The sequence below is a fragment of the Peribacillus frigoritolerans genome (genome assembly GCF_001636405.1).
Lineage (GTDB): Bacteria > Bacillota > Bacilli > Bacillales > DSM-1321 > Peribacillus > Peribacillus frigoritolerans.
In genome coordinates this window covers 2,505,410-2,736,095 of record NZ_KV440950.1, presented here as the reverse complement: position 1 = coordinate 2,736,095, position 230,686 = coordinate 2,505,410, and the positions used below count along the sequence as shown (strand labels likewise).

210 protein-coding genes, 13 pseudogenes and 3 riboswitches (2 of these 226 cut by a window edge) are annotated in these 230,686 nt (G+C 38.9%); of the genes and pseudogenes, 58 read left to right on the top strand and 165 right to left on the bottom strand.

Annotation, left to right across the window (positions count from 1 at the left end; all coding sequences use genetic code 11):
- A protein-coding gene (locus tag A6755_RS13285; RefSeq protein ID WP_063590920.1) for an alanyl-tRNA editing protein crosses the window boundary here: on the top strand, window positions 1-1,121 show its 3' portion. Its footprint begins 70 nt before the window's first position; 1,121 of the gene's 1,191 nt are visible here — the last part of the coding sequence; the start codon falls outside the window, past its left edge; its stop codon occupies window positions 1,119-1,121.
- Window positions 1,122-1,214: 93 nt separating this feature from the next.
- On the opposite strand, the gene A6755_RS13280 is transcribed toward A6755_RS13285, so the two are convergent.
- The gene (locus A6755_RS13280) at window positions 1,215-1,628 is read right to left on the bottom strand and encodes a hypothetical protein (RefSeq protein ID WP_063590919.1); all 414 of its coding nucleotides are present in this window, start codon (window positions 1,626-1,628) and stop codon (window positions 1,215-1,217) included.
- A gap of 78 nt (window positions 1,629-1,706) precedes the next feature.
- Window positions 1,707-1,898 (bottom strand): hypothetical protein, encoded by a 192-nt coding sequence (locus A6755_RS13275; RefSeq protein WP_034307314.1) that lies wholly within the window; start codon window positions 1,896-1,898, stop codon window positions 1,707-1,709.
- Window positions 1,899-2,039: 141 nt separating this feature from the next.
- On the opposite strand from A6755_RS13275, the gene A6755_RS13270 reads away from it, so the two are divergent.
- On the top strand, window positions 2,040-2,561 hold the full coding sequence (locus A6755_RS13270) for a GNAT family N-acetyltransferase (protein WP_063576011.1): 522 nt from the start codon (window positions 2,040-2,042) through the stop codon (window positions 2,559-2,561).
- 40 nt (window positions 2,562-2,601) lie between these two features.
- On the opposite strand, the gene A6755_RS13265 is transcribed toward A6755_RS13270, so the two are convergent.
- Entirely contained in the window at window positions 2,602-4,860 is a 2,259-nt protein-coding gene (locus A6755_RS13265) for a HelD family protein (RefSeq protein ID WP_244889666.1), read from the bottom strand.
- A 348-nt stretch (window positions 4,861-5,208) separates the two neighbouring features.
- On the opposite strand from A6755_RS13265, the gene A6755_RS13260 reads away from it, so the two are divergent.
- Window positions 5,209-5,448, top strand: coding sequence for a hypothetical protein (locus A6755_RS13260; RefSeq protein ID WP_057277417.1), 240 nt, complete (start codon window positions 5,209-5,211; stop codon window positions 5,446-5,448).
- A gap of 137 nt (window positions 5,449-5,585) precedes the next feature.
- A pseudogene (locus A6755_RS26680) lies at window positions 5,586-5,768 on the top strand (IS5/IS1182 family transposase); the annotation flags it as partial.
- Between the two features lie 213 nt (window positions 5,769-5,981).
- Here the strand turns inward: A6755_RS26680 and A6755_RS13255 are convergent.
- On the bottom strand, window positions 5,982-6,383 hold the full coding sequence (locus A6755_RS13255) for an RDD family protein (RefSeq protein WP_063576010.1): 402 nt from the start codon (window positions 6,381-6,383) through the stop codon (window positions 5,982-5,984).
- Between the two features lie 344 nt (window positions 6,384-6,727).
- Between A6755_RS13255 and A6755_RS13250 the strand changes: the two genes are divergently transcribed.
- On the top strand, window positions 6,728-8,347 hold the full coding sequence (locus tag A6755_RS13250) for an ABC-F family ATP-binding cassette domain-containing protein (RefSeq protein ID WP_034307325.1): 1,620 nt from the start codon (window positions 6,728-6,730) through the stop codon (window positions 8,345-8,347).
- A 198-nt stretch (window positions 8,348-8,545) separates the two neighbouring features.
- Complete coding sequence (locus A6755_RS13245; protein WP_053535268.1) at window positions 8,546-8,818, top strand: hypothetical protein; 273 nt, start codon at window positions 8,546-8,548, stop codon at window positions 8,816-8,818.
- Window positions 8,819-9,228: 410 nt separating this feature from the next.
- On the opposite strand, the pseudogene A6755_RS26055 reads toward A6755_RS13245, so the two are convergent.
- The 12 genes and pseudogenes from A6755_RS26055 to A6755_RS13180 form a co-directional block, all read right to left on the bottom strand.
- Window positions 9,229-9,517: pseudogene (locus A6755_RS26055) on the bottom strand (SPFH domain-containing protein); the annotation flags it as partial.
- Window positions 9,518-9,924: 407 nt separating this feature from the next.
- The gene (locus tag A6755_RS13235) at window positions 9,925-11,463 is read right to left on the bottom strand and encodes a glycoside hydrolase family 32 protein (protein WP_063592542.1); all 1,539 of its coding nucleotides are present in this window, start codon (window positions 11,461-11,463) and stop codon (window positions 9,925-9,927) included.
- A gap of 104 nt (window positions 11,464-11,567) precedes the next feature.
- Window positions 11,568-13,031, bottom strand: a complete 1,464-nt coding sequence (locus A6755_RS13230) for a glycoside hydrolase family 68 protein (protein ID WP_034307331.1) — start codon at window positions 13,029-13,031, stop codon at window positions 11,568-11,570.
- Between the two features lie 147 nt (window positions 13,032-13,178).
- Complete coding sequence (locus tag A6755_RS13225; protein ID WP_063590916.1) at window positions 13,179-14,453, bottom strand: ABC transporter substrate-binding protein; 1,275 nt, start codon at window positions 14,451-14,453, stop codon at window positions 13,179-13,181.
- On the bottom strand, window positions 14,453-15,619 hold the full coding sequence (locus A6755_RS13220) for a response regulator (RefSeq protein ID WP_063590915.1): 1,167 nt from the start codon (window positions 15,617-15,619) through the stop codon (window positions 14,453-14,455). The genes A6755_RS13225 and A6755_RS13220 overlap by 1 nt, the downstream gene beginning before the upstream one ends.
- Window positions 15,597-17,426, bottom strand: coding sequence for a sensor histidine kinase (locus A6755_RS13215; protein ID WP_063590914.1), 1,830 nt, complete (start codon window positions 17,424-17,426; stop codon window positions 15,597-15,599). Before A6755_RS13215 ends, A6755_RS13220 begins: the two co-directional genes overlap by 23 nt.
- A gap of 266 nt (window positions 17,427-17,692) precedes the next feature.
- A pseudogene (locus A6755_RS26050) lies at window positions 17,693-18,223 on the bottom strand (iron chelate uptake ABC transporter family permease subunit); the annotation flags it as partial.
- A gap of 1,034 nt (window positions 18,224-19,257) precedes the next feature.
- Window positions 19,258-20,094 carry an alpha/beta fold hydrolase gene (locus A6755_RS13200; RefSeq protein ID WP_034307338.1) on the bottom strand — a complete coding sequence of 279 codons (837 nt, stop codon included), beginning with the start codon at window positions 20,092-20,094 and terminating at the stop codon, window positions 19,258-19,260.
- A 363-nt stretch (window positions 20,095-20,457) separates the two neighbouring features.
- Window positions 20,458-21,063 carry an alpha/beta hydrolase gene (locus A6755_RS13195; protein ID WP_063576003.1) on the bottom strand — a complete coding sequence of 202 codons (606 nt, stop codon included), beginning with the start codon at window positions 21,061-21,063 and terminating at the stop codon, window positions 20,458-20,460.
- Window positions 21,060-22,016 (bottom strand): ring-cleaving dioxygenase, encoded by a 957-nt coding sequence (locus A6755_RS13190; protein ID WP_377307312.1) that lies wholly within the window; start codon window positions 22,014-22,016, stop codon window positions 21,060-21,062. Before A6755_RS13190 ends, A6755_RS13195 begins: the two co-directional genes overlap by 4 nt.
- A 96-nt stretch (window positions 22,017-22,112) precedes the next feature.
- Window positions 22,113-23,054 carry a ring-cleaving dioxygenase gene (locus tag A6755_RS13185; RefSeq protein WP_063590911.1) on the bottom strand — a complete coding sequence of 314 codons (942 nt, stop codon included), beginning with the start codon at window positions 23,052-23,054 and terminating at the stop codon, window positions 22,113-22,115.
- 311 nt (window positions 23,055-23,365) lie between these two features.
- Window positions 23,366-24,439, bottom strand: a pseudogene (locus tag A6755_RS13180) (low temperature requirement protein A).
- A 267-nt stretch (window positions 24,440-24,706) separates the two neighbouring features.
- Between A6755_RS13180 and A6755_RS13175 the strand changes: the two are divergent.
- The 5 genes from A6755_RS13175 to A6755_RS13155 all read left to right on the top strand — a co-directional run bounded on the left by A6755_RS13175 (window position 24,707) and on the right by A6755_RS13155 (window position 29,350).
- Window positions 24,707-25,276 carry an NADPH-dependent FMN reductase gene (locus A6755_RS13175; protein WP_063590910.1) on the top strand — a complete coding sequence of 190 codons (570 nt, stop codon included), beginning with the start codon at window positions 24,707-24,709 and terminating at the stop codon, window positions 25,274-25,276.
- 161 nt (window positions 25,277-25,437) lie between these two features.
- On the top strand, window positions 25,438-26,082 hold the full coding sequence (ycaC, locus tag A6755_RS13170; RefSeq protein WP_063590909.1) for an isochorismate family cysteine hydrolase YcaC: 645 nt from the start codon (window positions 25,438-25,440) through the stop codon (window positions 26,080-26,082).
- Window positions 26,083-26,269: 187 nt separating this feature from the next.
- Entirely contained in the window at window positions 26,270-26,914 is a 645-nt protein-coding gene (locus A6755_RS13165; protein WP_063590908.1) for a hydrolase, read from the top strand.
- Window positions 26,911-27,504 carry an antibiotic biosynthesis monooxygenase gene (locus A6755_RS13160; RefSeq protein WP_063590907.1) on the top strand — a complete coding sequence of 198 codons (594 nt, stop codon included), beginning with the start codon at window positions 26,911-26,913 and terminating at the stop codon, window positions 27,502-27,504. The genes A6755_RS13165 and A6755_RS13160 overlap by 4 nt, the downstream gene beginning before the upstream one ends.
- A gap of 13 nt (window positions 27,505-27,517) precedes the next feature.
- Window positions 27,518-29,350, top strand: a complete 1,833-nt coding sequence (locus A6755_RS13155; protein ID WP_063592540.1) for an amidohydrolase — start codon at window positions 27,518-27,520, stop codon at window positions 29,348-29,350.
- Window positions 29,351-29,719: 369 nt separating this feature from the next.
- On the opposite strand, the pseudogene A6755_RS28120 reads toward A6755_RS13155, so the two are convergent.
- From A6755_RS28120 to A6755_RS13120, 9 genes and pseudogenes are all read right to left on the bottom strand, one after another.
- Window positions 29,720-30,111: pseudogene (locus tag A6755_RS28120) on the bottom strand (aldehyde dehydrogenase family protein).
- A 150-nt stretch (window positions 30,112-30,261) separates the two neighbouring features.
- A complete protein-coding gene (locus tag A6755_RS27585; protein ID WP_244889665.1) occupies window positions 30,262-30,408 on the bottom strand; it encodes an aldehyde dehydrogenase family protein in 147 nt (48 codons plus the stop codon).
- A 238-nt stretch (window positions 30,409-30,646) separates the two neighbouring features.
- Window positions 30,647-30,769, bottom strand: a pseudogene (locus tag A6755_RS27855) (SPFH domain-containing protein); the annotation flags it as partial.
- Window positions 30,770-30,979: 210 nt separating this feature from the next.
- Window positions 30,980-31,663 carry a C40 family peptidase gene (locus A6755_RS13145; protein WP_034307347.1) on the bottom strand — a complete coding sequence of 228 codons (684 nt, stop codon included), beginning with the start codon at window positions 31,661-31,663 and terminating at the stop codon, window positions 30,980-30,982.
- Between the two features lie 818 nt (window positions 31,664-32,481).
- The gene (locus A6755_RS13140) at window positions 32,482-33,537 is read right to left on the bottom strand and encodes an aldose epimerase family protein (protein ID WP_063590905.1); all 1,056 of its coding nucleotides are present in this window, start codon (window positions 33,535-33,537) and stop codon (window positions 32,482-32,484) included.
- 255 nt (window positions 33,538-33,792) lie between these two features.
- Entirely contained in the window at window positions 33,793-35,187 is a 1,395-nt protein-coding gene (locus A6755_RS13135; protein WP_063590904.1) for a sugar porter family MFS transporter, read from the bottom strand.
- Window positions 35,188-35,495: 308 nt separating this feature from the next.
- Entirely contained in the window at window positions 35,496-36,920 is a 1,425-nt protein-coding gene (gene araA, locus A6755_RS13130; RefSeq protein WP_063590903.1) for an L-arabinose isomerase, read from the bottom strand.
- Between the two features lie 51 nt (window positions 36,921-36,971).
- The gene (locus A6755_RS13125; RefSeq protein ID WP_057277401.1) at window positions 36,972-37,667 is read right to left on the bottom strand and encodes an L-ribulose-5-phosphate 4-epimerase; all 696 of its coding nucleotides are present in this window, start codon (window positions 37,665-37,667) and stop codon (window positions 36,972-36,974) included.
- 22 nt (window positions 37,668-37,689) lie between these two features.
- Window positions 37,690-39,300, bottom strand: a complete 1,611-nt coding sequence (locus A6755_RS13120; RefSeq protein ID WP_063590902.1) for a xylulokinase — start codon at window positions 39,298-39,300, stop codon at window positions 37,690-37,692.
- 341 nt (window positions 39,301-39,641) lie between these two features.
- Here A6755_RS13120 and A6755_RS13115 point away from each other — a divergent pair, with 341 nt between their 5' ends.
- Window positions 39,642-40,733, top strand: coding sequence for a GntR family transcriptional regulator (locus A6755_RS13115; RefSeq protein ID WP_063590901.1), 1,092 nt, complete (start codon window positions 39,642-39,644; stop codon window positions 40,731-40,733).
- Between the two features lie 20 nt (window positions 40,734-40,753).
- Here A6755_RS13115 and A6755_RS28255 read toward each other — a convergent pair.
- Window positions 40,754-40,956 (bottom strand): annotated as a pseudogene (locus A6755_RS28255) (IS110 family RNA-guided transposase); the annotation flags it as partial.
- A gap of 862 nt (window positions 40,957-41,818) precedes the next feature.
- A complete protein-coding gene (locus tag A6755_RS13110) occupies window positions 41,819-42,262 on the bottom strand; it encodes an Lrp/AsnC family transcriptional regulator (protein ID WP_063590900.1) in 444 nt (147 codons plus the stop codon).
- 119 nt (window positions 42,263-42,381) lie between these two features.
- Here A6755_RS13110 and A6755_RS13105 point away from each other — a divergent pair, with 119 nt between their 5' ends.
- The gene (locus A6755_RS13105) at window positions 42,382-42,927 is read left to right on the top strand and encodes a cysteine hydrolase family protein (RefSeq protein ID WP_063590899.1); all 546 of its coding nucleotides are present in this window, start codon (window positions 42,382-42,384) and stop codon (window positions 42,925-42,927) included.
- A 1,144-nt stretch (window positions 42,928-44,071) separates the two neighbouring features.
- Here the strand turns inward: A6755_RS13105 and A6755_RS13100 are convergent.
- Window positions 44,072-44,710, bottom strand: coding sequence for a LysE family translocator (locus tag A6755_RS13100; protein WP_063590898.1), 639 nt, complete (start codon window positions 44,708-44,710; stop codon window positions 44,072-44,074).
- A 240-nt stretch (window positions 44,711-44,950) separates the two neighbouring features.
- Window positions 44,951-45,574 (bottom strand): FMN-binding negative transcriptional regulator, encoded by a 624-nt coding sequence (locus tag A6755_RS13095; protein WP_063590897.1) that lies wholly within the window; start codon window positions 45,572-45,574, stop codon window positions 44,951-44,953.
- Window positions 45,575-45,700: 126 nt separating this feature from the next.
- Here A6755_RS13095 and pdxR (A6755_RS13090) point away from each other — a divergent pair, with 126 nt between their 5' ends.
- On the top strand, window positions 45,701-47,086 hold the full coding sequence (gene pdxR / locus A6755_RS13090) for a MocR-like pyridoxine biosynthesis transcription factor PdxR (RefSeq protein ID WP_063590896.1): 1,386 nt from the start codon (window positions 45,701-45,703) through the stop codon (window positions 47,084-47,086).
- A 214-nt stretch (window positions 47,087-47,300) separates the two neighbouring features.
- Here the strand turns inward: pdxR (A6755_RS13090) and A6755_RS13085 are convergent, their stop codons facing one another.
- Window positions 47,301-47,912, bottom strand: coding sequence for an FMN-binding negative transcriptional regulator (locus tag A6755_RS13085; protein WP_063590895.1), 612 nt, complete (start codon window positions 47,910-47,912; stop codon window positions 47,301-47,303).
- Window positions 47,913-48,346: 434 nt separating this feature from the next.
- Between A6755_RS13085 and A6755_RS13080 the strand changes: the two genes are divergently transcribed.
- Together A6755_RS13080 and A6755_RS13075 are read left to right on the top strand one after the other, a co-directional pair.
- On the top strand, window positions 48,347-49,270 hold the full coding sequence (locus A6755_RS13080; protein ID WP_034307379.1) for a LysR family transcriptional regulator: 924 nt from the start codon (window positions 48,347-48,349) through the stop codon (window positions 49,268-49,270).
- 104 nt (window positions 49,271-49,374) lie between these two features.
- The gene (locus tag A6755_RS13075; protein ID WP_063590894.1) at window positions 49,375-50,013 is read left to right on the top strand and encodes an HD domain-containing protein; all 639 of its coding nucleotides are present in this window, start codon (window positions 49,375-49,377) and stop codon (window positions 50,011-50,013) included.
- An 809-nt stretch (window positions 50,014-50,822) separates the two neighbouring features.
- On the opposite strand, the gene A6755_RS13070 is transcribed toward A6755_RS13075, so the two are convergent.
- The 8 genes from A6755_RS13070 to A6755_RS13030 form a co-directional block, all read right to left on the bottom strand.
- A complete protein-coding gene (locus A6755_RS13070; protein ID WP_063590893.1) occupies window positions 50,823-51,623 on the bottom strand; it encodes an SDR family oxidoreductase in 801 nt (266 codons plus the stop codon).
- A 139-nt stretch (window positions 51,624-51,762) separates the two neighbouring features.
- Window positions 51,763-52,128: a PTS glucitol/sorbitol transporter subunit IIA gene (locus tag A6755_RS13065; protein ID WP_063590892.1), complete on the bottom strand. Its 366-nt coding sequence runs from the start codon at window positions 52,126-52,128 to the stop codon at window positions 51,763-51,765.
- 56 nt (window positions 52,129-52,184) lie between these two features.
- Complete coding sequence (gene srlE, locus A6755_RS13060) at window positions 52,185-53,210, bottom strand: PTS glucitol/sorbitol transporter subunit IIB (RefSeq protein ID WP_063590891.1); 1,026 nt, start codon at window positions 53,208-53,210, stop codon at window positions 52,185-52,187.
- Window positions 53,211-53,223: 13 nt separating this feature from the next.
- Window positions 53,224-53,769: a PTS glucitol/sorbitol transporter subunit IIC gene (gene srlA / locus A6755_RS13055; RefSeq protein WP_053535301.1), complete on the bottom strand. Its 546-nt coding sequence runs from the start codon at window positions 53,767-53,769 to the stop codon at window positions 53,224-53,226.
- Between the two features lie 10 nt (window positions 53,770-53,779).
- Window positions 53,780-54,211, bottom strand: coding sequence for a transcriptional regulator GutM (locus A6755_RS13050; protein ID WP_063590890.1), 432 nt, complete (start codon window positions 54,209-54,211; stop codon window positions 53,780-53,782).
- Between the two features lie 76 nt (window positions 54,212-54,287).
- On the bottom strand, window positions 54,288-55,262 hold the full coding sequence (locus A6755_RS13045) for a sugar-binding transcriptional regulator (protein ID WP_063590889.1): 975 nt from the start codon (window positions 55,260-55,262) through the stop codon (window positions 54,288-54,290).
- 565 nt (window positions 55,263-55,827) lie between these two features.
- Window positions 55,828-56,766 (bottom strand): DMT family transporter, encoded by a 939-nt coding sequence (locus tag A6755_RS13035; RefSeq protein WP_063590887.1) that lies wholly within the window; start codon window positions 56,764-56,766, stop codon window positions 55,828-55,830.
- 29 nt (window positions 56,767-56,795) lie between these two features.
- Window positions 56,796-57,821 (bottom strand): branched-chain amino acid aminotransferase, encoded by a 1,026-nt coding sequence (locus A6755_RS13030; protein WP_063590886.1) that lies wholly within the window; start codon window positions 57,819-57,821, stop codon window positions 56,796-56,798.
- 277 nt (window positions 57,822-58,098) lie between these two features.
- On the opposite strand from A6755_RS13030, the gene pdxR (A6755_RS13025) reads away from it, so the two are divergent.
- Window positions 58,099-59,583 carry a MocR-like pyridoxine biosynthesis transcription factor PdxR gene (gene pdxR, locus A6755_RS13025; protein ID WP_063592539.1) on the top strand — a complete coding sequence of 495 codons (1,485 nt, stop codon included), beginning with the start codon at window positions 58,099-58,101 and terminating at the stop codon, window positions 59,581-59,583.
- A gap of 471 nt (window positions 59,584-60,054) precedes the next feature.
- On the opposite strand, the gene A6755_RS13020 is transcribed toward pdxR (A6755_RS13025), so the two are convergent.
- Both A6755_RS13020 and A6755_RS13015 read right to left on the bottom strand, forming a co-directional pair.
- The gene (locus tag A6755_RS13020) at window positions 60,055-60,303 is read right to left on the bottom strand and encodes a hypothetical protein (protein ID WP_134402131.1); all 249 of its coding nucleotides are present in this window, start codon (window positions 60,301-60,303) and stop codon (window positions 60,055-60,057) included.
- 221 nt (window positions 60,304-60,524) lie between these two features.
- Window positions 60,525-61,418 carry a DMT family transporter gene (locus A6755_RS13015; RefSeq protein ID WP_063590884.1) on the bottom strand — a complete coding sequence of 298 codons (894 nt, stop codon included), beginning with the start codon at window positions 61,416-61,418 and terminating at the stop codon, window positions 60,525-60,527.
- A gap of 505 nt (window positions 61,419-61,923) precedes the next feature.
- Here A6755_RS13015 and A6755_RS13010 point away from each other — a divergent pair.
- Window positions 61,924-62,793: a LysR family transcriptional regulator gene (locus A6755_RS13010; protein ID WP_063590883.1), complete on the top strand. Its 870-nt coding sequence runs from the start codon at window positions 61,924-61,926 to the stop codon at window positions 62,791-62,793.
- A gap of 583 nt (window positions 62,794-63,376) precedes the next feature.
- Here A6755_RS13010 and A6755_RS13005 read toward each other — a convergent pair.
- The 3 genes from A6755_RS13005 to A6755_RS12995 all read right to left on the bottom strand — a co-directional run bounded on the left by A6755_RS13005 (window position 63,377) and on the right by A6755_RS12995 (window position 66,496).
- Entirely contained in the window at window positions 63,377-64,993 is a 1,617-nt protein-coding gene (locus A6755_RS13005; RefSeq protein ID WP_063590882.1) for an FMN-binding glutamate synthase family protein, read from the bottom strand.
- A 47-nt stretch (window positions 64,994-65,040) separates the two neighbouring features.
- Window positions 65,041-65,670: an NAD(P)H-binding protein gene (locus A6755_RS13000; RefSeq protein WP_063590881.1), complete on the bottom strand. Its 630-nt coding sequence runs from the start codon at window positions 65,668-65,670 to the stop codon at window positions 65,041-65,043.
- A 643-nt stretch (window positions 65,671-66,313) separates the two neighbouring features.
- The gene (locus A6755_RS12995; protein ID WP_034307388.1) at window positions 66,314-66,496 is read right to left on the bottom strand and encodes a YolD-like family protein; all 183 of its coding nucleotides are present in this window, start codon (window positions 66,494-66,496) and stop codon (window positions 66,314-66,316) included.
- Between the two features lie 651 nt (window positions 66,497-67,147).
- Between A6755_RS12995 and A6755_RS27930 the strand changes: the two genes are divergently transcribed.
- The gene (locus tag A6755_RS27930; protein ID WP_063590880.1) at window positions 67,148-68,536 is read left to right on the top strand and encodes a M28 family peptidase; all 1,389 of its coding nucleotides are present in this window, start codon (window positions 67,148-67,150) and stop codon (window positions 68,534-68,536) included.
- An 820-nt stretch (window positions 68,537-69,356) separates the two neighbouring features.
- Here the strand turns inward: A6755_RS27930 and floT are convergent.
- Complete coding sequence (gene floT, locus A6755_RS12985; protein WP_063590879.1) at window positions 69,357-70,889, bottom strand: flotillin lipid rafts scaffold protein FloT; 1,533 nt, start codon at window positions 70,887-70,889, stop codon at window positions 69,357-69,359.
- Window positions 70,890-70,909: 20 nt separating this feature from the next.
- On the bottom strand, window positions 70,910-71,428 hold the full coding sequence (locus A6755_RS12980) for an NfeD family protein (RefSeq protein WP_063590878.1): 519 nt from the start codon (window positions 71,426-71,428) through the stop codon (window positions 70,910-70,912).
- Between the two features lie 315 nt (window positions 71,429-71,743).
- Here A6755_RS12980 and A6755_RS12975 point away from each other — a divergent pair, with 315 nt between their 5' ends.
- Window positions 71,744-72,316: a biotin transporter BioY gene (locus A6755_RS12975; RefSeq protein ID WP_063590877.1), complete on the top strand. Its 573-nt coding sequence runs from the start codon at window positions 71,744-71,746 to the stop codon at window positions 72,314-72,316.
- A 273-nt stretch (window positions 72,317-72,589) separates the two neighbouring features.
- Here A6755_RS12975 and A6755_RS12970 read toward each other — a convergent pair whose 3' ends face one another.
- Window positions 72,590-73,075, bottom strand: coding sequence for a YusW family protein (locus A6755_RS12970; RefSeq protein ID WP_084737699.1), 486 nt, complete (start codon window positions 73,073-73,075; stop codon window positions 72,590-72,592).
- A 100-nt stretch (window positions 73,076-73,175) separates the two neighbouring features.
- Window positions 73,176-73,820 (bottom strand): PAQR family membrane homeostasis protein TrhA, encoded by a 645-nt coding sequence (trhA, locus tag A6755_RS12965; protein ID WP_063590876.1) that lies wholly within the window; start codon window positions 73,818-73,820, stop codon window positions 73,176-73,178.
- A gap of 161 nt (window positions 73,821-73,981) precedes the next feature.
- Between trhA and A6755_RS12960 the strand changes: the two genes are divergently transcribed.
- Window positions 73,982-74,569, top strand: a complete 588-nt coding sequence (locus tag A6755_RS12960) for a DUF2087 domain-containing protein (RefSeq protein ID WP_063590875.1) — start codon at window positions 73,982-73,984, stop codon at window positions 74,567-74,569.
- 59 nt (window positions 74,570-74,628) lie between these two features.
- Here A6755_RS12960 and A6755_RS12955 read toward each other — a convergent pair whose 3' ends face one another.
- The 3 genes from A6755_RS12955 to A6755_RS12945 form a co-directional block, all read right to left on the bottom strand.
- Window positions 74,629-75,228 (bottom strand): cell wall hydrolase, encoded by a 600-nt coding sequence (locus tag A6755_RS12955; RefSeq protein ID WP_052137268.1) that lies wholly within the window; start codon window positions 75,226-75,228, stop codon window positions 74,629-74,631.
- Between the two features lie 106 nt (window positions 75,229-75,334).
- Entirely contained in the window at window positions 75,335-75,910 is a 576-nt protein-coding gene (locus A6755_RS12950; protein WP_063592537.1) for a GNAT family N-acetyltransferase, read from the bottom strand.
- Window positions 75,911-75,949: 39 nt separating this feature from the next.
- On the bottom strand, window positions 75,950-76,354 hold the full coding sequence (locus tag A6755_RS12945; protein ID WP_063590874.1) for a secondary thiamine-phosphate synthase enzyme YjbQ: 405 nt from the start codon (window positions 76,352-76,354) through the stop codon (window positions 75,950-75,952).
- 186 nt (window positions 76,355-76,540) lie between these two features.
- Here A6755_RS12945 and A6755_RS12940 point away from each other — a divergent pair, with 186 nt between their 5' ends.
- Window positions 76,541-76,909 carry a VOC family protein gene (locus tag A6755_RS12940; RefSeq protein WP_063590873.1) on the top strand — a complete coding sequence of 123 codons (369 nt, stop codon included), beginning with the start codon at window positions 76,541-76,543 and terminating at the stop codon, window positions 76,907-76,909.
- Window positions 76,910-76,953: 44 nt separating this feature from the next.
- Here the strand turns inward: A6755_RS12940 and A6755_RS12935 are convergent, their stop codons facing one another.
- From A6755_RS12935 to ku, 11 genes are all read right to left on the bottom strand, one after another.
- Window positions 76,954-78,846 (bottom strand): PTS fructose transporter subunit IIABC, encoded by a 1,893-nt coding sequence (locus A6755_RS12935; protein ID WP_063590872.1) that lies wholly within the window; start codon window positions 78,844-78,846, stop codon window positions 76,954-76,956.
- A gap of 4 nt (window positions 78,847-78,850) precedes the next feature.
- Complete coding sequence (gene pfkB / locus A6755_RS12930) at window positions 78,851-79,771, bottom strand: 1-phosphofructokinase (RefSeq protein WP_034307414.1); 921 nt, start codon at window positions 79,769-79,771, stop codon at window positions 78,851-78,853.
- Window positions 79,771-80,523, bottom strand: a complete 753-nt coding sequence (locus tag A6755_RS12925) for a DeoR/GlpR family DNA-binding transcription regulator (RefSeq protein WP_063590871.1) — start codon at window positions 80,521-80,523, stop codon at window positions 79,771-79,773. The genes pfkB and A6755_RS12925 overlap by 1 nt, the downstream gene beginning before the upstream one ends.
- A 205-nt stretch (window positions 80,524-80,728) precedes the next feature.
- Window positions 80,729-82,006, bottom strand: a complete 1,278-nt coding sequence (odhB, locus tag A6755_RS12915; protein ID WP_063590870.1) for a 2-oxoglutarate dehydrogenase complex dihydrolipoyllysine-residue succinyltransferase — start codon at window positions 82,004-82,006, stop codon at window positions 80,729-80,731.
- 1 nt (window position 82,007) lies between these two features.
- Window positions 82,008-84,860, bottom strand: a complete 2,853-nt coding sequence (locus A6755_RS12910; RefSeq protein ID WP_053535338.1) for a 2-oxoglutarate dehydrogenase E1 component — start codon at window positions 84,858-84,860, stop codon at window positions 82,008-82,010.
- Window positions 84,861-85,234: 374 nt separating this feature from the next.
- Window positions 85,235-86,002 carry a dioxygenase family protein gene (locus A6755_RS12905; protein WP_235568327.1) on the bottom strand — a complete coding sequence of 256 codons (768 nt, stop codon included), beginning with the start codon at window positions 86,000-86,002 and terminating at the stop codon, window positions 85,235-85,237.
- 77 nt (window positions 86,003-86,079) lie between these two features.
- The gene (locus tag A6755_RS12900; protein WP_063590869.1) at window positions 86,080-86,847 is read right to left on the bottom strand and encodes a polysaccharide deacetylase family protein; all 768 of its coding nucleotides are present in this window, start codon (window positions 86,845-86,847) and stop codon (window positions 86,080-86,082) included.
- A gap of 104 nt (window positions 86,848-86,951) precedes the next feature.
- Window positions 86,952-90,401 carry a methionine synthase gene (metH, locus tag A6755_RS12895; protein ID WP_063590868.1) on the bottom strand — a complete coding sequence of 1,150 codons (3,450 nt, stop codon included), beginning with the start codon at window positions 90,399-90,401 and terminating at the stop codon, window positions 86,952-86,954.
- On the bottom strand, window positions 90,394-92,241 hold the full coding sequence (locus A6755_RS12890; RefSeq protein ID WP_063590867.1) for a bifunctional homocysteine S-methyltransferase/methylenetetrahydrofolate reductase: 1,848 nt from the start codon (window positions 92,239-92,241) through the stop codon (window positions 90,394-90,396). Before A6755_RS12890 ends, metH begins: the two co-directional genes overlap by 8 nt.
- 102 nt (window positions 92,242-92,343) lie before the next feature.
- Window positions 92,344-92,442, bottom strand: a riboswitch (SAM riboswitch).
- 111 nt (window positions 92,443-92,553) lie between these two features.
- Window positions 92,554-93,204 carry an MOSC domain-containing protein gene (locus A6755_RS12885; RefSeq protein ID WP_063590866.1) on the bottom strand — a complete coding sequence of 217 codons (651 nt, stop codon included), beginning with the start codon at window positions 93,202-93,204 and terminating at the stop codon, window positions 92,554-92,556.
- Between the two features lie 489 nt (window positions 93,205-93,693).
- On the bottom strand, window positions 93,694-94,536 hold the full coding sequence (gene ku / locus A6755_RS12880; RefSeq protein WP_063590865.1) for a non-homologous end joining protein Ku: 843 nt from the start codon (window positions 94,534-94,536) through the stop codon (window positions 93,694-93,696).
- 150 nt (window positions 94,537-94,686) lie between these two features.
- Here ku and ligD point away from each other — a divergent pair, with 150 nt between their 5' ends.
- Window positions 94,687-96,531, top strand: a complete 1,845-nt coding sequence (gene ligD, locus A6755_RS12875; RefSeq protein ID WP_063590864.1) for a DNA ligase D — start codon at window positions 94,687-94,689, stop codon at window positions 96,529-96,531.
- 531 nt (window positions 96,532-97,062) lie between these two features.
- On the opposite strand, the gene dapF is transcribed toward ligD, so the two are convergent.
- The 5 genes from dapF to A6755_RS12850 all read right to left on the bottom strand — a co-directional run bounded on the left by dapF (window position 97,063) and on the right by A6755_RS12850 (window position 102,266).
- Window positions 97,063-98,052, bottom strand: coding sequence for a diaminopimelate epimerase (gene dapF / locus A6755_RS12870; protein WP_063590863.1), 990 nt, complete (start codon window positions 98,050-98,052; stop codon window positions 97,063-97,065).
- Between the two features lie 182 nt (window positions 98,053-98,234).
- A complete protein-coding gene (locus A6755_RS12865; RefSeq protein ID WP_063590862.1) occupies window positions 98,235-99,536 on the bottom strand; it encodes an NCS2 family permease in 1,302 nt (433 codons plus the stop codon).
- A gap of 156 nt (window positions 99,537-99,692) precedes the next feature.
- A complete protein-coding gene (locus tag A6755_RS12860; RefSeq protein ID WP_063590861.1) occupies window positions 99,693-100,265 on the bottom strand; it encodes a beta-class carbonic anhydrase in 573 nt (190 codons plus the stop codon).
- A gap of 88 nt (window positions 100,266-100,353) precedes the next feature.
- Entirely contained in the window at window positions 100,354-101,148 is a 795-nt protein-coding gene (locus A6755_RS12855) for a hypothetical protein (RefSeq protein WP_063590860.1), read from the bottom strand.
- A 797-nt stretch (window positions 101,149-101,945) separates the two neighbouring features.
- Window positions 101,946-102,266, bottom strand: a complete 321-nt coding sequence (locus A6755_RS12850; protein WP_034311189.1) for a DUF4870 domain-containing protein — start codon at window positions 102,264-102,266, stop codon at window positions 101,946-101,948.
- A 208-nt stretch (window positions 102,267-102,474) separates the two neighbouring features.
- On the opposite strand from A6755_RS12850, the gene A6755_RS12845 reads away from it, so the two are divergent.
- From A6755_RS12845 to A6755_RS12830, 4 genes are all read left to right on the top strand, one after another.
- Entirely contained in the window at window positions 102,475-103,254 is a 780-nt protein-coding gene (locus A6755_RS12845) for an undecaprenyl-diphosphate phosphatase (protein ID WP_063592536.1), read from the top strand.
- A gap of 333 nt (window positions 103,255-103,587) precedes the next feature.
- Window positions 103,588-104,142 (top strand): GNAT family N-acetyltransferase, encoded by a 555-nt coding sequence (locus A6755_RS12840; protein WP_057277357.1) that lies wholly within the window; start codon window positions 103,588-103,590, stop codon window positions 104,140-104,142.
- Between the two features lie 204 nt (window positions 104,143-104,346).
- The gene (locus A6755_RS12835; RefSeq protein ID WP_057277356.1) at window positions 104,347-104,739 is read left to right on the top strand and encodes a CidA/LrgA family protein; all 393 of its coding nucleotides are present in this window, start codon (window positions 104,347-104,349) and stop codon (window positions 104,737-104,739) included.
- Window positions 104,714-105,397 carry an LrgB family protein gene (locus A6755_RS12830; RefSeq protein ID WP_063590859.1) on the top strand — a complete coding sequence of 228 codons (684 nt, stop codon included), beginning with the start codon at window positions 104,714-104,716 and terminating at the stop codon, window positions 105,395-105,397. Before A6755_RS12835 ends, A6755_RS12830 begins: the two co-directional genes overlap by 26 nt.
- 40 nt (window positions 105,398-105,437) lie before the next feature.
- Here the strand turns inward: A6755_RS12830 and A6755_RS26035 are convergent, their stop codons facing one another.
- Window positions 105,438-105,581, bottom strand: a complete 144-nt coding sequence (locus A6755_RS26035) for a DUF2639 domain-containing protein (RefSeq protein WP_082609322.1) — start codon at window positions 105,579-105,581, stop codon at window positions 105,438-105,440.
- Between the two features lie 52 nt (window positions 105,582-105,633).
- Complete coding sequence (murG, locus tag A6755_RS12825; RefSeq protein WP_323602725.1) at window positions 105,634-106,722, bottom strand: undecaprenyldiphospho-muramoylpentapeptide beta-N-acetylglucosaminyltransferase; 1,089 nt, start codon at window positions 106,720-106,722, stop codon at window positions 105,634-105,636.
- A 192-nt stretch (window positions 106,723-106,914) separates the two neighbouring features.
- On the opposite strand from murG, the gene A6755_RS12820 reads away from it, so the two are divergent.
- Window positions 106,915-108,027, top strand: coding sequence for a mechanosensitive ion channel family protein (locus tag A6755_RS12820; RefSeq protein ID WP_244889664.1), 1,113 nt, complete (start codon window positions 106,915-106,917; stop codon window positions 108,025-108,027).
- Between the two features lie 298 nt (window positions 108,028-108,325).
- Window positions 108,326-109,681 (top strand): MATE family efflux transporter, encoded by a 1,356-nt coding sequence (locus A6755_RS12815; RefSeq protein WP_063590857.1) that lies wholly within the window; start codon window positions 108,326-108,328, stop codon window positions 109,679-109,681.
- Window positions 109,682-109,745: 64 nt separating this feature from the next.
- Here the strand turns inward: A6755_RS12815 and A6755_RS12810 are convergent, their stop codons facing one another.
- A complete protein-coding gene (locus tag A6755_RS12810) occupies window positions 109,746-110,519 on the bottom strand; it encodes an SDR family oxidoreductase (protein WP_084737691.1) in 774 nt (257 codons plus the stop codon).
- Window positions 110,520-110,677: 158 nt separating this feature from the next.
- On the opposite strand from A6755_RS12810, the gene A6755_RS12805 reads away from it, so the two are divergent.
- Window positions 110,678-111,145, top strand: a complete 468-nt coding sequence (locus A6755_RS12805) for a hypothetical protein (RefSeq protein ID WP_034307462.1) — start codon at window positions 110,678-110,680, stop codon at window positions 111,143-111,145.
- 193 nt (window positions 111,146-111,338) lie between these two features.
- Here A6755_RS12805 and A6755_RS12800 read toward each other — a convergent pair whose 3' ends face one another.
- The 6 genes from A6755_RS12800 to A6755_RS12775 form a co-directional block, all read right to left on the bottom strand.
- A complete protein-coding gene (locus A6755_RS12800; protein WP_063590856.1) occupies window positions 111,339-112,121 on the bottom strand; it encodes a CAP domain-containing protein in 783 nt (260 codons plus the stop codon).
- 440 nt (window positions 112,122-112,561) lie between these two features.
- Window positions 112,562-112,999: a FixH family protein gene (locus A6755_RS12795; RefSeq protein WP_063590855.1), complete on the bottom strand. Its 438-nt coding sequence runs from the start codon at window positions 112,997-112,999 to the stop codon at window positions 112,562-112,564.
- A 19-nt stretch (window positions 113,000-113,018) separates the two neighbouring features.
- Window positions 113,019-114,434, bottom strand: coding sequence for a sensor histidine kinase (locus A6755_RS12790; RefSeq protein WP_063590854.1), 1,416 nt, complete (start codon window positions 114,432-114,434; stop codon window positions 113,019-113,021).
- Window positions 114,431-115,117: a response regulator transcription factor gene (locus tag A6755_RS12785; RefSeq protein ID WP_063590853.1), complete on the bottom strand. Its 687-nt coding sequence runs from the start codon at window positions 115,115-115,117 to the stop codon at window positions 114,431-114,433. The genes A6755_RS12790 and A6755_RS12785 overlap by 4 nt, the downstream gene beginning before the upstream one ends.
- A gap of 5 nt (window positions 115,118-115,122) precedes the next feature.
- On the bottom strand, window positions 115,123-116,085 hold the full coding sequence (locus tag A6755_RS12780; RefSeq protein WP_063590852.1) for a YncE family protein: 963 nt from the start codon (window positions 116,083-116,085) through the stop codon (window positions 115,123-115,125).
- A gap of 119 nt (window positions 116,086-116,204) precedes the next feature.
- Window positions 116,205-116,471 (bottom strand): hypothetical protein, encoded by a 267-nt coding sequence (locus tag A6755_RS12775; RefSeq protein WP_063575892.1) that lies wholly within the window; start codon window positions 116,469-116,471, stop codon window positions 116,205-116,207.
- Window positions 116,472-116,582: 111 nt separating this feature from the next.
- Here A6755_RS12775 and A6755_RS12770 point away from each other — a divergent pair, with 111 nt between their 5' ends.
- A complete protein-coding gene (locus tag A6755_RS12770; RefSeq protein ID WP_034307479.1) occupies window positions 116,583-116,825 on the top strand; it encodes a hypothetical protein in 243 nt (80 codons plus the stop codon).
- Between the two features lie 57 nt (window positions 116,826-116,882).
- Here A6755_RS12770 and A6755_RS27065 read toward each other — a convergent pair.
- The 7 genes and pseudogenes from A6755_RS27065 to A6755_RS12740 all read right to left on the bottom strand — a co-directional run.
- Window positions 116,883-117,029, bottom strand: a pseudogene (locus A6755_RS27065) (DUF2188 domain-containing protein); the annotation flags it as partial.
- A gap of 66 nt (window positions 117,030-117,095) precedes the next feature.
- Window positions 117,096-118,022 (bottom strand): CobW family GTP-binding protein, encoded by a 927-nt coding sequence (locus A6755_RS12765; RefSeq protein WP_063590851.1) that lies wholly within the window; start codon window positions 118,020-118,022, stop codon window positions 117,096-117,098.
- Between the two features lie 734 nt (window positions 118,023-118,756).
- On the bottom strand, window positions 118,757-119,290 hold the full coding sequence (locus A6755_RS12760) for a cupin domain-containing protein (protein WP_048686713.1): 534 nt from the start codon (window positions 119,288-119,290) through the stop codon (window positions 118,757-118,759).
- Between the two features lie 24 nt (window positions 119,291-119,314).
- Window positions 119,315-119,944: a methylthioribulose 1-phosphate dehydratase gene (locus A6755_RS12755; RefSeq protein WP_063590850.1), complete on the bottom strand. Its 630-nt coding sequence runs from the start codon at window positions 119,942-119,944 to the stop codon at window positions 119,315-119,317.
- On the bottom strand, window positions 119,941-120,600 hold the full coding sequence (locus tag A6755_RS12750; RefSeq protein WP_063590849.1) for a 2-hydroxy-3-keto-5-methylthiopentenyl-1-phosphate phosphatase: 660 nt from the start codon (window positions 120,598-120,600) through the stop codon (window positions 119,941-119,943). Before A6755_RS12750 ends, A6755_RS12755 begins: the two co-directional genes overlap by 4 nt.
- A 6-nt stretch (window positions 120,601-120,606) precedes the next feature.
- A complete protein-coding gene (mtnW, locus tag A6755_RS12745; RefSeq protein WP_034307491.1) occupies window positions 120,607-121,839 on the bottom strand; it encodes a 2,3-diketo-5-methylthiopentyl-1-phosphate enolase in 1,233 nt (410 codons plus the stop codon).
- 108 nt (window positions 121,840-121,947) lie between these two features.
- Window positions 121,948-122,101: riboswitch (SAM riboswitch) on the bottom strand.
- A gap of 118 nt (window positions 122,102-122,219) precedes the next feature.
- Window positions 122,220-123,392, bottom strand: a complete 1,173-nt coding sequence (locus A6755_RS12740) for a pyridoxal phosphate-dependent aminotransferase (protein WP_063590848.1) — start codon at window positions 123,390-123,392, stop codon at window positions 122,220-122,222.
- A gap of 99 nt (window positions 123,393-123,491) precedes the next feature.
- Between A6755_RS12740 and A6755_RS12735 the strand changes: the two genes are divergently transcribed.
- From A6755_RS12735 to mtnA, 3 genes are all read left to right on the top strand, one after another.
- Window positions 123,492-124,274 (top strand): carbon-nitrogen family hydrolase, encoded by a 783-nt coding sequence (locus A6755_RS12735; RefSeq protein WP_034307495.1) that lies wholly within the window; start codon window positions 123,492-123,494, stop codon window positions 124,272-124,274.
- Window positions 124,275-124,345: 71 nt separating this feature from the next.
- Window positions 124,346-124,499: riboswitch (SAM riboswitch) on the top strand.
- A 78-nt stretch (window positions 124,500-124,577) separates the two neighbouring features.
- Window positions 124,578-125,780 carry an S-methyl-5-thioribose kinase gene (mtnK, locus tag A6755_RS12730; RefSeq protein WP_063590847.1) on the top strand — a complete coding sequence of 401 codons (1,203 nt, stop codon included), beginning with the start codon at window positions 124,578-124,580 and terminating at the stop codon, window positions 125,778-125,780.
- 14 nt (window positions 125,781-125,794) lie between these two features.
- Window positions 125,795-126,841 carry an S-methyl-5-thioribose-1-phosphate isomerase gene (mtnA, locus tag A6755_RS12725; RefSeq protein ID WP_063590846.1) on the top strand — a complete coding sequence of 349 codons (1,047 nt, stop codon included), beginning with the start codon at window positions 125,795-125,797 and terminating at the stop codon, window positions 126,839-126,841.
- Between the two features lie 174 nt (window positions 126,842-127,015).
- On the opposite strand, the gene A6755_RS12720 is transcribed toward mtnA, so the two are convergent.
- The 18 genes from A6755_RS12720 to A6755_RS26030 all read right to left on the bottom strand — a co-directional run bounded on the left by A6755_RS12720 (window position 127,016) and on the right by A6755_RS26030 (window position 144,621).
- Window positions 127,016-127,903: an LCP family protein gene (locus A6755_RS12720; RefSeq protein ID WP_063590845.1), complete on the bottom strand. Its 888-nt coding sequence runs from the start codon at window positions 127,901-127,903 to the stop codon at window positions 127,016-127,018.
- Between the two features lie 114 nt (window positions 127,904-128,017).
- Window positions 128,018-129,508 (bottom strand): lmo1851 family serine protease, encoded by a 1,491-nt coding sequence (locus tag A6755_RS12715; protein WP_063590844.1) that lies wholly within the window; start codon window positions 129,506-129,508, stop codon window positions 128,018-128,020.
- Between the two features lie 260 nt (window positions 129,509-129,768).
- Window positions 129,769-130,473 (bottom strand): purine-nucleoside phosphorylase, encoded by a 705-nt coding sequence (deoD, locus tag A6755_RS12710; protein ID WP_034307509.1) that lies wholly within the window; start codon window positions 130,471-130,473, stop codon window positions 129,769-129,771.
- Between the two features lie 225 nt (window positions 130,474-130,698).
- A complete protein-coding gene (locus A6755_RS25715; protein ID WP_064505166.1) occupies window positions 130,699-130,869 on the bottom strand; it encodes a YozD family protein in 171 nt (56 codons plus the stop codon).
- 171 nt (window positions 130,870-131,040) lie between these two features.
- On the bottom strand, window positions 131,041-131,748 hold the full coding sequence (locus tag A6755_RS12705; RefSeq protein ID WP_034307510.1) for a hypothetical protein: 708 nt from the start codon (window positions 131,746-131,748) through the stop codon (window positions 131,041-131,043).
- A 150-nt stretch (window positions 131,749-131,898) separates the two neighbouring features.
- Window positions 131,899-133,665, bottom strand: coding sequence for an ATP-binding protein (locus tag A6755_RS12700; protein WP_063590843.1), 1,767 nt, complete (start codon window positions 133,663-133,665; stop codon window positions 131,899-131,901).
- A 14-nt stretch (window positions 133,666-133,679) separates the two neighbouring features.
- Window positions 133,680-133,922 carry a YozE family protein gene (locus A6755_RS12695; protein WP_034307512.1) on the bottom strand — a complete coding sequence of 81 codons (243 nt, stop codon included), beginning with the start codon at window positions 133,920-133,922 and terminating at the stop codon, window positions 133,680-133,682.
- A 355-nt stretch (window positions 133,923-134,277) separates the two neighbouring features.
- Window positions 134,278-134,553, bottom strand: a complete 276-nt coding sequence (locus tag A6755_RS12690) for a YokU family protein (protein ID WP_034307515.1) — start codon at window positions 134,551-134,553, stop codon at window positions 134,278-134,280.
- Between the two features lies 1 nt (window position 134,554).
- Entirely contained in the window at window positions 134,555-135,958 is a 1,404-nt protein-coding gene (gene kamA, locus A6755_RS12685) for a lysine 2,3-aminomutase (RefSeq protein WP_034307517.1), read from the bottom strand.
- Between the two features lie 118 nt (window positions 135,959-136,076).
- The gene (locus A6755_RS12680; RefSeq protein WP_063590842.1) at window positions 136,077-137,456 is read right to left on the bottom strand and encodes a sigma-54 interaction domain-containing protein; all 1,380 of its coding nucleotides are present in this window, start codon (window positions 137,454-137,456) and stop codon (window positions 136,077-136,079) included.
- Between the two features lie 82 nt (window positions 137,457-137,538).
- Window positions 137,539-138,387, bottom strand: coding sequence for a putative beta-lysine N-acetyltransferase (gene ablB / locus A6755_RS12675; protein ID WP_063592533.1), 849 nt, complete (start codon window positions 138,385-138,387; stop codon window positions 137,539-137,541).
- A 77-nt stretch (window positions 138,388-138,464) separates the two neighbouring features.
- Window positions 138,465-139,736: a peptidase gene (locus A6755_RS12670; RefSeq protein ID WP_063590841.1), complete on the bottom strand. Its 1,272-nt coding sequence runs from the start codon at window positions 139,734-139,736 to the stop codon at window positions 138,465-138,467.
- 9 nt (window positions 139,737-139,745) lie between these two features.
- Window positions 139,746-140,411 carry a 3-oxoacid CoA-transferase subunit B gene (locus A6755_RS12665; RefSeq protein WP_063590840.1) on the bottom strand — a complete coding sequence of 222 codons (666 nt, stop codon included), beginning with the start codon at window positions 140,409-140,411 and terminating at the stop codon, window positions 139,746-139,748.
- Entirely contained in the window at window positions 140,378-141,088 is a 711-nt protein-coding gene (locus tag A6755_RS12660; RefSeq protein WP_063592532.1) for a 3-oxoacid CoA-transferase subunit A, read from the bottom strand. The genes A6755_RS12665 and A6755_RS12660 overlap by 34 nt, the downstream gene beginning before the upstream one ends.
- A gap of 2 nt (window positions 141,089-141,090) precedes the next feature.
- Window positions 141,091-142,455, bottom strand: coding sequence for an aspartate aminotransferase family protein (locus A6755_RS12655; RefSeq protein ID WP_063590839.1), 1,365 nt, complete (start codon window positions 142,453-142,455; stop codon window positions 141,091-141,093).
- Between the two features lie 179 nt (window positions 142,456-142,634).
- Window positions 142,635-142,964, bottom strand: coding sequence for a hypothetical protein (locus A6755_RS12650; RefSeq protein ID WP_034307530.1), 330 nt, complete (start codon window positions 142,962-142,964; stop codon window positions 142,635-142,637).
- A 222-nt stretch (window positions 142,965-143,186) separates the two neighbouring features.
- Window positions 143,187-144,161, bottom strand: coding sequence for a S66 peptidase family protein (locus tag A6755_RS12645; RefSeq protein WP_063590838.1), 975 nt, complete (start codon window positions 144,159-144,161; stop codon window positions 143,187-143,189).
- A gap of 307 nt (window positions 144,162-144,468) precedes the next feature.
- Window positions 144,469-144,621 carry a YjcZ family sporulation protein gene (locus A6755_RS26030; protein WP_072273171.1) on the bottom strand — a complete coding sequence of 51 codons (153 nt, stop codon included), beginning with the start codon at window positions 144,619-144,621 and terminating at the stop codon, window positions 144,469-144,471.
- A gap of 294 nt (window positions 144,622-144,915) precedes the next feature.
- Between A6755_RS26030 and A6755_RS12640 the strand changes: the two genes are divergently transcribed.
- Entirely contained in the window at window positions 144,916-146,004 is a 1,089-nt protein-coding gene (locus A6755_RS12640) for an SGNH/GDSL hydrolase family protein (RefSeq protein ID WP_084737686.1), read from the top strand.
- Between the two features lie 51 nt (window positions 146,005-146,055).
- Here the strand turns inward: A6755_RS12640 and msrB are convergent, their stop codons facing one another.
- Together msrB and msrA are read right to left on the bottom strand one after the other, a co-directional pair.
- Window positions 146,056-146,484: a peptide-methionine (R)-S-oxide reductase MsrB gene (gene msrB, locus A6755_RS12635; protein WP_034307536.1), complete on the bottom strand. Its 429-nt coding sequence runs from the start codon at window positions 146,482-146,484 to the stop codon at window positions 146,056-146,058.
- Window positions 146,474-147,043 carry a peptide-methionine (S)-S-oxide reductase MsrA gene (gene msrA / locus A6755_RS12630; protein ID WP_084737683.1) on the bottom strand — a complete coding sequence of 190 codons (570 nt, stop codon included), beginning with the start codon at window positions 147,041-147,043 and terminating at the stop codon, window positions 146,474-146,476. Before msrA ends, msrB begins: the two co-directional genes overlap by 11 nt.
- 155 nt (window positions 147,044-147,198) lie before the next feature.
- Here msrA and A6755_RS12625 point away from each other — a divergent pair, with 155 nt between their 5' ends.
- Window positions 147,199-147,939, top strand: a complete 741-nt coding sequence (locus A6755_RS12625) for a DUF4397 domain-containing protein (RefSeq protein WP_063590836.1) — start codon at window positions 147,199-147,201, stop codon at window positions 147,937-147,939.
- Window positions 147,940-147,993: 54 nt separating this feature from the next.
- On the opposite strand, the gene A6755_RS12620 is transcribed toward A6755_RS12625, so the two are convergent.
- The 11 genes from A6755_RS12620 to A6755_RS12570 form a co-directional block, all read right to left on the bottom strand.
- The gene (locus tag A6755_RS12620; protein WP_063590835.1) at window positions 147,994-148,578 is read right to left on the bottom strand and encodes a YpmS family protein; all 585 of its coding nucleotides are present in this window, start codon (window positions 148,576-148,578) and stop codon (window positions 147,994-147,996) included.
- Window positions 148,575-149,417 carry an SGNH/GDSL hydrolase family protein gene (locus A6755_RS12615; RefSeq protein WP_063590834.1) on the bottom strand — a complete coding sequence of 281 codons (843 nt, stop codon included), beginning with the start codon at window positions 149,415-149,417 and terminating at the stop codon, window positions 148,575-148,577. The genes A6755_RS12620 and A6755_RS12615 overlap by 4 nt, the downstream gene beginning before the upstream one ends.
- A gap of 278 nt (window positions 149,418-149,695) precedes the next feature.
- Window positions 149,696-150,286, bottom strand: a complete 591-nt coding sequence (locus tag A6755_RS12610) for an SCO family protein (protein WP_048686762.1) — start codon at window positions 150,284-150,286, stop codon at window positions 149,696-149,698.
- 153 nt (window positions 150,287-150,439) lie between these two features.
- Window positions 150,440-151,282: a DegV family protein gene (locus A6755_RS12605; RefSeq protein ID WP_063590833.1), complete on the bottom strand. Its 843-nt coding sequence runs from the start codon at window positions 151,280-151,282 to the stop codon at window positions 150,440-150,442.
- Window positions 151,283-151,509: 227 nt separating this feature from the next.
- Window positions 151,510-151,755 (bottom strand): DUF2535 family protein, encoded by a 246-nt coding sequence (locus tag A6755_RS12600; RefSeq protein ID WP_225988704.1) that lies wholly within the window; start codon window positions 151,753-151,755, stop codon window positions 151,510-151,512.
- Between the two features lie 153 nt (window positions 151,756-151,908).
- On the bottom strand, window positions 151,909-152,655 hold the full coding sequence (gene tatC / locus A6755_RS12595) for a twin-arginine translocase subunit TatC (protein ID WP_034307555.1): 747 nt from the start codon (window positions 152,653-152,655) through the stop codon (window positions 151,909-151,911).
- Between the two features lie 85 nt (window positions 152,656-152,740).
- Entirely contained in the window at window positions 152,741-152,932 is a 192-nt protein-coding gene (tatA, locus tag A6755_RS12590; RefSeq protein WP_034307557.1) for a twin-arginine translocase TatA/TatE family subunit, read from the bottom strand.
- 194 nt (window positions 152,933-153,126) lie between these two features.
- Window positions 153,127-154,395, bottom strand: a complete 1,269-nt coding sequence (gene ilvA / locus A6755_RS12585; protein ID WP_063590832.1) for a threonine ammonia-lyase IlvA — start codon at window positions 154,393-154,395, stop codon at window positions 153,127-153,129.
- Window positions 154,396-154,545: 150 nt separating this feature from the next.
- On the bottom strand, window positions 154,546-155,031 hold the full coding sequence (locus A6755_RS12580; protein ID WP_034307562.1) for a dihydrofolate reductase: 486 nt from the start codon (window positions 155,029-155,031) through the stop codon (window positions 154,546-154,548).
- Window positions 155,028-155,822, bottom strand: a complete 795-nt coding sequence (locus A6755_RS12575) for a thymidylate synthase (protein WP_048686772.1) — start codon at window positions 155,820-155,822, stop codon at window positions 155,028-155,030. Before A6755_RS12575 ends, A6755_RS12580 begins: the two co-directional genes overlap by 4 nt.
- A 57-nt stretch (window positions 155,823-155,879) precedes the next feature.
- On the bottom strand, window positions 155,880-156,593 hold the full coding sequence (locus A6755_RS12570) for an anthrax toxin lethal factor-related metalloendopeptidase (RefSeq protein ID WP_063590831.1): 714 nt from the start codon (window positions 156,591-156,593) through the stop codon (window positions 155,880-155,882).
- Window positions 156,594-156,817: 224 nt separating this feature from the next.
- On the opposite strand from A6755_RS12570, the gene A6755_RS27060 reads away from it, so the two are divergent.
- Window positions 156,818-157,060 (top strand): hypothetical protein, encoded by a 243-nt coding sequence (locus A6755_RS27060; protein WP_048686776.1) that lies wholly within the window; start codon window positions 156,818-156,820, stop codon window positions 157,058-157,060.
- Window positions 157,061-157,383: 323 nt separating this feature from the next.
- Here the strand turns inward: A6755_RS27060 and A6755_RS12560 are convergent, their stop codons facing one another.
- From A6755_RS12560 to A6755_RS12550, 3 genes are all read right to left on the bottom strand, one after another.
- The gene (locus A6755_RS12560) at window positions 157,384-157,989 is read right to left on the bottom strand and encodes a hypothetical protein (RefSeq protein WP_063590830.1); all 606 of its coding nucleotides are present in this window, start codon (window positions 157,987-157,989) and stop codon (window positions 157,384-157,386) included.
- A 127-nt stretch (window positions 157,990-158,116) separates the two neighbouring features.
- Window positions 158,117-158,887, bottom strand: coding sequence for a TerC family protein (locus A6755_RS12555; protein ID WP_034307571.1), 771 nt, complete (start codon window positions 158,885-158,887; stop codon window positions 158,117-158,119).
- A gap of 195 nt (window positions 158,888-159,082) precedes the next feature.
- The gene (locus tag A6755_RS12550) at window positions 159,083-159,700 is read right to left on the bottom strand and encodes a YpjP family protein (protein WP_034307573.1); all 618 of its coding nucleotides are present in this window, start codon (window positions 159,698-159,700) and stop codon (window positions 159,083-159,085) included.
- A 436-nt stretch (window positions 159,701-160,136) separates the two neighbouring features.
- On the opposite strand from A6755_RS12550, the gene ggt reads away from it, so the two are divergent.
- Window positions 160,137-161,825 carry a gamma-glutamyltransferase gene (gene ggt / locus A6755_RS12545; RefSeq protein WP_241634204.1) on the top strand — a complete coding sequence of 563 codons (1,689 nt, stop codon included), beginning with the start codon at window positions 160,137-160,139 and terminating at the stop codon, window positions 161,823-161,825.
- Here ggt and A6755_RS12540 read toward each other — a convergent pair whose 3' ends face one another.
- The 9 genes from A6755_RS12540 to A6755_RS12500 form a co-directional block, all read right to left on the bottom strand.
- A complete protein-coding gene (locus tag A6755_RS12540; RefSeq protein ID WP_034307576.1) occupies window positions 161,826-162,605 on the bottom strand; it encodes a class I SAM-dependent methyltransferase in 780 nt (259 codons plus the stop codon).
- A 76-nt stretch (window positions 162,606-162,681) separates the two neighbouring features.
- A complete protein-coding gene (locus A6755_RS12535) occupies window positions 162,682-163,110 on the bottom strand; it encodes a BrxA/BrxB family bacilliredoxin (protein ID WP_063590829.1) in 429 nt (142 codons plus the stop codon).
- Window positions 163,111-163,282: 172 nt separating this feature from the next.
- A complete protein-coding gene (ilvD, locus tag A6755_RS12530; protein ID WP_034311212.1) occupies window positions 163,283-164,953 on the bottom strand; it encodes a dihydroxy-acid dehydratase in 1,671 nt (556 codons plus the stop codon).
- Between the two features lie 280 nt (window positions 164,954-165,233).
- Window positions 165,234-166,370 (bottom strand): conserved virulence factor C family protein, encoded by a 1,137-nt coding sequence (locus tag A6755_RS12525; RefSeq protein ID WP_034307581.1) that lies wholly within the window; start codon window positions 166,368-166,370, stop codon window positions 165,234-165,236.
- Between the two features lie 130 nt (window positions 166,371-166,500).
- Window positions 166,501-168,378, bottom strand: coding sequence for an ABC-F family ATP-binding cassette domain-containing protein (locus A6755_RS12520; RefSeq protein WP_063590828.1), 1,878 nt, complete (start codon window positions 168,376-168,378; stop codon window positions 166,501-166,503).
- A complete protein-coding gene (locus A6755_RS12515) occupies window positions 168,375-169,019 on the bottom strand; it encodes an HD domain-containing protein (RefSeq protein WP_034307583.1) in 645 nt (214 codons plus the stop codon). The genes A6755_RS12520 and A6755_RS12515 overlap by 4 nt, the downstream gene beginning before the upstream one ends.
- 53 nt (window positions 169,020-169,072) lie before the next feature.
- Complete coding sequence (locus tag A6755_RS12510; protein ID WP_063590827.1) at window positions 169,073-169,918, bottom strand: DegV family protein; 846 nt, start codon at window positions 169,916-169,918, stop codon at window positions 169,073-169,075.
- 141 nt (window positions 169,919-170,059) lie between these two features.
- On the bottom strand, window positions 170,060-170,536 hold the full coding sequence (locus A6755_RS12505) for a glutathione peroxidase (RefSeq protein WP_034307586.1): 477 nt from the start codon (window positions 170,534-170,536) through the stop codon (window positions 170,060-170,062).
- A gap of 78 nt (window positions 170,537-170,614) precedes the next feature.
- Window positions 170,615-171,148: a hypothetical protein gene (locus A6755_RS12500; RefSeq protein WP_063590826.1), complete on the bottom strand. Its 534-nt coding sequence runs from the start codon at window positions 171,146-171,148 to the stop codon at window positions 170,615-170,617.
- 167 nt (window positions 171,149-171,315) lie between these two features.
- On the opposite strand from A6755_RS12500, the gene metA reads away from it, so the two are divergent.
- Entirely contained in the window at window positions 171,316-172,224 is a 909-nt protein-coding gene (metA, locus tag A6755_RS12495; RefSeq protein ID WP_034307589.1) for a homoserine O-acetyltransferase MetA, read from the top strand.
- 108 nt (window positions 172,225-172,332) lie between these two features.
- On the opposite strand, the gene A6755_RS12490 is transcribed toward metA, so the two are convergent.
- From A6755_RS12490 to A6755_RS12475, 4 genes are all read right to left on the bottom strand, one after another.
- On the bottom strand, window positions 172,333-173,028 hold the full coding sequence (locus tag A6755_RS12490; protein WP_034307590.1) for an AIM24 family protein: 696 nt from the start codon (window positions 173,026-173,028) through the stop codon (window positions 172,333-172,335).
- Window positions 173,028-173,723: a class I SAM-dependent methyltransferase gene (locus tag A6755_RS12485; RefSeq protein ID WP_063590825.1), complete on the bottom strand. Its 696-nt coding sequence runs from the start codon at window positions 173,721-173,723 to the stop codon at window positions 173,028-173,030. Before A6755_RS12485 ends, A6755_RS12490 begins: the two co-directional genes overlap by 1 nt.
- A gap of 229 nt (window positions 173,724-173,952) precedes the next feature.
- Window positions 173,953-174,381, bottom strand: coding sequence for a transcriptional regulator MntR (mntR, locus tag A6755_RS12480; RefSeq protein WP_034307593.1), 429 nt, complete (start codon window positions 174,379-174,381; stop codon window positions 173,953-173,955).
- A 102-nt stretch (window positions 174,382-174,483) separates the two neighbouring features.
- The gene (locus A6755_RS12475; RefSeq protein ID WP_063590824.1) at window positions 174,484-176,655 is read right to left on the bottom strand and encodes a DNA topoisomerase III; all 2,172 of its coding nucleotides are present in this window, start codon (window positions 176,653-176,655) and stop codon (window positions 174,484-174,486) included.
- A 503-nt stretch (window positions 176,656-177,158) separates the two neighbouring features.
- On the opposite strand from A6755_RS12475, the pseudogene A6755_RS28110 reads away from it, so the two are divergent.
- Window positions 177,159-177,311, top strand: a pseudogene (locus A6755_RS28110) (Chromate resistance protein ChrB); the annotation flags it as partial.
- 41 nt (window positions 177,312-177,352) lie between these two features.
- Here the strand turns inward: A6755_RS28110 and A6755_RS12470 are convergent.
- The 4 genes from A6755_RS12470 to A6755_RS12455 are packed head-to-tail and all read right to left on the bottom strand — an operon-like array spanning window position 177,353 to window position 180,140.
- Complete coding sequence (locus tag A6755_RS12470; protein ID WP_063590823.1) at window positions 177,353-177,781, bottom strand: disulfide oxidoreductase; 429 nt, start codon at window positions 177,779-177,781, stop codon at window positions 177,353-177,355.
- Window positions 177,781-178,455 carry a DsbA family protein gene (locus A6755_RS12465; protein ID WP_063590822.1) on the bottom strand — a complete coding sequence of 225 codons (675 nt, stop codon included), beginning with the start codon at window positions 178,453-178,455 and terminating at the stop codon, window positions 177,781-177,783. Before A6755_RS12465 ends, A6755_RS12470 begins: the two co-directional genes overlap by 1 nt.
- A 37-nt stretch (window positions 178,456-178,492) precedes the next feature.
- Complete coding sequence (locus A6755_RS12460) at window positions 178,493-179,590, bottom strand: copper resistance D family protein (RefSeq protein ID WP_063590821.1); 1,098 nt, start codon at window positions 179,588-179,590, stop codon at window positions 178,493-178,495.
- A gap of 4 nt (window positions 179,591-179,594) precedes the next feature.
- Window positions 179,595-180,140, bottom strand: coding sequence for a copper resistance CopC family protein (locus tag A6755_RS12455; RefSeq protein WP_063590820.1), 546 nt, complete (start codon window positions 180,138-180,140; stop codon window positions 179,595-179,597).
- A 114-nt stretch (window positions 180,141-180,254) separates the two neighbouring features.
- Here A6755_RS12455 and A6755_RS12450 point away from each other — a divergent pair, with 114 nt between their 5' ends.
- The 7 genes and pseudogenes from A6755_RS12450 to A6755_RS12420 all read left to right on the top strand — a co-directional run.
- Window positions 180,255-180,575: an ArsR/SmtB family transcription factor gene (locus tag A6755_RS12450; protein WP_063590819.1), complete on the top strand. Its 321-nt coding sequence runs from the start codon at window positions 180,255-180,257 to the stop codon at window positions 180,573-180,575.
- 11 nt (window positions 180,576-180,586) lie between these two features.
- Complete coding sequence (locus tag A6755_RS12445; protein WP_084737675.1) at window positions 180,587-183,286, top strand: heavy metal translocating P-type ATPase; 2,700 nt, start codon at window positions 180,587-180,589, stop codon at window positions 183,284-183,286.
- A 462-nt stretch (window positions 183,287-183,748) separates the two neighbouring features.
- Window positions 183,749-184,765, top strand: a complete 1,017-nt coding sequence (locus tag A6755_RS12440; RefSeq protein WP_063590818.1) for a multicopper oxidase domain-containing protein — start codon at window positions 183,749-183,751, stop codon at window positions 184,763-184,765.
- Between the two features lie 15 nt (window positions 184,766-184,780).
- A complete protein-coding gene (locus A6755_RS12435) occupies window positions 184,781-185,950 on the top strand; it encodes a ZIP family metal transporter (protein WP_063590817.1) in 1,170 nt (389 codons plus the stop codon).
- A 121-nt stretch (window positions 185,951-186,071) separates the two neighbouring features.
- Window positions 186,072-186,293 (top strand): helix-turn-helix domain-containing protein, encoded by a 222-nt coding sequence (locus A6755_RS12430; protein ID WP_063590816.1) that lies wholly within the window; start codon window positions 186,072-186,074, stop codon window positions 186,291-186,293.
- A gap of 59 nt (window positions 186,294-186,352) precedes the next feature.
- Window positions 186,353-186,577: a twin-arginine translocase TatA/TatE family subunit gene (tatA, locus tag A6755_RS12425; RefSeq protein ID WP_063590815.1), complete on the top strand. Its 225-nt coding sequence runs from the start codon at window positions 186,353-186,355 to the stop codon at window positions 186,575-186,577.
- Window positions 186,578-186,829: 252 nt separating this feature from the next.
- Window positions 186,830-187,099, top strand: a pseudogene (locus A6755_RS12420) (IS110 family RNA-guided transposase); the annotation flags it as partial.
- A 380-nt stretch (window positions 187,100-187,479) separates the two neighbouring features.
- On the opposite strand, the gene A6755_RS12415 reads toward A6755_RS12420, so the two are convergent.
- The 14 genes and pseudogenes from A6755_RS12415 to A6755_RS12355 all read right to left on the bottom strand — a co-directional run bounded on the left by A6755_RS12415 (window position 187,480) and on the right by A6755_RS12355 (window position 202,622).
- A complete protein-coding gene (locus A6755_RS12415; RefSeq protein WP_057277216.1) occupies window positions 187,480-188,742 on the bottom strand; it encodes a dicarboxylate/amino acid:cation symporter in 1,263 nt (420 codons plus the stop codon).
- Window positions 188,743-189,893: 1,151 nt separating this feature from the next.
- The gene (locus A6755_RS12410; protein ID WP_063590813.1) at window positions 189,894-191,207 is read right to left on the bottom strand and encodes an HAD family hydrolase; all 1,314 of its coding nucleotides are present in this window, start codon (window positions 191,205-191,207) and stop codon (window positions 189,894-189,896) included.
- 986 nt (window positions 191,208-192,193) lie between these two features.
- Window positions 192,194-192,610: an SRPBCC family protein gene (locus A6755_RS12405; protein WP_063590812.1), complete on the bottom strand. Its 417-nt coding sequence runs from the start codon at window positions 192,608-192,610 to the stop codon at window positions 192,194-192,196.
- A 5-nt stretch (window positions 192,611-192,615) separates the two neighbouring features.
- Window positions 192,616-192,771 (bottom strand): annotated as a pseudogene (locus tag A6755_RS26645) (aldo/keto reductase); the annotation flags it as partial.
- Window positions 192,772-192,890: 119 nt separating this feature from the next.
- A pseudogene (gene ybaK / locus A6755_RS12400) lies at window positions 192,891-193,423 on the bottom strand (Cys-tRNA(Pro) deacylase).
- Window positions 193,424-193,530: 107 nt separating this feature from the next.
- On the bottom strand, window positions 193,531-193,905 hold the full coding sequence (locus A6755_RS12395; RefSeq protein ID WP_063590811.1) for a nuclear transport factor 2 family protein: 375 nt from the start codon (window positions 193,903-193,905) through the stop codon (window positions 193,531-193,533).
- Between the two features lie 98 nt (window positions 193,906-194,003).
- On the bottom strand, window positions 194,004-194,639 hold the full coding sequence (locus tag A6755_RS12390; protein ID WP_063590810.1) for an NAD(P)H-binding protein: 636 nt from the start codon (window positions 194,637-194,639) through the stop codon (window positions 194,004-194,006).
- A 179-nt stretch (window positions 194,640-194,818) separates the two neighbouring features.
- Window positions 194,819-195,562: an SDR family oxidoreductase gene (locus tag A6755_RS12385; protein ID WP_063590809.1), complete on the bottom strand. Its 744-nt coding sequence runs from the start codon at window positions 195,560-195,562 to the stop codon at window positions 194,819-194,821.
- A 42-nt stretch (window positions 195,563-195,604) separates the two neighbouring features.
- A complete protein-coding gene (locus A6755_RS12380; protein WP_063590808.1) occupies window positions 195,605-196,636 on the bottom strand; it encodes an NADH:flavin oxidoreductase/NADH oxidase in 1,032 nt (343 codons plus the stop codon).
- Between the two features lie 475 nt (window positions 196,637-197,111).
- A complete protein-coding gene (locus A6755_RS12375) occupies window positions 197,112-198,362 on the bottom strand; it encodes a dicarboxylate/amino acid:cation symporter (RefSeq protein WP_063590807.1) in 1,251 nt (416 codons plus the stop codon).
- A gap of 41 nt (window positions 198,363-198,403) precedes the next feature.
- Complete coding sequence (locus A6755_RS12370) at window positions 198,404-199,579, bottom strand: pyridoxal phosphate-dependent aminotransferase (protein ID WP_063590806.1); 1,176 nt, start codon at window positions 199,577-199,579, stop codon at window positions 198,404-198,406.
- Window positions 199,580-199,758: 179 nt separating this feature from the next.
- Window positions 199,759-200,544: an SDR family oxidoreductase gene (locus A6755_RS12365; protein ID WP_063590805.1), complete on the bottom strand. Its 786-nt coding sequence runs from the start codon at window positions 200,542-200,544 to the stop codon at window positions 199,759-199,761.
- On the bottom strand, window positions 200,522-201,436 hold the full coding sequence (locus tag A6755_RS12360) for a fumarylacetoacetate hydrolase family protein (RefSeq protein WP_063590804.1): 915 nt from the start codon (window positions 201,434-201,436) through the stop codon (window positions 200,522-200,524). The genes A6755_RS12365 and A6755_RS12360 overlap by 23 nt, the downstream gene beginning before the upstream one ends.
- Before the next feature lie 475 nt (window positions 201,437-201,911).
- A complete protein-coding gene (locus tag A6755_RS12355) occupies window positions 201,912-202,622 on the bottom strand; it encodes a FadR/GntR family transcriptional regulator (protein WP_063590803.1) in 711 nt (236 codons plus the stop codon).
- A 298-nt stretch (window positions 202,623-202,920) separates the two neighbouring features.
- Here A6755_RS12355 and A6755_RS12350 point away from each other — a divergent pair, with 298 nt between their 5' ends.
- Entirely contained in the window at window positions 202,921-203,577 is a 657-nt protein-coding gene (locus A6755_RS12350) for a FadR/GntR family transcriptional regulator (protein WP_063590802.1), read from the top strand.
- 22 nt (window positions 203,578-203,599) lie between these two features.
- Here A6755_RS12350 and A6755_RS28250 read toward each other — a convergent pair whose 3' ends face one another.
- Together A6755_RS28250 and A6755_RS26020 are read right to left on the bottom strand one after the other, a co-directional pair.
- Window positions 203,600-203,797: a dCTP deaminase domain-containing protein gene (locus A6755_RS28250; RefSeq protein ID WP_063590801.1), complete on the bottom strand. Its 198-nt coding sequence runs from the start codon at window positions 203,795-203,797 to the stop codon at window positions 203,600-203,602.
- Between the two features lie 29 nt (window positions 203,798-203,826).
- Window positions 203,827-204,075: a metal ABC transporter permease gene (locus A6755_RS26020; RefSeq protein ID WP_275452464.1), complete on the bottom strand. Its 249-nt coding sequence runs from the start codon at window positions 204,073-204,075 to the stop codon at window positions 203,827-203,829.
- Here A6755_RS26020 and A6755_RS12340 point away from each other — a divergent pair.
- Window positions 203,996-204,403, top strand: coding sequence for a winged helix-turn-helix transcriptional regulator (locus A6755_RS12340; RefSeq protein ID WP_284108571.1), 408 nt, complete (start codon window positions 203,996-203,998; stop codon window positions 204,401-204,403). The two genes, A6755_RS26020 and A6755_RS12340, sit on opposite strands and share 80 nt — an antisense overlap.
- A 379-nt stretch (window positions 204,404-204,782) precedes the next feature.
- Here the strand turns inward: A6755_RS12340 and A6755_RS12330 are convergent, their stop codons facing one another.
- From A6755_RS12330 to A6755_RS12315, 4 genes are all read right to left on the bottom strand, one after another.
- Window positions 204,783-205,304, bottom strand: a complete 522-nt coding sequence (locus A6755_RS12330) for a hypothetical protein (RefSeq protein ID WP_048679278.1) — start codon at window positions 205,302-205,304, stop codon at window positions 204,783-204,785.
- The gene (locus tag A6755_RS12325) at window positions 205,297-208,041 is read right to left on the bottom strand and encodes a DUF3289 family protein (protein ID WP_063590800.1); all 2,745 of its coding nucleotides are present in this window, start codon (window positions 208,039-208,041) and stop codon (window positions 205,297-205,299) included. Before A6755_RS12325 ends, A6755_RS12330 begins: the two co-directional genes overlap by 8 nt.
- 917 nt (window positions 208,042-208,958) lie before the next feature.
- Window positions 208,959-209,621 (bottom strand): hypothetical protein, encoded by a 663-nt coding sequence (locus tag A6755_RS12320; protein ID WP_244889662.1) that lies wholly within the window; start codon window positions 209,619-209,621, stop codon window positions 208,959-208,961.
- Between the two features lie 481 nt (window positions 209,622-210,102).
- On the bottom strand, window positions 210,103-210,648 hold the full coding sequence (locus A6755_RS12315) for a TetR-like C-terminal domain-containing protein (protein ID WP_063575850.1): 546 nt from the start codon (window positions 210,646-210,648) through the stop codon (window positions 210,103-210,105).
- A gap of 181 nt (window positions 210,649-210,829) precedes the next feature.
- On the opposite strand from A6755_RS12315, the gene A6755_RS12310 reads away from it, so the two are divergent.
- Window positions 210,830-211,576 (top strand): SDR family oxidoreductase, encoded by a 747-nt coding sequence (locus tag A6755_RS12310; RefSeq protein WP_034307681.1) that lies wholly within the window; start codon window positions 210,830-210,832, stop codon window positions 211,574-211,576.
- A gap of 160 nt (window positions 211,577-211,736) precedes the next feature.
- A complete protein-coding gene (locus A6755_RS12305; protein ID WP_063590799.1) occupies window positions 211,737-212,444 on the top strand; it encodes an SDR family oxidoreductase in 708 nt (235 codons plus the stop codon).
- Window positions 212,445-212,736: 292 nt separating this feature from the next.
- On the opposite strand, the gene A6755_RS12300 is transcribed toward A6755_RS12305, so the two are convergent.
- Entirely contained in the window at window positions 212,737-213,582 is an 846-nt protein-coding gene (locus A6755_RS12300) for a helix-turn-helix transcriptional regulator (protein ID WP_063575847.1), read from the bottom strand.
- A gap of 121 nt (window positions 213,583-213,703) precedes the next feature.
- On the opposite strand from A6755_RS12300, the gene fabF reads away from it, so the two are divergent.
- On the top strand, window positions 213,704-214,939 hold the full coding sequence (fabF, locus tag A6755_RS12295) for a beta-ketoacyl-ACP synthase II (RefSeq protein ID WP_063590798.1): 1,236 nt from the start codon (window positions 213,704-213,706) through the stop codon (window positions 214,937-214,939).
- Between the two features lie 347 nt (window positions 214,940-215,286).
- Here the strand turns inward: fabF and A6755_RS12290 are convergent, their stop codons facing one another.
- The 5 genes from A6755_RS12290 to A6755_RS12270 form a co-directional block, all read right to left on the bottom strand.
- Window positions 215,287-215,514: a hypothetical protein gene (locus tag A6755_RS12290; protein ID WP_034307687.1), complete on the bottom strand. Its 228-nt coding sequence runs from the start codon at window positions 215,512-215,514 to the stop codon at window positions 215,287-215,289.
- Window positions 215,515-216,011: 497 nt separating this feature from the next.
- A complete protein-coding gene (locus tag A6755_RS12285; protein ID WP_063590797.1) occupies window positions 216,012-216,956 on the bottom strand; it encodes a sporulation protein in 945 nt (314 codons plus the stop codon).
- Window positions 216,957-217,610: 654 nt separating this feature from the next.
- The gene (locus A6755_RS12280; RefSeq protein WP_063590796.1) at window positions 217,611-218,039 is read right to left on the bottom strand and encodes a MarR family winged helix-turn-helix transcriptional regulator; all 429 of its coding nucleotides are present in this window, start codon (window positions 218,037-218,039) and stop codon (window positions 217,611-217,613) included.
- A 260-nt stretch (window positions 218,040-218,299) separates the two neighbouring features.
- Window positions 218,300-218,926, bottom strand: coding sequence for a fumarylacetoacetate hydrolase family protein (locus A6755_RS12275; RefSeq protein WP_063590795.1), 627 nt, complete (start codon window positions 218,924-218,926; stop codon window positions 218,300-218,302).
- 599 nt (window positions 218,927-219,525) lie between these two features.
- The gene (locus A6755_RS12270; RefSeq protein ID WP_057277895.1) at window positions 219,526-220,161 is read right to left on the bottom strand and encodes an FMN-dependent NADH-azoreductase; all 636 of its coding nucleotides are present in this window, start codon (window positions 220,159-220,161) and stop codon (window positions 219,526-219,528) included.
- A gap of 238 nt (window positions 220,162-220,399) precedes the next feature.
- On the opposite strand from A6755_RS12270, the gene A6755_RS12265 reads away from it, so the two are divergent.
- The gene (locus tag A6755_RS12265; RefSeq protein ID WP_174878712.1) at window positions 220,400-221,218 is read left to right on the top strand and encodes a histidinol-phosphatase; all 819 of its coding nucleotides are present in this window, start codon (window positions 220,400-220,402) and stop codon (window positions 221,216-221,218) included.
- A gap of 320 nt (window positions 221,219-221,538) precedes the next feature.
- The gene (locus A6755_RS27055; RefSeq protein WP_174878711.1) at window positions 221,539-221,700 is read left to right on the top strand and encodes a hypothetical protein; all 162 of its coding nucleotides are present in this window, start codon (window positions 221,539-221,541) and stop codon (window positions 221,698-221,700) included.
- 271 nt (window positions 221,701-221,971) lie between these two features.
- Here A6755_RS27055 and A6755_RS12260 read toward each other — a convergent pair whose 3' ends face one another.
- The gene (locus A6755_RS12260; protein ID WP_084737664.1) at window positions 221,972-222,961 is read right to left on the bottom strand and encodes an MBL fold metallo-hydrolase; all 990 of its coding nucleotides are present in this window, start codon (window positions 222,959-222,961) and stop codon (window positions 221,972-221,974) included.
- Between the two features lie 275 nt (window positions 222,962-223,236).
- Here A6755_RS12260 and A6755_RS27050 point away from each other — a divergent pair, with 275 nt between their 5' ends.
- Window positions 223,237-223,401 carry a hypothetical protein gene (locus A6755_RS27050; protein WP_153246145.1) on the top strand — a complete coding sequence of 55 codons (165 nt, stop codon included), beginning with the start codon at window positions 223,237-223,239 and terminating at the stop codon, window positions 223,399-223,401.
- Window positions 223,402-223,636: 235 nt separating this feature from the next.
- Here A6755_RS27050 and A6755_RS27565 read toward each other — a convergent pair.
- Both A6755_RS27565 and A6755_RS12255 read right to left on the bottom strand, forming a co-directional pair.
- Window positions 223,637-223,932 (bottom strand): annotated as a pseudogene (locus A6755_RS27565) (transposase); the annotation flags it as partial.
- A gap of 191 nt (window positions 223,933-224,123) precedes the next feature.
- Window positions 224,124-224,750, bottom strand: coding sequence for a hypothetical protein (locus tag A6755_RS12255; protein ID WP_063592524.1), 627 nt, complete (start codon window positions 224,748-224,750; stop codon window positions 224,124-224,126).
- A gap of 429 nt (window positions 224,751-225,179) precedes the next feature.
- Here A6755_RS12255 and A6755_RS12250 point away from each other — a divergent pair, with 429 nt between their 5' ends.
- Complete coding sequence (locus A6755_RS12250) at window positions 225,180-225,800, top strand: NAD(P)-dependent oxidoreductase (protein WP_057277894.1); 621 nt, start codon at window positions 225,180-225,182, stop codon at window positions 225,798-225,800.
- Between the two features lie 174 nt (window positions 225,801-225,974).
- On the opposite strand, the gene A6755_RS12245 is transcribed toward A6755_RS12250, so the two are convergent.
- Window positions 225,975-226,703, bottom strand: coding sequence for a VCBS repeat-containing protein (locus tag A6755_RS12245; RefSeq protein WP_244889738.1), 729 nt, complete (start codon window positions 226,701-226,703; stop codon window positions 225,975-225,977).
- A 406-nt stretch (window positions 226,704-227,109) separates the two neighbouring features.
- Between A6755_RS12245 and A6755_RS12240 the strand changes: the two genes are divergently transcribed.
- The gene (locus A6755_RS12240) at window positions 227,110-227,691 is read left to right on the top strand and encodes a TetR/AcrR family transcriptional regulator (protein WP_034307698.1); all 582 of its coding nucleotides are present in this window, start codon (window positions 227,110-227,112) and stop codon (window positions 227,689-227,691) included.
- A gap of 25 nt (window positions 227,692-227,716) precedes the next feature.
- Window positions 227,717-228,919, top strand: coding sequence for an MFS transporter (locus A6755_RS12235; RefSeq protein ID WP_063590794.1), 1,203 nt, complete (start codon window positions 227,717-227,719; stop codon window positions 228,917-228,919).
- Window positions 228,920-229,073: 154 nt separating this feature from the next.
- Here A6755_RS12235 and A6755_RS12230 read toward each other — a convergent pair whose 3' ends face one another.
- Window positions 229,074-229,802 (bottom strand): GntR family transcriptional regulator, encoded by a 729-nt coding sequence (locus tag A6755_RS12230; protein WP_063590793.1) that lies wholly within the window; start codon window positions 229,800-229,802, stop codon window positions 229,074-229,076.
- A gap of 114 nt (window positions 229,803-229,916) precedes the next feature.
- On the bottom strand, window positions 229,917-230,686 hold the 3' portion of the coding sequence (locus A6755_RS12225; protein WP_063590792.1) for a MurR/RpiR family transcriptional regulator. The gene runs 97 nt beyond the window's last position; the window shows 770 of its 867 coding nt (coding positions 98-867); its start codon lies beyond the right edge, outside the window — the gene reads right to left on this strand; it ends in the stop codon at window positions 229,917-229,919.

The window sequence follows — 230,686 nt, the reverse complement described above, 5'->3', positions numbered from 1 at the left end:
TAGAAAATGGCTTTTACTATATCACTCTTGAAGAAACCGCTTTTTATCCCGAAGGCGGCGGTCAGCCAGCAGATACTGGTAAAATAGAAGGAATCACCGTTCTTGACGTTATAAAAGACAATGATGGAAGGATTCTTCATAAGATGGAGAAACGGCCAGATTCAGAGATCGTCCACTGTGAACTTGATTGGCCCCGCCGCTTCGATCATATGCAACAGCATAGCGGCCAGCATCTACTCTCTGCTGTCTGCAGGGAACTGTTTGACTCTAATACGGTCAGCTTTCACCTTGGAAAGGAATATTTAACGATCGATATAATGGCAGGATTTCAATGGACCGAGGTACATACGGCTGCTGCTGAAAAGCTAGTTAATCAATATATCATCGAGAATCGCGAATTACTTATCTATTACGTGACAAACGAGCAACTACAGACACTTCCTGTCGTCAAGATGCCTAAAGTGTCTGAAAATATCCGTATTGTTGAGATAGATGGAATTGAATATAACCCTTGCGGTGGAACTCATGTAGAGCGTACCGGTGAGATTGGGTTATTAAAAATTTTCAAAGCGGAGAAGCAGAAAGAGCTTACCCGTCTCTACTTTAAGTGCGGCTTCAGGGCATTGAATGATTATTCCGAAAGTCTAGGAATTCTTTCTGCATTATCGACTAAATTCAATACCGGACGTACAGAGATCCTGAATAGGGTGGAGAAACTTGAAAATGACTATAAGCAGCTGCTATCGGCAAATGAAAACTTAAAACTTGAAAATGCAAATTTTCTTGCTGACTCCCTGCTTGCAGAAAATGGAGGGGGATTCATCTCTCATATTTTCGAAGATAGCTCAATGAAAGAACTGCTTTACCTTGCAGGTACGATTGTAAAAAAAGAAAAGGTTACTGTATTATTAGCATCACGTAAGGAGCAAAAGGTCATCCTCTCGCACAGCGGGGACAGTCCCTTTAATTGCGGACAATATTTCAAAGCGGAACTGGGCTCCTATAATGGAAAAGGCGGAGGGAACGGACATACTGCACAAGCAGGCTTTGCATCACAAAATGACTTAATTGCATTTTATCAATACTCAGTTGAAAAATTAGGTCAAAATCCTCGTGCATAAAACCGATCCGTAATGGATGGCATACGTGATGATCATGCAAATCATTACTTCTCAAAATCAGAAAAGAGAGGACAGATTACGTCCTCTCTCTTTTTATTCTTCTATTTTCAATTTCCCTAACCCGTGTTCTTCAATATGAAGATGATATTTTTCCTCGAGCTCCATGATACGTTTAAACGCTTCCTCCTGATTGTATTCATGGTTTTCCGACTCCAAGGCGAACTCTTTCCTAGCCAAATGGTAGGCAAGCTTATCCCTGAACACTCCATCTTCATACTCATTTATGACTGTATGAAGTTGATCCTCCAATTCCCTGCTCAGATCATACATTTCGTAATCCTTTATAAACTGTACTCCTTCCATGCAGAAATCTTTCGCAAAGGAATTGATATACTGTTCCATTTCACTGAATTCTTTATTATCTTCAGTATCGGAAGCAACCCAATATCCGTACTGAACCATTTTGAATAATGTTTCATACTGTTTCTTGGTAAAATTGATTTTCATTGACGATACTCCTTTTCCGGTTTCCTTACAACAAAAAGAATAAACCGCAATGGAATAAAAGTCCAATGCGGTTCATTCTCAATCCAATATTTCTGTTACAGAAAAATATGCTGCTTTTTCCGTATCTACGACATAATGGCAATCGCCTTTAACTAAATTATAATAACGGTGCTTTTGAATATTTGAAATCATTTGAGTTGAATCATCGCCTTCAACCTCATGCTCTAGTTCTTTGCCGCCCGGAAAATAAAAACCAACTTTCAATTTCATCTTTCTCATCCTTCCCTTCACCTGGTTGATCACTCCTTTATTTCTTATCCTTTCTCAAGCAGTTATAAACATAAATAAAATGCTTATTCACTTTTTCCATGATATTCTAAGGGGAAATATGAAAATCTGAAGGTGTTTTTTATGAAGATAAGGAAAGCCATAGAAGAAGATGTAGATGGAATAGCAATTGTACATATAAACAGCTGGAAAACAACTTATAAAGGAATCCTTCCGGATCAATATTTGTCTTCCATGAATCTGGAAGCCAAAAAGAAAAACTGGCTAAGGAATTTAAAAATGCTGCATAATGCTACCTTTGTTGCGGAAAACGCCAATGGGGAAATCATCGGTTTCGCTGCCGGGGGACCAGAACAAACGAATGATCCCCATTTTCAAGGTGAAGTATATGCCATTTATTTTTTAAAAGAATATCAACAACAGGGACTTGGACGAAAAATGATAAAAGCGGTCATACATGAGCTTATGAAAATGGAACATAAGAATTTAATAATCTGGGCATTAAAGGATAACCCATCATGCGGTTTTTACAAAGCACTTGGAGGTCAAGTGATAGCTGAAAAAACCGTTAAAATGGCAGGCGTCGAGCTTATCGAAGTCGGTTTCGGATGGGAAGATATTCAGGATATCCTTTTGCATCTATGAGCATTTCACGAGGAGGTGGTGGCATTCCACCCTCCCCCTTTCATGTCTCAATAAGGAAAGCATTTTTCTCTTTACCTAAAAAATATAGCCTGTGCAATGGCCTTGTCATTGTTACGTACAGCAATTTGATATCAAGTTCATTTTCGTGGCAATACGCTTCTTCGAGGGATATTGCAAATACGACATCGAATTCGAGACCTTTGGCTTGATAGGAAGGAACAATCAATGTTTTATCTTTAGGGATGTTTCCCGCTTCATCTATTAAATGAAAGCTTTGATGGAATTCACTTAGTTTCTCATTTGCCAGCTTGCAATCTTTCATCGTTTTGGCAATAACGGCAAACGTTTTAAAACCTTCTCCTTTAAGGGTTGCAATCAGCTCGATCAGTTCTTCTTCCCAACCTTCCTTTTCAATGTAAATGAATTCTGGATCCTTGCCATGCCGGACCACGGGTTCAACTTCCGGGAAATCGTATGTTAATAACTGAAGTATTTCATTAGCTTGTTTCATGATTTCAACAGTTGTTCTGTAGCTTTTTTGTAGTTCAGTATACGTCGCCCGGGGGAAAATACGACTGTGAACCTCTTCCCATGTTTGAAGTCCGCGGTATGAATGGATGCCTTGTGCAAGGTCGCCTACAAGTGTGAACATATCGGTATCCACTGCCGTCTTTAGGGCCTGTAACTGCATGAAGCTATAATCCTGTGCCTCATCAATGACGACATTTTTTGCTTTGTTTTCTTTATCGACACCGAAAAGCCGCTCCTGAAGATATAATAGTGCTCCTAAGTCCTCCATCTCATAACTATTAGCAGAAAATAATTTATGATTGTACTCACATAAAACCCTGGCATCTTCAACAGTAAGCTTACCGTTGCTGTATGAGGCGAGACGCTCTGGATCTTGGTATAATTCCTGATAGTACTCCAGGAGATCTTTACTTTTGAATTGCTTAAAATACGCTTTTACAGAAGAACGGATCGCCTTTTGGATCTGTCCTATCCTTTCCTCTTTTTTATCGAGGCATTTTGTAACAAATTCCTTGCGTATGACTGGATCGATATTCTTATAGAGCGCCTTCTCGATTTTGGCATCATAAAGATCAACAACACGTTCAAGCATTGTTTTCTTTTTTAATTTCACTTCATTTTGTAAAATGGCCTTCAGTTTGTCCAGCCTGCTGTATAATGGTAAATACCAATAATCCTCTTCCAATAATCTAATGAACTTCTTAGCGGAATAGAGGCGATATTTATCACAATAAAAATCAGCATCCGGATGAAACCCACTGAAAATATCCTTTATATATTCGTCCAATATATATTTAAAGGCAGGGGATCCCTTCAGACCTGATATCCAGACGGCTGAATTAATTTCTTCATCATCCTTTTCCAGCAATCGCGTTAATTTATCATCCGCTATAAGCTTCACTTCCTTTCCTATCGCTGCCTGAACATATTCGGAAAACGTGAATTGTTTTACCTTTTCGACACCCAATTCAGGTAAAGCTTCAGATATGTAATCAATGAATACCCGGCTCGGAGCAAGAATCATTAATTGTCGCGGATCGAACAAGTCTTTATAGTGGTAAATGAAATAAGAGATCCTATGTAAAGCGATTGTGGTTTTACCGCTGCCCGCTGCGCCCTGGACAATGATAGGTTTATTCAAATCTGCCCGAATGATTTTATTCTGTTCTTCCTGGATCGTGGTGATGATATCCGTCAATCGATTGCTGGAACTCTTGGAAAGGGATTCCTGCAACAATTCATCCGTTGTTGTCAAATCAATGTCCCTTATCTCCTCCAAGACACCTTCTTCTATCATTAGCTGTCTTTTTAAAGTGATGTTCCCGCTGAATGTCTCCCCTTCCGCTTCATATTCTATTTCACCAATCCGTCCCTCATAATACAGATTTGCAATCGGTGAACGCCAATCGACGATGATCTGTTCCTGGCTTTCCCTCTGATAAAGAGATGCTTTTCCGAAATAAAGGACTTCGCCTTTCTCCCCATCATTCCTTTCAAAATCCACTCTTGCAAAGTAAGGTTTTTTACTTGCTTTACGTAAACTTTCAAGTTCGGTTTTGGACATCTCAAAAAAGTTGGCCGTCGTCAGCAGCTGTGAATATAACGCTGATTCAGACCAATCGGCATCGCCAAAGGCTTCTTGCATATTCCGCTGGAATTGATCTTTGCTTGTTTCTGATGTTTTGATGACTACATCGATATAACGTTTTGTAAAATCCAGCCGCTGTCGTTCCTGTTCAAAATCAGGGTGATTACCCAATGAAATCACTCCCCTTCCTTTTATATTGATCAAACTTATTAAAATGCCGATGCTAAGACGAAATGGACATTTATACTATCAGAAAAGCCAATGGTTGACAAATCTGGAGACATAGAATTATATAGTTGTAATGTACCTTCCCTGATATTTCATATAATTCGAAGAATACACGATATATTCCAGATTGGATTTAGCTTTGGTATGTTGACTTATGCTGAGACATTCATGGTTATGCCTTTCTTCTGTAATTGTCATCAACTCTTAACATAAATAACGCAACTTTAATGTTTTATCGGAAACTGACATTATATACTTAAGTGACAATTACATAACTTTTTTAAGAAAGCGGGTTCTGTCATGGAAATAAATCAAAAACAACCAATGCTATCCCCTAAATTAATCCATGAACTTGAAATTTTATCATCCAAAACACAAATGCCTATTTCTGAATTACTGGAAATATCCGTAATTTCACTGCTGGAAAAAGTGAATGATACCAAAGAACTCAATGTTGGGCTTAATAATAAAGAAATGATTTTAAGAAATAAAATCATCATCAATCAAAATAAAGAGGTTTTGAATAACAAAAGCACTTGACCATTAAGGTTAAGTGCTCAGAATGTAGACAAGCTCAATGAAAATTGAGTTTGTCTACATTTTTTTCTTGTACAAGCTCGGACGTGATTTCCACTACAGGCACTCGCTCCAATCAACTAGGTTTAAAAACTTGGATAAAACAGATTTTCTATCGAATAACAGCCGCTGATAGAAAGTTAATAAGTGCTGAACACGTATTCGTCGATTCCATACATGTGAAAGCCAATGCGAATAAGCGCAAATTTGAAAAGAAAATTGTACGCAAAGAAACACGAGCATATCAAGGACGTCTTCAAAATGAAATAAATCAAGATCGTAAGCACTTGACCATTAAGGTTAAGTGCTCTTTAGCTTCCTAACTGCCACTGTATTACCGATATATATATTCTATCGTGGTTTCCAATGTAATATTTATACCTAAATACCGTACAATAAAGTAATCGGCTAAATTTCCTCCATATTTAAAAAATCATATCGGGTTTGAATCTGTATTTTCGCAAAAAAAGGCAGCTATTAAACTGCTTATCCGTTATTCATGGTTCATTTGATGTCACGTATGTACCTGCTATGAAATCATGTATCGATCTATGGTCTTTCCTTATGCCAACCATGAATGCACTGACAATAAACCCTATCCCTAATGTAATGGCATATACCAAAGCAGCAACTAAATACCTTAATAGCATAGTGCCTATGCCTAATTTTTTGCCGTCCATCCTTACTATGCGTATTCCCATAATCCTTTTACCAACTGTATAGCCATACCATAGTATCGGGACAATCACCATGTAAAGAAAGTTAAAAAGAGTTGAAAAATTTTCATTTTCCCAATCACCGGTAATCACCCCGAAAATTATCGCTAATGGTGCTGATACTATTATGCCGTCCAAAACACCTGCAAAAAGACGTTTCCAAAAACCTACTGAATCACTCATATATGTTCCCCCCATTGTATTAGTTACAGTTACCTATATTACCAATTATAAGGTTGTTGTATAATGAGACTTTATACCCATAATCGTAGTCAATAAAAAAATAGTACTTACATTTATAGGTTGCAATTTATAAACAAAATTAAATCCTTGTGTAATTTTTGCTTATAAACGTTTGTTTTTACTAATCTGCCTTTAATTTTCCTAAGAAATAAGATACAATTTAAATGATGCACAGTTTAAAACATACAAGATCGTAAACTGCTGTTTGTATGAATCAGCGTAAAACTAATGAAACAAAGTGTTGAACACGTTGAAACAAAAGTATTTTGGAGGAATGTAAATAAATGATTACAGTAAATAATGTTGGTTTACGTTATGGCGATCGTAAACTGTTTGAAGATGTTAATATAAAATTCACTCCTGGTAACTGCTATGGCCTGATTGGTGCGAATGGTGCCGGTAAATCCACTTTCTTAAAAATCCTTTCCGGTGAAATTGAAGCACAATCCGGTGATGTCCATATGGGGCCAGGCGAACGCCTTGCCGTTTTAAAGCAGGATCATTTCGCTTATGAAGAGGAAGAAGTCCTTAAAGTCGTCATTATGGGACACGAAAGATTATATGAAGTCATGCAAGAAAAAGATGCCATCTATATGAAGGAAAACTTCACCGATGAAGACGGAATGAAAGCGGCCGAGCTTGAAGGGGAATTTGCCGAATTAAACGGATGGGAAGCTGAACCCGAAGCTTCAATCCTCTTAAAAGGCCTTGGGATTACAGAAGACCTTCATACGAAGAAAATGGCTGAATTGAACGGTGGCGACAAAGTTAAAGTATTGCTTGCCCAGGCACTATTCGGTAAACCGGATGTTCTATTACTGGATGAGCCTACCAACCACTTGGACTTAAAGGCGATCAAATGGCTGGAAGAATTCCTAATCAACTTTGAAAACACTGTTATCGTAGTTTCCCATGACCGTTACTTCCTTAACAAGGTTTGTACACATATCGCGGATCTTGATTTCGGTAAAATCAAAGTTTATATCGGTAACTATGACTTCTGGTATGAATCAAGCCAGCTTGCCCTAAAACTGACTCAAGATGCCAATAAGAAAAAAGAAGAAAAAATCAAAGAGCTTCAAAATTTCATCGCGCGTTTCAGTGCCAATGCATCCAAATCGAGCCAGGCGACATCCCGTAAGAAATTATTGGATAAAATCAGCTTGGATGACATCGAGCCTTCTTCACGCCGCTATCCATATGTCGGCTTTACTCCTGAACGTGAAATCGGGAACGACCTGCTTCGTGTAGATGGAATCTCGAAAACGATCGATGGCGTAAAAATATTGGATAATGTCAGCTTCACGATGAATAAAGGCGACAAAATTGCATTTGTCGGTAAAGATGAGATTGCTAAAACAACAATGTTCAAAATCTTGGCAGGTGAAATCGAACCGGATGGCGGCTCATTCAAATGGGGCGTTACAACCTCTCAGGCTTACTTCCCTAAAGATAATGCTGAATTCTTTGAAGGTGTCGATTTAAATCTTGTAGATTGGCTTCGTCAATATTCTCCTAATGACCAGAGCGAAAGCTTCCTGCGCGGTTTCTTGGGCAGAATGTTATTCTCTGGCGATGAAGTCACGAAAAAGGCAAGTGTACTTTCAGGGGGCGAAAAAGTCCGCTGTATGCTTTCCAAAATGATGTTAAGCGGTTCGAACGTCCTAATGCTTGATGAACCTACCAACCATCTGGACTTAGAGTCGATTACGGCATTAAACAACGGTTTAATCAGCTTTAAAGGATCTATGATCTTCTCTTCTCATGATCATCAGTTCATCCAAACTATTGCGAACCGGATCATTGAACTTACTCCAAAAGGTACAGTCGATAAGCAAATGAGTTATGATGAGTACCTTGAAAATGGCGAATTGCAAAAACAAGTCGCTGAAATGTACAAATAACACTTTTATGAAAGCACATCCTTATTGGATGTGCTTTTTTCGTTCCCTATTCTTGCTGCCTGCATTTATTCCATACCTTTAATGTATTGAAGGCATAAAAAACACGCTGCAATAAATATAATAATATTCCCTGAAAGATGAGCACTGAATAATTTCATGGATAAAAAGGTATATTGATAAGGAAGGAGTGAGTTAGAATTGGATGGTCATACAGTGAAAAATATTTTTGATGATACAGGATATCTTTTTTTATATGATAAATTCAGTTATCATTTTTATATATCCGGATTGTTCGATGTAGTGGAACAAGAAAAAGTAATCTCGGATTTTTTAAATTCTTATGGCTTCGATGATAAAAACCCTCTCTTTTTTGACGACTTTTCCTATTACTTTAATTGCTTTCATTATTCACACCAGAAACAAAGGATGATGAATTACTTGAAAACCGAGTATGACGACCATATTTGTTAAGTAGTATAAAAGGCCAGATAAACTGTCAAAACTATTCAAAAAAGGTAAGAGTATAATCGTCCCTTACCTGAGACTATAGGCAAACTTGATTAAAATTGAGTTTGCCTTTAGTTTTTTTATGGTTGTAGATGTTGATTTTCGCTCCAGGCACTCGCTTTCCGCGGGCGGTCCGGGAAGCCTCCTCGGCGCCTTTGCGCCTGCGGGGTCTCCCCTGGACGCGTTTTTCCCGCAGGAGTCTCGCACCTTTCTCTCCAATCAACTTTGGTTTAACTTTTAGATAATAGTAGTCTACAAACCGTAGCTCCCTTGTCTATATGATTGGACCTGCAGTTTATTGCCTATATAATTGGGATGTTGATTTCCGAACCCACTTTGTCTACATACTGGGGTAAGTGCCCCTTAAATTTCCCCCTGTTATTCTTGCTTGCTGCCATATTCATGTTCGCTTCGGCTCGCTTGATTCGCGTTTTTTTTCTCTGCATCGACGGAGCTATATCGGCCTCCCTCACCTGCGTAATCCTTGGCTTTCCAAGCGACTCAAGATATCCATTTTTATCCCAAACGTCTTTATTGGTGGACGTTACGATAATGAGTCCCATTTTAGCTAAGTCCTGCGAGGCTACCCCCTTTACTTTACTAGGAAAACTTTCGATGGTTTTTATAAATTTCCTTTACTGTCATTGAACCGAAGATGCCCCTCCTTGTCACAGGGTTGTATTACGGGAGAAATTATATGGTATATGAGTATCGATTAAACCCAAGTGTTTCTGGGAGAAATAAAACCTAAAATTGTATCTTTTCCGTAAGGTGTTAAGAACTAAGGTTCTGTTCAGAAAACCTAAGTTTCTTAACACATTTTAGCTGAAGGATTTATGAAGATTTTCCTCATCTGTTTATGTTCCATAACTCATACATTTTTCTATGATCAGTTACTATGACAAAGATAAGTTTCAGTACATTAAGACAGTCTTAGCTTATAGAAATCGGGCTTTTTCTATGTCGAAATGTTGGTGGGGCCCCTTTTAGTAAATTTTCATATTTGAAGAGTTATTTCTTATAAAAGAATGTATGTGTACTCATATGAAAGGTATCTGCCAAGATGAGATTCAATTAATCGGATCAAAATGTGTAACCTTCATATTCTTAAAGATCGCTTTGCCGCCCTCGGAGAAGAGAGTAATTCCCTTATCTTCGGCAAGAGGGAATATTAAGTTTGAATAAGCAACCTTTCCATCATCCACAAAAACTTCAATACTCGTTTTATCGACGAGAATCTTTAAATGTACCTTCTTCTTACTGACATCAAATGGTGCAGTACTTTCAACCAACTGATTCGTTTCGTCAGGTTGATCTGTGAATACCCGATTGACATAAGAGTAATTTCCTTCTGCAGAGATGCCTACGTCAACGTGGCGTTTTTGATCATCTGACTCCCTGAGCCTAAATCCTGCATTCTTAAAATCCGACCATGAGAGATCCGCCTCTATTTGATAGGCATCTCCTTTAAAATCAAGTGTTTCCGAGCCATCCACTTCGATTTCATTAAAAGAATTCGTTGAGCTTGTCAATTCTTTTAATGCTTCTGAAGGCTGTGAAGAAAGATAATACTTATTCTCGCCTTCACGCTTTAGTTCAATTTGACGGACGATCGAATCCATTCCGTTAAACCCTTCTTTTAATGTCGGCGTATTGTTGGCGTAGGCCCAGTTATTCATCCAAGCGAGGGCATAGCGTTTGTCTAATTTGTCACTTGCCTTGCCATCTTCAAACGTTACTCCGCCATACCAATCGAAACCATAGTCTAGCCATTGCGGTTCATTGTTATCTGGAAGAAATTCCGTTCCATTAAACGTTCCTGTCCAGTATGCATAGGTGTTGGGTTTCCCTGCTGCTTTTCCGTTTGCACTGACGCCCAGCACCCACTTTACTGTCCCGTCATCAGCGCGGATCTGGTAAAGGTCAGGGCACTCTAAAACTCCAATGTTCTTAGTGGAAAAACTGCTCGTATAGTGCCAATCTTTCAGGTTATAAGACTCATAAAAACCTATTTTCGATCCTTCGGCCATGGTCATGACCCATTTTTGATTCGTGTTATCCCAGATGATTTTTGGATCTCTAAAATCCTTCGTTCCTGGATTTTTCATAATAGGCTCGTCACTGTAAGAGGTAAACGTATTTCCTTTGTCCGTACTGTACCATAGAAATTGTTCTTGTTTCTGGCCATCCTTAGATGGTTGTGTTACGATCGCCACAAAAGCCTCTTTTCCAAACCCAGCTGTATTTTCCTTGTCAAACACGACTGACCCTGTCCATGGATCCCCATTTTGATTCGTATATTTTGGAATGGCAATTCCCTCATCCTTCCAGTGAATCAAATCTTTAGAGGTGGCATGTCTCCATTCTGTACCATTGCCATCCGGGTAATCTCCATTATAAAGGTAAAAATAATGATAATTTCCTTCATAGTAAAGGGGCTTCTGTGGATCGTTTTTCCAATGATCAGGAGAAGTAAAATGATAGGCAGCCCGGTATGAGTGCTTTTCTACCTTATTTGGCGGATTACCTTCTTTTGTTTTATAAAATGAATGAATCAAAATTCCTATGCAAATAACCATCCATAATCCAAGAACGAATAATCCAACCATCTTATATTTCTTTTTGTTCACTTAAACTCACCACTTTTCTCTTTTAAATAGAAAAAAGAAAATGCCAAGTTTTCCTGACATTTTCTTTTTCTTTTCACTGGTAACTACTTAACCGTAATCTGGCCTTGTTCAAGAATACTGTCTTTTACTACCGATGTTTGTTTCCCTTTAATGTTAAGCTGGAAGCTTGGGGCAAAGGTAGATTTATTGTCTTCAAAATAACCTCTGTTTGTCATGTAGCTTGTCACTACAACATTATCACTGCCAGCCTGCGGGATCGCATAGTGTGCATAGTTCCAAGTGATGTCATATGGATTTAGATCCTGATGCAGGACGATGCCCGTTTTATTTAATGGTTTATATGGGCCAGTCAAGGAATTTGACGTGTAGCCTAACATGTAAATATCTTGATTATCGATTCCATCAATGGTCATTTTTGATCCTCTTGAACTTGTAAATAAATACCACTTGCCGTCCTTTTTAAAGATGTTTGGACGTTCGATTTCATCTGTGACCGTATTTGAAACAATCAATGGCTTCATTTCTTTTTTCAATGTATAATCGTCGTTTACTTCAATAATTCCAATTGCACCGTTTGCAAGTTCAGCTAACTCTTTTTTAGGGCTTTGCATAAGTTTGTTTTTCTCACCCTGGAAGAATTTATTGCTGTTGCCATAATAAGCTCTATTGTATAGCGATTCTTCGCCTTGGTAGCCATATTCTGTACCCGTATTTGCTTCAAACACAAGGTATTTGCGGCCGTTGTCTTCTACATAGTGAGGGTCTCTGAAGGTATGATTATCAGCGGAATTTCCGTCCTCTACAAATTTATCTACAGTTTGGTAGTACTTGCTGTCTTTGCCTTCATAGATGGATTTGTAATCCTCAACACCATCCACTTTTAATGTTTCAGAATCTGGCTCTGAAAGGTTTACTTGAGCGGTTGTCAAGGTTTGTTTCCCATAATTCCCTGACTCAGGTATATACGGTTCACGGTTTGTATAGAATAAGCGAACTTCCCCGTCCTCAGTGAAGGTTGCAGAACCTGACCACTCTTCGGCTTGCTCTTTTAGGTAAGGATCATTTGGAACGTTTTTATCATTGTCATCAAATACTCTTCCAGCATTCTTCCAAGCATCAAGGGAGTTGTCGCCCACTTTTTTGTAGAATATGTAGATGAACGTATCACTCGCATTTTTAGGATCGCCTGCTAATCCAAAAACGATATGATATCCTTTGTACTCTGCAACAGTTCCATCAGCGTTTTGCAATGGCCATGTATCCCACACATCTAAATCAATGGTTTCGCCTGATTCCGTTACTTTTTTGGCAGAAGGGATGTTTTTAATTGTGGATTCGTCAAACCTAGGAACGGCATATCTAGTATCACCGTGCTGATTAATCATATCTATCATAGCTGATCGAGTGATTTGTGAAGTATCGTACGTTTCTTTGAAATCCGCCGGATCCTTTGGAGCTGCAAATGATTGGGTGACAGTACCGCTTAATAGAATGCCAGTACTAAGTATTCCTGCTGTTGCCTGTTTGGCAAGCCTGCTAAAGTTCATAAATCTTCCTCCTCGTGTTTTACGTGTTTGCTAGTACAATAGAATTATAGGCGATTCCTGAAAAGAGAGGTATGCCACATATTGATTGGAATTTAGTCGTATATTGATATCGCAGTTGTAAAAGGCAAAAAAAGCCCCGGCAAGAGGCTATTCCTTCGAAAACCTCTCCCAGGACTTCTGATATTCATTGAGCAGCTGATTGCGGTTCAGCTGTTTCCCGACATAGAGCTGAGTCGCGGCTCCGAATTCTTCCCTAATTTCAACTGGGAAGTGAAACCAGTTAGATGGGACGGTGTTCCCATCCTTGTAATTTCGAAGTGTTTCTTCTGCGAGCGGCCCTATATCATCAGTTTTAATGTTCTTAAACGCAGGAATGAATTTGAATTCTTCCGTCATGAACCGTTTTCCTTGTTCTGACAACACCATCCAATTTAAAAATTTCTTTGCTTCTTTTTTCTTTTCAGGAATGGACTGTTTATTTACGGCCCAATAATTTGGAACGCTGACGACAAGGGCTTCCTTTAAAGGTCGGTCATTAATCGGAATCGGCATAAAACCGATGTCCATGTCAGGCGAAGCTTGATCGATCATCGGCTGAATCCAGTTGCCTTGCTGAATGATGGCTGCTTTTTCGGAGGTAAACAGGTTCACTTCCATTGTATAGTCCGTAGACAGTGGATTATCGTTTCCGTACTTTATGGTGAGATCCAGCAGGGCAAGGAGATCCTTAAATGTTTGATTGGTACTGATTTTTTCCGTTCCGTTATTTAAATTTCTTATAAAAGCATCAGTATCCTTTTGCTGGGCAAAAGCAACATTCATTAGATGGTCTCCCAATTTCCAGTCTTCATAGTAGCCTGTTGCAAAGGGAGTAATGCCTGCATTCTGCAGCTTTTCGGCAGCTGCTGTCAATTCAGAAAGAGTGGCGGGCTGGTCAGTAATGCCGGCTTGTTTAAATAGATCCTTATTATAGATAAAGCCATACCCTTCGAGGTTAACCGGCATCCCGTAAATTTTCCCGTCCAATGTGACTGGCGTCAGGGATTCTTTGTATGCTTTATTAATCCAGGGCTCCCCTGAAAGATCCTCCAGATAGTTCCGCCACAGCTTGGCATTTTCATAGCCGCTGTTTGTAAAGATATCCGGACCAGTGCCGGTCGCCATTTCGGCTTTTAGGTCGGCGAGGTCATCCATTGCCCCTCCAACAGTATGTACCCTGATATTGACGTGAGGATTTTCCCGTTCATAGGCACGCGTCATTTCTTCAAATTGAGTGGAGATTTCCACTTTCGGATTCCTTAAATCCAGCGTGATTTTCCGCTCTGTCTTTTCTGTTTTTTCTGGTGGGGCTTCATCCTGACAGGCAGAAAGAGGCAGGCTGACGGCTCCGATTAACAAAAGGGATAAAAGCCTGTTTTTCATCATGTCACCCCTTTAGATTCATGTTGATCGTTCTTGTTCCTGAACTCAAAAGGCGTCATGCCGACGACCTTTTTAAATAGCTTTGAAAAGTAGATTTCATCTTGATAGCCAAGCATGGTCGAGATGGAATAAATGCTTTTGTCTTTTTGTTTCAGCCACGACTTTGCTTGGCTGATTCTAAGCTCCGTGATGTATTTGGACAGGGTCATTCCGGTTTCTTGCTTATACTTTCTTGAGATATGTTCGCGGCTTAAAAAGAAAACATTCGACAGCTTTTCCAGACTCAAATCCTCCATATAATACATGTCAACATAGGAAACCATGTCTTCCATGCGGCGAGCGGCATCTATTTCATCCAGACGGTGGATGGAACGGAAGTTTTGTTCCTCGAGCTTTTTCTGAAGAGCCTGAAACGAGGTCCTTATATCCGATAAAGTTTCGACCTGCTCTTCAGTTACAAGCCTTACCGGGATATCGAACTCCTGACTGATCCATTCCTCAACGGAGAGCCATTGATCGCGAATGGTGATAACAAGGCAGAGGTTAAGATCCGTCTGCAGGGAAAACGCATTTCCTAATTTGCGGTCCGTAAGCTCATCTGAAAGCTTTTCGATATAGAGATCCGGATTGTGCATCTGGTAAAAGGAGAGCAGCGTCAGCATATAGCCCTCAGATTCAGGAAGAAACTCGGCAAGGCTGTTTGAATCTGAACGGTCCCCGAGACATATCGCAGTGGCTAACTGGTTTCTCCGCAGTTTTTTCACATCTTCCAGCACTTCAGCATGTTCAAAGTCATCCTTCCAGGCTTGTACCGATTTTTCCAGTGTATGATTGAACGCCTCATACTCAATCGGCTTCAGCAGGTAATCAAAGCTGCTGTGCTGAATGGCTTTGCGCATATAGGAATAATCGTTATAACCAGTAATGAAAATAACTTTCCCAGGATAGGAAATGGAATCCAGCCACTCAATCAGTTCGATTCCGCCCATACCGGGCATTTTCACGTCTGTAAAGATAATCTCCGGGCGTTCTTTTTCAATCAGTGATTTTGCCTCATGGCCATTTTTGGCTTCCAATAGCTTGGTGATGCCGTGAGTTTCCCACTGGCCTAAATGGCGTATTACGTCCCGCACATTGAATTCATCATCGACAATCAGTGCTTTCACCGTGTTCATCTCCTTTCCTGAAGTAAGTCTTTATCATTCCCAAGGGGCTCTTTATCGGGATCCTCATGCTGACGGAAAACCCCAGTCCGTCATTCGAATCTACTTTCATTTCTGCACTTGGTCCATACCCTAGAAGCAGCCTGTCACGAATATTCTTCAGGCCGATATGTTCATGCGAATAAGTCCCTTCGTAAGGGGCTGTATAGATATGTTCCCGTAGAGTCTGAAGCTCTTCTTCCGTCAGACCCGGACCATCATTCTCGACAGTAAAGCACAGATCGTTTCCTTGTTTTTCCCCGTTAATGGACAAATGAGCATCGCTGTAACCTTCCTCATACGTGTGTTTAAAGAAATTCTCTGCCAGGGGCTGCAGAATCATACTTGGAATAGTCATGTCCAAAATGGACTCATCGATATTGACCGAGTACCTTACATTTTCACCAAAACGCTCTGTTTGAAGGGAGAGGTACGCTTTTGTATACTCAGCTTCATCCCGAACCCGTACCCATTGATCTGCCTGCATTGAGTAGCGCATCATTTTGGACAGCGAAGTCAGCAATTGATAGACCTTTGGTCCATTCGACCTGAGGGCAACAGCGCCGATGGATTGTAAAGCGTTAAACAAAAAATGAGGATTAACCTGTGATTTTAACGCCCTGAACTGGTTCTTCCTGTTTTCAATTTCAAGCTTATATTCACGGTCAATGTGGGAATTGATCCGGTTCATCATGTCCTTCATGTGTGACTCCAAATGGCCAATTTCATCGCTTTTGGTATCATCAAAAGGGACATTCATATTTCCGCCTTCAATGGAACGGACTTTGCTGCTCAGCCTCGTAATGGGACGGGTAATCCTATTTGAGATAATGCCTATCATCAGCAAACCCAGTATTCCTACGCCGACGCCGACAAGGATATTGGTATAGGCGGTTTTCCTGACATCTTCATATAAAGCCTGGCTCGACATGACCTTAATCAATTTCCAGCCGTTCAGTGACCCTGATAACTCTTTTGATAAGAGAATATCATCATCTTGCTGGCTCCTATTCCCGTCAAGACGTTGCTTTTCATCGGCAGGAAGAGGTTTTCCAATCAGGGCACGATCATTTGCATACATGACGCGATCTTTTGAATCAATAAGCAAAACTGAAGATGCGTCTCCCTGGACAAGGTTATTGCAAATGCGGGCGTACTCGCCCAAATCAATGTCGATTGTAATCATCCCAAGAAACTTTTTAGAAAGAACGTCTATAATTTTGTGGTGAAAAGTCATCACCATCGTTTTGTCCGATTTTGGAACAATGGCTGCATTATTGTAATTCTCAAGAGGGTGGGGCGGCTCAATCAAATATTGTGAGTCAGATGTATACAGCTGTTTGATCGGGTCCTGTTTCAGAAAATCCGGCTGGTACCTGTGTGTGCTGATCATTGCATTATAGACAGTAAATGACTCATTGTTTTTAGCAATATAGAAACGGATTTGCCGGAATTCGTTTCTCATTAGATAAAAGGTTTCGAGACTCTTTTCCATGGTCATAGGGTTGAAATATATGGAGTCTTCGAAGCCGTTTTTAAAAATCCGAAACAGATCAGGGTTGCGGTACAGAATATATGGAAAATCAATCATGTCGTCAAAATACTGCTCCAGTTCATCCGCATTCTTCTGAAGCTGCTCCCGGCTGTTTTCAAGTTCATACTGCTCCACACTGTTTTTTGTGTAAGTGTAGATGAAAAAAACGGACAGGAAGTAGGGCAGAACGATGAAAATCAGCAGCATGATCAATAAACGGCTTTGTATGCTTTTCAAAGGAGGCACCCCCTTTCGCAGAATGCTCTTTTTATTTGTCTGATCTTATCTTCTCACTTTAGCATCCTAAAACTATATCAAATCAAAAAACCAAGTCAATCATGCTTAAGTAGGATTCGTGTAATTGCATGTATCGTTATATTTCGCAGTTCGGGCTTATATTATGTTCCAATTTGCGCTGCGCCAGAGATTTGAAGATGATAAGGCAAACAAAAAAAGCTGAAGACATCTTCAGCTTTTACAAAAATTATGCTTTTTCTCCTACTCTTCATTAACAAATACATAAAATAAGGAGCCCCTATAAAGCGATCATAATCCCCGCAGGTATGTCTTTGGGTTCAAGTATGTTTCTTCCGATGGTATCTGCCAGAAGCAGCAGCCAGGCGCGGATCAGAATCGCTACCGGCAGGAAGAGCTGATTTCGAGGTCCGACCAGAGCTTTTGCAAAGTGCGGCCCCTGAGCCCGACGAAGGCGCTGCCTCCTGCGGCAAAGACAGCTGCTGCTGCAAGCGCAACCGATGTCAGCAACAGGATCGCCCTTTTTTTCAACTGATACACCTAAGCCTATTGGCACAGGTTCACTCACCCCAAAAAGATTCAGCCAAGTCGCTTTGTACAGTGTAAAGGAAATGAGCATAGCAGGTCTGAACCCCATATGTTCCCTGACAGCCAATTTGCAATAAAATCAACCTTTTGTCAATCAGCAGTGAAACAAGGACAAGCATCAGACCTGAAAGGGCCACACAAAATCCCACCCCGGTTAATACAAGATTGACTGGCTGCATTCCCGCAGTCCTTCTTCGTAATTGTCACAAGAGGTGGTAATTCGATGGCTTCAGAAGGTTTCAAACAGCAACAACATCATGTAACTTGTCGTAAATTTATGTAAATCATTAAAGTAATCATTGTCTAATTTGAACCAATAAAGTTCCGATTTAGATTTATAGTAGCCTGCCCTGTTCATCCTGAACCCATAAAACAATCCAATACTGTTTCCCCTTCATTGGTTATAGTTACGAGAATAAATTAATTAACTCAGTAACTATATTAAGGCAAAATTCATCTTCCATTTACCTTTACTTTAGAAATATTGGTCAAAATATGATGAATTATGAAAAGGATATGTCTGGACTATATTAGTATGGGGAACGGCTGTAGTGTTTTATACAAAGTATAAATTTCCTACAAGTATGTATTTGAATATCGAAGATTCTATTAACACTTATAGGAGTAGCTGTTAGTTTAAATAAAATAATTAAATAAACATTCACATAAATATAACTTTAAAACAAATCGAATAATTCAAAGTAGAGATAGAATTGATAAACAGTTGATAGAGAGACCGAAAGAAGAAAAAGTCATTCACTCTTTCAGTTAAAGCACGGTCTCGATGCAAGGACGGAAATGGGAAATAAATATAGAAATAAGCCTTTACCACTATGGGCAAAGGCTCCTTTTTTGACGAGTTTCTTCTATTAACTAGGAAAGTATTAGACTGCCTTTTTCCTTTAGAAATACATTTATAACAATTAAGGTCAAGTACATCTCGGGGTGCCCTAGATCTGCTAATAGCTATAATACTGTATATATCACAGCTAACTTTTTTATTAGCAGAACCCAAAAATGCAATTGCAGTTAACAAAAAGGGTATTGAAAAGTGTAGAATTATCCAATCAATCCCTGATACCAGTGTAATAATAATGGCTACGAGTGATTTATACTAAAAGTTAGCGACACTCTACTTCTGCCTCATATTAAGAGTTTTCCTACAACCTTATAAAAAGAAAGACTGCCCCTCCTTCTCATTTGAAATAGGATCGTCATTACTTTATTAATCTTTTAAAAATGTTAGTAACGCTTCATTAAATTCTTTTGGATGAGTTGCGTTTAACCCATGCGGACCACCCTTTATTAGAGCGAGCTTACTGCCAGGAATGGAATCATATGTACGTTTTCCACTTAACTCAAAAGGTACAGTTGCATCAGAGTCTCCGTGAATAATAAGAGTAGGTATATTGAACTTTTCCAAGTCCTTTCTAAAATCTGTCTTACTAAAGGCCGTTATACAATCGAGCGTACCCTTAGGTGAGGCACTGGCTGCAATATCCCAGTTATATAAACGGAATGGCTCACTAACTAAATCTGTTTGATTACCCGCCGCGAAAAATCCCTTCGTAAATTTGTCAAGAAATGCAAGGCGGTCATTTATCACGCCACTTTTGAATTCTTCAATTGTTGCATCATCTAATGCTCCTTCAGGGTTATCCGCTGATTTGTATAAATAAGGAGGAACTGCTCCAGCAAAAACAGCCTTTTCAATACGATCTGTTCCATACGTACTAATGTATCGAGCTACCTCACCTCCACCCATAGAAAAACCAACAAGTGTGACATTTTGAAGATCTAAATGTTCTAACAGTTTATGTAAATCGGAAGCAAATGTTTCATATTCATATCCTTCCCATGGCTGGGATGATTTTCCGAATCCTCGACGATCATATGTTATGACTCTGTAACCTGCTTCAATAAGAGCTGGCACCTGATATTCCCAAGAGCGTCCACTTAAAGGCCAACCATGTATTAAGACAACAGGTTTCCCTGAACCCTGGTCCTCATAATAAAGTTCAATTGGAGCATGATTTTCATTACCTACAGTAAATTTTGCCATATAAATTTCCTCCCATGAATTAAACCTATATTTTTGCTTCTCTAAAAAAACTCTTCACTCCAAAACATTTACATATTTTTTGCAAAAATGTTTATAGGATTATTATATTCCCTACTATCTAAATTGTAAAATTATTCAAAAAATATTATTAGATTACAATTTATTTGTTTAAACCAAGGTGTGTAAATTATTAAATAATATTGAAAAAACTAAACTTAAAAATCGAATTAAAGATTTCTAAGCAACTCCAATTAAGTTGGAATTAAGAATCACAGCCCTTCCTAAAACATCAAGGCTTATTTATCGATTTCACTCTGCAAAGTTTAAGTTATTTACAAAAAAATTAATTTGTATTACTAAAGTTTAAAAGACCCTACGATACCAGTGAGCCGCAGCTTCAACTTCATCAACAGTCAATTGATGCCCCCTATTTTCCCAATGAATTTCAACTTTTGCATTAGCCTTTTCAAATAAGGATTGAAGTTCAGTAGATTCCATCGGCGAACATATAGGATCATTTTTACCAGCAGCAATAAATACTGATTTTCCTGACAAATCAGGAAGAACAATTCCTTTTCTCGGTACCATCGGGTGATGGAGACTGGCTCCCTTTAATGCATTTTGATAGTGAAATAATAAACTAGCAGCTATATTAGCTCCATTTGAGTATCCAATGGCAATCATGTTTTCTCGATCAAAATTATACTTTGCAGCAGAATCATCAAGAAACTCATATAATTCTTTTGTACGGAAAATCAGATCTTCCTCATCGAATACACCTTCAGCTAATCTCCGAAAGAATCGAGGCATTCCATTTTCCAATACATTTCCGCGGACACTTAGCACTGAAGCCTCGTCATCAATCCTTCCCGCTATAGGTAATAAATCTAATTCATTTCCGCCAGTACCATGTAGTAATAATAACGTTGGTTTCGTTGAATCTTTACCCTTATTAAATATATGTTTCATGATTGATCTCCCTCCAGAACGCGAACTTCCACAGTAGGTAAGGCTTCTTCTAATTCTTCTCGTTTTGGCTCCAGCCAAGATGGCAACATCAGTTTACTTCCAAGCTTAGCGACAGCTTCATCAACGGAAAAGCCTGGCGGATCTGTCGCTATTTCAAAAAGGATACCGCCTTGTTCATGGAAATACACAGCTTTGAAGTAGTTGCGATCACGAATCTCAGTCGGATAATACTCCTTATCTTGAAGAAGTGTTCTCCATCTCAATAGATCTTGGTCATCCTTTGCCCTCCATGCGATATGGTGAACAGTTCCAGCCCCTTTTAGCCCGCGAACCGAAGGAGTTAGCTTAATATCAATTGTATTTCCAAACTGACCATCCGATTTAAACCTAAGGAAGCTCGCTTCTTGCCCAAGACATTCGAGCCCTAATACGTTTTCAAGCACATTTGCAGTTTTATTAGGCTGAGTTGAAATTAATATAGCTCCACCAAACCCTTTAATTGCAACCTCTGAATCGACTTCCCCAAAACTCCAATTATTTTTTGGCCCTTCATTTCGTTCCACTAATTCAATTTCGAGACCATCTGGATCTTGAAATTGTAAATATTTTTCTCCAAAACGTACTGATTGAATAAACCTAATTCTAAATTTCCCTAAACGATTTTCCCAAAATTCAATCGATTGATTCGGGATTATAAAACTGGTTACACCAACCTGTCCTGTTCCAATTCGACCTTTTAACTGCTTTGACCACGGAAAAAAAGTTATAACAGACCCAGGTTGACCAGTTTCATTTCCAAAATAAAGATGATAGACTTCTGGACGATCAAAGTTTATCGTCTTTTTTACAAGTCTTAACCCCAGTATGCCAGCATAAAAATCAATACTTCTTTGGGCATCGTTCACCATTGCTGTTATATGATGGATCCCTGTTGTTTTTTGCAACCTCACCATTCCCATTCTCTTCATTAATTTGATCAAGAAATTAATTAGGTCTCTCTATGGAAAAAATCTCACCTAATTTTGCATAATTTGTAACAGCTAACCAGCTCACAACTCTAATTCTCTTACCTCAAATGGTATTAAACTTTGTTTAATCTGCCCTCTAGACTGTTCATACTGCTTTGGCAACATTAATTTTTCTCCCATCGTCGCTTCAGGTTCATCGTGAGCAAATCCTGGAGGATCTGTTGCAATCTCAAAGAGAATTCCCCCGTGTTCTTTAAAGTAAATCGCATTAAAATAGTTTCGATCTCGTACAGGAGTTACCCCATATCCGTTTTCCTCAACATATTTTTGCCATTCCAATTGGTCTTGATCATCCTTTGCCCGCCATGCAATGTGGTGTACGGTTCCAGCACCCATTGTCCCGCGTCCTATTGCCGTTAATTTTAAGTCAATGACATTGCCAATTTCTGCTGAAGAACGGTAACGTGCAAAGTCGCCATCCTTGCCGATTAATTCTAGTCCCAATATGTTTTCTAACAATACAGCCGTTTTGTCAGGATGGGTCGATAATAAAGTAGCACCGCCAAAGCCTTTAATAGCTACCTCAGGTGTTACCCCGCCAAAGGTCCATGCATTTACTTCCCCTTCTTCCCTTTCAACAATTTCCAAGTGTAGCCCATGCGGGTCATCAAATTCCAAGTATTCCTCGCTAAAGCGCTCCCTTACGGTAAAAGGAATATTGAAGGATTCCAGTCTTTTTTTCCAGAACTTCATAGCTCCTTTTGGAACAACATATGATGTAACGCCTACTTGACCATCACCAATTTTGCCTTGACTAGCTCCTGCCCATGGGAAAAATGTCATGATTGTTCCTGGTTTTCCACCCTCATTGCCAAAATAAAGATGGTAGGTACCTGGGTCATCAAAATTGACAGTTTTTTTCACTAAACGTAAACCTAATACACCTGCATAGAAATCAACATTCTCTTGAGGATGACCAACAATTGCAGTAATGTGGTGAATACCCATCGTTTTTTTACTCATTTTATTTTCACTCCTCTTTTTATTTCTGGTTAGACACTAACCTTAAAAAAGCATCGCCAATTTGTCGATAATTGTATATGCGACTTTATGGGTGTTTTTTCCTTTGTCCAAAGTTTTTTATTGTCTATAAATATTGGATCTTTAATTTTATTAAAAAAAGAAGCATGGAAATTATTCACAATACCATTTTTATTTCAATCAACTTATGGATAAACTGATTCAATATCAAATGGAAAGAATACCAATATATACAAATAAACCAGCACTATAGATTGATACTGGTTTAATTGATGCTTTTATTTATGTAGTTGTTAATTAGCATAGATGATAAAAAACAGGGTTAATTGTCCTATTATCATAATATTTGGTACTACTACAATCAAATTAAAAAGAAAAAAGACTGGTAAAATCCCTAAAAACAAGCAAAGATGATAAATTTTCAAATGGTGTTGTTCACACCTGTATTGATGAAAAGCAATTGTAGTTGACAGAAAATAGAGCAATGCATATCCAAAAACAAAATATAGGATAAAAGAATATAGGACCCCATGTAAAATAGTAGTCTAATGGAAGCTGCAACCATACTCAATGACATAAAAATCAACAGATGACCGTAAATAATAATTTGACCGGAAGTTTGTCTGGACTTGTTGAGTTCCTTCTCCATGTTATCGAAATATTGCCACCACATCGAAATAATGAGGATAAATGAAATGATCGCAAAGCTTATTGAATCCCAATTTCCTTGTTTAGGATGAATCATCGCAAGAGTGCTTATAAGAGCTTCCCCAAAGAGAATAATGGAAAATAGACCAAATCTCTCTAACAAGTGGGCTGTATTAGTCGGAACCTTTTCTAAACACTTTCTTCCAAGCAGTGGGATAATAATATCGATAAGAATTCCGAAATACAACTCAGCATACCGAATCCAAGAATCAAAAAAGACGGATAATAATGAAATAACGATTCCAATCCAAAAATATCTTCCTAGAAAGAGTGCTCCTTGCTTACGAACTCCTGCTTCTATCCGCTGGACAATAAGATATTGGATCGCAGTCACGGCCCTTAACCCAATATAACCTATCAAAAAAGAAAGATAATAAGGATCAAAATCTGCTGACAGGCTTGATGTCATTATTAGGACATAACATTTGCAGAATCAAAAAGATTCGTTAATAAAATAAATCTTTTCCGAAACGGTTAACAAAGATGGTTTGCCTCTCCCTAGCCCACCAGATCGGAATGAAAATTAAGACGAATTTCACTAAATACTCTATATGGATATGACCATCTTCAACATGAAGTAAAACATGATTTGCAACCGAAACCGTCGCAAACAACAAATCATAAAATAGTTCTAACCACGCAACTTTCTTTTCTTCCATTTCTGCAATCCCTCCAATTTTTTTATAGTTAATAGCAAACTGGAAATATATGTTTATTCGAAGAGGAAATAATATAGACATAGTCTATTTGCCATAGCTTGCAAACACAATCCAATAATAAGAAAACCAATGAGAGACCCTTACATCCTAGATTATTTGTACTAAACACCTCATTAAATTAAACAGTTTGATCATTAGGCATAAAGCCACTTTTTTACGTTGGTATATCGTGGTATGATGAGGTGATTTTAACAAGGGAGGAAATATATGACAAAAACAATAGGCCTTATTTGTGGTAGTTTACGAAAAAACTCTTATAATCGAATCATTGCTCAATCATTAACAGAGATGGATGATTCCCATCAATTTCGTTGGATCGAGATAAATAATCTACCTTTGTTTAATGAAGACTTAGAAATAAGTGTTCCAGAAACAGTGACATCATTTAAATCTGCTATCCAGGACGTTGACGGTATCATTATTGTAAGTCCAGAGTACAATTCTGGAATTCCAGGCGTATTAAAGAATGCATTGGACTGGGCATCAAGACCCCGGGAATCCGCAGTTCTTAGCAGAAAACCGGTAGGCCTAATCGGAGCAACTCCTGGGGGGTTAGGTACTGTTTATGCTCAGATGCAAATCAGAGAAATACTAGAAACTATGCAAGTTCATGTTCTTCCATTTCAAAAAGTACTGATTTCTCAAGTACATGAAAAGATTGATTCCGATCAGAAAGTGCTTACTGACGAACAAACAAAACGTTATCTTCAGCGTTATTTACAACAATTTATAAATTGGAAAGATAAAACTCTTGTTTTAGATAAAGAAGTAGAGTAAGCATTTTTAAAAATAAATCTGACGTTTTTTCTGATTTTCAAGAAAATTATTGGCATAAATATAAGTTTAGTTATAAAGTGATTGCGGAAAATGAGGAAATTCATGGTAAATAATCCAATGTTTAAACTTTCTTCATTACTTTAATTTAGGAGGAATACATAATGTCTGATCTCTATTCTCGTATTAATAAAGATGAAGCTGTCGTTCTTTTAGTGGATCATCAAACTGGACTTATGGCTGGACTTGTTCGTGACTATGGTGTTGATGAATTTAAGAACAATGTTTTGGCTCTTGCTCATACTGCTAAGTTTTTTGATTTACCAGTTATTTTAACAACAAGCTTTGAAAACGGACCTAATGGACCACTTATGCAAGAATTGGTTGATCTTTTTCCTAACGCTCCAAAAATAGCTCGTCCTGGACAAATTAACGCATGGGATAATGACGATTTTGTAAAAGCAATCGAAAAAACTGGAAAAAAACAACTTATTATCGCGGGCGTAGTTACGGATGTATGCGTTGCCTTCCCATCACTTTCCGCTATAAAAGCTGGGTATGAAGTTTTTGCTGTTACTGATGCTTCAGGAACTTTCAGTAAACAAGTTGCAGAAGCTGCCAATACGCGTATGGCACATAGTGGCGTGCAACTTATGAACTGGTTTAGCGTAGCGTGCGAACTACAACGCGATTGGCGCAACGATGTCGAAGGTTTTGGCAATTTACTTGCTAGTAATCTTCCAGGTTATCAAAATGTAATTGGAAGCTATATGGGAGCTCAGCGAGATCTTAGTAAACAAAATGCATAAATTTATTCTTAAGAACTAGCTATAAATCAATCACTTTTTTTAAAAATGGATAGTATAAATTTAGCGCTGATTTAATCAGCGCTCCTTTTTAAATTAAGAAGTATAGCAAGGCTTTTATTTTTTCGATTACAGCTGAAACTAATAATTGCCTTTTAGATAAACAATTTTATAAAAGGAGTGTTTTATTATGAGTAATTTAGAATTGTTAACTCCGGAGAACAGTGCATTAATTTTGATCGATTTTCAGCCTCAAATGACTTTTGGAGTTGCAAGCATTGACAGACAAACATTAATGAATAACGTTATGCTGCTTTCTAAATCAGCAAAAGCTTTTAATGTACCTACTATTCTTACTACAGTTGAAACACAAAGCTTTTCTGGTTATTTTTGGCCACAAATCCTTGACATATTCCCAAACCATGAAATTATAGAACGTAGTTCAATGAACTCTTGGGAAGATTCAAAATTTGTTGCGGCAGTTAAAGCAACAGGTAGAAAGAAATTGATATTTGCAGCACTTTGGACTGAAGTTTGTCTTGCATTCCCTGTGCTTGAAGCAATTAAAGCTGGCTATGAAGTTTATGCAGTTGATGATGCTTCAGGTGGCACAAGTTTGACAGCACATAATGCTGCTATGCGTCGTGTAGAACAAGCTGGAGCGATTCCAGTGACAGCAATTCAAGTTTTACTTGAATACCAACGTGACTGGGCACGCAAAGACACTTATGATGCTGTTATGGAAATTGTAAAAGAACACACTGGCGCTTATGGTCAAGGCGTGGAATACGCATATACTATGGTGCATGGGGCGCCTCCAAGCAGGAAAATATGAATCAAGAAAAAGTAACTGTCGGAGAAACTCAAACAGGGAACACTATGGATGCCGGTGGTCCAGTTACCACGATTGTTACATGGGAAATTCAAGAAGGTAGAGAAAAACAGTTTGAAACGTGGAGACATGAAATTGAAGCTGCCGCTACTAAATTTCCAGGGCATTTAGGCGTAAATCTAATAGTCCCCAATAACGGATCCAGAGAGTATACTGTTGTTTTTCGCTTTAATACGTATGATCATCTTCGTGCTTGGCAAGAATCGGATATTCGTCGAGATTTGTTAAAAAAGGCAGAACCATTTCAAGCTACTAATCCAACGTACAAAACTGAAAACAGTTTGGCATATTGGTTTGTTACTCCGAAAACGCCAGTTCCGCCGCCAAAATGGAAAATGTCCATTGTTACCGTTCTTGGTGTATGGCCTCTTAGCATGTTGGTTCCTATAGTGGTAGGACCTATTATAAAAAATATGAATCATATTATGTCAACTTTTTTTGTTTCGGTATGTATAGTGTCTTTGCTATCATGGGTAGTAATGCCCGTTCTCGGTAAAATATTTCATCCATGGTTACAGAATAATAGGAAGTAGACGAGGTGTGAACATGAATTTACCGGATATGATCTTATATAACGGAAAAATCACTACCCTTGACCCATCTCAACCAGAGGTATCGGCTATCGCCATAACTGATGGTTTAATCACTGCAGTAGGTGGGGATGAGCTTCTTGATAGTGCCACAGAAAAAACCAAAAAAATAGACCTTAAAAGAAAGAGAGCTATTCCGGGCTTGAATGACTCTCATATACACGTTATTCGTGGCGGTCTTCATTATAATATGGAATTGCGCTGGGAAGGTGTGCCATCACTTGCTATTGCTCTGGAAATGCTTAGAGAGCAGGCAAGGCGTACACCTGCTCCTCAGTGGGTAAGAGTAGTTGGAGGTTGGTCTGAATTTCAGTTTAAAGAAAGACGGATGCCAACTTTGGAAGAGATTAATGCTGTTTCTGAAGACACGCCTGTCTTTGTGCTACATCTTTATGATAGAGCGCTTGTAAATCGAGCAGGGCTGCGTGCACTGGGATACACAAAAGATACCCCAGACCCTCCGGGCTGTTTAATTCAGCGGGATAAACGAGGTAATCCAACGGGTCTTTTAATTGCCAATCCTAACGCTTCTATTCTATATTCAAGTTTAGGCAGAGCTCCAGTTCTTAATATTGACGACCAGATTAACTCAACTCGCCATTTTATGCGCGAATTAAATAGATTAGGTATCACAAGTGCCATTGACGCAGGTGGCGGATTCCAAAATTATCCTGATGATTACAAAGTTGTTGAACATTTAGCCGAGAAGGATCAATTAACTTTGCGTATTGCTTATAATCTATTTACGCAAAATCCAGATCATGAATATGAAGACTTTGCTTCATGGGCAAAAATTGTTTCTCCTGGTCAAGGAAATGATAAGTATAAAATGAATGGTGCCGGAGAAATGTTAGTATTCTCGGCAGCCGATTTTGAAAAATTTCAAATGCCCCGGCCCGACCTAGCTACGATGATGGAAGCTGACTTAAAGAAAGTAATTTCTCTATTGGTGGAAAACCGTTGGCCATTCCGTTTACATGCAACTTATGACGAGTCAATAACACGTTTCTTAAATGTTTTTGAGGAAGTCAACAGAGAAATTCCATTTAATGGTCTACGCTGGTGGTTTGACCATGCAGAAACGATCTCAGATCGTAGTATGGAACGTGTTAAGGCTTTAAATGGCGGTATTGCCATCCAAGACCGCATGGCTTTCCAAGGTGAATACTTTGTTGATTTATACGGAAAGGAAGCCGCAAAGCATACTCCTCCGATTTATCGTATGCTAGACCTGGGTATACCTGTTGGCGCCGGTAGTGATGCAACGAGGGTTTCTAGCTATAACCCTTGGGTTGCTCTTTACTGGATGGTTGCAGGAAAAACCATTGGTGGTCTTTCGATATACGATGAAAAGAATAAACTTGACAGAAAAGTAGCTCTGGAACTATATTCCAAAGGAAGTGCGTGGTTCTCCGGTGATGAAGATAAAAAGGGTACCCTTGCAGTAAGTCAGTTTGCTGATATTGCTGTATTGTCTGCTGACTACTTTACTGTGCCAGAAGAAGAAATCAAAGACCTTGAATCAATACTCACCATTATGGGTGGGCAGGTTGTTTATGGAAATGATGAATTTAAAAATTTATCACCTGAATTGCCGCCAGCATCACCTGATTGGTCACCGACGGGAGTTTATGGTTATGGTGGTGCTAACCTAGCCGACAATATACTTTCTCACGATGCCCATGATCACAAACATAGTTGCAGTAATCCTCTCCATCAACATACTCATACCGTAATAGGAAATGATGGAACTAAGTGGGGTATCGGTTGTACTTGCTTTGCTTTCTAATGAGGGTTTGGGACCGATGACGGATCCAAACATAAAATGACAAAAGCCTAACTTTCTCTTTAAAGAGAAAGTTAGGCTTTTTATATTATTTAAATAAAGTTTTACATTTTCTATTTCAGTATGTGATTATCTCATGAATTTTAAAATAATTAGGGATTTGTTTGATGAAATAAAATTGAAAGAACATGCCTTGTCTTTAAATACTCTAGAAATGTAGAAATAGTAGATTGATATTTCCTCCTGGCCATAGGTTCTGTAACTGAGGTTTGTTAATCAATGGGGAGCGTGTGTTGAATTAAGACTTTTTATGAGGTAAATAAGGAAAGGCTTAAGGATTCGACTTCACCTTAAGCCTTATCTTGCCCTATTTTAAAAATCCATCGATATATATTTTTCTTCTAAATATTCTTCAAGGCCTTGATGGCCGCCTTCTTTCATGCCGCCAAATGGCGCTTGTGCAACGATGGGAATGGCGTCGTTGTAGCCCATGATGCCGAACTCCAGAACTTCGGATACCCTGACTCCCCTGCTTATATCCTGTGTGTAAAAATAAGCGGCCAACCCGTACTCTGTATTGTTGGCAAGCTAAACGGGATGATTGGTGCGACCGGTCCAAATGTTTCCTGGTATGTGATGAGCATATCCTTGTTCACTCCACCCAGAACGGTCGGTTCATAGTATAATCCAGCAGCCAATTCCCCTTCAATTCTTTGTCCGCCACAAAGAAGGCTCGCACCCTGAGATGCAGACTTGCCCTGCATTCACATACCCTCGGGTGACACAGAGCTCAACTGCTCTGTCTCTAAATCATGGACATCCTTGTGAATGATATTCGGGGAGTTATTTCCTAATTCCAAAGTTACCTTACGAATTCCCGACTGCTTTTTATATGCCGACCTAACCGGGACTCCCTATAAAAGTGAACATCGCAATTCGTTCATCCTCCAAAAGGTATTACCTGTTTCCTGCCCAAACCCGTAAACCACATTCAGAAAACCTGCAGGCAATCCAGCTTCAGAAAAAATTTCTGCGATCTTGCATGCAATGAGTGGCGTCATTTATGCCGGCTTCAACACAATTGTATTTCCCGCTGCCAATTCAGGAGCTACCTTGTATATGGTGAATTAAACGGGGAGATCGCACCGATAACACCTTTATCGAACATAATTGGCTGCATTAGATATTTCTTGTAAAGTAAACACCTCTTAAACTTGTACACCTATTCATTCTTACTCTTAAAAGATAAAAATACCTTATGTACACTATTAATATATCGTGTACATAAGGTATATAAAAATCCCAAACATCTTTAATGGTGAACGCTACGATAATGAGTCCAACTTTAGCTAAGTCCTGCGAGGCTACCCTCTGTACCTCCTGGGAAAACTTTTCATGGTTTTTATAAACTTCCTCGACTGTCTTATGTGAGAATTAAAGAAATTATAGGTAGTATATAGAGTATCCATTATACCCAAGTGTTTCCGGGAGCAATAAAAGCTAAAATTGTATTTTAAAAAAATTTTATGTATCAATACCGATTCTACCATCCATAGGACTTCTTAGTATCCTAACCTATTGTTAGAACTAGAAAAGCCAGCCTCTTCAAAAAAGAACTGGCAACTTTCTCTATTACATTCTTTTTGCTCCTACATATCTTTTCTTCCAATAACTATTATCCATGGAGGAAATGCTTACACCGTTTGATGAGGAGCTGTGTATGAATTGATTGCCGCCTATATAAATACCAGCATGTGAGGCACCAGGTTTATAGGTTTCATAAAAGACCACATCTCCAACTTGTGGTTTGGACACCTTTGTCCCCTTTTTATAAATTTCCGATACCGTTCTTGGTAGTGTGACATTTGCGCCTTTATCAAAAGCGTATTTTAGGAATCCGCTGCAATCAAAACCTTTTGGTGTAGTTCCACCCCATACATACCGTACATTCAAATGTTTCTTTGCTTCCTTCACTATCGCAGTAGATTTATTGCTTGTTTTATTTACATTAGCTACGTTGGAGGTCTTCTTTTTTACTCCCAAAGCTTTATATGTATTCGGACCGACAATACCATCAGCTTTTAAACCTTTACTTTTTTGGAACTTTACGACTGCACTTTTAGTAACGGTCCCAAAATATTTAGTTGTATTATTACTCTTAAAATATTGTTTTTTCTTTAGAACCTCTTGTAATTGTTTTACTTCTGTATGAGTCATTCCACTTTTTAATGTACGATCGCCCAATGCAGCATTACCAACCAACGGATTTGATAGTAACAATCCAGAAACAACAAAAGATGCTATGATTTTTTTCATTTTCTCCCCCGATTAAATCTCTTTTTTATCATTTTATCACCTTTAAGTGACACACACATTTACCTAATTTTACATTATTATTACAAATGCATACATAAAGTGAGTATAAAATACAAAATAACCAAAATATTGCTCATATTTTCGAAAGGTAGTAATTAAGAGTAAATTCCTTGCTTTTTATAATAGTAACCATCCGGTTTGGATAGCCTCCTCGTACTGTGATATATTTTCCACTCCTTACATTTTATTAATTTCATTAGTTACAAATCCTTGAGCTTATTAAATATATCGAAGTTCTGACATTAATTTGGTATATTCGATTTAATCCTCTCAACCTTAAATTAGGTGTGGTGTCTAATAACGGCATATCGCTCACGACAATAACTGCCTGAATATTTTTCGTGATGCCATTCCATTCTTGTACAATTCTGCCTTGTTTCGTACAAAACAATCGAGTGAATGATTTGTCGGGGACAATCGTTTATTTTTATTAAGGCATAGGAAAAGCACCTCCTTTGATACAAGGATAGTATCAGGGGGTGCTACGTATAGAATATGTGCTGTTTAAATGGGTGCTTATCTTTAACCTTGGTTTTACAGCCCACTATCTAACTGTTTACGCTTAAAGATATAAGTTATCCTCTATCCTCGAAAACTCAGTTCGAGTGAATGGCTAACTCTTATTCGGCGGGAATCCTACCTGCTACATGTCACGAGCTATGCTCGATCGTTCTTGCAGTCACGGATGTTGATCCCAACTAGCAGCCGAATCTATGTAAAATTATTGAAATGAAATCAGCCAATTCTACTCTTTAACACTAACTGGAACCTTCAGCTGAGTGGGTACTGACCTCAATTTTGTATTTTGTTTGGGAAGTATAATTTTGGCCTGCTAAAAGAAGAATATCCCCAAAACCTTCAAACTCAATCGCCCCTGGAGCAGCTTGGGTTTCAAACGTTATTCCGCCGTGTTGAATTAATTTTTCTCCGTGCATAAGTGGCACATCTTTCACAAAGTTTGCCGTGTAAATGACAACCGCAGGCTCTTCTGTGTATACCTCGACTGTTATTTTCTGGTCAGGACTAATTAATTTGGCTGCAGTTTGATGAAGTCCCGGGCACGTAAGGAAGAATGGATGATCGATCCCTTGAACTTTTTTAACTTCTGCGTCAATGGCTTCAAAGGTTGATTTTAATTTCTTCGGGGTTCGAAAATCATAAGGCGTGCCAATTGTGCTTCGTTTTTCCCCAGTTACCGTGGTATCTTCATTTACTGGTGCAAATTCTTGAGAAGAGATTTGTAAGAAATGATCATCGATTGAATGGCTGGGATGCCCTGTTAAGTTAAAATAGACGTGATTGGTCGGATTAAAAACCGTGTCTTTATCACTTTTTGCTTGATAGCTCACTGACCAAATATTTAAGTTGTCCAATGTGTAAGTTACACTTACTTTCAAATTCCCCGGAAAACCATTCTCGCCATCAGGTGAGTCGGTTGAAAAGATGATCGAAGCACTTTCATCCGTCTCCTTCACTTCATAACCCCAGATTTTTACATCGAATCCAGGGCTGCCACCGTGTAATGTATTCCCTAATTGATTTACAGACGTTTGGTAACGTGATTCACCAATTGAAAATTCGCCATTTTTTATTCTTCCAGCGACTCTTCCTATTGTTGCTCCATAATACGTTTCTTTTTTGTAATCCTCAATCGAGTCAAATCCTAATACGATATTATTACGACCCGATTCCGTTAGGACGAACAGATTGACGATTCTTGCACCAAAGTTCGTAACTTCCATTCTTACTCCATGATCATTTTCTATCGTAAACAGCAAGACATCATTTCCAAACGAGCTTTGTGCTACTTTCATTTTTATCGGCTCCTTCCCTATTAAATTCCTTCATATAAATAAAAGCTAAAACACCATAAATTGCATAAAAAGTTCAGCTAACATTTTTAATAATTATAAAGCCCGAAGTAGCAACCTCGGGCCTAAGAAAAGGAATCATATGAGTAAATCAACATATTCTTGATGAAGTATTTTCCTTATTGCCTCCTGATTTAAAATCTCTTCTATTCTGGTATAGCTTCTTTTAATTCCGCTCCAAATCTTAACAGGTCTAATTTAAGCACTTTTCCCCTTAGCTTGTCTACTTTCCCCAATTTTTTCAATTTCCTCCAAAGTATGACCTCGAGTTTCAGGAACGCATGTCCGGATAAATAAAACACCAAGTAAACAAATAGCACCGAAGATTGAAAAAACAGCTTCTTGAGACATCGAAGCGGTCATGATCGGAAATAGCAGGCCAACCAAGAAAGAACCAATCCAGTTAAATGATGAAGCCACTCCTGACGCCCGCCCGCGAATTACCAGCGGGAAAATTTCTCCAACTATGACCCAAGTTAATGGAGCCCAAGTGAATGAATAAAGAGCTACATAGATACTTAAGAAAACAACCATCATCATCGGATTTGCATTAGGAATTAATACATTCAATATTGCCGGCAAAATAAAGGATAGTCCCATAATCGTTCCGCCGATTGTTAATAAAGTACGGCGATTAAATTTATCAGCAATCATTAGGAATATTAATGAACCTAGTACGAGAATAACCCCTTGTATAATTGGCCACATCAGCACTGAGCTGGCTTCATGCCCTGTTGCTTTTTCCACAATCATAGGAATGTAATAAAAAATTGCGTTTGCTCCCTGGAACTGTTGAAACGCAGCAACACCCACACCAGCCATTACTAAATAACGGTATTTATTACTTAAAAGAGTACCCCATGATGCTTTTTGATTTACCTTTGCTTCCTCTTTAACAGTTTCTTGTATTTGTGTTATTTCAGAATCAATTTGTTCTTTGTTAGGGCGAATATAGCCTAACACCCTACGAGCTTCATCCATTTTATTGTTCTTAATTAAAAAACGTGGTGATTCGGGTAACCTGGACACTCCAATAAATAAGATCAAAGCAGGTACGGCAGCCAAACTAAGCATCAACCGCCATGCCATTGTTCCTGGTAAGTCTTTCAATAAATAAGCGACAATGTACGAAAGTAACATTCCTGAGACAATCATTGTTTGATTAATTCCTGACAGACGTCCACGTAAACGTGCAGGCGCCATTTCCGACATGTAGGCTGGGACCAACGCAGAAGCAGCTCCAACAGCCAAGCCTAATAAAATCCGGGCAACAATCATAAAAAGGATCCCGTTATGAGGGGATATTCCTGCCAAAATGGATCCAACAGCAAAAATGATAGAAGATATTAAAATCATTTTGCGCCGTCCTAAACGATCGGAAAGTTGTCCGGCCATGGCACCTCCAAAAATAGCTCCAAACATCAACGAAGAGGTAATCCAGCCAATGGCACCTGGGTTGTTTTGAAGGTTCCAATCATGTTGCAGAAAAGGCAAAGCACCCGTCATAACGCCGATATCATAACCGAAGAGAATGCCTCCAAAAGCCCCAAAAAAATAAATGAATCCACTTGAGATTTTCTTTTCATTAACCATTTAAGTTCCCCCTAAAGGTTTTAAAATTATATTTAATCCCACTACTAAAAATATTGATTGCTTTTTGAGAAATAATAATAGTGTTTTCAACCACAAATACATGCCAGTTTCCATCGTAAAAGTTATATATTAGGATGAATTCCGTGTCGTCATTGTCTATTAAAACGCTTTCATCTTTCCCCTAAAAACCACGAAAACGCTTACGAAAATAAAGGGATCATACTAATGGTCACTATTTCCATTCTTCAACTTCTGGATTACCTATTTTTTCCCTCCAATGAAGCGGAGCCTCCTTGGAGGGAGAGACATTACTTTATAACTACGTATTCCAACCCAACAAGTTTGGCATAGGTTATGATTTGGTCTGTTGTTAAATTCAATGACACAACTGTATGGTGACCGCCACCATTCTCAAGCCAAGCTTTCACTCCATCTTGGAAGTTTGGCTTCACTTCCCAAAGTACACGGGCCACTGGCAGGTTTGGTGCTGGAACTGTTGGCTCGTATGCAGAAACTTCATTAATCAAAAGTTTATAGTTTGTACCAAAGTCAGCCATGGAAACAACGACACCGTCTCCTGCTTTGCCGTCGAATACTAAACGTGCTGGATCTTCACGATCACCTATACCTAATGGAGATACGACAATTTTTGGTTTGTTACTTGCTAAAGATGGGTCGACTTCGAGCATATGTGATTGAAGGATTGATTCTAGTCCTGCAGCTAATTCATATGTGTAATCTTCCATAAATCCAGTTGATTGGTTATGGCTCATCACTTTCAGTAAGCGATCAAGTGCTGCCGTCTTCCAATCTCCTTCACCCGCAAAGCCATATCCTTGTGCCATCAAACGTTGGACGGCAAGACCAGGAAGTTGTTTCATCCCATATAAATCTTCGAAGTTCGTTGTGAAGGCCGTGTAACCACCATCATCAAGGAAACGTTTAATCGCAATTTCATAGCTTGCCTGTACCTTTACGCTTTTCTCCCAATTTTCCCTACTGTAGGTACCATAATCAAATTCATAATGGCATTCGTATACTGCAAATAAAGCATCAATTTCTTCATCAGTAACCGCATTTACATATTGAACAAGGTCCCCGATTCCAAAATAGTCAACTGTCCACCCAAATTGGATTTGCGCTTCAACCTTATCCCCTTCGGTTACTCCAACGTTACGCATGTTGTCTCCAAAGCGAGCGACCTTAATGTTGAAGCTTTCGTTATAAGCAACCGCTACGTCCATCCATTGTGCAATTTGCTGCCGGACTTCAGGACGCTCCCAATAACCTACAACAACTTTATTTTGTTTTTTCAAACGAGCATTGATAAAACCATATTCACGGTCACCATGAGCGGATTGGTTCAGGTTCATAAAGTCCATATCAATCGTTGCCCAAGGAATACTTTCATTGAATTGTGTTGCTAAATGAAGCAATGGTTTTTGTAATAATTTTGTTCCACGAATCCACATTTTTGCAGGTGAAAAAGTATGCATCCAAGTGATGACACCGGCAACTTCGTCACGATAGTTGACTTCTTTCATGATGCTTGTGATTTTATCTGCACTAACAGCTAAATCTTGCAATACAAGTGGATAAGGTAAAATACCGCTTTCATTTAATGCATCGGCTATCGTTTGTGCATTCGCCTTGACCTCTGCTAACGCTTCTTCCCCATATAGATGTTGTGATCCTACGACAAACCAAAATTCCTTTTTTCCTGTTGTTAACATAATAAGCCTCTTTTCTTTATCTAATAGGTTGATAATTTGATAGAGTTGATCTTACTTTTGACCGTAATAAGCATATTTTCCATGTTTTCGTAAATAGTGTTTATCCAAAATATTTTGTGGTAATTCTTTTGCAAAATGATTTAATTCCCGTGTAAATAAATTCATTTTCGAAACTTCATCCAACACCACACTATTCATTACGGCGGATTTTGCATCTTTTCCCCAAGTAAAGGGACCATGACCATGAAGTAAGATACCAGGAACGGCTAAAATGTCTAACCCGCGCTCTTCAAATGTTTCGATGATTAACTTCCCAGTCTCCACTTCGTACCCACGATCAATCTCCTCTTGTGTTAGGTAGCGGGCACATGGGATGGATCCATAAAATGTGTCTGCATGAGTGGTGCCCATCGCTGGAACATCAAGGCCTGCTTGAGCCCAGATTGTCGCCCAAGTTGAATGAGTATGCACAATGCCGCCGATTTCTTGGTAATATTTATAAAGTACAGCGTGAGTCGCTGTATCTGATGAAGGCCTCAACTCTCCTTCAACAACATTGCCATCTAAATCAACAACAACCATATCGCTGGCTTTCATCGTTTCGTAATCAACGCCACTAGGCTTGATAACAAATAAACCGCTTTCACGATCAATGGCACTCGCATTTCCCCATGTATATTTCACGAGTCCATATTTAGGCAAGTCCAAATTTGCTTGAAATACCTCTTCTTTCAGTTGTTCTAACACGTCAATCCCTCCAGTTTTCCACTCATAACATCAAATTGTCTACAGCGGCCTGCTCAATCACTAAACCCTTCCTGTATCTTTCAATAAATGCTTCAAATCCTTTAACATCTACTTGATCAGGATAAATTTCTTGCCCCTCAGCCTCTTCGAATACTTTTTTGTCGAGGAAGTCTTCTAAACTTTCTTTTTGATCTTTATTCATCATGTAAGATGCAAGAATCGCCATTCCCCACGCGCCGCCTTCTCCTGCTGTTGACATAACTGATACTGGAGCATTCATTGCAGCCGCAACGATTTTTTGTCCAACAAGAGGGGTTTTAAATAAACCACCGTGAGCCAAAATGCAATCAATTGCAACATTTTCTTCTTTTGTCAAAATACCCATTCCGATTTTCAATGCACCGAAAGCAGTAAAAAGGTGAGTCCGCATGAAGTTTGCTAAATTGAATTGACTCTCAGGCGAGCGGACAAATAATGGTCGCCCTTTTTCCAATCCTGTGATATTTTCACCTGAGAAATAACCGTAGCTAAGCAAACCGCCACCATCTGGATCCGCTTCCAAAGCTTTATTCAACATTACTTCAAATAATTTATTTATATCAACCTTTTGTCCCATTGCCTCAGAAAATTCACGGAACAATCCCAGCCAAGCATTGAGATCACTTGAACAGTTATTCGCGTGGACCATTCCAACGGGACTTCCATTTGGTGTAGTTACCAGATCAATTTCTGGATATACTTTTGAAAGTTCTTTCTCTAGTACAATCATCGCAAAAACGGAAGTTCCTACTGAGATGTTTCCGGTACGTTTCCTCACACTATTCGTAGCAACCATTCCAGTCCCCGCATCGCCTTCCGGTGGACAAATTGGAGTGCCTGGTTGTAAATTTCTTGATCTATCCAGGATTTTCGCTCCAATTTCGGTTAATTCACCCGCTTGCTCGCCTGAAATGTAGACTTTAGGAAGAATCTCTTTAAGCTTCCAAGGATATCCTTTCTTCGCAATTAAATCGTCAAACTGCTTGACCATTGATTCATTGTAATCTTGCGTTGATTCATCAATGGGGAACATGCCTGAAGCATCTCCAATGCCAATTGCTTTATTTCCAGTCAATAACCAGTGAATGTATCCAGCCAAAGTCGTAATACAATCAATGCGAGGCAAATGTTTCTCTTCATCTAATATCGCTTGATAAAGGTGAGCAATACTCCATCGTTCAGGGATATTAAATTGAAATTGATCAGTTAGTTCTTTTGCGGCAACACCTGTTGTTGAGTTACGCCAAGTTCGAAACGGAACAAGTAGCTCCCCTGTACTGTCAAAAGCCATGTACCCGTGCATCATTGCGGAAAATCCAATAGAACCTATTTTCCGAATGGTAATTCCATAATTCCGTTCAACTTCTTGCTTCATTTCACTATAAGCTGTTTGCAGACCAGTGATAATATCCACTAAGTTGTACGTCCAAATTCCATCTTCCAAGAAATTTTCCCATTCATAACTTCCAGATGCGATAATTTCATGATGATTATCAATCAACACCGCTTTAATACGGGTGGATCCAAATTCGATTCCAAGTGAAGTTTCTCCCCCGATAATCGCTTGTTTAATTTTTAATATATTCGTTTGCACGTTAATCCCCCTTCTGTCAGCGCTTTCAATAAAAGGAGGCGCTTAAATTTATTAACAACCATATTATATTTTTTGTACGTACATTTGTCAATATTTTATATTATTTATACTTACAACTTCCAGACGGCATACTCCATCCTCACCTTAAAGTCATGAATTTGTATTAAAGGAAGTTATCCGACATGAAACCTAAAGGTAAATAGGTAGGCGGAATATAAAACTTTATACAAAAAATAAGATGATTTGTTTTAAATTATTCAAAAATTATGGTAAAATATGTCCGCACAAATATTTTAAGCGATAAATTAGAATGCAAACAACTATGGAAGAAGTGAGGTTTAATGAAACCAAAGTATCAGGTAATCATTGATGATTTAAAAAATAAAATCCTTACAGGTGAATATAGTGTAGGGGACCAAATTCCTACTGAATCCGTCATGCAAGAAATGTACAACGTTAGCCGACACACTGTACGAAAGTCCATTTTAGAATTATCAAACGAGGGATTCTTGAGAAGTGAAAAAGGATCTGGCACATATGTTAGTAACCAATATCAATCAAAATCTGGTGGCAATTCCAAAAATAAAACGATTGGTGTAATCACTACCTACATTTCTGATTACATTTTCCCTTCTATTATCCGCGGAATTGAAAGAAGATTGAATGAAGATAATTATTCGTTACTATTAGCCAGTACAAATAATGATGTTGAACAAGAAAAGAAAGCCTTGGAAATGATGTTGTCATTTGGCGTGGATGGTATGATCATTGAACCTACAAAAAGCAATCTATACAATCCCAACATCGGTTACTACCTATCATTTAAGGAACAAGAGGTTCCATTCATCATGATCAACGCTTATTATGAAGAATTAGAGGTTCCTTTCTTTTGCCTGGATGATGTGCAGTCAAGCTACCTCGCAACAAAAGAATTGATTTCGAAAGGACACACACAAATCGGACTCATTGCTAAAATGGATGACTTACAAGGAAAGTATCGAATGAAGGGGTATATAAAAGCACTTGGAGAAGCCAAATTACGCTTTCAACCAGAACAATTGCTTTCGTATACTACAGAAACGAAGCTAGACCTATACACGAACTTGAAAGAGTTCCTAAATGAAAATAGAGACGTGTTGTCTGCCATTGTTTGTTATAACGACGAGGTAGGTTTGGAAGTAGTAAATGTATGCAGACAACTCGATATTTCTATTCCCGAACATTTATCAATTATTGGCCAGGACAATTCCTATATTGCGAAAAATGCCAATATCAAACTAACGACATTAACACACCCACAAGAACAAATGGGACATGATGCAGCTGATTGGGTCATTAAGAAATTACAAGGAAAGAAGGATTTACCAAACGAAACCTATTATCAGCCAGTGTTAATTGAAGGCGAAACTGTCAAAGAGTTAGACATACAATAACCTTAGTGTGTGATGACTATAGGCTCCACTCCCACAATGGCTGCCTCCATCCATTTTTTAAAACCAACAAATCCATCTTCATTATTTTCAAATGCAAATGGGTCTACGATTACAATTCCACGGGAATTCACTGCTCTAGCACATGTAATTATTGGGCAATATCCACTCCAATGGAAATTCTATCGTTTAGTTGATTTTGTTTATCTTGCATTTTAAACTTCATATTAGGGTTCCTCATAGGGTTTTGAGTTAGTGTGGTGTCTTACCCATATCTCACTGAGGAGCCCTATTTTTTTAAAAGCTGAACCCGATTTGTTCCATAAGAAAAAGGCTGCCACAGCAACCTCCCTTTTTAAAGCAAGACCCATTAGTTCAGTAAGGACTTTTGGATTATTTTAACAAAAACATTCTTTCTAATGAAATTGGAACAAATAGTAAGACTGTTGCAAACCAAATGGGGTAGCTAAACGAGCAGAAGAAATTGCTTAATCAACAATTATGACTAACGTAGCCTGCAACTAGGAAAGTACATTGAGCACGTAGATGAACAAAATGGAACAGGTACAATCCATTCACTTGTTAACCTAGTAAAAAACAAAGTGTGTGTAACCAGCTTATAAGAACAGTAATTTGTCCATATTTCTTCGATACATTAATTAACCTCCACCTGGTTTCATGTTAGATTAAGTTCATGGACCATCTTCGTTAACAATCTATCCCCTTGTTTAAGTCTACAGCATATCTCTTTGCCACCTCTTTGCTGACGGATTCCCGCTTTTACCCACATCCCCCGCGATTAAGGGAATAATAAGAAAGCAGACCCTGCTACTACGGTAATTAACGTAAACAAACAATGTTGGCCCGTCATCATCAATTCAGGAGCTAAACTAACAATTTCTATATCAACCATTCCAACACCAATATCAGCAAGCGCATAATCATCTAACGTTATACTTTTCCCTTCGAATCTACGATATTAAAAAAGACTATTCCCACTGCTACTGTCCCAGTCGAACATCCCCATACTTGGAACGATTCATGATGATTGGGAATACAGAATCTTCTTTTAAAAAAAAATATATTTATTAAATTGTGGCAGTCAACGGATTATGTTGCTTAATTTCTTGTATTGATAGATTTAACGAATAGTTCCCATAATCGAGAATTTTATTAAGAAAAAGATTCAATAGTTCTTGGGAGTTAACTTTTATTTTCAAATGGTAACAACCTTCTCCCGATACTCGGTGAGCTTCAACTATCTCATTTCTATCATTAATAAAACGTATAAACGAATCATGGTCTGCTGTTTCCATATAAATAATGACAAATGCTGTATAAGAAAGTCCTAATTTCATTTCATCGACTATTAATGAGTAGGCTTTAATTACTCCATTTTCCTCAAGTTTTTTAATCCGATTTCCTACTGCTTGTCCCGTCATATGAATTTGTTCACCTAAGTCTTTCCACTGAATACGTGAATTTTCGGATAATAACCGAAGGATTTGAAAATCAATGTTATCAAGTTCCATAATAAATTCCTTTCACCATGAAATGCTTTGATATAAAAGTGTTTCATCAAAGTATCGATAGAAATCAATATATCATTTATCATTATATTGTACTAAAATTTTTTAAAGAGGTGGAAAAAATGAGCACAGCTTTAATCATTGTCGATATTCAAAATGACTATTTTCCAAATGGAAAGATGGAATTAAGCAACCCTGAAAAAGCAGCCGCTAATGCTGCTAAAGTTCTTGAATGGTTTAGGCAGAATAACAAAGATAATATTTTTCATGTCCAGCATATCGCTAGTGATCCTGGGTTAGGCTTTTTTCTTCCGAATACGGATGGAGTTAAACTGAATGAAGCTGTTCTACCATTAGAACACGAAAGCATTATCATAAAACATTTCCCTAACAGCTTTTTACAGACTGAATTAGAAAGCAAATTAAAAGAAAAAGGAGTAACAAAGCTAGTGATTGTAGGTATGATGACACATATGTGCATTGATGCCACAGTCAGAGCTGCAGTGGATTTAGGCTTTGAAACTACTCTTATTGAAGATGCATGTGCGACAAGGGACTTATCTTATCAAGATAAGGTCGTTCCAGCTGACCAGGTCCATTATGCCTTTGTCAGAGCACTTAACGGTATGTATGCCAATGTAATTTCGACCGAGGATTTCCTGGAATAAAAAAATAATACAACCTTGTAGAACTAATAATTTATTATAAGTGGGAGCTTGTTTTTATACAAGCTCCCTTTTTTACTGATGTTAGACTGTAATCCAAGCTTTATCTTGCAGTTTCCTGCAAATGTGCAACTACCCGTTGCATAAAAAAACTCATACACCTAAAAAAAGACCGTCACAGTGCCCATCAATCCAGGTCATGTGACAGTACCTCAATTCTAAAAATACCTGTATCAAATAAACAATAAGAATTAAACGTTCTTTTTGACCCTTTTTGATAAAACCCTTCTCTTTTTTTGAACGACTTTCCTTTTACTTTCATAATTCCCGTTAAAAACAAAAGATGATGAATTACTTGAAAACCGAGTATGACAACATATTTGTTAAGTATAAAAAGGCTGCAATTATCAAAGAAAAAATAAGAGTATAATAGTGCCCTTATCTCAGACTGTAGGCAAATTCGATGAAAAATGAGTATGCCTATGGTTTTTTATGGGTGTACTATTTAGACGTTGATTTACGCTCCAGGCACTCGCTTTCCGCGGGCAGTCCGGGAAGCCTCCTCGGAGCCTTTGCTCCTGCGGGTCTCCCCTGGACGCGTTTTTCCCGCAGGAGTCTCGCACCTTTCTCTCCAATCAACTTTGGTTTAGCTTTTAGATGGTAGTCTACAAACTGTGGCTCCCATGTCTATATGATTGAATCTACAGTTTTTGCCTTGCCTGTACCATTTGGATGTTGATTTCCGCTCCAGGCACTTGCTTTCAACGGACGGTCGCGGGGAAGCCTCCTCTGCACCTTTGCGCCTGGGGGGTCTCCCCTTGACACGTTTTTCCCGCAGGAGTCTCGCACTTCCGCTCCAAATCTTTAGATAGAAACCTTTTGCCAAGAGTCTTCATTGTCTTTAACCGAATTATTAAAAAAACTTGTGTGATGAGAATGCCTTCTAAACATGATTTTATTCAGGGAGGTCAACTGGTGCCTGCGATCTAGGTGGTTCGTAAAATTGAGGCTGCCATTGACTTTAAAGCATGCAATTGCATGAGGGAATAACAACCAAAAATCTTCATCAATGATAAACCTAGGCATAAAATATCTTTCCATTTCGTTTTACTTATATCTTAGTAGAATCGACTTTTATCAAGTACTCTTATGTTTTGGAGGGGCTAGCAAAGACGGAGAATACCCCTAGAACAATATATAAATAACCAGTTATCCGATTCTGCAACCTAGAATTCACTTCAGTACCCAGAATCCGCTTTCTAATACTTGCTGCAAGTACTGCATACAGACCATCACTAATAAAAGCTAGGATAATAAATATAATTCCTAAAAGTAAAAACTGTATTGTGACTGATACGGCCGAAGGTGATATGAATTGCGGAAAGAAGGCTAAAAAAAAGAGTGCTGTCTTAGGATTCATTACTTCCACGAGCGCAGATTCGTAAAATATCTTTACTAACTTTTTGCTAGGGGCTGTTGGAATTTCTGAAGTCGTTCGATCAGATGTAGAAAATAAAGTCCTGCACCCCAGATAGATAAGATAAGCAGCACCCAAGTATTTAACGATATTAAAGGCTGTTGCTGATGTCATAAGGATCGCTGAAACTCCAATCGCTCCAGCTAAAACGTGAACAGAACCGCCAAGTGATACACCAAGAACTGATACTATGCCCGCTTTCTTCCCTTGGTCTATACTTCTTGCCATAATATACAACACAGCCGGTCCAGGTATTATTAACAATGTAGCAGCAGCAATTACAAATAGCCAAATATTAGAAAACTCCATAAAAGCAACTCCTTATTGTATTTTGGCACAAGATTTATTGGGCTCCTCCTTGATGGTGAAAGCAAGATTACACTTGTTCGTTTTCATCAAGGAGGCGATTTGTTGCTCATTTAGAAAAGGAATATGTTCCAACTGTTTTATAATGAGCTTTTGTCTGTAAGGAATGGTTTTGACTTACCTAAATGATAAACACCATTTTTGCTTTTAGGGGTGCCATAGCAAACCCTAGTAATATGCCAATCATTCAATTGACCCTTTCCTTTGATCTCGCATCCATTGTGCAACCTGAATTTCCCCATGTTCATTTGATTTTTCAAGCTCTGTAATAATCGCTTTGTAATCGGTGTCATTGCGATTTTGACTCATTTTGGCTGCAGCTTGAATAGATGTGATTTCAATTTCAAAGCCCACTATTCCTTTCATTTCACTCTTAAGCAACTCTGGATCAAACGTTTCCCAGGTCCGGCCATTTTCTCGGTGACCCTCATAATGATTAAGCATAGTATCCAAGGAGGAAATCAGCTCGTCTTCAGTGATTAAACGCGCTGATCCATACGCATGTACAGCTAGATAATCCCATGTTGGAACCTCTTCGCACTGATACCAACTTGATGAAATGTAAGCGTGCTGCCCTTGAAAAATCAGTAACACATCACTATTATTGTCTAAAGTCTTTTTCTGCATGTTTCCGTATGCAATATGCCCAGTTGCATAGATTTTCCCTTCATCTTCGCGAATTTCCAAAGGAATATGAGTAGCCAAGGGACGATGTTCATTAATAGTAATCAATAAGGCAAACGGGTTAGACTTCATAATTTGAACTGCTTCTTCATTTTTCATACGATATTGCTTAGGAATGTACACAATAATCTTCCTTTCAACTTGTATTTGAATTTTTAAAATAAATATCCGATAAAAAAATATTATTATACAAGTTGACATGAAAAAAGGTACAATATTAAACAAATATACATGTCAGAGGGAATGCAAATGAATAATACCATTTTTACGTTCAATGATAGCGCCCCAAAATACAAACAAATCTATGAGAAGTTCAAATCATATATAGAACAAGGAGACATTTCGGCGAATGAGCAATTACCCTCCATTCGGCAACTTGCAGATTCCTTACATGTAAGCCGCAATACAACTTTACTGGCATATGAACAACTTGTTGCTGAAGGGTATATTCGTGGAGAGGGCAGAAAAGGTTATTTTGCAAACGAGTTAGAACCCCGTATATTTCAGGAACCCTTAATCTCTTATGATAAAAAGCAGACTGGGTCCAAGAGACCTCCGGAAGTTAATTTCAGGGCAGATGCCGTTGATCAAACACATTTCCCACTGAAAATTTGGAGGAGAATGGCTAATCAAGTATTAACATTACAGGATAGCTTTCGATACGGGGAACCATTTGGGGAAGAATGCCTGCGCGAACAAATCTCTTCATATTTATTCCAATCACGCGGAGTGAAAACAAATGCAAATGCAATTATTATCGGAAGCAGTACCCAACAAATGCTTGTATACCTGGGACATATACTGAAGGATGAATTCCAGAGTATTATAGTTGAAGACCCTGGTTACGACGGTGCCAGGGAAGCTTTTCAATTCCATCGTTTTATGTTTGAAACTTTGCCGGTTTATGAAACAGGTGCTGAACTTTCAAAATTAGAACAAATGAAATCACGATTAATCTATGTAACCCCTTCCCATCAAAGTCCAATTGGAGTAAGCATGTCTATTCAACAACGGCAAATGATTATTCATTGGGTTAACAAGATGCGTGGATATATTATCGAAGACGATTATGATAGTGAATTTCGCTATACACAAAAACCATTCCCTGCTCTTGCCTCCATTGATTCGGCAAGTGTCATTTATTTAGGGAATTTCTCGAAGTCCTTTCTTCCAGGAATTCGTTTAAGTTATATGGTCTTGCCACAGCCACTTTTAAATCGTTATAAAAATCAGTTTCTTCATTTTGAAGCTACTACCTCCCTGCTTAGCCAGCTTACAATGGCTAAATTTATGGAAGAGGGAGAATGGAGTAGACATATTAAACGCATGCGCCTTGTTTATAAAAGAAAAATGCAGCACTTAGTATCCGCTTTAAAAGAGCAATTCGGTCAAAATATATCCATTATTGGTGAACAATCTGGTTTGTACGTATTAGTCAAAGTACATCTGAAGCAAACAGAAGAATGGTTAATTCAACAAGCTTCCTCACATGGAGTTACTGTGTATCCTACGTCCCTCTACTTCATTAAAAATAACACCGACGGACCAATGGTTAAACTAGGTTTCAGTAATCTTTCTTCCAATGAAATCGATGTGGGTGTGAAACTCTTAAAGAAGGCATGGTTCAAAGAATAACTCCACCATTCTTTGAAAGAATGAATTGTAGCTGTTTTATTTGAATGTTTGGTGCAGCACCGATAAATAATCTTCATAGGTCCCTTAATTATTAATTGCGATGAAATTAAGTGGCAGCAGTAGATCAAAAACTAAGCCTAATTTCCATCTGAAATTAGGCTTAATTTTTTAACAAATCTACCACATCTGTTGAACAAGACAAGTCGAATAACTTTTATTTTTGTAGATTCTTCTTCATAAGAGACGCTACTTGTATATTATCTTGTTGAGAAGTGTTTTCTAGATTCTTAATAATTAATTCTTGCCGTTCCACAGGGTGATTTTGACTTAATTTAGCTTTCGCTTCAATTTTTGTGATTTTTATTTTAAATGCTACAATCCCTTTACTCATTCCTTCGATAAATCTGGAATCCACATCAAGTAAATTGTATGGGCTATCTGGACTTTCATATTTTTTTACCATATCATTCAGGGAATCGAATATCACTTTTTGATCTTCGACAATCTCCATCTTTCCATATATATGTATGGAGACATAATTCCAAGTAGGAACTGCCATCGTTGTTTCATACCAAGAAGGAGATATATAAGAGTGAGGACCTTGGAAAACCGCAAGAACTTTTTGGTATTCTATATCCTTCCATTGTTCGTTTGGACGGGCAAAATGACCATATAATGAACTTTCACCTTTATTTAATGTGAGTGGAAGATGGGTGGCGTATGGTTCCCCATTGTGTTGAGAAAATAAAGTGGCAAAGCTGTACTTTTCAATAAAATCATAAATTATTTCTTCATCCTTGAGTTGAAAATGTTTAGGTATATACATGATTTAGCTCCTCCTTGATAAAGTCTTTTCAATTTTCGACTATCTCAAATTTTAAGTATTATAGGAAATATTCTATTATCTAAACTGACATCTAAAAAGGTACAATTATTATTAATTTTACATGTCAATAGTGATTACAATTTTCATATAATGTTGACCTTTTATTTTGAGTATATAAACTTACATTTAGTGAATTAATTACGACTTCAATTTTAATCAGTAATTAGACATGATTTCTGTTTAACCAGGCCCGTTATCCAAATCATAGTAAGGTATTTATGAACCAAAATAACAGATAGCCTAATGGTATTTTATAATTTTATCCAGCAATCAGGCCAAATTATGGAATAATCCCTTCAAATAAAGTAATAACTAGATTATTTTATTGGAAGCATACAGATTTAATTATTTTCATTAGAAAGGATTGAAATAGTATCGAAATAAGACATTTAGAATATTTCTTAATGGTCAGTAAAGAATTGCATTTTACAAAAGCAGCTGAAAAATTAGGAATTTCGCAACCAACTTTAAGCCATCAAATTAAAATGCTTGAACAAGATGTGGGCTATGCACTATTCAACCGTATTGGTAAGAAGATTGAACTTACTAAGGTGGGGGAAATCGTACAACAAGAAGCATTGAATATTCAAAATTCCTTACAAAGTATATCTTCTCAAATTAGAGCACTTACAAAAGTAGAAATCGGGGAATTGAAAATTGCCGTGTTACCAGGAGAAATAACTGATTTGGTATCCACCTTGTGCATTAAATTCAACCAATTATATCCAAACATAAAAGTGTTTGTTCAAAGTACTGATCAAGTGGAAAAGGCTGTTTTAGAGAATCAAGCAGATTTTGGTATTGGTTTTGAATTCAATCGTGATGATATGTTAATGGTGACGAAGTTGTATGATGAAGAATTTTACCTGATTAGTAATCAAAGTGCTGGAGAGCAGAAGGCTTCATTTTCCGATGTTTTAGACAGTCCGCTTATTTTATTTCCAAATATCCATCAATGCAGAAAAATACTTGATAAAACGAGTCTTGAGGTTGGCAGGCAGTTAGAACCCATCGTCGAAACGTCTAGCATTGAATCTATCTTGAAGCTCGTTCGAAATGGGGTTGGCCGCAGTTTTGTTTCGCGTACATTATATGAATTTTATGATACAGAGGATTTATTTTTCCAACGTATTGAAAAACCAACTTTGACTAGATCTGTCTATCTCGTGATGAAAAAGAATCGTTTTATCAATTATGCGGCACGTAAGTATATTAAGTTATTATTATGTGAAATCGAAAGGCTGCGTTTTCATACAGAAAAAGATGAGATAGCCTCTTTAAAAAGTTCTATATTATAGTTTTTATCTATTATTATCATAGAAATGAATGGATAGATAAATGATAAATTCCTCTTTACAATGAAAACAAGTTCATAATCAAATTGTAAAGGGGATTTTCAGTTATGTTTCAAGAAGTAGCAGGTATTAAAATTCCAGATTCTCAATTGGCTAAAGAAGCAGCAGATCTTTTACGCGAGCATGGGGACGACTTGTTGTGGAATCATTCAAATCGTGTATTTTTATTTGGTGCAGTCAACGGAAAGAAAACGAAGCAGAATCATGATTTAGAGTTGCTATATGTTAGTTCATTATTCCATGATTTAGGTTTAACAAAAAAGTTCAGCAGTCCAGATTTACGATTTGAAGTAGACGGTGCAAATGCTGCGAGGAGCTTTTTACAGCAGTATCAAATTCCAGATGAGTCGATTTGTCTTGTATGGGATGCTATTGCATTACATACGACACCTGGCGTTGCAGAACATAAAGAAGCTGAAGTGGCACTACTCTTTTCGGGTGTTGGTTTAGATGTGATGGGAGATGGCTTTGAACAATTCCCTGTCTACTTGCGTGAAGAAATTATAAAAGCCTACCCACGTAACAATTTCAAAAAGGATATTATTCCAGCGTTTTATGAGGGCTTTAAGCATAAGCCAGAAACTACTTTTGGCAATATGAAGGAAGATATTATTGAATATTTTAGACCGGAATATAAAAATAAAAATTTCTGTGAATGTATTTTGCATTCACCTTGGACAGAATAGGATGCAAAAATGACAGAAAGTTTGTACAAAAGGTTATATCGGCCAAGGAAGCTACTAAAAAATAAAGGCTATTTTCGCATACCTTGTTTGCTATATACCAGGTAGTGAGTTGTGGTTGATTTCCACCAGATGCTCGCTTTCCGCGGGGCGGGCGGTGAGCCTCCTCGGCGTAATCGCCTGGGGGTCTCACCTGTCCCGCTGCTCCCGCAGGAGTCTCGCACTTCCGCTCCAATCAACCTTAAATAGTTTCGTTTTAAAAACAACAATCTTTACGAAAAGAGCCAAAATAAAAAATAAACAACCAATTAGGTTTCGCCCTTGGTTGTTTATTTTTATTCATGACCCCTGTGTTTGAAACAGTAACATTCAACTATTTAAACTTTATTCTATTCTGAAATAAAAATCGATTAAATACTTTCCAGCCCACTTTCTGTCCTGCCGATCGGATGACTTCCTGCCAGTCACCTATTGGAAGCTTGCGGGAAACATCCATATACTTATATTCTTAAAGTCGTAAAGCAACTTCCCCCTACGGTTAAGATTAATCTTGAAATGCCTGATTCGGCTCTCTCCTTTTGCCCCATCCAAATCAACGGGTATAGTTCACGGGGTCATGTTACACGCACACTTACACTTTACCTTGGCTACTAATTTAATAGGTTCTATTAAAAAAAGGGCAACCAGTAAAATAAACTGGCCAACCTTTTTATTCGAACGCACCTTGTTATTAAAGACTTACTAAAACCAACATTCATCCTCGTTTTCATCCATAATTTGGAGGAAAACGAGGATGATTGATGCCATTATATTTATCCTCGGGATTTTCCACCTGAAATATTAACGGTTGTACCTGTAATATAACTAGAACGGTCTGAAGCTAGATAAGTGACTAATTCACCAATTTCATCCAATTTTCCAGGTCGTCCAAGTGGTATTGTTTTGCTGTAGTCAGATCCAAGGCCTTCTACTGTTACTCCACGCGTGTAAGCTAATGCTTCATTATAAGCATCTGTTGTTAAACCTGTTTGCTCATTAATTCCTGGCGCAACACCCACAACGCGGATGTTGAACTTCCCCAGTTCTTTTGCCCAAGAACGGGTAAAGCCATTGACGGCACCTTTTGTTGCTGAATAAACACTTTGTCCAGAAGATCCTTCCAAACCTGCTTCTGAAGAAATATTAATGATTACACCTTTATTATTTTTCACCATTACTCTCGCAACTGCCTGTGCACAAAGGTAAGGTCCTTTTTGATTGACGGCAACCATGAAATCAAAATCCTTTTCACTTAACTCATACTCTGGCTTTTCGCCACGGAAATCGACAAGTAAACGCGGTAAGTTTACACCAGCATTATTAACTAAAATATCTATAGTTCCAAATAATTCAGTGGCTTTGGTGACCATATGTTCAACGCTATCTTTATTGGTTACGTCGCATTGGATATGATACGTTCCATCAGTTTGTTCGCCAGTTTTTACATTTAGATCGGATACTATTACCTTTGTACCGTTCTTTATTAAATGTGCTGTAATTTTTGAGCCAATTCCAGAGGCACCACCCGTAACAATTGCCACTTTATTTTCTAATTGAGGCCATGATTCATTCATTCTTTTTCCTCCCTTTATATATATCGAGAATAATAGGTAAAATTTAATTTAGCTGTTTTAACTCTTACGAATGCAATTTTCCGGTGAGGGAACTTCCCTCTTCTTGCATTCAATTATTCTATATAAATCTTTGGTGAGCTTATTTTTTCAAGATTTGAAGAGTTGTCCCTGCTTGCGGCATTTGAATATCTCTTTCTTCAAGATGTATAGTGCCAGGTAATTCTGCCGTTTCAGAACCATTGAATTTTAACGTGATATGTCCAAGTGATCCTAAATTCTTTTTTACCACGTCACCTACAGAGGTAATGGTATATTGCTGATTGCCTAAGACGAGAATGTCACCCTTTTCGATTTCTCCATTAATTTCATTAACATCAATTAATAGGCAATAATCCGCTAATTCACTTGGAGCATCAGCTCCGAATAGAATGAACATTTTTTCTCCAAGAAAATCAGGGACAGATGGACCAAGTTGGTTAATTTTAGTTTGATAAACTGTCTGCACAAGAAACTCCTCCAATTCTTTGCTTTACATCATTCATTCAGAATTTATTCTAGTAATTATTCATACATACCGAAGCTTGCGAGCCAAGCAATAAAAACGGTTGGTGCTCCGGTTAAAAAACGTCCGTACAATACGGAAGGAACTCCAACTTCAATGGTTTCCACTTCTGCCTCTGCTAAACCTAGCCCAACTGGAACAAAATCAGCTCCAGCCTGTGAGTTAATCGCGAAAAGAGCTGGCAATGCAAGGTGCGGAGGGATATTTCCTTTTCCAATTTCCACTCCAATTAATGTCCCAATGACCTGTGAAATAACAGCTCCCGGTCCCAAGAATGGTGATAATAATGGGAATGAGCAAATTAAAGAGATTAAGAGCAAGCCCGGCAAAGATCCTGCAAATGGTGATAAGTAGTGTGCGAACACATCCCCAATTCCAGATGCTTTAATCACCCCGATTAACATGGCCACGAAAGCCATAAACGGTAAAATGGTTTTAATGATAGTATCTATCGTGTCACGGCCAGCCTGATAAAAGACATTGACGATGGAACCCATCGCCATCCCAATGCGTGCTATGACGCCTTTAGGCTTTCTTTGTTCACTAATTTTTTCATCTGCGTTATACTTAGGTTTAGAAATTGTTTTTTCAATTTGTCCGTTAGCATTGTTCACATTGGATGTTGGAGGTGTTGCAGCACCTTCATACAATTCAATGTTTTGAGGCTTTACTCCAGAAACGTAAATGTCCTCGGTAATGTGCATTGCTAACGGGCCACTTTGTCCAGTAGGCATGATATTGATCGTCATGATTCTTTTTTTGGGGTATAAGCCACATCGGAGCGTTCCGCCACAATCAATGATGACACACGCCATTTCATTCTCTGGTACACTCGTTTTAAATCCGTCGACTAATTCACAGCCTGTTAAATCTGCAATGGTGTCTGCAATATCGGGTCTTGTTCCGCCCGTTACATAAACCACTTTATTTTTTTCTTCTGTCGGTGAAATCACTAATGGCCCGCCAAAGCCGCCTTGCCCTGCATTGACGATAATTGACTTGTACTTCGTAACCGTTTGCGTCATTCCTTTCCCCTCCTTAGAGACCCACTGTTTCCTTCAATTTAATGCCTTGCTGCTTAGATACATAATAAGTTGTTAAATCTGTTACCCAGCCTCTTAAAAAGTTTGTGAAAATCCCCACCAAGAAGTAACGAAGGGCTAGTTCTGTTGTTTCAAATCCCAGTGTTGTAATTCCTGCAGCAATTCCCAAGAATACGAACAGCTCTCCTGGATTAACGTGTGGAAAAAGTCCGTTATGAGTGTGGCAGGAATAAGAAGCAGCAGCATAATAGCTTGGTTTGAATTTTTCCGGCAAAAATTTCCCAAGTGATAATGTCATTGGATTTGCCAAAGCGAACGTTCCAATTACCGGAAGAACAAAATATCTTGTAAGTGGGTTCTTACTCGATTTCTTCGCGATCCGTTCCACTCTTTCTTCTCCAACCAACCGTATAAGGGCATTCATTGCAACTAAAAGCATGATAAGAAGTGGAACAATACCTGTTACTAAATCGACAAAAGTTTCGGCACCTGCTCTAAATAAATTCATAAAGCCATCTGCTGCATTTGTAAGCCAATCCATTCAATTCACCTCAATAATTTCTATTTTTTGATAACAGTAAATCAATCCAGCCTTTCTTAACCTTCAATTCACCTCCTTTAGAGATTATATGATAGCTGTTCAGTGCATCCTCAATGGCTAATTTTGTTAACTTATTTACTTTATTAAAATCCTCTTCACAGAGGTGTAAAAGATTTTTCCCTTCAAATCCTTTTAAGTTCCTTACTCTTGAAAGCACGGTCACTCCCTGCATTTTGGCGGCTTTCAAAATGTTGTTTTTTCGGTCAATTGCAAACATTACGACAGTGCCTGATTGAAAAAGTCCCGTTTTTTTCCCAATCGCGACCCTTCCAAGCTTTCTCAAATCTGCATACTTTTTATTGAAATGCTTGATTTGCAAAAATCCCAAAATGCTTTGAAGGAGCCAAGAAAAACCAATTAATACGATGACATACCATAGCATTTTGATTTCCTCTTTTCATATGAACTGATTCTTACATTTTGTTTCTGCTTACAATCAGATATTTAATCCATACTTCTTAAGTTAAGGAAGTTCCTTTTTCCTCTATAATTTCAATGATTGCATTTGCCGTTTCCTCAGTGGTGATCAGAGTGTTAATGTATCCTCCTCTTAATCCCCCAATAATGGAAGGAGCTTTTTCAACAGACTCTGCAATACCAATTGAGTATGGAATCTCTTTCAGCTTTTCCAGCTCAATGGCTATTGTTCGATCAGCTAAGTCAGATTGAATCAGGTTTCCATCTATATCATAAAAGCGTGAGCAGACTTCACCTATTGCACCTTGTTGATTTAAATCTTCAATTTCCCGATTGCCGCAAAAGCCAGCCCAGACTAAATTAGATGATTGGTTTGGGTTCCCAATCCCTACTACTGCAATAGTTAAGTTGTCCCAAAGCTCCGTTATTTTAGTGAAGTAGTGAGATTGAACAATGTCATCCTTTGTCTCTTTTTTTTCCACTACTGCCGCTGCATCAATAAAATAAGAAGTTCCTCCAAAATCTTCTGCAATATTATAAACAATTCTATTGACGTGATGCTTCGTATCCATAGGTCCAGGCCCGCCTACTAAAGGGACAAAGTGAGCGTCTTTTTTTCCGGCGTTGGTAAATTCACCGATCAGACTGGCCATTGTGCTTCCCCAAGCACAGCCTACGACATCGCCGTCTTTAATAATCCGTTTTAGTAATTCAGCCGCGGCCATCGCTACCACTTTCTTTTTATCCAGTTCGGTACTGTCTCTTTTTTCAGGAACGATAATTACCTCTTTTAAGCCAAACAACTTTTCCAATTGACGTTCCAATTCAAAAGCTCCATCAATATCGCTGCTGACAATAATTTTAACTACACCATCTTCCCTTGCTTTTTTTAAAAGTCTGCTGACGGATGTTCGGTATATACCTAATTCTTTTGAAATGGCACCTTGTGTCATATCTTCTTCATAGTACATTTGCGCAATTTTAACTAAGAGTCTCTTTTCTTCCCTTTTATCCATTTAGTTCCACACCCTTTTCGATATGCACATTTGTGCAGACATAATCATTTGTGCTTCTTTATTGAGTTTAGTATACGCTTTCAAAAATAGCTACGTCAACAAAAAACTGCCACAAGTGCAAATTTTAAAAAAATTATGTCATTTGTGCTAGTTTTGGACTCCAATAAAAAAAATGAAGCAGCTTCATTTGATGAGCCTGCTTCATTTCTATTAATCTATATTTATGAAATTTGGTGAAGTTGTTTGGGTGTTTCTAGTTTCCTGGAGTATTGGATATGAGTTATGGAAGAGTGAACCCAAAATAATTTGGTGGTTAGTATTGGTGATTGGGAAAGCTACACAATATCTTCTTTTCACCTCAAAACCCAAAGAAAAACACTTAATTATGGTAATAGAGGCAATTACAAGAGGTACTTCAGATATAGAATAACTTTTATCCTCTAAAATATTCATGCTAAAATAACTTATATTTTAACCAAAATATTTATATAACAATAAAAAACGCCTGTGAAATCTTTTGCGACTTCATAAGCGATTTTATTACTTAACAACGGAATCTGTTAGTTTATCCCACACTCTTATTAGTATGATTAATCCGTTTATGCTTTTTATCCCTTAGTTTTTCAATATAACCTGTGCCAAATAGAACACCAGCTATAATAAACACAAATCCAATCAATTGTGAAGCTGTAATGGTTTCATTTAAGAAAAGTGCGGAGAATACAAGACCAAAAAAAGGAACAAAGTTATTAAATATGGCTGTTTGTCCTGCTCCTATCTGCTGAATAGCTGCGTTAAAAACTATATACCCTACCCCTGTTGCCACTATCCCTGATACGATAAATAAGAAGTAAATAAATAAAGAGGCTGAAGTCATTTCACTGACTCCTCCAGGTTCAGTTATAAAACTAATGATCAACAAACCAATTGAGCCTACTAGGTACATTATTGTTGTTACCTGTTTTGAATCAAGTGTTGCTGTTGCCTTTTTTACGAAAATAAAACTAATGGCTTGGACAAACATAGCAATAAATAAAATCAATTCTCCTTGAGATAATTGCATATTACTAAATGAACCGCCCTGAATAAAAAAGACGCCAGTTAATGCAAGAATAAAACCAATCATTCGCAATTTTGTTAATTGTTCACCTAAAAAGAGGAAGGCAAGTATTGCTGTTGTAAGTGGTACCAATGCAAGAATTAAAGAAGCATTCGAAGCATTAATCATTGTTAGGCCTACTGCTATAAGTAAGTGATGTAGAATTACACCAAATAACATTCCGAGTAGTGTATAAATCCATTCCCTTTTCGATAAACGACGAAATGATTTTCCAAGAACGATTATGATTAATGCCGTAATCCCAGCCATCATAATTCGAAATGCCGTCATTGTTTGTAGAGGTAAACCTTCCACCAATACTTTAATAATAACAATATTAAGCCCCCAAATAGCCGTGACAAAAAATACTAAACCGTAGGTTAGTAATAATCGTTTTTGATTCACAAGTTCTCCTCCTTTCACTGTGGATTAGATTATTCAATTACCTTAATCCAGCCTTCAGGGGCTTTGTTGCGACCTAACAGAATCCCGGTAAATGTATCGTATAACTTTTTAGTTATTGGTCCCATTTCTGTCATACCACTGGGGAAGCATATTTCATTTACATGATCATTTATTTTACCTACAGGTGAAATTACGGCCGCTGTTCCACACAAACCACATTCTGCAAAATCTTTTACTTCCTCAAAGTATACTTCTCTTTCCTCTACTTCAAGTCCAAGGTAATCCTTCGCAATGACCATCAGTGAACGACGAGTAATGGAAGGAAGAATGGTTTCTGATTTCGGTGTAATAAGTTTATTATCCTTTGTAACAAATATAAAATTGGCTCCGTTTGTTTCTTCTACTTTCGTCCTAGTTGCAGAATCCAAATACATATTTTCATCAAATCCATTTTCCTTTGCTGTTACGAGAGCGTGAAGACTCATGGCATAGTTAAGTCCTAACTTAGCATTTCCGGTTCCATATGGAGCAGCACGATCAAAATCACTAACACAAAGGGTAAGGGGCTTTGGTCCATTCTTAAAATAAGGACCAACCGGTGTAGTGAATATTCTGAACTGAAATTCTTCAGCAGGTTTAACTCCGATAACTGGGTCGGTTCCAAACAGATAAGGACGAATGTATAATGAACCACCAGAGCCATATGGCGGTACGTATGCAGCATTTGCTTTTACTGTCTGAATAACGGCATCTACAAACCGATCTTTTGGAAATGGAGCCATATGTATCCTCTCCGCAGAATTTTCTAAACGCTGCGCATTTAGTTCTGGTCGAAAAATAACAATATTTCCGTCTTTTGTTGTATATGCTTTCATCCCTTCAAAGCAAGTCTGAGCATACTGAAGCACACCCGCACATTCGTTTAAAATGATGGTTTGATCCTCTGTTAGCACTCCCTCTTCCCATTTTCCATCCTTAAAATTAGCAACATATCGTTTATTTGTCTTTCTATAAGAAAATCCCATGTTTTCCCAACCTGAATGTATCTTTTCCATTTTTTACGCCAATCCCCTCTAAGTGTAATGCTATGTTCAACTATAAGTGCTATATTACTTTAACGTATATATAACACTCAACACATTTCTATAACACTTAACCGTTGTATTTTCATCCATGGAAATTTCCGGATTAAGATTCACTTATCACATTTTTTCATCTTATATAAGAATAGCATGATTAAAATTCATTCAAGTGTTAAAATTTTATTATCAGCTACTATATGAAATGAAACTATAACACTAAACAGATGTATAACACTTAGGGGGATTTATGGTGCAAATTGATATTCAAAGAAATATAGGAGTATCATTATCTAAACAAATATATCAATCCATTGTTGACCGTATCCGTTCAGGACTTTTGGAAGAAGGATTGAAGTTGCCTTCTGTACGCAACCTTTCCAAACAACTGGAAGTAAGTTTGGTTACAGCTGTCAAGGCGTACAAGCAATTAGAACAAGATGGTTTTGTTAATTCTATCCAAGGAAAAGGTACTTTTGTAAAAACAAAAATAAAAGAGAAAAAGCGAGAAAAAGAAGCAATTCCTTCATATGATTGGCAATTATCGCTTCAAGATTATTTACCCAGATCCCAGTTTGCTCGTTATCATATGGCCCCTCAAAAAGTTCATCTTTCATCATCAATGATAGATCCTAAACTTCTTCCAAATAGATATTTCGTGCATGAGGTTCAACAGGTTCTTTCAGAAAACCCAGAGTTATTGTCTATATATGGAAATGTTCAAGGTGATAGTCAACTACGGAGTGAAATGTCTACGTATTTAAAAAGATCAGGGGTTCTCTCTACACCAGAAAACATCTTAGTTACAAGTGGTCTACAACAAAGTATAGATCTTATTGCTCGTACATTTGTTGGACCTGGGGATGTAGTGATAATGGAAGCACCTACCTACCCAGGGGCAATTGATATTTTTCGTGGAAGAGGTGCTACCATACTAACGGTGCCTGTTGATAAAGATGGTATGCGAATAGATATCCTCCAAAATGTGTGTGAAAAAAACAAACCAAAAGTTATTTTTACGATTCCTACATTTCATAATCCAACAGGTGTTGTTATGTCTCTAAAACGACGTAAGCAGTTACTTGATATAGCCAGGAGCATCCATTGTATTATTGTAGAGGACGATCCATGCAGCGAGATTTATTTTGAAAAAAAACCACCTGTCACCCTTAAAAGTATGGATCAGTTCGGGAATGTGATTTATTTGAGAGGATTAAGCAAAACTATTGCACCTAGTTGTAGAATAGGAATATTAACAGCTTCTGGCTCCATTTTCAACCGTTTATTAGCAGCAAAGGCAAATGCTGATTTAGGAAGTCCTTTACTCACACAAAAGGCAATTCTTCCCTTAATTAACTCTAAAAGAATGATAGACCACACAAAGAAGTTGCGGACGGCTCTAAAAATTCGAAGAGATTTAGTTCTTGATTTACTTACAAGTCTTTCTCCTGAGGGTGTATCTTGGACGATACCAGAGGGAGGATTAAATTTATGGATCAGTTTACCATCATGGATAGATAGTCACTTTCTTTTATCAGAAGCAAAAAAACAACAGATTTCATTTTTACCGGGAACAGCATGTTTCACGTCCGGGCAAGAAAATAATCATTTGCGGATTAGTTACTCTTATATAAATGAGGAATTATTAACCCATGGAATTACAACACTATGTAATATACTTCATGCTATGATTTCATCCAAAAAGATAAGTGAAACACCCCATACACCATATTTTTAGGATGAAGCATTCATTGAGGGTCCATTTTAATTGTTACATGGCCATTTCTTATAACAATGTCAAGAATCGGGCACTTTAAAAGGAAAGAAAAGGCCGGGACACAATGAGTTATCAATGTTCCATCCCTTTTTTGATGTCTTTTTGTCAGATTCTAATTAGAAGATTTGAAATGATTTTTTCTTTAGTAGATTGAATCCATTGGAAGCCATAGCTCGCACTAGATAGTTGAAGATTCTTTAAAACACCCAAGTTAAATCATTTAAGAATGTTAGAATATCTCTGTTCACGTCGTTAATGTCCGTGCCTAATGTCATTAAATGTTTAGAGTTCGGATACCCCTTCATTGATTGGAAAATTACCCCTGCACTCTCTTTATACAATGGTTCAGCTAATTCGCCATATAATATACGAATTGGTGACGTTAAAAGTGCTAATTTATCATTGTTATATCAATTAGCTGTTGGACCTCAACTAATGAATAGATAGATATATTTTGAAGATGTTACCTAAATTTATTTGTTCTTCATTTTCCCCTTCAAGTTGTTTGTATCCTTTTGCATAGTGAAAGACACGCTTTTGTAAAAAAGTATCTTCCCTATATATTGGCACTGACATTGTCACATCACCATTTATCTTCAACTCTTGACCAACTTTTAATGCAAACACACCTCCAAGAGAAAGACCAATCACAGCTTTTTTTTTAAAACCTTCATCCTTCAACAACTGGTAACCGTTTAATACATCTTGCCACCAATCTGACGGTTTATATATGAGAAGTTCTTCTGCATTTACATAATGGCTATTATTAAGCTTAGAATCGCTAAAACAAAAAAAGTAGGATAAATTTATCCTACCCTTCTACACTAATCATTCTTCTTCTAAGAGAATAGTATGCTTAAGATAAAACAGAGGGAAACGAATGCTTCACACTGTACTTAACGTTATTCAGCTGGTGTTTTCATTAATTGTTTTGAAAAGTTAACTGATCTTATTTCACTAACAAATGTAGAGCCTAATAGTAATATACCACCCAGCATTTGAACTATTGTCATTTGTTCTTGCAAGATAATTGCAGAAATCAATATAGCTACAAATGGATCTACATAACTTAGCATAGCTATACTCTGCGCTTTTAATTTTTCCATACCAGAGAAAAATAACCAAAAACCAATCCCTGTATTGATGATCCCTAAAATTAAAATAAAAGGAATGGAAGAACTTGATACTTCAAAAATACCGAAGCCTTCAGTAAGGAAAACATATGGCATTAGAAGTAATGTGGTTGTTCCAAGCTGAATGATGGTCAGCTCTAACTTTCCCATATCTTTAATAAATTTATTTAAAAGCAATAACGCAGCATAAAATGCAGCTGCGATTAATCCAAAGGAAATTCCAATAATATCATCTGATCTCGATGCACTCACGCCTTCTCCTACAATCATTAACATACCAATGACCGCTACAACGATGCACACAATTTTTTTAATGGATAATTGTTCCCTAAGTACAAAGGGAGAAAGAATCATCACAAACACAGGTGCAAAGTAATAACCTAGCGTTGCGTTGGCAAGTGTTGTATGATCGTAGGATTGATAAAGAAAGATCCAATTCCCTCCCAATGCAATACCTGAAAGAATCAAAAATAAAGCATTAGATTTAACTAAATTCCATGATATTTTCTTCTTACTAATGAAGAATATTAACAGTAAAAATAAGCATCCTATGAAACTGCTTACTAAAGCTCTTTCGCTCGAAGATAGATCAATGTATCGAACAACTAAACCAATTGTACCGAAAATAATCATTGATAATATAAATTGAATTTTAGATTTCATCGTTTACTCCTTCGAATCTGCGAAACAACTTATATTTCGCAGATTCTTAACCTGTTTTTAATAAAAGCGATCACAGGACTTCAATAATATGCAGGGTGACAATACCTACACCGATTTGTGAGCATGTATGAAGCAAAAATATCCTGCTTACACCCATCGCTACGCCGAAAATCACTAAATACAAAAGCGTGATTTGTTTTTCCAAAACTCTGCTTAGACAGTGCAAATATTCAAATGAGAAAAATGCTCCATATCAGAGTCCGTAAAAAAATATTTTGTTGCTGTTCAATTAAAATGTAACCTGCAACAATTCCGTTGGAGCCAAACAGGAGCATTGCGGCTATATATTTGAAATATTCACTTTTCACTCATAAAAAACATCCTTACCTTTTCCTTTCCTAACTTGAATTTCTAATAGCAATAACATATCATATTCACATGCATTACAAAAACGAATGTTTCTCATGATGTTCATGATTAAATCGGATGGATAGGAGAAAGAGATATGAATATCCAAAAATATATGGCATTTGTAAAAGCAGCAGAATTTGGTAGCTTTACAAAAGCTGCCGAAGCATTGGATTATACACAGTCTGGGATCAGCCGTATGATAAACGATTTAGAAACGGAATGGGGGGTTTTCCTTTTCGAAAGAGGACGTGCCGGTATTAGTTTAACCTCGGATGGCTTAAAGTTACTGCCCCAATTAAAGCGAATCTGTAATGAGCATGAAATCTTAATGACGCAGATCGAAGACTTACACGATATGCAGTCTGGAATGATTCGTATTGGGACATTTTCCAGCGTAGCCACCCATTGGCTCCCTAACATTATTAGAATTTTCAAGAAAGATTATCCAAAGATAGATTTTGAACTTCTGCTTGGTGATTATACAGAAATTGAAAGCTGGATTCTAAATGGACGTGTTGACTTCGGATTTGTGCGGCTGCCGTCAAAAACAGAGCTTGAAACTACCTTTTTGGAGCAAGACCGTTTGCTGGTAGTGATTCCTCAAAATCATCCCCTTGCTAATTGCGAAAAGTTTCCAATCAACGACTTACTGAACAGTCCGTTTATGCTATTGGAAAAGGGCGCAAAAGCAGAAATCTCTGAAATTTTTGAGAAGCACCATATTTCACCGCAAGTTAATTTTACAACATGGGATGACTACGCAATTATGTCTATGGTGGAAAACGGGCTAGGAATCAGTATATTACCAGAATTGATTTTACAGCGTATTCCTCACAAAATTATAGCAAAAGAGCTTGAAGTTCCTGCTTTTAGAACAATAGGTATTGCAATGAGAGAGCAAAAATCACTTTCCCTTGCGTCCAAGAGATTTTTAGAATATTTATCATATAGGAACAGGGAGTGAAAAGTGTGATGGAGAAATCATTTAATCACATTATTAAAACACCCGAATTCTTTTTCCAATCACCCACATGACAGTCTATATGAAATTCTTAAATCGCGCCTATACTCTGGTCCGGACTTTTTATGATACTAAAGAAAACATTCGGACAGGCAGCAATGCGTGTTCCCATTCCATCTGGAGTTGGTATGGTACTATGACCTCTGCTGACTTCAGACTGTTCCAGCTACTCATCGCTAAGTAAGTCGCCAACTGAGGTAATCTTCCTCTCCATCTATCCGCTTAATTTACTCTGCAACACTTTAGGCAGTACGGACTTTATCTTGTCAAGCAGGCTCATCCAATGTTAACTAACCTTGTATTAAGTTCCTGCTCCTCGGACTGGAGGATTGCCGCTCGCTTCCTTCAGATTCTGGGTCACTCCAGACACCCTTCCGTTAAGCTAATCATTACTACTGCCTTCATGATTCGAGAGATATAGATTGCACCAATGCCGGACGCACTTAAATAGCCTTTGCTGCATTGAGCAAAGGCTTACCTTTTTGACGAGTTTCTTCTATATAATAAAATTAAAAATCCCGCCAAGCTATTTCTCCACTTTTTCCTTATTTCTTAACTTCTCCACTTTTTCGGGAGTGAGAGTGATGTCCCGGACAGGAGAAACTCTTCCCCATTCATCCTTGTGAACGATGTGTTTTCGTTCAAATTTGGTCGGAGTATCTATACCTGCGGCAGCTGCAAGGTTAAATAGCCCCTCGCGGAGGGAAATTACATAATTGGCGACTCGGTATTGTTTTTCCTCAATAACCAGACCTTCCTGCAATTTTGAATCAGTTGTGGCTACTCCGGCAGGGCAATGGTTTGTATGGCAGATTTCAGCCATGATGCAGCCAACGCTAATCATAAAACCGCGGGCTATATTGACTAAATCTGCCCCCATCGCTAAAGCGACCGCCACTTTATCTGGAGAAGTCAATTTGCCTGATGCAATCAGCTTGACCCTGTTACGTACACCATATTTTTTTAACATCTCATCTACAAGTGGCAAGGCTGACATAATTGGGAGTCCGACTGCATCTGCAAGCTCCTGATAGGTTGCCCCAGTTCCGCCTTCTCCGCCATCCACCGTGATAAAATCCGGCCCTTTACCTGTATCTCTCATGGTTTTCGTCATTTCCTCAAGTGCATCAAGATCCCCCACAACAATTTTGATACCGATCGGCTTTCCGCCTACATCCCTCATTCTTTCCACAAATTCGAACAATTCATTAAAATTCCTGAATTCATAGAACCGGTTAGGGCTATTGATCGTTTGGCCAGGTTCTACCAGGCGGATTTGGGCAATTTCTTCTGTTACCTTTTGTCCTTCAATATGCCCACCTCTGATTTTGGCACCTTGTGCCAGCTTAATTTCAAATGCCTTTACTTGCTCGATTTCACTTTTCTTCTTGAATTCTTCCCAGAAGAACTCCCCACCTGGTGTCCTTACTCCAAACAGTCCCGGACCGATTTGCATCATGATGTCGGGATTTCCGGAGAGATGATATTTGGAAAGACCACCTTCACCAGTATTCATCCATGTTCCTCCTGCAAGCCCTAATCCTCTCGACAGTGCAGTGATGGCATTCTCACCGAGTGCCCCGTAGCTCATTGCAGATTGTCCTACGAGCCCCTTTAATTTAAAGGGATTCCGGCATGTTTCCCCTCCGATTATGACTGCATCCTCGTCTCGTAAAAAGTACGGTTCTATTTGTCTATCTTCCCGCTTCTCCTTTCTGGTCAATAGACCTTCCTCATCTACTTCATATACCTTTGTATTGATTTTTTGGCTATTATCTATTCTCAATTCTTCCCGGAGATTGGGAAACATACTATTTCGAATATAGTATCCAGCCTCATTGAAGTCACGTTCCGACCCAAATCCGATTAAACGCTCCTTATATTTTCCTGCTTTTACAACATCCTCGAATTCCTTTCTTGAGAAAGGGGTGCCTTCATTATTATTTTCAAATAAATACTGCCTAAGTTCAGGTCCTATTTGCTCTGTCATGTATCTAATTCTGCCGATTAGGGGGAAATTCCTCAGGATTGAATGTTGTTTTTGTGTATCATCCTTTCGGTAAAAGTACGCTGCGGCCGCAACTGTCCCTAAAACGGCAGATCCTTTTAAAACTGTAGGAAGGTAATTTTTCAACTTGGACATTTTATCACCCTTTGCTTCTTATTTTTTGTGCACGTTACTCGAGTAATCTATAATCTTTGGAGTGCTTCATCAATCAGAATTTCTCCAGAAGTAACATGGAACGTTTTATTAAATACTTCTTCAGTATCCAGCGCTTTGACCAATACAGAAGCAATATCCTCTTTTGGTATCTCGCCTTTGTCATGCACAATTGATGGTCCAGCTTCAACTTTACCTATTCCCGGCTTATCCACAGGCATACTTGTCCGTATAACGGTATATGTAAGCTTTTCCTGTCTTAATAGCTCTTCTGAGTGGTACTTGACATCGTTTGTACCAGAATCTAAGCTCTCCATTTCTTTTGCTCGCATGGTGTTCATCAGAACAAAGCGCTTCACCCCATGTTTCTTAGCGGCCTCAACTGAGTCTATTACTGTCTGATGGTCAACCAGTATTGGTTTGCCCTCCCCAGTCCGAGGACTGGCGCTACTCAGGTAGATTACTGCTTCACAGCCCGAAAAAGCACTGGAAAAATCCCTACTTTCCAAAGAAACTACATCTCCCGCTCCAAGTTTAACCATTTCCTCTACTTTATTTTCTGCTCCCACCAGTGCTACCGGGCTATGGTGCCTGTCTGCCAGCTGTTTTACAACGTGCTCTCCGGTCATGTCCTCTGTTCCTATTACCAGAACTCTCATTTTAATACCTCCCTGCTAGTTTGATACTATCTATTTACCACTTTAAAGTTTAATGAAACAATTAAGCGTCTTGGCCGTATCGTTAATTTTAACGATTCTTTGATAGTTAATTAATAGGAGAGTCCCATTTCTTCAATGGAAGCAATTAGACTTTTTTTTACTTATATTGAACGTACGTAATCTCAAAATTATTATTACTGATGCTGTACGAACTAGATTAGTGATTGGAATTAAATAATAAAGAAACCCAACTACTCCGCTCTTTTGAAGTAAATTGGGTTTGATTTAGGCAATTATAGAAAACTTGACATTAAAGACGATTATTTCCTGGGGAAACAAACCCTAAAATTATCTCTTATAAATATTTTTTTTATGTAATCACTCCATACATTCCATAGTTAATCGCCCCAGCCTTTCTTTCGAACACCAAGGAATTCCACACGAAGGATACTGCCATCTATACAGTATAAAAACTATATTTATCAATCCTGAAATGAGGTGCCCCATTCAAAACTGTAAAATTACTAACTTCAGGAATGTTAAACTGACCAGCTTTCCAGATATGAAAAAAGAACCTTTAGTAATATACTAAAGATTCGGGATTAATAAATATATTGTAATATGTTAATTGAAAGCAATTAAATTAATATATTTCCATAATACGAGATAAACGAATAGAGAAAATCTTTTGATTTTCATCCTTTAAGGAAAGGGTTTGTTCATTAAGGTTAAGTTTATGCAATTGACCCTTACATGTTTTTAATACTCCTTCTTTATAATAAATGATGGTCGTTATGCCCTTTTTTTTCAATGATTTCAAGATCATCTGATTATCTCCTTTCTGTCTATTCAATTATTTATTTAAAATTGTATGATAATTGGTGCAATACTATGAAATCAATTAGGATATGTATATTATATAACGAAAACGGTAAGCGTTTTCATTATTGTTGTGAACAATTTGTGAAAGTTTGAACATTAGAATATTTTAGGGAATGGTAAAATCAATAATAAAAAAAATATTAAGTGAATCGACTTTTAGAATAGAAATACATAACGTATAATATCCCCGTTTTGTCGGCAGACTCCCTTATCGACAAAACGGGCTGATTTCTTACATGATTTATCCGAAGTCATTCCAAGACCATTCATAGATTTTCTAGTCCAGAAAGAATTGGATTACCTATCTTTTTCAAATCGTGATTTGGACTAAACGGTATTGCTTTTCAAAAGTTAGGTTAAAATGAGGTTGATAGATTTGAATGTTTGATCATTTTTTTACACTACAATATATTGATGGCTTCAATACATGATGCGATTCTTCATGAAGAAGTATCACTTTTTCTTTGCGGCATAATCTTAAGGGAGAGCGGGTGTCAGAAACCGATTGATATTCGGAATTTAAAGACTAATGACTCATTTACAAACTATTCAGTTAAATACATAATTAGGAAGATTATGAATAAGGAGGGATTATATGTATAGAAAATCACTAACAGTACTATTAGCTGCGGGTATGGTTCTATCAACCGGTACAGTATTTGCACAAACTAGCGGAGCAATAAATGCCCAGTCTGACACAGCTTTTGATAACAAAGTTATCAAAAAAATTAGTGCGGACAATATGTATAATACGATTGCCTATCTATCAGAGCAACCGAGAGCTGCTGGTACAGAAGGGGAGCTCCGTGCAGTCAAATACATAGAAAGTCAGTTTAAGAGTCTTGGTTTCGAAACAAAGGTTCAGCCTTTTCCCATCTATGATACGGTGCAAAATGTAAAAGTGAAAATTGGTGACAGTGATTTAGGAGGAACACCGCGTGCCCTTAGCGGCAGTATCAGCGGAAAGGTAACGGCCGAACTTGTTAATGTTGGAAAAGCAAAGCCAGAGGAAGTTGGAGAAAATGTATCTGGGAAAATTGCACTAGTTGAACGTGGGGACATTGCCTTTGTTGAAAAGGTTCAGAATGTCCTAAATAAAGGAGCGGTTGGCGTTTTAATGTACAACAACTCACCATCAGGAAATAATTTCGGACAAGTATCAGCGGGGCAAAATATACCTGCTGTAGCCATTACCCAAGCCCAAGGGTTAGAGTTGGTCGAACAGCTTAAAACTAAACAAATCACGTCAACTCTGGAAGTGGGAAAAGCTGAAAGAATCGAAAAGACATCCTACAATGTCATCGCTTCCCTAAAACCAAAAGCCAATAAGGATAATGGTCAAATCGTGACTGTTGGAGCCCATCATGATTCTGTCCCGGGCGGCCCTGGTGCAAACGATGATGCTTCTGGTGTATCAGCTGTGCTGGAACTGGCAAGGATCATGGCCAAAACCCCAATTGACACTGAAATTCGCTTCCTCACGTTCGGATCTGAGGAAAGAGGGCTCGTTGGATCATCCTTCTATGCTGATTCCCTTCCCAAAGAGGATGTAGACCGCATGGTGGCTCACTTCCAAATGGATATGATAGGCGGACGTGATGCTGGCGAGGATAATCCTGCAGGTGGTTTGATTATGTATACCATTGATGGAATGAAAAACCTTGTGACGGACCTGGGTTCCTCAGCAGGGGCCAGAACGATGGATGTTGCGATTCCTTATGGACAGCTGGGCAGGAGTGACCACCAACCATTCCATGAGCTTGGCATTCCATCCGCCTTGTTTATCCATTCCCCTGTAGAGCCTTGGTATCACCAGCCTACTGATACACTGGATAAGATATCGAAAGAAAAATTGCAGCAAGCAGCTGAAATTGTCGGTGCTAGTGTGTATCAAATTGCCCGTCCGGAAACTCCGGCATTAACAAATGCACGTGTAGCTCCTGGTACGGTAGACTATGATTTTGATGACCGTCCGGTAGATTAAATACTTCATTGTGAGATTAATAATGGATCTTGGAGAAAATCAGGAGGGCATCTGTGTAGTTTACAGATGCTCTCTTCTTTTTATCGGCCAGCGCCTTGTGCTTTTTTCACCATTACTAAGCTCTAAGTCTAGTGAAAATCCTATATGAAATATGTAATAAAACATACATGCTTATCCAACTCCAATATCATTCCCACTGTAAATATTCCATATTATCAGTGTACCTCTCCAATACTACTTCACAGGAATAATTTCAACAATCAATAGATAGATAGAAATCCAAAAACAGCACAAACTTTAAAGTGCGGGCTGTTTTTGGAAATTTTAGGTTACAAATTAAATCATAACGCTTTCTAAGTCGCAAGTAACATAGCCATGTTCTAACTGTGAATGAACCAAAGATAAAAATGAGAAATACAAACATAATATAAGATGGGTACCCCGTGTCTTCAGGAGGTATAAAGCAAAAACCTATTTAGCTTACGGTTTCATTATGCAAGGCTTTCGAAACTTTTTTTAAATAGGAATTATCTAATTCGAAATCAATGAAGTTCCGCTTTAGATTTTTAGCTGCTTGTCCTGTTGACCCTTTCACCTTCATTAGAATGAGTTGCAATGATTTCTTCGCAAACAGAAACCGACTTTTGACTAGGGTGAAATCTCACTTTTCCACTAACTATAGGTGCTTCATAAATAGCCCTATCATAATAAGAATTAAACTTTCTTTTTGTCCATTTTGTATAGGAAATAAAATATTCTCCTATTCAAAAAAGGTAAGAGCAAATTGTGCTCTTACCTTTCTTCATTTTATTCTTCACCGTTACTCTTCCTTGCTTGCTGCCATATTCATGCTCGCTTCGACATTCTCCTGGCTGATGGTGGCGAATGGTAAATTTCGTTTTCCTGAGAAATTCTCAAGCAGGTCTTTGACATCAATTCCCGAAGATGCTTTTAATGACTCCTGCAAGGATGCCATTAAATCCGTTGCATACCCAGTCACTTTATTAGCCCCGCCATTCGCACCGCTACCACCTGTGTCCACTACAGTGATCTTGTCGATATTACTAAGCGGGCTTGCCACTTGTTTTGCATATTCCGGCAGCATTTTCAAAATCATGTCCATTACGGCGGCTTGCCCGAACTGTTCAAATGCTTCAGCTATCTTCTGCTTGGCTTCTGCTTCTGCTACCCCTTTTAAACGGATGATTTCCGCTTCTGTCGTACCTTGTGCCCTTTGGGCGTCCGCTTTAGCAAGACCGTCCATGCGAACGCGTTCCGCTTCCGCTTTTGCCATGGCTTCAATTTTATACTTATCGGCATCCGCTTCTGTAATCTGTTTCATCTTGTTGGCGGAGGCTGCCTGCTCTACCGCATAACGGTCGGCATCGGCCTTTTTCTTCACTTCTGAATCATATTGCTTTTCACGGCGAAGGATTTCTTTTTCCTCCAGCTCAATTTGCTTCTGCCGTTCGATGATCCTGATTTGCATTTCCTGTTCGGTTACATCCTGTTTAGATCTGGCCGTTTCAAGATCGTAAGCTTGGTCAGCCCGTGCCTTGGCAATATCCTGTTCACGCCGGAATTCAGCAACCTTTAGCTTGTTGATTTTTTCGGCTTCGGCTATTTCGGTTGCCCTTTCAAGTTCGGCACGCTGCGCTTCCTTCGAAGCTTCGGCTCGCTTGATTCGCGTTTCTTTCTCTGCATCGGCGGTAGCTATATCGGCATCCCTCTTCACCTGGGCAATCCTTGGCTTTCCGAGCGACTCAAGATATCCATTTTTATCCCGAACATCTTTAATCGTGAACGATACGATAATGAGTCCCATTTTAGCTAAGTCCTGCGAGGCAACCCTCTGTACTTCCTGGGAAAACTTTTCACGGTTTTTATAAATTTCCTCGACGGTCATCGAACCAAGGATGGAACGAAGATGCCCTTCCAATACTTCCCGCGCTTCCTGTTCACGGTCATCTTTCGATTTACCAAGGAATTGCTCAGCAGCTGTGGCTATATCGGTGATTGAACCGCCAATCTTGATGATCGATACACCATCTGCCATGACCGGAACTCCCTGTTCTGTATATACTTCGGGAGTGGAGACCTCAAGCTTGCTTGACAATAAGCTTAGTGGTTCCGCTTGCTGGAACACCGGGAGAACGAAAGCACCCCCGCCGCGGACGATTTTAATTTTATTTCCTGATTCGTCAATGTGAACATTTTTACTTCCTAAATAGCTTCCGGTCACGATCAATGCCTCATCAGGACCAGCCGTGCGATATTTCGTAACAAAGACAGCAATAAGTGCGATAAATAAAACTGCAACTATGGCGACAACTATCCAAATCAAATCAAACATACCTTACCTCCTACACTTTTTTAATCCTGGTGGGGCATAACATAGATAACCCCATTTTTAACTTCGATGATCAAGACCTTTGTATCCGAAACAATTCCTTCATTCTTATAGCTGGCCGCAGTTTTGGCGATGCTTCCACTGATACTTTCTATCAGGACTTCCCCAAACCCGTCAACGGGGATTGATGTGAGAACCCTGCCGACCCTTCCTCTCAGGTCATTATCATGAAATGTCAAACTTTCTTCCGCTGATGAGATGGGAATCAAAACAAATACATTCAGTAAAGTGACGATGGTAAATGAAATGATGAGGGAAATGCCGGCACATAATCCAGCATTAAGTCCTGAAAGCGATTCAAGTAAAAAACCACTCGCAAAAAACACGGTCAAAAAGCAAAAAATGAGCGTAGGATTAAATATATCCGGTAATTCAAGGCCAGAAAATATATCATTAAACAAGATAAATAAGAATGTTAACCCCCCGAATATAATTAATCCATATAAATAGACTGTTTCTAATGGAACTCCAACTAACTCCATCTCTTTCATCCTTTAAATTCGATTTTTCCAAGCCGCATACTACTTTAATGGCCTAGGATAAGCGTTTTACCAACATTAATAATCTTATGGTTATAATCCCCTCCATTTACTTCGCTTACCATTCATACGATTGATGCATTCAAAAAGTTTCATTTATTTTCCAAGTTTTGAATTTCACCCTTGAAAAACCCTGTATTCTCTAAGACCATTATTGAAATAAAATGCATAATACCATTGACAGTGTTTACTTATCATATTAAAATTCTTTATATGTTAACTCGTTACATAACCAGGTTTACATTAGGAGGAAACACGATGAAGGAGCGTCATGAGAAATTAAGAATGATGATGGTTACAGCATTATTTGCAGCACTTATAGGAATACTTGCCCAAATTACAATTCCACTGCCCTTAGTTCCGATTACAGGACAGACTCTAGCTGTTGGACTGGCAGCAACGATACTGGGTTCACGTTATGGAACCTCTTCCGTTTTGTTATACTTGTTCATAGGGGCAGCGGGAGTTCCGGTTTTCGCTGAAATGTCTGGGGGATTAGCAAAGATATTCGGTCCGACTGGCGGTTATTTATTATCCTATATCCCGACAGTATATATAACGGGTCTGATATTGGAAAAAACCCGTTTCTCCGTAGCAATGGCTTTTGTTGCAAATACAATCGGGATGATAATTACTTTGGTAATCGGTACGGTTTGGTTAAAATATATGAGTTCATTATCTTGGCCAGTGGCATTCGCCAGCGGTTTTGCACCATTTATAATTGTAGGCGTTTTAAAGGCATTCCTTGCATCTTGGCTTGGCATCACGATCCGTTCAAGGTTAGCATCGGCTAATATGCTGCCTAAAAAAAATGCATCAATTTCCCAATGATGGGTATATGAAAGAGAGGATACCGCTTGTGGTATCCTCTCTTTTCTTATATATTCAACTTCCAGATCACTGCAAAAAAAAAGACTCTTAAAAAAGAATCTTTTTTGCAAGTGTTTATTGCGGTCCTATCCCCATAAGTCCGAATATGAATAGCAAATGTATATTATCCCCTTTGCTAACCGTAATCATTTTACTATAGGAACAGTAATTTGACAACTATTGTCGGCACATATGAATATGTAGAATATAGTAACGTATAGTAACTTATTTTAGTTACTTATTATTCACTTTATATTCTTTTTTCGTACCATCTTCGAAAACGACCTCTAAATCAAATTCTTGATAGTCATCCTTCAAATTAAAAGCTTTTGTCACTTCTTGAATGACTTCCTCATCTGTTGAATCTTTAGTGAATGTCAATTTTTCTAGAATCGGGGTCAACTCTTTCATTGCTTCATCACCGTGAACTTCGTGTTTGTTAAGCTTGTCCTCGATTGAAGCTTCTGTTTGAGCTCCCATTGTATCATATTCAGCTTCGTATTCGTTATCATTGCCGGTATAATCCACTTCTAATTGAAAATCCTTATATGTGAAAGGCAGTTTTTCATTATTATCCGTACCTGTTTCAGGATTATTTTCCGCTTGATTTTCATTTTCCTGAACCGGCGGGTTTTTCACTTCATCGTTTTCTTCGCCGCATCCAGCTAAAACAAGCATAGCGGCAAACGGCACTGATAATATTTTGATTGATCTTCCCATTAGTTTTTTCCTCCTTTAGTTTGTATACCTTAATTATTTCCTGATCGGGGTCATTTAAAACCTCAACCACTCTCTCAAATACATCAAATCGATCAAGGGATCATTGTGGAAGGATATAAAACAATACCGCAAAAAAGTGTGTGGCAGTTCCCCCAAGCACGAATACATGCCAAACCGCGTGATGGAACGGAAAACCGCGCCAAACATAAAAGATGGCTCCAAACGTATAAAGCAATCCCCCTGCAGTCAGTAGCTGGATACCCGCTGCAGGCATCGTAGCTGTAAGGGGTCCCCAAACGATAACGATCATCCACCCCATGGCAATATAAAGAATCGTCGAAAGAAAGAGGAATTTCTTCACATAGAAAGCTTTGAAGACGACGCCAATGATTGCAACTCCCCAAATGATACCTAGCAGGGTCCAGCCCAGTGACCCTTTGATCACAAGAAGCATGATGGGCGTGTATGTTCCTGCAATGAATATATATATGGCTGAGTGATCAAAGATTTCAAAAATATCCTTTGTTTTACCTTCTGGAAAACTATGCACTAAAGTGGAAGAAACGTATAAAAGAAGCATGGAAACACCATATATGACCGAAATGACTACATTCCAAGGCGATCCTGTTTGGGCTGAGAATATGATTAAAAACACAAGTGCGGCAATGCTCAACAAAACGCCGACACCGTGGGTTATCGCATTGACCACTTCTTCTTTTCTTGTATAAACATGAGTATTGGCCATGTTACAGCTCCTTAATTCCGGATTAATTTTTTTTGGTATTCCCCTAAAGTATACATCAGATCTTCCAAGCAATATAGAAAAGTGAATAGTAACTTGATTAACTGCCACTAATTAGATTATTATCTAATTAGATGTTAATCTAATGATAAGGGGGGGATAAAGTGCAATTAGAAAAATTGGTCGCTTTCCACAAGACGATTGGTGATGTGACAAGGATCAGGATAATATCCATCCTGGCAAACGGTCCAAAACACGGCCAGGCACTTGCAGGTTTACTAAAATTGACGGCTCCGACCATCTCACACCATTTAACGAAATTGAAAGACATTAATTTAGTGAAGGATCGGAGGGAAAAAAATACGGTCTATTATTTTTTGAATGAAGATGTCCTGAAGCATTATTCGTCAGCATTGCCTAAAATGGTTTCAACTAAGGGGGACTCCAATAAAATGGATAATCAAAAGCTGATTTTAGAACATAAAAAAATCCTTGAAAACTTTTTTACGCCAGATGGTCGCCTAAAAACCATACCAGCACAGAGAAAAAAGAAAATGATCGTACTTCATCATATTGGAAGCCTTCTGGAAAAGGGACGTAAATATCCAGAAAAAGAACTGAATGAATTCATCCAGTCTTTCCATGATGATTACGCAACGATAAGACGTGAACTCATTATCGGAAGCATCATGTACCGCGAAAACAGCATTTATGAACTGAATCCCCCCGAAATGTGGGCTGATATCGGTTAAACCATTCTAAAATAAAAGAACCGGCTCCCCATTTGGAAAGCCGGTTCTTGAGATGCAGTTTAGATGGCAAAATGGTGTCCGCCGATAATTTTTATTACTTCTAATTGTTTCATCCATTCGCTGTCCGAAATACTAGGATTCCAAAAATACAAGGCATCATTTGTGTAGCCATGAATAGCCAATGCTTCATTGACAGCTCTCTTGGCATCATTTCCTGCCGGTTTGTTAATACTGCCATCACCAACAGGCGAGAATTGGTTTTTTTGATAAATCACTTCCCGGACCGTATCAGGGAATTCATTGCTATCAAGGCGATTCAAAACAACTCCCGCCACCTCGACCTTTCCTCTGTATGGTTCCCCTTTGGCTTCTGCATGCACAAGCCTTGCTAATAATTCTTTATCTTTATCATTCATTACATGCGGAATAATCAATGTTTTACCAGGTTCGGCAACATTATTTACGTTATGATTGACTTCTTTTAACTTACCGATCGGAACACCGTGCTGCTTTGCAATATCCCAAATCGATTCACCTTGTTTAATGACATGTTTAGTTGCCCCATCAGAAGCTTTACTTGTCGTTCCCTTAGGAAAAGCTATACCAAGTACGATGACACTTAGAGTCATTATCACGGATATTAATACTGATAATTTCATCCTGTTACCTCCTCGTTAAGCACCTTCCTAGGATAACAGACCATATGAGAGAAAACAGTGCTAAATTTTTTCCAAGGAAATGCAGGAAATATTTTCACGTTTCAATTTACCTTTGAAATTTTAATGATTCCCACTCTTCCCGCAGCATTCCCATTCTGATTGAATCATAATAATAACCATCATGATAGCGGCATTTTCTCATTCTTCCCTCTACTTGCATTCCTACCTTTTTCCCAACTGCGATCATACGTTCATTACCTGACCAAGTTGTAAGTCCAACCCGCTCAATCTCCAGGTTTTCGAATAAATACCCACTGAACATCATTAATGCTTCTGTCCCATGACCGCCATTCCAATACTGGGGATCAAAAATAGTAATTCCGATTTCAAGCCAGCGTGAAGGTTCATGTTCCCAGTAATACACAACAGATCCTATAATTTGATCGTCTTTTTCCATTAATAGCTCGGAGTAAGCCCCGATTTTTTCATCATAGGTTTTATGCTGCGTTTCTTTATCGATAAACGTATGGAAATCAATGAGTTCAAGAGGGAGATAAGGTGCATCCCACTTTTTCCATTCTGGATCGGCTTCGCCATATTTCAGGCTCCATAAACGTTTTAAATCGACTTGTTTTACATTCCTCAATATGACTTTGCTACCTTCAATCCGAACATCGTCCAATCGGCTTCCTCCCACTTCATCCATGCTGTACCTTCCATTTTACAGGTCGACACATAATTTAATAAAATATTGCCTTTCTCTGGGACCATCGAATTCACAAAAATACACACCCTGCCAAGTACCAAGGACTAAGCTCCCTTTATGGATGATCACCTGTTGTGAAGAACCAACCGTACTTGATTTCAAGTGGGCAGCCGTGTTTCCTTCCATATGTAAATCCAATGTATGATTCCATGAGTATTGCTCATCCAGTCTTCTTAATATATCCTTTTTGACATCGGGGTCAGCATTTTCATTGATCGTGATCCCTGCAGTCGTATGTGGACAATATATAAGAGCTACCCCCTCTTGAATCCCCTTTTCCTTGATGAATGCCTGTACTTCTGTCGTAACATCAATCATATCATCCCTTTTCGCCGTTTTTAAGGTATTTTTCTTCAGCATGTACATTCACTCCTTTTATTCATTTTAATACTCCTTTACCCTTAAACATAAAAATTCATGCTTTCTTAAACCATTCACGACTAAAACATAAGAAAATCTTATCGATGTCAATTAAAAAAATAATCTATCCTTATTGATCTTTTTATTTTAAAATTGGATATATAAGGAATTAGGAGGAGTTGTAAGATGAACTTCATTTTTAAGTCAATCGACCATTACCAATTAGCATCTCCTAAAAATACCGAGGACCAATCAAGGAAGTTTTTCACTGAGATACTAATGTTCCGGGAAGTGAAAAAGCCTCTGTCATTAAGTTCCAATGGCGGGTTATGGTTCGAATCGGGATCGATCAAGATTCATGTCGGAACGGAGGATCATTTCATTCCCGCAAGAAAAGCGCATCCAGCACTTGAAGTTGAAAACCTCAACGAATTTAAACAACATTTAATGACTAAGCATATTTATTTTACAGAAGATGGGAGGTTTCCCGGTGCGAACCGTATATATTTATCCGATCCCTTCGGCAACCGGATCGAAATATTGGAATGGAAATAATAAAAAGCGGGTCCATTTATCTCGGACCCGCTTTTGTCGTATATTTATTTTTGTTTCTTTTTCCAGATTCCCAATATTAAAGCGGTAATGAGGGCTCCTATTAAAATCGCCAGCAAATAGCGGAAAGGATGGTTGACAAGGGGGATGACGAATATACCCCCATGCGGCGCTGGCAATGTTACACTAAAAGCCATTGAAAGCGCTCCTGCCGTCGCTGACCCAATAACACTGCTGACAATAACCCGCAATGGATCCGCTGCCGCAAAAGGAATGGCTCCCTCTGTAATGAACGAAGCACCCATGAAGTAATTAGTGAAGCCGGATTTCCTTTCCATTTCACTGAATTTACTTTTAAAGAATGTAGTTGCAAGTGCGATTCCAAGAGGAGGAACCATTCCACCAGCCATAACTGCAGCATGGGGTCCGAAACTTGATGCTTCAATGGCTGCAATCCCAAAAGTGAATGCCGCTTTATTTAAGGGGCCACCCATATCCACAGCCATCATGCCCCCAAGAATCAAGCCGAGGAATATTGCGTTCGTGCCGGATAAGCCCTGCAGCCAATTGGTCAGGCCCGTGTTAATTGCAGTTACTGGTTCATTTACGAGAAATATCATGATAAACCCTGTAATTAACATCCCGAATACAGGATAGAGTAAAACCGGTTTAATGCCATCAAGTGTTTGCGGTAACTTGGAAAACAATTTTCTTAATAGTAAGACGACATAACCTGCAAGGAAACCGGCGATCAGTCCGCCAAGAAAACCGGCATTAGCCTGTGCTGCCAATAATCCCCCTACCATACCAGGGGCAAAACCTGGACGGTCGGCTATACTTGAAGCAATGAATCCTGCGAGTATTGGGACAAGTAAGAAGAAGGCTCCATTTCCCCCGCCAATATCACTTAATGCTTTGGCAATGGGATTATAATCCGGATTTGCCGGATCGGCTGCCTCGATTCCAAAAAAGAAAGAAAGCGCAATCAAGATTCCGCCCCCGACGACAAATGGAAGCATATTACTTACGCCATTCATTAAGTGCTTGTAAATCCCCAATCCTCCTTTAGCTGAATCACCTTCATCATTTTTATCCTTTCCAGTTCCTTTGTAAACAGGTGCATCCTGATTCACGGCTCTGGTTAACAGTTCTTCGGTCTTCCGGATCCCATGGGCAACAGGGACAATAATGACATGTTTCCCATTAAAACGGTCCATTTCCACCTGCTTATCAGCCGCAACGATAATGGCATCCGCCTCATCAATTTCTGCGGCGGTTAAACCATTTTTGATTCCTGTGGAACCATTTGTTTCCACTTTGAAATCGATTCCCATTTCCTTCGCTTTGGCCTTTAACGCATCGGCAGCCATATAAGTATGGGCAATTCCTGTTGGACAAGCTGTAACGGCAAGGATTTTACCTCCTTTATCGTTACCGCTGGCGCCATTACTCGATTGCTGCTCTTCACTTTCTTCTTCGTAAGCTTCCATTTCTTTTTGATTGATTACCTCCAACACTTCCTCACCAGAAGAAGCAGAAATCAATCGGGCCCTGAATTTATCATCCATCAGTAACGAAGAAAGCCGGGAAAGAGTTTCCAAGTGATCTGCATTCGCTCCTTCACTGGCTGCAATCATAAAGAACAAATGGGCCGGCTGTCCATCAAGCGATTCATAATCTACACCACTGACCGATTTCCCGAAACAGATGGCAGGTATCTTTACAGCATTTGTTTTTGCATGCGGTATGGCTATCCCTTCACCAATCCCGGTTGTGCTTTGCTCTTCACGTTTTAAGATGGCAGCTTTGAAACCATCCACATCATTTAACCTGTCTGCCTCGGCTAACTTTCCTGATAGTTCATCAATGACTGCTTGCTTTGTAATACTTTGCAGATTGATTATGATTGTATCCAATTTTAACAAGTCTGTAATTTTCATAGAGTCAGCCTCCTGTTAGTTGATTGATAGCAATTTGCGGTAATAACTCTTCAATTTTATCCAATGTACCGAGATCGGATGAAAAGGCTGTAGCACTTCCTGCAGCAAGACTGAAGCGAAAAGCGGATAGAATATCCCCTGTCCTTTCATATGTCCCGATGAAACCTGCGACCATGGAATCACCGGCACCCACTGAGTTGATGACGTTCCCTTTTGGAACATTTGCTGAATATGATTCTCCACCCGAGCAAAGCACGGCACCCTGTCCCGCCATTGAGACAATAACGTTTTGTGCTCCTGCTTCAACCAATTTAGCGCCATATTCCCTAGCATCATCAATGGTACTTATTTCGGTGGAAAAAAGCTCACCCAGTTCATGATGATTGGGCTTTATTAAAAATGGCCGGTGTGGAAGGACATTCAGCAATTCCTTGCCACTCGTATCCACCACCACTTTAATGCCATTAAGGGTACAAGACCTTGCCATGGCTTCGTATACATCCGAAGGAACGCTTGGAGGGATGCTTCCTGACAAAATGAGGATATCATTATTGTTCAACTGTTCAATCTGACTAAATAATTGTTGATAATTCCCTTTTGAAATGACTGGCCCTTGGCTATTTATTTCGGTCTCAAGCCCTGTTTTCAATTTAATGTTAATTCTTGTATCTCCAGCTATTTCTGTAAAGTCCGTGAAAATCTCTTCCTGTCTTAAAAACCTTTTTACAAATTCACCTGTTTGTCCACCGATGAATCCTAACGCTGTTGTACTATTTCCCAGCCTTTTTAGCACACGGGAAACATTGATCCCTTTCCCTCCAGGAAATTTTGCATCATAACTGGTTCGATTCACCTTGCCCATTTGAAAGCTCTCCACTTCGACCAGGTAATCGATGGATGGATTAAGTGTCACTGTATAAATCATTAAATGGTCACGACCTTTACCTTTGGATTTTTTTGAAGGTGAGCAACAGCCTCTTTATCATTGCTGTCAGTAAGGATAATGGCATCGCTTACATCTGCCACCTTGGCGAAAGTAGCTTCATTAAGTTTTGAACTGTCAGCAAGCACGTAGGTCTCGTTAGAGAGACGTAATGCCATCTTCTTCAGCAGGGCTTCCTCAGGGTCGGGTGTTGTGAAACCCAATTCTTGATGGATGCCGTTCATTCCCAAGAAACATTTATCAAAACGGTATTCATTCAAAAACTGTACAGCATTACTTCCTATAATTGCATTTGTCGAAAACTTTATCGTTCCGCCAACTAACACTGTTTTGATTTCCAATTCGATGAGTTTTGGAATATGCATAAGACCATTTGTCAGCACCGTTATATTTTTATCTTTTAAATAAGGAATCATTTCGGCAGTTGTCGTGCCTGCATCAAGATATATACAATCATTTTTCTCTATGAAAGAAGCCGCCAGCTTTGCTATAAGTTGTTTTTCAGCTCTTGCTTTGTATTGCTTTTCCATAGTTGTTGGCTCAAGGCCTTTCCTTTGCAGTAAAGAGGCCCCGCCATGCACGCGTTTCAAGAGCTTCATTTCTTCGAGTTGCACTAAATCTCTCCGAATGGTCGACTCCGAGGCTTGTAACTGATCTACAAGCTCCTGCAGCTTTACCGTCCCTTGTTCTTTAAGGATCGATAAGATGAACTGGTGCCTTTCAGTTGTCAACAATTCGCCCACCTCACTTTAATATCATCATCATATATGAAAACGAAGGAATAATCAATCATAAACGTTTAAAAATAATCAAATTCATCCAAAAATACATTCAAAAACATTCATTTTTATTAGTTATCTTTTTTTCTATGAAAATATCCTTTCTTGTTCAACAAAAAAAACCCCCATGTCAAGATGACAGGGGGGTAGTATTATTTTATTAGCCTTGAAGTAAAAGTTGTTCTGGATCTTCAAGCATATCTTTGATGGCCACCAAGAAACCAACAGCTTCTTTTCCGTCTACGATACGGTGATCATAAGATAATGCAAGGTACATCATTGGTCTGTTTTCGATTTGGTCTCCAACAGCGATTGGACGAGTCTTGATTGTATGCATGCCCAAGATCCCAACTTGAGGGGCATTCAAGATTGGTGTTGATAATAGGGAACCGAAAGTCCCTCCGTTAGTGATGGTAAAAGTACCACCTGATAAATCCGAAAGTCCCAGTTTGTTGTTACGCGCTTTAACAGCTAAATCCGAAATGTTCTTCTCGATTTCAGCAAAGCTTTTGCGGTCAGCATCCCTTACAACCGGAACGACAAGACCTTCATCAGTGGATACTGCTACACCGATATCATAAAAGTTCTTTTTCAGGATATGGTCGCCTTGGATTTCAGCATTCAATAACGGATATTTTTTCAATGCGCCAATGACCGCTTTAGTGAAGAATGACATGAAACCAAGTTTAACATCATTTGTTTTCACGAAAGAATCCTTATGGCGGTTACGCAATTCCATGACTGCAGAAAGATCGACTTCGTTAAAAGTTGTAAGCATGGCTGCTTCTGATTGTACTTGAACCAGACGTTTGGCAATGGTTTGACGACGGCGTGTCATCTTAACCACTTCAATGCGGTCATCATTCACTTCAACAGGAGCTGCTGCTTGTTTAGCTGCAGGAGCTTGTTTTGGAGCTGCCGCAGGTGCTGCAGGAGCTGCAGGTGCATTACTTGCTGCTTCTACGTCTTGTACACGTACACGACCTAGTGGATCTGCTACAGGCACTTGAGTCAAGTCAATTCCTTTTTCACGAGCCAATTTCCTTGCAGCTGGTGATGCAATAACTTGTTGAGTGGATGATGATTCTTTCGCTTCTGATTTAGGAGCCTCTTTAGCAGGAGCCGCTTGTTCAGCCTTAACTGGTTCTGCTTTAGCTTCTTCAACCTTAGGAGCTTCCGCTTTTGGAGCTGCTGCAGCTGATCCATTTTCATCAACGATGGCGATAGCCTGTCCGACTTGGACAGTATCGCCTTCTTCTGCTAAATGTTCAGAAAGTGTACCAGTATAATCTGAAATGATTTCAACGTTCACTTTATCCGTTTCAAGTTCAAGGACATATTCTCCCTTTTCAACGTGATCACCGGGTTGTTTTAACCATTGCGCAATAGATCCTTCAGAAATTGATTCTGCTAATTCAGGTACTTTTACTTCAGCCATTTTATTTCTCCCCCTCATTATTGCGTGTAATTGCTTGAGTCATAATCCGTTGTTGTTCATTTTTATGGACAAGTGGATCTCCCTCAGCCGGGCTTGATCTGCGCTTCCTTCCTATATATGTTACTGAAAGATTGCCAGGAGCCGCTGCATTTAGGCGAGGTTCAACAAATGTCCAAGCACCCATGTTTTTAGGTTCTTCTTGAGCCCAGAAGATTTCTTTAAGATTTGTATATTTTTTCAGGGCTTCTTGAACTCCAGTGAATGGGAATGGATAAATTTCTTCGATACTGATGATTTGCAACCAATCTGTATTTTTTTCAGTTGCCGCTTTTTCACGAAGTTCAACCGCCAATTTACCTGTTGCAAAAACAATGCGTTCAACCGATTTAGGTTTTTTGCCCAAAGCTTTGGTTTCTACGAATGATTCAAACGCGCCTTCACTGAATTCTTCTGTTGTAGAAGCCATCACCTGATTACGAAGCATACTCTTCGGTGTCATGATGACAAGCGGACGTACTTGTTCTTGATCCAAAATCTTAGCTTGTCTTCTAAGGATATGGAAGTATTGAGCTGCCGAACTTAAGTTAGCAACTGTCCAGTTGTTTTCAGCTGCTAATTGAAGGAAGCGTTCCAATCGTGCACTTGAGTGCTCTGGCCCTTGTCCTTCATAACCGTGTGGAAGCAGCATGACAAGACCTGATTTTTGACCCCATTTTGCACGGCCAGCAGCGATGAATTGGTCAAAGATTACTTGTGCTGTATTAGCGAAGTCACCGAATTGGCCTTCCCATAATACAAGTGTCTCAGGTGCAAAAACATTATAACCATATTCATAAGCCAGAACTGCCGTTTCCGTAAGCGGGCTGTTATGAACAGCGAATGAAGCTTTTGCAGTTTCAAGTGTGTGAAGTGGTGAATATGTTTTTCCATTAACACTATCATGTAACATGATATTACGTTGTGCGAATGTTCCACGCTCTGAATCTTGTCCAGTCAAACGGATTGGCGTGCCGTCACTTAAAATCGATGCAAAAGCCAATGTCTCGGCATGTGCCCAATCGATTTTTCCGTCAGGACCAAAGGAATCCAAGCGACGTGATAAGATCTTTCCTAATTTTTTATTAGGGGTGAATCCTTCCGGCCACTTAACAAGCTCTTCGTTAATTGTAACAAGTTCTTGTTTCGGAACTGCCGTTTCAATGGCTGGAAGTCCTTTTTCAATAATCCCAGGAGGATTACACTCTTTGGAAGCTTCCGGTTTATTTCCGGAAATTTTCGCATATGCATCTGCAAGCCTTGTATCCACTTGCTCAGCAATCGCTTTAACTTCAGCTTCAGTGAACTCGCCTGATTCAATAAGTTTTTTCCCATAAAGCTCTTTTACGGTTGGATGCTTATGGATTAATGCATACATTTCAGGTTGAGTCACCAATGGCTCATCCATTTCGTTATGGCCGAAACGTCTGTAACCGATCAGGTCGATCAAGAAATCCTTGTTGTATTTTTCACGATATAGGTTAGCAAGGTTCACAGCAGCCATACATGCTTCTGGATCATCTGCATTTACATGCACGATCGGCACTTCAAAGCCTTTTGCCAAATCACTAGCATATAAGGTTGAACGTGAATCTTCACTTTCCGTTGTAAAACCGATCATGTTATTGGCGATGATATGGATTGCGCCGCCAACTTGATAACCGCGTAAACGGCTTAAGTTAAACGTTTCAGGTACAATTCCTTCACCTGGGAATGCAGCATCACCATGAATCAGGATTGCAAGAGATTTGGAAATGTCTTGCACCGGGAATCCTTTTTCTGTACGGTCTTCTTGAGCCGCACGAGAATACCCTTCCACGATTGGACCGACTACTTCCAAGTGACTTGGGTTATTTGCAAGTGTAATCCTTGCTTTTTGTATATTAGCTTTAGTAATCTGTTTATCCAGACCTAAATGGTATTTAACATCACCTGTCCATCCATTGTTAATGCCTGTCGAACCTTCGGAAGGAACCAAATCTTTATTCGGTGAATGTTGGAATTCAGAGAAAATGACCTCATAAGGCTTTCCTAATACATGTGCAAGCACATTCAAGCGTCCACGGTGAGCCATGGCAATATTCACATTACCCGTTCCGTTTTGGACAGTTTGTGAAATCATTTCATCTAAAATCGGAACCATAGCATCCAGTCCTTCAATTGAGAAACGTTTTTGCCCTACATATGTGCGGTGAAGGAATTTCTCGAAACCTTCAACTTCATTCAATCGTTTAAGTAATAGTTCTCTTTTCTCTTTTCCCACTTCCGGGAACATGTTTCCAGATTCGACCATATCAGTAAGCCATTGCTTTTCATCCAAGTCATTAACATGATGAAATTCAAAGGCTATCGTTTTTGTATAGAGTTGTTTTAGGTATTGTACGGCTTCGTATCCGTCTTTCACGTCTTCAGGTGATTCCGGACAAATAAAGTCAGCCGGTATTTTCCTTAAATCATCTGCAGTCAAGCCATATTTTTCAAAGTGAATTTGTTCAGTGTCCAGAGCTTCTTCTTTTAAAGGATAAATATTTGCAGCAAGATGCCCGTATGCACGGATATTTTCAGCTAACTTCACTGCAGACATAATTTTCTTCATTGGAAGAACTTCTCCAGTTTGTACAGTTGATGCACTTACAGTCGTTGTTTCTGCCGATACATCGAATGAAGGAGGACCTGCTACTTCAAAAAAGTTTTTCAGTTCCGGATCCACTTCTTCCGGGTTGGCTAGAAATAAATCGTATTGCTCCATGACATACCCAAGGTTTGGACCCGAAAAAGCTTTCCAGTGGTCTAATACCTTAGAATCATTGATGGTCATTTTGTAAACCCCCAAATTTTTCTCATAATTTTTTTCATTCCGTTTTATCCATCCCCAATTTCTTTCTTCTAATTTTCCCCAAATATATGATATATATAAGATATATAATAAATAACTTTGGTTATTGAATAATAAAATTTTAAAGGATAAAACGTTTTCAGATGTTATATTAACATGTTTTTGTCGAAATATCCAAAGGTTAAACCACTTTATACAACCTTTTTTCAACTATATTTCTGCTTAATTCGTCAAAAATCGCTTTTAACTGTCTTTTTTGCTCATTTAAGTCTTTTTTTCGCTAAAAAAAGATTTTTGTATTTTTGTATAATGATTATTTTTCAGGTAAATTTAACTAGTTTGAAAACCCTTTCACCTCACTCAAACTTCCAAGCTGTTAAACTTAGATTGCCATATTGAAAGCTTCTGTGCAGAAGAGCCGCTTTTTTATTGTCATCCCCTGAGCCCATTGCGATGACCAATGGAATGAAATGCTCTTTGGAAGGCACAGCCTCTGTACTGTAAGGGGCGATATTTTCATAATTGAACAAAGATTGCAAATCCCATTTCATGATTTTTTCTTCGACCCAGTTCTCAAACTCGATTGCCCATCCCTCTGCAACATGCATATCTTCCTGAATATGTGTGAAATTATGGACAATTCCACCGCTTCCTATGATCAGGACATTATTTTCCTTTAATTCCCTCAATGCTTTCCCAATTTCATACTGCTTGTCCAATGGCAGCGAAGGACTAATGGACATAGATACGGTCGGGATATCAGCTTCTGGGTACATGATATGCAAAAGCCCCCATGCCCCATGATCCAGGGGGCGCCTTTCATCAAGTTCCCCCAATACATCTATCCTGGACAATAAGGTTAAAATTCGATCTGACAGCTCCAGGCATCCCCTCGCAGGATAAGTTATTTGAAATATTTCTTCAGGAAATCCAGCAAAATCGTAAATGACTTCATGCTTCCCCACTGCAGAAATCATTTGATCTTCATTTTCCCAATGTGCTGACAAAATGACGATGGCAGCAGGTTTCTTCATAGTTTGCATATACTCCTTCAAAAAAAGAGTATAGCTATTCTTTTCCAAAGCTAATAGCGGTGTTCCATGTGATAAAAACAATGATGGCATCATAGAGACGATAAATCCTTTCGCATGTAATCTCAATATCCTATACCTTAATTTACTATAGTTAAACAATGTGTTCATCAATTAAATTGCATTTTCGGCGTAGTCTCATCAATAGTATCAAAGGTATATCCTTCTTTTTTAAGGAATTCAATTATATCGGGCAACGCTTTCACTGTATTTTTCATACTATTGATATCATGCAATAAGATATTAACATGCTTTTGATTTTTCGTCCCTTTTTGTACAGCAGAAATGATTTGTTGTTCACTTATTGACGGACTGAAGCCATCTGTCGAATCAATGGACCAATCAAAATAAATATACCCTTTTTCCTTTAGTTGCTGAAGGATTCCATTGATGATTGGTTTCGTTGACGCCTGATGCCGCAGCCGATTATTCGAGCCGCCAGGAAGGCGCACAATACGGCTTTTTATTCCATACTCCTCTTGCAGCATGGTTTCAAGCCTATTCAAATCTTGAAAGAAACTCTCAGTCGACCGATAAACGATGGAATAATCATGTGTATAAGAATGAAGGGCGATCGAATGACCGCGGGATATCATTTCCTGATAACATCTCTTTGCGTATGGTTCTTCGTTACCCTTAACGAAAAATGTGGCCTTAACATGATAGCGGTCCAAAATATTCAATATCTCCATGGTATTCAAGGATGGTCCGTCATCGAAGGTCAAATAGGCGATTTTCTGATTCGCCTTACTTTTTAGCAACGGTGTCATCTCTTCAGGAACCACTGCATGTACTTGAATGTTTTGCACATCCACATCAGACAAAATAATAATGAGAGAACTCGCCATGGCAAGAATTAATTTTAGCATCTTCTTCATAGGTGCTGTATCCCCTTCCTTTTGACCATTAAGGTGTACCAGTTAAGGGGTTTCATGCGCAATAAGGCAGCGGTAAAAAATACCGCTGCCTTTATTAAATGAAGTTATCGATCGACATTAAAGTAACGAGCTTCAGGATGTGCAAAAACAATGGCTGAAACGGAAGCCTCTGGTTCCATCATGCATCCTTCAGTCAATTCCACGCCGATATCTTGAGGTTGCAACAGGCGGAATAGCTTCTCCTGGTCTTCCAGATTAGGACAAGCAGGATAACCAAATGAAAACCTTTGCCCGGTGTACTTAGCTGCAAACCGCTCTTTCATGGACATATCAATCGGATCGCTTATACCTAAATCATCCCGCATTAATTGATGAATTCTTTCCGCGAACCCTTCAGCTGTTTCAAGAGCAAGTGATTGAAGGGCATGATTTTTCAAGAAATCACCTTCAAGCTTCAGTTTTTCTGCCCATTTTCTGATTCCTTTTCCGGCAGTGACCAGGAAGAAACCAACATAATCCATTTGCCCGGAGGAAATCGGTTTTGCGAAGTCCGCTAAACAAAGATGCGGATTCGTATCTTGCCGGGGGAAGTCGAAAGTTTCCAAAACCTCATGATGATTGTCCGGGTTATATATAAATAGCTTATCTCCTTCGCTTTGAGCAGGGAAAAATTGATAAACTGCATTCAAACCGTAATCCGGTTCCGTCTTTAGGAATTCGATCAATTCGTCAACGAGATCATTGAGCTGCACTGCTTTTTCATTCCCTTGCTTAAGCAATTCGGTAACTTTGCCTTTTAACCCCAAATGATGACCAATCAGCATTTGCCTATTTATATATGGCTGGACGACATCCAATGGATAGTTTTTCAGGACGTGTCGTTTAATGTCACGCGGTGTTTGAACAGGAACATCGCTTAAAGGAGCCGCTGTGGACTGCTTACGAACAGGTTTTTCCAATGTGGCAGCAATGGCGGCATTCGCTTTCGATCTTTCTCGTTTCTCGATCAACTCTTCCAAGTACACCACTTTTTTGTCGGCGTCATGTAAAATATTCGTTACCGCCAAACCATCCATCGCATCTTTGGAATATAAAACCGGCCCTTCATATTCAGGTGAAATTTTAAAATCGGTGAATTTACGGGATAATGCTGCCCCTCCAACTAAAATTGGGGTATCTATTCCCGCTTGCCTTAAATCCTGCGCGGTTAAAACCATTTGCTGTGCAGATTTGACAAGTAACCCAGATAGGCCAATGATGGTTGGCTCATGTTTTCGAACCTCTTCAATGATTTGTTGCGGTGCGACCTTTATTCCCAAATCAATGACTTCATAGCCGTTATTGGAAAGGATGATATCCACTAGGTTTTTCCCGATATCATGCACATCTCCCTTGACGGTCGCCAACAGGATTTTCCCTTTCTTAGCACTATCTTCAGAGTTTTCCATAAGTGGTTCAAGGTGAGCTACAGCCGCCTTCATCGCTTCAGCACTCTGAAGCACCTCTGCGACAATAAGTTGGTTGTCATTGAACAGCCGCCCCACTTCACTCATCCCATCCATCAATGGTCCATTGATGATTTCCAATGGGGTATCACCACGCTCTATCGCTTCATTTAAATCATCAATCAATCCTTCTTTCGTTCCTTCGATAATATAGTTACCAAGACGTTCGTCCAATGGCAGGATCACACCATTATCCTTCTTCTCCGCTTTTTTTCCACGATAAAATTCGGTGAAAATCGCTAAAGTTTCAGTTGAAGTCTCAAACAGGAGTGCCTCCGCCAATTTCACTTCCTCTTCCGGTATCAAGGCGAAACGTTCAAGTTTTTCTGTATTCACGATAGCATAATCGAGACCCGCTTTTGTACAATGGTAAAGGAAAACGGCATTTAATATTTCCCTTCCCCTCGCCGGCAGACCGAAAGAAACGTTGGAAATTCCAAGTATCGTTAGGCATTCCGGAAACTTTTCTTTAATCGCCTTTATTCCATTCACCGTCTCCAATGCAGATCCAATATATTGTTCATCCCCGGTGCCTACAGGAAATACCAGCGGATCAAAAATGATGTCATTTTTGTTTAGACCGTACTTATTGACGAGCAAATCCACAGACCGCGTAGCCACTTCCAATTTCCGTTCAGCATCGACGGCCATCCCAATTTCATCAATGGTTCCTACGACAACGGCTGCACCATATTGATGGACTAAGGGTACTATTTTTTCAAAGCGCTCTTCACCATCTTCAAGGTTTATGGAATTTATGATCGATTTTCCTTGTGAATGTTTTAATGCTTGTTCAAGTACGACTTCATCCGTAGTGTCGATGACCAATGGGACTTTCACTTTTTTGACGACCTCTTCTACAAATTCCTTCATGTCGCCAAGCTCATCCCCATCAGGATCGGCAAGACAGATATCAATGACATGGGCACCTTTCTTTACCTGGTTACGTGCAATCTCGGCAGCTGGCTCGTAATGCTTTCCACGTATCAGCTCCTTGAATTTTCGGGAACCGATAACATTCGTTCTCTCCCCTACGAATAAAGGACGCATTGAATCATCATAAATTAGCGGCTCTATCCCTGATACGGCATGACCATGGGCAGCTTCCATAATCGTACGGGGCTTCATGCCTTCGAGTACCCTGGAAAGTTCTTTAATATGTTCTGGTGTCGTGCCACAACATCCGCCAATGATATTGACCCATCCCTTTTCGGCAAATTGCTTCATTTTCTCTGCCAGGGATGTAGGTGATTCATGATAGTGGCCTTCTTCATCAGGGAGCCCGGCATTCGGATAACAGCTGATGGCGCTATTTGATATATCTGCAAGTGTCCTGATATGGTCAATCATGAATTCCGGCCCTGTTGCACAATTAAGGCCGACAGCTACGGGCTTCATATGTTCAACCGATAAATAAAAAGCTTCTATGGACTGGCCGGCAAGTGTCGTGCCCATCGGTTCGATTGTTCCTGATATGATGACAGGCACATCTTTTCCCGTTTTAGCGAATGCTGCTTTGATTCCAGAAAAGGCAGCCTTGACATTAAGCATATCCTGACAGGTTTCCACCAACAGCAAGTCTACCCCGCCATCCAAGAGACCCAGTGCCTGCTCTTCATAAGAATCTGTTAAAACATCAAAAGTCGTTCCGCCCGTTACGGAAAGCGTTTTTGTAGTCGGGCCCATCGAGCCAGCTACATATCTTGGCCATTCATCATTGGAATACTTTTCACAAGCTTTAACGGCAAGCTCAGCTGAAATTTTATTTAGCTTGTAGGCAATCGTACTTATTTGGTATTCCTCAAGGACGATGCTGGTCGCTCCAAAGGTATTTGTTTCTATGATATCTGCGCCCGCTGCTAAATATTTTTCATGAATGGATTGGATGATTTCCGGTTGCGTCAGTGATAAATATTCATTGCAGCCCTCGAATTGTTCCCCGCCAAAATCGTCTGCTGTCAAATTCTCCGCTTGAAGCATCGTTCCCATCGCCCCATCAAGTAGGAGAATCTTAGAATTTAACTGATCTTGAATCGCTTTTTTATTCATGTACTGCCACCTCTGATGTCTGTTTACTATCGACTTTTCTAATATATTTCGTTAGTTCCGCCGTCATTTCATAGCGAAGGAAAGGAGTGATTAAATATATGCCCTTGAATTTTTCCCTAGCCGCGTCCACCAATTCCCGCGCGATATTCACCCCTTCAATCCTTGACTTTACAGGGTCATCCCCCGCTAGAGCCATGGCCCTTCTAACATTATCAGGCAATTTGATGCCTGGGATCTCATTATGGATGAATTCGGCGTTCCGGGTGCTTGTTAAGGGCATGATACCGATGAAAATCGGGGTTTCTAGATGTTTTGTCGCTTCATATACTTCTTCGATTTGCTCTACGGAATAAATTGGCTGTGTCAAAAAGGATTGAGCACCGCAGGCAATCTTCTTTTCCATTCTCAGTACGGCTTTATCCAGATATTTCACATTGGGATTAAAAGCTGCCGCAATTTTAAAATTTGCCCGTTGACCCAAACTTTGACCGGAATAGGAAAGACCTTCATTAAATTGTTTGACCATGCTTATCAGGTCAAAGGAAGATAAATCATAAACCGAAGTGGCACCCGGGAAGTCCCCAATTTTTGAAGGGTCTCCGGTGATGATCAATATTTCGTTCAGCCCTACCGTCTGCAGACCCATTAAATGTGACTGCAGGCCAATCAAATTTCGATCACGGCATGTTATATGCACCATCGGATTTATATTCAATTGGTTCTTCAGTAAATTAGCAAGTGCATCATTCGATATCCTTGGTGAGGCAAGTGAATTATCCGCTAATGTAATGGAATCGACCCCTGCTTTTTTCAAAACCTCAGCACCAGTCATGAAGCTCTCTATCCCTAGCTTTTTCGGTGGATCAAGCTCAACAAGAATCGTCCGTTCCGTTTTGGCCTTTTCGTAAAGGGGAGGTTCCAATTCCCTATCGTTCACCTCAATTACTTCTATTTCACGGGATTTCGTGAATTTCTCTTTCACGGGAGCCAAACTTCCAATTGCATGCTTTACAGCTTGAATATGCAGTGGAGTCGTTCCACAGCACCCTCCTATGATCGCGGCGCCTTGCTCTCGAAGTTCCAGGGCACTAGAACCGAAATATTCCGGTACAGCTTTATAAACGAGCCTCCCATCGACATAATCCGGCAGGCTGGCGTTAGGGTAAATGGCAATCGATGCTTGCTTTGGCAAACTCACTTCTTCCAAGGCCCGAATCATATGATGTGGTCCGAGGCGGCAATTCACACCAACCACATCGGCACCTAATTGCTCGAGTTTTTGAAAGGCTTCATTTAAATGGATTCCATTTTGAAGATTACCCAGTTCATGCATCGAGACATTTGCGATAATCGGCAGTCCGGTTTCATTTTTAACGATTTGCAGGACGGTTTCCAGTTCTTCCAGGTCATAAAATGTTTCCAGGAGAATCCCATCAGGATTTTCCATCAACAGACTGTATAGCTGTTCACGAAAACCCCGTTTTATCTCTTCCATGCTTAAATCCGATTTCCTGATGCTCCGCTGTGCCCCTATGGTACCGAAGACGTATGCCTTTCCTTTTGCCGCTTTTTTAGCTAGAATGACTCCCTGGCGATTGATTCTGCTCACTTCATCTTCAAGTCCATACCGCTTCAATTTATTGAAATTGGCTCCGTATGTATTCGATTGAAGGATATCTGCACCAGCTTCCAGATAGGCTCGATGGATGGACTCTATTTGATCTGGGTTCGTGCAGTTTAATTCCTCATAACATTGATCAATGCCATTAGAGTAAAGCAAGGTCCCCATTGCCCCTTCCCCAACCAGCATTCTTTCTTTTAATTCTTTACGAAAATTCATCATTACACCCTCTCTCAAAAACAATCCTGTTTTTGTCGTATTCTATGAGTATGAGAGAAAAGGAAAAAAACCTTCTCAAAGAAGAAGGTTTTTGAAACATTCTCCTCATCTATCAAGCTCTGCTTGCTGGATTTAGCACCTTTGCGTAAGCTGGTTGCTGAGGTTTCTTCGGGCCAGTCCCTCCACCTCTCTCGATAAGATCCATTTATATAATTTTCATAAGATTTCAAAATTTGATTATATTTAATTTACATTAATAGTCTGTCAATTTCAATACCTGATCGACATTTTTTTCACTTTTGCAAAAATCATTCAATCTTTTGCTGCTTGAACCCTCTTCAAAATCTTTTGTTTCCATTCTTCCGCTAACGAGTCTAGTGTAAGTAAAGCCTTAGCACCTTCAAGCCCATCCCGTTTATGAAGGATGACCTCTGCTGCGTAATGGACAGAAATTTTTTCTTGTTGACGATCTATCAGCACAATCTCATTTTGTTTATTTATCGTTCCTTCTTGAAGTACTCTTGCAAAATAACCAGTGAAACTCGTTTTCAGCACGAGTTCCAAAAACTTAGGTTCTTGATTGAATAGGGAAATGGTCGAACAAGGTATCCTCCCTTGGTTAATTTGAACAATCACATCGCCTATTTGATATATATCGCCGATATACGTTGTTTCTTCCCTCATCCCCGCTATAGTTAAATTTTCACCAAATGCAGGGATACCCAGCTTTTTAGAGAATTTTTCATTCCATAATGAATAATGCTCAAATGGGTAAAAGCACAAAACCCGATCAGGACCTCCATGGAACTTTACATTACCGATACCATCACCGATTATGCCAGCTTTAGTCACTTTCAAATTATCCTGTGCTTGTTTATCCATGGCTGAAAAGATATCGATATTCGAAAAAATTTCATGTTTCGGCTTTCCCGCATTTAGTGATTTGATTTTTCCATTTTCCATTTTGCATCTTCCATTCATATTAAATTTATATCATCTATATGTATAAATTATACTAAAAATCCATTTTATTCAGTACCTTTTTATATGTATATGAAATGAAAAAGCCATATGCGGGGTTAATGGGCGAAATATCATTGATTTCCAGAAAAATTCATAGGTTAGTTTCAGTAATTTAGTTGCTATTTCAGAATTAAATATGGTAGAATATAAACACAATATATAGTCGAAAACTACAACCGTTCGCCTATATGTTGATTTTCACGATTGAATTCCTCATTGTCGCTCTTTAGGGAGCGAATTTTTTTTGCGTTCGTTAATATCCACTAATTTCCTGTAATTCCATTCAGTTTCTTGCATCGTGATCGACTCACCTATTTGTACTTTCCTCCCCTCTTTATCAAGACCTTTTCATCTTATTAGAAGCCTGATTCCTTGCAAAAACAAGCAGAAAGCCGAGCGACATCATTCGTCTTCCGCTCAGCTTCCTGTTTACGCTTGTTTCTTTTTTTTCGGTGCCGCTTTCTTTCGGGTCGTCTTTTTCTTTTCCGGTTCATCATGTTTTGTACGGTCTATGGATGCTTGTAATGCCTCCATTAAATCGGTTACATTGTTGGAAACTGGTTCTTTTGTTTTCGCTGTAACCGTCGTCTGTCCCGTTTTCTTCGATTCAATCAATTCTAGTAACGCGGTTCGATAGTCATCGGTGTATTTCGTCGGATCGAATGTGGTCGTTAATTGATCTATCAATAATACGGCAGTATCGATTTCTTTTTTTACAATGGTATCATAGGCAGGGATATTCGGAACATCCGCTGTGGAGCGGACTTCATCCGGATAATGAATCGTTTCCATGACCAAGGTATTATCAACGACTCGAATTACCGCCATTTGTTCTTTGGAGCGAATGATGATTTTTGCCAACCCAACCTTATTCGATTCCTTGAGGGCCTGCCTCAAAAGGGAATAAGCTTTTATCCCCCCGTCATTTGGGGACATGTAATAACTCCGGTTAAAATAAATGGGATCTATTTCTTCAATTTTAACGAAATCCACGATTTTCACGGCTTTTTCTTCGTTTTGTTTTTTCAGTTGTTCTAGTTCATTGTCTTCCAATACAACAAACTTTCCCTTTGTATACTCAAAAGCGCGGACTATATCATCCTTCCCCACTTCTTTCTCGCATACTGGACAAACCTTCTCGTATTTAATCGGTGTATGACATTCCTTATGCAACGTCCTTAAAGATATATCCTTATCCTCCGTTGCAGCATGAAGTTTGATCGGAATGTTCACCAAACCGAATGATATGCTCCCCTTCCACATCGTATGCATATTCGTCACCTCATAACTTATTTTTGATGAGAAGAACAATTTTATTATTCCCCTTTGTTCAAAAAAAACCGAAAAAACAATTGCCAACTCTAACACTTCGTTTTTTTGGCAAAATAATGTTATCAATTATTTGCGGAGGTAAATACAAAAATGAAACCGATGCTGCCTACCTATTACCCTGAAGCCCCCAACTCCAAGGATTGGCGTTATGAAGTCAAATATGACGGCTTTAGGGCTATTTTAACGATAGACTCCGATACCATAAGCATTTCGAGTCGGAATGAAAAGGAATTATCACCTCAATTCCCAGAAATCATAGCTTACATCAAAGACCTGGACCTGGAAGATTATCTCCCGCTTCAGTTAGATGGAGAATTGGTCTGGCTTACGAATCAGGCGAAAGCGGACTTTTTTCAAATACAGTGGCGAGGACGCCTTGGGAAACAATCCTTAATTTCAGAAAATGCCCGTTTTTCCCCATGTCGGTTTATAGCGTTTGACCTGCTTCGCATCAGCGGAAAAGACGTAGCGGATAAACCTATGGTGGAACGAAGGGAATTGATGTTGAATATGGGGGAAAAACTCGGTCTTCCTACTCCTGATCCCAACGATAAGGCTTTGATACAATTAATAGAGAGTTTTGACGTTTTGGATATTGCCTTGAATAAGGTCACCTTGTTAGATGGCGAAGGGATTGTCGCCAAGGAAATTCGGGGTGCTTGGCAAGAAGGAAGACGTACAACATCTTGGATTAAGGTGAAAAATTGGAAGACCGTTTCTTGTTTCATCACAGCATTGCACAAAGAAAATGGCTACGTTTCCCTTGCAGTATTCAAAGAAGGTGCCGTAACGAAAATCGGAAGTGTCAAAAATGGACTGAGTGCTAGAGATAAAAGTATATTGCATCAATTGATCAAGCAAAATGCATCAGACGAAGACGCACATTTTTTTTATATCCATCCATCCATTTGCATTGAAGTTCAATTTTTACACGTATATGAGGAAAATGAATTGCGTGAACCTCAGTTTTCGCAGTGGCTTTTACAAACTTCCCCCGACGAATGTACCTGGGAGAAATTCGTGCTAGGGCAATATACATTTCCAGAGACTGTACAAATAACTTCCAGGGATAAACCGCTTTGGAAAACAGAAGGTAAACAGGTGGTAAAAGTAGAATATCTTCATTATTTACGGGAGGTTTCAGCTTTCTTCTTACCATTCTTGAAGGATAAGCTTCTTACAACGATCCGCTATCCTCATGGAACTTTGGATAAAGAAAGATTTTTCCAAAAAAACAAACCTGATTATGCGCCGGACTTTATTAAAACGTTCATGGATGAGGATATCGAGTATATGCTGTGTAACGACATTGAAACTTTACTTTGGTTTGGTAATCAACTTGCATTGGAATTTCATGCCCCATTTCAGAAAGCCGGTAAAACAAGACCCGACGAAATCGTCCTGGACTTGGATCCTCCTTCCATCGAATATTTCTCCTTTGCGGTAAAGGCTGCACAGGAAATAAAAAAGGTGATGGAATCATTAAGGATAAAAGCTTTTGTAAAAACCTCAGGTAACAAAGGACTGCAGATTCACATCCCTCTGCCTGAAGACACATTTACTTATCAGGAGACACGCATATTCACTGACTTTCTCGGTGATTATTTAACAAGTTCCCACCCGAATGATTTTACAACGGAAAGAATGAAAATAAATCGGCATAATCGACTTTACTTGGACTTTGTGCAGCATAGTGAAGGAAAAACCATCATTCTTCCTTATTCCCCACGGGGAAATTCTTTCGCTGGTGTGGCTACACCTTTGTTTTGGGAGGAAGTGAACGAAAGTCTCCAGTTAAAGGACTTTACGATTGAAACCATACCAAACAGAATAAAAAGGGACGGGTGTGCGTTTATGGAATACCGACTGGTGGATAATGGACCAGCCTTTTTGGAAGTATTGTCGTTCCTAAAACAAAAAAAGATCAATAACTAATTGGTAAGATGGAAAGTTTCCCTAGAAATGCGCTTTCCGCGGGCGGTTTTTGCTTTGATGCAGCTTGCAGACGGTCGAGCGGTTAGGGAGCGGACTTCTGAAATTAACTCGAACATTTTTTTGAAGGTTAGTAATTCTGATCGTTGATTGGAACGTAGGGCACTCGCTTTCCGCGGGCGGTCTTGCGCCTGTGGGGTCTCCCTTGGACTCGCTTTTGGAGTCTCGCGCCTTCCGTTCCTATCAACTTTGTGTATTAAAAGAAAAAACTGCTGGCTCGTCTTATTCCGAATCCTATTTAAGACTAGTTTATCCTTCAGTTTTTTTCCTGTAATCCTTAATGGATGGAAGAAATTTGCGACACTCCTGCCGAATAACTGGCTAGTCGAGACCCCACAGGCTCTTTTAGCCGAGGAGGCTTGGCAGACAGTCGGCGGAAAGCGAACGGATCTCTGAAATCAACTGCAACTTTTTTCAAATAAGAAAACTGCAGGTAAACTCGTTTTTTTCGAGTTCGCCTGCAGTTTGAAAATTTCATAATAATTTTGTTCTCAAATAACTTTGCACTTCATCCTGCAGCTTGGCATATAAGCTTGTTTCCAATTCAAAATCCTCTTTTTCAAGCATTTCAAATTTTTCAGGCTGATCTAAGTCTATTTCAATCGATACCTTGAATTCATAGGTTGCATTCCCGATTAAATCAATTGAATACGTTTGGCTTTCTACATCATGGTGGACCACGCATTTAACTTTTCCGCCGTTATTGTAGACAGATATTTCACTTTCCAATGCGTTTAAACCAACAGAGCATGTTACTAGGCTAGAAGCCGACATCGCCGTTCCACATGCATTCGTGAAGCCTACTCCACGTTCGAATGTCCGCACATAAATGCTCCCTGGTTCCAACTCTTTCACAAAGCTGACATTGACACCATCAGGGAAAAGTTCATTCGGTTGATTGACCTTTGTTGAAAGTTTTTCCTGCAAATCACTTTGTAAAACATCACTATCGACGAGTGTGATCAAATGTGGATTAGGAACCGCCAATGCCGAAAATAGCAGGGTATCATGCAGTTCCGGCAATGTTTCGTTTTGCAGCTGATCTTTAGCCAATACAAGAGGTAGATCCTTCACATTAAAACTTACCGGGGAAATTTCCACCTTGAAAGTCGGAATGCCCTCATAAATATCTTCCGTTTTTTCGACTAGTAAATTTGCCTTCATGGTTTCCACTATCATTTTATCTAGCCCCAGAACATCGTTCGCGTAACGTGCAACACAGCGAAGTCCGTTGCCGCACATCGAGGCTTCCGATCCATCCGCATTAAAGACACGCATCCGGCAATCAGCATGTTCACTTTTCATTACGAACAAAATACCATCCGCTCCGAGCCTCTCCCGATTGCATAGGGCCTTCGCGAAATTTTTCCGCTCTTCTTCCGTAAACGTCAGGGTCGTAGTCAATTCATCAATTATCAAGAAATCATTTCCTGAACCATGGCTTTTTAAACCTTCAATAATCATCCTGTCACATCCTCTAATATGCTGCTTGTCATTTATCATTTTTTTAATATTCTATATCATAGCATTTTCAAGATGGATGTGTCATCGCGTAAATCACATTAAATTCATTTTTTTCGACGAAAAAAACAATAAGAAGAGCGGTTGGAATAAGAATTAACTCATTCCAACCGCTCTTTTGAATTTTAACCGATCATACCAATGATGAAATAGACGATAAACATTCCGGCACTCACATACATCGGGGCTGACACTTCTCTCGCTTTTCCGGTTACAAGCTTCAAGAATGGGTACAGGATGAAACCGAATGCCATTCCATCGGCAATACTGTATGTGAAAGGAATGATCGTGATGATCATGATTGCAGGTATGCTCTCGGTTAAATCGCTGAAATCCAGCTTTTTTATATTTCCGAGCATCAAAATGCCAATGATAATCAAGATGGGGGCAATGGCGCTATCAGGGATTACTTTAATCACCGGTATAAATAGCAGTGATAGAATGAATAGCACGCCCGTCACCACTGAAGTAAAACCAGTCCTGCCTCCTGATGCGATTCCTGCTGCCGTTTCAACTGTAGCAACAGTAGGACTCGAACCGAATAAACCTGAAAACAAAACGGATACACTAGTCGCCTGTAGCGACTTTTTATAGGCATCCTGGCGGTTGATACTGTCTACATGCCCGTGTACAAGACCAATATTTTCAAAAACAAGAACCATCGTCATCGCAAATACACTTATCCAGAATTCAATCCGGTTCGCTTCCAAGAACGATAATGAAAAGAAGAGATCTCCGTATGAAGCTGTATTTACGCCTGAAAAATGGATTTCCGATAGTTGAACCGTCCCGAACCAATAGGCAATGAGGCTGCCTGCCAGGATGGTTATCATGAAATTACCGGGGATATTCTTGATGAAAAGCGTGATTGCCAGTAAAAAGGTCAACACCGTTGCAAACACCGCCGGATCGCTTAAATCTCCCAGTGCGACGATTGATGATGAACCTCTTGTGATTATCCCGCCCTTTTCAAGTCCGATCAGCATCAAGAATAAGCCAAGACCAACAGATATGGCTTCTTTTATCGAACTTGGAATCGAATCACTGATGATCTTCGAGTATTTTGTAAAAGCGATGATTACAAAAATTACCCCCGAGATAAACACAGCACCAAGAGCCGATTGCCAAGATAGACCCATTCCTTGAACCATGGTATAAGCAAATAGGGCATTGACGCCCATTCCTGGAACGAGAAGGATTGGGACATTCGCCCAAAGCCCTATCATGATACAGCTAAAAGCAGATAAAAGAATCGTGGCAATCACTGCAGCATTAATCGGTATGCCCGCTTCCGATAAAATCAGGGAATTCACGATGAGAATATAGACTATCGTAAAATAGCTGACCACTCCAGCAAGGATTTCACGTTTCCCATTCGTTCCATAGTCGGAAAAATGAAAAAACGTTTCCAAGTTTAATTTCTTCATGTTGTATCCTTATCAAATTTATCCCTCGCCCACCCGTTTGTATTAGTGACAAACTACACTTGGCGATTTTAACAAAAAAAAGGATAAAAATAAATAGCAAGGATAAAAATTTGAAAAAAACTGTCGGAAATGCTCCCGACAGCCTCGATGAATATATTATTTTTGTTCTTGCGAATACCCATCTACTACTAATTCCAGCTTCCCTGTATCAGGCGAAATGATTAGACCATGCACAGGAATATTTTTAGGAATCAATGGATGTCCTTTAATCACTTCGACGCTGTTCTTACAACTTTCATAAACATCATCAAATCCGCGAAGCCAACTGCGGATATCGATTCCTGCAGCTCCCAGTGTATCGATGGTGCTCTTTGGTATATCACGTTCGATCATCTTGTCCATTACAGCATCGGCATCGACTGATGCCATCCCGCAGTCATGGTGAGGTATGACCAATACTTCATCTGCCTTTAGCTCATAAATAGCAACAAGGATACTCCGCATGACACTTCCGAATGGGTGGGAGACGATTGCCCCGGCAGTCTTCAGGATTTTGACATCACCATTTTTGACATTCAAGGATTTTGGCAATAGTTCAACGAGCCGAGTGTCCATACAGCTTATGATGACCATACGTTTCTCAGGAAACTTATCCGTCCTATACTTAACATATTCACCTTTTTCTACAAACTGTTCATTATAATCCATAATCTCATTAAGTAAACTCATATTTACCACCTTTTTATTATGTATTTAATCTATGTATCTCCTATTATTATATCAGGTATTTAAAAGATTTGCTAAAGGGGAACCGTAGTCAATTTGAACGATGATTCAGCGTGGCTGCACAGAACCCAAAGACAATGATTTTAGGAATTTCAGCAACATTCGATGAAAAAGAAAGTATGGGTGTATTAGTCTTGAATCGTTTCCCCCACTCCAAAGGCATCCAGCCTTCTTGGTATGAAGCGATCTTTTCCCCGCCTTTTGTGGCAATCTCGAAAGAATTTACACTTCCCGGCGTTTCAATTGGCATCCATTCCGTACCATCTTCCTTATAGATCATTCCATTTACCTTTACGAATGACCGATTTTCTTGATACGATCCAATAATGCCGCCCTGATCATCCAGGATCGTCATTTTGTTGAAAAGCCCCCTGTTGATATGGTACTTAGCCAGCAAACGCCCCTCATGGTCCACCAGTTCATATCGCTTGGCCATTAGCATCGACAAGAAATTGGGAATCATCCACATGAACCACTTCATATTCAAATCACGTACCTCGCCCATTAGTGACCCATCGGGCGCAAAGAGAAGCAGTCGCAAAGTCGGTGCTGGCATAAAAGTCAATAAAACATGTTCATTTTTTAATAACCCGGCATTCGTCCCGATATGTTCTTCAGGCAATTCCTTCATTCTATTTTCATATATACGATGACTGACAAATTGAGCAATGCTAAAGAAAATAAAAGGAGAAGTTATCAATAATATATTGCCCGGAATCATCGCAAAAATATGGCAAATGAAAAAGACAACGGCCAAAACAAGAGATACCCAAGATGCATGAAAGTTTGAATTGCTCGTTTTCTGATAATATTCACGTATATTCATATCCCGCTCTGCTCCTCACTCCTTACAAGAAAGATTACCGCCTCTAGGGCGGCCATTGATTAGCAGTACCACAATCCGCCCGGATCCGCTTCCTAAATGTACAGGGAAGCAGTTATCATAATACTTTATTCGCTTTAATGTGATCTATTCCCTTTTTAATGAAGGACAATTCCCAACACGGTCCAAATAAAAAAGGTCTCCGTATCGAACGGAATCCTAAAGCAGTCAAAATGGGGTCCTATCCAATTTTAAAACAAGACTAGATTTTTCTTAATGTCTTTTTACTGTTTTCCTTATTGGATTGAATAAATTTGCGACACTCCTGCCGAATTACTGGCTAGCCGAGACACCGCAGCCGCTAGGCGAGGAGGCTTGGCAGGCAGTCGGCGGAAAGGGAGCGGATTTCTGAAATCCACTGGAACGTTTTTCAAATAAAAAACTGCAGACAACCCCCCTTTTCCTCGAGTCTCAAAGGACTCCGCATCGAACGGAATCCTATTGTAGACAAAATGAGGTCCTATCCAATTTTAAAACAAGACTAGATTTTTCTTAATGTCTTTTTACTGTTTTCCTTATTGGATTGAATAAATTTGCGACACTCCTGCCGAATTACTGGCTAGCCGAGACACCGCAGCCGCTAGGCGAGGAGGCTTGGCAGGCAGTCGGCGGAAAGGGAGCGGATTTCTGAAATCCACTGGAACGTTTTTTAAATAAAAAACTGCAGACAAACTCGCTTTACTTCGAGTTTGCCTGCAGTCTAAAAGGACTTCGAATGAACGGAATCCTTTTACATCATTCTATAATATCCTGAAGATCAACGGGAATCGATAATCCGTTCCTTCGTAGGCCCTAACAGCAGCAATGATGGTGAATACGACTAAAGCTATCCCGATTACCGGCAATAGCAAGAATCCAACCAATACTATAGTGAGTATCCCTGCGACTATTGAATACACGGTGTAGGAAATGAAAAAATTCAAATATTCCCTTCCGTGGTAATCCACAAATTGTGACGAGTCCTTCTTCAATAACCAAATCACCAAAGGACCGATAAATGCTGTAAAAAAGCTGATCACATAAATAAGGGCAGCAAACACTCTTTCATCTTTAGTAGGCATAGTGTCTTCTCCTCCTTTCTCATATAAATATTTACGAATCAAATGAAAAATAGTTTCATTTTTCCTCTCATTATATTCGAAAGAAGGTAAATCTGGACTGCCTTTTCTTGATATCAACAATAAAATCCGGACATGTTCATCCGTCTTGTGCATACAGTTTAAATAATGGATTGTCCTATACCTTCTAGAATGGAGTGATGTTTTTTTGCTGAATGAATTTCAAGCCTTCATCCTTGGGATCATTCAAGGCTTGACTGAGTTTTTACCTATTTCAAGCACTGGACATTTATATTTAGGCCGGCATATTTTCCACCTTGACGAGGCGGGAATTTTTCTGGATACCATGCTCCACATCGGAACCTTGCTGGCATTATTGGTCGTTTATAAGAAGGACATAATTGCCATTTTGAAAAATCCTTTCTCCAAAATGACTCTGCTTCTCATTGCTGGGACGATTCCTGCCGTGATTGCCGGCATTTTACTTGGTGATTGGTTTGACGGCCTTTCAAAAACTGGTGTGACCATAGGCTGGGAATTTTTAGCGACCGGACTGATTTTATGGGTAGCCGACGGTGTAAGAAAAGGCGGCAAATCCCTTAATGAAATTTCGATTAAAGACGCGCTGATCATCGGTACTTTCCAAGCAGCTGCCATCATGCCCGCTCTTTCGCGCTCCGGCTTAACGATAGCAGCTGGCCTCTTCTGCAGGCTGGATAGGGCCACTGCAGCCTATTTTTCCTTTTTGCTTTCCATTCCTGCCATTACGGGGGGCATCGTATTTCAGATGAAACCGATTTTTACAGGAGAAGTTGAACGGCTTCCACTCACTGCGCTTTTCGTCGGAACCCTGTCAGCAGCAATCTTTGGTTATTTAGCCGTAGTATGGATGATCGAATTCTTAAAAAAGCGTTCACTCAAAATATTCTCCATCTATGTATGGGTCCTTGGCGCAATCATTTTATTCATGCAATTTACAGGTAAATTTTAAAGAAAAAAACGGGCGAAACAATCAGTTTTTCATGGAAGAATGCAGACGTTTGCCTAAAGATTTCACCCTTCAAGAAAAAGTTGAAATTTGACGAAAAAAAAAGGCAAAAAACCTATTCCCAAACCGTTTTTTTTTTAGTATTATACCTTCGTAAGGTTCTTTAGATTTGCATACTTTCTGACAATAAAAATAGGGAAGGCAAATGGTGCGCCACCGGTTTCCGGTTCTAGTGGGTTCGATTCCCACCCCGAAATTTTTTGATGAACGACTTAAAAAATTTCGAGGGTGGGCAGCGACTACGCATAAGAACTGCCCTCAAACGGAGGGACGGAAATGTTAAAAAAGAGAGATTTCACAGATTGTTTTTCTCTTTATGAACAAATGACGCATCCAGATGTCTTCCCTTTCGTGCGCCATAAGGTAGATTCATATGAAGAATATGTATTCATTACTAAGCAAACGATCGAAGCCGAAGATGCTGGGCAACTCATATCACGAACAATCTTGGATGAATGGGAAAATCCCATCGGTTGTATTTCTTTATACGATATTGAAAATGGTGCAGGTTTCTTAGGCACATGGCTTGGCAAGCCTTATCATGGAAAAGGGTATAATGCCATCGCAAAAGACGCTTTCTTCAAAGAGCTTTTTTTCGAGCTTGGTTTGGAAACGGTCTTCATGCGAATTCGCAAAAAAAATATCCGCTCCATAAAAGCCGCAGAAAAGCTTCCCTATGCCGTCATTGCCAACGAAACAAGAAAATCCCTTTATGATCAGATCAATCATGAAGGAGATATCTACGATCTGTATGAAATCCCTAAAGATTTATACACCTTTCATATCCTTAGACAACATGATGATGATGAACAGCAGTTACTTGAAGCATAGAGCGAAGAACATTTCAATATGGCTTTGTTTATCCTTTCATATAATGGCCGGAGCTTCCATACCTGGAAAGCTCTTTTTCCAGTTTCACAGGATGTTAAACATAGATTGCTGTATATCCCTATTCTTTTTAGGGATATTTTTTTATAATGAATACAATTGACCAATTCAATAATATATTCAAAGCGTCATTGAAAGGACTTAATCATGAAAAAAATATTTGCTTTTATCGTGCAGCTTATCTTCCTGCTCATCATTTGCAAACTTGGCTATTATTTAGCCAATTTACTTCACTTACCTATACCAGGCAACGTCATCGGCATGATTCTGTTATTCGGTTTATTACAGACGAAGGTCATAAAAGTCGAATGGATTGAACTTACTTCAGGATTTTTGGTAAAGCACCTAGCCTTTTTCTTCATTCCCATTTCAATCAGCTTAATGACCATGGGATGGCTTTTCATTGAATTCGGTTTGCCTTTGGCACTTACCTTAGGTATCAGCCTGATATTTGGATTCATCGTTTCAGCATGGACCGTTCAGAAGCTATCCAATAGAGGAGAGGTTAAACAGCATGACAGCGTTCATCACAACATATAGCATCTTGATAACCATCCTTGCCTATTTCACCGGAAGGAAAATATATGCTAAACACCCATCACCTTTTACGACGCCCGTATTTTTCAGTACGGTTACAATTATTCTCGTACTGCTGATCAGCGGTTTGGACTTCGAGGATTATTCACCTGGAAAAGACATCATTACCTATTTCCTGGGACCTGCTACCGTTGCTTTGGCCGTACCACTTTATAAAAACAGAAAAATAATCGTTAAATATGCAATGCCGGCTATTAGCGGGATGATTTTTGGTCTCCTTGTCACATTGATCATTGCCTTCGCCATCGCTAAAGCATTTTCACTTCCACCATTCATATTCCAAGGATTGGCGGTTAAATCCATTACAGTGCCAATCGCGGTTGAAATCACGGAACTTTATGGCGGGAATTCCAATATTTCAGCTGCCTTCGTCATTTTAACAGGGGTGCTGGGTACGATGATCGCACCAAAAATGATGGATAAACTAAACATTACAATGCCCTTCGCACGTGGTATCGCCTATGGTACGATCGCTCATGGACTTGGAACGGCTCAAGCTGCCCAGGAAAGTGAATTTACCGGGGCTGTCGCAGGTGCGGCAATGGCTATCGCAGGTATCCTCATTTCCTGTTTCTTTCCTTTTATAAGTAATTTCCTATAAAAAGAACCGCAACGTCAACGCGTTGCGGTTCTTTTTATGATTATTTTTTTTGAAGATCCTCGTATAAACGCCTTAGAATATAAGTCTTATACAGCTCCAGCTTTCTTTTTTCAATTGGATGATAGCTAATCCCTGCGGCTTTTAGCTGCTGAATGAACCATCCTTTGGAATACTCATAAGCCATTCTACCCCCTCCTCTGTTCGAAAAAGATATGCTGCATAGAGGGGAATGATACTTATTTTTTTGCAGCCATTACTTTAAGCAGTAATTCATACATTTCAGCTGCCGTTTTGAATGGGCGTTTTTGACGCATCTTCTCTTGATATTCATCCGATCTTTTCAATAAATCCGCTAATGTAGCATTAAAAATCCGATCATTCAGCTCTTCTTCTTGGAGGACTTTACAAAAACCCTGTTTTTCAAAACTTGACGCATTCAGGATTTGATCTCCCCGGGATGCATTGGCACTTAGAGGGATAAGCAGCATCGGCTTTTGCAAACCAAGGAATTCAAAGATAGAATTTGAACCAGCCCTTGACACAACGACATCGGCAGCCGCCAAAAGATCGAATAATTCTTCGTGCACGAATTCAAAAGGAGCATATCCCCTTTGTTTCAATTCGGTTTTCACATTTCCCTTCCCGCAAATGTGAATAATCTGATAATCCTTTAATAAGGCATCAAGGTTATCTGTAATTAAATTATTGATTTTAACGGCCCCAAGGCTTCCGCCCATAACGAGTAACACCGGTTTGTTATTCGTGAATCCACAAAATGCTTTACCAGCAGAAGCGTTTCCCGTAAAAATGCCATCGCGTAATACAGCGCCAAGATACATGGCCTTCTCTTTCGGAAGTTCTTTTTCCGTTTCTTGGAAGGTAGTGAAAATTTTCGATGCAAGTGGCATCGCGATCTTATTAGCCAGACCAGGCGTATAATCCGATTCATGTATGGCAATCGGAATCCTAAGCATCCTGCCTGCCAAAACGACTGGAACCGAAACGAAACCACCTTTAGAAAAAATGAAATCAGGCTTGGTCTTTTTTAATATTTTTCGTGCATCAAAAATCCCTTTTATGACCCGGAAAGGGTCTTTCATATTTTCAACAGATAGGTAACGCCGGAATTTTCCAACGGAAATCGTTTCATAACGGACCTCGGGAAATTCCGTTTCGATGATATTTTTTTCAATGCCTTTTTTTGAACCAATATAAGTAACATCCCAATCATTCTTTAAAAATTCCGGGATGATTGCTGCATTAACTGATACATGACCGGCAGAACCGCCTCCGGTAAATACTATTTTCTTAGTCAATATTTCCACCTTCCAAACTTAAAAAATCACTTTGCATCCATATTACCATATATCCTTGCCATTAATAACTTGAAAAAGTATTCAGTGAACCGAAATCCCCCATTATGTATGTAATCATCGATTATTTTTCCTTTTTCAGCATGAATATATTATAATCTTAGTATTCTACAATACTACAAGATACAATGGAGGAGTAATACATTGCAAGAAGTTTCTGAATCACTCAATCAATTTGATGGAATCGAAGCCTGGACCAAATTAGGAATTTCCATAGGCATTTTTCTAATCTTCCTTTTGCTTCGGAAAGTATTTACTACATATATATTCAAGTTCTTTCTACGGATTGCAGAAAAACGTAAAGTTGAATTTGCCGCCAACTTAATGCTCGCAATAGAACAGCCGGTAAGATGGCTTATCGTTTTGATTGGGGTTATCATTTCACTGCACTATTTTCCGATCGACTCACCTTCTGTTGAACTCAGATCGAAAATATACAGATCGTTTTTTGTCTTCTTATTCTTTTGGACGATTTTCAACATCAGTTCGATCTTAACCATTTTATTTCCGAAATTAGTAAGTAAATTCGGACTTGAAGTCGATCAAATCGTCATGCCGTTCTTTACGAAAATCACAAACATAATCATCATTGCTTTTGGTGCCTCCATCATCGCGGAAGAATGGGGATTCAATGTCGATGGATTTGTTGCTGGGCTTGGTTTGGGTGGATTGGCTTTCGCACTTGCCGCTAAAGATACCGTCAGCAATTTCTTCGGGGGTATCGTCATCGTCACCGAAAAACCTTTTACCATAGGAGATTGGGTCAAAACTCCAAGCGTGGAGGGAACCATTGAAGACATCACATTCCGAAGCACTAAAGTTCGGACTTTTGCCCAAGCTTTAGTTACAGTCCCAAATGCGACTCTTTCGAATGAACCGATCATCAACTGGTCCAAGATGGGAAAAAGACAGATTGCCTTCCATTTGGGTGTTAATGTCACAACACCAAAAGAAAAATTGGAAAATGTCATTAAAGACATTGAAAGAATGCTTATTGATCATCCTGAAGTACATCCAGAAACGATTTTGGTTAAATTTGATGAGTTCAGTCATTCCGGTTTCAACCTTTACCTATATTTCTTTACGAAAGCCACGGACTTTGGAGGATATTTATCAATCAAAGAAGATGTGAACTTTAAAATAATGGAGATATTGGAACAGGAAGGAGTACAAATTGCCATTCCTTCACAGGCATTCATTCTTCAAAAAGACTCAGATACGGAAGCCATGAATGATTTTGAATCCATGCGTGACTGACAAAAGGGGTTCCATCTGAATTTTTAAACAAAGTTGATTGGAGCGGGTGTTCGAGACTCCTGCGGGAACGCCCGCGGAAAGCGAGTGCCTGTGGTGGAAATCAACGTTCATATTTTACACTGCCTAAAAAAAATGTAGGCAATCTTGATTAAATATCGAATTTGTCTACAAACTGAGACTTGCCCTAAACGGCAAGTCTTTTTTGCATCAAATAAAAATTCTTAAAATATCACATGCTTATGTGATATAATTCTTTCATTGTGTTGAAAATTCCAAATATTGATATTGAGGTACGTTGATGAATCAGACTTATACTAAATCACAAAAGATCCGCCTGTTATTTTATATATTGATACCTATCCTGATCACCCAAATCAGCATGTATGCCATGACTTTTTTTGATGTGATGATGTCGGGGCAATACAGCACTCAGGACGTTGCTGGCGTCTCCATCGGCAGTTCGCTATGGACACCCGTGTATACGGGGCTGAGCGGGATATTGATTGCCTTAACACCGGTGGTTTCACAGCTGGTGGGTTCCAGGCAGTCCAAATCCGTTTCCTATTCCGTGATGCAGGCCATTTATTTAGCAGTGGCTTTAGCCTTGATCATTTTAATCATTGGAGCATTTTCTTTGAACCCCGTATTGAATGCCATGGACCTTGAAGAAAGTGTCCACATGGTGGCTCATGATTATTTGATCGCCCTTTCACTCGGTATCATTCCTTTATTCATTTATAATGCGTTGAGGGCTTTCATCGATGCTCTGGGGCAAACTAGGATTTCCATGATCATCACCTTATGTGCGCTCCCGGTAAACGTCCTTTTTAATTACTTGTTAATATACGGGAAGTTTGGATTCCCTGAACTTGGCGGTGTCGGTTCCGGGTACGCCACTGCCATTACCTATTGGTTAATTGCCCTGGTGGCCATACTGGTCGTGATAAAAATAAACCCATTTTCGACATATCAGGTTTTCACTGAACTTTTCCGGGTTTCATGGAAAGAATGGAAAGCCTTATTATTGATTGGGGTACCCATCGGGCTCGCTATTTTCTTTGAAACAAGCATTTTTTCGGCTGTCACCCTTTTGATGAGTAAGTATGATACCGTTACGATTGCTTCACACCAGATTGCCATGAATTTTGCGTCACTGCTTTATATGATACCGCTAAGTATATCCATGGCATTGACGATCGTCATTGGATTTGAAATCGGGGCAGCCCGTTATAAAGATGCAAAAGAGTATAGCTGGATCGGCATTTCGATGGCCTTGACGATGTCACTCGTTTTGTCGACCATCCTCTTCCTCTTCCGTGAACCTGTGGCCTTTTTATACACTAAAGATCACGAAGTAATGATGCTGACATCACATTTTTTAATATATGCCATCTTCTTTCAGATATCGGACGCCCTGCAGGCACCTATTCAGGGCATTTTGCGTGGATATAAAGATGTAAATGTTACATTTGCCATGTCACTGGTCTCCTACTGGATTCTCGGGCTTCCAATTGGCTATTTCTTTGCAAAGTTTACGGATATGGGAGCCTTTGGGTATTGGATCGGCTTAATTTCCGGCTTGGCTCTTGGGGCTATAGGCTTGGCTGCTCGCTTACGGTTCATTCAGCAAGTAAAATATAAAAAAATAGCATAAAAAAAAGTGGGGCTGGATTACACCGGCCTCACTTTTTTTCATTCTGAATTCAAATTCTAAATCACTAGGCTTTATATATTTTCCCAAGAACATCCTTACCGCCTGTTACCGGTATGATGCTCCCGGTAATGAAATCCGATTTTTCATCACAAAGGAACGTGATGACCCTCGCTATATCTTCCCCCGTCCCCGGTCTGCCGACTGGAACCGTATCATCCTTTTCTGCTCTCGCGATCCTTATTTCCTTCTCTTTCCAATCCCCTATGATATCACCAGGACAAACCATATTTACGGTGATTCCATGAGTAGCTTCTTCCGCAGCCAAGGTTCTTGTCAAGGAGGTCAAGCCGCTCTTTGCAGCGGCAAAAGCAGAACGATAAATCCAACCTGGTGCAGTTTCACACCGTTCAAACCCTAAGGTAATGACTCTGCCCCAGTTTCTGCTGCGCATTTGCGGAATAAGTTCCTTCGCAAAATAGAAAAAACCATTTAAATTTCCGTCCATGATGTACTTCCATTCATCGCTGCCATAATCAGTCATCGGTTTACGATCATGCATATATGGCCCTGCGTTATGAATGAAGATATCAACATGGCCAAATGTCTCCGAAATCTTTTCCAATATATTCCGGCAATCTTCCTCACTTGACGAGTCACCTTGAATCGCAATTGCCTTAACATGGTACATTTCCTGTAATTCATCCACTAATGCTAAAGCTGCCTTTTTACTTTTTCGATAAGTAATGATAATGGACATTCCATTATCCGCGAGTGAAAATGCCATCCTTTTGCCGATACCCGTTGCTCCACCAGTAATAAAAGCTACTTTTTCATCCACAGGCTTACCCTCTTTATCTAATGGATTTTACTTAATTATACATAAGTTTATTCCATTTTCTATAATTTAGTAATTATAAAAAAGAACCTCTGGGCTTTAGCTGCATAAAATATAACAAATAAACCTGTCAGACCATAAACAGGAGAGAGGAATTCAATATGTTTCCCTGGAATTCACTTTTTTCTTTTAAGAATAACCCGAACCAAAAGGAATTCATGAAAAATATGCAGCAAAGTGATGTTCAATCGTTCATTGAAAAGGTATTTTCACAAGTGATCCCTGACAATATGCAAGGTATGATGAACCAAAATGATGGCGGCTCACAAAAAGTAAATGCCAGATCTGAACATCCTTTACATGCCGAAGTATTTGAAACCCACTTATATGTCTTCGTAAGAATTCCAATACAAGATGAATCTTGGCTAAAGAAAATGAAACTTTACCACACATCTAACCAATCCATCATCGAGGGGATTCCCGAAGAGTCAGATCGGCATGTCATAACACTCCCCGCACCTGTAAAGAAAAAGGGGGCATCAGCCCAATATAAAGAATCAACATTGGAAATACGGCTTCAAAAAAGTTTCAATACACAGTATTCAGAAATCGATGTATCGGAAATATAAGTGGCTTCACCGGGACCTCACTGATGTTAAGGTGCGGTTCCAGTTATTTCTTGGTTCAATTCTTTTTAGATTTGGGTACATTATAGAGAATCAATCGATGTCACAATTGATTTTTTTTCATGGAATGGAATGATCCATTCCCGCAAAAAAAAGCGCACCCCAATTTAATGGGATGCACTTTTCTATTAATCTATTATTTTCCGATGAATTGTTGAGTCCAGTAGTTACCAGATTCTACGTAACCTACTCCAATATGAGTAAAGCTAGAATTCATGATGTTTTCACGGTGTCCCTGGCTATTCATCCAAGCTTGTACCACTTCTTCAGGTGTTTGTTGACCTTGTGCGATGTTTTCGCCAGCTGTTTTATAGCTGATTCCGAATTGTTTCATCATATCGAAAGGTGAGCCGTAAGTCGGGCTATTGTGGTCAAAGTAGTTTTTATCTTTCATGTCTTGAGACTTGATACGTGCAACTTTGCTCAATTCAGTGTCGATTTTAAGAGCTGCCAAACCTTGTTTTTCACGTTCTGCATTCGTTAATTTAACAACTTCTTGTTCAAAAGCACTTAATTCAGAGCTTGTCTCTGGTTTTTTATCAGTTGATTTATCAGGTGTTACTTCTGGTGCTGCAGGTTTTGCTGCTGGTTTTGATTGGTTCGTTGTTCCAGCTTCTTGTTGAGCTGGTTGTTGAACTGGTTTTTGAACTGGTTTTTGAACTGGTTTTTGAACTGGTTTTTGAACTGGTTTTTGAGCTGGTTTTTGAGCTGGTTGTTGTTGTGCCTGCGCTGCAGGAATAGTGATATTGTATTTAGCTAGGTATTGGTTAAGGACTTTTTGCATATCCTCTTTATTCGTAGTTTTATAAGTCACTTGTTTCACTGTATCACAGTTGGCTGCTTCAGCTTGGTTAGCTCCTACTCCTGTGAATATAATAGCTGCAGCCGCTGCTGCTGACATAATCATTTTCTTTTTCATTCGTATTTCCTCCTGTGATGTTCATTTTTTGTTGTGCTTTGCTTCTGGAATTATCATAACATGCACTTTTTGTAATAAAGGCACCATCAATTTCCATCAAATTCACAGGATGCGAATGAAAATATATTTATGATCCAAGTTTCAGAGAAAACAAGCAGAAATGCTTTAACTATCTATGTTTCTGCCATCAGTATAAATACTCACATTTTTCCAGTAATTATTTGTCAATGGTAGTTACATAGAACCATTTCCATGGAATACTAATAACTTTTAGTTGACATATCGTTACTAACCGAATTATTATGACTTTCTTTACTTTTATGTTACAAATTTTTCGGTTTCACTTCGACATTTCGTCATTTCCCCCTATCGTCTTGAATATTTTTCCAAATAAAAAACAATCCGGATTAAAGCCCGAATTGTTTTGATTTTGATGGTACTCATTTCATTTCTTCATCATTCATCTCGTCCATTTCTTTTTTTCCGCCATTTTGTTCGGGAGTGCTTGGTTTGCCTATGACGAATTCTTTCTTTGGCATGTTGTGCATGTCCCTTGCCGTTACGTGGGCATATACATAATAGGTTCCTTCTTCATCAAAAGCCTTTTCCAGTTCATATATACCATTCCCTTTATGTTTTACTGCTATCTTGTCATGGTCATCGCTATTCGCAAGCCAAATTTCAAAACTGACATCATCCGCATCTGTCACGACTTCGTCCCCATATGTTACTTTTGCCTGAAATTTCACAGGCTCATTCACTTTACCCTGAATTGGATCGACAGCTAAATCGACATTTAACATTTTTGGAATTTCCTCTTTCTTGCCGCATCCAGCCAAAAAAATTAACGCCATGCAAAATAACATGATTTTTTTCATTTTTGAACGTACCCCCTTTTTATGAATTCCATTCTTCTTTTATATTCGGCAGGATGACCCTGACTGTTGTTCCCCTTTTTTCCTTGCTTTCTATTTCGATTTTACCATTTTGTAATTCCACCAATTTTTTGACAATGGACAGTCCAAGCCCTGAACCGCCATCAAAACGGCTGCGTGCTTTGTTCACACGGTAAAAACGATTCATGATATACGGCAGATCCGCTTCCGGAATTCCGTTGCCCGTGTCAGTTACCAGCAGTTCGCAATCATCTTTATGCTGAATTAGGGTAATATGAATCGCCCCTCCGGAATCCGTATACTGAATGGCATTATCAAAAATGTTATGCAGGATCTGTTCCATCCTTCCTTCATCCCCAAAAATAATCGGGTCTGGATCCAGGTCTAGCTTCAAGCCCAATTGTTTTTCCTTTATTATCGGTTCATATTTCACAAGTACGTCTTCAATGAATTGCGCATAGGCAATCGGGGTTTTATTTAACAGGAATGGAGCACTTTCCATTTTTGATAAGTCCATAAGATCTCCCACAAGCCGCTGCAGCCTAAGAGCCTCCCTTGAAATGAGTTGAAGGTATCTCCGTTGCTCTTCATCATTTTTCACGACACCATCCAATATGGCCTGCGTATATCCCTTTACATAACTAAGGGGGGTTCTGAGCTCATGTGCAACATTTTCTAGAAATTCTTTTTTTCTTTCTTCTTCCAAATGGATGGAATTGGCCATATCATTAAAGGCTATTGCCAGTTTACCTATCTCATCCTGACTCCTTACCTCGACCTGTATGTCATAATCCCCCTCTGAGACACGATGGGCCGCAGTCTCGATTTCCTTAATCGGACTGACTAGCTTTTTCAACCATTTAGTAGTAAACAAAATCGCGACAATCAAAAATAATAGAACCGCCGCCAACCATTTTGCAGCAAATTCCTTAAATAAGACTGTAATGGAATCTACAGGAATATATGTATAAATGATACCTTCGAGGCGATTTTCGTCAATCAGGGGTATGATCGCCGCTACGATGTTCTTTTCAAACCTTTTCTCATATCCTTCTTTTTCAACGGCTTTCCCATCTAAAAGCATTTGCCGTTCTTCTTCAGAAATAAGGGTATCGTAATTGATTTCAAAAGGCAGACAAGCACTCAATTCCCTGGGATTATTGACGACAAAGACTTCGCTGTCGTTCTTACTGTTAAACCATTCAACTTTTTGCTTAAAGTCTTCGCTGATTTCACCGCCGGAATAGTCCGCCCCTAGCAATGATGCTTCATTGACTAAATCCGTTTTAAGCTTCTCCACATATAGATTTTTATAATAATATTGAGAAAGGGAGTAAGCGAACAGCACGGATAGGATGATGGCGGAGATAATGGTGAGCCATAATTTAAAAGAAAGGGTTCGCCATTTATAGATCATTTCTTTTCCTCTATCTTATAACCGATTCCCCAGACGGTTTGAATGTAATCGGCCGCTCTTAATTTCATTCGTAACGTTTTAATATGGGTATCCACTGTACGTAAAGATCCTCCATACTCACCGCTCCATACATTTTCAAGCAGTTGTTCACGGCTGAGTGCCTGGCTTTTATGACGAATGAGGAATAACAGCAATTCGAATTCTTTCAAGGTTAAATTGATTGGCTTCCCTTCCACTAAAACCGTTCTGGATTGTAAGTTCAAGCTAATTTTACCGAATCGGACATGGTTTTGATTCTCTTCATTCAATGATAATTTCCCTGTCCTTCGCAATACCGCTTCGACCCTTGCGACCAATTCTCCTGGATTGAACGGTTTGACGATATAATCGTCGCCGCCAAGCTTCAGCCCTTTCACCTTATCCCATTCTTCACCTTTCGCACTGACAAATATCACAGGGATCTCCCCAATTTCACGAATTTCTTCACAAACGGAGAAACCGTCCATACCTGGCATCATGATATCCAATAGGATTAAATCCACTTCCTCTGTTTCAACCATACTTATAGCTTCTTTTCCATTCGCAGCTTGAAGGCATCGATAACCTGAGTTCAGCAAATACATTTCAACTAGATTACGCATATCTTCTTCATCATCCACGACTAAAATGGTGTAAGCATGCATGTCATCTACTCCCTCAACATCAATTGGAATGGACCTTCGCCGACTTTGATCGTTTTTTTAACATCGACTGTTTCAGCATCCATTACATACACTTCATCACTATCATATCCCGCCACGACCACATCTTCGTTAAAGTTTGCCATTTCAAAGGGGTTGACGCCGACCACTTTGCTTTTGACTTCCTCATATTGATCATTCAATTTATATAAGGAGCTAGTCCCATGACTAAGGACAAATATTCCTTCATCATTTTCCAGGAACTTTATCGGCATGGTTGGGGCCTTAAGCTTTTTCTTCAACACTCCCGTTTTTGCCGAATAAATATAAAGATCTTCTTCCACTTGATCCCCATCACCGTGTCCTCCAATCCATATTTCATCCTTTTCTTCCCTTAATAATGTGCCTGTGCTGGAACTATGTACGGGAAATTCGAAATCGACCTTTTTCGTTTCAAGATTTATCACTGAACATTTGGTATCACCAAAATTAATAACATACAATCGATTCGCTTGCTCTCCTTGAAGAACGGTCAAGGGGCTTTTACCAACCTTGACAATATCCTGTTCCCCCCCATCAGCATTTAAAAAATAAATGGAGTGATTCGATTGATTGACCGCCACGATGCTTTTTCCATCACGTAACAACTGCATATTGACGATCCCTTTTCCAATTTCCCAACTGTTTATCAGTTTTCCTGCAGATAAAGAGTACACTTGGACCTTCTCCATCTCTTTTCCATAAAGCAGGATAGTATCTTTGTCTGCCAGGAGCAGGGCTCCGGTAAATGGTTCTGAAATATCCCATTTTGCAAAAGTATGATAGTTTTTGTCTATGAAAGTCAGTGAGGTATCCTTGATATTGACAGTTGCCAGGAAAGATTGACTTTTATTGATTTCAGTAAATGCATTACCGCTATTACACCCCGTAAGCAGTACGATGGCAAGAAAAAGCCCAATGCCCCACTTCATAATTTTAAGCTCCTTATTCATTAAATATCTATTTTTTAAAGATTTTAACAATGATTTGTGAAAAAAGTATGAAGCATAAAAGAATATTTGCTAACAAGCATCCGTACACACTCAAAAAATCATAATCTTTCCAATTCAGTGATATAGGCCATTACAATCGCATTTTTCATTTCTTCCGAAAGCGAAGATTCCATCACGCGTTTAATAGAAAGGTAAAATTTCTCCAATACTGGTTTTCGGGCGCGGGGATGGGCATTTTCATCCAAAAGCTCTCGTCTGATGAGTTCCGGCAACACTTCCCTTCCCCCTCCATCGTTCACCTTACGATTGTTCCATATGCTTAAATAAGCCACCAGTAATTCTTCTTGCCTGACATTTTCTTTCATAGTATCCCTTCCATCCATTACTAATTTATACATATTAATGTTCAAGTTTGTAAAGACTATCTTAATAATAAGATATCATGCTTTTTAAAATCCAAAAAAGGAGTGAGTACAATGTCTCAAGTATACCGCTGTCCGAATTGCCGGACAAATAAATCTCGCTTCAATCTCATTCAGCAAGTAGCAACACCCATTAAAAAGGATCCCCAATCCGGTGAGATTGTTGAACAATATTCGAACGACTCCCTTCTGCCATTCCATCTAGCATATAATGGTCCTGAAGTTCGGGTTCAGTGCGCTGCCTGCGGATTGATAGAAGACGAAAAGACATTTGCCGCCTTTGGAATGCAACAATAAAAATGGTCAGACCCCTATGTGGGTCTGACCATTTTCTTAATCATTTCCTACTGACATCTTAGCCCGGTCAATGGCAATTGGAATGGCTTTTCCATCCTCATATCCTTCATCCAATAAAGCATTCGCGATTTCTATAGCCTTTTCCCTAACATCTTTATTTAGATTCTTCATCGAGTTTGGGTAATCGTTCTTATTCCATGGCACTAATACCGCCTCCTTAATAAGAAAGTCTTCTTTTCATGCTTCCCTTCTTTAATGGGCGGTAAACGTTTATCGGGCCGCTTTTGCTTCCAAAGCTTTCAACTGACCGATCAACATTTCCTTATCCAACTTTTCCCCGATCATGACGATATTCAATGGCATTTTCATCATTTCATTCATATACATCGGCATTCCGTAGGAGTATTGGAATAAATGCGGGTATTGTGAATGTGTAAAGGAAATATATCCTTTCATTCGATAGACAGTTTCCGGCAGGGCCCTAAGCCACTCTTCAAAGTCGGTTTGTGCCACTGCACCTTCAAATGTATGAACGATTGCAGTTAAGTGCAAATGGTCATGAACATCAAGCTTTTGATGTACATTATGCCTTTTTCTTTGCATTTGCTGCAATGATGCCAATGAAACGGCTGCATACTCCGTCAATAAACATACAGCATCCGTATTCAGCGCCTGTATCGTATATATTAGCTGTGCGGCCTCCATCTCACTTACCATATCCGCTTTATTCAATAAAATGAAATCGGCATGATGGATTTGCTCTGCAAGCAACTGTCGAAGCTGCGGAGACAGTTCCTCCCGATCGCGCCACCTTAATAAATCGACGACCGTGATGATCCCTTTATACTCCAGCTTTTTGGCGAAAATCGGCGACATGATGCCATCCAATACTTCAACTGGATGAGCTGCACCCGTCGTTTCAATATAAACCGCATCCAGTTCATTTTCGGTTAGTAACTCATGAAGCTGAACCTCCAGTTTATCTTGAATTGTGCAGCAAATGCACCCGTCAAACAACTCCTTCAGAGGCACTCCATCACCAATGAGTCCGCTGTCAACCGATACACTGCCGAGCTCATTTAAAAGCACTGCCACTTTTCTGCCCGCTTCACTTTCCTGTTTTAAAATATTTCGAAGAAGCGTCGTTTTCCCGCTGCCGAGAAAGCCGCCTAATATGTATACTTCGGTCGTCTTCATTCTTATCTGCTCCTAAATCCGGTTAAATTCGATTCCGTTAAATTTTATCATAATTAGCTTACTAAAGCACTTGCCGGATTCACATAAAAAAACCAGCCCGTAAGCTGGTTTCAGACTAGACATATTCGAAGAAAAGCGAGTTCGACTGCAGTTTTTATTTAAAAACCTCCAGTCGATTTCAGAAATCCGCTCCCTTTCCGCCGACTGTCTCCTGAGCCTCCTCGACGTAAGCGTCTGTGGGGTCTCAGCTAGCCAGTTATTCGGCAGGAGTGTCGCAAATTTCTTCAATCCAATGGGGTTACAGGAAAAAACCATTAAGGATAATCTGGTCTTGTTTTAAAATCATGGTTCGAGATGAGACCATTCCGAACCCTTTTTAACTGCAAAATGAAACAAGCTGGATGGCTTGTTTCAGACTGAATATAAACTCGAAGAAACGAGTTCGACTGCAGTTTTTTATTTAAAAACATCCAGTCGATTTCAGAAATCCGCTCCCTTACCGCCGACTGTCTGCCCAGCCTCCTCGGTGCAAGCGCCTGTGGGTTCTCGGCTAGCCAGTTTTTCGGCAGGAGTGTCGCAAATTTCTTCAATCATGCGAGATTTCTTTTCTATAAAATAGAAAAAAAACAAAGGGATTAATGTTTTTTAAAAAAATCATGGTTAGGTGAGATCATTCCGACTTCCCTTTTTTTACAAATAAAAACCAGCCCGTAAGCTGGTTTTTCAACATTGATTCATGCTTGAACTTCGTCTTTTTCGTAAATCGGCACCCATCCTGCAGCTGTTACGAAAATCCGGACAGCAACAGTTTTCCTATCTTCCGCGAGCGTGAAATAATGTCTTGTTGATTCTGGTACACTAATAAGATCTCCTGGATTAAGCCGTACATCAAACCACTGTTTATCATTGCCTTCAATGGCAAAGATACTCGTTCCGCCTGCTATGAATCGCACTTCATCATCTTCGTGATGGTGTTCCTGCTTAAAGTTTTCAAGCATTTGATCCAAGTTCGGGTTTGCATCGGATAATGTGATGATATCATGGGCTTTATAGCCTCTTCTTTCAGAGATTTCCGCTATCTCTGATTGGAATGTTACAAGGATTTCCTCCTTGTCAGCATCAGTTAGATCGTATTTTTCCACAAGATGGGCAGGTAATTTAGAAATGTCCCATTGCTCATAAATAACCCCTTGTGTTTCTAAAAAACCTTTTACCTGTTCACCGTTTTCAATAACCTCGTTTGTTTCATGGAATCTGATCGTCGCCATCATTCATTCCTCCTCTATGAGTATTTATCTTATAGAACCTGCAAACGCCTTTTGTTGATTAAGCAACAGTTGATATTGAAATAAAAACTCGCAAGCTTCAAGTATTCTTTTTGCTTCGAATCCGCTTTTGCCCCAAACCGTAATGCCATGATTGCGTATCAGCACAGCGCCAGAGTCTCCTTCAACATGCGGCTTGAACTTATCGGATAGCAGCGGAATGTCAGCGTGATTATATATGATTGGAATCCGAAGCTCCGAATCTTCGTCCCACCGACCGGTCGCTTTAATGATTTCATGATTACGAAAGGAAACTTGGCCTTCATCTCCGTACAATTCAGATATCACATTATTTTCAACTGTATGGACATGGAGTACACAGTTCGCATTGGTTTTTCGGTAAATGTCTGTATGAAGTAAAGTTTCGGCCGATGGTCTTAGGTTCGTTTCTTCAACCGGTTTTCCTTTTAAATCCACCAGTAAAAAGTCCGAATCCGATTGCTTCCTTTTATCCTTACCGCTTGCGGTAATATAAAAGAAAGGGCTTTTGGGTTCGCGGATGGACAAATTCCCGCTAGTTCCCATAAACCAATCCCTTTCGGCCAGTTCAGCTTTAATATCTGCCAACTCAAGCCATTCTTTAGAATGAGTGTTCACGCTTTAACCACCTCCTGCTGCTTTATGATGTCAATTACATCAAAAAATGTTTCGAATCCTTGATGTGGAATTCCTTCCCTACCGCATTTTTCAAGCAATATGTCACGGGCTATGACAAAATCGGCCTGTTTTGCCGCTTCAAAATCCGTAACTGAATCTCCAATAACGAGTTTAAAATCTTCCGGACCCGCAATTTCCCTCATAATGGATGGCTTGCAGCAACCGCAATCATTACTACATTGCTCATCACAAGCATGTGGCCACTCAATATAAATCTTTTCCTTATCAAAAAATGCATGGTTGCAATAAACGGACTCTGTTGGCAAGATATCATTCAAAAGGGGTGAAATGAAAAAATCCATGCCCCCGCTTACAATATATAAAGGGATATTGGCTTGTTTCGTATACTCAACGAATTCATAAAACCCTGGACGAATGCCGGCCGTTTTTCTTACATATTGGATTATGTCATCCTTCAAGCCACTATCAAGTAGGGAAAACATATCCCCAACTCCTGAAGATATACTGATTTTTTGCTGAAGGACACCGTCTTTCAACGCTTCCCATTCCGGTGGCGCAAATTTCTTCATAATTGAAATGATATTATCTGTGTTGGTGATCGTTCCGTCAAAATCACAAAAGATGATCGGTTTCATTATTTCTTATAGGCCTCCCCACAACACAAGAGCTTTTTTTAGGGTTTCTTCCTCAGCCGCCGCTTCAGAAAGTTCCTTTCCTGCCAGAACCGCTTCCACGGCAGAACGGAAAGCCTTGGCACCGCCCTCTGCTCCGTCAGGGTGCCCGTGAATTCCGCCTCCGGCATTAATCACACTATCAAGCCCGAAATCCTTGATCAGGTCCGGAACCATGCCCGGATGAATGCCTGCAGAAGGAACAGGGAAGGCTTTTTTCCATGAAAGTTCATCTCTTGTCAGAGCTTCAGCAATCGCTAAGGTCTCCGTTTTTTCAAGTGCGACATTTCCATAAGGAGAAGGGAACAAGGATAAATCCGCACCTGATAATCTTACTAATTTACCAAGCAATAATGGATAGCCGATACCATAAAATGATGAAGATGCCAATGCCCCGCTATATGCGGGGTGCGCCATGATCGGCAGCTTGATACGATCATGTTCACTCAAGGCCTGCAATACATCCAAACCATATGTATGAACGTTGAACAATAAAGCATCTGCCCCTGCTTCAGCCGCTTGCTCTGCCTTATCCAATAATTCAAATGTTTTCCCCGATAGATTGACAGCATATAAAGTCCGGTGGCCAGCGGTTTCATAGACTTCATTCAATATTCTTTTTCCCGTTTTTATTCTATCGAAAAATGGAGTCAGTTCCTGGTCGAAGAGGATCTCATCATCCTTAACTAGGTCGACTCCTCCCAATGCTTGTTGCCTCAGTTGCTCATTATGAAATGTTAGGTCTCTTCCCAATACGCCTTTAAAGATGCTCATCACCAAGGGCCTGTTAAATACGCCAACCTTTTCCCTTATGCCTTCAATGCCAAATTGCGGCCCGGGAAAAGCTTTTTGAATATCACCGACAAAATCCAAGTCAATAAGTTTTATTTCACCGTCCAAGGAAAGCTTGCCGAAGACCGTCGTAAGGATTGCGGGTAAATCATTGGAGAAATTCCTTGCCGGATAGGCAATTTTAATCTGCGAACGGTATACTTTCCGATTAAAGTAGCTGTTTGCCCTCTCTTCTTCAGGTAGGGGTGTCACCGATACGACGCGCCCCTTATGTTTTTCCAGTTGTTTCTGTACCAAATGTGGCAATTCCGTCCATGTCCCCACAGTCAGACCCAAGGCAATGCTCTCTGCTTTTTTCTCATGATTTCCATTAAAGTCATGAATTAAATAAGTAGCGACTATCTCGCTCATCTGATCACTCCTATAACACGTTAGTAAACTCTCGATGTCATTAATAACCTGAGATGGTCTCAAAATGGCAAAAGCCCCTTCATAAAGAAGAGGCTTTAAAAAGCCATCTTCTTATCTCCCAGCCCTCGGCTGCAAGAATTAGCACCGTGCCTTGCGGATTTCAAAAAAATCCGGCGGAAGGATTCCGCCCCATTTTACAATGGAATTACGGTCGGTTGCTGGGCTTCATCGGGCTAGTCCCTCCACCTGCTCAAAATAAGAAAACGCTGATATATAAGTTGCATCCAAGTATCGAAAGATTAAGAATTTATTTTGTATTCTGACAGGTAATTCCTACTTTGTCAATAAGTTTTAACTATTTAAAGGTGAACCTTATTGCTTTAAAATAAGTTTAATGTCCGTATTCGTTCCACAGCCTCTTGCAGCCGTTCTTCCGAAGTCAGTAGCCCTACCCTGACATAACCTTCGCCAAATTCACCGAACCCATTCCCTGCAGCAACAGCTACATGGGCATGCGTTAATAAATAGTCAGCAAAACTCTCGGACGTAAAACCTTCAGGTACTTTGAGCCAGGCAAAAAACGATGCCGCTGGAGCTTTGACATCCCAGCCGATGGCCCTCAATCCCTCAATGAAAACATTCCTTCGCCCCTCGTACATCTGCACTAACTGCCCTACACAGGTCTGTGAGTCAAGCAAAGCGCTTGCCGCAGCTTCTTGTATCGCCGGGAAGAGACTCACATAAAGATGGTCTTGTAATAGTTCAAGAGCTTCTATTACACTCTTATTGCCCACTGCGAAGCCGACTCTCCACCCTGCCATATTGTATGTTTTCGATAGAGTGTATATTTCAACTCCTACATCCTTCGCTCCCTCCGCCTGGAGAAAGCTTATCGGTTTTTTTCCGTCGAATCCTATCGCCCCATAGGCGAAATCATGGACCACACAAATTGAATGTTCTTTTGCAAAGGAGACGGTTTCATCAAAGAAACTTTCAGTTGCAGAAGCGCCTGTGGGATTATTCGGATAATTCAAGAACATCATTTTGGCTTTATCAAGAACTTCTTTATGTATGTCATCGTATTTCGGAAGAAAATCATTTTCTTCTGTCAAGGGCATCAGTTCGGTCTTTGCCTGGGCTAAAACAACACCGGAAAGATAATCCGGATAGCCGGGATCTGGAACAAGGATCGTATCACCTGGATTCAATAAACACTGCGGAAGTTCGACAAGACCTGCCTTTCCCCCGAAGAGAATTGCCACTTCACTATTCGGATCCAGCTTGACACCGTATTCCCGCTCATAAAAGACGGCAGCAGCATCTTTTAAATATTGATGTCCCCGGAATGGCGAATATTTATGATTAATCGTTTTTTCAGCGGCAGTTTGCAAACTTTTGACGATATGTTCCGCCGTCGGCTGATCAGGGTTTCCCTGGCCTAAATTAATGACATCATGTCCTTGCTCCGTGATTGCATTGACTTTTGCGACCAGTGAAGCAAAAAACTGCTTAGGCAGGTCCTGAAGCAGTCCGGATTTTTCGAAATGCACCATTTATACACCTTCTCTGAAATTTCTTGAAATTCTAGTCACAAATGATATATGTTTATCGTAGTCTTGTAAAGCATTTTTTACATGTGGGGGGTTTAAACGATGAAGTGGAAAATAGCTTGTATTCAAATGGATATAGCTTTCGGGCAACCAGATATCAATTTTCAGGTTGCAGAACAATGGATGGAAAAAGCAGCTCGGTCCCAACCCGATATCGTCATATTACCAGAGCTTTGGACAACCGGATACGACTTGACCAGGCTGAATGAAATTGCTGATCAAGAGGCAGAAAAAACGATTGAATTTCTTAAAACACAGGCACAGAAACACCAGATTCACATCATCGGCGGTTCCATTGCGAAAAAAACAAGCAAGGGAATCTATAACACCATGATCATCATCGATAAACACGGAAAGCTCATTAAAGAATATGATAAGCTTCACTTATTTCAATTAATGGATGAACATCATTTCCTGCAGCCAGGTGAAAAAGATGGTTTATTTACCCTTGATGAAAAAATATGTGCCGGGTTCGTTTGTTATGACATTCGTTTCCCTGAATGGCAGCGAGCCCATACCGTTCAAGGCGCGGAAGTTCTTTTCGTTACGGCTGAATGGCCAAAGCCGAGACTCGATCACTGGAGAGCCTTATTGATAAGCCGTGCCATCGAGAACCAAGCCTATGTTGTAGCCGTTAATCGTACAGGTTCGGATGTCAATAATATATTTGCGGGCCATTCCTTGATTATTGATCCATGGGGCAATATCATAAGTGAAGCCGGAGAAGGAAACGAACTATTGACAGGCACCTTGGACTTCAACAAAGTTACGGAAGCACGTAACAAAATACCTGTATTCGAAGATCGCCGTCCTGACTTTTATTAATTTACCCATTGACAAACTATTTAAAAAGTTGATATTATTTTCCCGAAGATTAAAATTTCAGAAAACATTTACTCTTATCAAGAGCAGGCTGAGGGATAAAGGCCCTATGAAGCCCAGCAACCGACTGTAATACCATTGTGAAATGGGGCGGATCTTCCGCCGGATTATTGAATCCACAGAGCACGGTGCTAATTCCACCAGAATTCATTTTCTGGAAGATAAGAGGTCCGAAGTCAAAACTTCTGCCTCTTTCTATATGAAAGAGGCTTTTTTATTCTTATTTTGAATCTGGAGGGGAAAAGAATGACTCAAAACCATTCAAATTTTAAGAGATTGACAAACGAAACAGCTATAACTCTTGCAAAAAAACTTGGGTTGGTCAATGCGGATGCAAGTTTGAAATGTAATGAAATCGGCGATGGAAACTTAAATTATGTTTTTCATATTACAGACACGGTCACAAACAAAGGTCTAATAATCAAACAAGCGGTCCCTTATGCCAAGGTACTTGGTGAAAGCTGGCCGCTGACATTGAAAAGGGCAGCCATTGAAGCGAATGCGTTGATTCATTTCAGAAGTTATTGCCCCGAATTCGTACCGCAAGTCTACTATTCGGATGAACAGCTTGCCATCACAGTCATGGAGGATTTATCGCACTTGAAAATCGTTAGAACAGGATTGATCGATGGCGATTCATATCCATTGCTTTCACAGCATATTGGTGAGTATGTTGCGAAGACGGCATTTTATACATCCGATTATCATTTAGAACCCTCTTCGAAAAAGGAAGTGGCCCGACATTTCACGAATCCCGAACTCTGCAAAATCACTGAGGTCTTTATTTTCACGGATCCATTTTTTGAGGAACTCCCTGGAGATTTCGAGGTGGAATTGAAAGATGCCGCCCAAAAAATATGGAATGATCAAGAAGTGATACTTGAGGTCGCCAAGCTGAAGCAAAGTTTTGAAACCGAGCAGGAAGCCTTGCTTCATGGAGATTTACATACTGGAAGTATATTTGCAAGTAAAACTGAAACAAAGGTTATTGACCCGGAATTCGCTTTTTATGGGCCAGTTGGTTTTGACCTTGGTCAATACACCGCCAACCTTCTCTTTCAGGCAATTACACGAAATGGCGCTGGAAAGGAAGAGATTTTCACGCTCCTTCATGAATTTTGGAATGCCTTTGAAGAAACTTACACCAAATTATGGGAGGTCCAAAATAAAAGTCCATTCCGCCATGTGAAGGGTTATCTGCCTTATTTACTGACAAAATTCAAAAAAGATGCATTCGGCTTTGCCGGCTGCGAACTGATTCGGCGAACCATTGGCCTTTCCCATGTAGCCGATTTAAACGTCATTGAAGATAAAGAAAGAAGGATCGCAGCCAAAACGGCAACATTGGAAATCGGTACTTTATTAATTAAAAAACGGGAGGAATTGGATGTTCCAGCCGTCATTGAAGCGTTGAAGCAACGGACACTGCCATCTTACTCAACCATTTAAAAGGAGACCTGAACATGACTACAATTGCACCCTTACCATATTCGGTACATTGGGATGATACCCATATTACATTATTAAATCAACAAGCCCTTCCTTCCATAACTGAATTTATTGAACTTCATTCTGTTGATGATGTATATGACAGCATTTTGTCATTAAAAGTTCGCGGTGCCCCAGCAATTGGGCTGACGGCAGCATTTGGTGTTGCACTTGGCGCCAAGCAGGAAACAACCGCTGAATTAGGGGAATTCAAGAAAAATGTAACGAGGCATATTGAAAAGCTCGCCTCTTCACGGCCTACTGCAGTCAACCTTTTTTGGGCGTTAAGGAGGATGGAGAACACCTTGCAGGCTGCTCAAAGCATTTCAACTGCCAAGGAAGCACTTATATCGGAGGCTAAAGCCATCTTTGCTGAAGATGAAGAAATGTGCAGGAAAATCGGGGAACATGGTTTATCCCTATTCAATATAGGAGATTCCATTCTTACTCATTGCAACGCTGGGGGAATCGCCACGGCTCGGTATGGCACAGCCTTGGCTCCCTTCCACCTGGCTAAAGAAAGGGACTTTCCGCTAAAAGTGTACGCATGTGAAACAAGGCCTGTCCTGCAAGGGGCGCGTTTGACGGCTTGGGAATTGATGCAAGCGGGAGTTGACGTCACCTTAATTTCTGATAATATGGCTGCCCATACGATTCACCAGAAAGAAATAAAGGGAATTATCGTCGGGGCCGACAGGATTGCGGCAAATGGAGATACTGCCAATAAAATCGGGACGTTGGGATTGGCCATATTAGCCAAGCACTTTGGTATCCCCTTTTATGTAGCCGCACCATCAAGCACATTCGACCTTTCTATCGAATCCGGCACATCCATCCCGATTGAAGAACGGAATGGAACGGAAATCACCTTCATTCAGGATGTAAGGATCGCTCCGGAAAACGTGAAGACTTTCAATCCAGCCTTCGACGTTACACCGAATCATCTAATTACAAGCATCATTACCGAAAACGGCATCATAACACCGGATTTCTTCAAAAACATTCCGCATTTTGTTAATTGATCCTGGTTCCTTTTATGGTGTTAAAAAACGAGAAGGATTTTTTATCCCTCTCTTTTTTTAAAGGTGATTGAATTAAGATTATTCTTGCGAGGTCTATAATACAATATTTAAATATGAACATCTTCAGTTAATATTAGGATGTCTTCGATAATAAAAGAGAATAGGACATTCTTATTATTTTGAAAAGAACTCCTGAAGTGCCTTCTTATTTTTAGTGTAGTCTATTTCCAAAACGGCACCGGACTGGGGATATATTTCATCTTTAAAGCTTCCTTTCACTGGAACCCTTAAGGTCTCGACCGTGTCCGGTGTATGGAAGACGGCTTTGGGACCCATTTCCATTATTGTTTTCAGTCCAATATCCGTATCCAAGTACGAGAGTCCTTGTTCGATTATACTAGGAAGGGCCGCCATCCCTTCGAAGGATGAGATTTGATTTATAAACGCTGTTTTTAATTGAACCATTACTTCTTGTTGTCGTTCAACCCTTCCAAAATCACTTTCATCGTCATGTCTAAAACGGACATATTTCAATATTTCCTCACCATGTAAAACATTTTTACCGACGCTTGCTTGGATGCTCATATCATCTATGATTTCCTGATCCACATTCACCGCCACCCCCTCAGGGGCAAGTAAATCCACCATCTTCACAAATCCCTTAAAGTCGATTACCGCTACATGGTCGATCTTGACATCGAAGTTTTCCTGTATGGTTTTCTTGAGCAATTCCCTCCCACCATAATAATAAGCAGCATTTATTTTGTTATATCCTGATTTATTCCCGGGGATTTTCACATAACTATCACGCATAATGGAAGCAAGCTTCAGTTTCTCCTGCTCAGGAAAGTATTTTGCAAGGATAATCGCATCTGATCGAGATTTTTGCTCTCCCCTTGTGTCAACACCAATTAACAGAAAGGTTTTATCGTTTTCCTGGTTATCTTCATTGGTTAGTTTTTTTTCCGTACCTTCATTTCCATTTTGTTTGGGTAAAGGGGCATAGGTGCAGCCTGCCAGAATCAAGACCAATAGATATATGAACAATACCTTTTCTTTCATTACCTCACCTCATCGGAAAATTACCCCTATTCTCTGCCTAATTTTGGAATATTATGCATGAAACGAAAAAAAAAGCCTGCCAACGATATCCGCTGACAGGCTTTTCGATCAACATCATTTATTGATTTCTTTCTTTAATACTTCTACTGCCTTTTTCACTTGTGTGTCGTTTTTAAGGATTTTCTCCTGGATGACCTGCATCAATTTCACGGTAGTATCATCCTTAATGGTGCCGGTTTCTTTAATTTTTTGTTCCCTTTGGAATGCTGTGACCGCATTCTTGGTTGCTTCATCGAAGAATCCATCTATTTTACCTGGATCATGTCCTGCTACCTTCAGCATCTCTTCAGCCGCTTTCACTTCACTCGAAGAATCGGATGCTTTCAATTCCTTATCAGGCGAAATGTACGGAAGGCTCGCATAATCAGGAAGCTTCACAGTAATATCCGGCTTGATCCCTTTTTTATGAATCCAATTGCCTTCAGGAGTCAACCATTTAGCTGCCGTATATTTAAAGTTAGATCCATCTTTAAAGGGTTTTTCGGCAGTCTGCACTGTCCCTTTCCCAAATGACTTGACACCGACCAATGGAATGTCCGCAGACTCACTGACAGCCGCTGCAACGATTTCAGAAGCACTGGCACTTCCGTCATCAATCAACACGACTACCGGGATTTTCAGTTCTCCATCATTCTCCGATTTAAAGACTTCTTTATTCCCGCTGCGATCCTCAACTTGAAGGACCACTTTCCCATTAGGCACGAATAGGCTTGCCATTTCTATTGCTTGGTCAAGAAGTCCTCCTGGGTTTCCCCGTAAATCCAATACGAGACCCTTCATATCCTTCTTCGACATTTCTTCAAGCGCCGTTTTCAGCTCTTGGACTGTATGTTCGGAAAAACTGGTCACTTGAATTTTTGCAACTCCATCATCAAGCATTTCCGCATATACCGTTTCAATCGGAATTGTGTCCCGTTTAATGGTGAGCTCGATCGGTTCAGACTCACCAGCTCTTGAGATGGAAAGATCCACTTTGGTACCCTTCTCGCCCCTGATTTTCAGGACAGCTTCAGAAGAGGTTAGCCCTTCAACACTTTTACCATCCACACTTAAAATGATATCATTTGGTTTTACCCCTGCTTTTTCTGCCGGGGACCCTTTTATCGGTGAGACGACCATGATTTTTCCATCCTGCTCCTGAATCTCAGCACCGATTCCTTCAAAAGATGAAGAGATGCTCTCATCGAAACTCGATGCTTCCTTTTTATCCATATAAGCAGAGTAGGGATCATCCAATGATTTGATCATTCCATTAATTGCGCCGTCAACCAGCTTTTCTTCATCAACCTCTTTATAATAGTTATCTTTTATCTTATCGTATGTAGTATACAGCTTTTCAAATTCCGCATGCTTATCCGGTGCTAATGACTCTACTTTTTCATCTCCAAAGGTCAAGGCTATTGTAGTAATCCCTGCAGTTAGAAATATGACCAAGAAAATCCCCATAATGAACGTAAACTTTTTTATTTTAATGAATTTCCCTGCCTCTTTTGGCTGTTTTTGATTTTCTTCTTCCACTGAAGCCTCACCACTTTCATTCTTCATGACGATATAAACGATTTCTATCTATTTTAACAGCTTTCATGACAATCGAAAAATAATTGTTATCAAAAATAACAACTTATGCCCATATGTATTTTTTTACGCCTTCGCAAACGTTAAAACAAAGAGAAAGCTCCATGGACTACAGGCATCTATTGACATTACAAAAATGGGGCTACCAAGGAATAACTGAGCCTGTATCCAACTGTCATTATACAGCTTCACTTATTCCTGGTCACCCACCTGTCATTTACATCCAATTATCAGTCCTGGATAGCTGCTTCCAAAGCCACTTCAACCATTTCGTTAAAGGTTGACTGGCGCTCATCCGCCGACGTTTCCTCACCAGTTAAAATGTGATCGGAAATGGTCAATACAGATAAAGCTTGGCGGCCAAATTTAGCAGCAAGCGTGTATAGGGCTGCTGATTCCATTTCTATCGCAAGTATTTGGTATTTTGCCCATTTTTCCAATTCACTATTATCATTATAAAACTGATCGGCCGTAAATACATTACCGACCTTCAATTGCAAGCCCTTTGCCGTGCCGGCGTCATAAGCTTTTCTTAGTAATTCGAAATCTGCGGTCGGGGCAAAGTCCACCCCGCCAAAAGTCATACGGTTCATTTGGGAATCGGTGGAAGCACTCATTGCAAGGATCACATCCCTGACTTTTACATCTTTTTGAATCGCTCCTGCAGTTCCCACACGAATCAACTTCTGGACATTATAGCTATTCATCAATTCATTCACGTAAATCGAAATGGATGGGACACCCATGCCTGTACCTTGTACAGAAATTCGTTTTCCTTTATATGTCCCTGTATATCCAAACATGTTACGAACTTCATTATAAAGTTTAGCATCCTCTAAAAATGTTTCAGCAATATATTTTGCACGCAACGGGTCCCCAGGAAGTAAGACCGTTTCCGCAATTTCATTCTCTTTTGCACCAATATGTACGCTCATACGACTATGTCCTCCTTAACTTGTGGTTGAAATGATATTCAAAAACTACTATACCATATCAACCACAAGTTAGGAAAATCGAACCTTATCTGGAACTTGAGAAATGGAGTTCACGAAACGACTTTTGCCACCCTTCCTAAATTGCAAACAAAACGGCGGAGGTCCGCCGTCTTTTTTTAATAGTTAAATTAAGGGAAAGGAAGCTGCTAACCGTCTTATGACAGGTTACTCATCGACTTCTTCATCAATTATGCATTTTTCAAGAAGATATTCGAATGTGATGTCAGCAAGATCTTCAACTTCAGCTTCTGTTGGAAGATAGCCCCGTCTTATCAATTCTTGAAAAAAGAATTCCGCTATCTCTTCTGTATCAATAAAAACCTCAATTTCTCGCAAATCATCGCCCCCTTATTTAAAGGTCTATGAATGTGTAGAGACAAATATACCAGTAAGGCATCCCTTAATGGAAAAACATATGAAGGGTCTATCGTTATCAAGTTCCATTCGGGATCAATTTGAATGGATACTTCTATAGGGAATCTGGAAATTGCCCTTTATAGGTGTCTTTCACTTCGTTTGCTTCTTTTTATGATCTGGATAAATTTCCTCTGCCGCCTTTTCTATTTTAGCGAGGGCGATCTTCATGATGTGACGATATTCATCATCGCCAAAATGTTCGTAGAGCTTACAATAATCATTATATAAATCCAACAGGCCATCAATCATTTCCTTTTTTTCATCTTTTGTCATTGTCATTTCTCGCTCACCTTTACCAGGGTTGTTTTGTTTAGCAATGATAGCAAGCTCATTTTTCTTTTGAGGAAGGAGCAGACCCAACTTTTTAATGATTCCATCTGCACGTTTAGCATCGGCAATTAAAGTCAGTTCTTCTTCATGCGCTTCAAGCCATTCACCATCAGAGATTCTTGATAACTCATAGATTACATCCTCCCAGGCATTTTCCTTATAGCGCCAAATTTCCGTTCGATAGCCGATAATCTTGAAATAATCCTGTTCATATCCATCCACTTGGACCAAGTCACCTAATAAAAATTTATATTCAATATCGATTTGTTCTTTCGGATAAAGGATTTCTCCTTCATATTCATTTATCGATTGCAATGTTTTTTCGATATAAAGACCTTCACTATAGTTCACTTCATACACATAAGCACCATCGAGAAATTTCACATCGGTTATATTCCCGACTGTCCCATACATTGTTATTACGACTGTATCGCCTAATTTAAATTTCGGCTGTTTTTTTTTGCCCATAAGAGACATCCCCCAATATGGTCCTTATCGTTTGATTAGTAAATTATATGCACAAACAAACATGGAGGTTAATGGAATTAAGCGGGCATTTTGCTCATTTAGCTAATTAACCGGCCCATTTATTTAAGGGCACTACAACCAAAAACCGCCTCATTTAATGAGACGGTTCGTAGTGGGGATAGTAAGCGTCACTTTCGTTCCTTCGTCGGGGACGCTCTCAATTTGGAATTTTCCTTTTAATTCCTCCATTATCTGAATGCATGTCGCCACACCTAATCCGTTTCCATCCGGTTTGGTGGTATAAAAGGGCATACCGATATTTTTTAAATTCTCGGGACTTATACCTTTTCCATCATCGCTGATCACTAATCTTATATATTGGGAGATGGAATCGTGATGCAGTTCAATCTGCCCCCTTGCTTCGATGGCTTCACATGCATTATTCAGGACATTCAAGAGAACCTGCCTTAACCGGTTCCTGTCTGAATAAACAAGGACGGATTGTGTCATACCATTAATTATTCTTACATGAGAACTCGGAATTGAGGGAGTATAGGTATCCATAATTTCATCAAGGAAATCCTTTAAATCGATTTTCTCCCATTCCAGTTGATGCGGTTTTGCCAAATCAAGAAGTTGTGTTACAAATACATTGACCCGATCCACTTCATGAAGCATGACATCGCTATATTTTTCTATCAATGATTTATCATGATCCTGGCTCTTCAATAATTGGAAAAAACCCTTTATTGTCGTCAATGGGTTCCTGATTTCATGGGCGACACCAGCAGCAAGCTGGCCAACATACTTCAATTTTTCCGTACGGACGATTTCCTTCTCACGATCTTCTATCGTTTCCATCATTCTTAGAAAGGCAAGGTTCAATTTTTCCATTTCCTCGAAGCTTCTTTTATCGGAAATGATGAATTCCTTTCCTCCTATGAAATCCTCTGTCGCTTCGACAAGTTCTTGAACTGGCCGAACGAGGGTCTTTGTTAGTAAATAGACAGCCAGAATGATAGAAACAAAAACGATGCTGTAGATGGTCAGGTACCGTGTCAATAGGTCATTCAAAGGCTGAAACACCTGCTTCTTATCAGCACCCACAACAACAAACCATTTATTCTCTGTTTGTGCTATCGTATGGACAGGCTTGATGGAATATATTTTTTCCCCATTCTCTGCACTGTACAAATCATCCGATAACGAAGCTTCCATCAGCTTATCTTTCGTTAATCCCATTTCTTTCAGGGCAGAATCCTGCATCATGCCGTGTGGGTCTTTTTTCGAAATCATGATGCCTTCTTGGTTGATCATGTAAAAGTTGACTGGGTATTTATCGCTAATTTCATTAGCCTTTTTCTCCATCATCTCCCAAAGCCCTTCCAATCGGAAAGCTGTGGATACGACTCCGATCATTTGCCCTGAATTATCATATACCGGAGCACTCAGAGCTATAATCGGTTCTGAGAAAGCCCGAGTTTTATATACGTCTGAAAGGAATTCATGACCTTTTATTGCCTCTTTGAACCATATTCTCTTCTCAAGGTTATCCCCGATCATTTTATTGGATGTATCTGCAATGACATTGCCTTCCATATCCAAATACAAGACACCGTAATAATTTCCTTTGGCATCGATAAACTTTTTTAGTTCATCTGACTTCTCTTCTTTTGAGTGGCCAGGATTGATGATTGCAGAATTTGCACTCATTAACTTCACATCACTGATCCGTTCGTTCAAATAGCTGTATGTTTCATTTACAATATTCAGTGAACCTGCATTCAGGGCATTTTTTGCTTCCTTCTCCAGAAGGGAGCGTTGTGATCCATAGGATATGATTCCCAAAATCAGAAGAGGAACACTTGCAATAAGTAAAGAATAAAGCAAAATTCGGGTTTGAAGGCTTTTTAACATCCTTCCGATCCTCCCTATTCCTGATCTCCCAATATGAGCCCTTCTTCTATTTGGACATACTGTTCCCACGCTTGATCGAATACTGACATACTTTCGAGATAGTCTGCATTCAATTCTAAATAACTGCTCAGTTCATTATAATCAGTCGATTGTTTTGGGAAGCCATGATCCTCATAGGCATAATTGGCAAATTTAGTGATTGCATCAATCTCCTTTGGTTGTCGAAATTTCATTAAATATAAATAAAATGGTCTCATGATGTCGAGCCCCCCCTAAAATAACTATGATTTCTGCTTTAATATATCGGAAACTTTCACTTCCGTCCACTTTTTTAAAAAACAATTTGGTTTTTTCTTCCTCATTTTATGAAATCCACGATTTTTCAACACAAAATGCATACCGTTAAATTACGAAGCAATAGTAACATATCGTAATCATTCCATATTGATTACGCTGGCAGAATTTCATCAAAAACTTATTAGCCGATTTAAACGCTGGCCATCATTTTCTGAAATGGAAAATCCCCTTCACCTAAGATAGAAATAGTGGTTTACACTGTTCCGTCTAAAATGAGGGGATTAATTCATTTATGGAAAAGTAATACACCTGCCGCTAAAAGTCAAAGTAATTACGTTTCAACAGCCTTTTCATGTTCATTAGCTCACTGTACTTCGTTTGTTTTTCAAGCTTTTTCGAATCAATTAAAAATAATTGATCTTCAATTTCCTTCACTATTTCATCACTTTGAAAAAAAGCATCGCAACTCTCACAATGAGATGAAGGGGTTTCCGTAATTTCCACCGCCCTCGAACCATCCGGCAGTTCCCAATACACAGTCCCCTTTACTGATGCAAGCTTCCCTTTCTCACACCATGGACACATCTCCATGCTATTCATCCCCCTTAGGAGTGCTCTTTTTTTGCTGTGCCTGGAATTTCTTTTCTTTTAACAAATCTCGCTTTTCACGTTTGTTCTTCAATGAATCATGCTCTGGGTTGGTCACGTAATTTTCCCGTCGGTTCATTCGCTTCAACCCTTCAGGCACTAAATTGAATTGCTTGTCGTTCATTAAACCAGATACACCTATATCTGACTGTTTTTCTTCCATATCAGGATATACCCCTTTGAAATAATCATCTGCAAGTCCTGGTGTATATTGCTCAGGTTCAGGATATGTGGTTATCACACCTTCAAAATTGCGCAGTACCGTTTTTGTTGGAGATTGTGAAAGGATATAATTCGGCTGCAGGGTGATTTTCCCTCCCCCTCCTGGAGCATCGACGACGAAGGTAGGCACTGCATACCCGGATGTATGGCCCCGGAGCCCTTCGATGATTTCGATTCCTTTTGAAATGGGTGCCCTGAAATGACCGATCCCTTCCGAGAGGTCGCACTGATAGATATAGTAAGGGCGGACACGGATCTTAACAAGATCATGCATCAGCTTTTTCATGATTGCGACACTGTCATTTATCCCCGCTAAAATAACTGCCTGGTTGCCTACAGGTACACCCGCATCGGCAAGCATCTCACATGCTTTCTTTGACTCTTCGGTAATTTCTATCGAGGTATTGAAATGAGTATTCAGCCATACCGGGTGATACTTTTTTAAAATGGCACATAAATTTTCAGTGATTCTTTGAGGAAAAACAACCGGTGCCCGTGTACCTATCCTGATTATTTCAACATGAGGAATTTCCCTTAAGTTTTTGAGGATATATTCAAGGATCGTGTCATTGATCAATAATCCGTCCCCGCCGGAAATAAGGACATCCCGAACTGCCGGTGTGTCTCGTATATAACCGATTGCTGCGTCCAATTGCTTTTTTGGCACGCCCATGCCAATTTGGCCTGAAAAACGTCTTCGCGTACAATAACGGCAGTACATGGAACATTGATTCGTCACCAAAAAAAGAACGCGATCCGGATATCTATGGGTCAATCCCGGTACAGGGGAGTCCTCATCCTCATGCAGGGGGTCTTCCATGTCATATTTGGTTTTATGCATTTCTTCCGAGATTGGGACCGATTGCATCCTGATTGGACACCTTGGGTCATCTTTATTCATTAACGAAGCATAGTATGGGGTGATATTCAATGGAATGGTTTTCGTGGAAATCCTCACGCCTTCCTCTTCATCCGGAGTCAGGTTTATCACTTTTTTCAAATCATCAACTGTTCGGATCGTATTTGTAAGCTGCCACAGCCAGTTGTTCCATTGTTCTTCGGTTACATCTTTCCATAGCTCTATATCTTTCCAATTGCGATCTGGCTTATATAAGTCAAATAACATGGTTATACCTCCTGAGTTATGATAGTAGTATTAAATGCAAGAAGGATGCCAAAATGACCCAAAAATTCGAATGCCCATAAAAAAAACCGGACTGCAGGCTGCATCCGGATTTTTTCCATCAAATATGTTTTTTTATTTTATATTGCAAGGTCTGTCTTGGAATTTGCAATAGCTTCGATGCTTGGAAAACGTTACCGTTCGTTTGAAGAAGGGCCTCGGTAATCAATTTTGTTTCCATCTCAATCATGGCCTCACGAAGTGGAAGTATTTTTTCGGATGGGTTGCGCTTCTTTAAAAACTGGGGCAGATCTTCAAGATTCAAAACATCATTCTCTGTATGGTTCATCATGAATTCTATCGTATGTTTAAGTTCCCTTACATTTCCAGGCCAGTCATATTTCCGAAAAAAATCCTTAGTCTTCTCATCCATGCCTTTTATGGACAATCCTAATTTACTGTTAAATATTGATATGAAATGTTCAGAAAGAAGCTCTATATCATCAATCCGCTCCCTTAGCGGAGGCAGCTCATAGCTCAATACGTTCAATCGGTAAAATAAATCCGGCCTTAGCCTATTTTCCGATACGGCCTTTTTCGGATCAATATTCATCGCTGCCATGATCCTGACATTCACCTGTACACTTTTTGTGCCACCTATCCTCCTGATGAACCCATCTTCAAGCACGCGCAGAAGCTTTGCCTGCAAGTCAATCGGCATCGATTGCAATTCATCCAAAAACAAGGTTCCGCCGTTGGCCAATTCAAACAACCCCTGTCGCTCCACAGCACCAGTGTAGCTTCCTTTTGCCGTACCGAATAGTAGCGATTCCAATAAACTTTCGGGTAAGGCCGCACAATTTTGCGCGATGAAAGGTTCATTACTGCGGGTCGATTCCTGGTGGATGCTTTGAACAAAAAGCTCTTTTCCTACACCGCTTTCCCCATAAACCAATACCGATGAGGTGGAGCGGGCAGCCTTTTTACCTTGGGATATCAAACCTTTAAACCCCTTATCACTTGTCAGGATTTCAGTGAAAGAATACAAACCGCCGTTCCCAGTCGTTTTCCTTTGAGGGCTTTTGATTGTCTTGAGCGAGCTTTCCAGATCAGCTAACCTTTCCGATAATTGCTTCAAGCTTGAATAATCCTTTGCAATCTCTATTGCACCTATCATAAACCCATCTACATATATGGGTAGTGTAGTATTTAGCGTCTCAATGATACGCCCATGAGCATTTACATACGATTGACTATAGTTATAGATTGGTTTTTCAGATTTAATGACCCGGAGTAACGTCGATGATTTATGATTCAAAGAAGGGAACGCTTCAAGCAACGGTTTCCCGAGCACTTCACTTCTTTTCATCCCATCATGATTGGCGGCCACTTCGTTATAAAAGATGGTCTGTCCTTTTGGATCTATCACATGAATGCCTTCATCAATGGTTTCTAATATCGCTTCCAACACTTCACTTGTATTAAAAAATTCACTAGGCAAGCTATCCCTCCTCAATACCCTCTTGCTAGATGTATATGAGGAAATGCCAAAAACTTGTCATGAACCGCCTAAAAATGAGCATTCAACTAAAGTTTTTCACCCAAAGATTCATATCTTCCAGTTTATCAAAGATATAACAATTATTGGCCAAACGTCCGCGGTACGAATATCCATGCTGATGCAATGCAGCATTCATGCCGAACGAGAGCGACCGGGCAATCGAATAGATACAATAAATGCCGTGTGAAATAAGATAGTCTTCAAGCGCGGAAATCAAGTGTTTCATCAAGCCGTACTGCCGATGTTCCGGCAATGTCGCACAATCAGTGATTTCTGCATTATGGTAAAAGGAATTAATTTCTGCGGAAGCAGCACTGACGATCCTCTCTTCATGGACATAAATATAAAAAACCGTTCCCATTTCCATGCACTTTTTCACATATACCGGATCATTCATCGGTGTGGGATACACCTCGAAAACCTTCCCATACAGTTGGGCCAGCTGAAGTGCATCTGCCACTTCAGCTTTACGGCCTTGATAGGCTGACGGCGGTTCATCCAGTCCGGATTTAATCGGCAGCATCTGAATATCGGTAAGGATTTGATCTTCCCTTTCCCATTCAGCACTGTTGCGCCTTTCATTCCGGTTATATTTAACAAGGAAGAAACAATCGCTTCCCAAAAAGAATTTATCGATGCTTCCTTCATATAGAAAGCCCTGAGCAAGCAATGCCATAACGTTTTCCCTGCGGGACTTGATGATGATTTTTTCTGCTGATATGCTTTTAGCCACCTTCAAGGTTTCCTCCACGCATTCTTGAAAATGCCCTAGATAATCATCGACCCTGATTCTCTTATTAAAATGGTCGATCGTAATATGTATGGTACACATTGGCTTTCGAATTCTTTTTTCGATGATTCCAGCCTCCATTTGTCCCGCTCCTTTCACATCTTCGAAAATTGTTGCGAAAGGCCTGACCCTTCCTGGATCAGACCTTGGAAAAATGATTATTCCTGGTCCACCCCACACCATTCAATAATGGTCAAAGCGATGATTTCCGCAACTTCCAACATTTTATCCACCTCTATATATTCGTTCGAATCATGGGCCATCTTCGTTTCCCCTGGTCCAAACACAACGACGGGGGTAGAACCAACCGATGAAAGATACCCTCCATCCGTCGCCCATGGTGAAGCTTCGACAAGCGGTTCTTCCCCGACCACTTTTTCATAGCATGTGCCAATTGTCTTCATGAGCGGGTGATTGATTTCGAGATTGCCAGGCAACCATCTGGCCCCAAACCATTCTAATACAATAGGTCTTTCTTTGAACCATGCATCACTCTCGTTTAAAGCATCTATTCGCTCCTTCAGCGATTTTTGTGCCTCTTCCATGGTTTCTGTAGGGGCGATGCCGAATCTTCCTTCCAGGACGGCTGTATCCGGCACGGAGGAAGGCCAATTCCCGCTTTGAATGCTACCAATATTGATTGGAATGGGGATAGGGACATTTTTATAGAGTGAATGACGGAGTGACTCATTCCGTTCTTGTTCAAGCATCTTGATTTCTTTCATTACAACAACCGCTTTATCAATTGCACTGACTCCTTCATACCTAGTGCCTCCATGTGCAGACTTGCCTTTTATTCTCAGCCGAAACCACATCGAACCTTGCTGTAATGGGAATAGTTTCATATTTGTAGGTTCCGGAATGATTGCACCATCAGCTTTATACCCGCGTATGACTGCCGCAAGTGTGCCGGCACCACCGCTTTCCTCTTCAATCACACTCTGAAATATCAAATCCCCCTTCAATTGGATTCCAGATTCGACAATCGCTTCAATGGCCAGCAATAAAGATACATTGCCGCCTTTCATATCCGTCGTTCCCCGCCCGAAAACTTTCCCGTCCATCAACTTGCCGCTATAGGGTTCATCGTGCCAAGCTGCATGATCTCCTTCAGGAACTACATCAATATGTCCGTTTAAAATAAGGGATTTTCCCTTGCCTGTTCCTCTTTTAATGGCCACAAGGTTCGGATTTCCTTTAAAATCCCTGCGGTCGCAATAAAAATGGGGATGTTTTCTTAATTGTTCATCCCCGATTTCCCAAAGGTCTATTTCCAGACCAAGTTGTCTGCACTTTTCGACCACTATTGCTTGTGCACTTCCTTCTTGGCCCCTTTTGCTCGGTTCCTGAACCAGTTTTTGCAAAAGCTGAACCCCATTCATCCGATGTTCATTCAGCCATGTTCTTATTTTTTCCTCATACATATCCATTCTCCTCTCTCATTCTTTTAATTTGTGGATGTTTTCAGAGACGGTAAACGAGGCTTCGGTCCGATTCCTGATTTCCTCAATGCTGGACGTATCAAATACATCAGTTAATAGAAGGCCCTCCGAAGTTACGGAAAACACGCCTAATTCGGTGATGATCATATGTACGCATTTTGGGGCTGTTAACGGCAACGTACATGTTTTGACTAATTTAGACATGCCCGCTTTATCGTTATGTTCCATCAAGACAATGACCTTTTTTGCCTTTGCAGCCAGTTCCATTGCACCGCCCATGCCTGGCACCCGCTTTCCCGGAACAATCCAATTAGCGAGATCCCCCGCTTGACTTACTTGAAGGGCTCCTAGAATTGTGATATCCACCCTGCCGCGGCGTATCATTCCAAATGCAACAGTACTGTCGCAGTAAGAAGCCCCGGCTCTAATGGTGATCGGCAATCCCCCAGCATTGCAAAGATGCGCATCTTCCTTCCCCGTTTCAGGAGTACTGCCAATTCCCACAAGGCCATTTTCTGCATGAAACATAACTTTATGATCATCCCAAAGATGATTCGGTACAAGTGATGGAATGCCAATTCCCAAATTGACCAGCATCCCATCGCTTATTTCTGCTGCTGCCCGTTTCGCTATTCTGTTTCTATCCCCTGTTCCCAAACCCATTTCCAATCGACTCCTTTTGAAGGAATGATATAATCCACAAAGGCACCCGGTACAATGATGTTCTCTGGATCCAAAGTGCCCAGCGGAACGATTTGCCTGACTTCGACTATAGTGATCTGTCCGGCCGCAGCAACGATTGGATTCGTATTCCTGGCACTTTTATCGAATAGAAGATTTCCATAAGGATCAGCCATTTCTGCATAAACAATGGCGATATCTGCAGTTAATGCCGATTCCACCAGATAATTTTTCTTACCTAGCTTTACGGTTTGCTTCCCTTTCCGGACGATATCGGCTTCCATTCCAATATCGGTCAATATCCCGCCGAGTCCCATCCCTCCGGCCCGGATGCGTTCGACAAGTGTCCCTTGCGGACAGAACTCCACTTCGAGTTCACCATTGTTCATTAATAGTCCTGCATTGGGATTGGAACCGATATGGGAAACGATGACTTTTTTCGCTCGGCGCCGGGTGACCAGTTTTCCGATTCCGATATCTGGGAAACCTGTATCGTTCCCAATCAAGGTTAAATCCTTAATACCTGATTCCAAAATCACATTGATCAATCCCGGAGGCGTCCCTATGCCACCGAATCCCCCAAATAGGATGGACTGTTTATCTTTAAAGTGATGGCGGACATCTTCCAAACGACAAATCTTCTGGAACGAATTTTCCACCACTATGACTCACTTCCTTGTTGTGATGATCGTTTACCTATCGAGTCATTAAATTGTCCAAAGGTTATATCGACCCTCATTAACAATTCAGCACACTCCTCTTCCGATATCGTTAGCGGCGGGGAGATGATGAGCGCTGCCCCGGTTACACCGTCAAGGCCTGCAGCTGCGGGATAAAGAAGGATTCCGTTCCTCATTCCCAATTCAATGATTTCATTGGTCACATCTGTATCCTTCGGAAATGGGGCCTTCGTTGCTTTATCCAGGACAAATTCGATGCCAATCAATAAACCTCTCCCGCGTATATCACCGATAAAGGAATACTTCCCTGCCAACTTTTTCAGGCCCCTAATCAGGTAATTCCCCCTGTCGGCTGATTTTTCGACTAGTTCATTCCTTTCGACATAGTCTAAAACCGCCAAAGATACCGCACATGATAACGGATTCGCACTTAAAGTATGACCTCCTATAATTGACTTCGAACCTTTCATTATGGGTTCCATCACGTTTTTGGTCATTACTGCTGCCGCTATTGGGGTATACCCCCCACTCATACCTTTACCTAATGTTACGATGTCAGGTTCCACATCCCAATATTCGGAAGCAAGCATCTTACCGGTACGTCCAAAACCGGTCATTACTTCATCAGCAATGAATAAAATATCATTCTCTTCGCAGATTTTCTTGAGTTTTTGAAAATAACCCTCAGGAGGGACAATGGCCCCTCCGGCTGCGCCGATAACAGGTTCTGCAATGAACGCCGCTATATTTTCACTGCCAATGCGCCGGATTGATGCTTCCAATTCCGATGCACAGGCCATTCCGCAAGTATGTTGGTCAAGTTGAAGTGGACATCGGTAACAATATGGAGGAGATACAGAAGGATATGATTCAAGTAAAGGAGTAAAGCGTTCCCGGCGAATCGGATGTCCAGACATTGAAAGAGCTCCCATCGTGATGCCATGGTAACTCATCCATCTCGATATGATTTTCTGTTTCTTTGGCTTCCCTTTTTCCTGCCAATGCTGAATGGCAATTTTCAATGCCGTTTCAGTCGCCTCGGAGCCGCTGTTTACAAAAAAGCTGTATGTCAGTTCCCCTTTGGTCAATTCTGCAATTTTTCCGGCGAGTTTCTCTGCAGCATCGCTGGTAAATTGGGAACGATACACAAACGAAACCTGTTTAGCCTGTTTTACCATAGCCTCAATGATTTCCTGGACTCCATGGCCAATATTGGCTGTAACGGCACCGGAAGAAGCATCGAGGTAATCCTTTCCATTTTTATCGTATAAAAACACTCCCTGACCATGACTGATAGTCGGGTAGGCTCCTCCCAGGACCGGTTTGATCAATGAAGACTGCTCCATAAGCCCACACACTCCTTCTCTTTAAAAACAAATGCCATATAGTAAGTGTATGTCCAGATGAAGGCAATCTTGCTAAGGAAATTGTCCTAAGCATGTATACGGATAATTTCTTGGTTCCATGGGTGATTGTCCAAAAATGGCGACAAAAAAAGTGTATCCGCGAGAGATACACTTTTTTCTTACAATACGCTATTTAGTTTTTCTTCACGAATGGATTCCAAAAAACTTTCATCCTTTAAAACAGCCAACACATTTTTATAAAAAGCCGTTTTATCGATATTTGAAGTATGTACATATTCATACTCTTTTAAAGACGGATGACGCAAAACATTTTTCATGCAGGAATGACAAACTTTTTTAGTTCCTAACTTATAGTAGTTCAAGTTACTTGCATCCCCGTTAGAAGTGTCTTCGTTACAAACGGAACATGTATGGCTCACACGGCCTTTTTTATTATATTCGGCCAAAGCCCCTTCTAAACGAATGGATGCTGGAATTGTTAATAACACATAATCACCTTTTCTATTTTAAATCTCTTAGTATTATATCAGAAAAATAAAGAATTTGAACTATTAGACTCATATTCCCTAAATAATGCTTGTAAAATAGGACAATTTCCAGGGCTGACAAGAGGAAAGACTCCTAATATACACCATAATGCAAACCATATTCATAGATATCCCTAACAGATTAAAACACCGTCCATTTTTTGAACGGCGTCTTCAAACTGTTCATGGATGAATCTGGATCGTCGCTTTTCCGTTCTTCACTTTCATTACTGCTTTTGAACCAACCGGCACAGTTACAAAAGGATGAACATGACCAAAGTTGGCATTAGCGATCACGGGTATGCCACTTATCTCCTTTTTGGAGGCGATGATTTCCCGCAAAGCATATTCAGTCATTCCTGAATCCTTTTGGAAACGGCCGATGACGATTCCTTTAATCCCACTTGCACCTGGCTGATGGAGCAAGGATTGTAAATCCCGGTCAAAACTGAATGGATGGCTTTCTTCGTCATCTTCTATGAAAAGGATACTGTCCTTTAAAGATGGCATGTACTCTGTACCTTGTAATAGATTGAGTGTACAAAGATTTCCCCCAATGATTGTCCCGGCAGCTTCACCTTCCTGAATAACCATATAACCAGCATTCGGGTGGAAAGTTCGGTCATCCTGTTCCAAATGCCAAGAATCATCACTCCACGTTTCACTTGGTTCAAGATAAAAGCCTTCACTTTCAATTACAGCCTTTGTAAAATATCCCATCGTATATTCCAGACCAGCCTTAATCCCGAACGTCGAGAAATGAGGACCTGAATATGTAGTTAAGCCTGTTTTATTATAAATGGCCAATAAAATTGCGGTTATATCACTATACCCCATCAACACTTTTGGATTTTCCTTAATCAAATCATAGTCGATATACCGTAACAATTGGTTAGCGTTATACCCCCCGATAGCAGTGAAAATCCCCTTAACATTCGGATCCCTGAACGCATCATGCAAATCCTCGATCCGGTCTTCGACCGAATTCGAGAAAAAGTCATCATGGAACAAAACCGTTTTACCATATGTCACTTTAAAACCTAGCTCAGTCAATCTTTCTTCTGCCAATCTGCGTTGTTCCCCTTTGACAATCGCCAAGCTTCTTGAAGGAGCAATTACGCGAATTTCATCCCCTGCTTGTAAACGGGAAGGTTTCATATCTTTATCCCCCTAAATTAATTACATTCTGTCGTTATTTTAGCAGAAATGGTTTACAAAGAAAACTAAGTCCTTTATCGTATGTCATTCACCGAGCTAGTTTCTTTGAATTCTCACGTCATTCCCGATGCACAGAAATCAGGATTTAAAAAAGGAATGGCTGTGTATCGCCTGTCCCATGTTCCCCTGGATTTATCCATGATGATTCAGTCAGCAACCATGGAATCAGAAAGGTCCACCGTCAAACCACCAATTTCCTTACATAAAGAAAAGACCAGCTTTATCAACTGGTCTTTGGGTTATTGAATTAGCAGCAGAATGAAGCACCGATGATAATCAATAGAATGAACAAGACAACGATTAATGCGAAGCCTGATCCAAATCCGCAGCTACCGCCGCCGTATCCACCGCCACCATATCCGTACCCTGGTCCTGCAACATTTCCACCATATCCGTACATTAAGTTTCACTCCTTTTAGAATTCTGTTTTCTCTTTACACCTTACCATATGTCGATACGCCCGCCTTGGTCTGTGCATTTGCCTATTTTTTTGGATTTAAGAAAAAACTTCAATCAACACCATCTTAAGCGTTATTCATTCAATGGCTGAAATCCTCCGAGCAACCATGAAAATTGTCACAAATTTATTGTGTTACTTTAAAATTGGGATATAATAAGGAAAAAACAATTCTTAGCCTCTTTAAGCTATCTCATACCTACATGGATACATAAAAGGCAATACGGGGGAACATAATTGAAAACGAACGCAAAATCCTTCATCCCTTTCGCTGCAATCGCCACGATCCTTCTAATCAGCTATATCCTTCAAAAAGTTCCTAAAACATATGGATCGGATGATTCGATAAATGTTTATCAAAAATTCCAATCAGGCCAGCCCATTCAGTATCTCGTCATTGGTGACAGTATCGGAAGAGGATCGGGAGCTGAAAAGCCTAATCTAACATGGTTCAAACAGCTAGAAAATAAGATGAATGATGCCAATGATATTCCGTTACACGGTGACTACGTGGTCCAAAGCGGATCAACTGCTTTTGAGGGCCTATTCAAGCTTTCCCAAAGAAGGAAGCATGATCATAAAGATCTGATTTTCTTCGTTTTTGGTGAAAATGACCGCAAATATATGAATGTCGATGATTTTACCATGACATATGAAGCGTTAATGAGAAAGGCAAAACGGCTCCACCCTAATGCTGAGTTATTCACAATAACAGAGAGTTCCTTGAAATATGAGGAATTTGCGTCAGCCATTGGACTTTTATCCAAACATTATGGTGCTACAAATGTGGATATGCGGCCGATATTCAAAAATTCAGGATATACGGAAAAACAGCTGACCAAAGATTTGGTACATCCAAATGGGCTGGGGTATAAATTATATGCCGATGCCATTTATGAACGGTTCCTGGATAACATCAAACAAGAGAAGGCTGTAGCGGATCTTCCAACTAAGCTGCATGCCCGTTCCGGTTTTGAATTATCGGAAATTGACCACTATGAAAAAATGAGCGGTTTCCGGCCAATGGGCGGCTATTTCACTAGTAGTGAAAAGGGCAGTGTGATTCAATATACCTTCAAAGGGAGTATGCTTGGTGTGAAACTGCTTAGAAGTCCTGATGGCGGGGAAGTGAATGTATGGATCGACGGAAATGAAATCACGACTTTGAATACATGGTGGCCATTTGCCCGTGAAAGATATTTATTTGTCACTAATGGGCTTCGCCCCGGTTCACATACTGTCCGTTTTGAGGTGACTGGCAGGACAAAAGCAATGGACCTGACCGACATTCCATATGTCCGGATCGCGTCAATCATCACAGATTAAATATTACTCAATAAATAACCCCCTATCGTAATCTGATAGGGGGTTTTCCAATCAATCAAAAAGCTTTTTATATTCCCCGTATCCCTCTTTTTCAAGATCTTGGAGCGGGATGAACCTTAATGATGCTGAATTGATGCAATAGCGTAATCCTGACGGTCCCGGCCCGTCATTGAAAACATGTCCCAGATGAGAATCGGCAGTTTTTGAGCGGACCTCGATCCTTCTCATGCCATAACTCGTATCGAGGTTTTCCACCACTTCCTCTTCTTTAAGCGGTTTAGTGAAGCTTGGCCAACCGCAGCCTGAATCGAACTTTTCCTTTGAAGTGAAAAGAGGATTACCTGAAACGATATCCACATATAATCCTTCCTCCTTCAAATTCCAATATTCATTGTTAAAAGCTGGTTCCGTTCCATTATTTTGCGTGACTTCATATTGAATCGGAGTGAGTTTCTTTTTTAATTCTTCTTTACTTTTCATTTTTTTCCCCCCAGTGATGTTGTATAAATGCTTTACGTCCTGAGCCAGTCGAATATCTTTCATAATGTTCAGGTTGCTTTTTATAGTAATGCTGGTGGTATGTCTCGGCTGGATAAAACGTTTTGGCTGGTATAATCGGGGTTACGATCGGTCCGGAAAATTTCCCGCTCGCCTGCAGCTTAGCTTTGGATGCTTCTGCAATTTCACGTTGGTTTTCGTCATGATAAAAAATGGCCGTTTGATAAGAACTTCCCCGGTCATAAAATTGCCCGCCAGGATCTGTCGGATCAATTTGCTGCCAAAATAACTCAATTATCTTTTTATATGGATATACGTTTGGATCAAAGGTGATCTGAACAGCTTCATAATGTCCCGTGGTTTCAGAACAAACCTCTTTGTACGTGGGATTTTCCGTATTCCCGCCTGTATAGCCGGAGATAACGGATTCGATGCCGGGCTGTTCATCGAACGGTTTCACCATGCACCAGAAACATCCACCTGCGAATGTTGCTTTCTCTAATTGCTTTGTCAATGAAAATCCTCCTTTTTTACAAACCATCCATTGAATGCATTTTAACGTTTTTATATACCCCTGTAAAATAATATGCCGAGAGCCTTTTCACGAAAATGTTACCTTCTTTTTAGAAAGGAGACACACGCCCAAGCATGATTACATATGTTAACAACATGATAGAAAAATGAGAGGTGTTGGAAATGAGCGATAAACAATCATATCCACAAAAATCGGAAACATATGATTTACTATCGTCTTATAAAAACAGCGATTCGCAATTGCATGATTATTATTACCATAAACATTTGAAAAGTCTCGAAAATTCAACATACAGAAATGAACAAATAACTGTCCTACTGCCTGCACAAGTCCGCTTCTTACATGCTGTCCCAACAACTCACCCATTTGATGTTCATGTAAATGAAATGCGTATCCTCAAAAATTTCTCGTATAAAGAGTGCAATGGTTATTCACCACTGCCCCCTGGCAAGTACCAATTGGATATATACCGCAGCGGGCAAAACACCTCACCTCTATTAAGCTGTAAAGTGGCTCTCGAAATCGGAGCTTCCTATACCATTGTTCTAGCACCTACCGTGGCTAACGAATCGTTGAAAATTTTACCTTTCGAGGATAACCCATCTGTTCCTCCAAATGAAGCAAAGGTCCGATTCATCCAGCTTTCACATGATTTACTCTCCGTGGACATTGCAGTCAAAGGCGGAGATGTCGTCTTTGATCAACTCCATTTCAGGAAAGCAAGCGAATATCTCACTATTCATCCCATGATAGTTGACTTCGAAGTGAGGAAAGCTGGAACAAAAGAAATCGCACTCCCTTTGCCAAACAAAGCATTTCAAGAAAATACTTCCTCAACCATTTATATAATCGGATCGAATCGGGAATCATCCTCACTAGAAACCCTAACGCTCTCCCCATAAATGAATAAAAAACCAGGATGCATCGATCCTGGTTTTTTATTCATTAATTCATGATCACTGTAATGATGATGGGATGGTCAATAAAAATGAAATGTCATCATTTTTCAGATCGAATTCTTTCGCCTTCACCCTTATATCGCTTTTCAGTTCCATATCCTGTAAGGACACATAAATACTTTCGTCATTGGGGCTTATGCTAACCCATTCAGGCATATTATATCGCTCATTAATCAAATTCATTACATATGAAACAGGAAGGTTCATTTTACCGACTGCAATTGATTTTTGCTTAAGAATCAAATCCCCATTCTTTTGGGCAATTGGTTCAAAAGTCAATTTCATTTCCACTTCACGGTTGAAAAATGGCATTGTTCCGTATAGCTCCACCTCATCCGTTAAATAAACTTCATAGTGAATGGATCCCGTTAACCCCTCTTTATCCAGATACTGGTTGATTAACCTTGTCAAATCTTCCCGATTCGTGTGAATTTGAAATTGGATATCTTCTTCGCGGCTTACTTTGGGTATCAGCTCTTTATCTTTAGTCGGCAGATTAACTAAAATCGTTACAAACAGGATGACCAGGATGTTTAAGGCTAATAGGGAAATAAACAAAGTCTTCCATTTGACATTTGTCATTCTTGGTCATCATCTCCTTTGGCACTCGCTTCCAATGTGTCCTTTCCTATAGTGGTAATATCCATATCATTATAGATTCTTGTCGCGATTAATTCATATCCGCGGTCATTTGGGTGAAAATAATCCTCGGCATAAAGCAAATCTTCTTCGGGATTCTCGAAAATGTCTGCTATTTCAATAAAATATGCTGAATCATATTCTTCAATGATCTCTTTTCCACTTTCATTCCAATCATTCATGATCATATCAAGTTCATAAAAATCTCCGAACCATTTGGAAAATGGATTATAGACGCCTACAAGGTATATTTGCGCAGAATCATTTTCGGAACGAACCTTATCAAGTATCTGCCTTAATCTTTTTTCATACCCTATTTTTGCCGAATCAAACTGATTCAGTTCCAGATTGGAGAAATTCTGTTTAAAGACCTTCATGATATCATTTCCACCGATTGTGACGACAATCGAGTCAGCTTGCTTTATGTCCTCTTTAATCCTAGTCTTATCCAGTCTTTTCAATAGTTGGTCGGTCCTATTTCCACGTATGCCATGATTAATCATCTCAACGGAAGTAATCGATGGTTCTTTTTCCAGCTTATTTTGTAAATAAGGCAGATACCCGCCATTATCTTTACTATCACCGACACCTTGAGTCAAGGAGTCGCCAATTGACACGATTTTCACAGGGTCCGGAAAAAAGCTGGCAGGAATGGTTTCCTTTTTACTCAGCTCAACGATGCTTTTCTGCTGAACAGATGGCTGATTTGAGGCTGTTTCATTTTGACTGCAGCCTGAAATCCAAACTAGGCATATGAAAAGACAGGTGATTTTGTACCTCATGACCCTCACCTTCCTACCCATATATTATATCATGCAGAAAACGAAAGATTGCAAACAATATACCTTCATTGTACTTCCAGAATTGAGCATTCCTTACTATACAATATGAAAAATGCTGTGAATTAAAGCTAGTCCTATAAAAATTAGCATGTTACTTAGCATGTAAAATCATTCTTCACTACCGCTGTTTCTTCAAAAACTTATTGCTCATTTTCACCATCGATAAAACCCGGTAATTAAGATGGATGAAAACAGAAAGAACAGGTCATTCAACCTGTTCAATAATTCTGTAAAATTTTAATATGCTTAATGATTTCATCAAACGGAATATCCTGCAGACCTGTATAATCCATGATGATCTTTCCTTCTTGATCAATCAGAAAAAAACTGGTCCCATGAATCACCTGATCTTCCGCTTCTGGTTTTTTGACGATCGTTTTAAAGTTATCCAATGCAAACTGCTCGATTTCTTCCTGTCCATAACCGGTCAGAAAGTGCCAGTTGCCGTAATCCACATTAAATTGGTCACCAAATTTTTTTAAAACATCAGGTTTGTCAATTTCCGGATCCACGGAAAATGAAACGAACTCTACATCCTTAATCCCTTCATCCTTCAATTGCTGCTGCAGCTTCGTCATATTCGAAGTCATGGGGAGACAAACCGTCTCACAGCTTGTGAATATAAAATCAGCTACCCAAACCTTTCCTTTAAGATCGCTTTTTGAGAAAGGCTTCCCCTCCTGATCGATATAACTGAAATCTTCAAGGTCCCAATTTTTAGCATCAGGTACACCATTGGAACCGCATGCTGTCAACAGCAATAAAATTGATGCTCCCATAGCTGCCATAAGCAATTGCAGCTTTCTCATCCCTACCCCGTCCTTTATGTATAAAATATTCTGTTACTTCATTTATTCTAACAGACCATCCGGAATGAAGACAGCAACTATTTCTACGAATTAAGGACAAATGTAAAAGTGACGAAACCGCCGCCAAACGCAGTTTCATATGGTATATCCTTATCAGTCCCAATAATACATGATCGCCATGGCGCCTTCACCTGTATGGGTACTGACAACGGCAGTCGTTGCTTCTATCTTTATGTCTTGATATCCTGTTAAGTCTGCAATGGCGTGGCGGACCTTTTCCGCTAATTCAAGGCCATTCGCATGTACAAAACCGATGCCTCTAATCTTTTTGCCTTGAGTATCTTCTTTGAACTTCTTGATGATGAACTTCACGACCTGTGACTGGCTCCTGGCTTTGGATACAGGGTTCAGTACACCATCGTCAAGAATTGCAATCGGCTTTATGTGCAGCAATGAACCGATAAAAGCAGAAACTTTGCCAATCCTTCCACCCTTAACGAGGTTATCAAGTGTTTCTATGACAATGATTAAACTTGACTGTTTTTTAATATGTTCCAATCGTTCAATTATCTCTGCTACGGATTTCCCTTCCTTCGCCATCTTCGCTGCCTCGATCACCTGAAATGACATCGCTTTTGAAATGAATTTCGAGTCAAGAACGGTAACCTTCGTTTCAGACATGCTAGCTGCGCTTTCCGCTGAGCGAACTGTACCGCTCATGCCACCTGTCATATGTATGGAAATAATCTCACTGCCGTCTTTTCCAAGTTCATCATATACCTCCACAAAGGTACCTACGGCCGGTTGTGAGCTTTTTGGCAGTTCTTTTGACTGGTTCATCCTTTTCAGGAATTCTTCTTGTTCGATTTCAACCTTATCCAAAAAAGTCTCCCCATCTATAAAGATCGATAAAGGGACCATTGTAATATCATAAAATTCCAGTTCCTCTGGTGTCATATCTACTGTCGAGTCTGTTACTATCTTTACTTTATTCATCATTACACATCCCTAAATTAACATATCTATTGTATTATACCTATTCAAGGTAAGCATTCAAACCAAAGGTTTCATTTTTCGACTGAAGTGATACCTATCTTTTGAAATGATTACACAAAAAAAAGATCGTTCCATGAGCTAACCAGAACACATGCCGATTTATTCGTAACTTCTTGGCATTCGTGTCATCTCTTTTAACGGAGATGTTAGCTATGGAACAATCCGCATTAAGCATTATTGAGTAAACTTCCAAAAAAAAGCTTGTTGTAAACGGGCCATTTGAGTACGGATGCTAAATAATGCTTAAATGAGTAATTTTCTTTATGATCTTTATTGGCAAAAACCTTCTTAACAAATATTTCCAAACGCACGGTCAACATAAAAAAATTCGGATCACTAGGCAGTAAGACAGGTATTTCTGAAATTGTGACCTTATGTCCAAAACAATCTTTGAATTCCAAGCATTTGAACATCAAAATATCAATCCTCATTTTTCACCGATTGCTTATATTATACACAATAAATCCAAAAGTATAAATATTCAAATGTGTAAAAAAACAGAGAAATCAGATTGATAATCATAAAAAAAAGACCCATAAGGGCAAAATGCCATTATGGGCTTCTTCTTATAAACCTTCCTCGTAGGTGTCTTCCCGCAAGCTTTCACGTCTCACCCTTCGTTTATAGACGACTTTTGATAATGAAATACTGATTTCGTATAATAACAGCAATGGAACCATCACCATAAAGTCTGACATAAAGTCAGGCGGCGTAATCGATATCGCTATGACAACCAGTACAAAGTATGCATACTTCCTTAATTTTTGAAGCACATAAGGATTTATTATGCCAAGGGAGGTCAAAAACATGGTAACGACAGGAAGCTCGAATAAAACAGCAAAAGGTATCGTCATATTAAATACGAATGAAAAGTACTTATCAGCTGTAAAACTGGTTATGAACATCCCATCACCCAATTCAATCAAAAATTGAAGAATGGTCGGGAAGATGACAAAATAACCGAAAGCAAGCCCTCCGATAAAAAGCAGGAAAAGTGCTGGAATATAGGCAAGGGTCGCCCTCACTTCATTTGGCATCAAAGCGGGTTTAACGAATAACCAGATTTGCAGGGCTATTACCGGTATCGTTGCCGCAATGGCTACGACACCTGCAAGCATGAAGTAAATCCAGATAATATCACTCGGTCCCAATACCATCAGGTCAAAATCGAGATCTTTCACGAACCAATTATAAATCTCCTCAACATAAATAAAGCTGGCGATAAAAAAGATGACAAAAGCAACAGCTGTAATGATGAGCCGTTTTCTCAATTCATCGAGATGATCGATGATATTTAATTCCTTATCTTCCACAGTTGATCACGCCTTCATCTGAAAATCCGTATCTTTGTTACAGCGTAAAGGCGCAAGACGATTCCATCTTACGCCCAGCATTCAATCATTCATGATTTTTTTGTTGTAGCTTCTTATCTTCTTCATAATCACCTTTTGTTAAATCACTTGTGGATTTTTTAAACTCACGAAGCGTTTGTCCAAAAGCACGGCCAATTTCTGGAAGTTTCTTCGGACCAAAGATAATTAATGCTAAAATTAAGATTAGAATTAGACCAGGTACTCCAATGTTCGACATGGATACATCCCCTTTGGTGTTGTAATTAGACCTACTCCGATTATAATACCATTTCCAACCAATTGAAAGGGAACTGGCAATCCGTCATAGAATGGTAACAATTATCGACAGTATGCCCATATACGACTGGGCCGGCAGAATAAAATGTAAAAACATAGGTATTATTCTATCCTAATTTAACATTTTATCCATGTTTAAATCAACAAGTGAAATAAATTACTGTCTTTATTGACCTCTACGAAAGAGAATCCTTTCTTGTTCATCCTTTGGATGAGCCCTTCATAATCATTTTTATCTTTTAGCTCTATACCAACCAGGGCCGGCCCGCTTTCTTTATTATTTTTCTTCGTATATTCAAAACGGCTTATATCATCATTCGGTCCTAACACTTCATCAAGGAATTCCCTTAAAGCGCCAGCACGTTGTGGAAAATTCACGATAAAATAATAAAGCAGCCCTTCATATAATAAGGATTTCTCTTTAATTTCCTGCATGCGCCCAATGTCGTTATTCCCTCCGCTGACCATGCAAACAACAGTTTTTCCTTTGATTTGTTCTTTATATGAATCCAACGCGGCTACAGATATAGCACCTGCCGGTTCAGCGACAATCGCATGCTGATTATACAAATCGAGAATCGTCGTACAGATTTGGCCTGAAGGTACGACAACGATATCTTCCAGGTTTTCCTTACAAAGCTGATATGTCAACTGTCCCACACACTTGACAGCTGCTCCATCAACGAATGTATCTATTTTTTCGAGTTCAGATACTTTTCCTTCTTTGAAGGAGTATTCCATCGAAGCAGCACCTTGCGGCTCAACTCCAATGCATTTCGTATTTGGGGAAACCGATTTGAAATAACTCGATACTCCGGCCATTAACCCGCCGCCGCCCATAGCGGCAAATACATAGTCGATTCCATCTTCACAATCGTTCAGGATTTCTACAGCCGTTGTACCTTGCCCTGCGATTACCTTTTCATCGTCAAATGGATGGATAAAGGAACGCTCTTCTTTTTCACAGCATTCCATCGCCATGGCAAATGCATCATCGAATGTATCCCCTATTAGGATGATCTCCACATTATCCTTGCCGAATAGCTGAACTTGATCGACTTTTTGCCTTGGAGTTGTAGCAGGCATATAAATTTTCCCGTGAATGCCCAATTGGCTGCAGGAAAAAGCAACACCCTGTGCATGGTTTCCTGCACTGGCACAAACGACTCCGTTCTTCGTCTCTTCCTCTGTCAGGCTTTTCATTTTATAGTAAGCCCCTCTTAATTTAAAGGAACGTACGTGTTGTAAGTCCTCGCGTTTTAAATAAACATTACAATCATATTTTTCAGAGAGCCTCTGATTTTTTTGTAAAGGTGTATGTAAAACGATTTCTTTCAGTTCTCTATAGGCAATTAGAATATCTTCCAATTGAATCCCCCTATTCTTAGATGCAGTCTGATTCATAACAATCCCTCATTTCCTTTCTGATGAATTCAATCATTATAGCACTTTACTGTTATTAATGTAATTGATTTTTCTAAAAATTCTTTCTTTTGGTTGTCCCATACCAAAAAAATCCGATTATGGTCATTTCCCCATAATCGGATTAGCACTTTATTTTTTTTGTAGAATAATAAAATCATGTGCAAATCGATTTTTTTCATCGATGTTGCCTGGGTTTGAAGAGATTTCATCCCATTCATTTTCATCAATCTCGGGAAAGAAAGTATCCCCTTCGAAAGTTTCATGAATTTCCGTAATATACAGGCGGTCGGTAAAAGGAAGGATTTCCTTGAAGATTTCGGCTCCGCCAATTACGAAGACTTCCTCTTCATGGTTATCTGCGAACATTTTGATTTGTGCAATATCATGTAATACTACGCAGCCTTCCGCTTTAAATTCCTGATTGCGGGTGACGATGACATTTTCGCGGCCAGGCAGGACCCTGCCGATCGATTCAAATGTTTTTCGCCCCATGACGATTGGATGGCCCATCGTCACTTTTTTAAAGTACTGCAGATCTGCTGGTAAATGCCATGGCAGTTTATTGTTTTTACCTATCACACGATTTTGATCCATAGCCACTATCAACGATATCATATGCTAACCTCACCTTTTATATGGGGATGGGCTTCGTAATTTTCCAAAACGAAGTCCTCGAAGCTAAAATCAAAGATATTTTTCACATCTGGATTGATTTTCATGATTGGCAATGGTTTCGGGTCACGAGTCAACTGCAGTTCCACTTGTTCAAGGTGGTTAGAGTAGATGTGGACATCCCCGAAAGTATGTACAAATTCGCCAACTTCCAAATCACACACCTGGGCGATCATCATCGTTAAAAGCGCATACGAAGCTATATTAAAAGGAACACCTAAGAAGACGTCCGCTGAACGTTGGTAGAGCTGACATGAAAGCTTGCCATCAGCAACATAGAATTGAAAGAAAGCATGGCAAGGCGGCAAGGCCATTTCATCCAGTTCCCCAACATTCCAAGCACTGACTATCAATCTTCTTGAATTTGGATTCGTCTTGATTTGTTCGATCAATTCACTGATTTGGTCGATTTGCCTTCCATCGGCCGTTCCCCAGGAACGCCATTGATGACCATAAATCGGACCTAATTCCCCCTTTTCATCCGCCCATTCATTCCAGATGCGCACACTGTTTTCCTGAAGGTACCCAACGTTTGTATCACCCTTCAAAAACCATAATAGTTCATGGATAATCGCTTTTAAACTAACCTTTTTCGTTGTAAGTACAGGGAATCCATCTTTTAAATTGAATCTCATTTGATATCCAAAGGTACTGATCGTTCCTGTCCCCGTACGATCACCTTTTTGCGTTCCATTTTCGAGTACATGCTTACATAAATCTAAATATTGCTTCATGATAAACCACCTTTTCTACTTTCATTCTCCTTATTCTAACGTATTATTGCCCAATGTTTAATCTAATTGTTTAATAAAATTATAAGTCTCGGGTGCTTTTTGTCTAAGCAATTGATTTTGTTCATTGTTCACATAAAACATGGCGAACGTTTCTGCAAAATATTCCTCAGGGTAGTTGGAAAAATACGTAATCCCAGGAAACAGCCCATCCACTTCCTTACCCCAAATCTTCAAATAATCCATGTCTTCACGGATTCCATCAAACACTATATTATCAATGGAGTGCCCCAGCTCATGCAGTTCCAAATTAACCGAGCCATGCCCATTGCCTTTGTCACTCGCCCCGATTTTAACCAATACCGTATGTGATCCGCCCATACCAGGCACATCATCCCAAGTTGTTTCTTTATTCAAATAACCACGCGGAGTTTTCCCCTTTAATTTGGCCGCGGATTGATTTTCTGTTATATCGCCATCGAATAGTTTGATCCTCACACCACTTTCCGCTGTTTTCAACAAAAGTGAATGAGGCAGTTTATTAATGGTTCCAGCAATTTTCAGTGCTTCCCCTTGATCGTACTCCTCTTCTGGAAATAAAAATATTCTTTGCAATTCTTTATTTCCCTTAAAAAGTTCAGCTTGTCTTAAAAGATTATCTTTGGGTAAATTCCGCCATTTTACCCCATCATCTTTCGCTAATGAATAGGAGAGCATTGAGAGTAAAAAGACAAACAATGCAAAAATGGATAACCACCATTTCTTCCTTTTCATACTCTTCTCCCCTTTCTTCATTCTTCATGTATCATTAAGAAAATATATGTTATTTAAAATCTCTAAATCTTACATACTATTATATTAGTATAACATATTGCTTGAATGTAAAAGTTCTATGTTTTTTTGGTAATTTTGGTTGCACATTCATCCTGAGAAGAACCATTGATCCGCGGTTTTCATATATCAAATATATATAATCGTAAAAGGTTTAAGGTGATCGCATGGAAACCAATAATAAAAAAGCCATCTTGAATGAGCAACATGAACTTGCTGAAGAAGTCCTTGATATTTACAGTTTAAAAGTGTTTATCATTCTCGATCTTTTTCTGTTCTCCATTTTCTTTGGCATACTGCTGCATCCGCTACTGTCTTCTCTATGGCTTAACTTTTTATTGCCTTTGCTTTTTTTCACTACATTTACCGCTCTTCTTCAAATACTTGATATTTTCCATAAAAAAAGCTGACATCATTTTTGATGTCAGCTTTAGACGGGTAGGCAACCTCGATGAAAAATCAAGTTTGCCTACAGTTTTTTTATATGTGCACAATTTAGACGTTGATTTCCGCTCCAGGCACTCGCTTTCCGCGGGCGGTCCGGTAGCCTCCTCGGCGCTTTTGCGCCTGTGGGGTCTACCCTCGACTCGCTTTTCCCGCAGGAGTCTCGCACCTTCCAATTCAATCAACTTTGTTTTAAATTTTGGTTATGTTAAATAATATTGTTGTTTTTTAGTCAAATAAATGAGCCCTTCTCTTATCAGAGGTCTCATAATCATTTTAACTTTTGAAATTACTCGTACTTACATAGCTTTGGAACTACAAAATCGGGAAAAGTCTTGATTATTTTTTTATATGTTGCGAAATACGATTGACTTGAGATAACCGCAATGTTATCTCCATCATAGCCAATCCAAAAAATACTTGTATCGACTTCTACTTTAACCACTACTGTTCCTGCAATTTTCCCTTCCCAATTTCCTTTCCATTCTCTTTGTCCTACACTAAATACATCTTTGTTTGTGGACCATAAAACTAAATCATTCCCACTACCAAGAGTAATATAGAAAGGGAAAATCTCCTGAAACTGCTTTTCATTCTGGATTTCAGTAACAACGTATCGGTTAGTTAAGTATCTATAACTGATATTGAATTCCTTGCAATTATGTTCAAACTCATCTTTGCAATAAGAAGAAACCTCAGCACAAAAATAAAGTGGAAATGCTTTAATATTTCTCATCCATAATGGCAGGAAATTTTGATTACATTCTGGTAGATAAAAGCCATCCATTGAGAAAACATATGGTGTAGTGCCTTCTATTGCAAACGGGAAAAAACCTCCAGCATCAGGATTTGAGTCATAATATCTCTTCGGGAAATAGCCAACTTCTATATTCAATTTTCCGCCCCCGTAGTTCCAATGTATTCATTTATTAAAGGATGATAATCTTAACTCTTTATAAGTAACATCTGTCTTGAAAAGACAATTTTCTACTATATTTTGATGACAGATTTTTAAATGACGCTCAGCCATGTTCCTTGACCTTTTTTCCTTTCTTCAAATGATACACGATTGTAGTGCCGAAAATCAGTAATATAAAGACAAAAAAGATCGCAGGCGGGATTTCGATCCCTGCAACTGCCATTAACATTTTTATTGCAATGAATCCGATAAGGACATAAGCGGCAGTTTCCAATTCTGGAACCTTATCTATCAATTTTAGAAATACTCCGGCCACTCCCCGCATCATCAAGACACCAATCATTCCGCCTGTCAAAAGGACCCAGACTTTTTCACTCACTCCGAAAGCGGCCAAGACACTATCGACGGAAAATGCTATATCCATCAATTCCACTGCCGCAACCGTTCCCCATAAAGTACCAAACATTCGGATCAGTATGCTGTTTTTACTCATTCCCTTGATTTCTTCGTCAATCCCAGCTTGTTTTTTTCTTTTATCCCTAAAGTATTTAAACGAGAGCCAACCAAGGTAGGCAGCTCCAATCACCTTCACCCACCAAAGCTTTATAAGGAAAACACCGATTCCAATCGCTATAAATCTAAAAGCATAAGCACCTAACAAACCGTAAAATAATGCTTTTTTCCGTTGTTTTTCAGGAAGGTGCCTAACCATTATAGCTAATACCAGAGCATTATCCGCTGATAGTAATCCTTCCATTAAGACGAGCGTTCCAATCAATCCCCAGCTAACCGGATCGGATAAAACCTCCACCCACATATGCCAGTCAAAAAATTGAGCATACGTTTGCACGATGTTATTTAACAACTCTGACATGATAAAGACTCCTCTGTTCCTATAACAGCTAATTTAAAAAACCTTTTAAAATAACATTGTTCCCAGTTATGATAAAAACTTTACTTTAAGTTTAAACACAAAATAAATACGTTGCAGGACAACGTATCATTCGATGTTTATTAAGTTTCATTTCATCATACTCTTCCACTTAAATAAAATCAACGAAACCCACCACTATGAGAGCTTTTGTTTACTCGTCCACTCTGGCGGCGTATTTTTATCCCAATATATTTTCCCTATATTATAATGGGTGGCAAATGAATCATGATGGGTATGATAGTGAAAATCGAACCAATGTCCTTCCAATGGGGGATTTTCCTGCCTTACATGGAATCTGATGATATCCTTGCCGCTGTTTGAATCATAAATATGGAATATTTTCTCGGCCCTGCCGGCACTCGGCTGCTCAGTGATTGTTAATTGCTGTAATTTTTCATCCGGAAATTGTGCAGCCATTTCTGTAATGGCTTCTTCCATTTTTGGTAATATGACCATTTTGAATTCATCGCCAATTTTTGGATTGATCTTATCGCCAAATTTCATAAATGCGTTTTCCTCCGCCTTATTCAGGATGTCCGATAAAAACTCCTCCCGGTTGAATTCCTCTTCAAGTTCATTCGAATCCTGCGAAGGAAGATAAGCTAATCCCTCTTCTTCCACTAAGCCTTTTTTAGTATCCTTTAAGGAATCGGCTTCCGCTAACCACGCCAGATCTGAAGGAGTAACAAGACCAAACGTCAAAACGGATACTAAAATGACGAGACTTTTCCTGAACCATACCGCTGCTTTCAACTCACACTCCCCCTCCTTTTTTGTATTGTCTTTATATTTAGTATACTTTTATTTTTTGGTAATTACGAATATATAGTTACCCATGTTTTAAAAATCAAAAAAAAGGATAAATACCTATATAAAGTTTAATGAACTCGAACTTTTTAATAAATATCAATAAATTTACATTTAAATGAAGGATTTTGACGATTTTTGGAGAAATTAATTAGATTCAAGTCTTTTTAAGGAGGGGTCTTATATGGCTTCGACTGCCATGGTGGCTTTATGTCTTGTAACATTAGCATTTTTCGTATATTTATCATTTGCTGATTAAGAATAAATGAATACCTACGAAAAATCTCCTTGTCATTTTTCTACAATGACAAGGTTTTCTTTTCACTCAAACATAAGTTTACCTTTTTGGCAGATAAAAGGACTGAATAATGGAGGAATCATTTTGGAAAACAACAATGAGAAGATAAAAGATAAGGATTACAAAAGGGAAACTGCGAAAGGGAGCTCCGGAATGGTCGTTACAGCTCATCCTGTCGCAACATCCATAGGGGAAAAAATATTACGTGAAGGTGGAAATGCTGTCGATGCGGCCGTCGCCATCCAATTTGCCCTAAATGTTGTTGAACCAATGATGACTGGTATCGGCGGAAGCGGTTTTCTTATGGTATATAATGCAAAAGATAAGGAAACGAAAATATACGACGGCCATGTAAGGGCACCTAAAGCCGCACATCGAGACATGTTTCTTGATGAAAAAGGGGAAGTCATCCCTTTTAAAGAGAGATCCATCAAAGCAACAGCGGTTGGCATTCCTGGAATACTGAAAGCTATGGATGAAGCACTCGCCGAAAATGGCAGCAAGCCATTGGCAGAACTTATCGAGCCATCCATTGAATTTGCTGAAAAAGGAGTTCCCGTCAATTGGGTTCTATGCGATGCTCTTAAAAACTTTGAATATCGATTGGGCGATGAAGCGCGTAAGTTCTTCATACCAAACGGAAAACCCTATCAGGATGGCGATTTGCTGATTAAAGAAAAATTGGCGAATACCTATCGGATATTACAACGTGAAGGAATTTCCGCTTTTTATGAAGGTGAAATCGGAGAGGGCATCATTTCCTGCATACAAGAACTTGGAGGGTTCATGGAGCTTTCTGATTTAAAGGGCTATAAAGCTACTATCGATGAACCAATGTATGGAACTTATAAGGATTATTTAATTGCTTCATCAAATGCGCCAAGTGCCGGCGGATTTACGGTCATTCAAATCCTGAAAATTTTGGAAAGCTTCCAAATCGAACAATATGACGCCCGTTCCTGGGAAAAATATTATTTAATCGCAGAAGCGATGCGTCTGGCATTTACAGATAAAAAAGCATTTCTCGCTGATCCCGAATTTGCCGAATTGCCATTGGCGGGTCTCATGCATGATGAGTATATAGCTAAACGCCGCTCATTCATTAATTTCAAGTCAAGAAATAATGCCATTGACTTCGGAAACCCTTGGATTTATGATTCCGTGCAACAAAGGGAAGTCATTCCGCAACCTAATGAAGAAGAGATCAGTGAAACGACTCACTTCACTGTCCGTGACAGATGGGGTAATATCGCAGCATGCACTTCTACAGTGGAACATCCATTCGGATCAGGCATCATGGTTTCCGACTATGGTTTCATGCTGAATAACGAACTGACTGATTTTGATTCCATTCCTGGCGGCATGAATGAAGTGCAGCCCAATAAACGCCCAGTCAGCTGTAAAAGCCCGACCATCATCTTTAAAGACGGCGAGCCGATCTTGACTTTAGGGTCACCAGGAGGACCAACCATCATCAGTTCAGTCGTCCAAACGATCATTAATGTACTCGATTTAAAAATGGATTTGAAAGCAGCCATCGAAGAACCTAGAATTTTCACTCCGATGGGGCCTCATATTGAATGGGAGCCTGGAATGGATATGACTAGCAAAGGCCACTTGGAAGCAATGGGCTTTGCCTTTAATGAAGTTCCCCACTCAATAGGGAATGTCCAAGCGATTCAAATCAACCCTGATGGCTCGAACTATGGTGCTGCCGATTCAAGCCGGGAAGGCTGTGCCATGGGTCTGGACGAAACAGATTATAAATCGTGATCACTGGATGGAAATGAAGCCAAAATGGAATTTGGATGTTTTTCTTTTTAGTACCTCAAATCCAAATTCCTCAAAGCGGGAGCTGCGGTAATGGTCTTTCAACACGACTCTCTTGCGCGCAACCCGCTTGGCTTCTTTCATTATTTCAACCGATAGATCCTTACCATCCGCAAAATGAGTCAGTCCCCTGATACCATTCGATTCCTGAATCGTTTCTTCAAACATGGGATCGAAATATACGACATCAAAATGATTATCCGGCAATGTTTTCAATATTTCGTAATGGTCACCCTGCCTGACCTCTATTTTTCTCATCGCAGAAATCATTTTTTCTTCTGCATCCTCCCATGTTTTCATTCCACGGTCCACGAGCAAGGCCAAATATTGATTTCCTTCCAATCCGACAACCCGTCCATGTTCACCCACCGCGAAACTTGCGACAATCGCATCAGAGCCCAATCCCAAGGTACAATCAAGCACAGCGTTCCCTTCATTTATATCTCCGGCAATGAGAAATGGATCACTCTCTCCGCGCATTATTCTTTTTATACGGATCATCGCCAGGTTCGGATGAAAAAAGAATGGTTCTTTTTCCTGGTATCGAAATAACTCCATCCGCTTTTTACCAAAAACAAGGCAATCATCTTCATTATGTTCCGCTTGGATATCTCTCACCGATCGTTTTCTTCTTGCTATAAAGGGGATTTGCAATTCTTCAGCTAACCTTTTGGCTAATATCATCGTTTCTTTATCGGCTCTTCCTACTGTTGTGACAAACATGAATCCTACCCCTTCATACTCTCTTAAAATTTGAAAAGAATGCCCTGTTTCCAGGACATTCCGCTTAATCACTTATTTACTTACTGAACGCTGCCAATAAATTTTCCATGATGGCTTCCATTGGCTGTCCTTCTATATCATGGCGCGGAATGAAATGTACGACCTCTTTGCCCTTTAAAAGAGCCATGGATGGTGAAGAAGGTTCTATTCCCTCGAAGTATTCGCGCATTTTAGCTGTCGCTTCCTTATCTTGGCCTGCGAATACAGTTACCAAATGATCTGGCTTATTGTCCGCTTGGAGTACGGCTTGAGTAGCAGCTGGACGGGCTAACCCGGCAGCACAGCCGCAAACTGAATTCACGACCACAAGTGTCGTACCTTTCACCGATTCCATAAAGTTTTCAACCGCTTCAGCGGATTCCAACTCATCAAAACCTGCCTGCACCAGTTCCGCACGCATTGGTTTCACCATTTGTTTCATATATTCATCATATGCCATCGACATAAAAAAACCTCCTTGGTTACAATTCTTCAATTAGTATAATGATACTATATTCTTCAGTGCATATGCAAAAATGACGCTTAAAGCTTTGTAAAATTTCATTGTTCTTCACAAAGAAACATGGTGACAGAATCCAGTTTCATTCTGCCACCATGTTTTAGTCTTCCCTTTAAACTTAAACTTTCATCACTCCGCCTGAGCTGGCATTCGTCACAAGTTTGGAATAACGCGCTAAATAGCCTGTCCTGACTTTTGACTCGAAGCCTTTCCAATTGGCTTTGCGTTTTTCGAATTCTTCATCGGAAATTTCCAATTGGATTTTACGATTATTCAAATCCAATTCGATGATATCTCCATCTTCAACAAAGGCGATCGGGCCTCCCTCAGCTGCTTCGGGGGATATATGACCAATGCTGATGCCTCGCGATGCTCCTGAAAAGCGGCCATCAGTGATCAAACCGACTTTCGCTCCAAGTCCCCTCCCGACGATTTGGGAAGTGGGTGCCAACATTTCCGGCATTCCCGGTCCACCTTTAGGCCCTTCGTAACGAATGACCACTACATCCCCTTCTTTAACCTTTCCGGTAATGATTCCGGAAAGTGCATCTTCCTGGGAATCGAAACAAATGGCCGGACCCCTGTGATAGCCACCAACTGATGCGTCAACGGCGCCCACTTTTACGATGGAGCCTTGAGGAGCAAGGTTACCGAACAATACCGCAAGCCCGCCACGCTCAGAATGGGGATTATCCAATGGATGGATTACATCCTTGTCCAATATTTCACAACCGGCAACATTTTCGCGGAGCGTCTTACCTGAGACAGAAAGGCAATCTCCATTAAACGCACCTGGTTTTTTGAGTAACTCATTAATGACGGCACTTACACCACCGGCATTATGTACATCTTCAATATGGTAATCGGATGCCGGTGCAATTTTCGCTAGATGCGGTACGCGGTTAGCTATTTCATTTATGCGTTCCATCGGATATTCAAAACCTGCTTCATGTGCCAATGCAAGCGTATGAAGCACGGTGTTCGTCGAACCGCCCATCGCCATATCCAAGGCAAAAGCGTTATCAATTGCATCAATCGTCACGATATCACGAGGCTTGATATCCTGTTTGATTATCTCCATCAACTGTTTAGCTGATTTCTTAACGAATTCCTTACGTTCTTCGGCTACTGCCAAAATCGTTCCATTTCCCGGTAGCGCAAGTCCCAATCCTTCAGCCAGGCAGTTCATGGAGTTTGCTGTGAACATTCCTGAACAAGAACCGCAAGTAGGGCATGCAACTTGCTCGATCTCCTGCAAATCCTCTTCATTGATATTACCTGCTTGATAAGCACCCACCCCTTCAAAAACGGATGTTAATGAAAGAGATTTACCATTTTTATCTTTACCTGCTTTCATGGGTCCGCCGCTTACGAATATTGTAGGAATATTGACACGAAGTGCTCCCATCATCATTCCCGGCGTTATCTTGTCACAGTTTGGAATGCACACCATACCGTCAAACCAATGTGCCGATACAACAGTTTCCACGGAATCTGCGATGATTTCACGGCTTGGCAAGGAATAGCGCATACCAATATGACCCATTGCAATTCCATCGTCCACCCCGATCGTATTAAATTCGAAAGGAACACCGCCCGCTTCGCGAATCGCTTCCTTCACTATTTTTCCGAATTCCTGAAGGTGGACATGACCTGGAACGATATCGATGTATGAATTACAAACCGCGATGAACGGTTTACCGAAATCTTCTTCTTTAACCCCTGCTGCCCGCAACAGACTTCTATGTGGAGCTCGATCGACCCCTTTTGTAATCATGTCACTTCTCATATTTGATGTAGACATTTGTTGTACCCCCAATTTCCGCTAAATGTTTAATGATTCAGAATAATATAATTTTTAGTATACTCTAAAAATTCTAACATATTTATAGACAAATGCAACCATTCTTCACTAAATATCTACAAAAATCATTTTACTAAAATAATAGAGTTCCAATTTATAGATTCGACCTCAGGGGAACCCCTTTCAAACGATTGGAATGATCCTAAAAAAATAAAAAGGCATGCGGATTATATCAGCCGCATGCCTTTTTCCGGGTCAATTCAAATCACTTGTCATTCGCTTGTCTTGATTCCGTCATTTGCTTCCAAACCGAACCTTTTGCTTCTTCGCCATTTTCTATTCGGTCTATGGCCATCTTGACCTGCAGGGCCACTTCGAATTCAGGATCCTGTTCCGCTTGTTTAAGATAAGGGAGGGTCGTTTCATTTCCCACTTCGTATAAAAACATCGCGGCACGCCATCTAACCAATTTATTTTTATCCGAAAGTGATTGAGACATTTCTCCCATCGCTTCTTCAAAGCCAAGATCTGATAAACAATCACCAGCAGTACGTCTTACGGCCGCGCTTTTATCTTTCAAGGCTTTATACAAGCTCGGAAGCACTTTTCTATCTTCAATCATACCCAAGTATACTACCGCGAGCCTTCGAATGGAGACTTTACTGTCGGAGAGTGCCATATCTAATACTGGAATATCATCAACCGTAGGATCTTCCATTTGTTCTAAAGCCTGATAACGCTTTTCCCAGCTTTCATCATTCAGCATTTCTGCGGTCAGTTTAATTTTTGGACGTTTCAAAATTGCTTCCTTCGTATCGACCATTTCTTTTGCAGCTGCAACTAGCCGATTAATTCGATCTTCCGGATAAGCTGCAATCAGTTCATCCGATACTTCCTTCACGATATCTTCCATATCACCATATCTTACGCCATAATCCTTCCATTTTCGAAGCAGGACTACATTATCATCTTCTTTTTGGGCAGCGGCAATGCCCTTTATGAAATAATCCGGTAAGGCAAAACGTTTTTCGTGTTGACTATCACTTGCTTTAATTTGCATCGGAATGCCCTTGAATTGTTGAATGGCAACAGTTACTTCACCGTAATGTTCATTTAATGCCCTTTGTTGATTTTGTTCCTCGGTTTTTTCACCAAAGACCTGACGGATTTGGACCAAGATATCTTTCCAATCATATTTCGCGTTTCGCTCAACGGCTAAGAAGTCCGCAACATGATATACCCCTTTCACTCCCTCGATCGTAAATAAATCCCTTATCAGCTTGGGTGCTTGGTCAGCTTGATCTTTCTTATAATTATTGCTTTTACCAGCTAATAGCTCTTCTGTTAAATTGATTTTCATTGTATTCGGACTTGGTGTAGGTTCTATCGACTTAATTTTCAATGCATTTCTCTCCTTTGACAAGACGTTTCCATGTACTAGATATTATCACATCGGCAACAGATTCTCATGCAATTGAGATTGGCAAAAAAAAGACTGATCCAAGTTTACTTCCTTGGACCAGTCACCACGCTCATTCTTCTTCCAATTTTTCCGCTAAATATGCCCATCTTTCCATCAAATGGTCTAATTTATCCGTTAGTTCCTTTTCTTCTTCAAGAAGCAGGCGGACTTTTTCAAAATCGCTTCCCGCTGCTGACATTTCTGATGTTATGTCTTTCAAACGCAGCTCGGCCCGCTCCATGTTCCCTTCTATCTCTTCCCATTCCTTACTTTCCGCATAGGTTAGTTTTTTCTTTTTCTTTTCGGTCCGGTTCATCTGTGGCTCTGGTGCTTTTACTGGCACAGCCTCTTCCGTCTTGTCTTCCAAGAACTCTGAATAAGAGCCGTAATAGAAATCAATTTCACCTTTATTCTTGAAAACAAGAAGCTGATGGCACGTTTTATCCAAGAAATACCTATCATGTGAGACAGTAATGACTACACCTGAAAACGTTTCTAAATAATCCTCAAGAACGGTCAAGGTTTGCGTGTCCAGATCATTCGTCGGTTCATCCAAAAGCAGAACATTGGGTGCCGACATCAATATGTTAAGGAGATATAATCGCCTTTTCTCCCCACCGGACAGCTTACGAATTGGTGTCCCATGCGATCCCATTGGAAATAAGAACCTTTCAAGCATCTGCGCAGCAGATATGAAACTACCATCTTTAAGGGCGATTGAATCCGCCGTTTCCCGAATATACTCTATCATGCGCAAATTCTCATCCATATCGACGCTTTCTTGCGTATAGTATCCTATTTTCACGGTTTGCCCTTTTTCCAGGTTTCCTTCATCTATTGATTCCCTACCTGCCAGGATATTCAACAAGGTTGACTTTCCGCTGCCATTATTACCGACGATCCCAATTCGATCACCTGGTTTGAAGAGGAAGGAAAAGTGGTTGATGATGGTTCGATCACCGAAGGATTTAGATACATCCTGCATCTCAAGTACTTTTTTCCCAAGACGGGCACCGCTTAATTCCATTTCCAGGTTCTCGGTTTTCTGCTTATCCTTTACACCTGATTCCAATGTTTCGAAGCGTTGGATCCTGGCCTTTTGTTTCGTTGTCCGGGCCTTTGCACCCTTACGGATCCAGGCAAGTTCTTTTTTGAATAGACTTTCCTTTTTCGTTCTTTCAGCCGATTCATTCTCTTCGCGAATGGCCTTTGATTCTAAATAATCCGCATAGTTTCCTTTGTATTCGAAAAGCTGGGTCTGGGCAATTTCCCAAATCTTATTGGACACACGATCAAGGAAATATCGATCATGGGTTACAAATAAAACGGATTTTTGATATTTACCTAAATATTCTTCAAGCCAAGTGATGCTTTCAAAATCTAGATGGTTCGTAGGCTCATCCAAAATCAATAAATCAGGGGTCTCAATCAAGGTTTTTGCCAGGGCCGCACGTTTTTTTTGGCCGCCTGACAGTTCCCCCAGTCTCCTTGAATGATCAGGAAGTCCAAGCTTGGTCAGTATCGTTCTGGCATTGGCACTTGTATCCCAGGCGCCTAGCGTGTCCATATCCTGCTGCTGTTTTAACAAACGGTCCTGTATTGCGCTATTCTGCGGGTCTACTTGAAGTTGAATGAGCGTCTTTTCATACTCTTTAATCAACGAAAATACAGGAGTTGAACTTTCATACATATATTCCATGATCGTCAATTTCTCATCAAAATGCGGATCTTGGGACAGATAGGAAATCGTATAATCATTCGGATGATCCTTCGTTCCTAAATCACTGTCTTCCAGCCCTGCGATGATATTCAATAATGTCGATTTACCGGTGCCGTTTATCCCAACGATCCCGATTTTTTCCCCTTCGGTAATGGAAAAAGAGACATCTTTAAAAAGCAGCTTTTCCCCTTGGGTTTTCATTACATGTTCCATGCTAAAAACTTTCATAATCGTACATCCCATTCCTTATTAAATTCCTCTAAAAATCCTACCATATATTCATGCCTTTCACTAGCAATCTTCTTGGCTGTACAAGTATTAAGCATGTCTTGCAAGCGCAATAATTTTTCATGAAAGTGATGAATGGAAGAGCTTTTGCCATTCCTGTATTCCTTCTTGGTCATGTTTTCCCTAATGGGCAATGAAGGATCATACATAAGCTGTCCCTTCTTTCCGCCAAATGCAAATGTCCTGGCTATGCCTATGGCACCAATTGCATCCAAGCGGTCCGCATCCTGAACAATTTCAGCCTCTATCGAAGGTAGCCTCATCTGCCCTGCACTAAATGAAATTGTATTGATGATCTGTTTGATGGCATCAACACTATCAATATCCAACTTTATTTCATCAAACCAAGCATCAAGCTTTTTCCAGCCCCCATCGGCCTCCTGGTTTAGTTTATCATCAGGGATATCATGAAGCAGAGCCGCCATTTCAATGATGAACTCATTTCCTACTCGTTCTTCTTTTGCAATATGTAAAGCCAGCTTACGAACACGATCGATATGGAACCAATCATGGCCGCTGGCATCAGAATTCAATCGGTCATATACATACTTCTCCGTTAACTCAATCATCGTTTGTTTCATTTCACCACTCCATGTCCTTTCTATTTTACCATGGTTCTCAATAATGGTGTGCTTTAATCTTCATTGAACCAACTGAGCCCAATCGTCTGTTCACCGGTATGCACCCCGATGGCACTCCCCAGTGGGGATACATGGATCAACACATGAGGGAATTCTTCGGAAATCATCTTTTTCCATTTTTGTGCCTGCTCCGACACTCCACCATATAATATGGTGCATTCCTTTACTGTTCCCGCTTCGACTGATCTGCGAAAATCAGTGAAGATCTGTTTTTCCGCTTTTTTAAGGTTCCGAGGTTTAGATTTAGTATGGAGCACACCATTTTCAATTGAAATGATGGGTTTAAAGCTCAATAGGCTTCCTAGAATATACTGTGCGTTTGTTAACCTGCCGCTCCGGTGCAGCTGATCTAAAGAGCCTATCATTACATAGGTCTCATGGTTATCCGCATACATTCTCGTTTTGACGAATGCTTCATTGATGGAATCGCCATTTTCAATATAATGCATGAGCCGTTTCAAGATTAATAGCATTGGAAAGGAAATAAGTAAAGTATCAAAAACGTCAACAGGGATCGTAACCATTTGTGCAGCTTGCCTGCTCGCAGAAACCGTCCCGCTCAATTCACTGGAAAGATGTACGGCTATGATTCGATCATAGCGTTTTTCAAGCTCCTTATATAATTCCTGGAATCGGCCGACCGAGGGCTGTGACGTGGTGGCAGTGATTTTTTCCTCACTCATCCGCCGGTATAATTCCTCAGGTAATAGGTCGACGCCATCTTCATATTCCTTCCCATCGATGATGACGACCATCGGAACGACGTATACATGTTCATTCAATGATAATTCTTCATCTAAAGTTCCCGTACTATCTGTTACCCATGCAATTCGTTCCATGGTTTCCCCCCTCATTTGTGTCTTCTATTATATTCAATATCCCAACCATCTGTCCCCTTTTAAAAACGGATGCATGCAATAAATATCTTACCTCAAGAAAAGAGCCCAACAGAAACTTTCCGTTGGACTCGATTTCATGCTTCATATTAATTTTTTTATATCTTCTTCCATTTCCAGAGGTTTTGTTTTAGGTGCAAACCGGCTGACGATATTTCCATTACGATCAATCAAGAACTTTGTAAAATTCCATTTTATCGATTTGGACCCCATCACTCCAGGAGCATTTTCAGTCAGATAGCTGAATAAGGGGTGGGCTTCCTTTCCTTTGACATTCACTTTTGCGAACATCGGGAAGGTTACACCATGATTCAATTTGCAGTATGAATCGATTTCCAGATCATCACCAGGCTCCTGATTCAAAAACTGATTACACGGAAAACCAAGCACGACTACCCCATCCTCTTTATATTGCACATACAGACTTTGCAAATCATCATACTGTGGCGAAAAACCGCATTTGCTTGCGGTATTCACTATAATCATCACTTTCCCTTTATATTCCTCAAGCGAGATGGTTTCGCCATTGATTTTATTGACTTCAAATTCGTAAATGGACATGAATGATCTCTCCCTTTAGTATGATGATTCATTTTACCGTATTTAAAGGTAGGTTTACCAACTTTAATCCTTTTCCTATCATCCAGGAATCTTCACTGCTTGAATGGATTGAATCAAATACTCTACCATGTCTTCCAAATCATCCATTTGCTCTTCTCTTACAAGCCTTCCAAATGAAATTTTATATATAGAAGAAGTAATGGGTTGCACTTTTTTACTGACCGTTTCGCTGGTCGTCACTGATATGATTCTCTGATCTCCCCAGATTTTTTCCAGGTCACTCATCAATTGTTCAGCATTCACTTCATCAAGCTTTTTAGGAAAAGAAATGAATATATTGACCGTGCAGCCTGAATGCGTATCATCAATAGCTTCATCGAGTAACTCCGAACTTAGGTTATGTAGGGAAGCGTGTAGCTCAATGGCACCGCTAATCGAAATGGGCGCGTTTGTTTTTTTCAATTCCATCTCGATCTTATATGATCTGGACATGGTTGAGAGATTCACTATATCATCACGGTTTATGACCAATATATCCCCAATGAAGTCACGATCGTAAACCGCTCCCTCCAATACCACTTTCATGTTTTCAAATGCTGTAGGATCAAACAATCTCCAAACACCTCTCCAACTTCATAGTTAATGTATTCCGATCTTTCCATTTTACCATTCACAGGCCATTTCCTTCGGGATTTACAAGAAATTATTAAAATAGCTTTTCTATTCAATAATTTTCTATATAATTAAAATATTATGATTTTTGAAGAAGGAGGCTAATCATGCCAATCAGAATTCCGGAACAACTGCCAGCAAGGGAAATTTTAGAACAGGAAAATATCTTCGTAATGGATGAGGAAAGAGCTACCAATCAGGAAATCCGTCCATTGAATATATTAATTTTAAACCTAATGCCAGAAAAAGAAAAAACGGAGGCCCAGTTACTGCGCTTTCTTGGCAATACTCCCATTCAAGTAAATATATCATTCCTGCGCTTAAGCACACATGAATCAAAGAACACAAGTAAATTTCATTTAGATCAGTTTTACAAATCATTCAATGATATTCGCACAAAGAAATATGACGGCTTGATCATTACAGGCGCTCCAGTGGAAAAGCTGGAGTTTTCAGACGTTAATTATTGGGAAGAACTGCAGAGCATCATGAACTGGTCAAGTGAAAATGTCACATCCACCCTACATATCTGTTGGGGGGCACAAGCTGCCCTGTACCATCATTATGGAATAGGCAAATACGAACTTCCAGAGAAATGCTTCGGGGTATACACTCATGAGGTCCTTGAACCGAATGAAAATCTAGTCCGCGGATTCGATGATTATTTTATGGCCCCTCATTCACGCTATACGGATATTGACTATCAAAAATTAGTTAACCATCCTGAATTGAAGGTTCTCGCACAGTCCGATCAAGCTGGTGTATTGATGGCTGCTTCAGTTGATGGAAAAAGAATTATGGTTACCGGCCATTTCGAGTATGATGCCGATACCCTTGGTGAAGAATACAAGCGCGATAGGGAACGCGGGATCAATACGCAACTCCCTGAAAATTACTTTCCTGATAACGATCCGACCAGGATACCTCTTCACCGCTGGAAGAGCCATTGCAGCCTGATGTTCTCGAATTGGCTGAATTATTATGTCTACCAATCAACCCCTTATGAGTGGGATTGAAAGGGTAAGAAAAAAGAAGCTTTCACTTTGAAATGAATCGCTTTTTTATGGCAGACACATCCGATCATCATGGGAAACAACCTGAGTAGCTGACTCAGGTTGTTTGTTTCATGATTCCTTATTACCGAAATATACCTCTTCAAAAGGTTGGACGACCACAAATCCTTTTCCTTCGAATTTCATTTGAACGGATTCGCCGCTTCCCCTTCCAAAAAACGACTTCAAAGAAACATCCGTTACGAATTCAGGCTGCAATTCCCCTGACCAAGCTACTGTGGCATTCGGGTCCGTATAAACCGGATTCCCAGGTTCCACCATTAAAGTAAGAGGCTCATAATGAGAAGTGAATGCAACCATGCCTCTCCCCTCGAGCCTTACGTTGAACAATCCGCCCGCCAATAACCCGGCAATGCGCCGCATCATTTTTATATCCCATGAAATCCCCGGCTCAAATGCGAGTAAATCATTTCCGTTAACACAGATCGATTCACCATTTAACTGTAAAATGGAAATCTTCTTCCCTTGATCCGCGACGTATAGCTTGCCGCTTCCGGTCGCTTTCATCAGGGATGCACCCTCACCGGTTAAGGCTTTTTTAAAGAGTTTACCAAAACCATGCTCCAAAATACCTTCCCGCTCGAATTTAATTTGGCCGCGATAAGAAACCATCGTTCCCATTTTTGCCCAAATCTGCTTTTCCAAATTAATCTCCAGGATTCGTTCCGTTTCAAGTTCAAATAAACCTTGACCCTTATCCTGCTGTTTCGTCTTTTCAACGAATTGATCGATTTGATACTTCTCCATCACTGCCCCACCTCTTTTTGAAAGAGGAAAAGCCACATGAACGATACAGCTTGCTTTAATTCCTTTGAAAAATGTCCGAGCTTTGTATAGTCCACCCCTCTCTTTGCTACGCCGGTATCAGCCACTGCCTTCCATCCCGTTTCTAAAGCCATTTTTTCAAATTCCCACGGCTGCATGGTATTCATGATGACTTCATCTCCCAATAACCGGTGGAAGCTGAATTTTTTTCGCGGCTCAGCTGTTGGACCAAGTATTCCAAAACAGACATAACCTCCAGGCTTTATTACCCGTTGGATTTCCTTCAACACCGTTAAGGGTTCACCCGTATATTCCAAAGAATTAATGACCATTGCCGCATCCATTTCTTCATCTTCGAAGGGAAGGTTATAAAAATCCCCTTGCAGGAAAGAAAGTCCTGGTTGTTGAGCGGTTTTCCCCTTTGCAAATTCAATCATCACATTGGATAAATCAACTCCAGTTACTCTAAATCCCGCTTCGGCCAATTTCAAGGAGCCAACTCCATCTCCACAGCCTATGTCAGCCATCTTCACTCCCGAAGGTACATATTCAGAAAAGAAGGGAATGATGTTTTTCCGACTCCCCGTTTCCCACATTTCTTGCGAATTCTTCACCCACATAGGTGCAAAAACATCCCATTCCTTTTCCGACTCTTTATGCCATGTATGTATATTCATAAAAAATTCACCCTCCCATTTAACCCCTAATCAATAAGTTGCTGAAAAACACAAAATCACTTCGTTTTCCCGAATCAAAATACCGGGGCCTCTTTATAGCTATTCTGTTCATAATCAAAAAATCCTCTTTTAAAACGTCACTCCCCTTTACACCTTATTTGTAAAATAACCATGCCCGATTCAAGAAGAGAGATGATATTAATACATAAAAAAAACTGCCAGCGGCAGCTTATTTTGAATTTTCTTCATTTCTTTTTTGTATCTTACGTAAATCCTCGACACGGTCAGAAGATTCTTCAAAGAATTCAACCAGGTCTCCAATCCTATCGATGGCATTCCAACTAAGGTGGTGTTCAATCCCCTCTACATCTTGATAAATATTTTCTTCCTTGACCCCAATCAACCTTAGCATCTGTTCTAAAAGTTCATGACGATATACGAGCCTTTTACCAACTTTTTTCCCATTTGCGGTTAAAACGAGACCCCGGTACTTTTCATATATCAAATATTTTTCCTGATCCAGTTTTTGTACCATTTTTGTAACAGAAGATGGGTGGACGGAAAGATTTTCGGCAATATCGGAAACTCTTGCATATCCTTTTTCTTCAATAAGTAAATAAATTTGTTCTATGTAATCCTCCATGCTCGGTGTAGGCATTCGGAATCCTCCCATTCAAACGCATATCTAAAAATTTTACTATATTAACGGCCCCGAAACAAGAAGATATAAGTCTCAGGGCGCCTTTAATGATGTTTCTTCTCAAGTTTGCTTGATGTTTTGTTCTGTTGGGAATGTAAAACTGATCTTCTTTTCAGCATCGGACCACGATAGAATGGCATCAAAGGTCTTTTCCCCTTTTTTAAAACCGCTTATCAGATCCGTTTCACCGCTCGCCAACAGCTTTTTTATATTTGCTTGACTGATTTTCTTATTAAGGATTTTTTTGGAGATGGTGAAGTTACACTTTGTTTTTTGATAACTTACACATCCATAGAATTCCCCTTTATCGACAATCTTAGAACCGCATAGTTTACAGCTGCCCACAGATGCCGAGCTTCTTTTTTTAGAGCCGCTCCGTTGAATCGACTCGGTATCCAGCCCTTGAAAATCCCAGTTTTCCGATGATTCCATGGCATCACTGATGATTTTTGCCGACATCTTTTTAACAGCCTCCATAAAGCCGCCAGCTGAAGCCTTTCCTTCACCAATTTCCCTTAAACGCTGTTCCCATTTGGCTGTCATCTCGGGTGAAGCCAGGATTTTCTCCCCGATGGCCGTAATCAGCACTTTCCCTTTATCTGTCGCAAACACCTGATTTTTTTTGACATTGATGTATTTACGGTCCTTGAGCATGGTAATGATGCCAGCCCGAGTTGCTTCGGTTCCGAGGCCCTCGGTTTTCATCAGTACTTTTTCTAACTCTTCATTATCCAGATGCTTTCCGGCTGTTTTCATCAAAGTGATCAGCTGACCTTCTGTATAGCGCTTAGGGGGCTGGGTTTTTCCTTCTTTCACCTTTATATTGGCGACATTTCCAGTATCCCCTTTGGAAACGGACGGTAAAATGATATCATCATCCTTGTCATCTTGGAAAATCACTTTGCGCCATCCCTCTTGAATCTGCTGCTTGCCTTTAGAAATGAATTCCGCACGCTTATCGACGAGCGTTTTAATGGTGGTGTAATCGAAAATCGCTTTCTCATAATGGGCCGCAATCAACCGGCGTACCACCAAGTCATAAATATTCCGTTCTTCGGCGGAAAGCCGCTTCGGGTCGATTACCTGCTCCGTCGGGATAATTGCATAGTGATCAGTCACTTTTTTTTCATTTACAAACCTTTTATTATTCATGATGTTCGGTTGTGGCAAAGGAAACAGGGATTCATATTCTGAAAATCCGCTTAGTTTTTGCAAGATATCGGGAAATGTTTCGGCTTCCCCTTCCGTCACGTAATTGGAATCTGAACGTGGATAAGAAACGATCCCTTTTTGATATAAACTTTGTACTATATCAAGCGTCTGTTTCGGTGAATATTTATAAATCTTGTTCACTGTCGCTTGCAATGACGATAGATTAAATAACAAAGGCGGCTGAAATTCTTTCCTTTCAGTATCCATTTCCGCTATTTCAGCTTCCTTACCCTTACAAAAAGCGGCAATTTTATCAGCCATTTCTTTTGTCTTGATTCTCGGATCATTATTCAGCTGCCATTTACCCTGATATTTCTTACCGTCCATCTTGAAATCTGCGAACACTTCCCAGAACGGTTCAGACTTGAATTGCTCAATTTCCATTTCCCGCTTCACTATCAAAGCAAGAGTCGGTGTCTGAACCCTTCCAGCTGAAAACACATCCGAAACACCCCTTTGTTTCAATAAAATACTATACGCTCGCGACGCATTCATTCCCACAACCCAGTCCGCACAAGCTCTCGTATACGCTTCATAATAAAGCGGCCTGGTTTTTTCTTCGCTCTTCAGATTTTGAAATCCCTCATAAATCGCTTTCGGGGTCAAAGAGGATATCCATAAACGTTTCATCGGTTTATTGACATTGCATAAGTTAACGATGTTGCGTACAATCAATTCTCCTTCACGCCCGGCATCACCTGCATGAATGATTTCATCGACTTCCGTTTTCCTAAGCAAAGTCTTCACAACATTGAATTGCTTTGCCTTTTGCCGTGTCACTTCATATTGAAATTTCTCAGGAATCATCGGCAACGTTTCCATCGACCATTTTTTCCATTTTGAATGATAGGTTTCCGGCGAAACAAGTTGACATAAATGTCCGACGGCCCAAGTTACATAAGCTCCATCGGGGAAAAGTTCATTCGGCATGATTTCTATATAGCCTTGCTGTTTTTTCGTTTTAAATTGAGCCGCTAGCGTTGAACCTTGATCTGGTTTCTCCGCAATGATTAGCTTCATGATCATCTTCACCTAATCCGTTACAAAATATCTTTCCCCTATCATTATACCTTAATTATCACAATCGGCTAGATATGACTTCGTTTTTACCGGACTGATAGTAGAAAGCATGAAATGATTGCTTAACTTCGGTGAAGAGTGAGGTTTTCAGGGAGATAAAAAAATCCACCTGAATATTGCAGTTCAATAAGTGAAAACTTCGCATTTGGGTGAATCGGAGTATATACAAATTGTACAATATTAAATGTGTGGTTCAATACTTTTCACTGTTTAGATGTAGTAACCTAAATTTTTGAGAAAAGCTAACAAAATCGGATCTACATTAATCAAATATTTGGAAAAGAAACTACAATTATCTTAGTTGGATTGAACACAGTTAATTATGGCCCCTAAAAGCCCTTATATATAAATACAATCCATTATGAATAGAGATTGAGCAAAAAGGGTTATTTTCTAGAGATTTAGTATACAATTTTTAAAAGTAGTTTGATGAGAATTTTTCATTTGGAGAAATTGAGGAAAATGAAGCTGCATTAGAACGATTACAAAAATGGTTATTGAAAATACAAAAACGAGATTTTTTCCAATGTGAATTACAACAACAAGCAGTAACCAGAATGGAAGAATGTAATAGTGCATTAGATAAATTTATGTGAATATTAAAAAAGGGCAATTCTGCGAAAAATTGCCCTTTTTTTTATTTATTTTTTTTTACAAGAATCATACAAGTGATTATTAACGTAAACGCTATTAAAGCTAAAAATGGGATAGTTATAAAGCCAAGCCAGTTTATATATTGGGCATTACAAGGTACACCATTTACACAAGGCTTTATTTCAGCAAAACCAGGAACTTTCTGTATTAAGTAGTGGTAGAGAGAAATAAACCATCCAATAATAGCCATTGGTAATACAAATTTCTTAACAGAAAAGTCCTTTTGAAATGTACTAATACCCAGTATTAAAGCAAGTGGATACATAAGAATACGTTGGTACCAACATAGTTCACAAGGAGTAAATCCTCGTATTTCACTGAAATAAAGACTACCAAGTGTAGCCACCATCGAAACCAGCCACGCAACATAGAGAAAAAGCTGTTTATTATAGTTGTTTACAACTTCTCTCATTATTGATTACCTTCTAACTCTTGTTCAATATGGGTTTTAATTTTTTCATAATCAAAAGGATCTTCTAGCATAATGCCATTTATTATTATTGTTGGAGTCTGTTGAATGTTAAACTCTTCTACTAATTCTGTATCTTTATTTACTGCTTCTAGATCTGATTTTTTTTCAATATCTGTTTTTAATTTATTTACATCAATACCAGGAACACCACTAGCTACTTCAAGGATTTTCTCTTGATTAATCCATAAAGCATCATGATTTTGGCTTGGCTGCTCTTTAAAAAGTCCTTTGTGAAAATCCCAATATGCTTCGGGGGAATTTTTTAACACCGATTCTGCTGCTATTGAACCTAATTGTGATTCCTCTCCGTGAAATAATACATTTATATAAGAAAATTTCACCTTACCAGTGTCAACATACTCCGAAACTAATCGTGGGAAAATTGTTTCCCCCCATGCTTTACAAGAAGGACATTTAAAATCACCAAATTCCACAACAGTTACTGGAGCATTGGCTTCACCTAAAATTGGTTGCCCTTCAATAGAAGGTACTTTTACTTCGCTTCCTGTATTTTTTGTTTCGGAGTTGATTACGACTAATGCAGCTAGAGCACCCAAAATTATAATTGTGAGTATAACTGCCATTTTCATTCCTGAATTCTTACTCTTCATCATATTTCACCTCGTATCATGTATTTAATAAAATTATATGTTATTGAATGCTTACCATTATTGATAAATAAAAAGCTACCACACTTAATGCACTCATTGTGAAACCTAAAAGGATAGGTGCTCTTTTTATGTATGACAATATTGTTAATCCCAAGAAGGATAAAGCTAATATTACTAACATTACACTGTTAAATTCAAAACCAAGAACTATTACTAAATCGCGTGTTATATTTCCTTGATATAATAGGTCAAATAATGCAGATGATCCTGTTGATGCTATTGTTGTTTCAATATCATGTGGTGGCTCTTGTTGCCCTAATACAGCAGTAGCTGAAAAAATTAGAAATACAATTAAACTTTCAGCTTTCGTCCAAGGCCTTGGATTAAAACTAACATTATTTTTTATTTTTTTTTGTATCAAAATGCTATTAATAAAGACATAAGCTAATAAAGGAATAATGAGCAGATGTTTAATTAAAAGTGCTTGTCCATAAGGTAGAATCCAAGAATTTGCATAGTCTTTATAATCGATCACTACAGTCATTAAAAAAAGTCCTGATATAACGGTTATAAAGAAACAAATTAATGCAACGGGCGTAAACCACCTTAAAAATTTCATCCAATTTAAGTGACTTTTTGAGGCCCAACTAATCACGAATAAAATTCCTACCCAAATGGTTACAGCAAGAAAATGAATAGTGTGTACAACGAATCCTATCCATTGCTCAATAGAACTAGCATGACTAGACCAACCTAGTGCAAGAATTAATATGAACGTAATGACCATACCAATGTATGCATATAGTGGATTCTTTCTGTAATCAAACCAAACAATATAAATAAATAATAGATTTGAGAGTAAATATGTAAAAATCCAGGATTTTCCCACTTCAAATGTAAAAAGTACCGATTTAAGTGTTTGCACAAACCCAATGTCCTGATAAAGATATAATATCACTTGTAAAACGGGTATAAATGAAAAGATTCCTATACCGGCTGTAGCTAGCATTAATACACCTTTAGGGACATTAAAATCAGGTCTATAGGTACTTGGTACAAGCTGCAGAATGAAACTACCAATTAATAGGGAAAAGCAAAGATATAATAATGGTTCACTGATGATTCCAATCATTAACATTTTTTTATTTCTTCCTCCTCATTAACCATAGGAAACTCCCAGCAACTATGACAAATAAAGCACCGATAATGGAAGGAATTATATAAGAGGGTACATTACTTTGTTGTACTTCACGTTTTGGTTTTTTATTAGTGTTTTCTTGATTATCTTCTTGTTTTGGTTCTCCCTCTTCCGTTTCAACGCTGGCTTTATCATGAGGTACATCTACTGAAAAAGAAAACGTACCTTCTATCGGATGTCCATCTGCACCAATGATCTTCCAGTCAACTTTATAATTTCCATTCTTTAAAGGTTGAAAAAAGGTTGCCCACATTTCTTCCTCCTCGATCACAAAGTTTCCTAGTTTAACAGGTTCTCCGTTTGAATTCGAAACACTAATTCTGCTGTTCTGTTCAACTTTTGTACCAAAAATTAAAGTTAGCTCCCGAACGGGTTCTGTCATTACTTCACCATCTTTAGGTGTTGAGTCTTCCAGAGAAGTGTGTGCTAGTGCTTGCTTTGAAAATAAGATGAAAAGTAATAAAAATAATAAAGATACTTTTTTTATCATTCCAGATACTCCTTTTACAAATTTAATTCATCAATTTGACACACATATTAGCTACTGCTAATATGATGATAACAAAACATATTAGTCCTGTCTAATATGTTAGGAGGTAAATATATGCAAAATACTGATATAGATATGAAGGTTAAGCTAATTCATGGATTTTCTAATAAAACAAGGATACAAATCCTCGAAAGTATAAAAAGTCAGGAAAAAACTGTGTCTCAAATTGTAGATGAAATCAAGGGGAATCAATCAAATATTTCACAGCATCTCGCGTGTTTAAAGGGTTGTGGAATTATAGTGGGAAGGAATGAAGGGAAATACTGTTTTTATAGCTTACGTAATCAACATATACGAGATTTATTATCAATGTTCGATGTAGTTCTTGAAGATGTTCAAAATGATGTTGCATGTTGCGAAAGTCATATAGATTAGGAGTGCTTAAAATGGCTGACAAATGTTGTAATTCAAATAATGATGCCGAAAATACAGAAAATAGGACGGATAGTTGTTGTAGCTCCACCAATTTAGAATTAAAACAAGAAAACACAAGTTGTTGTTCAAGTAACAAAGATTCAGTAAACAGCTTTAATTCAATACCTATTTTTATACAAACAGAAACTAGTTGTTGTAGCAGTAATACATCAAAGGAAACAGATAAAGAATTAGAGAAAATAAGCTGTTGCAGCAATTCCCTTCCAAGTGAAAAAAAGCAAGAAACCACTAATTGTTGTAGCTGTAAAACAACAATTAAAGAAGATGAAGCATTAGTGCAAACAAGCTGTTGTAGTAGTAATGAACAGCAGACAATTGAGACAATCTCGAACGCTCTACCTTCTGGGGAGAAAATGGCTTACAGAGTTCACGGAATGGATTGTCCGGCTTGTGCAAAAACCATTGAAAAAAGCTTAAGTACATTGAAGGGTATCTCTGAGGTAAAGGTTAATTACAGCACCGCGAAAATGCAGGTGGCTGCTAGTCACCTTGATGCTTTTATCCCAATTGAAAGTGAAATCAAAAAGCTTGGATATTCTATTGAGCCTTTAGATCAAAAAGGGAATATAAAAACGTTCGAAATTGAAGGAATGGACTGTGGTAGTTGTGCTAAGAGTATAGAAAACCATTTGAATACCCTCTCAAGCGTTAAATATGTCAGTGTAAATTTCTCTACCGGGAAAATGAAAATCGAACATTCAGATAGTGTTGAAAATATTATTTCTGAGGTTTCTAAAATTGGCTTTAAAGCTTCATTACAGTCAAATAAAAAATCGATACAGACTAACAAAAATAAAAGCGACAATGGCCTAATAATCTTGTCTGGTGTATTAATAGCTCTTGGTTTTATCGGTTCATTTAATGGTATTTCTCCTATTATGTCGACGATCCTATATGCTATCGCAATGGTTATAAGTGGTTATAAGCCAGTCAAAAGTGCATTCTATGCAATAAAAAGCCGTTCATTGGATATGAATGTTCTAATGTCTGCTGCAGCTATTGGAGCTGCGCTAATAGGTGAATGGCTTGAAGGTGCTACTGTTGTATGGTTATTTGCAATCGGTAACTTACTACAAACAAAGTCAATTGAACGTACAAGGAATTCGATTCGTAACCTTATGGATTTAGCTCCACCTGAAGCTTGGGTCAGCGTGGGTTCAGAGATAATTAAAAAACCAGTTGAAGAAATAACAATTGGTGACATTATCATTGTTAAACCTGGCGATAAGATTCCATTAGACGGTGAAATTATTCAAGGAGAATCAAGCGTCAATCAGGCTCCTATTACTGGAGAGTCCATTCCTGTTGATAAGGAAATTGGTGACACAGTATACGCAGGAACAATAAATGAAAATGGTTCTCTTGAGATTAAGGTGACTAAGTTAGTTGAAGATACCACCATATCAAAAATTATTCACTTGGTTGAAGAAGCACAGGAACAAAAAGCACCAACAGAAGCATTTGTAGATAAATTCGCAAGTGTTTATACACCTATTGTATTTATTTTAGCATTGGCAATTATGTTACTCCCTCCTCTCCTTGGATTTGGCACTTGGGGAGACTGGTTTTATAAGGGACTCGAATTGCTAGTTGTAGCTTGCCCTTGTGCTTTAGTGATTTCGACTCCTGTTGCGATCGTATCAGCCATTGGGAACGCTGCGAAGAATGGTGTCTTAATTAAAGGTGGTACGTTCTTAGAAAAAGCTGGTGCCATTACTGCCATTGCATTTGATAAAACAGGGACTTTGACTGAAGGAAAGCCTAAAGTCACAGAAATCAAGACTTTACACGTAACAGAAGATGAATTACTTTCAATTGCCTTAACACTAGAAGATTATTCAACACATCCTATAGCCAAAGCAATTGTTGGATATGCCAACGAAAAAGGAATTCAGCCTAAAATTGGCGAGCTATTCAGAAGTATCGTTGGAAAAGGTGTTCAAGCGACTATTGAAGGAAATATTTATTACGGAGGTAATTTAAAACTCTTCGAAGAAATGAAGGTTTCCTTAGATGATGTAAAAAATCATGTTCAAGAGATACAAAATAAAGGAAAAACTGTAGTTATAATCGGGACACAGCATCAAGTAATCGGGATAATTGCAGTTTCTGATACCATCCGTGAAACAACAGCTTCTGCTTTAAAAGCACTTAAACAAAGTGGAGTTAACCAAACTGTAATGTTAACCGGGGATAATCAAGGATCTGCAAAAATGATTGCTTCAGAAGCTAATGTTACTCGTTATTTCGCAGATTTGTTGCCAGAGGATAAAGTAGATGCCATAAAGAAATTACAAAATGAAGGACATAAGGTAGCAATGGTTGGAGACGGTATTAATGATGCTCCAGCACTTGCAACAGCAGATTTAGGTATTGCTATGGGCGGTGCAGGAACAGACACCGCAATGGAGACAGCAGATATTGTTTTAATGGCTGATAATCTTGATAAACTACCTCATACAATGAAGTTAAGCAGAAAAGCTTTAACTATTATTAAACAAAATATATGGTTCTCCGTAATTATTAAAGTAATTGCATTAGTCTTAATCTTTCCTGGCTGGCTTACACTTTGGATGGCTGTATTAAGTGATACAGGTGCTGCATTAATTGTTATTTTAAATGCAATAAGATTGTTAAAATTTAAAGAATAGAGATTAATGAGATGGTTCTACAATAGAACCATCTCATTTTTTTATAAAAAATACTATTTTTATCTTCGAAATATAGATTGATCAAAAGTTCCTCCCGAACCTCATATTAACTTAAATTAGAATCCATTTTGAAAAAAGATTGATCAAAATGTTATTTATAAAGGTTGCCGAAGTAACCAATTATTGATGCACAAATCCTCTCTTTTCTATTTTTGATGATGTAAAGTTTAGTTCTCATAAACAATAGGACTAGATCCATTCCCACCCTTTTTACAGCAATATACCGTCTGTAACCGTCCGGGTGGATCTTTGTTCATCCACCTTTCCAGATCTATACTTGCTTATCTTCGTATACGAAGTATTCTGAAAAAAAGAGTTGACATTAAACTTGTACTTACCTTAAAGTATAGCTTATACAACAAAAAGTTTCCTTAAGGAAACTTTTTAGAAGGGGGTCAAGTAATGCCGGATGAGAAAAAGGTTTCCCGTAGAGATATTTTAAAGATGGGGACAGCTGGTGCATTTGGAGTAGCTGGATCTTATTACTTAAATAAAATGGCACAATTTCCAACTATGGCTCAGGCAGCCAATAATTCGTCCCAGAAGAATGGCAATCATTCAAATCATGAAAATATGAGTGATAAAACAAAAACCACAGGTTATAAAATGGCTGAACGGCTCCTTACTGAGTTTGATTATGGAAACGTTACCAAGTTGCCCAACGGTCAAACACTCCGGGAATATGAAGTCGTGGCAATTGATAAAGAAATCGAAATTGCCAAAGGAATTAAATTTCCAGGATGGACTTATAATGGAACAATTCCAGGACCATCTTTTCGTTGTACCGAGGGGGACCTTTTGCGGTTTCACTTTATTAATAAGGGCAGCCACCCCCACTCTATTCATTTTCACGGAATCCATCCTCCAGAGATGGACGGTTTAACTTCCATTTATCCTGGACAAAAATTCACGTACGAATTTGAAGCGAAGCCATACGGATTACAAATTTACCATTGCCATGTACTCCCCCTAGCCCGCCATATCCATAAAGGCTTATACGGTAATTTTATTATTGATCCAAAGAAGCCAAGAGAACCGGCATTAGAGTTAAACATGGTTATGAATGGATATGATTTGGATTTAGACGGTGAAAATGAGTTTTATACGGTGAATGGCTATGCTTTCGCATTTATGAATCACCCTATTAAAATCAAAAAAGATCAACTCGTAAGAATTTACTTAAGTAATTTAACAGAATTCGACTTATTAAATTCGTTTCACTTACATGCGAATTACTTTACGTATTATCCAACCGGGAGAAACGATAACCCCTCTCAGTTCACAGATACCATCATGCAATGTCAGGGAGAACGTGGAATTATTGAAGTTCGATTTCCATACAAGGGAACATATATGTTTCATGCCCACGTAAGTGAATTTGCTGAGTTAGGCTGGATGGGATTCTTTGAGGTCGAGTAAAAAAGGAGGGATAATATGAAGGGCAAATGGTTAATTACTGTTTTAATACCGTTAGTATTACTTATAGGGGTGCTAGGATGGGTGCTGAAAAATGGAGCAGGTGTAGAAAAAGATCCTGCAGCACCGATAGAAGTCTTGAACATTGAACGCATCAAGGTAACTAAAATCGGTTTCGAATTATCGGTTAGTAATACCGGACCTAAACCCTTAACAATTTCTCAAGTGATGGTCAATGATTCGGTGTGGAATTATAATGTCTCTCCTCAAGCAAAACTTGAACGATTTGATGAGGGAAAGGTGACCATCTCTTACCCATGGGTGGAAGGTGATCCACATACCATTAAGTTAATCACAGAGAATGGCATTATCACGGAAGGTGATGTTGCAGCTGCCACACTCACTCCAGAAACCACCTGGAGCAACTTTTTGAACTACGGCTTAATCGGATTTTACGTTGGAATTGTCCCGATCACATTGGGGTTGTTGTGGTATCCATTTATGAAACGTTTCTCACGAAAATCTATAAATGGGATTCTTGCTCTTACCGTTGGGCTCCTTTTATTCTTATTTGTCGGGACTCTGGCTGATGGATTTGAAATTGGTGCAGAAGCACCTTCTGTCTTTCAGGGGAATATGGTTGTCATAATTGGGGCTTCCTTAACCTTTTTATTATTGATCGGCTTTGATCAGTATCAACAAAGAAAACAAGAAAGGAAAGGATATTCCCCTTTTGGTCTGGCTTTGTTAATGGCTACCGGAATTGGCCTTCATAACTTTGGAGAAGGTTTGGCAATTGGTTCTTCCTTTGCACTAGGTGAAGCTGCTTTAGGAACCTTTTTAATCGTAGGGTTTACCCTTCACAACATTACGGAAGGGATTGGAATCGCTGCTCCTTTATTAAAGGCCACACCTCGTTTTAGAGACTTTCTATTACTTGGAGTTATCGCAGGTGCACCCGCCATTGCGGGTACATGGGTGGGCGGATTCATCTTCTCACCAATTTTGGGAGCTTTATTCCTTGGTATTGGAGCAGGGGCCATTCTTCAAGTAATTTATGTAATAACAAAAATGCTCATTGAAGATCATAGAAAACATAATGAAGCATCTGTTTCATGGTTAAACCTTTCTGGTTTCGCGCTTGGACTATTAATCATGTACTTTACTGCATTTTTCGTGAAATTTTAAGGGATGCCTTAATCTTGTTTGGACCCATAAACAATTCCCGAACTTGGTAGAGCTATTCAACATTGTTGAATTAAAAATTAACCAACGCTGCTAAAACTAATTAAAAGGAGCGTAATTGGTAATGAGACTTTGGAAAAAAAGAAGTAATTTTGGTAGATGGGTGGATAAACAAAAAGACCTAAATGAATTAGATTTAGAAAGAGCATCAAATATAAGTAGAGGTACAATTTCAAAATTATGTAGCGATCCGAACTATCGACCAAAAATTTCAACGGTAATTAAAATAAATCAGGGCTTAAAAAAACTTGATAAGAATATGGATTTAAACGATTTTTTTTACTGAAGATATTCTAAAAATGATCTAAAAGGAATTACAAAATTTAATTACTTGGGGGAAGTATTATGTTTCAAAGTATAGGTATACCAGGTTTAATTTTAATACTTGTCATTGCCTTGATTATTTTTGGACCTAAAAAGCTGCCGGAAATCGGTAGAGCCTTTGGACGTACTTTAATTGAATTCAAGGGTGCAACCAAGGGATTAGTATCTGATGAAGATAAAGGAGAAGGGGAAAATCCTGAGTTAACGACTGTTGAAAAGAAGCAGGATAAATCAGGTGATGCCTAAGAATTAAAAATTGTTCCTGCTTTTTGATTTTTAGAATATCAACAAAAAAGTATTACGTTTACAAACGGTCTTAGCAAACTATACACCCATTTCTGAAATTTTATACGCTAAAAGAATTCCAACATAAAAAGTCGATCTCCTTTACATTAAGAAATCGACTTTGTTAGTTTTTCTTAATGAAGAATTACTCCTTTTTCTTGAATAATGATGAGAGTACACACAAACAAAAACTCATCTTAAGGAGAAAGCTCTATGAATTTTAAAATGCAAAACAAACAAAATCAACTAATTGAAAGAATCACGAATCGTCATCTTGTTGTAGGAATTGATATTGCACAACAATTTCATGTTGCTCGAGCTGTTAACTATCGAGGAATTTTGGTCGGTCATCCTCTAAACTTTGAAAATAACGATGAGGGGTTTACTAAATTTCTAAGTTCGATCAAAGAACTTAAACGAATAAACCGTTTAGACACGGCCATCGTGGGAATTCATCACTGGTTGAATCTATCAAAATGGTTAGTCATAATGAACAAAAACGGTAATCTCCCCCGATAGTTGCATAAAGAAAAAGCTGCCTTAAGGCAGCTCCGATTTAAACTAACGCAGTGTTAGTGAAGGAAGACTCTTATTTCTCAACTTTCACAAACGTTTTTCCTGATCTATGTCAAAGCCATGATCCTCAAAGGTATCCCACCTTCTCGTTTCTCAGTTTCTTCACCCACCCAACAGCAATACAATTCACAAAAAGTCTTCAAGATGACTAATCATAATATGTGTCAGACCCCATCATTAGTTTTAACTCATGACTTTCAACAATGGGGCGAGAATATCCAGTCCTTGCTACTTGTATCATTGCTTTTCCCAATTCTTCTGATGTAATGATACTGCTTAACGTATCATCAAAATGTTGGTGGTACCTGCCGAATGCTTGACTGTTCGGTTTGAGCTTTCCATTCTTCCTGACGGAACTCTTTTTCCCACTTCGAAACCACAATACAAGCGAGAACATGTCCAGGAGTATTACAAGCTGTACGTGCCATATCCAGCACACGGTCAATGCCTGCTATAATTGCGACGCCTTCTGCAGGAAGCCCTACTGCTGAGGCGGTAGCTAAAAGGACAACTAGCGAACCGGATGGAACAGCAGCAATTCCTTTTGAGGTTGCAACAAGAACCCCCATTACTATCAACTGTTGGCCAAAATCCATCGGGATGCCATATGCCTGTGCTAGGAAAATAGAGCAAACAGAAAGGTACAATGTCGAACCATCACAATTCAGTGATAGCCCAGAAGGAATAACGAATGAAACAACACGTTTCGAACAACCGTATGCTTCCATTCGATCCATTAACTGAGGCAGAATGGTTTCCGTACTTGTTGTAGAAAAAGCGATAAGGAACAAATCCCATACCATTCGAAACACTTTAAAGTAAGAAATCTTCAAGAACCAAGCAATTATTGGAAACAGAACAAAAATAACAATAGCAAGCCCAAGATACACAACCCCAATCAACTTTGCCATCGGGATTAAAAGGGCAATACCATACTGACCTACAGAGGCTGCCATGAGAGAGAGTACACCAATCGGTGCGGTTACCATGACCATTTGTGTCAGTTTAAACATGATATTTGCAACTGATTCCATAAACTTCATTGCCGGCTCTGACTTTTTGCCAATTGCTCCAGCAGCTGCACCAAATAAAATAGCGAAGAATATAACAGCTAATAAATCACTTTTTGCCATCGCATCAACAATGTTGCTTGGAATGATGTTAACAAGCATCGTTTTAAAATCGACAACTTTGGTAACGCTTTCATTTAATTGTGTGATATCCTTTTGAGCGAGGTGGGATAAATTAAGCCCAGCACCAGGCTTTAGAATGTTAACAAGTAAAAGACCTATACCTAGAATCAGAGTGGTAATAAATTCAAACCAAATAATTGTTTTAAGTCCTAATGAACCCATTTTTTTCATGTTTCCGTCACCCGATGACCCAATGACAATGGTAGTGAAAACAATAGGCACAACAATCATTTTAATAAGATGAATAAAAGCGTCGCCAATTGGTCTTAAGGATTGGCCAAGTTCAGGAAAAAAATGTCCGATAAGTGCTCCAATAAACAATGCAATTAAAACTTGAAAAGCAAAAAACCTTTTCATAGGTTGTCCTCCCTGAACGAAAGATTAATAGCCTCATCACACAATATGTCAATAAATAGATCATTCCTTTCTCATTTGACTATTGAAAGAGAAAGAAGAAATAGCTTTTAAAAATAGCTTTTAAAAATCGTTTCTATAAATTCCATATATAACCTCCTTTTAAAAATATTTGTAAATATAAAAAAACTGTATCACCTATTCGCGATTCAGTAAAATACTGAATTACTATAAAGTTATAAGAATAAATTATTAATCCCGTTTACATTTTTAATTGTTCCTTAATCAGCTAACGCCCCCGTTCGTATAAGGTCAGCCAGAAAATATTTCTGGTTGACCATTTTTTATATGGTTTTATTATTACGGTAGCCGGGGCAAAACGTACCTGCTCGTGGGGATAAACCCCGTCAACTAAACTGTTTGCCCCTGCTTGTAGAAACATGATTAGGCTGGTTGGGACGTAGATCTCGTATAACTAGCGAAGCTGTGGCACTACAAGGAGAAATAGGGTAACCGGCCATCCACTAGATTAGGAGGATATTTAGGGTCTGGATATTTCAAAAGGGAAAAGTCAAGTCCAAGCTTTCTTGGATAAAAATCAGTCTTTCTAAAAAGCTTTAAAGTAGCACATACTCTTGAAGGGATTAATAAAAATGTGGTTTTCTTCAACATAAAGTTCACCTCAAAAATCAAATTTCTTTTAGTATTCCACTTCTGATTTCCATCATAAATAAGCAGCTATTACACTAACCTCCCTCAATAAACTAAACACAATCTCACACCACTATTAATATAAATATCCAGTTTTGTTTGTAAGTTTTATTCCATTAAATGGCCCTTAAATGTAAAAATGAGCGCGATCCTTCATACAGGAAAGCGCCCTTTTCTTGTTCAATTACTTTTATATAAATACGCTTGTTTGCTACCGAATTTGATTAAATTCTTCAAGATGTAAAACCAAAAATACTTTATGTTTACGAAATGAGAGTAGAAGATTTATCTTCATTTAATATGGCTTAATAGGAACAGGGTACATGATTTACACTGATTATGGTTATGTTTCGGAAACTTGAATGTATAAAAGCGAGCTAAGATGTCACATCAATCTTTATTTTATTCTCCGAGTTTGACTGAATCTACTGGGACGAATCTTTTTATGGATCCGCCAACAATTTTTCTTCATTTGACCCAAGCTTGATCGTGTATTCAGTCGGTATCCATAAGCCTGTATTCTCATTTCTTCCTTGGAGAACATATTTCGGGTTGTTTTTGCCCATACGTTCTGCAGCTGTTTTCGCAAGCTTGCCGATATCACCTGTTTTGAGGCGGTTGATAATTAAACCTAGTTTCAAACTGTTAATTGTCAGCATTTCATAATCTGTACTGCTGTCTCCTGCTACGAATATCGGACCGTATCCGCCCCGCGTTTTGGAGATGGCGTGTTCGATCACTTCCACCTTACCTTCTCGAGCAGTGATCGGCCAATTGTCTTCATATTCTGCTTGAGTAATTCCTTCCTTCTTTTTTAATCTCATCCCAAAGACATTTTCCTTTGGAAGGTTGTAGCCGTATTTGGGATTTGACGAAAATACCTCCACCACCTCTTCCATCGAAGCCGAAATAACATAAACGTCAATCCCATTCTCCATAAAAGTATGCATTAAGTTTGCGATTTCCGTGGCCAGACGCAGTCCTGTTGTATAGGTAACTTCAACTGTACCGGCTTTTCCTAACATGGACCCAGGACTTATAAGCGTCACCGATGCCATATCCGCCCCTAAGTTATAATCATTTGAAGCCTCTGCAAGCTGCTGAACTTCTTCGGTCGACATGTTCGCAAATAAATAAAGCACCCATGGATATCCGATTTCAACACCGTATGTTTCCCCAATGGCTTCATACAGAAAGTACATTTTCGCTTTAAAATCTTTAAAACGATCAGTTGAATGTAGCGTTTCTAACCGCTCTTTTCCATTCATCCCATTATAGTTGGAATAAAGAAATTCGTAATCGCGTTTCAGATCCTCGGCGATTTGCTTGAGAGTGACTGCATCTCCCTGAAGGTTTTTAAACTCGTGTGAAAAGGGTCCATTCGGCACATTCTTTTTGATCACTTCATAAAACTCTTCCGGTTGCATGTTATATGCCAAGTGATCAATTTGATAAAGGAAGAGGGCCTCCTCCGTATCATTCATGATGCTCGTATGATCCCAATCAAAAACAACATAAGGTTTTCGTTTTGGATCGTATGCTGTACTTCCAGCACCATGCTTATCAATTAGGTTTTGAACAGACTTATAGGTGTCAGGAGCCCATTTTCCTTTATCCAACACTTGAATACAATGGCCCTCCCTTTTTTGCGGAGTCGAAACTGCTTTTCCGCTTGCAGCCGCTCCTAAGGATGCAGACAAAAACAAGCAAATGATGATCATGCCAAATAAAGCCTTTAATTTGGTTCTATTATTCATATTATCCCCCCTGAAAAATGCAAAAGACGCCTGCCCAATAGCTCGTTATTAGCTATTGAAACAGGCGCCATTGCCGATTGATTCTTTTATGCGTAAATATTATCAAGAATTTTCAAAATAGTCAAATATTAATTAGTGATTCTTTTCTTAACATTTGTAACTTTATAAAAAGATTGATCATTTTTGTAATCCTTATTCAATTAAACCCGTTTTGCTCAAAAATCACAAAAGAGCTACATTAGTAAGGTACTAGAATTCCAAACATCGGACAAGAAAAAAACCAATCAACTTGTTTATTTTTCATTAGTTTACTTCCAAAATGTTTTAATTAGCCTATTATCATTTAAATGATAATACAAAAAAAGAGTTACAAAACAACTCTTATTTTAAACTTATCTTTAACAAAAACTGTCCCTCTAGTTTCCACAAGAAAACAAGGGTTGCCGTACCCTTAAAAAGGCTATCTAGTTTAGTGTTGATAATCCAGGAGAGAATCACATTTTTTCTCCTCCAAATTGATTCACCGACTATGAATTTTGGATGGTTCTAAGGTCGTTATAATATCGAATATTCCCATGAAGTTTTCGGTAAAAAGCCTAAATCTCTTTTCTGAAAATTAAATTCACCCAGTAAAACACGGGTGAAATTCGTAAAGCTATATATATCAGTGTAATTTTAAATACGCCCAAATATGGGTACAATTGCACCCTTCCAGCTGTAAACACATCCAAACATCAACAATAAGTTTCTAACTCATTCCTTCTCCTTTACCAGTATCTTTTAAAATTATTAAATAATGATGAATAAATGGTCAAACCTATAAAAAAGTAAAGTTATTTACCTACTTACCTTAAAGGTTAAAATCACAAATTTAAAACTCATTATTCTAAATTTTCATCCTTATATAAATGATAAATTATAGCCAATTGCGCTTCCTTAAAATAGATGTCTTTTTATAGAGACTCACCTAAATTTGTTCTAAATGCTCAATTCTTCAATGCTTGTCCCAATGCTTTTAAGCCATCCTCGTACATTCCGTGGAACAGATTTATAGCCTCTTCGTCACTAATACCTACAGGTGTGAAACTGCCAGACCACTCTACCAACGATGTTTTGCTGTCAGCAGTCTCGCGAACGCGGATTGTAGCTTGATAATCAGTGACCGGAAATTGTGCTTTTATAATCGAGTATGTGTAGTAGCGATCCTTGTCATTGAATACTCCGAGACGCTCTACAATATTCTCTCCATCAAGATCAGCTAGATGGCGCATTCGTCCACCTTCACTTAGCTCACTGCTAGATATAGAAGGTAACCAGTCAGGAAGTGAGTTAAAGCCTCCGATCAATTTCCATACCTGGTCAGGCGAGGCAGGGATTTTAATTGTAGTAGTAGTATGTGCCATATTAATTACTCCTTTTTAAAGTTAATTGGCAGTGGCGCATTAGATGCCACCAGTTTTTTGTTCGGCATTTCTTGCCAAAATGCGGGCGGAATGACAGCTGCCATTGCTGGATTAGCCAGTGAAAATTGTAAGACAACTGCCTTGATACTGATTTGATTACGCTGCTTCTTACAGCTTCGATTGTACGATCATTACTTTCGCTCAACAAATGTAGTTGTCCTCTAATTTGCCCCAACAACAAAAGCTTTCATATGTGCCATGCTCATTTGTAATTATCTCATTACCATTCTTGAGTTGCAGGTACAACAATCACATCATTAATCATCACATTAGCAGGTATATTAGTCATATCTGCGAGAGTTATCCTTATTACTTTTTGCAGGTCACTTAGTGTCAGTTGTACTTGATGACCTACACGGCCACCAGAAAAATAAATCGTTTCAAAGTTTTCTGCGGTACAGTTAATGAAGGTTCGAAACTGCTTTTTCATTCCTATAGGTGAACAACCGCCGTGAATGTAGCCTGAAACGGACAGAAGCTCCTTTTGAGGAATCATCTCTAATGATTTTTCTCCTGCTACCTTTGCAGCCTTCTTTAAATCAAGCTCGTTTTCCATTGGCACCATAAAGACATAACACTCTTTAGATTTCCCCACAGTACAAGTGTCTTAAACACCGTAGCAAGATCCTGACCAAGAGAATTATTTACATCAATAAAATTAAGCTTTGTACTGTCGTAGGAATAGTAGTTATACATAATCTTCTTTTTGTCCAGGATTCTCAATACGTTGGTTTTATCTACTCTTTTACCCATCATTATCACCGATCTGACTGTTTAAAAGGTTTTAATTCCCGTCTCAAAAACAGTGGAAGGTCCTCTATTTTTGAGACGAGCTTATGATTCTTTTTAGAAATTACTTTTTATGAGTGTAGATGGAATAACTTCGAAATAATAATCCATTCACCGTCCAGTTTAAGTAATTGCTGAAAATCAGTGTATGATTCGTCATATGCATCATTTTCTAAACTTACACGAACGGAAGCAATCGTTCCTTCAACATCTAAAATATCCACTCTCGATTTAAGATTCTTTGCAGGACCAGCTTTATCCATGAAATCCCATAAGTTATCAATAGGTCCACCTAAAAAGCCATCAGTTGTGTTGTAACCATACATCGTTGCATCTTTATGAAAAGCTTGCTTTGCTACTTCTTTATCACCTGAAATAAGGCCTTCAATATACTTATTCACTACTTTAATAATCTCATCGTAATCTTTTATTGGTGTTTTACTCATTTTTCCCTCAATCTCCTTTAAGTTATAAATAATTTAACGATAATAAAGTTTTCTAACTCAGGCTCGTTTTATTTGATTAGAACTTGGAAAAGCTACTCTTATAAATTTCGCAAAGCATCTGCTATAGGAGTTTTACCATCTTTCATTGTGATGACTTTTCCAATGGTATTACGATCGTGCACACTTTGAACTAACGTGTCCACTACATTTTCGATAGCATTTTCACAAGGATAATCAATATTGACATCTATTTTTCCAGATCCAGGCTCCTCTTTTAAAGCACCAGGCTGTAAGATTGTATAGTCTAGCTTGGTATTATGAATCAGCCAATGATCAGCAAAATGTTTAGCAATATTATAATTTGTTAAATCTTTTAGAAAAGCTTGATCCCACTTGTCTGGTTCAAGAGAAAATACGGAACTAAGCATAATAAATCTTTTTATCTTCTTGCCTTCAGCAGCGCGCATCACATTGACAGCGCCATTTAAGTCAATCTTCAATAAATCTTTTCCTCTAGAACCAGCCACAAAGAAAATGGCTTCTGCGTCATACATATTTTCAGCTATTACCTCAGGGCTAGCTAATAAATCTATATGGACATAACGAACATTGCTCGTATTGCTTGTGAGGTTATCTCTTCTCGTTCCTGCGTAAACAAAATGACCTTTCTCAACTAGTTTATCAACAAGAAGCGAACCCACTCGACCATTCGCTCCTACTACTAATACCTTCATTAAAAGAACCTCCTTGAAAACTGAATTTAAAATAGTGCCCATCTCACAACTATAAACATTATATTAATATGGTCAGACCATATTAATATAAACTATATAGAGCTCATTGTCTTATTCTGTTATGGTTAATTACCTTTCTTTGCTTTCGTAATCAGAAGTCTTTCTTTCAAATTACTTCATTACCATTCTTGTGCTGTAGGTGTGACAATGACATCATTAATCATGACGTTCGCAGGCTTATCCACCACAAATCCAATTGTTTCAGCTACAAAGTCTACGTCAATAGCTACCTCATTCAATCCTTCTAGCACATCTTTTACATCTTTATCTGTCACTGTATCCTGCCAGTTAGTTGCAATGACACCTGGTGAGACTAAAACAGCTTGAATATTATGTTTGACCGATACCTCTTTACGTAGACTTTCGGTGATCGCTCTTACTGCATACTTTGTAGAACTATACACGCCATGACCTTCACCAATCGCATGACCGGCAACGGAACCTACATTAATGATTTGTCCACTTCCTTGTTTCTTCATATGAGGAAGGACCGCAGCTACTCCATACAGCACACCTTTTACGTTAAGATCAATCATCGTTTCCCATTCTTCTACGTGAGCGTTATCCCACATGGAGAACAACATCATCCCTGCACTGTTAATTAACGTATCAACTCTTCCGAATTTACCTACTGTAAAGTCTACGAGAGATTGAACGTCTTCTTTGACGGTCACATCTGTCACTTTGTAAGAAGCTGTCCCCCCTTCATTATTGATTCGCTCTGCTAGATTTTTTAGTTTCTCTTCATTTCTGGCAGCTAGAACGACTGAAGCTCCATTCTTCGCAAGGTGAAGCGCTGTTGCTTCTCCAATCCCACTTGAAGATCCTGTAATGATTACTACCTTGTCTTGAATATATGACATGTTTTATACTCCTCCTTTAGGTTGATCTATTGTAATTTCAACTTATCTTCTAAAACCATCTGCGTACTGTTTAGGCACAGTCGTCTCTTTTTTCAATGTAGCTGCAGCTTCTAATGCCCAGTGAGGGTTACGTAGCATCCCTCGACCAACAGCTACAAGGTCTGCTTCTTCATTTCCAATTACCGCGTTTGCTAATGTAGGGTCATCTAGTCTTCCCACTGCAATCACGGGAACATCAAGAGCTTTCTTGATTTCTCTCGCTAATGGAGCTTGGTAAGCTGCATGTGTACCCGGTTTTCCCCAAGCAGCAATTGGTCCTTCTCCACCTGAAGAGATATCAAAAATATCCACTCCTGCTTTTTGGTATTCTTTCGCAAATTCGATACTTCCGTTGATGTCATATCCACCTTCTACGTATTCTTTGGCAGAGATACGCATCATTAATGGCATATCTTCTGGAATCTCAGCTTTCGCTGCTTCAATAATTTCTCGGCCGAACTTCGTTAGATCTTGTCCATACTCATCTTCTCGCTTATTCGTTAACGGGGAGTGGAATTGATGGATTAGATAGCCATGAGCTCCGTGAATTTCAATGGCATCGAATCCGGCCTTTACTGCACGCTGCACCGCCTTACGGAATTTTCCTACCATTTCTTTGACTTCAGCTGTTGAAAGAGCTCTTGGTGTTTTTGATTTTTCATCAAATGGAATCGCTGAAGGCGCAACCGGTACTTCTGCGTCTTCTGCCTTACGTCCAGCATGAGCGATTTGGATACCAACTTTTGCTCCATAACGGTGACAAGCTTCTACTATTCTTGCTAAAGCAGGGATTTGCTCATCTGACCATAATCCTAAGTCAAAGTCTGAAATACGGCCATCAGGTTCTACGTCTGTCATTTCAATCATAATAAAACCAGCTCCACCGATTGCTCTATTTACATAGTGTAAGTAATGCCAGTCTGTTGCAATACCGTCTTTCTTTTCAACCGAATATTGACACATCGGTGACATGACAACACGGTTTTTTAACTCTAATCCTTTTAACATATAAGGACTAAATAAATGTTGATCCATTCTAAAAACTCCTTTTTATTAAATAAATAATTGAATAAATGTTAACCACAACATATAGTTCCTCATGCATGTTAAATTATACGATTTAGTATACTTAAAACATATAAATCCAACACTTTTAAATGCATGCGCGTGCATATAATTTACAATAGCTATTTCTCATTGTCAACCTATACATTTTCATATAAAGGATTTACTTGTTTGTATAAATAGGCTTGTAAGTAATAGTTTCATGATATAAATAAAAGTTTAAAGAAGTAATCTGAATATTAGATAAAGGAGCTTACATTGGAATTAAGACAAAGCGAATATTACATTTAAGTGGCAAAGCACAAACATATGACGGAAGCAGCAGTGGCTTTGCAAGTTGCCCCTCTGCGGTCAGCCGCAGTAAACGCCAGGATTTCTAGAATAGAAGCGATGCATATATTTAAAATGAAGCAGACTCACCAAAGGGGTAAGCCTGCTCAAAGTCTTAAGAGCTTTTTATTTTCTCTTGTTCAGCAACTACGAATTCTTTTTTGTGAAACATTCCCTCCGATTTGGCTATTACTACTGTAGCCAATGCATTCCCTACTACATTAGTTGCAGTTCGAGCCATATCCATTATGAAATCAACTGCCATAAGTAATGCAATACCCTCCATTGGCAGCCCTATCACAACAGAAACACTAGTCAACACAACAATTACTCCTGAAGGAACGGAAGCAACACCCTTAGTAAGTAGCATAAGTAAAAGAATTATGTGAACCTGCTCTAATAGCGAGAGTTGAATATCGTAGGCATTAGCTAAAAACAAAATAGCCGGAGCCATGTAGACCATTCCACCATCGAGATTAAATGAATAGCCAAGAGGCAATACAAAAGATACTACTGAATTTTTGACACCGTATCCTTCTAAACGTGCTGTAAGAGGGGCAAATACAGACTCGGAGCTCCGTGTTGTAAAAGCAATTAATAATAAATCTTTTATTTCATTAATTAACTCCCAATAACGAATATTATAGATGCGAGCAATTATGGGAAAAATGATTAATATAACTATAGCTAAACCAGCATAGGTTACTAAAATTAAATCAAGCAAGGTACTTAACTTTTCGAAACCGTAAGTAGCCATACTATAAGCAATAGATCCAAAAACACCAATTGGAGAAAATTTAATGACATAATCTAAAACTTTAAACATTACTTTAGAAAGGGCCTCAAGAACATCCTCTATAGGTTTGGCTTTTCCCTTTAGGGAACGTAAAGCCAAGCCAAAGAAAACACCAAAGTAGACAATGGCTAATATATTCCCTTCTGAAAAGGCTACAAATATATTAGAAGGTATTATATGAAGAATAAACTCTCTAAAGTCAATTTTATTGGCCTCAAGTCCCTCTAGAGCTTTCATATTTCCTCCTGATAAATCAGCTCCAACTCCAAGGTCCACCATATTAGCAAGCAGTAAGGACATAACGATGATTAAAGTTGTAACAATTTCAAAATAGATAATGGCTTTTAGAGAAAGCCTACCTAGTGATCCGGTTGATTTTATTTGAGCAATCCCTAATATAATTAGGGGGAAAATCAATGGTACAATTGTCATCTTAATCATATGAATAAAAGCATCACCTAAAATTTTTGCTTCTATCCCTATGGTTTTACTTATCGATCCTAAACATAAACCTAATACTAGAGCAATGGAAATCTGGAGCCATAAAGGAATTCTTCTAAGAGCTTGCATTACCTATCCCCTTTCAATAGTAAGGTGTGGTTTTGCTTAGCTTACTCTATCTTAGTAAGTGCCTTTTCTATGCGTCTTAATGCTTCCTCAAGTTCCCCTTCGGACATAGCACATGAAATTCGAATGTTATGCAAATAGCTAGAGCCAAATGCTATTCCTGGAGTAACTGCTACCTTAGCTTCATCCAGAAGATAATTGGCAAGTTCAATTGAATCGAAGTTGCCAAATTTGATTTCTGGAAAAACATAAAAAGCGCCTTCAGGATGGGGACATATAACACCCGGAATTTGATTTAGATAAGTCACTACTTGATTAATACGTTTATCATATATGCTACGCATGTGTTCTACTTCTTCTTTCACTTCCTTAAGAGCTACGACTCCTGCTTTTTGGATAAATGCTGGAGTGCATGTTGCGAGATGCCCCTGTATATTAGAAGCAGCAGGTACAAGTTCATTTGGCAATGCTAAATAACCTAATCTCCATCCAGTCATGGCATGCCCCTTGGAGAAGCTTTGTACTGTAATAGTACGATTTTCAAGTCCAGGTATACTCGCGAGCGAAGTAAATTGATGTGTTCCATAAACCAACTTTTCATAAACTTCATCAGCAATAATAATTAGGTCTTTCTCTATCACAACATCCCTAAGATTATGAAATTCCTCATTAGTTAATACTCTACCAGTTGGGTTATTTGGGTTATTTACAATAATGGCTTTTGTCCGCTCAGTACAAGCAGCATCCAGTAAATCTTTTGTAAGTTTAAAATGATCATTAGGATTTAAATCTACTGAAACTGCATGTCCACCAACCATAGTTATTAACGGTTCAAAGCTTACCCATGCTGGATTGATAACTAATACTTCGTCACCAGGATTTATTATGCTTTTTAACGCAACATATAACGCTGGTTTCCCCCCTGCCGTTACAATAATTTGGGAAGGGTCATAATTGACGCCATTTTCAGTCTTTAACTTATGAGCGATCTCATTACGTAACTCTGGAATTCCATTACTACTTACATAGTGTGTCATCCCTAATTTCATGGCATTTTCCGCTTCTTCAATAATCATATTTGGCGTATTAAAGTCAGGATCTCCTCCAGCCAAATTAATAATATCGTGACCTTCTTGTTTAAGAAGCGTAACTTTATTTAAAATTGAAAGAGTTTTTGATTCAGGCAATGCTTGTAGCATAGTAGCACTTTGCAAATTCATACATCTCCTCATATTTATCAGGATAAATTTTTATGTGGTATTTTCGGTATTGACCTTAATATCACTGCTTTTTAATCTAACTTCTCTGGCTGACATTCTGTTTCAACCTAAGTATGGTTTCGTTTATAAGCATTGCCTCCTAATGATCTACTATGAAAATGAAAAATCCTTTGTTATTCTTAGATGGACTTTAACATACCCCCATCAACTAAGAAGGAACTTCCTGTCATATATGTGCTTGCATCTGATACCAAGAATGTCACCACATTGGCAAACTCTTCTGGAGTTCCATAACGCTTCAGCAGGATCGTTTCTTGTGATGCTTTTGCCACTTCTTCACGTGTAGTCCCAAGCTTATCTGCTTTGATTTGATCCAGGAATGCTACTCTGTCTGTTGCAATTCTACCCGGTGCAACCGTGTTAATCAGTATATTAAATGGAGCTAATTCCTCCGCTAGAGTTTTAGTTAATCCTACAATTCCTAACCGAAAGGTATTAGATAGTATAAGTCCCGGTATAGGTTGCCTAATTGATGAAGAAGCTAGGTTGATAATGCGTCCTCCTTGTTTCTTGAGATGAGGTAAAGCTTCACGAATTAAACGGATATAGCTTAACAAATTTAGTTCAAATGCCTTTTCCCAATCTTCATCGGAGAATTGTTCAAACTTACCACTAGGAGGTCCTCCTGCGTTATTGATTAAAATATCGATTCCATCAAATGTCTCTGCCGTTTTCCTAACTAACATACGGATATCATCTACATTTGTAATATCAGCCTGACAATATTCAACCCTTCCTTTACCCAAAGAGTGAAGTTCACGCTGTAATTCTCTCAATTTGACGCTGTCCCTGCTTGTTAGCATGACATTTACGCCTTCCTTGACTAGTTGTGTTGCAATAGCCTTTCCGAGTCCTTGGCTTGATGCAACAACAAGGGCAACTTTATTTGTAAGATTCAATTCCATGCGAAGTTACCTCCCCTTTAAGTTTTAAATCTTTTACATGATTAACCAGTTTTTCAAACCCATCAATATGACATTCTACAATGTCCCCATCACGTATTACGACAGCTCCTGGAGTACCAGTAGAGATGATATCACCAGGTAATAATTTCATAACCTTAGAGTGGAAAGATATTAAATGCCAAGGAAGAAAAGACATGTTAGAAACAATGTTTTTCCGGTGAACCTCTCCGTTAATAACGGTAGAAACATTTAAATTTACTACTTCTTCAACTTCGTCAGGTGTAACCAGGTGAGGACCAAAACTGAAAAATGTATCGAAACTTTTCGATCGAGTCAAATATCTAGGATTTCTCTGTAAAATATCTTCTGCTGTCATATCAATTATGGTAGTAAAACCAGCGATTACATTAGGCGCATCTTCTTCAGACACATCCTTACATTCCTTTCCAATAACAATTCCAAGCTCTGCTTCTGCTGTTGTTCTCTCAGATTGCAAAGGAATTTTGATCGTATCATTGGGACCAATAATGGTAGTATCCGGTTTTAGAAAGCTTGCAGGTTCTGTATTCGGTGCATTTTCGTTTAAATCAGCTGCATGCTCTATATAATTCAAACCAATTCCCCAAATTTTTCTTGGATGACGATATAGAGGTGCATACTCTACTTCTTGAAAAGGAATTAGAATGTCTCCTAGTTCTGCAACTTTTTCTTTACCTTCTGAGTAATACCATTGTTTCATCCCATCTAATTGGTTAGAAGTAATCATTTCAAATAAGTCTGTTGACCATTCCTGATTAAATTTAGTATTTAAATCTTCTATCAACAAAATTCCATCATGAACTACAAGCCCCGCCATTTCTTCTCCGTTACGCTGAATTGTTGCTAATTTCATAGAATATTCCTCCTATTTATTTTGACTAAGTCATCATAAATTAATATGGTCTGACCATATTAATTTATCTATTTTCATAATATAAAGACAATTTGAATTTGTAAAGTATTTTATTTTTACTAAATTTCGTGAATCAACGATTATTATTGATAAATTTTAGAGATTAATTATATATAGCAAGGGCTATTCTTTCTATAATCCAGAAGAAAATATTACTTTAAGTAATTTAAAAAACATAAAAAGCAGCCAAGCAGTTTTCTTTGCCTTGGCTGATTTTAAAAATAATTTCAATTATGGTGACATACTAAAAAACGTTATAGAACTTCTTGTAAAACAGAGCAAGTCAAATGCTTGTTTCTATACGAAATGAAAAGCCAAATAATATTTTGTGAAAAAAAGAAAATATAGTGGTCTTACCTTTTTTAAGTAAAACCATCGCAAATAATGTAATACCTTATAGTATCAATTCAAAACCTTAAAGCTCATTGTTCCAAATTTTAATTTCGTTTTTTTCGAGATGATCAAGCATAGCTAATCGAACTTCTACTGCATCCCTTTTCTTCAAGGCTTTAAGAATCCGTTCATGTTCTTGGTGAGCCTCTTCTAAATATGATTTTGATAATCGCTTGGATTGATTCTTACTGACTTTTAATGCTTCTAAAAATGTTGGAGAAATCATATCAAATATGGTTTCATAGATAGAGTTTCCAGAGGAAATAATAATCAAAGAATGAAAGCGATAATCTTCTTCTATCCCAATTCCCCCATTACGATTCACTTCAATCAATTCTAAGTGGGCATTTTCAATTGCTTCTAGTTGCTCGCTAGTAGCTCTTTGGGCTGCTAGGGCAGCAGACTCTACTTCAATTCCCCTACGGAACTCAAGAATTTCTTTTAGCGTTTGTTCTTCCATCATAAGCTTCTGGGTGATGGGTTCAACAAAGGTACTGCCATTTATCCCTTTCAATATACTGCCAACACCTGAACGCTTTTCTATAATCCCTTTAGCTACAAGAACACTAAGCGCCTCTCTAATAGCTGTTTTACTTACCTGAAATATTTCTACAAATTCATTTTCAGTAGGGAGCTTATCACCCGGTTTCAAATTTTCTTCCTGAATATATTGAATAATTTCAGAGATAATCTCTTCATATAAATTTTTTTTCTTAATATTTTTAAGTACCAACCTTGTCACCTCTTTATACCTTCTAAAGTTAATATGCTTACATTTTAAAGTATCATTTATAACTAATAATTATTATACTATATAATCATATATAATTTAATAACAGTCAAAGAGGAATTGTTATATGTTGGGATTTGTAATCAAATTAGGCTTTTATAGAACCTCGTAAAAAATACTCTGTATTTCACCCTATTTAATTGATTAAATCTACAAAAATGAATCGTAACTTGTTTAGTCAGCGATTAATTATTAATATTCATTCAGGTGATAATTATCTAATATCCAGGAGGTTTAATAAGTGAAAAGAGATAGAAATTATAAAGTTCAACAGCCCCCCAAAATGTATCAACAGGTTATAAATCAGCTTGTTGAATATATTGAATCCGAGCAACTATCTGAGGGGGCCAAAATTCCTACCGAAAGAAATTTAAGTGAATTATTAGGGGTCAGTCGTTCATCAATCAGAGAAGGTATTCGAAGTCTTGAACTTTTAGGATACCTCGATTCAAGACAGGGAGAAGGAACATTTGTAGCTAATCCACCTCCATTTTTGATTCCATCTCAATTAATAAAACAACAGCTGAACCACACAAATCTACAAAATTACTATGAGGTATTTATTATGTGTTCCAAGCAGATCGTCTCACTATCCCTCTCTCTTGGTTTATCAAATAAGGAACTAATTGAGAACAAATCGATCCTTAAATTTACAGGTGATTTCTGGTCTGATTTTCCAAAATGGATAGAATACATAGCTACCGGTTTGCAAAATCCATTTTTCTTTTCCTTATGGTTAAATAATTATAACGTATTAGAAGAAAATGATTATTTTTGCACCCTTAATTTGAACATACAATTTAATGTCTTTTTAGACTGTTATTTAGTAAGAAATGAGACAAGATTAAAGGAATTATTTCATGAATTATCCAAGTTGGATAAAACGAACCCAATCTAATATCAAGGAAATAAGATTAACCTTATGCAGCTGGTTTGTCCAGTGAAATAAGAGGTGTGGAATATTCATCAATCGTCAAAAAATGATTTCCTATCCGTAAATCAATAGAAGCTGATTGTTGGGATTGTTTCAGTGGTTCAATGATAAGCTCTTGCTCCTTTATCTTCTTTAAGATTGTTTTATTGGACAGAATTACAATAGTTGTACCTCCCGAATCCATATTCTCTAATATAATCTAGCGACTGATAGTTATAAGCTTTCCTGACGTATTCGTCTCTTAATTTTTCTATTGACACTTATTACTAATTTGTGACTCAGAAAACCAATAAATAAGATGATGACCAATAATAAAGTAATGGTAGCGCCTGGTGGAGTTCCTAATGTATAGGAAGAGACCGATCCCAAAAAGATACTAAACATGGCAATAAGAACAGCAGTCACAATTACCACTATAAATCCTTTCATGAACCTTATCGCAAATGCAGCTGGCAAGACCAAAAGAGCTGAAACTAAAAGAACTCCGATCGTTGGTATAATGACTGAAATAGCTAAACCAACCGGCCGTTGGAAATATCTTATTCTATGGTTTATAAAGTCTAAAGAGCGTCGTTATAGTGAAATTAAAGCTTTTTCAGGCGATATTTCCCAATGTTCTCATAAAAAGCAACTTCGAGAATTAGAAACAGATGTCTTAATTAATCGCAAGATATATCCAGAGGCTCCTCCTCGAGTTGAATATTCATTGACCACAAAAGGAGAGGAATTCATTCCTATTATTGATTTGATGGAAGAATTCGGGAGGAAGTTTGGAGAGCGAGTTGATTAATAAAGACAAACGTTACCCCAATACCAGAGAAATTAAAAACAAAGGTGCACTCAGTAGAGGCACCTTTGTTTTTAATTCATAATGTATTTTTGTAAATCTATAAATAACCATACTGTTTTGAGGAATTATGCGTACTATTCCGGCTAAGCTATCCGGACCCGTTAATATTGTAATTCTGAGTGCATAAATAAGCCCTTCCATTCCGCCTCTTTTTTTAAAATACATTATCTAAGTATGAAACCGTATTAAATCCTTCTTCCTTTAGTTGCATAAGAAAAGAGCTGCCTTAAAGACAGCTCCGATCTTTAGATAAAGCCAACCATTAGTTCATTAAGAAAGGCAATTTCCATTTTATTACTTCCAGGGTATGGATAGAGTATCACTCAACAAGCTGATCCTCAATAAAATGCTTACTCTTGATAACCTTTCCTTCCTTATTTTTATCATAAACATTGTATTCTTTTTGTGTTTCAGCATCTGACCAAATGATATATGCAATTAGATCATTCTTATGATGTTCTAGCCGATCTGTATTCATGTAACTTTCATCAAGCTGCCAGTCTCTTGGCAAATCTTCACTTTCCCTATAAAAGGATATATCAAAAATCCTGTTTTTTCCTTCCATTACTTTCATTTCTTCTTCAACCGAATGTTCCTTACTGTATTTTTCCACTATTTCTTTCAATTCAATTAAATCTTTTGGTGGATTTAGAATCATATAATGCTTTTTAACAGTCACATCTTCTTCATCCTTTTTACCAAAGATCTCTTCTGTATTTTCAATTTCGAAAATCTTTGTTTCCCCACTTGATTCCTCATTCTTTTTACATCCAATTAAGTTTAATGGAATTAAGAATATACAAATCATTAAAACTATAATTTTTAAATTAACTTTAATCACTCAATTTCCCCTCAAATGGTACATCCATTTCCATTACAGTAACAAAGGGCTTATATTTGCCATTATATTCATCATAATGCTGTAAGACAAACCAGGAACGGAATCCTGCTAAGTTGACATACTCCTTCTCAACATCTGGCCGATCCAACCCAAAATGATCATATAAACGAACACGCATGACTCCTTTAAAATGATTATTCTCTACAGAAAAATCTTTTACGGATACCGTATTCCCCCAAGTATCATTTACTGTAATTGTAAGACCACCTACTCGATCACTCCAAGTGCTAAACGTCGGATAACTAGCATTTCTCTGTATCAAATTATAAAATTCATTTGTATTCTTTGTACTTTTATCCAATTTAAGTGCTGCCAAATTACCTCCATTTTTCTTTAGCTCATCAACTAAGGCATTTTTGACAAATTCAACATAGGCTTTCGTTGTTTCATGCTCACTCGCTTCTTTAGTTAAAGTCTGGTTTTTGTACTCTTTACCAGTTCCCTCTTTAAAATGATTAATCATATCTAAAATAACATCTTCCATATCTCCCATGGAAAACAAGCTTGTTGTCATATCCTCGAACTCATAAAAGAGAATACTTGGGAAATAAGATTCAAGTAATTGGAACCTGAACATCCAGCTAATGTCTTTTATTTCATCTTCTGTATAATCATTTGTTTTCATATCATTCGCTACATTTCCATTTTCATCATAGCCTTCTGGTCTATCTGATTGATAAATTTCTGTATCGGTAAAATCAGAGTACAACGGTCTCAAATCCTCATTATCAAACTTTCCATCTCCGTCACTATCTTTTCGGTCAGGGAAACTGGTTGGAAAGAAACCTTCAAAATGAATTTCAACTCCAAAAATTTCTACCGTGAATGATTTTAATTGCCCCATTTCTTGCCCATCGGTTAATCCATCTCCGTCACTATCCTTCTTATTAGGATCTGAGTTAATTATACCGTACGGTGTTTTCATTCCTTCAATTTCATAGCTGTCGTATAAGCCATCCCCGTCCGAATCTGTTTTATCAATTTCTACCTCACCTGATATACCATTTTCGGCACCTCTTCCTACATCACCTACTGTCTTCATTGCAAGATTGTTAAGCAGATCTTTATTTTCATCATGCGTCCTTGAGTAGTCTATTTCCCGTTTCCATAGCTCCAACCATTTTGCCTTATCAACAACCAGATATTCACCAAAGTGAGTAGTTTCCACACTTATTGTATTTTTACTTGTATCTAACACAGTGTTAATGCTTTCAAACATTTCCTCGTCTTCATTGTACCAAATGATGGCTAGATCATCTTCCAACGTGTCTCCGAGCTTCGCTTCATCATAAGTAAACTGAATGCTTGCTTTCTCAAATTCTGATTGCGTATTGATGCTTACAGGGGAACCAATAATACCGTGTAAATTAGTTGTTTTAATATTTATGTTGTTTGTGCTGCTAATTCTAGTCGTTTTATTAATATTATCCTTTGCACTAAACTCAATTTCTACGCTTTTAATTTCTGATTTATCAGGCTGAATCAATGATTTACTAATCGATTGTTTATAGAGTTCTTGTGAATCCTCGCTTCCGTCATTGTCGCCGTCTGCAGCATTCGGATTTGTCTTTAAAGCATATTCATCTCCATCACTTAACCCATCGTTATCTGTATCATACTTATTAGGTAATGAATCGAACTGATGTACTTCAAATCCGTCAGTTAAATCATCTTGGTCCGAATCTCCCTTAATCAAATTTGTTTGATTAGCTTGCTCGTCTTTATTACTCAGGCCGTCTTCATCGATATCTTCATCTGCATCACTTATGCCATTACGATCTGTATCAATTTTTGTCGGGGAAATAAATGATTTAACCTCATATTCAATATTGTCCTGCAATCCATCACCATCTGTATCCTTTTTAAATGGATTCATTCCCTCTAGGAATTCTTTTCCATCTGTTATAGTATCGCCATCCGTTTCAGAGGTAGATTCAAAGAATTCTGTGTTAAATGAATAGCCTGCTTTTTCAAGTCCGAATAACACTTGTTTATAAGCATTTTGATAGGATTTTGATGCAGGGACAGCTAGATCTTTTTCTAGAAACTCATTACCTTTTTCAGACATTTTCCCAGCGTTATTCAAATGAGCTTTTAGTTTATTTCCTTTGTGATCTGCTTGATCGGAGATATCCTTTAAGATGCCGATAGCATTTTTATTGACAATTTTATCCGATAAATAAAAATTAAAGAGTATATCTGCAAGTAATACTTCAGTTGGTTCATTAAAATCGTTTTTTGTTACATACCCCCATAAACATATGGTTAACTTATGTTTGATTTCCAAGAGCCGATCACTTTTAAGAACCGACTCATGAATATACTCCTCTTGAACAGCTTGTTCATATTGGTCAATCAATTGTTGAAGTACATCAAGTTCATTAATATCTTTTTGTTTAAAGTCTCCGATTTCATCAAATTCCGCTATCAGTTTAGAATCAAACTTAGCATTAGTTTCTTTTATGACTGTCGCGAAACGCTTTAATTCATTTATTGCAATCTGATCATAGATTTTTGCAATTCTGGTGTCCTCATAGAATTCATATTCACTTAACCACTGTTTTACATTTTGCTCACTAGAGTTATTGCCCTTGGCAACCACCGCTTGCCCAATTCCGCCGAAAATCATTGCAAAGATCAATAAAAAACTCAATATACTTTTTACTTTATTTTTCAACGTGATAATCACCCCTATAAAAATATTAATTTAACCTATTACGATATCATGGTTCCCATCCAAAGAAATATTGTCAAAATTCTTAAGTTAATGTCATTAAATGAACTCCTTTACAATTGTTATTTTCTAATAGCAACTAGTTAGTACCTATAAAAGCAAAATAGGAATTTACTCCAAACAACGATAATGCTGAATATTCTGAAATTTACCAAATCAGAAAGACACCTAGTGCATTGCCTTTTTAAATTTACCGAACATAAATAAGTCTTTGAACCAATAGATTTTCGGACTGTAAACCAATGGCTGATTCCCGTTTAGCTCCTCAACCGTTTATATGAAACGTGTCAGAGGATGATGCTTTTTGTTCCTTGGACTGTGCCGAAAATGCAAAAAGCATTGAAGAGCATAAAATAAACAGTAACAGCTCTTATAGTTCCTTGAGGGATAAACTCATTTTTTCTCCTTCCCTCCCTAAAAAATAATTTTTTCAACTAAGTATTAGTTTACAGATTAAAAATATGGATTATAAGGTAAAAATTTCCTATATATTTTTATCAGACTTATGAATTAATGGTCTTATTTTTAGAGATTAAACCAATATATAGCCAATTTTCTTTAAATCCACCTTTTAATTCAGATGTACTTTCCTTTTCCTATAAGAAAAACCCTTTAGATATCCACAAAGGGGTAAAGCATCGTAACTTTTTTGCAAACATCACAACTTTATTCAAAATATCTCATTTTTTTATAAAAAACGTGACTATATTTTAGATACCACACTCTGTACAATTTTAGGGTTCATTTCTTTAGCCATTGCAGGTTTACTATGTAACCGATGAACGAACAAAAAAGACCTTCAATTGAAGGTCTTTACTCATATGAGGAACAATGTGGATAAAGGCCCCTCCCTTAATGTGTCAATAAGACCATTTCTCACCATCTGTAATCCACTGATTTTTCTTTAAATCAAAGGATTCATAATCATCGTGAAGAGAAAAGTAGGCTGGCAATAAGATTGCTTGTCCATCTGCTTTTTTCCAGCAATCTGCGACCCAAGTAGCAAACGCTTGTTTTTCTGCAAGGTTAATTTCTTCTTCATTTTTTTCGTAGAAATCCCAAAAGTCTTCTGTTTGATTACCTAAAAGGTGGGTGTATCTTACATTTTCAATCATACCCAGACTACCTGCAAAGATAGTAGAATCCTTCCCCTCGTTAAAGACTTCATTAGCCTGTCTATCCATTGAGAACATAGTAATGGATAAGTTAAACTCGGAAGGATCATTTACAAATGCTACAAAATCCAATAATTCAACTTTAGAGTAAATGGTGTATTTATGTAACTCCTTTATATTGCTGATTAATGTTTCCGATTTTGCTTCAAGGTTTTCTTCGACTGACTTCATATAACTGTCTATCGTATAAAGAGATTTGACTTCTTCATCTTCTTTGACTGTTTTTTCTTCATCTTCTTTGACTATTTTATCATCAGAATTGGCTTTCTTGTTCTCCGTGTTTAATGCTTCACAACTCAATACCCCCAATAATAAAATAGAAAATAAAACAAGTGATGCTTTTTTCAAATATTCTCCTCATCTCTATAACTTTTCCATCATACTTCAACCAATTATACCTAAACGATCTCCGAAGCATACAAAAAAATACCCGACAAGGATTCCAAGCAGGTCAGCTTTAGCAGAGGCGCTAATACCGTTTCCAATAATCCCCAAGAAAAAGCTGCCTTAAAGACAACTCCGATCTTTAGCTAACTCACCCGTTAGCTATCCATGAATCGCAAAGAATGAAAATGGTTAGGAAGTTTCTATACTGATACTGACCTTAATCCAGTCAACACTAATCCATAGTCTAATTAATTAACGCTCTCCTCTTTTTTTAAACGATTGAGTAGGGTCGTCTTAAGTATTGTCATTTTTCATTTTTAAAGAAACTTATTTTCATGGTAGTTTAAGTGCAACCCTTAACATACAACATTTTTTGAAGAGTGAAGGACACATTATCCCCCTCATTCCTTAATAAATAAGAGAGATTTTTTATGCGATAAATCTATAAAATCCTCTCTAATAAGTCCCCTACTTTCTCTGCCATTTCCTCCGGTGGATAAGGCATGCCATTTTTTAACCACCATTCCACTACACCTACATAAGCATTTGCCACAAATTCGACAACTACATCTTCACTTTGACCAAAATTTTTTCCTTTTGTTATATCCACGTCTTTTTTGAACTCTTCGATATTATGCTGAACAAACCGGCTGCGAAAGTACGGAGCTCCCTCACTTGCCAACATCGTCGAAAAAAATAAATAATTACGTTCAAGATATTCCATGCAGTGTACAGTCGATTCAATCCAATCCATTTCAGCTTCCGATTCACAAAGGTTAACCATGTTATTGATATGTTCTTCTATGATTTTATCCAACAGATCAAATTTATCCAAGTAATGGAGATAAACAGTTGCACGGTTAATATTTGCCCTGTCAGAAATATCCTGAATGGTCATGCTATCAAAATTTTTTTCAGACATCAATTCAAGAAATGCTTTCTTAATTGCTTCTTGAGTTCTTACAATTCTTCTATCCACTTTTGCCATATTAACACCATACTTTCCTTGAGATAGTCAACAATTTTTATTGATTTGTTGTTTAAACAACAAAACTGATTAAATTAACGATTTATATGCCTTGTTTTGTTTAAATTTATATTTTAAATTATAGACAGATGTCGAGAAAACATCAATTGTAGTTTTATTTTACATGAAAGGATGAAACGAAATGACAATTGAAAACAAAGTGGTTGTAATTACAGGCGCAAGTTCGGGTATTGGGGAAGCAACAGCTAAGCTGTTAGCTGAAAAAGGTGCAAAAGTTGTACTTGGCGCAAGACGTGAAGAGCGTTTAGCAAAATTAGCAGAAGAAATTAGATCGAACGGTGGTCAAGTGGCTTATCGCGTCACTGATGTCGTTAACCCAGATGATAGTCAGCAGCTTGTTCAACTAGCTAAAGACACTTTTGGGGGTGTTGATGTAATCTTCTTGAACGCTGGACTAATGCCTAATTCACCACTTTCCGAATTAAAAACTGACGAGTGGAACAGCATGGTTGACGTTAATATTAAAGGTGTATTGAATGGTATTGCAGCAGTATTGCCAACATTTACTTCGCAAAAGTCTGGACATGTCATCACTACGTCATCAGTAGCTGGGCTTAAAGCATACCCAGGCGGTGCTGTTTATGGAGCAACAAAGTGGGCTGTTCGTGATTTAATGGAAGTTTTGCGTATGGAATCTGCCCAAGAAGGTACTAACATCCGCACAGCAACTATTTATCCAGCAGCGATCAACACGGAATTGCTGGATACGATTACTGATAAGAATATTTCAGAAGGTATGACTGCGCTGTACGAACAATATGGTATTGCGCCTGATCGAGTTGCCAATATTGTGGCATTCGCTATTGATCAGCCAGAAGATACGAACATTAATGAGTTTACAATTGGACCAACAAGTCAACCTTGGTAATAATAAAAGGAAGATAAAACTAAGAGCTATTCATTTTCTGAAATTTAGGCTGTCGAGAAAATCTTGACAGCCTTTCAATTTCTTCTCGGGATGTTTACAGGCTTTAACTGGAGAAATCTCCTCTGATCAAAATTATTATCCGAAAAATGGAGGAATTAACATGTCAAAGGATACGAAAGTTGCACTTGTCACAGGCGGAAATAGAGGAATTGGATATGAATTGGTCAAACAATTAGCTTTGATAGGTTTTAAGGTTATTTTGTCAAGTCGGAATCCGGAGATGGGTCATAAAGCGATACAACAACTTAGGGAGTCAAATCTGGACGTTTCGTTTGTGTCGATAGATGTCAATAATCAAGAAAGCATCCGTCAAGCTGCGGTAGCAATAAATGAGAAGTATGGAAGATTAGACGTATTGATTAATAATGCTGGCGTGTATCTGGATGAGAATAAACAATTATTGAATATGGATCCATCAATTTTAGAGAATACAATGGCAACCAATTTCTTTGGAGTTTACTATATGATCCGTTCCTTTATTCCCCTCATGGAAAAACAAGGCTATGGGAGAATCATCAATGTTTCCTCAGAATATGGGGCAATGAGCGAAATGTCATATCCAGGAGTAGGAGCTTATAAAATGTCCAAATTTGCCCTGAATGGATTGACACAATTAATAGCTGTAGAAATCAAATCTGATATCAAAATAAATGCGGTCGACCCGGGATGGGTAAGTACAGATATGGGGGGACCATCTGCTCCAAGAACTCCTGAGCAAGCTGCTGAATCTATCCTTTGGTTAGCTACTACTGGAGCTGAAGGACCTAACGGGGGATTCTTCAAAGATGGAAAACGAATCGATTGGTAGCAATACTTCATGAGCAAATTATTTGGTGTTAAAGCTGGTTCGATGAAACCATCTTTTGCAATTGTTATTGCTTTAGAACCAATTAAAGAAAAAATCCGGTTTTCCTTTGCCTAACCAGGATAACCGGATTTTTCTATAATTTGGTGAAGAAATATACCTAAACTAAACTGTCCCGTTTTTGCCATATGAAAAAGGCTGCCTCAGCAACCTGCCTTATTGAAGTAAAGCACCTTAGTTGAAGTATTTTGCGAGTATTATTTCATAGACTGTAGATATGCTGGTTTATTAACATTCAATCGAGATTTTTTTCATAAATCGTTTTTAATTTATCTTCCGTAGCTGTTCCCTCTACTGGTGTATAGATACTGCATCTTAGGTCCATGTCCCCCTGGACTTGGAGAGAAGTTAAATTAAACAGCATCTTACCGGCTTTGGCATGTCTAAATTCAATCATCATTTCTGGAGCTTTACTCACTTGACTTTCTTGCCATAAAGATTGAAATTCCGGATGAGAATCACTCATTTCTTTAATAAATAGGTTATACCACTCATCACCTAAGTAGTGACCATAATAGGCACGAAAAATGGAAAGAAATCCTTTAACAAAATGCTCCCAATTCACAGCTAATGATTTTAATTCTTTTCTTGTAAATAATAGATGGATCAAATTTCTTTGGTCATCAGGAAGTTGTTCAAAATCTAGAAATACGTGAGCGGCAGCATTGTTCCAACCTACAATATGACAATGTCGATCTGTAATGATAGTAGGGCAATACGTTAACTCCGCTAAAATTCTTTCCAAAGAAGGACTAAGTTTTGGCTGATCCTTCTTTCGATGAATAATGGATGATTTCACTTCTAAAGCTAAATCATATAGATACTCTCGTTCATCATTATTTAATTGCAGAGCTGTAGATATGCAATCCAATACGCTTGTAGAGACCTTTATATCCCGACCTTGCTCTAGCCACGTATACCAAGTAGTACTAACTCCCGCCAAATGTGCAACTTCTTCTCTTCGTAAGCCAGGTGTTCTTCTCCGTGTACCAGCAGGTATACCTATAGATTCAGGCTTAATTTGGGATCGCTTCGTTTTCAAAAATGTAGACAAAGCTTCAAGTCTGGTTTTATCATTCATTTCTAAACCCTCCATCATAACCATTTAACCGGGTAGTTATTATACCAGGATAAACGCTCACTTGTAATAGGATAACCCTGAAGTATAATACGAGTATACTATTCATTTGGGGTGATGAAAAATGGAAAGAGTCGTTATTACCGGAATGGGAGTAGTCTCTCCTATTGGAAACAACGTAGGAAAATTTTGGAGAAATCTGACTGAAGGTAAGTCAGGCATTTCCTCTATTGATACATTTGATGTGAGCAACCATAAAGCAAAAATTGCTGGAATTATTCGTGATTTTAATGCAGATGATACTTTAGGAAAAAATGAAGCCCGACGTCTAGATCGCTTTTCCCAATTTGCTTTGGCTGCTGCTGAACAAGCTTGGACTGATTCTAAATTAGATATTGATGATATCAATCTAGAAAGACTTGGCGTATATGTTGGTTCGGGGATAGGAGGAATTGAAACATTGATTGAAAATGTGGATACTCTTCGAGAGAAAGGTCCAAGAAGAGTCAGTCCAACCCTGGTACCAGCCATGATTTCTAATGCTGCCGCAGCCCAAATTAGTATCAAATGGAACGCAATGGGACCTACTATGTCACCTGTTTCTGCTTGTGCAATCGGAAATACCGCTATTGGTGAAGCATTCAGGCTTATTCGCTTTGGAGAAGCTGATGCCGTTTTTGCTGGAGGAGCAGAGGCAGCTATTACAGATTTATCACTAGCTAGTTTTGGTAATGCTACAGCATTATCAACGAGAAACGATAATCCAGCTAAAGCTAGCCGCCCTTTTGATGTAAATCGAGATGGATTTGTCATGTCAGAAGGAGCAGGAATTTTAATCTTGGAATCTTTATCTCACGCTTTACGCAGAGATGCTGAGATTTATGCTGAGGTCATAGGGTATGGTGCAAGTTCTGATGCCTATCATATGGTAGCTACACACCCAGAAGGAAAAGGAGCCTACCTTGCAATGAAAATGGCTTTGAAAAACGCAAATATTTCTCCAGAAGAGATTGATGTTATTAGCGCACATGCAACAAGTACAGAAGTGGGAGATCTATCTGAGACACTGGCGATTAAAAAGCTATTTGAATCAAAAGCTTATCAAATCCCAATAACAGCTAATAAATCTATGCTAGGTCATATGTTAGGAGCAGCTGGAGGCGTGGAAGCAATTGCTTTGGCAAAAAGTTTAAAGGAAGGAATTATTCCTCCAACCATTAACTTAGAAAAGCCTGATTCATTATGTGATTTAGATTATGTACCAGGTGTTGCTCGTAAAGTGAAAATAAGTACTGGTCTATCCAATTCATTCGGTTTTGGAGGTCATAATGCAGCTATCGTTTTAAAAAAATACGAGTGAATTGACTTTCACTCGTATTTTTATTAAAGTCCTCAATAGTACTTTTAGTTAGCGCCGTATTGGGTCTTATTGGAATCAACTTCGAAAAAGGCTATTTTCTTCGATTATGGTTTTTTACTTATTCAGAAAGCCATATTTTTTTAAATACCTTTTAGCTATACTAACTAATTTAGTAAACAAAACAGTTTGAATTCCTTGTCCACAAGTTTTCTGAAGTAAAACATATTAATACTCTTATTGGTATTGACCACAAACAATAATTTTTCATTATCTTTTATCATCCATATAAACAAGGCTACATTTTTCTTCGATTAAGAAAATGATAAAAAAAGATCTAGTGCCAATGACTAGATTCTCTTTTTAATATCTTCTCTTAATGATTCAATGATAGTACCTGATAAGTTTGCAGGAAGAGATGAACCATCCTCAAAAACCCATGCATTAATTATTTCAAGATCTTCTTTTTTTAAAGTAATGCTATAATCTTTATCATTGTGAGTAAAGTCAGCTGTAACCGATTCTTCACCATTAAACTCGTCATCAATAATCATACTTTTTATTTCATATGGCTTCACGATGTAATCTCCTTTTTAACATTCTTGTCTATAGAATTAACCTTATATGATTGTTTATTCATTTTTTTCACGCCAAACAAAAAAACGAAGGGCTATTTTCAGAAGATGAAAGAATGTCAATTCCATTAACTTTGTGGTTATCATAGTTGAACATTCATATTTTCTCTCCATCACTTCTTCATTTTCCTTCATGATCTTCACCTAATCCTTTATCACAATCGGCTAGATATGACTTCGTTTTTAGTGAACTATTCCGGGAAAGGAGAACGGAGATTTTAGTCTGATGATAAAACTTTTCCAAATATATGAGGATTAAGGGAAAAATCGGAGCGCAATAGGAAGCAAGTGCACTATTAAATGTTCTCTTCCTGCTTTATAAAAACAACAATAAAACAAGCGTTACTTACTGATCAAAGTAAGTAACGCTTGTTTACTAATTCTTACTCAAGAACTGATTAGTGGGCCTTTTTTTATTTTATAACATACCCTAATTATTTTTAGGATTCCCCATCCCCATTATCAAAAAATGAATCAAATCCCCCATCAAATTCCTCTGTTGCTTCTTCAAACATCTCCTCCATATCAAAACCTTCCATCATCTCAGTGAATAACATAGTCCCTAAAACACCCACTGCTAATCCACCAACCATTCCAGGTATAGCGTTTCCCATTTGGGAAGAGCGACCATGAGGTTGATTTGCGGAATAAGAGAACGGCTGTGTAAAAGCATAAGGCTGTTCAATAGCTTCCGATATATACTCTCCAAGTAGCTTATGAAGATCGTCTTCTTGCTCAAGAACTTCTTGATTTAAATGAAACTCTCGTTTCGCTTCAATTTCCTTGTAGCCGCTTTTACAGTCAACCTCCATCCAGACCCTGATACCTGATTCTTCATTGGCAAACCGCATTTCCACTTCATTTACTTGACCCATGAATTGTTGAGTGGGAAAGAAAGCAAATTCCTGTCCATATTGATCGAGTTTACCTGAGTCAGCTGTCTCGCGAAATCCTAATTGAGCCATTGCATTAAAAATGGATGTGATGGATTCCTGGGATTGGATGACTAGCCGGTCTACATCTTTGCGGTCGACCCCGCCCTCAATATCAAGATGTGTATCCAGATAGTATGAGACAGTTCCCCTTGAAATAGGTATATTCGCAGGTAGGACGTAATGAAAAGGAATGACCTTACGTTCTTTTGGCTGAATACAATCTCGATTAATTAATGGTATATGTGCAACTTCCTTAGTAACGCTTCCTTGGTTTAATACCACATTCATCATCAACCGGACAGTCACTTGATTGATTTTTTGTTCCACCTCACCGCCTTGAATGACTATCTGCCCTTGAATGCTTTCTCCAGCTTGATAATTATGATTGTCACATTGTAAATCTACAGTTGCAGCTCCTTTTCCTAAGCTGGCTAAGATTTTTTTAAACATACGTCCTCTTCCCTTCGTCAAACCTATATTAGAATTTATATGTATAATGGGGCGTAATTAGAAAGAACAGGAAATCCATTTGTTTTTTATGAGATTTCTAAATTATCCCTGATAGTATTACGTCAAAAAATGAAAAAAGTTTCAAATAATTTGCCGCAGTAAGTGATCTTCATTTGATAATGGGGTTCGTCGTCTTTTATGATGCTGTTGATGGATTATTAAATTAAAAAGAGAAGGATTGATTCCTTCTCTTTAATTATTAATTATATTAATATAGGGGGCAATCCAGCAATAAAACGGCAAAGTAAAGAAAGAGAGAGTTCAATTTTCTCTCTAAAAAAAAGCCAGGAGCTAACAATCCTCCGCCCTGGCATTTTTTTTGTTTAGATAATACTTTAAAAATAACAGTTCGTCTTTATTATTATATATCCATTTCCCGGAACATTATTAGCCATTAAACTAATTTATCCTCGCTGGTAAAACAAACCTATTCCATCCCTCTTAAATGCATGCGCTTACATTCAACTCCGGATAAACACTTCTCTCTTTCACAACAGATCCGTTCATTATTACCTTACTGGGCTAAAGGTATATTCCTATCTAAAATATATAGAAATAACCGACTTCACGTTATTAAGGGATATTAGAACCATATTATAATTTCTCGATTAAGGATTGCAATTCCTCTTGAAGGTTTCCTTTTGAAAAAGCAGAGTGCAGAATTTCATGAACAGTATTTAAGGATATTTGTAGTTTTTCTTCACCTAATGTAGTTAAACGTGTGTAAATACCTCTTCGATCATCTTCGCATATTTGCCTTTGTAATACGCCGCAGCTTTTTGCTTCAAGCCTGACTACCAGCCTGGATATAGCACTTTGACTTAATCCTACCATCTCTTGTAATTGTTGTAGCCTCAATTGTTTTTCGCTTGTTTTGGATAAAAAGTAAAGAACGTAAAACTCTTTTAATGAAAGGTTATGATTTTTTTGCAAAGCACTTTCCAGCTCATTCGTAATGCTCATTTGAATATTTGTAATCGAGAGCCAATTATCTAAATACTTCTTTTCTTGGTTGTTATTCATGCACATTCCACCCTGTTCCATCCTATATAATAAAATTTGGCACTTTAATTGATTATCATAAGGTCTATAAATTGTTCTATAATACTCCATAAAAAATAATTTTACCAAAGCCATAATGTAATGGTTAAACTTATTTAAATAAGTGCGTGCGCCGTTTCCATGTATGTTATATGGTTCTTCTCATTTTAGACGAGTTTCTTCTTTTTGTCTAAAATTGAGTTAATCCAAAAAAAAAGCAGTCAAAATGACTGCTTTTTTCTCTAACCAATTATAACTGAACAGGACCCTATTTCATTTCCACCCCAGTTAAGTGAAAGCTGGTCTTGATCTGAAAGAGGACCGACGCCACTTGGAGTACCGGTATAAATTATATCTCCTTTTCCAAGCCCAAAATGCTCTGCTGTAAATTCTATAATGGTTTGCAAATCAAAAAGTAAGTCTTTAATATTCCCGACTTGTACACGCTCTCCATTTTTTAAAAGGGAAAAATCTAATTGTTCACATGCTTCGACTCCTGGAAACGGAATAAAATCACTAACAACTGCCGAATTTTTGAATCCTTTAGCCAAAAGCCAAGGATGCTGTTTCTGTTTTAACTGTGATTGAACATCTCTAAGTGTCAGATCCAACCCAATGGCCATGGAATCTACTATTTCATCTACTTTCATTCCTGATTCGAACTGTTTTGCGATATGTATGACAAGTTCAGTTTCGAAGTGAACGGAACCCTGATTACTCGGCAACGTAATTGACTGACCGTGTGCTTCCACGAGCGAATGAGTCGGTTTTGAAAATAAAAAAGGGGAAGTTGGTATTTCATTATTCAATTCTTTTGCATGCAAGGCATAGTTTCGACCTACACAATAGATATTTTTAATGTTTTTCATAAAAACCACTCTTTTCTTTTAAGAAATAAATATTTAAATGATAGTGGAACAATTTGAAAACCTTACTCATGGCATAAGAAGAAGCCAAGTACATTTTATATTTTTCTGACTTTTTATACAATGATTAATATAATTTCATGTTCGAATGACGTTAGGGCGGTCCAGATTTTAACTTGCGGATAAAATACGAAGTCTTAATGCCCTATGATTGGTGAAGAAGAATATATCCACATAATTATTTTTATTTTGACAAAAAAAGAGCCAACTTCTAAACATGATTCTATTCAGCGAGATCAGCATCCTCATCACCTCAAGTTTTAATACTTTTATTTTAAAACAAAAATGACTCCTGGCAAAAGTGTTCTATCTAAAAGGCAAGACAAAGTTAATTGGAGTGGGTGTTCGACTCCTGCTTAGAAAAGCGCGTCTAGGGGAGACCCCGCAGGCGAAAGCCGAGGAGGCTCCCCTACTTCCCGCGGAAAGCGAGTGCCCTACGTTCCAATCAACGTCCAAATTGTACAAGCCATAAAAATAGACAAACTCGATTTTCATCGAGTTTGTCTACAGTCTGAGCCAACAAAAATTGTTGGCTCTCTGATTTAAAAAGTAGAAGCTAAATCTTTTGAACGTGCTATAGCATTTTCTTTAATTTCTTGTGCTTTATCAGGCATTGCTGCATGTCCTTCAACGAATAAACCTTCAAAGGAAGGCACTCCGAAGAATTGCATGATGATATTTAGATATCGGTGACCCATTTCCATTTCAGCTGCCGGTCCTTCTGAATAAATACCACCGCGAGCTTGAATATGCAAGGCTTTTTTATCAGTTAAAAGACCAACTGGGCCTTGTTCGGTGTATTTAAATGATTTACCTGCAACAGCTACTGAATCAATATACGCTTTCAAAACCGGCGGGAATGAAAAATTCCATAAAGGCGATACAAATATATATTTATCGGCGGCTATGAATTGCTCACATAATTCTGAGAGACGACTAACTTTCGCTTTCTCCTCCGACGAGAGTTCTTCAAAACCCTTCCCAGCTTGAAGTTTCCCCCAACCACTGAAAACATCCACATCAATTTCAGGAATATTTTCTTTATAAAGGTCAATATTCACAATTTCATGGCTAGGATTTACTTCTTTATATGTGTCAATAAATGCTTTTCCAACGGCCATACTGTAAGATTGTTTGTCATCATGAGGATGGGCCGTGATATACAATACCTTTGTCATTCAGTATCTTCCCTTTCTTTTTACATATTTGAACATTCTAGTTTGTCTAGGGAATTCAACCTTTATACAATTACTCGAACTAAAATATCTTTAATTGATGGGTATAAAATTAAATCCGTAAGATAATTCGTTTTCGAGGGTAGTAAGGTATAAATCTTCTTTCATTTTGTGAGAAAGGATATGAATTTTGGATATGATAAAATAAGACAATCTGGTTCACTTTAGGAGGACTAAGTAAATGACGAATTCAATAAAATTTGATCTTCACACTCACCATGAACGCTGTGGACATGCTATCGGCACAATTGAGGATTATGTAAAGCAAGCCATCGAATACGACTTGCATTATATTGGGATTTCTGATCATTCTCCATATTTTTATAGTGAGGACGACCATCTTTACCCAACTATTGCAATGGCAAAAAGTGAACTTGTTCCTTATATTGAGGAAGTTCTTCGCTTAAAAGAGAAATATGCAGACAAAATTCACGTGTTATTAGGAATGGAAAGTGATTTCTTCCCTGATCACATTGAAGTCTACCGCGATCAATATCTTTTACACCCTTTTGACTACATAATTGGATCTGTTCATTATGTTCAGGATATTAGCATTTTTAAAAGAGGGCGTTGGAATGGCTTAACCTCTAAAGAACAGTCAAAAGTAAAGGATGAATATTATGAATTAATACAGAAATCGGCTAAAAGCGGAGTGTTCCAAATCTTAGGCCATATTGATGCAATGAAAGGTTTTTATCCAGCCTTTTCTTCCATTGAGACAGACATTATTGAAAAAACGCTAAAAATCATTAGTTCAGAAGATATCGCCATTGAGATTAATACCTCTGGTAAAACGAAAGATTGTGGTGGGTGGTATCCAGCAGATGACATTTTAGAACGAGCTCTTTTCCATAATGTGAAGGTAACCTTTGGATCGGATTCGCATACACCGGAACGTATTGGCGATGAATTTGAACTAGTTAAAAAAAGACTAAAAGAGATCGGCTTTTCCGAGTGGGCTTACTTTGTTAAAAAGGAAAGGATTCTCACTCCACTTTAACCTTTCAATCAGAACAGGTCCGATCATTAGAGCTTCCTGTAACCACATGTGGAATGAACTTTTTAGGCCGAAGTCCAAAAATTAAAACTGAATCCTGTTAAACCCCTCAACTGATCAATGAATCGGTACCATTTTTTTTTATGGGCATAAAATAATCATTATGCATCCTGTCATAAAAGTCTTCACGATTGCTTACACGTTTTTCTCCGTTCATTTCAATGAATTCCAGTCATCGCCATATTTTCTTGCATAAAATAAAAGTATTTAGGGAATTAATAACTAACCATTCGTTTATATTATAAAAAGGAGTTGATTTTGGGATGATTGATAACCCATTGCATAAAGAGAATGACGAAACCCTTGTAGAGTCAGTTGAAGGTGGTATCAACTCTTCAATAGGGCGATCCGAAGCCCCACCAAAAAACCAGTCAAAAGATCCTGAATTCGATCTTTTTGGCACAGTATTAAATGGGTATCTTTAATTTATACTTCCTTTTGAATAACCTTATTTCAAGACCTAAAACATTATAAATTCCTATAAAGAAGAGCACATATTAGTCACGCATAATATGTGCTTTCCTTTTATTAAATTCAAGCGCCCTTTTCGTTAATGATATTCCTTTTGCTCTTCATTGTTCTTCTGGAATTAACACTTCTGCCTGTCCATTTATTAACATTAAGGAAAAAGGTTGCACCAGCAACCTTCCTTTAAGTAAGCCCTCTTATTCATGAAATAGCTGAAGCTGGTCCATTTTAGCTTCCCGAGTTTGCCTCGTTAACCGGCTGTTGCATTTGTACCTTGTCCCCTATTTGAATGGAAAGCAAATCCTCCCCTACTAACACAGTTCCTTCATATGTTTTTTTTGTTCTTTCGAGCAAATCAGCTTTTTCTTCTGTTAATCCTCCCAATAATACTATATGTGAGTACACAGCAAGTTTTGGTTGTATTTGGCTAAAGACTTTACCTGCTTCCTCCGGTGTAGTGTGAAGATCAAGTATATTGGCGATTGATTCTGATTCATTATCAGGTTTTGCCGCTGCAACCTCATGAATCACCACATCAGCACCTTTGGAAAATTTTATAAGATTTTCATTATAGCGGGTGTCGCCTGAGATAACTACTGAATGTCCTTTGTAATTAACCCGATAACCGAAAGCCGGCTCTATTGATTTATGGTCAACCTTGAAGGCTATTACTTCAATTCCCTTTTTGTTATAGACAATACCCTCCTTGATATCATTTGCGACAATACTTGCTCCTTCAACGTTCCCATTTCCAGAGTCATCCCTTGCATCCAAATCGGCTTTATATGCTTTATTCATATGTACCATCATTTTCTCGGTTCCCTTAGGTCCCCAAATCTTAAACGCTTGCTCTCTTTTCCCTCCTGTTGGTAAGGAACCTGTAAGCCATACGTCCGGTATGCCGATTGTATGATCCGAATGCAAATGCGTAAGGAATAACTTATCAACACTTCCTGGTAACATATTCGCTTTATATAATTGTAAAGCGGTTCCGCGTCCAGCATCAAAGAGGAGTTTTTCATTACCAACTTCTACAAGAGTAGCTGGACCGGAGCGGGATGTACTTAAAAGTGGAGAACCTGTACCTAATAGGGTTACTTTAAAATCGGTTTGCTGGACCGCTGTTTGGCCAAATGAAGGAAGAAATAATGATAATGATAGAATTATGGTCACTACCAACAAAAAACCAAACGAAGTATTCCTTAATCTTTTCTTCATAACAAAAACCTCCTGTCAGATTATTTGACTGTACACAAGGAAAACCCAGTTGTTTCTAATATAAAACCTTGTTTCAAAAAAACAAATGCGCAAAATAAATATTACAATATTTATAATATTCAGTCAATGATAACCGAAATAATATCGTGTATGTTGTTTCAACCTTCCATTAAGACAACCGGACTCAATTTGGGAAAGAAACGGAAATAATCTTAGTGAATATTGGATGAATCGTTCATACTAAATAAAAAATAACTGTTCAAGAAGGAGTTTATATGCCAAAAGAAAAAAATAATCCAGCTCAGCCAAAAAGTCAGGTTAGTCGATTAAACGACGTGATGGAAGTGGATACAGATGTCAATGAAGATCCTAATCGGGAAAAATTATTGGACGAATCCGTTGATGCTTTTCTAAAATCGAAAGAAGGACAGGGATATTAGGGGCAAAATTGTGGCCGCTATTGACTTGTTTTAAGACGTTTTTATATTTTTTCACGTTAAATGGGCCCCTCATGAAGCTATTGGGCGGCCCGTTTTGTTTCCTTATCAACGAACGTTTTTCTTCTTGGGATACCGCCACATCGCCATCAAGGTAAGCGCGCAAGAGATAATATACAAGGATGTTCTCTTTAATTTGCAATGGTAACGCTAAAAATACCGCATGACAAAAAAACCATCCATGTTGAAATTGATTCATAAGCTCTTCCGTTCTAACTGAATAAAGAGAGTACCTTTCTTCACAGTCCCATTTTAAAAAAACTCTGGTTCATCATTCTTACGATATATACGAGAATTCAACTTCAAACGTGAGATTTAGTAAGCACCTTCATCATTCATTTTCTGTAAGCTGTAAGTCGAAATACCCTAAATCCCTTATGTATAAGCCTTTCGGTTGAATGGTTAGACCCGTGGAACCGAAGGTGGTTTTATCATTTTCCCTCGCTTTTCCTACTAAACGTGGAGGAACTCGCCACCCCCTCAGGGCTCATGAGGACACCTGTAGATGCTTCGAGGCGGCTACACAATTGTGTGTTTTTATGAAGTAAATCTTTTTGTTCGTGAAAACAAAAAGGAAGTATTTGTTTTTGTGTGAATAAGACGAAATTATATAAAGGTGAACTAAACATTGTATATTTTCGACTTGTTGCTAAAGTACCAGTGTTTCATTCACATCTGTACTTGAACTGAGGCTCTGTCTGTATATAAAAAGCATTTCTTACTTGTGCACTCCAATTTGCAAAGGCTGATCTCCATTCAGGAGTGTTAAAGAATTGATCTACAGTTTGAGTTTCAGAATGCCAAACTATAAATAGGTTGAGTGGGGCAATTCCTCCTGCCCAAATTCCATTATTTGCGTCAGTATCTTCTTCCCTTACTAATAATAAGGGTAGACCAAATTGAAAAGCCATTGAAGGTTCTACTTGTGAATAAACTGATCCTGTCCAGAATGGAGTGGAAGGTGGAAGGGGTCCTGCATTGACATCAACTGTTTGAATTTTAAAACGACGAAGGTTTACTGCCAACATACCATAGCTTGATGAAACTAACCGACGAATATCAGTTAAAATGGATTCAGGATAACTTTCGCTTAATGGTAATGTACGCGGAAAAAGCAAAGCATTCTCAATCTCTAAAATTAGACGGTTTAGAAACCGTTGTTGGTTGTCATTTAAATGAGTTGTCGTACTTAAAAATATAGGAATACGATAAGCACGATCAATACACTCTTGGTGTGCCGATTCTATTTTCGTTTTATCTTTACGTAAAGAGCTATGCTCATTATTACTCACTTTCTCTTCATCCTTGCGTGAAGAGCTATTCTTACTTTTACTCACTTTCTCACCTCCTTTTTTTATTAGTATATGGAAAAGGAATAAGTAAGCTTGGACATAACAGGATTTCATATTAGAAAGGCTTTATAAAACAAAAATTAGTAATTTTGTCTAAGTATGAAAAATTTTATAAAAAATTTATTTAATTTAACTGAAGCAGGAAATAGGTAACCTTTCATTAAGCTATCCACAATAAGCTTTTGGATGAATTCAATGTTGAGGAAAAAATATACCCACAACAAGATTGTGGGAAAATGCTCTTGGGCATGGGGTACCGCCAGCAAACACTGGATTATAATGATTTAATGCACAAAACTCCCCATTAGTTGAAAATGACGATACAATGTTAGTGGAATAATTATATTAGAAAAAAAGGAGGTCGTTTCCATGAATATTTTAATTTTGGGTGCAACTGGACGAGTTGGGGGTCAATTAGTTATTTATGGTCTGCAAGACAATCATCATGTTACGGTTTTAGTTCGCACTCCAGAGAAGATTGCTATAAACAATGCCAATTTAACCATCATTCAAGGTAATGTTTTAAATAAAGATGATATCGTACGCGCCATGCACGGAATTGATGTAGTTATTAGTGCACTTAATACTGATGGGACAACGACTTTATCAGCAAGTATGCCACTAATTATCGAAGCTATGGAAAACGAAGGTATACAACGAATTATTACCATTGGAACGGCTGGTATCCTCCAAAGTAGAACAATCCCAAATTCTTTGCGTTATCAGACAAGTGAATCAAAGCAGAAGTCTACCCGTGCAGCGAAAGAACATCATGAAGTTTTCGATTTGCTTAAACAATCAACACTTCAATGGACAATTGTCTGTCCTACGTATTTGCCGGATGGAAAAAGAGTTGGTATATATCGTATAGAAGGCGACTTTTTGCCGGAGGATGGGGTTGAAATATCCGTTCCGGATACAGCAGAATTTGCATTTAGCCAAATAAAAAGTAACGATTTTTTAAAAGCACGTGTAGGGATCGCCTACTAAAAATTCTAATATGCATTAAACCCCTTCGAAGTTAAATCGTATTGAAAGTCGGTTCAATTTTCTTAGTCAATGAACACAGTCAGGTGAACCATTGCCAGGAATATTTCCCGGTTTCTTTTGGGCGAAGATTTTGCCTGTACCTTGTTCATGACCATCTATTCCTTTGTACTATATTCACTTTCCAAAAATAGCCACATTCTGCCGGTCAGGAGCAAATGCTTTCCCGTTCCATTTCAATACGGTCTGTACAAATCCCAGTGAGTCGGCATTGTACCTCCCTGCGATCCTCTGATAGGCTTCGAGCTCATATATGCCATCCCTATTGAAATCAACCGGATATAAACCAGATAAAGGATTGACCCATCCTTCAATCGGCGCCTTCAATATACCATCCTTTCTATAAATTTCAGATAAATATTCCTGACCCTTATAAGTCAGGTCAAGAGTGTACCTTTCTTTTAGGTAATGACTGTTCACCTTTACTTTGTATTGGTTTTCATAATGAACATCGTATTGAAAGGATTCATTGAATGAATCTGAATTAAAAATGGTCATGAGTTGGCCGTTAAGGTAGGAAAAAACATACGCATAAATGGAACCCCCGCTTCCCCCTGTATCAATGACCACTAATATGTCATCCCCCTCATTACCTGTAAAGTCACCAAGAAAAAGGGTCGGGTTATATCCTGCGTCATTTTTCATGGGAACTTGTTCATATTGATTAGTCCTCCCATTATGGATAACCAACGTTATATTCCTCCAAAAGGGACTATCAGGGGTTTTGTTTGCGGTAAGAAAAACATTGTCCTTTGTCCCATCCCCATCAATATCTCCCTGTTTTGACGTCACTATGACTATTCTGTTGGAATTTATTTGTCTTGCGGTTTGGAGGTTCAATTGCATGTCTAGCAGTTCCTGTTTGGAAGGATAAGGATTCTGAAACGACAATGCGTTATCTATCGTTTGCAGTGCTTCATTTGTTAATCCGGCCCTACTTTGGGTCTCAGCCAAACAGTACCAATAATAAGGATGATTCGTTTCTTGTATTTTTGTGTAATAGTAATGAATCGCATTTCTGATGTCATACATATCCAACTTCATCCCACCTGCCTCTTTATTTTCCATATAGAATTATATGCAAGAATTTTGTGAGTAGCCTTTAGTGCATATCTATGTCTTTTCAAATATAGCGCCATAATTATCAATGATTTCGGGGATAATACCTTTTTATTAACATATTCGCTTGCATATATTTATGTAATTTGCTATTATAACTGACGAACGTTCGTTAAATTATGAGGTGATATTATTGAAAAGTAATGAAATTAAAGAAGCCGCTCTAAAATATTTCACGATTCATGGTTATGAAGGAGCGTCGCTTTCTCAAATAGCTGAAGAAGTCGGCATGAAAAAGCAATCCATTTACGCTCATTTTAAAGGCAAGGACGATCTTTTCCTGCAAGTTTTACGTGATGCGAAAGAGACGGAGCTATCGTCGAAGCTCCAATATTTCCGTAAAGTTGATTCAAAAAACCCTGAAAAGGATTTATACGGATTCCTTCAATTGGTCATCGACCTTTTCCAAAAAAATGAGCATATAAAGTTTTGGCTGCGTATGTCCTTTTTTCCGCCAGCGCATCTTGAAAAAGAAATCGGGCAGGAAGTGATAGATATCGAGGAAAAGGTGCAGGCGATCCTGGAATGTAAATTCCATGATTGGATCAATGCCAAATTAATCGTCGAAGATGAAGCCATAACGCCGACCTATGCATTCTTGGGAGTCGTGGATTCCATTTTGCTTGAGCTTGTATACGGCAATGATGAGAAACGGCTGAATGATAAATTATCAGCCTCCTGGAAAGTGTTTTGGAGGGGTATTTCGCTAAAATGATTCACAAAGAAAGTGGTGTTAAAACATGAATAAACCAATTAAAGATCAAAAGGCGGTATTAATTATTCTTCTAAGCAATATATTCATTGCTTTTCTGGGAATAGGACTCATCATCCCCGTTATGCCGTCATTTATGAATATCATGCATTTATCCGGAAGCACGATGGGCTATCTGGTTGCCGTATTTGCGGTTTCACAGCTTGTCATGTCTCCATTCGCAGGTCGTTGGGTTGACCGTTACGGCAGAAAGAAAATCATCATCATCGGCTTATTCCTTTTTGGTGTTTCGGAACTGATCTTCGGTGTAGGGACAAATGTGTCGGTGTTTTATTTATCTAGGATCCTAGGCGGAATCAGTGCCGCCTTTATCATGCCTGGTGTTACTGCATATGTTGCGGACATTACATCCGTTCAAGAAAGGCCAAAAGCAATGGGCTATATTTCAGCCGCCATTAGCTTGGGCTTTATTATAGGACCAGGAATCGGTGGCTTTGTTGCAGAACATGGTATACGCTTGCCCTTCTTCCTTGCGGCGGGCATTGCTTTTATAGCTTGCCTTTCATCAATATTCATTTTAAAAGAACCGATGACAAAGGAACAGCTTGCAAAAGTTTCTGCTAATACAAAGCAAACGAACTTTATCGGCGATTTAAAAAAATCCCTGAATCCGCTTTACTTCATTGCGTTCATCATTGTATTTGTACTCGCTTTTGGTTTGTCAGCCTATGAAACGGTTTTCAGCCTATTTTCTGATCATAAATTCGGCTTCACGCCGAAGGATATTGCCATTATCATTACAATAAGCTCTATCTTCGGAGTTGTTGTGCAAGTATTCATGTTTGGAAAGCTGGTAGATATTCTCGGCGAAAAGAAGCTTATCCAATTATGTTTAATCGTCGGGGCCATTTTTGCGGTAGCTTCCACTATGATTTCCAGCTTTTTGGCAGTACTAGTGGTAACTTGCTTCATATTCCTTGCATTTGACCTGCTTCGTCCGGCGTTGACGACATTTTTATCAAAAGCTGCCGGGAAAGAACAAGGATTCGTTGCTGGAATGAACTCCACCTATACGAGCTTAGGGAATATCGCAGGGCCATCCATGGGAGGATTGCTTTTTGACGTAAACATCCACTACCCTTATCTTTTCGCTGCTGTCATTATCGTCATTGGCCTTGGCATTACAGTCATTTGGAAAGAAAACCGATTGACAGAAAGCTTAGCGAAATAATGAAAGTCCCGGATTGTTATTCGTACCCTTCCTTTCTATCTGGCAAATTCTCAAACTTGAAAAATGATATTCTACTAAAAAACCCCCCTTGTCCATATTTAGGCAAGGGGGGTTTTTAGTAATCTTTTGAGAACGGGATTATTACTACCCTTGCTCACGATAACCGCTCCAAATTGATTTTGAATGTATATCGATCAGCCCGGTAGACAGATCTGACAACCGCAAGTGGTTGATTGGTTTCAAGGGTACTTCTTCGTTCTATCAGCAATACAGGGGAAGCTTCAGCTACCCCGAGCATTTCCGCCTCTTTTTTTTGAGCGATGGAGGCTTCAATTACCTGTCTGCCATGCTGGATTTTTAAGCCGTACTTTTTTTCAACATAATCATGAATGGCACTTACAGCTATTTCTTCCGTAAGGTCCAGGGCATGATTTTTAGGGATGTATAGCCTTTCATATGCCATCGGCAACCGATCAGCAAGCCTTACACGTTCCAGTTCGAAAATAGCAGTTCCTGCTTCAACCTCAAGTTTTGCAGCAAGCTCATGATCTGCCTTGACCTCCGTAAAACTGATAACTCGCGTACTTGGTTTAAGTCCTCTTGAAATCATATCCTCTGTAAAGTTAGTCAGACCTTGCAAGGGCGGCTCCGATTTATGTTCGGCAACGAATGTTCCTTTTCCGCGCTGCCTGTATAAATAACCGCCATTCACGAGGTTAGAAATGGCCTGTCTCACCGTCATCCTGCTTATGCCATATTTTTCAGTGTATTCTTTTTCTGAAGGAATCATCTCTCCTGGCACCAATTCAAGACTTTGAATCGCTCCTTTAATCTCCTCTTCAAGTTGATGATAAATGGGACTCGGAGAATTCTTTTGGATCATTCAGCTTACATCTTCCTTTCATCGTGATGTATATTTTTACAAGGCATCCTGATCGGAAACATCTCAAGCTAAAATTTAGGTTCGTTCATTTTATCCATTTTATTAGGCCCACATTTAGGTATCCACATTCCTTTTTGTGAATTTCAGTACCGATTCCCTTGAACGTTCAATTTCGTTTTTATTTTCATTATAGTATTTCGAAACATACGCATAGAAAATAATGCTGACCGTTAGAAATTGGGCAAAAAGCGAACTTGTTGCAGCACTTCGGAATTTAGCCTCCGGTGCACGTACATGATTTAGTGACATATCAACTCTTTTAGTTAGTCCATTGTTCCCCAATCGCGATAAACCAATTGTTTTAATGCCATATGCTTTAGCAATATCAACGAGTTCCAGAATTTCTTCAGTTTCGCCACTATTGGATATACAGAAAAAAACGGTATTCTTTGATGATGCAGCAAGTGCAGTGGCCGTAATATGCGGGTCTTGATTGGCACTTACAATCTTTCCTAACCGTAACCATTTCTGTGTAATATCTTCAGCAACGAGCCATGATGCCCCTAAACCATAGACATAAATCACATCTGCACTCCTCATGGTTTCAATGATATTGTCAAGAACGGCCTCATCCAAATAATGTGCCGTTTCTTGTATGGCCTGGACGGAATTGGACACAATTTTATTTTTGATCGATGCTATTGTTTCATTAGGCTCAATGTCATGGAAACCTTTTTTCTCCGGCTGGGAAATCAGGGATGATAGGGATACCTTCAGTTCTGAAAAACTATTAACTTTTATGGAATGACAGAACCTCGTTACTGCCGAACTGCTTGCGTTTGCATGGTCAGCCAATTCATGTATCGTCATTCTAACTATATCTT

Coding starts and splice junctions, on each gene's coding strand:
- A6755_RS13280 (WP_063590919.1), bottom strand. CDS start 1,628: ATGAAAATCAATTTTACCAAGAAACAGTATGAAACATTATTCAAAATG.
- A6755_RS13275 (WP_034307314.1), bottom strand. CDS start 1,898: ATGAAATTGAAAGTTGGTTTTTATTTTCCGGGCGGCAAAGAACTAGAG.
- A6755_RS13270 (WP_063576011.1), top strand. CDS start 2,040: ATGAAGATAAGGAAAGCCATAGAAGAAGATGTAGATGGAATAGCAATT.
- A6755_RS13260 (WP_057277417.1), top strand. CDS start 5,209: ATGGAAATAAATCAAAAACAACCAATGCTATCCCCTAAATTAATCCAT.
- A6755_RS13255 (WP_063576010.1), bottom strand. CDS start 6,383: ATGAGTGATTCAGTAGGTTTTTGGAAACGTCTTTTTGCAGGTGTTTTG.
- A6755_RS13250 (WP_034307325.1), top strand. CDS start 6,728: ATGATTACAGTAAATAATGTTGGTTTACGTTATGGCGATCGTAAACTG.
- A6755_RS13235 (WP_063592542.1), bottom strand. CDS start 11,463: ATGGTTGGATTATTCGTTCTTGGATTATGGATGGTTATTTGCATAGGA.
- A6755_RS13230 (WP_034307331.1), bottom strand. CDS start 13,031: ATGAACTTTAGCAGGCTTGCCAAACAGGCAACAGCAGGAATACTTAGT.
- A6755_RS13225 (WP_063590916.1), bottom strand. CDS start 14,453: ATGAAAAACAGGCTTTTATCCCTTTTGTTAATCGGAGCCGTCAGCCTG.
- A6755_RS13200 (WP_034307338.1), bottom strand. CDS start 20,094: ATGGCAAAATTTACTGTAGGTAATGAAAATCATGCTCCAATTGAACTT.
- A6755_RS13195 (WP_063576003.1), bottom strand. CDS start 21,063: ATGAAACATATATTTAATAAGGGTAAAGATTCAACGAAACCAACGTTA.
- A6755_RS13190 (WP_377307312.1), bottom strand. CDS start 22,016: ATGGTGAGGTTGCAAAAAACAACAGGGATCCATCATATAACAGCAATG.
- A6755_RS13185 (WP_063590911.1), bottom strand. CDS start 23,054: ATGAGTAAAAAAACGATGGGTATTCACCACATTACTGCAATTGTTGGT.
- A6755_RS13175 (WP_063590910.1), top strand. CDS start 24,707: ATGACAAAAACAATAGGCCTTATTTGTGGTAGTTTACGAAAAAACTCT.
- ycaC (WP_063590909.1), top strand. CDS start 25,438: ATGTCTGATCTCTATTCTCGTATTAATAAAGATGAAGCTGTCGTTCTT.
- A6755_RS13165 (WP_063590908.1), top strand. CDS start 26,270: ATGAGTAATTTAGAATTGTTAACTCCGGAGAACAGTGCATTAATTTTG.
- A6755_RS13160 (WP_063590907.1), top strand. CDS start 26,911: ATGAATCAAGAAAAAGTAACTGTCGGAGAAACTCAAACAGGGAACACT.
- A6755_RS13155 (WP_063592540.1), top strand. CDS start 27,518: ATGAATTTACCGGATATGATCTTATATAACGGAAAAATCACTACCCTT.
- A6755_RS27585 (WP_244889665.1), bottom strand. CDS start 30,408: ATGACGCCACTCATTGCATGCAAGATCGCAGAAATTTTTTCTGAAGCT.
- A6755_RS13145 (WP_034307347.1), bottom strand. CDS start 31,663: ATGAAAAAAATCATAGCATCTTTTGTTGTTTCTGGATTGTTACTATCA.
- A6755_RS13140 (WP_063590905.1), bottom strand. CDS start 33,537: ATGAAAGTAGCACAAAGCTCGTTTGGAAATGATGTCTTGCTGTTTACG.
- A6755_RS13135 (WP_063590904.1), bottom strand. CDS start 35,187: ATGGTTAATGAAAAGAAAATCTCAAGTGGATTCATTTATTTTTTTGGG.
- araA (WP_063590903.1), bottom strand. CDS start 36,920: ATGTTAACAACAGGAAAAAAGGAATTTTGGTTTGTCGTAGGATCACAA.
- A6755_RS13115 (WP_063590901.1), top strand. CDS start 39,642: ATGAAACCAAAGTATCAGGTAATCATTGATGATTTAAAAAATAAAATC.
- A6755_RS13110 (WP_063590900.1), bottom strand. CDS start 42,262: ATGGAACTTGATAACATTGATTTTCAAATCCTTCGGTTATTATCCGAA.
- A6755_RS13105 (WP_063590899.1), top strand. CDS start 42,382: ATGAGCACAGCTTTAATCATTGTCGATATTCAAAATGACTATTTTCCA.
- A6755_RS13100 (WP_063590898.1), bottom strand. CDS start 44,710: ATGGAGTTTTCTAATATTTGGCTATTTGTAATTGCTGCTGCTACATTG.
- pdxR (WP_063590896.1), top strand. CDS start 45,701: ATGAATAATACCATTTTTACGTTCAATGATAGCGCCCCAAAATACAAA.
- A6755_RS13085 (WP_063590895.1), bottom strand. CDS start 47,912: ATGTATATACCTAAACATTTTCAACTCAAGGATGAAGAAATAATTTAT.
- A6755_RS13075 (WP_063590894.1), top strand. CDS start 49,375: ATGTTTCAAGAAGTAGCAGGTATTAAAATTCCAGATTCTCAATTGGCT.
- A6755_RS13070 (WP_063590893.1), bottom strand. CDS start 51,623: ATGAATGAATCATGGCCTCAATTAGAAAATAAAGTGGCAATTGTTACG.
- srlE (WP_063590891.1), bottom strand. CDS start 53,210: ATGACGCAAACGGTTACGAAGTACAAGTCAATTATCGTCAATGCAGGG.
- srlA (WP_053535301.1), bottom strand. CDS start 53,769: ATGGATTGGCTTACAAATGCAGCAGATGGCTTTATGAATTTATTTAGA.
- A6755_RS13050 (WP_063590890.1), bottom strand. CDS start 54,211: ATGCTATGGTATGTCATCGTATTAATTGGTTTTTCTTGGCTCCTTCAA.
- A6755_RS13045 (WP_063590889.1), bottom strand. CDS start 55,262: ATGGATAAAAGGGAAGAAAAGAGACTCTTAGTTAAAATTGCGCAAATG.
- A6755_RS13030 (WP_063590886.1), bottom strand. CDS start 57,821: ATGGAAAAGATACATTCAGGTTGGGAAAACATGGGATTTTCTTATAGA.
- A6755_RS13015 (WP_063590884.1), bottom strand. CDS start 61,418: ATGAAATCTAAAATTCAATTTATATTATCAATGATTATTTTCGGTACA.
- A6755_RS13010 (WP_063590883.1), top strand. CDS start 61,924: ATGAATATCCAAAAATATATGGCATTTGTAAAAGCAGCAGAATTTGGT.
- A6755_RS13005 (WP_063590882.1), bottom strand. CDS start 64,993: ATGTCCAAGTTGAAAAATTACCTTCCTACAGTTTTAAAAGGATCTGCC.
- A6755_RS13000 (WP_063590881.1), bottom strand. CDS start 65,670: ATGAGAGTTCTGGTAATAGGAACAGAGGACATGACCGGAGAGCACGTT.
- A6755_RS12995 (WP_034307388.1), bottom strand. CDS start 66,496: ATGATCTTGAAATCATTGAAAAAAAAGGGCATAACGACCATCATTTAT.
- A6755_RS27930 (WP_063590880.1), top strand. CDS start 67,148: ATGTATAGAAAATCACTAACAGTACTATTAGCTGCGGGTATGGTTCTA.
- floT (WP_063590879.1), bottom strand. CDS start 70,889: ATGTTTGATTTGATTTGGATAGTTGTCGCCATAGTTGCAGTTTTATTT.
- A6755_RS12980 (WP_063590878.1), bottom strand. CDS start 71,428: ATGGAGTTAGTTGGAGTTCCATTAGAAACAGTCTATTTATATGGATTA.
- A6755_RS12975 (WP_063590877.1), top strand. CDS start 71,744: ATGAAGGAGCGTCATGAGAAATTAAGAATGATGATGGTTACAGCATTA.
- A6755_RS12970 (WP_084737699.1), bottom strand. CDS start 73,075: ATGGGAAGATCAATCAAAATATTATCAGTGCCGTTTGCCGCTATGCTT.
- trhA (WP_063590876.1), bottom strand. CDS start 73,820: ATGGCCAATACTCATGTTTATACAAGAAAAGAAGAAGTGGTCAATGCG.
- A6755_RS12955 (WP_052137268.1), bottom strand. CDS start 75,228: ATGAAATTATCAGTATTAATATCCGTGATAATGACTCTAAGTGTCATC.
- A6755_RS12945 (WP_063590874.1), bottom strand. CDS start 76,354: ATGCTGAAGAAAAATACCTTAAAAACGGCGAAAAGGGATGATATGATT.
- A6755_RS12940 (WP_063590873.1), top strand. CDS start 76,541: ATGAACTTCATTTTTAAGTCAATCGACCATTACCAATTAGCATCTCCT.
- A6755_RS12935 (WP_063590872.1), bottom strand. CDS start 78,846: ATGAAAATTACAGACTTGTTAAAATTGGATACAATCATAATCAATCTG.
- pfkB (WP_034307414.1), bottom strand. CDS start 79,771: ATGATTTATACAGTGACACTTAATCCATCCATCGATTACCTGGTCGAA.
- odhB (WP_063590870.1), bottom strand. CDS start 82,006: ATGGCTGAAGTAAAAGTACCTGAATTAGCAGAATCAATTTCTGAAGGA.
- A6755_RS12910 (WP_053535338.1), bottom strand. CDS start 84,860: ATGACCATCAATGATTCTAAGGTATTAGACCACTGGAAAGCTTTTTCG.
- A6755_RS12905 (WP_235568327.1), bottom strand. CDS start 86,002: ATGCCATCATTGTTTTTATCACATGGAACACCGCTATTAGCTTTGGAA.
- A6755_RS12900 (WP_063590869.1), bottom strand. CDS start 86,847: ATGAAGAAGATGCTAAAATTAATTCTTGCCATGGCGAGTTCTCTCATT.
- metH (WP_063590868.1), bottom strand. CDS start 90,401: ATGAATAAAAAAGCGATTCAAGATCAGTTAAATTCTAAGATTCTCCTA.
- A6755_RS12890 (WP_063590867.1), bottom strand. CDS start 92,241: ATGAATTTTCGTAAAGAATTAAAAGAAAGAATGCTGGTTGGGGAAGGG.
- A6755_RS12885 (WP_063590866.1), bottom strand. CDS start 93,204: ATGGAAAATGGAAAAATCAAATCACTAAATGCGGGAAAGCCGAAACAT.
- ku (WP_063590865.1), bottom strand. CDS start 94,536: ATGCATACGATGTGGAAGGGGAGCATATCATTCGGTTTGGTGAACATT.
- ligD (WP_063590864.1), top strand. CDS start 94,687: ATGAAACCGATGCTGCCTACCTATTACCCTGAAGCCCCCAACTCCAAG.
- dapF (WP_063590863.1), bottom strand. CDS start 98,052: ATGATTATTGAAGGTTTAAAAAGCCATGGTTCAGGAAATGATTTCTTG.
- A6755_RS12865 (WP_063590862.1), bottom strand. CDS start 99,536: ATGAAGAAATTAAACTTGGAAACGTTTTTTCATTTTTCCGACTATGGA.
- A6755_RS12860 (WP_063590861.1), bottom strand. CDS start 100,265: ATGAGTTTACTTAATGAGATTATGGATTATAATGAACAGTTTGTAGAA.
- A6755_RS12855 (WP_063590860.1), bottom strand. CDS start 101,148: ATGAATATACGTGAATATTATCAGAAAACGAGCAATTCAAACTTTCAT.
- A6755_RS12850 (WP_034311189.1), bottom strand. CDS start 102,266: ATGCCTACTAAAGATGAAAGAGTGTTTGCTGCCCTTATTTATGTGATC.
- A6755_RS12840 (WP_057277357.1), top strand. CDS start 103,588: ATGTTAAAAAAGAGAGATTTCACAGATTGTTTTTCTCTTTATGAACAA.
- A6755_RS12835 (WP_057277356.1), top strand. CDS start 104,347: ATGAAAAAAATATTTGCTTTTATCGTGCAGCTTATCTTCCTGCTCATC.
- A6755_RS12830 (WP_063590859.1), top strand. CDS start 104,714: ATGACAGCGTTCATCACAACATATAGCATCTTGATAACCATCCTTGCC.
- A6755_RS26035 (WP_082609322.1), bottom strand. CDS start 105,581: ATGGCTTATGAGTATTCCAAAGGATGGTTCATTCAGCAGCTAAAAGCC.
- A6755_RS12815 (WP_063590857.1), top strand. CDS start 108,326: ATGAATCAGACTTATACTAAATCACAAAAGATCCGCCTGTTATTTTAT.
- A6755_RS12805 (WP_034307462.1), top strand. CDS start 110,678: ATGTTTCCCTGGAATTCACTTTTTTCTTTTAAGAATAACCCGAACCAA.
- A6755_RS12800 (WP_063590856.1), bottom strand. CDS start 112,121: ATGAAAAAGAAAATGATTATGTCAGCAGCAGCGGCTGCAGCTATTATA.
- A6755_RS12795 (WP_063590855.1), bottom strand. CDS start 112,999: ATGAAAAAAATCATGTTATTTTGCATGGCGTTAATTTTTTTGGCTGGA.
- A6755_RS12790 (WP_063590854.1), bottom strand. CDS start 114,434: ATGATCTATAAATGGCGAACCCTTTCTTTTAAATTATGGCTCACCATT.
- A6755_RS12785 (WP_063590853.1), bottom strand. CDS start 115,117: ATGCATGCTTACACCATTTTAGTCGTGGATGATGAAGAAGATATGCGT.
- A6755_RS12780 (WP_063590852.1), bottom strand. CDS start 116,085: ATGAAGTGGGGCATTGGGCTTTTTCTTGCCATCGTACTGCTTACGGGG.
- A6755_RS12775 (WP_063575892.1), bottom strand. CDS start 116,471: ATGAAAGAAAATGTCAGGCAAGAAGAATTACTGGTGGCTTATTTAAGC.
- A6755_RS12770 (WP_034307479.1), top strand. CDS start 116,583: ATGTCTCAAGTATACCGCTGTCCGAATTGCCGGACAAATAAATCTCGC.
- A6755_RS12765 (WP_063590851.1), bottom strand. CDS start 118,022: ATGAAGACGACCGAAGTATACATATTAGGCGGCTTTCTCGGCAGCGGG.
- A6755_RS12760 (WP_048686713.1), bottom strand. CDS start 119,290: ATGGCGACGATCAGATTCCATGAAACAAACGAGGTTATTGAAAACGGT.
- A6755_RS12750 (WP_063590849.1), bottom strand. CDS start 120,600: ATGAAACCGATCATCTTTTGTGATTTTGACGGAACGATCACCAACACA.
- mtnW (WP_034307491.1), bottom strand. CDS start 121,839: ATGAGCGAGATAGTCGCTACTTATTTAATTCATGACTTTAATGGAAAT.
- A6755_RS12740 (WP_063590848.1), bottom strand. CDS start 123,392: ATGGTGCATTTCGAAAAATCCGGACTGCTTCAGGACCTGCCTAAGCAG.
- A6755_RS12735 (WP_034307495.1), top strand. CDS start 123,492: ATGAAGTGGAAAATAGCTTGTATTCAAATGGATATAGCTTTCGGGCAA.
- mtnK (WP_063590847.1), top strand. CDS start 124,578: ATGACTCAAAACCATTCAAATTTTAAGAGATTGACAAACGAAACAGCT.
- mtnA (WP_063590846.1), top strand. CDS start 125,795: ATGACTACAATTGCACCCTTACCATATTCGGTACATTGGGATGATACC.
- A6755_RS12720 (WP_063590845.1), bottom strand. CDS start 127,903: ATGAAAGAAAAGGTATTGTTCATATATCTATTGGTCTTGATTCTGGCA.
- A6755_RS12715 (WP_063590844.1), bottom strand. CDS start 129,508: ATGAAGAATGAAAGTGGTGAGGCTTCAGTGGAAGAAGAAAATCAAAAA.
- deoD (WP_034307509.1), bottom strand. CDS start 130,473: ATGAGCGTACATATTGGTGCAAAAGAGAATGAAATTGCGGAAACGGTC.
- A6755_RS12705 (WP_034307510.1), bottom strand. CDS start 131,748: ATGGGCAAAAAAAAACAGCCGAAATTTAAATTAGGCGATACAGTCGTA.
- A6755_RS12700 (WP_063590843.1), bottom strand. CDS start 133,665: ATGTTAAAAAGCCTTCAAACCCGAATTTTGCTTTATTCTTTACTTATT.
- A6755_RS12695 (WP_034307512.1), bottom strand. CDS start 133,922: ATGAGACCATTTTATTTATATTTAATGAAATTTCGACAACCAAAGGAG.
- A6755_RS12690 (WP_034307515.1), bottom strand. CDS start 134,553: ATGGAGATGTGTCCATGGTGTGAGAAAGGGAAGCTTGCATCAGTAAAG.
- kamA (WP_034307517.1), bottom strand. CDS start 135,958: ATGTTATTTGACTTATATAAGCCAGATCGCAATTGGAAAGATATAGAG.
- ablB (WP_063592533.1), bottom strand. CDS start 138,387: ATGGAGGCTGGAATCATCGAAAAAAGAATTCGAAAGCCAATGTGTACC.
- A6755_RS12670 (WP_063590841.1), bottom strand. CDS start 139,736: ATGGATATGTATGAGGAAAAAATAAGAACATGGCTGAATGAACATCGG.
- A6755_RS12665 (WP_063590840.1), bottom strand. CDS start 140,411: ATGGGTTTGGGAACAGGGGATAGAAACAGAATAGCGAAACGGGCAGCA.
- A6755_RS12655 (WP_063590839.1), bottom strand. CDS start 142,455: ATGGAGCAGTCTTCATTGATCAAACCGGTCCTGGGAGGAGCCTACCCG.
- A6755_RS12645 (WP_063590838.1), bottom strand. CDS start 144,161: ATGAAACCTTCCCGTTTACAAGCAGGGGATGAAATTCGCGTAATTGCT.
- A6755_RS26030 (WP_072273171.1), bottom strand. CDS start 144,621: ATGTACGGATATGGTGGAAATGTTGCAGGACCAGGGTACGGATATGGT.
- msrB (WP_034307536.1), bottom strand. CDS start 146,484: ATGAAAAGTAAAGAAGAATTAAAAAAGAAACTCACTCCGATTCAATAT.
- msrA (WP_084737683.1), bottom strand. CDS start 147,043: ATGGTTTGTAAAAAAGGAGGATTTTCATTGACAAAGCAATTAGAGAAA.
- A6755_RS12625 (WP_063590836.1), top strand. CDS start 147,199: ATGAGCGATAAACAATCATATCCACAAAAATCGGAAACATATGATTTA.
- A6755_RS12620 (WP_063590835.1), bottom strand. CDS start 148,578: ATGACAAATGTCAAATGGAAGACTTTGTTTATTTCCCTATTAGCCTTA.
- A6755_RS12615 (WP_063590834.1), bottom strand. CDS start 149,417: ATGAGGTACAAAATCACCTGTCTTTTCATATGCCTAGTTTGGATTTCA.
- A6755_RS12610 (WP_048686762.1), bottom strand. CDS start 150,286: ATGAGAAAGCTGCAATTGCTTATGGCAGCTATGGGAGCATCAATTTTA.
- A6755_RS12605 (WP_063590833.1), bottom strand. CDS start 151,282: ATGAATAAAGTAAAGATAGTAACAGACTCGACAGTAGATATGACACCA.
- A6755_RS12600 (WP_225988704.1), bottom strand. CDS start 151,755: ATGTTCAAATGCTTGGAATTCAAAGATTGTTTTGGACATAAGGTCACA.
- tatA (WP_034307557.1), bottom strand. CDS start 152,932: ATGTCGAACATTGGAGTACCTGGTCTAATTCTAATCTTAATTTTAGCA.
- ilvA (WP_063590832.1), bottom strand. CDS start 154,395: ATGAATCAGACTGCATCTAAGAATAGGGGGATTCAATTGGAAGATATT.
- A6755_RS12580 (WP_034307562.1), bottom strand. CDS start 155,031: ATGATATCGTTGATAGTGGCTATGGATCAAAATCGTGTGATAGGTAAA.
- A6755_RS12575 (WP_048686772.1), bottom strand. CDS start 155,822: ATGAAGCAATATTTAGATTTATGTAAGCATGTACTCGAAAATGGAACG.
- A6755_RS12570 (WP_063590831.1), bottom strand. CDS start 156,593: ATGAAAAGGAAGAAATGGTGGTTATCCATTTTTGCATTGTTTGTCTTT.
- A6755_RS27060 (WP_048686776.1), top strand. CDS start 156,818: ATGGAAACCAATAATAAAAAAGCCATCTTGAATGAGCAACATGAACTT.
- A6755_RS12555 (WP_034307571.1), bottom strand. CDS start 158,887: ATGTCAGAGTTGTTAAATAACATCGTGCAAACGTATGCTCAATTTTTT.
- A6755_RS12540 (WP_034307576.1), bottom strand. CDS start 162,605: ATGTTTGTCACAACAGTAGGAAGAGCCGATAAAGAAACGATGATATTA.
- A6755_RS12535 (WP_063590829.1), bottom strand. CDS start 163,110: ATGTCGATGGCATATGATGAATATATGAAACAAATGGTGAAACCAATG.
- ilvD (WP_034311212.1), bottom strand. CDS start 164,953: ATGAGAAGTGACATGATTACAAAAGGGGTCGATCGAGCTCCACATAGA.
- A6755_RS12520 (WP_063590828.1), bottom strand. CDS start 168,378: ATGAAAGTTTTTAGCATGGAACATGTAATGAAAACCCAAGGGGAAAAG.
- A6755_RS12515 (WP_034307583.1), bottom strand. CDS start 169,019: ATGAAACAAACGATGATTGAGTTAACGGAGAAGTATGTATATGACCGA.
- A6755_RS12510 (WP_063590827.1), bottom strand. CDS start 169,918: ATGGAACGAATTGCATGGGTAACAGATAGTACGGGAACTTTAGATGAA.
- A6755_RS12505 (WP_034307586.1), bottom strand. CDS start 170,536: ATGTCCATTTACGAATTTGAAGTCAATAAAATCAATGGCGAAACCATC.
- metA (WP_034307589.1), top strand. CDS start 171,316: ATGCCAATCAGAATTCCGGAACAACTGCCAGCAAGGGAAATTTTAGAA.
- A6755_RS12490 (WP_034307590.1), bottom strand. CDS start 173,028: ATGGAGAAGTATCAAATCGATCAATTCGTTGAAAAGACGAAACAGCAG.
- A6755_RS12485 (WP_063590825.1), bottom strand. CDS start 173,723: ATGAATATACATACATGGCATAAAGAGTCGGAAAAGGAATGGGATGTT.
- mntR (WP_034307593.1), bottom strand. CDS start 174,381: ATGCCTACACCGAGCATGGAGGATTACATAGAACAAATTTATTTACTT.
- A6755_RS12475 (WP_063590824.1), bottom strand. CDS start 176,655: ATGAAGCTAATCATTGCGGAGAAACCAGATCAAGGTTCAACGCTAGCG.
- A6755_RS12470 (WP_063590823.1), bottom strand. CDS start 177,781: ATGAGAGAAGTTGTAAACAACTATAATAAACAGCTTTTTCTCTATGTT.
- A6755_RS12465 (WP_063590822.1), bottom strand. CDS start 178,455: ATGATGAAGAGTAAGAATTCAGGAATGAAAATGGCAGTTATACTCACA.
- A6755_RS12460 (WP_063590821.1), bottom strand. CDS start 179,590: ATGTTAATGATTGGAATCATCAGTGAACCATTATTATATCTTTGCTTT.
- A6755_RS12455 (WP_063590820.1), bottom strand. CDS start 180,140: ATGATAAAAAAAGTATCTTTATTATTTTTATTACTTTTCATCTTATTT.
- A6755_RS12450 (WP_063590819.1), top strand. CDS start 180,255: ATGCAAAATACTGATATAGATATGAAGGTTAAGCTAATTCATGGATTT.
- A6755_RS12445 (WP_084737675.1), top strand. CDS start 180,587: ATGGCTGACAAATGTTGTAATTCAAATAATGATGCCGAAAATACAGAA.
- A6755_RS12440 (WP_063590818.1), top strand. CDS start 183,749: ATGCCGGATGAGAAAAAGGTTTCCCGTAGAGATATTTTAAAGATGGGG.
- A6755_RS12435 (WP_063590817.1), top strand. CDS start 184,781: ATGAAGGGCAAATGGTTAATTACTGTTTTAATACCGTTAGTATTACTT.
- A6755_RS12430 (WP_063590816.1), top strand. CDS start 186,072: ATGAGACTTTGGAAAAAAAGAAGTAATTTTGGTAGATGGGTGGATAAA.
- tatA (WP_063590815.1), top strand. CDS start 186,353: ATGTTTCAAAGTATAGGTATACCAGGTTTAATTTTAATACTTGTCATT.
- A6755_RS12415 (WP_057277216.1), bottom strand. CDS start 188,742: ATGAAAAGGTTTTTTGCTTTTCAAGTTTTAATTGCATTGTTTATTGGA.
- A6755_RS12410 (WP_063590813.1), bottom strand. CDS start 191,207: ATGAATAATAGAACCAAATTAAAGGCTTTATTTGGCATGATCATCATT.
- A6755_RS12405 (WP_063590812.1), bottom strand. CDS start 192,610: ATGGCACATACTACTACTACAATTAAAATCCCTGCCTCGCCTGACCAG.
- A6755_RS12395 (WP_063590811.1), bottom strand. CDS start 193,905: ATGAGTAAAACACCAATAAAAGATTACGATGAGATTATTAAAGTAGTG.
- A6755_RS12390 (WP_063590810.1), bottom strand. CDS start 194,639: ATGAAGGTATTAGTAGTAGGAGCGAATGGTCGAGTGGGTTCGCTTCTT.
- A6755_RS12385 (WP_063590809.1), bottom strand. CDS start 195,562: ATGTCATATATTCAAGACAAGGTAGTAATCATTACAGGATCTTCAAGT.
- A6755_RS12380 (WP_063590808.1), bottom strand. CDS start 196,636: ATGGATCAACATTTATTTAGTCCTTATATGTTAAAAGGATTAGAGTTA.
- A6755_RS12375 (WP_063590807.1), bottom strand. CDS start 198,362: ATGCAAGCTCTTAGAAGAATTCCTTTATGGCTCCAGATTTCCATTGCT.
- A6755_RS12370 (WP_063590806.1), bottom strand. CDS start 199,579: ATGAATTTGCAAAGTGCTACTATGCTACAAGCATTGCCTGAATCAAAA.
- A6755_RS12365 (WP_063590805.1), bottom strand. CDS start 200,544: ATGGAATTGAATCTTACAAATAAAGTTGCCCTTGTTGTTGCATCAAGC.
- A6755_RS12360 (WP_063590804.1), bottom strand. CDS start 201,436: ATGAAATTAGCAACAATTCAGCGTAACGGAGAAGAAATGGCGGGGCTT.
- A6755_RS28250 (WP_063590801.1), bottom strand. CDS start 203,797: ATGGATTCGGGAGGTACAACTATTGTAATTCTGTCCAATAAAACAATC.
- A6755_RS12340 (WP_284108571.1), top strand. CDS start 203,996: ATGGCAATAAGAACAGCAGTCACAATTACCACTATAAATCCTTTCATG.
- A6755_RS12315 (WP_063575850.1), bottom strand. CDS start 210,648: ATGGCAAAAGTGGATAGAAGAATTGTAAGAACTCAAGAAGCAATTAAG.
- A6755_RS12310 (WP_034307681.1), top strand. CDS start 210,830: ATGACAATTGAAAACAAAGTGGTTGTAATTACAGGCGCAAGTTCGGGT.
- A6755_RS12305 (WP_063590799.1), top strand. CDS start 211,737: ATGTCAAAGGATACGAAAGTTGCACTTGTCACAGGCGGAAATAGAGGA.
- A6755_RS12300 (WP_063575847.1), bottom strand. CDS start 213,582: ATGAATGATAAAACCAGACTTGAAGCTTTGTCTACATTTTTGAAAACG.
- fabF (WP_063590798.1), top strand. CDS start 213,704: ATGGAAAGAGTCGTTATTACCGGAATGGGAGTAGTCTCTCCTATTGGA.
- A6755_RS12285 (WP_063590797.1), bottom strand. CDS start 216,956: ATGTTTAAAAAAATCTTAGCCAGCTTAGGAAAAGGAGCTGCAACTGTA.
- A6755_RS12280 (WP_063590796.1), bottom strand. CDS start 218,039: ATGAATAACAACCAAGAAAAGAAGTATTTAGATAATTGGCTCTCGATT.
- A6755_RS12275 (WP_063590795.1), bottom strand. CDS start 218,926: ATGAAAAACATTAAAAATATCTATTGTGTAGGTCGAAACTATGCCTTG.
- A6755_RS12270 (WP_057277895.1), bottom strand. CDS start 220,161: ATGACAAAGGTATTGTATATCACGGCCCATCCTCATGATGACAAACAA.
- A6755_RS12265 (WP_174878712.1), top strand. CDS start 220,400: ATGACGAATTCAATAAAATTTGATCTTCACACTCACCATGAACGCTGT.
- A6755_RS27055 (WP_174878711.1), top strand. CDS start 221,539: ATGATTGATAACCCATTGCATAAAGAGAATGACGAAACCCTTGTAGAG.
- A6755_RS12260 (WP_084737664.1), bottom strand. CDS start 222,961: ATGAAGAAAAGATTAAGGAATACTTCGTTTGGTTTTTTGTTGGTAGTG.
- A6755_RS27050 (WP_153246145.1), top strand. CDS start 223,237: ATGCCAAAAGAAAAAAATAATCCAGCTCAGCCAAAAAGTCAGGTTAGT.
- A6755_RS12250 (WP_057277894.1), top strand. CDS start 225,180: ATGAATATTTTAATTTTGGGTGCAACTGGACGAGTTGGGGGTCAATTA.
- A6755_RS12245 (WP_244889738.1), bottom strand. CDS start 226,703: ATGCAATTGAACCTCCAAACCGCAAGACAAATAAATTCCAACAGAATA.
- A6755_RS12235 (WP_063590794.1), top strand. CDS start 227,717: ATGAATAAACCAATTAAAGATCAAAAGGCGGTATTAATTATTCTTCTA.
- A6755_RS12230 (WP_063590793.1), bottom strand. CDS start 229,802: ATGATCCAAAAGAATTCTCCGAGTCCCATTTATCATCAACTTGAAGAG.